The sequence below is a fragment of the Microbulbifer mixtoriginis (SeqCode) genome (assembly GCF_052466865.1).
Window position 1 is genome coordinate 2,567,145 of the sequence record NZ_CP174293.1, and the last position, 230,686, is coordinate 2,797,830.

197 protein-coding genes (1 of these 197 running past the window's edge) are annotated in these 230,686 nt (G+C 47.3%); 122 read left to right on the plus strand and 75 right to left on the minus strand.

Annotated features, from left to right (window positions below):
• Nucleotides 1-78: 78 nt before the first annotated feature.
• The 16 genes from ACJJJA_RS11690 to ACJJJA_RS11765 all read left to right on the plus strand — a co-directional run bounded on the left by ACJJJA_RS11690 (nt 79) and on the right by ACJJJA_RS11765 (nt 15,919).
• Complete coding sequence (locus ACJJJA_RS11690) at nt 79-828, plus strand: electron transfer flavoprotein subunit beta/FixA family protein (RefSeq protein WP_252085838.1); 750 nt, start codon at nt 79-81, stop codon at nt 826-828.
• Nucleotides 828-1,757: an electron transfer flavoprotein subunit alpha/FixB family protein gene (locus tag ACJJJA_RS11695; protein WP_444884976.1), complete on the plus strand. Its 930-nt coding sequence runs from the start codon at nt 828-830 to the stop codon at nt 1,755-1,757. The genes ACJJJA_RS11690 and ACJJJA_RS11695 overlap by 1 nt, the downstream gene beginning before the upstream one ends.
• A gap of 221 nt (nt 1,758-1,978) precedes the next feature.
• Nucleotides 1,979-2,671, plus strand: coding sequence for a type II secretion system protein N (locus ACJJJA_RS11700; RefSeq protein ID WP_444884975.1), 693 nt, complete (start codon nt 1,979-1,981; stop codon nt 2,669-2,671).
• A gap of 58 nt (nt 2,672-2,729) precedes the next feature.
• Entirely contained in the window at nt 2,730-4,769 is a 2,040-nt protein-coding gene (gspD, locus tag ACJJJA_RS11705; protein ID WP_252085841.1) for a type II secretion system secretin GspD, read from the plus strand.
• The gene (gene gspE, locus ACJJJA_RS11710) at nt 4,766-6,262 is read left to right on the plus strand and encodes a type II secretion system ATPase GspE (RefSeq protein WP_444904692.1); all 1,497 of its coding nucleotides are present in this window, start codon (nt 4,766-4,768) and stop codon (nt 6,260-6,262) included. The genes gspD and gspE overlap by 4 nt, the downstream gene beginning before the upstream one ends.
• Before the next feature lie 2 nt (nt 6,263-6,264).
• Nucleotides 6,265-7,482, plus strand: a complete 1,218-nt coding sequence (gene gspF / locus ACJJJA_RS11715; RefSeq protein ID WP_252085843.1) for a type II secretion system inner membrane protein GspF — start codon at nt 6,265-6,267, stop codon at nt 7,480-7,482.
• Nucleotides 7,483-7,748: 266 nt separating this feature from the next.
• On the plus strand, nt 7,749-8,177 hold the full coding sequence (gene gspG / locus ACJJJA_RS11720) for a type II secretion system major pseudopilin GspG (protein ID WP_252085844.1): 429 nt from the start codon (nt 7,749-7,751) through the stop codon (nt 8,175-8,177).
• Nucleotides 8,178-8,197: 20 nt separating this feature from the next.
• Nucleotides 8,198-8,785: a prepilin-type N-terminal cleavage/methylation domain-containing protein gene (locus tag ACJJJA_RS11725; protein WP_252085845.1), complete on the plus strand. Its 588-nt coding sequence runs from the start codon at nt 8,198-8,200 to the stop codon at nt 8,783-8,785.
• Nucleotides 8,775-9,158, plus strand: a complete 384-nt coding sequence (gspI, locus tag ACJJJA_RS11730; protein WP_444904693.1) for a type II secretion system minor pseudopilin GspI — start codon at nt 8,775-8,777, stop codon at nt 9,156-9,158. The genes ACJJJA_RS11725 and gspI overlap by 11 nt, the downstream gene beginning before the upstream one ends.
• Nucleotides 9,159-9,163: 5 nt before the next feature.
• Complete coding sequence (gspJ, locus tag ACJJJA_RS11735; protein ID WP_444904694.1) at nt 9,164-9,973, plus strand: type II secretion system minor pseudopilin GspJ; 810 nt, start codon at nt 9,164-9,166, stop codon at nt 9,971-9,973.
• Complete coding sequence (gspK, locus tag ACJJJA_RS11740; protein WP_444904695.1) at nt 9,960-10,955, plus strand: type II secretion system minor pseudopilin GspK; 996 nt, start codon at nt 9,960-9,962, stop codon at nt 10,953-10,955. Before gspJ ends, gspK begins: the two co-directional genes overlap by 14 nt.
• A 33-nt stretch (nt 10,956-10,988) precedes the next feature.
• On the plus strand, nt 10,989-12,323 hold the full coding sequence (gene gspL / locus ACJJJA_RS11745) for a type II secretion system protein GspL (RefSeq protein ID WP_444904696.1): 1,335 nt from the start codon (nt 10,989-10,991) through the stop codon (nt 12,321-12,323).
• A 43-nt stretch (nt 12,324-12,366) separates the two neighbouring features.
• Nucleotides 12,367-12,852 (plus strand): type II secretion system protein M, encoded by a 486-nt coding sequence (locus ACJJJA_RS11750; RefSeq protein WP_444904697.1) that lies wholly within the window; start codon nt 12,367-12,369, stop codon nt 12,850-12,852.
• Nucleotides 12,853-13,077: 225 nt separating this feature from the next.
• Nucleotides 13,078-13,350: an acetyltransferase gene (locus tag ACJJJA_RS11755; protein ID WP_252085851.1), complete on the plus strand. Its 273-nt coding sequence runs from the start codon at nt 13,078-13,080 to the stop codon at nt 13,348-13,350.
• 109 nt (nt 13,351-13,459) lie between these two features.
• Nucleotides 13,460-13,663 (plus strand): DUF2788 domain-containing protein, encoded by a 204-nt coding sequence (locus ACJJJA_RS11760; RefSeq protein ID WP_252085852.1) that lies wholly within the window; start codon nt 13,460-13,462, stop codon nt 13,661-13,663.
• Nucleotides 13,664-13,708: 45 nt separating this feature from the next.
• Nucleotides 13,709-15,919 carry a hybrid sensor histidine kinase/response regulator gene (locus ACJJJA_RS11765; protein WP_444904698.1) on the plus strand — a complete coding sequence of 737 codons (2,211 nt, stop codon included), beginning with the start codon at nt 13,709-13,711 and terminating at the stop codon, nt 15,917-15,919.
• 71 nt (nt 15,920-15,990) lie between these two features.
• Here ACJJJA_RS11765 and ACJJJA_RS11770 read toward each other — a convergent pair whose 3' ends face one another.
• A complete protein-coding gene (locus ACJJJA_RS11770) occupies nt 15,991-19,119 on the minus strand; it encodes a TonB-dependent receptor (RefSeq protein ID WP_444904699.1) in 3,129 nt (1,042 codons plus the stop codon).
• Between the two features lie 237 nt (nt 19,120-19,356).
• Here ACJJJA_RS11770 and ACJJJA_RS11775 point away from each other — a divergent pair, with 237 nt between their 5' ends.
• Nucleotides 19,357-20,181 (plus strand): S1/P1 nuclease, encoded by an 825-nt coding sequence (locus tag ACJJJA_RS11775; protein WP_444904700.1) that lies wholly within the window; start codon nt 19,357-19,359, stop codon nt 20,179-20,181.
• A 257-nt stretch (nt 20,182-20,438) separates the two neighbouring features.
• Here ACJJJA_RS11775 and ACJJJA_RS11780 read toward each other — a convergent pair whose 3' ends face one another.
• Nucleotides 20,439-21,911, minus strand: a complete 1,473-nt coding sequence (locus ACJJJA_RS11780) for an endonuclease/exonuclease/phosphatase family protein (RefSeq protein WP_444904701.1) — start codon at nt 21,909-21,911, stop codon at nt 20,439-20,441.
• A gap of 491 nt (nt 21,912-22,402) precedes the next feature.
• On the opposite strand from ACJJJA_RS11780, the gene ACJJJA_RS11785 reads away from it, so the two are divergent.
• The 6 genes from ACJJJA_RS11785 to ACJJJA_RS11810 all read left to right on the plus strand — a co-directional run bounded on the left by ACJJJA_RS11785 (nt 22,403) and on the right by ACJJJA_RS11810 (nt 27,621).
• On the plus strand, nt 22,403-22,792 hold the full coding sequence (locus ACJJJA_RS11785; protein WP_444890360.1) for a c-type cytochrome: 390 nt from the start codon (nt 22,403-22,405) through the stop codon (nt 22,790-22,792).
• 6 nt (nt 22,793-22,798) lie between these two features.
• On the plus strand, nt 22,799-24,190 hold the full coding sequence (locus tag ACJJJA_RS11790; protein ID WP_444904702.1) for an FAD-linked oxidoreductase, L-gulonolactone oxidase family: 1,392 nt from the start codon (nt 22,799-22,801) through the stop codon (nt 24,188-24,190).
• Between the two features lie 49 nt (nt 24,191-24,239).
• Complete coding sequence (locus tag ACJJJA_RS11795) at nt 24,240-25,529, plus strand: DSD1 family PLP-dependent enzyme (protein WP_444904703.1); 1,290 nt, start codon at nt 24,240-24,242, stop codon at nt 25,527-25,529.
• A gap of 95 nt (nt 25,530-25,624) precedes the next feature.
• Nucleotides 25,625-26,050, plus strand: a complete 426-nt coding sequence (locus ACJJJA_RS11800) for a hypothetical protein (RefSeq protein WP_252085860.1) — start codon at nt 25,625-25,627, stop codon at nt 26,048-26,050.
• A 130-nt stretch (nt 26,051-26,180) separates the two neighbouring features.
• Complete coding sequence (locus ACJJJA_RS11805) at nt 26,181-26,837, plus strand: DUF6962 family protein (RefSeq protein ID WP_444904704.1); 657 nt, start codon at nt 26,181-26,183, stop codon at nt 26,835-26,837.
• A 193-nt stretch (nt 26,838-27,030) separates the two neighbouring features.
• Nucleotides 27,031-27,621 carry a cytochrome b gene (locus ACJJJA_RS11810; RefSeq protein WP_252085862.1) on the plus strand — a complete coding sequence of 197 codons (591 nt, stop codon included), beginning with the start codon at nt 27,031-27,033 and terminating at the stop codon, nt 27,619-27,621.
• 785 nt (nt 27,622-28,406) lie between these two features.
• Here the strand turns inward: ACJJJA_RS11810 and arsJ are convergent.
• From arsJ to ACJJJA_RS11840, 6 genes are all read right to left on the minus strand, one after another.
• A complete protein-coding gene (gene arsJ / locus ACJJJA_RS11815) occupies nt 28,407-29,654 on the minus strand; it encodes an organoarsenical effux MFS transporter ArsJ (protein ID WP_444904705.1) in 1,248 nt (415 codons plus the stop codon).
• 94 nt (nt 29,655-29,748) lie between these two features.
• Nucleotides 29,749-30,744, minus strand: coding sequence for an ArsJ-associated glyceraldehyde-3-phosphate dehydrogenase (locus tag ACJJJA_RS11820; RefSeq protein WP_444904706.1), 996 nt, complete (start codon nt 30,742-30,744; stop codon nt 29,749-29,751).
• Nucleotides 30,745-30,852: 108 nt separating this feature from the next.
• On the minus strand, nt 30,853-31,197 hold the full coding sequence (locus tag ACJJJA_RS11825) for a metalloregulator ArsR/SmtB family transcription factor (RefSeq protein WP_444904707.1): 345 nt from the start codon (nt 31,195-31,197) through the stop codon (nt 30,853-30,855).
• Between the two features lie 19 nt (nt 31,198-31,216).
• Complete coding sequence (locus ACJJJA_RS11830) at nt 31,217-31,636, minus strand: arsenate reductase ArsC (RefSeq protein ID WP_444886138.1); 420 nt, start codon at nt 31,634-31,636, stop codon at nt 31,217-31,219.
• A 113-nt stretch (nt 31,637-31,749) separates the two neighbouring features.
• Nucleotides 31,750-32,565 (minus strand): exodeoxyribonuclease III, encoded by an 816-nt coding sequence (gene xthA / locus ACJJJA_RS11835; RefSeq protein ID WP_252085867.1) that lies wholly within the window; start codon nt 32,563-32,565, stop codon nt 31,750-31,752.
• A 93-nt stretch (nt 32,566-32,658) separates the two neighbouring features.
• Nucleotides 32,659-34,758 (minus strand): carboxy terminal-processing peptidase, encoded by a 2,100-nt coding sequence (locus ACJJJA_RS11840; RefSeq protein WP_444904708.1) that lies wholly within the window; start codon nt 34,756-34,758, stop codon nt 32,659-32,661.
• Nucleotides 34,759-35,573: 815 nt separating this feature from the next.
• Between ACJJJA_RS11840 and ACJJJA_RS11845 the strand changes: the two genes are divergently transcribed.
• Nucleotides 35,574-36,233, plus strand: a complete 660-nt coding sequence (locus tag ACJJJA_RS11845; RefSeq protein ID WP_444904709.1) for a tRNA-dependent cyclodipeptide synthase — start codon at nt 35,574-35,576, stop codon at nt 36,231-36,233.
• A 173-nt stretch (nt 36,234-36,406) separates the two neighbouring features.
• On the opposite strand, the gene ACJJJA_RS11850 is transcribed toward ACJJJA_RS11845, so the two are convergent.
• Nucleotides 36,407-36,949, minus strand: coding sequence for a lipocalin family protein (locus tag ACJJJA_RS11850; protein ID WP_252085870.1), 543 nt, complete (start codon nt 36,947-36,949; stop codon nt 36,407-36,409).
• Nucleotides 36,950-37,563: 614 nt separating this feature from the next.
• Here ACJJJA_RS11850 and ACJJJA_RS11855 point away from each other — a divergent pair.
• The 12 genes from ACJJJA_RS11855 (at nt 37,564) to ACJJJA_RS11910 (ending at nt 52,655) form a co-directional block, all read left to right on the plus strand.
• The gene (locus ACJJJA_RS11855; RefSeq protein WP_444904710.1) at nt 37,564-38,820 is read left to right on the plus strand and encodes an FAD-dependent oxidoreductase; all 1,257 of its coding nucleotides are present in this window, start codon (nt 37,564-37,566) and stop codon (nt 38,818-38,820) included.
• A gap of 275 nt (nt 38,821-39,095) precedes the next feature.
• Nucleotides 39,096-40,265, plus strand: a complete 1,170-nt coding sequence (locus ACJJJA_RS11860) for a Gfo/Idh/MocA family protein (RefSeq protein WP_444904711.1) — start codon at nt 39,096-39,098, stop codon at nt 40,263-40,265.
• Nucleotides 40,266-40,487: 222 nt separating this feature from the next.
• Nucleotides 40,488-41,549, plus strand: coding sequence for a sugar phosphate isomerase/epimerase family protein (locus tag ACJJJA_RS11865; protein WP_444904712.1), 1,062 nt, complete (start codon nt 40,488-40,490; stop codon nt 41,547-41,549).
• Between the two features lie 56 nt (nt 41,550-41,605).
• Nucleotides 41,606-42,928 (plus strand): MFS transporter, encoded by a 1,323-nt coding sequence (locus ACJJJA_RS11870; protein WP_444904713.1) that lies wholly within the window; start codon nt 41,606-41,608, stop codon nt 42,926-42,928.
• 56 nt (nt 42,929-42,984) lie between these two features.
• The gene (locus ACJJJA_RS11875) at nt 42,985-43,995 is read left to right on the plus strand and encodes a LacI family DNA-binding transcriptional regulator (protein WP_444904714.1); all 1,011 of its coding nucleotides are present in this window, start codon (nt 42,985-42,987) and stop codon (nt 43,993-43,995) included.
• 78 nt (nt 43,996-44,073) lie between these two features.
• On the plus strand, nt 44,074-44,787 hold the full coding sequence (locus tag ACJJJA_RS11880; protein ID WP_444904715.1) for a 3-keto-disaccharide hydrolase: 714 nt from the start codon (nt 44,074-44,076) through the stop codon (nt 44,785-44,787).
• A gap of 4 nt (nt 44,788-44,791) precedes the next feature.
• Complete coding sequence (gene tatA, locus ACJJJA_RS11885) at nt 44,792-45,010, plus strand: twin-arginine translocase TatA/TatE family subunit (RefSeq protein WP_444904716.1); 219 nt, start codon at nt 44,792-44,794, stop codon at nt 45,008-45,010.
• A complete protein-coding gene (locus ACJJJA_RS11890; protein WP_444904717.1) occupies nt 45,007-45,939 on the plus strand; it encodes a sugar phosphate isomerase/epimerase family protein in 933 nt (310 codons plus the stop codon). Before tatA ends, ACJJJA_RS11890 begins: the two co-directional genes overlap by 4 nt.
• A 247-nt stretch (nt 45,940-46,186) precedes the next feature.
• Nucleotides 46,187-47,983: a GMC oxidoreductase gene (locus tag ACJJJA_RS11895; protein ID WP_444904718.1), complete on the plus strand. Its 1,797-nt coding sequence runs from the start codon at nt 46,187-46,189 to the stop codon at nt 47,981-47,983.
• 1 nt (nt 47,984) lies between these two features.
• Nucleotides 47,985-48,680 (plus strand): gluconate 2-dehydrogenase subunit 3 family protein, encoded by a 696-nt coding sequence (locus ACJJJA_RS11900; RefSeq protein ID WP_444904719.1) that lies wholly within the window; start codon nt 47,985-47,987, stop codon nt 48,678-48,680.
• A gap of 163 nt (nt 48,681-48,843) precedes the next feature.
• Nucleotides 48,844-51,612: a TonB-dependent receptor gene (locus ACJJJA_RS11905; protein WP_444886147.1), complete on the plus strand. Its 2,769-nt coding sequence runs from the start codon at nt 48,844-48,846 to the stop codon at nt 51,610-51,612.
• A 68-nt stretch (nt 51,613-51,680) separates the two neighbouring features.
• Entirely contained in the window at nt 51,681-52,655 is a 975-nt protein-coding gene (locus ACJJJA_RS11910) for an isoaspartyl peptidase/L-asparaginase family protein (protein ID WP_444904720.1), read from the plus strand.
• Nucleotides 52,656-52,731: 76 nt separating this feature from the next.
• On the opposite strand, the gene ACJJJA_RS11915 is transcribed toward ACJJJA_RS11910, so the two are convergent.
• Nucleotides 52,732-53,394 carry a TetR family transcriptional regulator gene (locus tag ACJJJA_RS11915; RefSeq protein WP_252085883.1) on the minus strand — a complete coding sequence of 221 codons (663 nt, stop codon included), beginning with the start codon at nt 53,392-53,394 and terminating at the stop codon, nt 52,732-52,734.
• Between the two features lie 275 nt (nt 53,395-53,669).
• Between ACJJJA_RS11915 and ACJJJA_RS11920 the strand changes: the two genes are divergently transcribed.
• The 3 genes from ACJJJA_RS11920 to ACJJJA_RS11930 all read left to right on the plus strand — a co-directional run bounded on the left by ACJJJA_RS11920 (nt 53,670) and on the right by ACJJJA_RS11930 (nt 59,206).
• A complete protein-coding gene (locus ACJJJA_RS11920) occupies nt 53,670-54,845 on the plus strand; it encodes an efflux RND transporter periplasmic adaptor subunit (protein ID WP_444904721.1) in 1,176 nt (391 codons plus the stop codon).
• Nucleotides 54,846-54,856: 11 nt separating this feature from the next.
• Nucleotides 54,857-58,027 carry an efflux RND transporter permease subunit gene (locus tag ACJJJA_RS11925; protein WP_444904722.1) on the plus strand — a complete coding sequence of 1,057 codons (3,171 nt, stop codon included), beginning with the start codon at nt 54,857-54,859 and terminating at the stop codon, nt 58,025-58,027.
• Nucleotides 58,028-58,279: 252 nt separating this feature from the next.
• Nucleotides 58,280-59,206 carry a metallophosphoesterase gene (locus ACJJJA_RS11930; protein WP_444904723.1) on the plus strand — a complete coding sequence of 309 codons (927 nt, stop codon included), beginning with the start codon at nt 58,280-58,282 and terminating at the stop codon, nt 59,204-59,206.
• Between the two features lie 176 nt (nt 59,207-59,382).
• Here the strand turns inward: ACJJJA_RS11930 and ACJJJA_RS11935 are convergent, their stop codons facing one another.
• Nucleotides 59,383-59,976, minus strand: a complete 594-nt coding sequence (locus ACJJJA_RS11935) for an FMN-dependent NADH-azoreductase (protein WP_444904724.1) — start codon at nt 59,974-59,976, stop codon at nt 59,383-59,385.
• Between the two features lie 103 nt (nt 59,977-60,079).
• Here ACJJJA_RS11935 and ACJJJA_RS11940 point away from each other — a divergent pair, with 103 nt between their 5' ends.
• Entirely contained in the window at nt 60,080-61,009 is a 930-nt protein-coding gene (locus tag ACJJJA_RS11940; protein ID WP_252085887.1) for a LysR family transcriptional regulator, read from the plus strand.
• A gap of 7 nt (nt 61,010-61,016) precedes the next feature.
• Here ACJJJA_RS11940 and ACJJJA_RS11945 read toward each other — a convergent pair whose 3' ends face one another.
• Together ACJJJA_RS11945 and ACJJJA_RS11950 are read right to left on the minus strand one after the other, a co-directional pair.
• Nucleotides 61,017-61,862, minus strand: a complete 846-nt coding sequence (locus ACJJJA_RS11945; protein WP_252085888.1) for a mechanosensitive ion channel family protein — start codon at nt 61,860-61,862, stop codon at nt 61,017-61,019.
• Between the two features lie 232 nt (nt 61,863-62,094).
• Nucleotides 62,095-62,841, minus strand: coding sequence for a flavodoxin family protein (locus ACJJJA_RS11950; protein WP_444904725.1), 747 nt, complete (start codon nt 62,839-62,841; stop codon nt 62,095-62,097).
• Between the two features lie 426 nt (nt 62,842-63,267).
• Here ACJJJA_RS11950 and ACJJJA_RS11955 point away from each other — a divergent pair, with 426 nt between their 5' ends.
• Nucleotides 63,268-63,774, plus strand: coding sequence for a hypothetical protein (locus ACJJJA_RS11955; RefSeq protein ID WP_444904726.1), 507 nt, complete (start codon nt 63,268-63,270; stop codon nt 63,772-63,774).
• Nucleotides 63,775-63,876: 102 nt separating this feature from the next.
• On the opposite strand, the gene ACJJJA_RS11960 is transcribed toward ACJJJA_RS11955, so the two are convergent.
• Nucleotides 63,877-64,884 carry a site-specific integrase gene (locus tag ACJJJA_RS11960; RefSeq protein WP_444904727.1) on the minus strand — a complete coding sequence of 336 codons (1,008 nt, stop codon included), beginning with the start codon at nt 64,882-64,884 and terminating at the stop codon, nt 63,877-63,879.
• A gap of 193 nt (nt 64,885-65,077) precedes the next feature.
• Between ACJJJA_RS11960 and ACJJJA_RS11965 the strand changes: the two genes are divergently transcribed.
• From ACJJJA_RS11965 to ACJJJA_RS11975, 3 genes are all read left to right on the plus strand, one after another.
• Nucleotides 65,078-66,133, plus strand: coding sequence for a DNA-binding protein (locus ACJJJA_RS11965; protein ID WP_444904728.1), 1,056 nt, complete (start codon nt 65,078-65,080; stop codon nt 66,131-66,133).
• Between the two features lie 339 nt (nt 66,134-66,472).
• Entirely contained in the window at nt 66,473-68,143 is a 1,671-nt protein-coding gene (locus tag ACJJJA_RS11970) for a BCCT family transporter (RefSeq protein ID WP_444904729.1), read from the plus strand.
• Nucleotides 68,144-68,587: 444 nt separating this feature from the next.
• On the plus strand, nt 68,588-70,282 hold the full coding sequence (locus tag ACJJJA_RS11975) for a BCCT family transporter (protein ID WP_444904730.1): 1,695 nt from the start codon (nt 68,588-68,590) through the stop codon (nt 70,280-70,282).
• Nucleotides 70,283-70,351: 69 nt separating this feature from the next.
• On the opposite strand, the gene ACJJJA_RS11980 is transcribed toward ACJJJA_RS11975, so the two are convergent.
• Nucleotides 70,352-71,311: a M15 family metallopeptidase gene (locus ACJJJA_RS11980; protein WP_444904731.1), complete on the minus strand. Its 960-nt coding sequence runs from the start codon at nt 71,309-71,311 to the stop codon at nt 70,352-70,354.
• A gap of 245 nt (nt 71,312-71,556) precedes the next feature.
• Here ACJJJA_RS11980 and ACJJJA_RS11985 point away from each other — a divergent pair, with 245 nt between their 5' ends.
• Nucleotides 71,557-73,230, plus strand: coding sequence for a BCCT family transporter (locus ACJJJA_RS11985; protein ID WP_444904732.1), 1,674 nt, complete (start codon nt 71,557-71,559; stop codon nt 73,228-73,230).
• 52 nt (nt 73,231-73,282) lie between these two features.
• Here ACJJJA_RS11985 and ACJJJA_RS11990 read toward each other — a convergent pair whose 3' ends face one another.
• From ACJJJA_RS11990 to betB, 4 genes are all read right to left on the minus strand, one after another.
• Nucleotides 73,283-73,993: a TorF family putative porin gene (locus tag ACJJJA_RS11990; protein WP_444884930.1), complete on the minus strand. Its 711-nt coding sequence runs from the start codon at nt 73,991-73,993 to the stop codon at nt 73,283-73,285.
• Nucleotides 73,994-74,056: 63 nt separating this feature from the next.
• Nucleotides 74,057-75,274 (minus strand): BCCT family transporter, encoded by a 1,218-nt coding sequence (locus tag ACJJJA_RS11995; protein WP_444890326.1) that lies wholly within the window; start codon nt 75,272-75,274, stop codon nt 74,057-74,059.
• 128 nt (nt 75,275-75,402) lie between these two features.
• Nucleotides 75,403-77,073: a choline dehydrogenase gene (gene betA / locus ACJJJA_RS12000; RefSeq protein WP_444904733.1), complete on the minus strand. Its 1,671-nt coding sequence runs from the start codon at nt 77,071-77,073 to the stop codon at nt 75,403-75,405.
• Nucleotides 77,074-77,085: 12 nt separating this feature from the next.
• Nucleotides 77,086-78,549, minus strand: coding sequence for a betaine-aldehyde dehydrogenase (gene betB, locus ACJJJA_RS12005; RefSeq protein WP_444904734.1), 1,464 nt, complete (start codon nt 78,547-78,549; stop codon nt 77,086-77,088).
• 1,187 nt (nt 78,550-79,736) lie between these two features.
• Here betB and ACJJJA_RS12010 point away from each other — a divergent pair.
• Nucleotides 79,737-80,171 carry a phosphate-starvation-inducible PsiE family protein gene (locus tag ACJJJA_RS12010; protein ID WP_444886165.1) on the plus strand — a complete coding sequence of 145 codons (435 nt, stop codon included), beginning with the start codon at nt 79,737-79,739 and terminating at the stop codon, nt 80,169-80,171.
• 129 nt (nt 80,172-80,300) lie between these two features.
• Here the strand turns inward: ACJJJA_RS12010 and ACJJJA_RS12015 are convergent, their stop codons facing one another.
• The 10 genes from ACJJJA_RS12015 to ectA all read right to left on the minus strand — a co-directional run bounded on the left by ACJJJA_RS12015 (nt 80,301) and on the right by ectA (nt 91,542).
• Nucleotides 80,301-81,344: a succinylglutamate desuccinylase/aspartoacylase family protein gene (locus ACJJJA_RS12015; RefSeq protein WP_444904735.1), complete on the minus strand. Its 1,044-nt coding sequence runs from the start codon at nt 81,342-81,344 to the stop codon at nt 80,301-80,303.
• Nucleotides 81,345-81,355: 11 nt separating this feature from the next.
• On the minus strand, nt 81,356-82,267 hold the full coding sequence (gene rimK, locus ACJJJA_RS12020) for a 30S ribosomal protein S6--L-glutamate ligase (protein ID WP_444888929.1): 912 nt from the start codon (nt 82,265-82,267) through the stop codon (nt 81,356-81,358).
• A 418-nt stretch (nt 82,268-82,685) separates the two neighbouring features.
• Nucleotides 82,686-84,113 carry a sodium/proline symporter gene (locus tag ACJJJA_RS12025; RefSeq protein WP_444904736.1) on the minus strand — a complete coding sequence of 476 codons (1,428 nt, stop codon included), beginning with the start codon at nt 84,111-84,113 and terminating at the stop codon, nt 82,686-82,688.
• 147 nt (nt 84,114-84,260) lie between these two features.
• A complete protein-coding gene (locus ACJJJA_RS12030) occupies nt 84,261-85,799 on the minus strand; it encodes a molybdopterin-dependent oxidoreductase (protein WP_444904737.1) in 1,539 nt (512 codons plus the stop codon).
• Nucleotides 85,800-85,873: 74 nt separating this feature from the next.
• Nucleotides 85,874-86,791 (minus strand): TPR end-of-group domain-containing protein, encoded by a 918-nt coding sequence (locus ACJJJA_RS12035; protein WP_444886169.1) that lies wholly within the window; start codon nt 86,789-86,791, stop codon nt 85,874-85,876.
• Nucleotides 86,776-88,206: an aspartate kinase gene (locus ACJJJA_RS12040; protein ID WP_444904738.1), complete on the minus strand. Its 1,431-nt coding sequence runs from the start codon at nt 88,204-88,206 to the stop codon at nt 86,776-86,778. The genes ACJJJA_RS12035 and ACJJJA_RS12040 overlap by 16 nt, the downstream gene beginning before the upstream one ends.
• A 75-nt stretch (nt 88,207-88,281) precedes the next feature.
• Nucleotides 88,282-89,199, minus strand: coding sequence for an ectoine hydroxylase (thpD, locus tag ACJJJA_RS12045; RefSeq protein ID WP_444904739.1), 918 nt, complete (start codon nt 89,197-89,199; stop codon nt 88,282-88,284).
• Nucleotides 89,200-89,226: 27 nt separating this feature from the next.
• Nucleotides 89,227-89,628 carry an ectoine synthase gene (locus ACJJJA_RS12050; protein WP_444886172.1) on the minus strand — a complete coding sequence of 134 codons (402 nt, stop codon included), beginning with the start codon at nt 89,626-89,628 and terminating at the stop codon, nt 89,227-89,229.
• Between the two features lie 95 nt (nt 89,629-89,723).
• Entirely contained in the window at nt 89,724-91,019 is a 1,296-nt protein-coding gene (gene ectB, locus ACJJJA_RS12055) for a diaminobutyrate--2-oxoglutarate transaminase (protein WP_444904740.1), read from the minus strand.
• A 13-nt stretch (nt 91,020-91,032) separates the two neighbouring features.
• On the minus strand, nt 91,033-91,542 hold the full coding sequence (gene ectA, locus ACJJJA_RS12060) for a diaminobutyrate acetyltransferase (RefSeq protein ID WP_444904741.1): 510 nt from the start codon (nt 91,540-91,542) through the stop codon (nt 91,033-91,035).
• A 421-nt stretch (nt 91,543-91,963) separates the two neighbouring features.
• Here ectA and ACJJJA_RS12065 point away from each other — a divergent pair, with 421 nt between their 5' ends.
• From ACJJJA_RS12065 to ACJJJA_RS12075, 3 genes are all read left to right on the plus strand, one after another.
• A complete protein-coding gene (locus ACJJJA_RS12065; protein ID WP_252085909.1) occupies nt 91,964-92,521 on the plus strand; it encodes a MarR family winged helix-turn-helix transcriptional regulator in 558 nt (185 codons plus the stop codon).
• Nucleotides 92,522-92,685: 164 nt separating this feature from the next.
• Nucleotides 92,686-93,750, plus strand: a complete 1,065-nt coding sequence (locus tag ACJJJA_RS12070; RefSeq protein WP_444904742.1) for an FAD-dependent oxidoreductase — start codon at nt 92,686-92,688, stop codon at nt 93,748-93,750.
• Nucleotides 93,751-93,875: 125 nt separating this feature from the next.
• Nucleotides 93,876-94,520, plus strand: a complete 645-nt coding sequence (locus ACJJJA_RS12075; protein WP_444904743.1) for a CatA-like O-acetyltransferase — start codon at nt 93,876-93,878, stop codon at nt 94,518-94,520.
• 38 nt (nt 94,521-94,558) lie between these two features.
• Here ACJJJA_RS12075 and ACJJJA_RS12080 read toward each other — a convergent pair whose 3' ends face one another.
• Nucleotides 94,559-95,347: a CLCA_X family protein gene (locus ACJJJA_RS12080; RefSeq protein ID WP_444904744.1), complete on the minus strand. Its 789-nt coding sequence runs from the start codon at nt 95,345-95,347 to the stop codon at nt 94,559-94,561.
• Between the two features lie 281 nt (nt 95,348-95,628).
• Here ACJJJA_RS12080 and ACJJJA_RS12085 point away from each other — a divergent pair, with 281 nt between their 5' ends.
• Entirely contained in the window at nt 95,629-97,002 is a 1,374-nt protein-coding gene (locus tag ACJJJA_RS12085; protein ID WP_444904745.1) for an NAD-dependent succinate-semialdehyde dehydrogenase, read from the plus strand.
• A gap of 95 nt (nt 97,003-97,097) precedes the next feature.
• On the opposite strand, the gene ACJJJA_RS12090 is transcribed toward ACJJJA_RS12085, so the two are convergent.
• The 11 genes from ACJJJA_RS12090 to ACJJJA_RS12140 all read right to left on the minus strand — a co-directional run bounded on the left by ACJJJA_RS12090 (nt 97,098) and on the right by ACJJJA_RS12140 (nt 108,494).
• A complete protein-coding gene (locus ACJJJA_RS12090) occupies nt 97,098-97,619 on the minus strand; it encodes a GNAT family N-acetyltransferase (RefSeq protein ID WP_444904746.1) in 522 nt (173 codons plus the stop codon).
• Nucleotides 97,620-97,810: 191 nt separating this feature from the next.
• A complete protein-coding gene (locus ACJJJA_RS12095) occupies nt 97,811-98,383 on the minus strand; it encodes a hypothetical protein (protein WP_444904747.1) in 573 nt (190 codons plus the stop codon).
• 38 nt (nt 98,384-98,421) lie between these two features.
• A complete protein-coding gene (locus ACJJJA_RS12100) occupies nt 98,422-98,946 on the minus strand; it encodes a hypothetical protein (RefSeq protein WP_444904748.1) in 525 nt (174 codons plus the stop codon).
• Between the two features lie 499 nt (nt 98,947-99,445).
• Nucleotides 99,446-99,898, minus strand: a complete 453-nt coding sequence (locus ACJJJA_RS12105; RefSeq protein WP_444904749.1) for a hypothetical protein — start codon at nt 99,896-99,898, stop codon at nt 99,446-99,448.
• 83 nt (nt 99,899-99,981) lie between these two features.
• Nucleotides 99,982-100,467 (minus strand): DUF2846 domain-containing protein, encoded by a 486-nt coding sequence (locus tag ACJJJA_RS12110; RefSeq protein WP_444904750.1) that lies wholly within the window; start codon nt 100,465-100,467, stop codon nt 99,982-99,984.
• Nucleotides 100,468-100,782: 315 nt separating this feature from the next.
• Complete coding sequence (locus tag ACJJJA_RS12115) at nt 100,783-101,256, minus strand: DUF3592 domain-containing protein (protein ID WP_444904751.1); 474 nt, start codon at nt 101,254-101,256, stop codon at nt 100,783-100,785.
• Between the two features lie 530 nt (nt 101,257-101,786).
• Entirely contained in the window at nt 101,787-104,321 is a 2,535-nt protein-coding gene (locus ACJJJA_RS12120) for an ATP-dependent DNA helicase (protein ID WP_444904752.1), read from the minus strand.
• Nucleotides 104,306-105,967 carry a VRR-NUC domain-containing protein gene (locus ACJJJA_RS12125; protein WP_444904753.1) on the minus strand — a complete coding sequence of 554 codons (1,662 nt, stop codon included), beginning with the start codon at nt 105,965-105,967 and terminating at the stop codon, nt 104,306-104,308. The genes ACJJJA_RS12120 and ACJJJA_RS12125 overlap by 16 nt, the downstream gene beginning before the upstream one ends.
• Before the next feature lie 383 nt (nt 105,968-106,350).
• Entirely contained in the window at nt 106,351-106,803 is a 453-nt protein-coding gene (locus ACJJJA_RS12130; protein WP_252085917.1) for a hypothetical protein, read from the minus strand.
• A gap of 434 nt (nt 106,804-107,237) precedes the next feature.
• Entirely contained in the window at nt 107,238-107,669 is a 432-nt protein-coding gene (locus ACJJJA_RS12135) for a hypothetical protein (protein WP_444884913.1), read from the minus strand.
• Nucleotides 107,670-108,077: 408 nt separating this feature from the next.
• Nucleotides 108,078-108,494, minus strand: a complete 417-nt coding sequence (locus ACJJJA_RS12140; RefSeq protein ID WP_444886180.1) for a YbaN family protein — start codon at nt 108,492-108,494, stop codon at nt 108,078-108,080.
• A 431-nt stretch (nt 108,495-108,925) separates the two neighbouring features.
• On the opposite strand from ACJJJA_RS12140, the gene ACJJJA_RS12145 reads away from it, so the two are divergent.
• From ACJJJA_RS12145 to ACJJJA_RS12245, 21 genes are all read left to right on the plus strand, one after another.
• A complete protein-coding gene (locus tag ACJJJA_RS12145; protein WP_444890310.1) occupies nt 108,926-110,068 on the plus strand; it encodes a 4Fe-4S dicluster domain-containing protein in 1,143 nt (380 codons plus the stop codon).
• A complete protein-coding gene (locus ACJJJA_RS12150; RefSeq protein WP_444884910.1) occupies nt 110,065-110,541 on the plus strand; it encodes a cyclic nucleotide-binding domain-containing protein in 477 nt (158 codons plus the stop codon). The genes ACJJJA_RS12145 and ACJJJA_RS12150 overlap by 4 nt, the downstream gene beginning before the upstream one ends.
• A complete protein-coding gene (locus ACJJJA_RS12155; protein WP_444904754.1) occupies nt 110,538-111,356 on the plus strand; it encodes an FAD/NAD(P)-binding protein in 819 nt (272 codons plus the stop codon). The genes ACJJJA_RS12150 and ACJJJA_RS12155 overlap by 4 nt, the downstream gene beginning before the upstream one ends.
• Nucleotides 111,332-112,156, plus strand: a complete 825-nt coding sequence (locus tag ACJJJA_RS12160) for an NADH-quinone oxidoreductase subunit B family protein (protein WP_444904755.1) — start codon at nt 111,332-111,334, stop codon at nt 112,154-112,156. The genes ACJJJA_RS12155 and ACJJJA_RS12160 overlap by 25 nt, the downstream gene beginning before the upstream one ends.
• A 15-nt stretch (nt 112,157-112,171) precedes the next feature.
• A complete protein-coding gene (locus tag ACJJJA_RS12165) occupies nt 112,172-113,482 on the plus strand; it encodes a Ni/Fe hydrogenase subunit alpha (RefSeq protein WP_444904756.1) in 1,311 nt (436 codons plus the stop codon).
• Nucleotides 113,460-113,945 carry a hydrogenase maturation protease gene (locus ACJJJA_RS12170; RefSeq protein WP_444886183.1) on the plus strand — a complete coding sequence of 162 codons (486 nt, stop codon included), beginning with the start codon at nt 113,460-113,462 and terminating at the stop codon, nt 113,943-113,945. The genes ACJJJA_RS12165 and ACJJJA_RS12170 overlap by 23 nt, the downstream gene beginning before the upstream one ends.
• A gap of 15 nt (nt 113,946-113,960) precedes the next feature.
• On the plus strand, nt 113,961-114,233 hold the full coding sequence (locus ACJJJA_RS12175) for a hydrogenase/urease maturation nickel metallochaperone HypA (protein ID WP_444884905.1): 273 nt from the start codon (nt 113,961-113,963) through the stop codon (nt 114,231-114,233).
• Nucleotides 114,223-116,523 (plus strand): carbamoyltransferase HypF, encoded by a 2,301-nt coding sequence (gene hypF / locus ACJJJA_RS12180; RefSeq protein ID WP_444904757.1) that lies wholly within the window; start codon nt 114,223-114,225, stop codon nt 116,521-116,523. The genes ACJJJA_RS12175 and hypF overlap by 11 nt, the downstream gene beginning before the upstream one ends.
• Before the next feature lie 6 nt (nt 116,524-116,529).
• Nucleotides 116,530-116,772 carry a HypC/HybG/HupF family hydrogenase formation chaperone gene (locus tag ACJJJA_RS12185; protein WP_444905242.1) on the plus strand — a complete coding sequence of 81 codons (243 nt, stop codon included), beginning with the start codon at nt 116,530-116,532 and terminating at the stop codon, nt 116,770-116,772.
• A 4-nt stretch (nt 116,773-116,776) separates the two neighbouring features.
• Nucleotides 116,777-117,904 carry a hydrogenase formation protein HypD gene (gene hypD / locus ACJJJA_RS12190; RefSeq protein ID WP_444904758.1) on the plus strand — a complete coding sequence of 376 codons (1,128 nt, stop codon included), beginning with the start codon at nt 116,777-116,779 and terminating at the stop codon, nt 117,902-117,904.
• Entirely contained in the window at nt 117,870-118,907 is a 1,038-nt protein-coding gene (gene hypE / locus ACJJJA_RS12195) for a hydrogenase expression/formation protein HypE (protein ID WP_444904759.1), read from the plus strand. The genes hypD and hypE overlap by 35 nt, the downstream gene beginning before the upstream one ends.
• A 293-nt stretch (nt 118,908-119,200) precedes the next feature.
• A complete protein-coding gene (locus ACJJJA_RS12200) occupies nt 119,201-121,924 on the plus strand; it encodes a cation-transporting P-type ATPase (RefSeq protein ID WP_444904760.1) in 2,724 nt (907 codons plus the stop codon).
• Between the two features lie 390 nt (nt 121,925-122,314).
• Nucleotides 122,315-123,292, plus strand: coding sequence for a universal stress protein (locus tag ACJJJA_RS12205; protein ID WP_444884900.1), 978 nt, complete (start codon nt 122,315-122,317; stop codon nt 123,290-123,292).
• Nucleotides 123,289-131,922 carry a GH36-type glycosyl hydrolase domain-containing protein gene (locus tag ACJJJA_RS12210; RefSeq protein WP_444904761.1) on the plus strand — a complete coding sequence of 2,878 codons (8,634 nt, stop codon included), beginning with the start codon at nt 123,289-123,291 and terminating at the stop codon, nt 131,920-131,922. The genes ACJJJA_RS12205 and ACJJJA_RS12210 overlap by 4 nt, the downstream gene beginning before the upstream one ends.
• Before the next feature lie 188 nt (nt 131,923-132,110).
• A complete protein-coding gene (locus tag ACJJJA_RS12215) occupies nt 132,111-132,455 on the plus strand; it encodes a hypothetical protein (protein WP_444904762.1) in 345 nt (114 codons plus the stop codon).
• Complete coding sequence (locus tag ACJJJA_RS12220) at nt 132,448-132,927, plus strand: hypothetical protein (protein ID WP_444904763.1); 480 nt, start codon at nt 132,448-132,450, stop codon at nt 132,925-132,927. Before ACJJJA_RS12215 ends, ACJJJA_RS12220 begins: the two co-directional genes overlap by 8 nt.
• A gap of 126 nt (nt 132,928-133,053) precedes the next feature.
• The gene (locus ACJJJA_RS12225; RefSeq protein ID WP_444904764.1) at nt 133,054-133,209 is read left to right on the plus strand and encodes a helix-turn-helix domain-containing protein; all 156 of its coding nucleotides are present in this window, start codon (nt 133,054-133,056) and stop codon (nt 133,207-133,209) included.
• A gap of 126 nt (nt 133,210-133,335) precedes the next feature.
• On the plus strand, nt 133,336-134,256 hold the full coding sequence (locus ACJJJA_RS12230) for a hypothetical protein (protein ID WP_444904765.1): 921 nt from the start codon (nt 133,336-133,338) through the stop codon (nt 134,254-134,256).
• A 10-nt stretch (nt 134,257-134,266) separates the two neighbouring features.
• Nucleotides 134,267-134,572, plus strand: a complete 306-nt coding sequence (locus tag ACJJJA_RS12235; RefSeq protein WP_444904766.1) for a hypothetical protein — start codon at nt 134,267-134,269, stop codon at nt 134,570-134,572.
• A gap of 275 nt (nt 134,573-134,847) precedes the next feature.
• Nucleotides 134,848-134,982: a hypothetical protein gene (locus ACJJJA_RS12240; protein ID WP_444904767.1), complete on the plus strand. Its 135-nt coding sequence runs from the start codon at nt 134,848-134,850 to the stop codon at nt 134,980-134,982.
• Nucleotides 134,982-135,782, plus strand: coding sequence for a peptidoglycan recognition protein family protein (locus tag ACJJJA_RS12245; protein ID WP_444904768.1), 801 nt, complete (start codon nt 134,982-134,984; stop codon nt 135,780-135,782). Before ACJJJA_RS12240 ends, ACJJJA_RS12245 begins: the two co-directional genes overlap by 1 nt.
• Nucleotides 135,783-136,025: 243 nt before the next feature.
• Here ACJJJA_RS12245 and ACJJJA_RS12250 read toward each other — a convergent pair whose 3' ends face one another.
• A complete protein-coding gene (locus ACJJJA_RS12250) occupies nt 136,026-136,910 on the minus strand; it encodes a hypothetical protein (RefSeq protein ID WP_444904769.1) in 885 nt (294 codons plus the stop codon).
• A 2-nt stretch (nt 136,911-136,912) separates the two neighbouring features.
• The gene (locus ACJJJA_RS12255) at nt 136,913-138,649 is read right to left on the minus strand and encodes a caspase family protein (protein WP_444904770.1); all 1,737 of its coding nucleotides are present in this window, start codon (nt 138,647-138,649) and stop codon (nt 136,913-136,915) included.
• A gap of 579 nt (nt 138,650-139,228) precedes the next feature.
• On the opposite strand from ACJJJA_RS12255, the gene ACJJJA_RS12260 reads away from it, so the two are divergent.
• The gene (locus ACJJJA_RS12260; RefSeq protein WP_444904771.1) at nt 139,229-139,942 is read left to right on the plus strand and encodes an NlpC/P60 family protein; all 714 of its coding nucleotides are present in this window, start codon (nt 139,229-139,231) and stop codon (nt 139,940-139,942) included.
• Between the two features lie 88 nt (nt 139,943-140,030).
• Nucleotides 140,031-140,819 (plus strand): peptidoglycan-binding protein, encoded by a 789-nt coding sequence (locus ACJJJA_RS12265; RefSeq protein ID WP_444904772.1) that lies wholly within the window; start codon nt 140,031-140,033, stop codon nt 140,817-140,819.
• 468 nt (nt 140,820-141,287) lie between these two features.
• On the opposite strand, the gene ACJJJA_RS12270 is transcribed toward ACJJJA_RS12265, so the two are convergent.
• Nucleotides 141,288-142,712 carry a serine hydrolase domain-containing protein gene (locus ACJJJA_RS12270; protein WP_444904773.1) on the minus strand — a complete coding sequence of 475 codons (1,425 nt, stop codon included), beginning with the start codon at nt 142,710-142,712 and terminating at the stop codon, nt 141,288-141,290.
• Between the two features lie 187 nt (nt 142,713-142,899).
• Here ACJJJA_RS12270 and ACJJJA_RS12275 point away from each other — a divergent pair, with 187 nt between their 5' ends.
• Nucleotides 142,900-143,757: an urea transporter gene (locus ACJJJA_RS12275; RefSeq protein WP_444904774.1), complete on the plus strand. Its 858-nt coding sequence runs from the start codon at nt 142,900-142,902 to the stop codon at nt 143,755-143,757.
• A 107-nt stretch (nt 143,758-143,864) separates the two neighbouring features.
• Here ACJJJA_RS12275 and ACJJJA_RS12280 read toward each other — a convergent pair whose 3' ends face one another.
• On the minus strand, nt 143,865-144,656 hold the full coding sequence (locus ACJJJA_RS12280) for an SDR family NAD(P)-dependent oxidoreductase (protein ID WP_444904775.1): 792 nt from the start codon (nt 144,654-144,656) through the stop codon (nt 143,865-143,867).
• A gap of 112 nt (nt 144,657-144,768) precedes the next feature.
• Between ACJJJA_RS12280 and ACJJJA_RS12285 the strand changes: the two genes are divergently transcribed.
• The 11 genes from ACJJJA_RS12285 (at nt 144,769) to ACJJJA_RS12335 (ending at nt 157,145) form a co-directional block, all read left to right on the plus strand.
• Complete coding sequence (locus ACJJJA_RS12285; protein WP_444904776.1) at nt 144,769-145,116, plus strand: winged helix-turn-helix transcriptional regulator; 348 nt, start codon at nt 144,769-144,771, stop codon at nt 145,114-145,116.
• 240 nt (nt 145,117-145,356) lie between these two features.
• Entirely contained in the window at nt 145,357-145,956 is a 600-nt protein-coding gene (locus tag ACJJJA_RS12290) for a short chain dehydrogenase (protein WP_444904777.1), read from the plus strand.
• Nucleotides 145,957-146,179: 223 nt separating this feature from the next.
• Nucleotides 146,180-147,853 carry an FMN-binding glutamate synthase family protein gene (locus ACJJJA_RS12295; protein WP_444904778.1) on the plus strand — a complete coding sequence of 558 codons (1,674 nt, stop codon included), beginning with the start codon at nt 146,180-146,182 and terminating at the stop codon, nt 147,851-147,853.
• A 488-nt stretch (nt 147,854-148,341) separates the two neighbouring features.
• Nucleotides 148,342-148,725, plus strand: coding sequence for a BlaI/MecI/CopY family transcriptional regulator (locus ACJJJA_RS12300; protein WP_444904779.1), 384 nt, complete (start codon nt 148,342-148,344; stop codon nt 148,723-148,725).
• Nucleotides 148,725-149,678 carry a M56 family metallopeptidase gene (locus ACJJJA_RS12305; protein WP_444904780.1) on the plus strand — a complete coding sequence of 318 codons (954 nt, stop codon included), beginning with the start codon at nt 148,725-148,727 and terminating at the stop codon, nt 149,676-149,678. Before ACJJJA_RS12300 ends, ACJJJA_RS12305 begins: the two co-directional genes overlap by 1 nt.
• A 67-nt stretch (nt 149,679-149,745) precedes the next feature.
• Nucleotides 149,746-151,002 carry a TolC family protein gene (locus tag ACJJJA_RS12310; RefSeq protein ID WP_444904781.1) on the plus strand — a complete coding sequence of 419 codons (1,257 nt, stop codon included), beginning with the start codon at nt 149,746-149,748 and terminating at the stop codon, nt 151,000-151,002.
• Nucleotides 150,999-152,228, plus strand: a complete 1,230-nt coding sequence (locus tag ACJJJA_RS12315) for an efflux RND transporter periplasmic adaptor subunit (protein ID WP_444904782.1) — start codon at nt 150,999-151,001, stop codon at nt 152,226-152,228. Before ACJJJA_RS12310 ends, ACJJJA_RS12315 begins: the two co-directional genes overlap by 4 nt.
• A 9-nt stretch (nt 152,229-152,237) precedes the next feature.
• Nucleotides 152,238-155,393 (plus strand): efflux RND transporter permease subunit, encoded by a 3,156-nt coding sequence (locus ACJJJA_RS12320; RefSeq protein ID WP_444904783.1) that lies wholly within the window; start codon nt 152,238-152,240, stop codon nt 155,391-155,393.
• Nucleotides 155,394-155,455: 62 nt separating this feature from the next.
• The gene (locus ACJJJA_RS12325) at nt 155,456-156,154 is read left to right on the plus strand and encodes a HupE/UreJ family protein (protein ID WP_444884884.1); all 699 of its coding nucleotides are present in this window, start codon (nt 155,456-155,458) and stop codon (nt 156,152-156,154) included.
• Nucleotides 156,155-156,214: 60 nt separating this feature from the next.
• Nucleotides 156,215-156,763 (plus strand): hypothetical protein, encoded by a 549-nt coding sequence (locus ACJJJA_RS12330; protein ID WP_444884883.1) that lies wholly within the window; start codon nt 156,215-156,217, stop codon nt 156,761-156,763.
• 46 nt (nt 156,764-156,809) lie between these two features.
• A complete protein-coding gene (locus ACJJJA_RS12335) occupies nt 156,810-157,145 on the plus strand; it encodes a DUF6488 family protein (RefSeq protein WP_444884882.1) in 336 nt (111 codons plus the stop codon).
• Nucleotides 157,146-157,356: 211 nt separating this feature from the next.
• Here ACJJJA_RS12335 and ACJJJA_RS12340 read toward each other — a convergent pair whose 3' ends face one another.
• A complete protein-coding gene (locus ACJJJA_RS12340; protein WP_444884881.1) occupies nt 157,357-157,845 on the minus strand; it encodes an SRPBCC family protein in 489 nt (162 codons plus the stop codon).
• Between the two features lie 161 nt (nt 157,846-158,006).
• Here ACJJJA_RS12340 and ACJJJA_RS12345 point away from each other — a divergent pair, with 161 nt between their 5' ends.
• The 9 genes from ACJJJA_RS12345 (at nt 158,007) to ACJJJA_RS12385 (ending at nt 166,592) form a co-directional block, all read left to right on the plus strand.
• Nucleotides 158,007-158,351: an ArsR/SmtB family transcription factor gene (locus tag ACJJJA_RS12345; protein WP_444884880.1), complete on the plus strand. Its 345-nt coding sequence runs from the start codon at nt 158,007-158,009 to the stop codon at nt 158,349-158,351.
• Nucleotides 158,352-158,627: 276 nt separating this feature from the next.
• Nucleotides 158,628-159,101, plus strand: a complete 474-nt coding sequence (locus tag ACJJJA_RS12350; protein ID WP_444904784.1) for an SRPBCC family protein — start codon at nt 158,628-158,630, stop codon at nt 159,099-159,101.
• Nucleotides 159,102-159,314: 213 nt separating this feature from the next.
• Nucleotides 159,315-159,860, plus strand: coding sequence for a dihydrofolate reductase family protein (locus ACJJJA_RS12355; RefSeq protein WP_444904785.1), 546 nt, complete (start codon nt 159,315-159,317; stop codon nt 159,858-159,860).
• A 192-nt stretch (nt 159,861-160,052) separates the two neighbouring features.
• On the plus strand, nt 160,053-160,679 hold the full coding sequence (locus tag ACJJJA_RS12360) for a YdeI/OmpD-associated family protein (protein WP_444904786.1): 627 nt from the start codon (nt 160,053-160,055) through the stop codon (nt 160,677-160,679).
• A gap of 281 nt (nt 160,680-160,960) precedes the next feature.
• Nucleotides 160,961-161,443: a VOC family protein gene (locus tag ACJJJA_RS12365; RefSeq protein ID WP_444904787.1), complete on the plus strand. Its 483-nt coding sequence runs from the start codon at nt 160,961-160,963 to the stop codon at nt 161,441-161,443.
• 50 nt (nt 161,444-161,493) lie between these two features.
• Nucleotides 161,494-162,183, plus strand: a complete 690-nt coding sequence (locus ACJJJA_RS12370; protein ID WP_444904788.1) for a DUF899 domain-containing protein — start codon at nt 161,494-161,496, stop codon at nt 162,181-162,183.
• 79 nt (nt 162,184-162,262) lie between these two features.
• The gene (locus tag ACJJJA_RS12375) at nt 162,263-162,832 is read left to right on the plus strand and encodes a dihydrofolate reductase family protein (RefSeq protein WP_444904789.1); all 570 of its coding nucleotides are present in this window, start codon (nt 162,263-162,265) and stop codon (nt 162,830-162,832) included.
• A gap of 373 nt (nt 162,833-163,205) precedes the next feature.
• Entirely contained in the window at nt 163,206-163,955 is a 750-nt protein-coding gene (locus ACJJJA_RS12380; protein WP_444904790.1) for an alpha/beta hydrolase family protein, read from the plus strand.
• 1,740 nt (nt 163,956-165,695) lie between these two features.
• A complete protein-coding gene (locus ACJJJA_RS12385) occupies nt 165,696-166,592 on the plus strand; it encodes a TlpA family protein disulfide reductase (RefSeq protein WP_444904791.1) in 897 nt (298 codons plus the stop codon).
• 118 nt (nt 166,593-166,710) lie between these two features.
• Here ACJJJA_RS12385 and ACJJJA_RS12390 read toward each other — a convergent pair whose 3' ends face one another.
• A complete protein-coding gene (locus ACJJJA_RS12390) occupies nt 166,711-167,604 on the minus strand; it encodes a LysR family transcriptional regulator (protein WP_444886208.1) in 894 nt (297 codons plus the stop codon).
• A gap of 202 nt (nt 167,605-167,806) precedes the next feature.
• Between ACJJJA_RS12390 and ACJJJA_RS12395 the strand changes: the two genes are divergently transcribed.
• Together ACJJJA_RS12395 and ACJJJA_RS12400 are read left to right on the plus strand one after the other, a co-directional pair.
• Nucleotides 167,807-168,469, plus strand: a complete 663-nt coding sequence (locus ACJJJA_RS12395; protein WP_444904792.1) for a peroxiredoxin-like family protein — start codon at nt 167,807-167,809, stop codon at nt 168,467-168,469.
• A 108-nt stretch (nt 168,470-168,577) separates the two neighbouring features.
• Nucleotides 168,578-169,144, plus strand: coding sequence for a carboxymuconolactone decarboxylase family protein (locus tag ACJJJA_RS12400; RefSeq protein WP_444904793.1), 567 nt, complete (start codon nt 168,578-168,580; stop codon nt 169,142-169,144).
• Between the two features lie 238 nt (nt 169,145-169,382).
• On the opposite strand, the gene ACJJJA_RS12405 is transcribed toward ACJJJA_RS12400, so the two are convergent.
• The 14 genes from ACJJJA_RS12405 to ACJJJA_RS12470 form a co-directional block, all read right to left on the minus strand.
• The gene (locus ACJJJA_RS12405) at nt 169,383-170,276 is read right to left on the minus strand and encodes an enoyl-CoA hydratase-related protein (RefSeq protein WP_444904794.1); all 894 of its coding nucleotides are present in this window, start codon (nt 170,274-170,276) and stop codon (nt 169,383-169,385) included.
• Nucleotides 170,277-170,843: 567 nt separating this feature from the next.
• Entirely contained in the window at nt 170,844-171,392 is a 549-nt protein-coding gene (locus tag ACJJJA_RS12410) for a c-type cytochrome (RefSeq protein WP_444904795.1), read from the minus strand.
• A 47-nt stretch (nt 171,393-171,439) separates the two neighbouring features.
• The gene (locus ACJJJA_RS12415) at nt 171,440-171,703 is read right to left on the minus strand and encodes a hypothetical protein (protein WP_444904796.1); all 264 of its coding nucleotides are present in this window, start codon (nt 171,701-171,703) and stop codon (nt 171,440-171,442) included.
• Nucleotides 171,704-171,796: 93 nt separating this feature from the next.
• Nucleotides 171,797-172,540, minus strand: a complete 744-nt coding sequence (locus tag ACJJJA_RS12420; protein ID WP_444904797.1) for a copper resistance protein B — start codon at nt 172,538-172,540, stop codon at nt 171,797-171,799.
• A gap of 10 nt (nt 172,541-172,550) precedes the next feature.
• On the minus strand, nt 172,551-174,494 hold the full coding sequence (locus ACJJJA_RS12425) for a copper resistance system multicopper oxidase (RefSeq protein ID WP_444904798.1): 1,944 nt from the start codon (nt 174,492-174,494) through the stop codon (nt 172,551-172,553).
• A gap of 9 nt (nt 174,495-174,503) precedes the next feature.
• Nucleotides 174,504-175,007: a DUF411 domain-containing protein gene (locus ACJJJA_RS12430; RefSeq protein ID WP_444904799.1), complete on the minus strand. Its 504-nt coding sequence runs from the start codon at nt 175,005-175,007 to the stop codon at nt 174,504-174,506.
• A gap of 102 nt (nt 175,008-175,109) precedes the next feature.
• Nucleotides 175,110-175,472 carry a hypothetical protein gene (locus tag ACJJJA_RS12435; RefSeq protein WP_444925241.1) on the minus strand — a complete coding sequence of 121 codons (363 nt, stop codon included), beginning with the start codon at nt 175,470-175,472 and terminating at the stop codon, nt 175,110-175,112.
• 64 nt (nt 175,473-175,536) lie between these two features.
• The gene (locus ACJJJA_RS12440) at nt 175,537-176,820 is read right to left on the minus strand and encodes a multicopper oxidase family protein (RefSeq protein WP_444904801.1); all 1,284 of its coding nucleotides are present in this window, start codon (nt 176,818-176,820) and stop codon (nt 175,537-175,539) included.
• A gap of 24 nt (nt 176,821-176,844) precedes the next feature.
• On the minus strand, nt 176,845-178,314 hold the full coding sequence (locus ACJJJA_RS12445; RefSeq protein WP_444904802.1) for a TolC family protein: 1,470 nt from the start codon (nt 178,312-178,314) through the stop codon (nt 176,845-176,847).
• Nucleotides 178,315-178,621: 307 nt separating this feature from the next.
• Nucleotides 178,622-179,908 carry a site-specific integrase gene (locus ACJJJA_RS12450; RefSeq protein WP_444904803.1) on the minus strand — a complete coding sequence of 429 codons (1,287 nt, stop codon included), beginning with the start codon at nt 179,906-179,908 and terminating at the stop codon, nt 178,622-178,624.
• A gap of 145 nt (nt 179,909-180,053) precedes the next feature.
• A complete protein-coding gene (locus ACJJJA_RS12455; protein WP_444904804.1) occupies nt 180,054-180,923 on the minus strand; it encodes a hypothetical protein in 870 nt (289 codons plus the stop codon).
• Between the two features lie 644 nt (nt 180,924-181,567).
• On the minus strand, nt 181,568-182,518 hold the full coding sequence (locus ACJJJA_RS12460) for an ATP-binding protein (protein ID WP_444904805.1): 951 nt from the start codon (nt 182,516-182,518) through the stop codon (nt 181,568-181,570).
• Nucleotides 182,519-182,524: 6 nt separating this feature from the next.
• Nucleotides 182,525-184,399 (minus strand): hypothetical protein, encoded by a 1,875-nt coding sequence (locus ACJJJA_RS12465; RefSeq protein WP_444904806.1) that lies wholly within the window; start codon nt 184,397-184,399, stop codon nt 182,525-182,527.
• A complete protein-coding gene (locus ACJJJA_RS12470) occupies nt 184,390-185,088 on the minus strand; it encodes a Tn7 transposase TnsA N-terminal domain-containing protein (protein ID WP_444904807.1) in 699 nt (232 codons plus the stop codon). Before ACJJJA_RS12470 ends, ACJJJA_RS12465 begins: the two co-directional genes overlap by 10 nt.
• A 276-nt stretch (nt 185,089-185,364) precedes the next feature.
• Between ACJJJA_RS12470 and ACJJJA_RS12475 the strand changes: the two genes are divergently transcribed.
• The 4 genes from ACJJJA_RS12475 (at nt 185,365) to ACJJJA_RS12490 (ending at nt 188,824) form a co-directional block, all read left to right on the plus strand.
• Complete coding sequence (locus ACJJJA_RS12475; protein ID WP_444904808.1) at nt 185,365-186,018, plus strand: tyrosine-type recombinase/integrase; 654 nt, start codon at nt 185,365-185,367, stop codon at nt 186,016-186,018.
• 87 nt (nt 186,019-186,105) lie between these two features.
• Complete coding sequence (locus ACJJJA_RS12480) at nt 186,106-187,581, plus strand: SIR2 family protein (RefSeq protein WP_444904809.1); 1,476 nt, start codon at nt 186,106-186,108, stop codon at nt 187,579-187,581.
• 68 nt (nt 187,582-187,649) lie between these two features.
• Complete coding sequence (locus tag ACJJJA_RS12485; protein WP_444904810.1) at nt 187,650-188,216, plus strand: toll/interleukin-1 receptor domain-containing protein; 567 nt, start codon at nt 187,650-187,652, stop codon at nt 188,214-188,216.
• Between the two features lie 23 nt (nt 188,217-188,239).
• Nucleotides 188,240-188,824 carry a TIR domain-containing protein gene (locus ACJJJA_RS12490; protein WP_444904811.1) on the plus strand — a complete coding sequence of 195 codons (585 nt, stop codon included), beginning with the start codon at nt 188,240-188,242 and terminating at the stop codon, nt 188,822-188,824.
• Nucleotides 188,825-188,992: 168 nt separating this feature from the next.
• Here ACJJJA_RS12490 and ACJJJA_RS12495 read toward each other — a convergent pair whose 3' ends face one another.
• Nucleotides 188,993-189,766 carry a tyrosine-type recombinase/integrase gene (locus ACJJJA_RS12495; RefSeq protein WP_444904812.1) on the minus strand — a complete coding sequence of 258 codons (774 nt, stop codon included), beginning with the start codon at nt 189,764-189,766 and terminating at the stop codon, nt 188,993-188,995.
• Between the two features lie 627 nt (nt 189,767-190,393).
• Between ACJJJA_RS12495 and ACJJJA_RS12500 the strand changes: the two genes are divergently transcribed.
• On the plus strand, nt 190,394-191,647 hold the full coding sequence (locus tag ACJJJA_RS12500) for a tyrosine-type recombinase/integrase (protein WP_282932847.1): 1,254 nt from the start codon (nt 190,394-190,396) through the stop codon (nt 191,645-191,647).
• Nucleotides 191,648-191,762: 115 nt separating this feature from the next.
• On the opposite strand, the gene ACJJJA_RS12505 is transcribed toward ACJJJA_RS12500, so the two are convergent.
• From ACJJJA_RS12505 to ACJJJA_RS12515, 3 genes are all read right to left on the minus strand, one after another.
• The gene (locus ACJJJA_RS12505) at nt 191,763-192,092 is read right to left on the minus strand and encodes a hypothetical protein (protein ID WP_444904813.1); all 330 of its coding nucleotides are present in this window, start codon (nt 192,090-192,092) and stop codon (nt 191,763-191,765) included.
• A 92-nt stretch (nt 192,093-192,184) separates the two neighbouring features.
• On the minus strand, nt 192,185-192,682 hold the full coding sequence (locus ACJJJA_RS12510; RefSeq protein ID WP_252081688.1) for an SRPBCC family protein: 498 nt from the start codon (nt 192,680-192,682) through the stop codon (nt 192,185-192,187).
• A 149-nt stretch (nt 192,683-192,831) separates the two neighbouring features.
• Nucleotides 192,832-193,677 (minus strand): MerR family transcriptional regulator, encoded by an 846-nt coding sequence (locus ACJJJA_RS12515; RefSeq protein WP_444904814.1) that lies wholly within the window; start codon nt 193,675-193,677, stop codon nt 192,832-192,834.
• Nucleotides 193,678-193,844: 167 nt separating this feature from the next.
• On the opposite strand from ACJJJA_RS12515, the gene ACJJJA_RS12520 reads away from it, so the two are divergent.
• The 3 genes from ACJJJA_RS12520 (at nt 193,845) to ACJJJA_RS12530 (ending at nt 199,973) form a co-directional block, all read left to right on the plus strand.
• Nucleotides 193,845-194,009, plus strand: a complete 165-nt coding sequence (locus tag ACJJJA_RS12520) for a helix-turn-helix domain-containing protein (RefSeq protein ID WP_444905243.1) — start codon at nt 193,845-193,847, stop codon at nt 194,007-194,009.
• 597 nt (nt 194,010-194,606) lie between these two features.
• Complete coding sequence (locus ACJJJA_RS12525; RefSeq protein ID WP_444904815.1) at nt 194,607-195,620, plus strand: cytochrome-c peroxidase; 1,014 nt, start codon at nt 194,607-194,609, stop codon at nt 195,618-195,620.
• Nucleotides 195,621-196,487: 867 nt separating this feature from the next.
• Nucleotides 196,488-199,973: a fascin domain-containing protein gene (locus ACJJJA_RS12530; protein ID WP_444904816.1), complete on the plus strand. Its 3,486-nt coding sequence runs from the start codon at nt 196,488-196,490 to the stop codon at nt 199,971-199,973.
• Nucleotides 199,974-200,108: 135 nt separating this feature from the next.
• Here ACJJJA_RS12530 and ACJJJA_RS12535 read toward each other — a convergent pair whose 3' ends face one another.
• The 3 genes from ACJJJA_RS12535 to ACJJJA_RS12545 all read right to left on the minus strand — a co-directional run bounded on the left by ACJJJA_RS12535 (nt 200,109) and on the right by ACJJJA_RS12545 (nt 203,787).
• On the minus strand, nt 200,109-201,020 hold the full coding sequence (locus tag ACJJJA_RS12535; protein WP_444904817.1) for an SMP-30/gluconolactonase/LRE family protein: 912 nt from the start codon (nt 201,018-201,020) through the stop codon (nt 200,109-200,111).
• A gap of 33 nt (nt 201,021-201,053) precedes the next feature.
• On the minus strand, nt 201,054-201,722 hold the full coding sequence (gene pcp, locus ACJJJA_RS12540) for a pyroglutamyl-peptidase I (protein ID WP_444886241.1): 669 nt from the start codon (nt 201,720-201,722) through the stop codon (nt 201,054-201,056).
• A 286-nt stretch (nt 201,723-202,008) separates the two neighbouring features.
• Nucleotides 202,009-203,787, minus strand: coding sequence for a hypothetical protein (locus ACJJJA_RS12545; protein WP_444904818.1), 1,779 nt, complete (start codon nt 203,785-203,787; stop codon nt 202,009-202,011).
• 761 nt (nt 203,788-204,548) lie between these two features.
• On the opposite strand from ACJJJA_RS12545, the gene ACJJJA_RS12550 reads away from it, so the two are divergent.
• The 7 genes from ACJJJA_RS12550 (at nt 204,549) to ACJJJA_RS12580 (ending at nt 211,134) form a co-directional block, all read left to right on the plus strand.
• Complete coding sequence (locus tag ACJJJA_RS12550) at nt 204,549-204,923, plus strand: hypothetical protein (RefSeq protein WP_444904819.1); 375 nt, start codon at nt 204,549-204,551, stop codon at nt 204,921-204,923.
• Nucleotides 204,924-205,073: 150 nt separating this feature from the next.
• The gene (locus tag ACJJJA_RS12555; RefSeq protein ID WP_444904820.1) at nt 205,074-205,802 is read left to right on the plus strand and encodes a site-specific integrase; all 729 of its coding nucleotides are present in this window, start codon (nt 205,074-205,076) and stop codon (nt 205,800-205,802) included.
• Nucleotides 205,803-206,133: 331 nt separating this feature from the next.
• Complete coding sequence (locus ACJJJA_RS12560) at nt 206,134-207,117, plus strand: alpha/beta hydrolase (RefSeq protein ID WP_444904821.1); 984 nt, start codon at nt 206,134-206,136, stop codon at nt 207,115-207,117.
• A gap of 304 nt (nt 207,118-207,421) precedes the next feature.
• Nucleotides 207,422-208,033 (plus strand): hypothetical protein, encoded by a 612-nt coding sequence (locus ACJJJA_RS12565; RefSeq protein ID WP_444904822.1) that lies wholly within the window; start codon nt 207,422-207,424, stop codon nt 208,031-208,033.
• Between the two features lie 102 nt (nt 208,034-208,135).
• Nucleotides 208,136-208,675 (plus strand): Dps family protein, encoded by a 540-nt coding sequence (locus tag ACJJJA_RS12570; protein ID WP_252081703.1) that lies wholly within the window; start codon nt 208,136-208,138, stop codon nt 208,673-208,675.
• A 415-nt stretch (nt 208,676-209,090) separates the two neighbouring features.
• A complete protein-coding gene (locus ACJJJA_RS12575; RefSeq protein WP_444904823.1) occupies nt 209,091-209,267 on the plus strand; it encodes a hypothetical protein in 177 nt (58 codons plus the stop codon).
• A gap of 160 nt (nt 209,268-209,427) precedes the next feature.
• A complete protein-coding gene (locus ACJJJA_RS12580; RefSeq protein ID WP_444904824.1) occupies nt 209,428-211,134 on the plus strand; it encodes a cation:proton antiporter domain-containing protein in 1,707 nt (568 codons plus the stop codon).
• Nucleotides 211,135-211,356: 222 nt separating this feature from the next.
• Here the strand turns inward: ACJJJA_RS12580 and ACJJJA_RS12585 are convergent, their stop codons facing one another.
• A complete protein-coding gene (locus ACJJJA_RS12585) occupies nt 211,357-211,764 on the minus strand; it encodes a DUF427 domain-containing protein (RefSeq protein ID WP_371840512.1) in 408 nt (135 codons plus the stop codon).
• Between the two features lie 182 nt (nt 211,765-211,946).
• Nucleotides 211,947-212,543: an isochorismatase family protein gene (locus ACJJJA_RS12590; protein WP_444904825.1), complete on the minus strand. Its 597-nt coding sequence runs from the start codon at nt 212,541-212,543 to the stop codon at nt 211,947-211,949.
• 260 nt (nt 212,544-212,803) lie between these two features.
• Here ACJJJA_RS12590 and ACJJJA_RS12595 point away from each other — a divergent pair, with 260 nt between their 5' ends.
• The 4 genes from ACJJJA_RS12595 to ACJJJA_RS12610 all read left to right on the plus strand — a co-directional run bounded on the left by ACJJJA_RS12595 (nt 212,804) and on the right by ACJJJA_RS12610 (nt 217,263).
• Nucleotides 212,804-213,424, plus strand: a complete 621-nt coding sequence (locus ACJJJA_RS12595) for a glutathione S-transferase N-terminal domain-containing protein (RefSeq protein WP_444904826.1) — start codon at nt 212,804-212,806, stop codon at nt 213,422-213,424.
• A gap of 236 nt (nt 213,425-213,660) precedes the next feature.
• On the plus strand, nt 213,661-214,662 hold the full coding sequence (locus ACJJJA_RS12600; RefSeq protein WP_444904827.1) for an NmrA family NAD(P)-binding protein: 1,002 nt from the start codon (nt 213,661-213,663) through the stop codon (nt 214,660-214,662).
• Nucleotides 214,663-214,703: 41 nt separating this feature from the next.
• Entirely contained in the window at nt 214,704-215,603 is a 900-nt protein-coding gene (locus tag ACJJJA_RS12605) for an NmrA family NAD(P)-binding protein (RefSeq protein ID WP_444904828.1), read from the plus strand.
• Nucleotides 215,604-215,979: 376 nt separating this feature from the next.
• Nucleotides 215,980-217,263, plus strand: a complete 1,284-nt coding sequence (locus tag ACJJJA_RS12610) for an FAD-dependent oxidoreductase (RefSeq protein ID WP_444904829.1) — start codon at nt 215,980-215,982, stop codon at nt 217,261-217,263.
• Between the two features lie 846 nt (nt 217,264-218,109).
• Here the strand turns inward: ACJJJA_RS12610 and ACJJJA_RS12615 are convergent.
• Entirely contained in the window at nt 218,110-219,030 is a 921-nt protein-coding gene (locus ACJJJA_RS12615; protein ID WP_444904830.1) for a LysR family transcriptional regulator, read from the minus strand.
• A 281-nt stretch (nt 219,031-219,311) separates the two neighbouring features.
• On the opposite strand from ACJJJA_RS12615, the gene ACJJJA_RS12620 reads away from it, so the two are divergent.
• From ACJJJA_RS12620 to ACJJJA_RS12635, 4 genes are all read left to right on the plus strand, one after another.
• On the plus strand, nt 219,312-220,286 hold the full coding sequence (locus tag ACJJJA_RS12620) for an LLM class oxidoreductase (RefSeq protein WP_444904831.1): 975 nt from the start codon (nt 219,312-219,314) through the stop codon (nt 220,284-220,286).
• A gap of 9 nt (nt 220,287-220,295) precedes the next feature.
• A complete protein-coding gene (locus ACJJJA_RS12625) occupies nt 220,296-221,114 on the plus strand; it encodes an SDR family NAD(P)-dependent oxidoreductase (protein ID WP_252081706.1) in 819 nt (272 codons plus the stop codon).
• Between the two features lie 52 nt (nt 221,115-221,166).
• A complete protein-coding gene (locus ACJJJA_RS12630) occupies nt 221,167-222,015 on the plus strand; it encodes an enoyl-CoA hydratase/isomerase family protein (protein WP_444904832.1) in 849 nt (282 codons plus the stop codon).
• Between the two features lie 138 nt (nt 222,016-222,153).
• Nucleotides 222,154-223,143: a zinc-dependent alcohol dehydrogenase family protein gene (locus tag ACJJJA_RS12635; RefSeq protein WP_444904833.1), complete on the plus strand. Its 990-nt coding sequence runs from the start codon at nt 222,154-222,156 to the stop codon at nt 223,141-223,143.
• Nucleotides 223,144-223,251: 108 nt separating this feature from the next.
• Here the strand turns inward: ACJJJA_RS12635 and ACJJJA_RS12640 are convergent, their stop codons facing one another.
• Both ACJJJA_RS12640 and ACJJJA_RS12645 read right to left on the minus strand, forming a co-directional pair.
• The gene (locus ACJJJA_RS12640) at nt 223,252-223,677 is read right to left on the minus strand and encodes a hypothetical protein (protein ID WP_444904834.1); all 426 of its coding nucleotides are present in this window, start codon (nt 223,675-223,677) and stop codon (nt 223,252-223,254) included.
• Between the two features lie 116 nt (nt 223,678-223,793).
• Nucleotides 223,794-225,374, minus strand: coding sequence for an FAD-binding oxidoreductase (locus ACJJJA_RS12645; RefSeq protein ID WP_444904835.1), 1,581 nt, complete (start codon nt 225,372-225,374; stop codon nt 223,794-223,796).
• A 258-nt stretch (nt 225,375-225,632) separates the two neighbouring features.
• Between ACJJJA_RS12645 and ACJJJA_RS12650 the strand changes: the two genes are divergently transcribed.
• From ACJJJA_RS12650 to ACJJJA_RS12660, 3 genes are all read left to right on the plus strand, one after another.
• Nucleotides 225,633-226,655 carry a methyltransferase gene (locus tag ACJJJA_RS12650; protein WP_444904836.1) on the plus strand — a complete coding sequence of 341 codons (1,023 nt, stop codon included), beginning with the start codon at nt 225,633-225,635 and terminating at the stop codon, nt 226,653-226,655.
• Nucleotides 226,656-226,723: 68 nt separating this feature from the next.
• A complete protein-coding gene (locus ACJJJA_RS12655; protein ID WP_444904837.1) occupies nt 226,724-227,890 on the plus strand; it encodes an AMP-binding protein in 1,167 nt (388 codons plus the stop codon).
• 42 nt (nt 227,891-227,932) lie between these two features.
• Nucleotides 227,933-228,922, plus strand: a complete 990-nt coding sequence (locus ACJJJA_RS12660) for an alpha/beta hydrolase (RefSeq protein WP_444904838.1) — start codon at nt 227,933-227,935, stop codon at nt 228,920-228,922.
• Between the two features lie 205 nt (nt 228,923-229,127).
• Here the strand turns inward: ACJJJA_RS12660 and ACJJJA_RS12665 are convergent, their stop codons facing one another.
• Nucleotides 229,128-230,534, minus strand: coding sequence for an FAD-binding oxidoreductase (locus ACJJJA_RS12665; RefSeq protein ID WP_444904839.1), 1,407 nt, complete (start codon nt 230,532-230,534; stop codon nt 229,128-229,130).
• Nucleotides 230,531-230,686 carry the 3' end of a cytosine deaminase gene (locus ACJJJA_RS12670; protein WP_444904840.1) on the minus strand. Its footprint extends 1,170 nt past the window's final position, so only the last 156 of its 1,326 coding nucleotides appear in the window; its start codon lies beyond the right edge, outside the window — the gene reads right to left on this strand; the stop codon is at nt 230,531-230,533. Before ACJJJA_RS12670 ends, ACJJJA_RS12665 begins: the two co-directional genes overlap by 4 nt.

Sequence of the window (230,686 nt, forward strand, 5' to 3'; positions counted from 1 at the left end):
TGACCAGAACACCGTATCCGTTCGCGATGAGAATCGTCAGTCGCGGCTGTTAAAAAGCATATTTGAGACGGGATTTCCATGAAAGTTCTTGTAGCTGTGAAACGCGTTGTCGACTACAACGTCAAGGTTCGCCCCAAGGCGGACGGCACTGACGTTGATACTGCCAACGTCAAAATGTCTATCAACCCCTTCTGCGAAATTGCAGTAGAAGAGGCGGTTCGCTTGAAGGAAAAAGGCGTTGTTAGTGAGATAGTCGCCGTTTCCATGGGTCCCAAGCAGAGCCAGGAGCAAATTCGCACAGCACTGGCGCTGGGAGCCGACCGAGGCATTCTGGTTGAGACCGATGCCGAACTGCAGCCTCTGGCTGTGGCTAAGTGCCTGAAGGCGATTGTCGATAAAGAAGAGCCGCAAATGGTTATTCTCGGCAAGCAGTCTATCGATGGCGACAACAACCAAACTGGCCAGATGCTGGGCGCATTGACTGGTATGGGGCAGGGCACCTTTGCTTCCGAAGTGGTTGTAGAAGGCGACGCTGTGAAGGTAACCCGTGAAATCGATGGCGGCCTGCAGACTGTTGAGCTGAAGCTGCCAGCTATCGTGACTACCGACCTGCGTTTGAATGAGCCACGATATGCATCTTTGCCGAATATCATGAAGGCCAAGAAGAAGCCTCTCGATACTACTACTCCCGATGAGTTGGGTGTAGACATCGCTCCTCGCACTAAAACCCTGAAAGTCGAGCCACCAGCAGAGCGTCAGGCTGGCGTTAAAGTTGCCGACGTGGCGGAACTGGTAGAGAAACTGAAAAACGAGGCGAAGGTAATCTGATGAGCATCCTGGTTATTGCTGAACACGACAACGCCGAACTGAAGGGCGCTACGCTCAACACTATCGCCGCAGCTAAGGCTATCGGTGGCGACATCGCCGTCCTAGTCGCTGGCGCAGGCTGTTCTGCTGTTGCAGACGCCGCTGCTAAAGTTGATGGCGTAAGCAAAGTATTGCTGGCTGACAACGCTGCTTACGAGCACCAGTTGGCTGAAAACGTTGCCAAGCTGGTTGCCGATCTGGGAAAAGATTACGGCCATATCCTGGCGCCAGCCACTACCACCGGTAAAAACATGCTGCCGCGTGCCGCTGCGCTGCTGGATGTTCAACCGATCTCTGACATTATCTCTGTAGAGAGTGCCGATACTTTCAAGCGTCCAATCTACGCTGGCAACGTTATCGCGACCGTGCAGAGCTCTGACGCCATTAAGGTGATTTCCGTTCGTACTACTGCTTTCGACGCAGTGGCTGCAGAAGGTGGAAGTGCAGCTGTTGAGGCTGTAGATATTGCCGATGACGCCGGTGTTTCTTCTTTCGTAGGAGAAGAGCTTGCTAAATCCGACCGCCCTGAGCTTACCGCCGCTAGCGTGGTAGTTTCCGGTGGTCGCGGTATGCAGAATGGCGACAACTTCGAGATGCTGTACAAGTTGGCAGACAAGCTGGGTGCGGCGGTTGGCGCCTCACGCGCTGCAGTAGACGCTGGATTTGTGCCAAATGATATGCAAGTTGGCCAAACCGGTAAGATCGTTGCTCCGGACTTGTACATTGCCGTTGGTATTTCCGGTGCCATCCAACATTTGGCTGGCATGAAGGATTCCAAGGTTATTGTGGCTATCAACAAAGATGAGGAGGCTCCAATCTTCTCCGTTGCTGACTACGGCTTGGTGGCAGATTTGTTTGAAGCAGTCCCCGAGCTGGAAGCAAAGCTGTAATTTCTGATTAGTATACTGATCAGTACTGGAAAAGGCGGCGTATTGTCGCCTTTTCTCATTTTTGGCTTCTGGACTACGGAACTAGTGTGCAATTTCGGGGACGAAGTGTTGGTTTGCAACGTTTAACTGGGCAGGAGCGTTGCCTTTCGAAGGCGAAGGCAACAAAATAGGCGTCAAAAACCAATAACCTAAGAAAGTTGAACTTGTATGTGGGTATGTTCATGTCCCCATTAAAGCGAGCCATTGGCTCAGTCGGTAAAGGCTTTAGCCAGGGCGATTCACGCAGATCGCTCTCTCGTGGCACCATGGCGGCATCTGCGGTGGGGTTGCTGTGGGTATCTGGCAATCTACTTGCCTATGGCTCTTTACTGATTCCTGCAGAGCCGGAAGAGTCTCTGCTGGCCGAGCGCAATGATAGTCGTGTGAGTGCCCCCCAGGCAGCTTCAATACCGAACACTCCCTTCTTTGGTTATGCCGAAGCCAAGAAGCAAGAAGCTGTTCCCGAAGTTGATCTCTCCAACCTCCCTATAACCCAGCTGAACATCGTCCTCTCTGGCGTTTTGGATAATTCGGACAAGAGTAAAGCCAGCGCCCTGGTTGCCGAAAAAGGCAAGCCTGCAAAGCGTTTGTATGTGGGGGATTCCCTTCCTGGTGGCGCAGAACTTTATTCTGTTGAGGTAGACCATGTAGTTCTTCGTCGTAATGGCAGGATGGAAAAGCTGACATATCCCGAGATGGATGGCCGCCCCAATGTCCCGCTGAAAAACTACTCAAGCCTGTCACGCAAATCTAGGCAAAGTAGTAGTGCGGGAAGTTCCTCAAGACGTGAGGCGAGCCAGGAAAGTATTCGAGAGCGGATGGAAAAGCTGCGTGAACTGGCCCGTGAGCGTCGTGCTCAGCGCCAGCCCCAATAAAAACTGTCTAACTAGATTGTTTTGAGTTTTTTGAACATTTACTAGAGCCAGATAAATAATGATGAAGATGTTTTATCGACGGCTGATTGCGGTCGGGTTTAGTTTTTTTGTGTCTACTGCAACGCTGGCTCAGGGCCCGGAGAGAGTTACCCTTTCTCTCGACAATGCCGATGTTCGCGACCTGATTAACTGGGCAGCGGATTTCACCGGAAAAAATATAATTGTCCACCCCAATGTAAAGGGAAAAGTCACCGTTGTTGCCGGTGACCCTATGACACATGATGAAGCCTTCGATGTTTTTATGTCGGTGCTTCAAGTAAATGGTTTCAGCCTGGTAGAGCAGGGTGGTACCTGGAAAGTGGTACCCGATGCCCTTGCCAAGCAGCAGGCGATTCCGGTTGCTGATGAAAATACCCGTGCGCCGGCCGAATCATTAGTCGTTCGTACTGTTCGAGTTGAGAATATCTCAGCTTCCCAGTTGATCGCTATGTTGCGCCCGCTGATTCCTCAGACTGGCCACCTGGCAGCTTATGCTGATACCAATACCCTGATTATTGCTGATCGTGCTGCGAATATTGACCAGATTGTTCTATTGGTAAAACAGCTCGATCGTGCAGGTGCCATCGACATTGAAGTGGTGCCACTGATGTTTGCTTCCGCCAAAGAAGTGAAGCAAATTCTCAATGACTTGTTGCAGGCGTCTGGTGGCAAGGGCGCTGGCCGGGAAGTTCAGCCGTTGCGAATCGCAGTGGACGAGCGTTCCAATAGCGTTCTTTTGACCGGTGACCCAGTAACACGCCAGCAGATCAGAACCGTTATTGCCCGCTTGGACCAGCCGCTGGATGGTGATGGCAATACGGCTGTGGTTTATGTTCAGTATGCCAATGCCGCCGACCTGAAACCAATTCTGGAAGGCATGAGCGGTAGTATTCAGAATACAGAAAAAGACCAGCAGGCTGCGAACGTTGAAGTCAGTATTCAGGTCAACGAATCCCTCAATGCGCTGGTTCTCACCGCGCCTCCGGCACTACTGGAAACAATGAAAGGCGTGATCGCACGGCTGGATGTACGTCGTGCTCAGGTGCTGATTGAGGCCATTATTGTCGAGGTTAAAGAGGATACCAATAATAACCTTGGTATCAGCTGGATCACGGGTGATGAAAACCTTGTTGCCGGCTGGAACAACCTACCGGCTGAAGACGGAGATGGGAATATCAATCCGTTCTCCCTTCCTTTCACGAGTATCACTGGCGCGAATGCATTACATTTAGGCTATTTGAGTGGAAGTGATATCCGAGTTGCAGTGAATGCGCTTGCCACAGCGGGCAATACCAATATTCTGTCTACGCCGACCATTATGGCTTTGGATAACGAAGAGGCTGAAATCCTCGTCGGGCAGAATGTACCCTTTATTACTGGTGAGCAATTGTTGTCCGGTAGCAATGACGACCCTTTCACCACTATTCAGCGGGAAGATATTGGTACCACCCTCAAAGTCACTCCACGTGTAAATAACAATAACTCGGTAACTTTGGAAATTGAGCAGAAGGTTGAAAACCTGCTTTCCGCTGCTGCTGATGCCGCTGTGGGTGCCTCGGACATCGTTACTAGTAAACGTGAAATTCGCACCAAGGTATTGATTGATGATGGTGCGATTTTGGTTTTGGGTGGGCTGATAGAAGATAATGTTACTGACTCCGTGCAGAAAGTGCCTCTGTTGGGGGATATTCCAGGAATAGGGCGTCTGTTCCGAAACAACACCAAGAAAGTCGTAAAAACTAATTTGATGGTGTTCCTGAAGCCCAAGATTCTGAGCACCCAGTTGGCTGGCTATGAAGAAACCCGCAAACGCTACATGGATATGCAGCAGAAGCAGATCTTCTTGAAAGACAGAACGAGCCTGCTGTGGGATTGGCACCGCGGTGATGCACTGCCTGACCTGATGCCGCCAACAGGAACTTATAACGAAAGCCCAGCGCCGGTAGATGGTTCTATCAATGCCGTTGACAACCTGGAAGACGCCCTTGAGGGAGTACCTGGCGAGGTTGAAGTGTTGGATGGTGAGGTTGAGGTGCTGGAGGTAGAAGAATCTAAATGACGGTTGATACAGGAACAGGGACTCCAGCAATTCGTCGCCTTCCATATGCTTTCGCTAAGCGCCACAAGGTCCTGCTACTGGAGCAGGAGGGGCGCCCGCTGTGCCAATACGTTGCACCGCTGAGCCCCTCTGCGATTGCCGAGGTGCAACGTATCAATGGTGGTGCGGTAAGCCTGGAGTCGGTGGAAGATGAAATTTTCCAGGTAGCCTTGCAGCGCCTCTACGAAAACCGTGAGGGGGGCAACCTCTCCGAAGTCGAGGGGCTGGGTGATGACTTGGATTTGGCCGCAGTTGTAGATTCGCTACCGGAAACAGAAGACCTACTAGAGCAGGAAGACGATGCGCCCATCGTTAAGCTGATCAATGCGATTTTTGCGGAGTCCCTGAAACAGGGGGCTTCGGATATTCACATTGAGACTTTTGAAAAAAGCTTGATTGTGCGTTTTAGGGTAGACGGCGTGCTGCGCGAGGTGTTGCAGCCTCGGCGCGCCCTGGCTCCGCTATTGGTTTCCCGTATCAAGGTAATGGCCAAGCTGGATATCGCTGAAAAGCGTATTCCGCAGGATGGCCGTATTTCGCTGCTGATGGCCGGGCGTGAAGTCGATGTACGTGTTTCCACCATGCCGTCCTCGGCAGGTGAACGGGTGGTGATGCGCCTGCTTGACAAGCAAGCGGGTAAAATGGACTTGTCCAAACTTGGCATGTCCGAGCGGGACCACAATGTCATGACTGAGCTTTTGGCTCACCCACACGGCATTATTCTGGTTACGGGCCCGACGGGCTCAGGTAAAACGACCACTCTCTATGCCGGCCTCGGCAGCATTAACAGCCGCGAAAAAAATATCCTGACGGTGGAAGACCCGGTCGAATACAACCTGGAAGGGGTTGGACAGACCCAGGTCAACACCAAGGCAGATATGACTTTTGCACGGGGCTTGCGCGCAATTTTGCGTCAGGACCCGGATGTGGTGATGATTGGTGAGATTCGAGATCTTGAGACTATGCAGATCGCCATCCAGGCGAGTTTGACTGGTCACTTGGTACTCTCAACCCTGCATACCAATACTGCACTTGGTGCTGTTACCCGTCTGATGGATATGGGCATCGAACCTTTCTTGCTGTCCTCCAGCTTGATTGGAGTTCTGGCACAGCGCCTGGTCAGGGTGCTTTGCCCTACCTGTAAGCAGCCCCATGTTCCCGATGAAGGGGAGAGGGTAGTGCTCGGCGTCGCTCCCGCTGAAGATGCTCTCATCTACCGCCCCAATGGTTGTGATGAATGTAACCATAGCGGCTATGTGGGCCGAATCGGTATTTATGAGTTGGTGCCGCTTAATGAAATCATGCGCCAGCTGATCCACGATCGAGCCTCCGAGAGCAAGCTGGTGGCAGAAGCACGTAAATTGGGGCCGAGTATCCGCGATGACGGTATTGCCAAGGTCCTGGCCGGCAGGACTTCCCTTGAAGAAGTCATGCGGGTAACCCAGGAGTCTTAATCGTGGCAGCGTTTGAGTACACAGCCCTCGCGGCATCCGGTCGAAAAAGCAAGGGAACCCTAGAGGCCGATAGTGCCCGTTCGGCGCGGCAGCAATTGCGTGCTAAAGGCATGGTGCCTCTGGATGTTACCCCTGCCGCCGAGCAATCTGAGAAGAGTGCTGGCGGTTTTATGTCCGGAAGTCCCGGGCTCAGCATTAAAAATCTGGCCCTGCTTACCCGCCAAATTGCCACTTTGTTGCGCGCCGGTATTCCGTTGGAGGAGACCCTAGGGGCAATTGCCAACCAGACTCGCAACCAGAAAATCCGGCGGGTAGTGCTGGCGGTGCGCGGAAAGATTTTGGAGGGCCACAGTTTTGCCCAGGCCCTTGGGTGTTTCCCCAAGGCTTTCCCCAAGCTCTACCGGGCTACCGTGGAGGCCGGTGAGCACTCCGGACACTTGGATGCGGTGCTGGAACGTTTGGGAGATTACACCGAGGGGCAGCAGCAGTTTCGTCAGAAAGTGCAATTGGCACTTATTTACCCCATGGTATTGGTATTTATCTGTGTCCTCGTGGTTACTGGCCTGATGGTTTATGTGGTGCCGGATGTCATTGAGGTCTTCACCGGCACAGGACAAATTTTGCCGCTGCCCACTCGGATACTGGTCTCAATGAGTGACTTTATTGCCGCCTGGGGCTGGCTGGTGCCTCCAGCGCTAGGGGCCATTATTGCGGGTGTGGTCATTATGCTGCGCCGCCCGGCGATCAAATATAAGTTTCACCATCGCCTATTGGACCTGCCGGTAATTGGTTGGATGGTTCGCGGTGCGCAGAGTGCCCGTTATGTGGGAACCTTAGCGATCCTTACCGGCAGTAGTGTCCCACTGGTGCAGGCAATGGGTATTGCTCGCGGGGTAATGACCAATGAGTTCTTAAAGGATCGTCTGGAAACTGCACAGAAGACGGTACGTGAGGGCGGTAGTTTGCACCGAGCTATGGAGGATATTGGGTATTTCCCGCCAATGATGATCTATATGATCGCCAGTGGTGAGTCTTCTGGCACCCTGGACGAAATGCTGCAGAGGGCTGCGGAGTCCCAGGAGCAAGACCTTCAGGGGGCGGTGACTGCTTTTGTGAGCTTGTTCGAACCGCTGATGTTGCTTGTTATGGCCGCTATCGTACTATTTATCGTGATGGCCATCATGATGCCAATTATGAGCATGAACGAACTGGCTATGTAGAGTTCAAAGTAGTGAAGTCCACAGATTCAGGATGCAGGTTATTTAGGAGGGGAAGATGAAATCCTTACTAAACAGCCGTGGCTTTACCCTACGCGAGGCCTCAAGGGTACTTATTGGACTCGGCTTAGTAGGGGTGCTCGGCTTCTTACTGCTTTGAGAGTGTAGATAGATCTCTTTTTACAAAAACTGAATATTTTTAAATTGGGGCCACGATTCCCTTCGTGGCCCTGGGGGTTCCCAGCTTTCAGCTGAACTTGGAGAAAAAAATGCGAAACCTACGCAGAAGTGGTGGCTTCACCTTGATTGAAGTCATGGTGGTGATTGTGATCCTCGGTGTTCTCGGCGCCATGGTGGTTCCCAGTGTTTTGGGCAAAACTGGTGAAGCCCGTATGAAGGCCGCTCGCGTTGACCTTCGTGCTATCGAGACTGCCCTCGACATGTACCGCATGGACAACTTTGTTTACCCAAGTTCTGACCAGGGTTTGGAAGCTCTAGTTTCCCGTCCCTCCGGTTTTCCCGAAGCTAAAAACTGGACTGAGCCTTACTTAAAGAAAGCGCCCAAGGACCCTTGGGGTAATCACTACCAGTACATCAGCCCCGGCAGTGCCGGCGCATTCGATTTGTTCTCCCTGGGTGCAGATGGTAAGCCTGGTGGAGAGGGTGAAGCCGCCGATATTTTTGCCGCTGACCTGTAACTCGGTTCAATCAGCAATCGATGTATAGGCGATCAGCCCGCAGTAGGCTCAAGCGTAATCAGGGTTTCACGCTGGTCGAGATTCTGGTGGTGATTGTTATCATCGCCAGCTTGGCTGGCATGGCCATGATGTCCCTGGGCAGTTCCGGGGTGCGTGTCTGGGAAGGGGAGACTCAACGTCTCTCCGCCTTGTTGCAGCTTGTCGCGGACCGTGCCCTGATAGATAAAGCCCATTACGGCGTAGTGCTTGAACCCGAGTCTTATACGGTAGTGCGATTTGATCCCACTTCAATGACTTGGCAGGCTCCCGATATGGCTGCTGCCGGTCGGCGCAGCCAGCGATTTGCGGCTCATGAGCTTCCCGCTATCGTTCGTTTGGAGGTGCTTGAAGAGGCGGAACTGCCTTCCACCCAATCCACAGAGTTTGCTGAAGAGCAGAGCGATGAGGAGAAGATCAAGCCGCAGTTTGTCGCTTTATCGAGTGGTGAAGTTCTCCCGATCAAACTAGCCGTTTTTCTGGTCGAGGATGGTGACTTCTCTCGTGGCGCGACAATTTCTTACAGTAGCCTCTATGGCTTGCAGCTAGAGTGGCAAGCCGATGATCTTTAAGCGCAATTCCCTGGCCCGACAGGGCGGTTTCACCCTGGTTGAGGTTTTGATCGCCCTGGTCATCTTTGGGGTTATTGCCGCCAGCGTATTGCGTACTATGCAGAGCAGCGTGCAGCGCCAAAGAGTTATGGAGGAGCGGCTCGCAGCTAACTGGGTCGCTCAACAGGTACTTTCGCAAATTAGAGTACAAACTCCCTGGCCCCCGATTGGTGAGAAAAAAGAGGAAATGTCCTTTGCGGAGAGAGACTGGGAAGTGACCGCAAAGGTAGAGGCAACCAGCGAAGAGCGCCTTCGCCATATCGTGATTCAAGTGGGTTACCCCGATGCCGAAAACCCAACTTTGACACTGGATGCCTGGGCGGCGCAGGAGTAGCTTCTATGCAGATTTCTCCAATAAAGGGCCAGTCAGGCTTTACTCTGGTAGAAGTGCTCGTCGTACTGGTGCTGGTGGCGATTATCAGTGTTGGTTCGTTTTCCCTTCTAGAAGTTTTCCATAATTCCGACAGTGTTGTTGAGCGTCGTGCAGAAGAGTTGCGCCGTTTTTCCATGGCTCTCTATCGTCTGGAGGAGGACCTACGCCAGGTAACAGCGCGACCGATTAAAAATGCCTATACGGGCTATGAACCCGCTTTGCGCGGTGATCAGGACGAATTCGAATTTACCCGCCTTGGGGCGGCAAACCTTATTGGTGAGCCTCGGGGTGAACTTCAGCGGCTGGGTTATAGTATCGGCTACCCAGAAGACGATGAGAGAAGCAGCTCCTTTACTGAAGAGGAAGATCCTGGGGCTTTGTTATTGCGCAGTCGCTGGCAAGTTTTAGACCGAGGCCCTGATTCCGAGCCAATTGTTGAACCTCTGCTCGCCGGTGTGGAGAGCCTGACTTTACAATATTTTGACCCTAGCTCAGATGCCTGGGTTGCCCAATGGCCGCCAGCCGGTACTACAGCATCTACTACCAGTGCAGATAGCCGCCTGCCAAAGGCTATCGAGTTCGTGTTAATGACTCGTCAGTACGGTGAAATACGCCGCGTATTCTCCTTCTCAACTGTAGAGTTCAGTCCTCCTGGAGCTAATTCCGGCAACGGTGGTAATGGAGGGGGGAACAACTCTGGAGGTGGGAACAACTCAAACGACGGCAATTCAGGTGGGGATAATTCCGGCGGAGGTGGTAACGATGAGCGGCTCTAAGTCGATAAAGACTTTTCGCCGCCAGCGGGGCGTGGCTTTAATTACCGTTTTACTTGTAATGGTGATTGCAATTGCCCTGGTCTCGCACGCCATTACCCGCGATCAGATTTCCATCACCCGAAGCGGTGCTCTTTTGGCCAATTCGCAATTAGCCGAGTTTGTCGCTGGGGCTGAGGCCTGGAGTAGGGTGGCGCTTCTCAAGGATTATGAAGAGGATAAAGACGCTGCCCAACCTGCCGATCACGCTCTTGAGGCCTGGGCAGCACCGGCGTTGCAGTTCAATCCTGATAACGGAAAAATACGCATAAATATTAAAGACTTAAACTCTTGCTTTAATGTAAATAATCTTGTCGATAGCGGTAACGGCACCGATCAGTTTGATATTTTTCGCCGACTGGTGAGTAATGTTACAGGAAAATCAGACTTAGCCGGGACTATTGCCGACTGGATGGATGACAACGACACGCCGCGTTCTTCAGCAACCGAGGACGATGGCTATCTCGGTAGGGATCTTGCCCATCGCACCCCAGACACCTTAATCAGTGATATATCGGAACTGTCTTCTGTACAGGGTATGGAGCCGGAAGACTGGCAGAAGCTGGCTCCATTCCTGTGTGCGCTGCCGGAGACTGGAAGCAAGATCAATGTCAACCTGGCTTCTCAGGAGCTTTTGGAAGCGGTGGACCCCTCTGCTAGCGTGAGTAAGTTGCTGCTGTTTCGAGAGTCTGGCGGCATCCTCAGCCAGTCGGGGGATTTGTCCTCTCATGGCTTCAACAACACCAACCAGTTTGTGTTTCATAGCCAGCACTTTCTGGCGCGTATTGCTGTCCAATTGGGAGATAGTGAAGACTACCGCCAGTATTGGGAGACGTCTCTATGGCTCGATGAGGGCGGGGACGGTGAAGTCAAAGTTGTACAGCGCCAGCGGCGCACTTTTTCTGGTGCAATGATGCAGGAATTACTCGACTACAAGGCACCGTAGCGAGTCTAGATAGTAGATAGCCAATAAGATTGTATGTTTAAAAAGAAAAGCGTAACTGAAATCGGCATGCCTGCAGTGCCACCCAAGCCAGCTTTGGTCTTGCTGCGGCTCTCTGAAACTGGCGCCGGTGGGCTCACCTTACATCAGTGGGAGAATGGCTCTTGGTGTGAAGCTGCTCTGGATGATGAATTCCTTTCAGCCTTCAATCCAGAGTTTGAGGCATCGGCTGTACCCGACATCCACCCAGCGTTGAACTTGCCAGAGGGCAGCAAGGCGCTGCTACTTCTGCCTGGTAACTGGGTTTGGAGTGGCGTTGAATCTATCCCCAAAGCAGCTAGACGTCAGGCCAACGCTATTGGCTATATGGTCGAAGAGCAGCTTGCGGAGGATGTAGAAGATCTGCATTTTGTCTGTGCGCCTCGCAATGGTGATATCTGTAGCATTTACGCGATTTCCAAAGACAAAATGGAAATTTTGCACAGCCAGGTGGAGCGACTCGGCTGGCCTTTGACTGCGGCATTACCAGAATATTTACTATTGGATCTACTCGATATTGACCTTTCCCTTTGGTTGGATGGAGAGCAGGCTCATTTTTGGCAGTCGACGGGGCAGGGATTGTCGATCCGCCGCGAATACCTCCAGCCTCTGTTAGGCTCCCTTCTTGACGTAGATAATGCTTCTGAAGAAGGTGCTGATGAGGAGGAAGGGGAAGAGGGCAAAGAACTCCTGTTACTGGGTGGCGGTGAAGAGGACGGTCTTGTTGTTGCCGAGCTGGAATCACTTTTTGCCGATCGCCTACAAGTCAATCAGCGCCCACCTGAAGAAGTTTTTCTTGAGCGTTATAAGCCCGGCAAACTTAGTAATTTGCTCAGTGGGGATTATCAACTAGCCAGCGGCAAAACTGAGTCGGTATGGTGGCTAAAGCCGGCCAAAGTAGCCGCCTTCTGTTTTGCCGCACAACTTCTGTTTTTTGTCGGTGCTGGGGCCTACTACCACTGGCAGGCTGAGCAGGCAGAAGAGCAGGCTAGAGCCATGTTCACAGAGATGTTCCCCAATGTACGTCCCTCGGCCCAGATGCGTAGGCAGCTAAATGGCTTCTTAAAAAATGCGGGGAATCAGGGCGGCGCCTTTACCACCCATATGCAGCAGCTCAGTAAGGTGTGGACTCAACAGCGAGGTAAAGAGTTGCAACTTCAATCACTTCGCTTTGATGGCCAGCGCGGTGAAATGGTATTGCAGCTTAAGGCACAGAACCTCTCAGATTTGGACACTTTTGTCAGCAAGCTGTCTGGCAATGGTTTGCGTGCAGATTTACTTGGTGCCAATGAGTTGAAGACGGGCGTATCCGGGCGGGTGCGTGTGCGCTAGAGGCGCAAGGTATAAGGCGAAAGAATTCGGTATTTAAAGCAGAATGAAAGAACAAATCGAGCAGTGGAAACAGAAGTGGCAGGCGATGTCACCCAGTGATCAACGCGCCTTGAGCATCCTTAGTCTTTTTGCCGGGGCGCTTTTTATTGTCTATGGCCTTTACAGTCCGGCCAAAGGTTTTTTCGATGAGTCTCGCGCGCGAGCAGAGGAGTCACAGGAGCTGGTTCAGTGGATGGAGTCCCAGCGACCCGTGCTCTCCCGTGTTAAACCCAATAGTGGGGGCGGCCAGGCTTCCGGCACTTTGTTGCAGCGGGTAACTAATGCGGCCAAGCAAAACCGGGTCACGATTAAACGATTTGAGCCCGAAGGGGAAAATCGTATTCGTCTATGGGTTGAGGAGGTGCGCTATCAGGATCTTCAGCCATGGCTAAACCAGCTGATGAAAGAACAATTGGGTGTTCGCACCATCAACCTTGATGCCTTGCCGGAGCAGGGTATGGTTTCCGCTCGCCTGACTATTGAGGGCTAAAGGAGCCCTATCATTTTCTATAGAATTTGGAGAAGTCCGGATAAGATTAGGCTTCTCCTTATCAATCCATATGTGTTCTGCAGATCACAAGCTCTTTACAATTATGTGCTCCTCCTTGCCCTGTAGCTGCATTTCTTTTTTACATCTTTTCAATAAACCCTAATTTAGCCAGAATTGTCGCTAAAAGCCCTATACTGAAGATGGGAAGTGGAAAAAGGTGCCACTATGCTTTTTAAAGATGTAACCACCAAGCACTTGGTTGAGGTGGCAGATGTTGTCACACTCTCGAATCCCTATGAGCTCACGGTAGTTGGCCGCTATCTGTGGGGGGAAGAGGTACAAGACCCAGAAGTTTTCGATAAAACAGACTTATGTTTTCTGTCTGGTGAGCCACTACCAAGATGTTGGCACGATAGCCGCTATCGTGAGAAGGAAGTGCGTCGTTTGCGCTGTGGAACCCACGCGCAGGAAGATGGTGACTATTATCAGGGTGCTTGAACTGCCAGTCATGTTAATGGGTGAGCTGACCGACTGTATTCGGCCAAGTCTTACCTGTAGCTGTTAAGCGCTGTACAATGCGCGCCAATTTTTACAAGCGAAGATTTGCATGACTTTTGAGCAGTTTGAAGAGTATTCCCTGTGGTTGGGAATTGGCGCACTAATCTTATTCATGGTGTTTATCGTCTGGAACCTGGCCAAGGATTCTAAAGCGGGTAGGTTTGGCACCTTTATCCTGTTTCTGGCACTCGGTCTTGGACTGCTCGGCTTTATTATAAAAACAGTACTGGTTGAAGTACTTGGGATAGGCTAGGGACCTCTATGTCACCGGATACCCAATGCTCCAGGGAAGGTCGCTATGACATTATTTGATCGCCCTGAACTCAAGGTGCAGAAGGATCGGCGTATTTGCCGAGCCACCGATATGCGTATCGCCAAATATAGCCGGCGAGGCATGGTGCTCTCATTCTGTGCATTTTTGATCGCGGCCACTATCGGAGATATGCGCCTGGAGGCTCCGCGCTTATTGCTGATTCTAGGGGCCGGGTTAGTGGTTCTCACGCTGATCCGCGGTTACTACGTTTTTCGTTTTGGTCATTTGTATAGTTCGGGACCCAATCGCTGGCGTAATCATTACTTTTTTGTATCGATTCTTGGCTCTATCTGGTGGGGCCTGACTTTATTCTATTTTGTTTACTATATGGGGTTTGCCCCAGAGACCCACTTCCTGTGGATCTATACCGTCATCTTCTGCTCCAGCGTGACCACGGTATTCTCGCCTTATCACCGTTTTCTCTCTTGGTTTACGGTTACTTCTTTACTGCCAGCGGCATTGATGGCTCTTTTCTCTGGCATGATCCTCGGCACTATTTACGGGACGCTCACTCTGGCCTTTATCTGGCTGACCGCTCACCAGGGGCGGCGAGAGTCGGAGAATTATTGGGAACGTCTGTCGGCTATGCAGGAGTTGCAGCAGCGTGCGAGCAGCCTGGCTGCAGCACGAAAGCACTCTGAAGCGGCCGTTGAATTGACGAATGAATTTATTGTTAATATTGGTCAGGAATTCCGCAGCCAGCTTTCTGATGCCTTGGGGGCCTTGTCTCTTTTGGAGGCAGAACCGCTCAGCGAGCGTCAAAAAGAGTGGGTGGGGCTGGCCAAAAATGCCAGCAGCCAACAGCTTAAGCTAGTGGACAATGTGGGGCTTTTTACCCGCGTTGCTCGCAAAGATATCCGTATGCGCCAGGGGCCATTTAACCTGGTCAAAACCATTGAAAAGTCCTTCAAGTTCGCTGCGCGAGCAGCCCATAGTCAGTCTTTGGAATTTAACTTTCAGATTGATGACAGCCTGCCGGTAATGGTCACTGGCGATAATCGTAAAACAGCTCAGTTGATTCGCAATCTGGTGGACTCGGCTACGGGAATTGCCCAACGGGGAGAGCTTTGGGGCGAAGTGAGTTTTACCCCGATCACCTCTGTAGAAGGGCAGTTGAATATTACTCTGAAAGACGACGGCCGCGGTGAAATCCTGCCCGATGAGAGCGAGCTGTTTGGTGCTTTTTCCAGAATGGATACCAATCAGGTAACTACAGGTTTAGGGCTGTCTATCGCCAAGGGTCTGGCGGAAGCTATGGGGGGGTATCTACAACTGCACTCCAATCAAGACGGTAACCGCTACCAGGTCGTAGTCAAATTTACTATTGAACCTAATCAGCGTACCTACTTAACCCCGGACCGCCGTTTGCAGGATAGTGAGGTTTTACTGATACACCAAAAGGGCCTGTTTATTTCCGGCTTGATGCAGATGCTGCGCTCCTTTGGTATGGATGTAAAGTCCCAGCGCTGGTGTGAAGGTTGCGAGTGTGAAGTACAGCAGCTCCTTCAGCAGGCTTTGGAGCGAGGGCAACTGATCATGTTGGTGCCCGCCATGGGCGATGAGATACTCTTCGAATCAGTTACACCATTCTTTGAAAAGACTCATGCTGAGGACCGTGATTGCCCATTGATATGCCTGGGCGGCTTTGGTCAAAAGTCCTCTTTTGCGGAATTGCAAAGACTCGTACCTTCGGCTCTCTATCTGGGACGACCGGTAACCCGTAAGGAGTTACACGATACTCTGGTGGAGAGAATCTTTGGCGGCGCCAAGCGAACTACTCGGCGTGTAGTAAAAGGTGGTGCCGACCAGCCACGGCAATATTCCCTGCTGTTGGTGGAGGACTCCCGTCCACATCAGTGGGTAACGGAAGAGATGTTGCAGGCACTCGGTTACCAGGTGGATATCGCCAGCAATGGAGAGGAGGCCTTGCTGCGTTTATCAGAGGGGCATTACGACCTGGCCCTGGTAGATTGTCAGCAAAATACCGATCACAGTGCCGAGATAATCGAGATACTGCGCCGATGGGAAACAGAGCACAGGCCTGATGATCGATTACCAATCGTTGCTTTAACCAGTACCACGGAAGAACAATTCGAAGGGCGTTGTTTAGCGGCAGGAATGGACGATTATCTAACCAAACCCCTGAGCAAGGATCTGTTACGGGAAACCTTGGCCCGTTGGTTGGGTAGCGCCTAGAGTTGCTGAACTAGGATTATTTAATAATTGGATAATAGAAAGCCGCGGCAATTGCCGCGGCTTTCTTATGGTTAGAATTCGTAGCGAACGCCTATACGAGCACTCCAATAAGATGGTTCAGCAACCCGTGTCTGGCCTGATGGCTCTAAGAATTTATTGAAAACGTAGCGGCCTTGATCATCGATATCAGCCTCTACAGCAGCCTGATAGCGCGGGAAGTCTCCTTCATACATCACGCCCCAATCATCGTTAATCAAGTTCCCCAGATTTTCTACGATAAAGTAGGCGTTGATCCTGTCATCCGCACGCCAACCGGGTAATTCCTGGTCAATACGTAGGTCGAACTTGGTCCACCAATCACTATGGATTTCATTTCGTTCCATAATCTGACCGCGATCAAGATCTTCAGAATCAACAAAAGCGAAAAAGGCTTCGGTATCGAAGTCTTCAGCAAATACTACATTTGCGTCATCGCTACCGGTTGGGATGTACAGTAGGCTGCGGCCGGAGCCTGCATCGCCAAATAAGCCGCCGCCAAAAGTATAGCTATAGGGTAGCCCTTCATTTGCACTGCCAAACAAGGTAAAGCGCGTTTCATAGCCTGCAAAAAACTCGTGAGCGTAGTCCATTTTGAGAGTGAAGCGGTGGGGTACCACATAGTTGGAGGTAGCGGCCCCCGGATTCTCGGCATCGATAGTTGCAATTTTGGTGTAGTTAGACCAAGCCACAGAACTGGTCATTGGATTCACATCCTCGGCTTCTGTGTAGGCATAGCCCAAGGCTACATTGAGACCAAAGTCGAAGGACTTGCTTAGACCCAGGGATAGAACGCTGGAAAAACCGGAATCTCCTTTTACGTTAGTGAGCATAAAGTCTCCGCTACGACCATTGGCGCTTTCATAAATTGGGCGCTCATCCACAGCAGTATCCACTTGTTGCAGGGATATATCGCGGACAATGGCTGCATCTTTATAGTCGCTATAGAGGTAGTCAGCAGAAAGCAAATAGCCGGATTCAAACTCGTAACTAGCACCGATGGCATACTTCCAAACTGAAGGGATTTCGAAATCCGGGTCCATTAGATTGACGCCACCGGATCTTCCTTCTCCATTGGCAACCTGGTCATATAGATTTTGCGGTATGTCATAGATGGGGCGGCCACTGCCAGTCCAGTCCATATCGAAGAGCGGGGTTTCACTACTATCGGTGGTTTCTATCTGTAATACCCCGTTGTTGGAATAATTGTTGGAAATCCAAACGTTGGGATTGCCACCAGAATATAGGCCCAGGCCACCGTGTAGCTCCAGGCTGTCATTGACATTCCAGTTGAGACCGAGACGTGGCTGTAAAAGGTCTATGCCATCCATATTATGCTGGTTACTGAAACCGTACGTTTCTGTGATATCCAGATTCTTCACCGGCCTATCGTCACTGCTGTAGCGGTCATAGCGCAAGCCTGCTACGACTGTGAGATCAACTTCGGCAAAAGTGTATTCATCCTGCAGGTAGAAAGTATCGATGTCATAAGCAAACTCTGCTGCAGCATCCAAGGGATTATTGGTGAAGGCAGCATTTTCATAGATAATTTTGCTGGCAACGCCGTTTTCAAAATCTTCGATGCTAGCAAACCGGTACTCCCCCTGTGCTTCCTGAATAAACAGGTTAAATACATCGAAACTTTCATGTTCGTAGCCGGCGGTGAGATTGTGCTCACCCAGCAATAAGCGCCCGGCGAGTTTTATGCTCAAATTATCGTAACTCAGCTTATTGGCATGGCGGGAGTCATCAGATCCCAAGTAAACCGTTGCGCTCTTTAGGCCTTCTTCGTCCTTACTGGTAACCTGGACTTCACCAAATTCAGTACCACCGAGAGAGAGTTGCCAGTTATCCAATTCTGAATAACCGATCTTCATTTCTGTAGAAAAGATATCGCTCCAATCGGAAAACAGCTGAACAATATAAGAATTCAGTTCGGCACCGCGCTCATAATAATGATTGGATAGCTCTAGCTCATTGTAGTCGTCGTCGGATTCGGCAATAGAGTAGCCATCGTTGTAATTATAGGTAAGAGAGGCTCGATGATTATCGCTGATATTCCAGTCTAGCTTGATCAGCAATTTCTCATCTTCTTCCGGCAGGCTTGAGGGGAGTCCGCCAGGGTTATAATCGTACACATCATTCGCGATGCGCGCGATTTCCTGCAGCTGCTCCTGAGATACGCCCTCAACCTCAGAGGGAGAGTTACTGCCTGTTGGCCCCCGGTCAAAAGTAGCGACACCTTCTAGATTTTCGTAAGCGGTGAAGAAAAAGAGTTTGTCCTGGATAATGGCTCCACCTAAGGTAGCGTTGTAGCGCTTTTCATCAAAACTGGCTACAGGGAAGTCTTCACCCTCAAGAGAGTCTCCACGGAAACCATCATCGGTATAGTCATAAAAGAGTGAACCATGCCACTCATTGCTGCCGGATTTGGTCACTGCATTGATGTTACAGGCGCTGAATCCGCCGTATTGCACATCGAATGGAGCCAGCTCTACAGCAACTTGCTCGATTGCATCGTATGAGAAGGGCATACGCTCTGTTGGATAGCCATTGCTATTCAAGCCAAAGTTGTCATTCATGCGCACCCCGTCAACAGTAAGGCTGTTGAAGCGCGGGTTGGCGCCAGTACATTGAATAGAGTCATAACTGGCTTCGTCGATGTAAACTCGTGGGTCCAGGCGTAGCAAGTCCTTGATATCGCGGTTTACTGCGGGTGCACTGGCTAGGTCATCGCTATTGAAGTGAGATGCCGGGCCTACCGCTAGTCGGGAAGTAGTGATAGCTTGGCCAAGCACGCTGACTTCCTCAAGGTTACTTGTGTCGAGGGATACCATCAGGGGCAGGGTATCGCCTACTGAGAGATAAATATCTTCAAAGGTACGATCCCCCTGTTCGGTTTCAATTTTGACGATATAAGGGCCACCCACACGCAAACCACTGAGATTAAACTGTCCTGATTCTCCTACCTCGGCCACTCGCCGACTATTGGATGGCGTGTGCACTACGGTAATTTTTGCATCGCTGATGGCTTCGCCTGCGCTACCAGTAATAGAGCCGCGAATGGCTGCGGCAGTTTCCTGAGCGTAAGAGATATGTGTTGAACCAATCGCGGAGATAATCGCGGCGGATAAGCACATGCGCCGGAAGATAGAAGGTTTCATAACTAAATCCTGGTCTTTAAGTGGGCCAACAGCGTGGCTTTGAGAGAACTGGTTGTAATCGGCTCCCGAGACTCATCCCCAGGTCTCGGCCAGAGTGCTTTTTAGCGGGTGAAATTGAAGGGCTGGTTAACGATTTGTTGCAATTTTGTAACAGGCTCGTGAGATGGCATTGATGCATACCAATTTGTCACAAATGTTTATTAAGCTTGCCGCAAATTTCTGCAGTGGATGATTGAGATGATTAACCTAAAAAAAATAATTTGTATAAATATTCTATTGGTTGGGCTGCTCAGCACCTTAAAAGCCCATGCTTGGGGAGATGATGGCCATAGAGTGGTTGGAGAAATCGCTTGGTATTATTTGGCACCTAATGTAGCCGCAGAAGTTGAATTGTTACTTGATGAGGTTGGGGAACCACATCTGGCAGAGTCAGCCACCTGGGCGGATCGTATTCGTTCCAACGAGCAATATAATTGGGCAGCGCCCATGCACTATATCAATCTATCCCGTGACTGGAACAGCTATGACGCGGAGAGGGATTGCCCTCCAACAGGGTGTATTGTCAAAGCCATTCAGCAGTTTGAAGAAGTTCTTGCAGATCGCACCCGGTCAGGGACAGAGCGTGCCGAGGCCTTAATGTTTATTGCGCACTTTGTAGGGGATCTTCATCAGCCGCTGCACACAGGTCTTTATTCGGATCGTGGTGGCAACGATGTATTCGTGCACTTTTATGGAGAGGAGACCAATTTACACGCTCTTTGGGATATCCATCTTGTCTCAAGAGTGGTTACCGATTGGCAGGGTTATGCAAAAGAACAGACAGAAAAAATTGGTGCAGTCCAGAGCCAGCTTTGGCAGTCTACAGATGCAACAGACTGGGCAAAGGAGTCCCATCAGTTGGCTCATAAACTGGCATATACCAATGAAACTCAATTGGGGGAAAAGTACTTCTTGCGCTGCAGGGATTCCTTAGAAATGCGTCTACAGCAGGGTGGTGTGCGCTTAGCTGCCGTACTTAACAAAGTTTTGGGTGGAAGATCATTGAAGATGGTCGATCGATAATTAATCTAGTGGTCTTATTGTGGTGTTAGCCTCCACGAGATAAGGGAAACTAGCATCCATCGCTCATTGCGTGAAGGAGTTTTCCTAAATACCGGCTTAAGGATGGTAGATTCTAAATAATGCAATTCGAGCTCTTTTGACAATTAAAGTGCCCGTCCAAGCCCGAATTGCTTCTAAAAACTGGACATTAGTTTAGAGCTACTTCTCCTTGAGCATGTGAGTGCAAAAGTAACTGTTTGGAAGTATTTGAAGACATGCTATCTCCCAAGCTCAACCTGGAAGAACTCCCAGGCTAACTGATTATCTGAAGCGGACAGGTTACGATTTGCGTCCGCCATCACATATTTTCCGTGGGCTGTTTTCAAAGTGATTTTGTCATTTTGATTCAAACAGGCCCATCCGTTGGAATGGTTGTAAAGGACAAATTTCTCCCAGCCTAAAAGCACACTGGCTCTTACATCGACATCATGGCTGTTATGTGGAGTGGCACGTAAGTAATGACCGTTATGGGCGCGCAGTGAAACCGTGTCACCACTCTGAATACAGCGGTGATCCACCCACTGCTGGGTGTTCCCTTTTTGCTCCAGCGCAAGAGTAAAAGTCTCCCATTCTGCAGCCGCAGCAGGCATATTTTTTGCCTCATCGTTACCACCGTAGACAGCCTGAATGCGTGTGTTGTGGTGGGTATTAAGCAGGGAAGCTGTATGTGCCCTCGCATAAGTGGATGAATAGGCGGCAGCGTGATTGGTCCAACTTAATGTTGCCGTAATGGGGTTGTGATCACTGATACTCTGGTGGACTTCATCATACCGGTTGGTAGAGAAGCTAATTTGCGAGTTGCCGCGAAAAGCAATATGGTCAACACCCTTACAGGGGCCCTTTACATCGTTAATATTCGTATTACCTGTGGCATAACTTACCTGGCTACAGGACCAGGTTAAGCCCAACTCGGAAGCCCAGCGCCCCAACTCCGACTGATTAGGGCCTGGCTGCCAGCCGCCGTTGTCAATCCATGCATTAAAGTCGCCCATTACAATCACTGGATATCCGGCCGAATTTTGTTGAATAAAATGTTTGAGCTGGTTGAACTGGCCTGTTTTCTCCTGGCCGTTACTGGTGTCCATATGAGTATTGTAAAAGTGAACTTTTAGGTCCTTGGCTAACTGAACTTCAGTGAAGGTGAAGCCTTTTTCCGTCTCACAATCGGGACTTGAGCCGTTTGCGATAAAGTCTGAGTAGGTACCCTTACAGCTTGAATACTCAACATGCAGCTGCCTGCCATTAATGGGGTGTTTGCTGATAGTGCTTAAACCATCGCCAAAGCTGAAGACCCCGCCCTGGAAGTGATCACTTCGATAAGGATATTCTGTTTGGCTAAGGGGAGACATCACCGCGTAATTTCTGACCCAGTTTTCCTGGAGTCCGACAATATCGTAGGCCTGTCCGGCAATATAGGTGGATGAAAATAGAGATGCCTGGCTATCAGAAATACCCTGTAAACCTTCAGGAAAGCCCTTTATGTTGGCTGCCATTACTCTAATTTGGCCACTTTGCCCAGCCAAGCTTCCCGGCCTGCTATAGGCTTGATTGCCCACAGTGCCGGTAAAACCTACTTGAGTGCTGGAACTAACCAGAATATCCCATATTTCTGACAAAGTTATTGCTGAAGCAGAAGCGCTTAGGCCCAGGCTTCCTACGATAAGAGCTGATCTTAATAGTTTGTTTTTCATTTTATTGTTATCCGTTATTTAAATTGTCCGATTTTATTGCTCTATCAATGGTGTATCTCGGATATCGTCTATTGATTGTGCGTGGCAAAGGGAACGATTTTTAATTAATTGTGGGGCCTCCTTAACTGACTAATTTTACTAGCAATATTTAAGCGACTTTTATTTGGCGTCTACCGAACGGATAAAAGACTTCAGTAATAGATACTAATTGTCATTTCATCAATAAGTAAGAGAGAAAGAGCTTTAGCGGGCTATGGCCAAAATAAAAGGTTGGGCAAGCGTACTAGAAAGTAATTGTCGGAATAATAAAGGATTGGTGATATGAGTGGATACCGGATTAGTAAATTTTAAAATCAATAATAGACTGGGCAGTTCCGCTTGTTGTCTTAGCTGCCAGCCTGATTAACAATGGTTGCAGCTTAAGTACACAACGCCCACCTCAGGCTCCAGAGCCTGGGAAATATTAACAATAATGTAGTAGGTGTACATACATGGAACTGGTAGGACCTTACCGGAGCCTTAGGCTCTTCTGCGCCCCTCTTATTGTGGCTTTACTGACGAGTGGTTGCTCGGAATCCAACGACAGTAGCCCTAAAAACCGTTTGGCCTTAGCCCAACAAGCGCTGACTTTGGCGCCCGCTGATCCAGAAATTGCTGAAATCTATCAGCGAACCTGTCGCAGCTGTCACAGCACTGGGGTCAGCGCTGCGCCACTCACAGGGGACATTGCCGGCTGGGAACCGCGTCTCGACAAGGGAATGGATGTATTGGTTGAAAACGCGATTAATGGTTTCCAGGGGATGCCACCACTGGGTCTTTGTTTCGAGTGCTCACCGGAGCAGTTTGAACAGTTAATTGTCTTTATGGCCTCTGCGGAGTAAGGGATTATGCAGCAGTCACGTCGCCGCTTTATTACAACTATTGCCGCTGGTTCTACAGCTATCGCTGCTACTCCAATCTCCTCTATGGCACGCACCTTGGTACAGGCGAGTGACCCAGTAAAGCGTAAGGGTATCCGCTGGCGCAACTGGTCTGGTTCGCAAAACTGCCTGCCCAGTGAACGTCTGGCACCAAAGACAATCGCCGAACTACAGCAACGTGTAGCTGATGCTAGAGGTACTGTTAGAGCTGTGGGGGCTGGGCACTCCTTCACGGCCTTGGTGCCCACCGATGACACCATTCTCTCGCTCGGGCGCATTAGCGGTGTGGCCGATCATAGTAGCGAAACCACCCAGGCTACGATTTACGCGGGTACACGAATAGCCGATCTTGGCCAGCCGCTTGAAGATATTGGTCAAGCCTTGATTAATCAGCCGGATATTGATGAGCAAACTCTCGGCGGATGCCTGGCCACTGCCACTCATGGCACTGGGGCCGGTTTAGGTTGTATGTCCAGCTATGTAACGGGATTGGAGCTGGTTACGGCAGATGGCAGCACTCTGTGGTGCGATGCAGAGCAAAACCCAGAGGCTTTCATAGCAGCCAAAGTTTCCCTGGGTAGCCTGGGGTTAGTGACCAAGGTGCGTATGCAGAACCAGTCCAGTTACAAACTCCGGCGAGAATCCTGGGTGGCTCCCATGGGGGAGGTGCTTGAGCAGGCGGAGACACTGGCGGAGTCAAATCGCAATTTCGAGTTTTACTATATTCCTTTCTCGGGAATGTGTATGGCTGATACGCACCAATTAACCGATGAAGAGATCTTTACCACCGCGCGTGAAGATACTAACGAAGCTGTAATGACCCTTAAAACTGTTCGAGACTGGCTTGGCTGGTCGCCCAGATTACGGCAATACGCCTTACAGTCTGCAATGGAGGATATTGAAAAGGAGGTGGTTGTGGAGTCCTCTTGGCGAAACTACGCCAGTGAGCGAAATGTTCGCTTCAATGAGATGGAATACCACCTTCCCAGGGAAGCCGGACTGGCCGCTTTTGAGGAGCTGCGCCGTACAATCGAAGAGAACAATCTTAATGTGTTCTTTCCTATCGAAGTGCGCTTTGTAAAGGGGGATGATATTTGGTTGAGTCCCTTCTATCAGCAGGATTCCGTATCTATTGCGGTACACCGTTACTTTGAGGAGGATTACCAGCCCCTTTTTAAGGCACTGGAACCCATTATGCGCAAGCATGGCGGCAGACCGCACTGGGGGAAACTTAATACCTTGCACCGGCAGGACCTGGCTGGTTTATACCCCCGCTGGCAGGATTTTCTTGGGGTAAGACGTGAGCTTGACCCTAAAGGAAAATTTTTAAACCCGTACCTGAAAAAACTAATTGGTTGATAGGGCCCTTATTCATCTCAGGGCTGAAGAGAGACTAGGGGAGCGAACTGTGCAGAAAACGCGGAGAAAATTTTTACTGGGCGGAGCGGCATTGGGGGTTGCGGCCGCATTTCCTTTGTTAAGGCCTAAAGCTTTGGGGCAGGGGGGGCACACTAACTATTTTCAAAGTCTCTCTAAGGCTCTAGATTCCGCAGGTTTCTCTGGTCCCACAATGGTAGTGGATTTAAACCGCCTGAGAGCCAATGCGACTGTGCTTTCTGGGCATCTAAATGGGCACTTTGACTATCGAGTTGTTGCCAAATCGTTACCAGCTCTGGGGTTACTGGAGGCGGTTGCCAAACAGACTGGTACGCAGCGGTATATGGTTTTCCATCTACCTTTTTTGCAACAGTTGGCGCAGTCACAACCACAGGCAGATATTTTGCTGGGTAAGCCTCTTCCGATTGCTGCGGCCAAGAGCTTTTATAGCCGCCCAACAACCAGTGGATTTGACCCTAGAACACAACTTCAGTGGCTGATTGATAGCCCTCGGCGGCTACAACAGTATGCGGCACTAGCCGGTAGCCTTGAACAAAGGTTGCAAATCAATATCGAGTTGGATGTGGGGTTGCACCGCGGTGGAGTCAGCGATGCTCGGGACCTTACTGAAATGCTCAATATTATTAAGGCAGAACCACTGCTTACTCTGTCGGGATTTATGGGCTATGACGCCCATGCGGCTAAGATGCCGGGTATTTTAGGTGGCCCAGAGAAAGCCATTGATCGCGGTTTGGAGATTTATACTCAGAGGCTTGAGCAAGCTAAACAATTGTTGGGTGAGCAGTATCCTAAAAGGTTGACGTTGAATGGCGCCGGCAGCCCGACTTACCAGCTTTATAAATCACGCTCAGATAGTGCACCCTGTAATGAGCTGGCGGCAGGTTCCTGTCTTGTTAAACCTACAGATTTTGATATCCCCACCCTCAGTGATCACAAGGCGGCTGCATTTATCGCCAGCCCAGTATTGAAGAAGTTACCGCAGACTCAAATTCCTGGTTTGGAGAAACTAACGGGTACGATGCGTTGGTTAAACCCAAATCGCGAGCAGACATTCTTTATCTCTGGGGGGTATTGGAAGGCGCTGCCCGAATCTCCAGAAGGTCTTTCGATCAATCCTATTTATGGACGATCTACAAATCAGGAAATGCTCAATGCTTCCAATCAGGTTGTCCTACAAGAGGATGACTGGGTTTTCCTGCGACCAACTCAAAGTGAGTCTGTATTTCTTCAGTTTGGGGATATAGCTGTGTATGACAAAGGGGAGATCGTGGAGCGCTGGCCTGTATTAAGTAACTCCTGAAAAAACATCTTTACATGGTTCTAAATAGATGACGCTGTACTGTATATAGCCGTATGTAATCACAAGTAATTATTATAATAAATTTGGAGAGTAACGTGATTTTTGAGCTGGTTTTAGTGCTAAATACTATTTGGTTTTTAATGGGTTTCAATGTTTTCTCCTTGCGGGGAAAGATTTTTGCCAAGCTGGTTGTTCCTAGAGAGCATAGGGATACCCCTGTCTTTGGAATACTGGCTGAGTCAGGTAAATTTCTAGGCGGGTTTAATTTTTCATTGGCGCTAATGAGTATTCTTTTGTTGGTTAATCACGCCTCCTTTTCTGGGGATATTCAAAGATCTATATTGCTTTTTGTTTTTTCTGTTACACATGGTTCTCAGTTTATTTATAACTTGCCAGTCGCGCTAAAGAACCGAAAAGGGGGTGGGCCTTGGAAAGTGAAAGGTGTGATGAAGTTTATATTTATTATGGACTTTATCATGATGATGATTAATTTAACCCTGGCGCTTTGGTATTGGTTGTAATGAGGCTGGTCGTTCGGTGTCGGCTAGTGTTGCCATTGCTGTTATGGGTGGCTTTTACGGTTTGATAGGTGATGCGATATTGAGTGATATTTTCCATATGAATATGCTGCGTTGAAGGGATGTGAAATAGGTGCTTAAATTAACAGATGTACCTACTGAACAAGTTTCGGCAATAACAGACTTGGTATTGGCTGTATTGGCGTTGTTTATATTTCTTTATTTTATTAGGCCGGAATTCAAGTCTGGCTGGAAGAGAAATTGCTGGATTTGTTTCTTTGGGGTGATGTTTATCGTTGGCCTATTGGGTTCGGTAATTCATGGTTTTCAGATTGCCGGGCCTGAAAGAATATTCATGTGGCATGTTTTATTTTTTTTCCTCGGTCTTTTTCTGGTGTCGTTTACACTTGCTATTATTGGTGATCTTGCCGGTGAGCGAATATCAAGAAAGTTATTGCCCTACATATTTTTAATTGGCCTGATATTTTATTTCATTGCAGTATCTAGAATTGATGGTTTCATAGTCTTTGTGGGTTATCAAGCGTTAGTGATGATTCCTGTTGTTATTGGTTATACGTGGATGGGGTTTAGGGGGCGTTTACCCGGGGCTTGGTATATGGTTGTCGGCGGGCTTATTTCTCTCCTGGCTGTGGTATTACAAGTCAGAACGGCTCTGGAGTTTACGTTTGTTTGGACGTTTAACCATAATAGTCTTTATCATCTGGTTCAAACAATAGGCGTGTTGTTCTTTTTTGCAGGAATAAGAAAGTCATTGCAGGCATCAATATAATTTTTTACGTAATTTGATTCTTTAGGTTTTTCTGAATCGAAACCCTCTACTCAAAGTGCTGTGATCTATAGGGGGCTGAGAAAAGGCGCCCACACCCCCCTAAGTATTCATGATTGAAGCTTTATAATAAGGCCCCTGGCCAGCTTTAGGTTTATAGTGTTTTAGGCTGCAAAATTTATAAAGAAGGCATTCTATGGGCGCCCGAAATACTATCTATGAATATGGGGCAGTAGCTAAGTGGCTTCATTGGATAATAGCATTCTTAATTCTAGGATCTTACGTCAGTGTCTATTACCTCCAATGGTTTACTGAAGAGGATACCCCAGCAAACTGGATTGCCTTACAGCTGCACTTGTCTATTGGCATAACGATTGGTGCTTTTGTACTGTTACGGATATTTTGGCGTTTGACTAATCCCACTCCGAAACTGGAACCTGGCTCCAGGCTAGAGCACTTTGCCGCGCATACAGGCCATTTTCTGTTATATGTAGTCATGATACTTGCACCATTAACCGGATACCTAGGAACTGGGGTGAATACTGAGTACTTTTTCCTGTTTGAAATCCCTCAGTTTGCTGACACTTCCCTTTTTGCCCACCTTGTTCAGAATAAAATGGGCTTGACCTTCAAACAGTTCGAGGAACCTATCGATTTCATTCATAAGGAAGTGCTGGGTGAATGGCTTATCTGGTTACTTATTTTGGGACACTTCTTGGCAGCCCTTTATCATCACTTTATAAAGAAAGACCGTACACTGATTAGGATGACTACGGGTAATCAGTGAAACAAGTACTCTTATAAAGTCATTTACCTTGCCCGTGATTTAAATGGCTCTACTATGTGTTCGTTGGTCGATAACCATAAAGCCAGAGTGCTCTGTTTGACCCTTGATAATGTTGCCGAGACCAGGAATGTATTTTTGAAAATCAGTTGTGCCCGCATTAAGGTTTTATTTATGACTAGTGAGGAAATTACTTTACCTAATCACATCCTCAAAGATATAAAAGGCTTTACTGGCGATTAAGTCCAGTATCTGAAAAGTTGCAGGGGGCTGATAATCTTGGTCTTTCATACCTATGTAAGCGCTATTGAGCTAAAAAGTTCTCCGCACCTGACAGAGTTTTGAGACTAGTATTGGCGCCAGATTTCCGTGCCGTTCCCGCAATTGATGTTTATATAAATTTTGGAGATCCTTCTAAGGAAACCTGAATGTTTATTGTACTGAGTAATTTGCATATATAACCCCGCCAAGATTTTACCCAGGTGTATTGGCAGAATTTGATGCCAATTTGGCATAGAAGTTTGGCGCTCGGTTTTCTAATCTTCTGCCCATAACAATGTACCCATCCATAGAGATGGCCTGATAGTTTGGAGTCCAAGTAATAACCGGTATGGTCGTTTACTGCGGGTCCTAAGTGGTAGCTTATGTGTAGTCGTTTATCTTGGATATTGTGGTCCGGAGCTCTCTTGTTATTGGCTGGCTGTGATCCCCCCGGGGAATTCCACCCCATAGCGAGGGTGGAACCATTGGTCATACTTTCAATTGAAAGTCTCTAATCAGCTATCTGATTAAGTTACTGCATTGATCATCGGGTTGTCTTCTTCGTTGTGTTTTGGCAATGCAAGCGAAATGAAGGTTGCCAAAAACAGCAAGCACGTGGATACCAACAGGCAAGCTTGTAAACCGGCAATCTGAAAAATCCAGCCCGACAACAGAGTTCCGGTAAGGCGGCCCAGAGCGTTTGCCATGTAGTAAAACCCCACATCCATAGAAACGCCATCTTCTCTGGCATAAGCGATGATCAAGTAGCTGTGCACAGAAGAGTTCACTGCAAATAACACAGCGAATACCATGAGGCCCAACAAAATGCTGAGTTGAGGGTGGAAGCCGATATAGAGTGAGAAGGCAATCAGCGCAGGTATCAGAGTTAATGCGCAGCCCCACAATAGGGCGGTTCGCCCATCAGGCAGTGCCGAAGAAAAACTTCCAGTGATCCTTGGGGCAAAGGCTTGTGCTGCGCCATAACCGATGATCCAGCAGGCTAGGAATGCACCGACTTGCCAGTGGCCCCAGTCGAATTGGCTCGCCAGGAAAACGGGCAGGGCGATTACAAACCAAACATCACGAGATGCAAATAGGAACAGTCTTGCTGCTGCAAGGATATTCACCGGGCGACTCTTAGAAAATACATCTTGAAAGCGGGCTTTCACCTTTGCTTTACCCAAGTCTTTTCGTAAAAATTTCTTACTCAATAGCAGTACTGAGGCGAGAGCGACTGCCATTGCGAATATAGCCCCACGAAATTCCAGTAATGCCAATAGGCCTCCGCCCATAAAGAACCCAATGCCTTTCAGGGCATTCTTGGAGCCAGTCAGTAGTGCAATCCAGCGATAAAGAGTTCCTTGGGTATTGTCGTCAGGTAGTAAAAGCTTGATTGAGCTTTTCGCGCTCATCTTGTTTAGGTCTTTGGCTATGCCAGATATTCCCTGAGCGGCCATAACCAACGGCACACTGAGATAGCTAGAAGGGACCAATAACAGAGCTAAAGCGCAAATCTGTAATGTCAGACCAATATTCATGGTTCGATTAAGGCCTAGCCGGGCACCGAGCCATCCCCCCACCAAATTGGTGACCACTCCAAAAAACTCATAGAAAAGAAACAGTAGGGCTATTTCGAGAGGGGTGTACCCCAGGGTATGGAAATGCAGAAGCACCAGCATGCGCAGTGCACCATCGGTTAGAGTAAAAGACCAATAGTTACCAGTCACCAATAAATATTGGCGTACCGAGGGCGAAAGGGTGGAGAAAAACTGCATGGGTTTGGGCTCTAACTACTAGGGGCTCCTGGCCTGAAGATCAGGCCAGCCCCGTATTTATCAGTTTTTTATTGGTGGGATCTAGGACATTGGCTTATCCAATCAGGCGAGCCAGCTCTGCAGTACGGTTGGCATAGCCCCACTCGTTGTCATACCAGGTATAAATTTTCACTTGAGTGCCATTGACCACCATGGTGGACAGTGCATCAACAATGCTGGAACGTGGGTCGGTTTTGTAATCCACAGATACCAGAGGACGTTCCTCATAACCGAGAATATTTTTCAGCTCGCCCTCTGCTGCGGCTTTCAGTAGGTTATTAACTTCATCCACAGTTGTTTCCCGTTCTACTTCGAAAACACAATCTGTCAGGGAGGCATTGGCCAGCGGGACTCGTACGGCATGGCCGTTCAGCTTACCAGTCAACTCCGGGAAGATGGCGGTGATTGCTGTGGCTGAGCCGGTAGTAGTGGGTATCAGACTGGCTCCACAGGCCCTTGCGCGGCGCAGATCTGAATGGGGCGCATCAAGGATTGTCTGGGTATTAGTGATATCGTGGATAGTAGTGATAGAGCCATGCTTGATGCCCAGTTTTTCATGTATCACTTTTACCACCGGGGCCAAACAGTTCGTGGTGCAGGAGGCTGCAGTAACAAATTGATGCTTGGCTGGATCATAAATGTGCTGATTCACCCCCAAAACAATATTTGGTACCCCGTCTTCTTTTACGGGAGCCGAAACCAGCACACGCTTTACCCCCTGCTTTAAATAGCCCTCTAATTGCGCGCTAGTCTTCATTTTCCCAGAGGCTTCAATAACCAGGTCGCAAGCACTCCAGTCTGTGTCGGCAATGGCGAGATTATGGCTACAACTTATTTCCTGGCCAGCAACCGTAATTGTGTTGTCCTTAGCTTCTGCATAATGCTGCCAACGCCCGTGTACCGAATCAAAATTCAGTAAATGCGCAAGGGTGGAAGCATCTCCAGCGGGGTCATTGATTTGCACAAACTCCAATTCTGGCCAGTCCCAGGCTGCGCGCAGCACAAGCCGACCGATACGACCAAATCCATTGATTCCGACTTTGATAGCCATGTTGTAACTCCTGAGTAATCTGAATATATGAAAAATCGCATATATCCAGGTAAATTTTTTCAGCGACTTAGTGATATTACTTGCCAGCAAAATACCTACTGCCGTGACTTAGCAGCATAGGCTAGCTCTTTGGGGCCTATCTCCCATTAGGATCAAGTTGCGAAGATCTTCGGCAATAAAGTGCTGATTTGCCTGCAAAGTGTCTTGAAGGATCGATTTGGCCCAGCTGCCCAGTTCAGGGTTGATGCGGTAAAAGATCCACTGTCCCTGGCGGCGGTCCCGCAATAAATCAGCGCCGCGGAGTAGGGCTAAGTGCCGAGATATTTTGGGTTGGCTCAAACCCATAGCAGCAGTGAGCTCGCACACGCAAAGTTCTCCCTCGTGGGCGGTCAGTAGAAGCGTGCGCAGGCGGGTATCGTCTGCCAGGCACTTGTAGAACTGAACTGGGTTCAAGGCTTACCCCAAATCTTGTTTATGCCGCTTTCACGGCCTTGTTATACACCAGTACAAAAAGTTTGATGCGGGTACTCAGTTCCAACACCGTTGTGTAAAAAGGTTTGAAGCAATGCCGACTGGCAGGGTCTTCAAAATTCCATGAAATCAGCCTACCGTGCCCAGCGGTGGGTACATACTCGTTATGGCTCTTGTCACACAGGGTAATGACCAAATCAAAGTTCCGGTCAGCTACCTCTTGCAAGCTTTTGGAACACAGTCCCTTGATCGGAATGCCGAAGCGCTGAAGGGCTTTTATAGCTCGGACATCCACGGGGGTGGGATCTGTTCCTGCACTAAAAACCTCAAAGAGCTCTCCCCCGTAGTAGCGCAATAAAGCCTCAGCTATTAACGAACGCGCTGAATTTCCTGAGCAGACGAACAGGATGCGCCTCTTCATAGGAACGCTCCAGAACGGCAATCCGTTCAACTTAGTGGGCATTATATATGGAAAAGCGAATATTCAAAGGACCAAAAAAAACCGGGAGCAGGTCCCGGTTATTCACTAAATGCTTAGAGCTTGAACTCTGCCCAGACCGGCGCATGGTCTGAGGGGCGCTCCATAGCGCGGATATCATAATCGACCCCTGTCGCCACACAATGTTCCATCAGAGGGCTTGTAGCCATAATCAAGTCGATCCGCAGCCCACGCTTGGGCTCGCGGTCAAAACCCTTACTACGATAGTCAAACCAGCTAAATACATCATCTGTATCAGGATTCATTGCACGGAAAGTATCCGCCAAGCCCCAGGCCTCAATTTTCTGCAGCCATTCGCGCTCTTCTGGAAGGAAGCTGCACTTGCCGTCGCGCAGCCAGCGCTTGCGATTGGGCTCGCCGATACCGATATCTTGATCACTCGGAGAGATGTTCATGTCGCCAATAACCAGCACCGGGGCTTCGGGATCGCAGGTGGTTTGTAGATAGGTATCGAGGTCAGCGTAGTACTTTTGCTTCGCCGGGAATTTTACTGGGTGTTCACGATTCTCGCCCTGGGGAAAGTAGCCGTTGATGACGGTGAGAGGTTTACTGCCGCCAATATCGAACTTTCCCATGACCATACGGCGCTGGGCGTTATCGTCGTCGGTAGGAAAGCCATATTCGCGATCGATAAATGGTAGGCGTGAGAGCAGGGCAACACCGTAGTGTGTTTTTTGGCCAAAATAGATTAGCTCGTAACCCAGGTCGCGAATGGCATCTACAGGAAAGTCTTCATCGGTAACCTTGGTTTCCTGAAGACCAATGATATCGGGTTGATGGCTATCTACCAGAGCCTGCATTTGGTGCAGGCGAGTGCGAATACTGTTGACGTTAAAGGAAACGACTTTCATTTCTTCCCCCAAATGAAAAAGGTCGGGCAAGCCCGACCTAATTGTTTACTGTGCGCATGGGTGCGCTTGGCACACCCAAAGGGCATCACATCTTTAGAAATTGGCGACTTGCGGCGGTGCCTTGCTGGCTTTGTCAGCCAGTCCAATAAAGTCCGCCATTATATAGCCCGCTTCGTTCAAGATTGGATCTTTTTCCAATTTGATTTCCACAGGGCCACCAATGGTTGCCACTTCTTCAGACTCACTCTCTTCATAAGCCTCGAAACTCTTGTAGGGTTCAAGCCCTTTTGCTTCGCGACGTCGGTTCTCCATGGAGAGCAGGCGCTGGTTTACGTTTTCACGTTCTTGCTCTCGCATTACCTCATTAAGGGAGAGATGCTTTCTGTCGGCGCGTTCGCTTTCAAACTTGAATTGATCGCGCAGGAATATGAAGTCCGGATCTGATGCTGTGCGCTTATTGTGCTTAGTGAGCAGATTAGGAATCAGAGTCTTCAGATTAAAGTACTTGGCGTGTGGTACGGCGTGGATACGGTCCCAGGGCAGGGCGGTATCGTAAGCGCTTTCACCAACACTCTCCGCATCAATAAGTTGCGGCATGGGGATATCGGGTTTCACGCCCGCGTGCTGGGTGCTATCACCGGATACGCGGTAGAACTTGGACTGGGTAATTTTTAACTGGCCTTCTTTCAGGGGCGCCATGGTTTGCACGGTGCCTTTACCAAAAGATTGATTGCCAACAACCAAGCCGCGGTTGTAGTCCTGGATGGCGCCGGCGAAGATCTCGGAAGCTGATGCCGAGAGGCGGTTAATCAATACCATCAGCGGGCCGCGATACATTGCGCGAGAGCGGGAGCGGTTGTGCCGTGAAATCTGCTCATTAGCGTGGCGGATTTGGACTACTGGACCCTGATCGATAAACAGGTCGGTCAACATGGTGGCTTCCTGTAGGGAGCCGCCGCCATTGTTGCGTAGATCCAGAATGATACCGTCTACCTTTTCCTCTTTCAGTTCGCTGAGCAATCTAGCCACATCGCGGGTAGTACTCTTGTAATTGGGGTCGCGGCGACGGTAGGCGTCAAAGTCTATATAGAAGGTCGGCAAGTTGATTACACCGATCTTGTAGCTTTTCTTACCATCTGAAAATTCGAATACGGCCTTCTTGGCAGCCTGATCTTCTAGCTTCACTTTACTGCGCTTGATCAGGATGGTCTTGTGGGTGCCGTCGCCGCCGGTGGGAATAGTTTCCAGGCGCACGAAGGTGCCGGCCTTACCGCGGATTAGATCCACCACGTCATCCAGCCGCCAGCCGACGACATCGACCATTTCACCATCCTTATCCTGGCCAACCCCTACAATCTTGTCGTTAGGCTTGATCTTACCGGTGCGGTCAGCAGGACCACCCGCTACCAATCGGGCAACCTTGGTGTATTCCTCATCCCCTTGCAGCACGGCACCGATGCCCTCCAGAGACAACGACATGCTCATGTTGAAGTTTTCCAGGGAGCGTGGGGACAGATAGTTACTGTGGGGATCATAAAGGCGAGTCAACGAGTTCATATAGAGCTCGAATACGTCATTGCTGTTTTGCTGCTCAAGGCGCTTCTTTTGACCTTTATAGCGGCGTTCCAGCAAATCGCGAATATCCTCATCCTCTTTACCTGTGAGCCTCAGGTTTAGGACGCTGCTCTTCAGGCGCTTACGCCAAAGATCATCGGCATCACTGATGGAGGTGGGCCACTGACTCTCCTCACGGTCGAGTTCGAGGGATTCATCGCGATCGAAATCGAAAGCGGGCAAGCCTTTTTCGAGCTGGGATAGGATATTGTCCAACCGATCGCCCATACGCAGGCGGAAACGGTTATAAATCTCAAAGCCTGCTTTGACATCGCCAGCGCGTAGCTGGTCATCCAGCTTGGTTTGCCATTCGCGGAACTCATTGATGTCTGAGGCGAGGAAGTAGCTTTTGGTGGGATCTAGAGCATCAATGTACTCGTCCCAAAGGTCTTCCGACATTTCGTCTCCGACCTTGATTTTGTTGTAGTGCAGCATTTCTAGCTTGCCGACAATCTCCCTGGCAGTACTGCCCTGGTCCTTTTCAGGTGCCAGAGGCTCGGTCTCTGCCAGAGCGGTTGTGGAAAGCAGGCCAATGACCAAGAAGCCGGAAAATAGAGCGGCGATCCGATTGGTAAGCATAGGGAGTCTCTTTATACGTCCTACTTCATAGGCGACCAGCCTTTATGGCTTAGCGACCTATAGCTTAGGACAAGTATAAAGGCTGAAAGCTCCGAAGGGCATGAAATACCTCCAATCAGAGATGGATCTTTTCCTTATTAGGCACATTTAGCAAAATAGAGTTTCCTACTATCCATTATTTAGGGCATTTGGTCTCAAATGGAGGCGGTTGGCACGGCTCGGTTTTGATGATTTTTACGTCTGAAGAGCATTTTTGACCAGTTAGTCGATCATGGAGTGATTGAGTGCCGGGAAAATGGATACCGCTAAAAAGAAAAGGAATTGAGTTGATACACCCGCTGTTTTAAGAGCCCCCTAACAGTTCCGGGATGTCTTTAGCGTTCTGAGTGGTTCGGGTGAAAGTGCAGCTTCGCAAGGATATCTGGTCCTCAGAATGAAATCGCAACACAGAGTGAACTGCTCTAAAAGACTTACCGGAAGGCCCCCTAAGGCCGAATTTTCTTTTACGGCGAGCGGTGCCAAGCAGCGGCAATCCTCAAGTCCCGCAGAGTCATTCTGAATTAGTTCAGAGGCCTTTTAAATGCGTACTGCTTCAACGTGGCTTAACGGTCACGCCCGAGGGCTCAATTAATGGGATTGGTTACCGATTATTTATATCTAAGACATATGTATTGATATTGAAGGTAAGCATCTAGGCGAGAGTTAATTGCGGTTCAGGTCAACCTTTTCTGCTTAATACTGCTCATTATTCCCGGTAAAAATGTTGCACTGAATCGATCTACTGGCTCCCTAGTGCTTTTCCATGGAGTTGTAGGATGAAGGTTGAATTTGCAACGTCGCGTTCACAAGAAATCTATGAGATGGCTGACCTAGCGGTAATAGGTGTAAGTCCTTTCAACAGCTACTTTTCCGAGGGGCAGATTGCTCGGCTTGCAAAGTGGGCGCAAAGTCACTTTAAGCGAGTCATGTTTTTTATTCCCGATAATGCTGCTGAATATACACAGATCGCACTTGGCTATGAGGAAGAGAAGGCGAGAAAAAGAGCTCGACGACAGTGCCACTATCTGCATAACAAGGTCTATCGCGCTTCGGGCTCGTGTGCAGTAGACAGTGAATTGGTTGACTCCGAGTGGTTGAAACAATCTGAGCTCTATTCTCGCTGGCTCTATCAGTTTGAGCAGGAGTTTCACTTGAATGATGGTTTCCGCGAGGGTTGCTTGGAGGCTAGTAGATGGGTGCTGGAGCATCATCTTGCAGAAGAAGAAGTTACTGTCGAGATGGTTTCAATAGCGGTGAGATATCTTTTGGCGGAGTTGCCGGTGATTTTGCATTCTGCAGATATCGTGGGTACAGATTCCTCATGTTTCTGCTATCACAGCTGTCCCAGATATTTAGATGACCTTTTTCACGAGAGTGGCCAAGAGGCTGCGGGAGAGAGAAATGGTTATGTGATTGTGAGAAATGACGGTGAGTAATAGTAGACGCTGTGGCCTGCGAATGTGGTGTGAAAGGACACATTTAAGCTATAAAATACATTAATAAATATATGTAACACATTGATATATATGTGTTTTATAGAACTTAATGTAAATTCTAACTTTCAGAGGGCGAGTGAAGCAAAAGCACCGCTCGCCTTTGGTTCATTGGGTTAATTTGGTAGTTGCTTGGTCATTATGATGTGGTCGATATTGTAACCGTGCTTAGTGACAGCCAATTCAAGCAGCTCATCTACAATGGCCTCATCCAGTTGTGGAGTTCGACTTAGAAGATAAAGGCTGCTGCGATCGGGGTCGCCCACGAGGGACCATTGATATGCTGGGTCTAGCTCTAGAACCCAGTAGTTACCATTGGTTTTCCCATCGAAGAATGAAACCGCAAGTTTGCTATTTGTATCATCTAGAGGGGTAGCGGTACCTTGCACGCTGATGGGAAAACCGTACTTCGGGTGTAGGATTCGACAAAAGTTGAAAACACTGAGTGTGCCATCATCGTTGAGACCATAGTCTGCCGTGACTGCTGTACAGGCAGGCTGGAAGATCTGTGGCAGTCGGGCTATTTCATACCACTTGCCAACGTACTGATAGACGTCCACGTAGGGGACCGTCTCAAGCTCAGATTCATTATCAGCCCAAGAGAGCTGCCCTCCAAAAGCCAATAGAAGAACCCCCAAACCTTTTACCAAACCCTTCATATTCACATTTCCTTGTCATTGGATTGAATCACTTTCCACCGTACCAATTGTGCGATGGCAAACTCTTTACGGAAGGTAAGCTGGAACGGATTAACCAATTGTCCGTTTGGGGCAAAGTTTCACAATAACTTCAAGAATGGCCAGGAGTGCCCGCTGAATTTAGGCCAATCGATTGACAAAAAAGGCAATCTTGACTAACTGCCTATCCATTAGCGCAGTAACAAGGGAGCAACAGTGAGCAAAACGCCATCACTATCGGCCGTAGTTACATTGACATGGGCGGTTAGCTGGAGAGCAATCCTTCTCAACCTTCCAATTTACATGCCGTTTTCCTTTCTACATAAACTGGGCTATGAGTTTCCAATCTGGCTTGGTACCTTCTTTGTATCGTGGGTGGGTTTTTGTCTTATGTTCTTGCATTTTGGTGGCTCTTCTCGCGAGGTTACGGCGCCCCAAATCTCCGGAAATTGAAAATAGTTGAATAAAAAAACAGCAACAAGCAAGTAGCAAACGAGATAGATTGAGGTTGTTTTTCCGGCATCGTCGCAAATTCATTGCGGCAACTAGGGCTGATAACTACTCCAATCATGCCAAACCAATAAGCAGGCCATCCTATGTCACAGGAAATTCCCGTTGATGTACTGATCCTAGGAGGTGGTATTCAGGGGGTAACCCTGATGAGAGAGTTGATACCAGAGTACTCGGTGGTACTGGTCGACGATGAGTTCGGTGACGCCGAGTCTCTACATTTCCACGGTTATTTCTCTTCCGGCTGGAATGCGGCTAACCCCCAATCTGCTGAAATTTACCGATGTGCCGCGCAGCGCTGGCACAAAGAACTTGCAACTAGCGGCGTGAATAGTCGCATAACAGATTTCCATGCAGCACTGACTCCGGACTTTCTAAACACTGTTGAAGATAACTGGGCCAGAGCGGCTATTCCCTTTGAGGAAGTTGAGTTGCCCGAGATCTTTGATCCGGATAATTTGCCATCAAATCGCAGGTTCAGATTTCCTGATGATCTTATTTTTGATGGAGCTGCAGCCTATCGCAGTGTGAGCGAACCTTTGAGGAAGCAAATCTATCGTGGGAGGTTGGCCTCGTTTCAGCTTGGGGGGGCAGGGATTGAGCAAGTAACTCTGGATATGGATGGTCGCTCGTGTGAGTTAAAACCAGAGCTGGTGATTTCTGCCTGTGGTGCGGGGAATGCTGAAGTAATTCGGCACTTGGGTGTGGCAGAGGAGCAGATACAAAATGCCCAGTTAGTAAGGCCTCTGCATATGCTCTTAGCCCGCGGCCCCAATATCCCGCCAGTTTCAGCTTTGTTGATCGACTTGGTGGTGATGTACCACCCGCTGGAGGATGGGGAAGGGCTCTGGATTCTTACGCTTAACCCAGAAGTTCCCAAGTTCAAGGCGGGTGTTGTCGATATGTGTATCCCGCCAGAAATAGAGAATGATCTACTTTGTGCATCTTTTGAGCGCCTTTCCAGCGCGATGGTGGCTTTTGAGGCTTGGGCGCAGGGCTGCCAGTGGTCGGTATATGCAGGCTGGAAAACAGATGCACCGGGACCAGATGGTGATCTATTAGTGCACTTGGATTATCCCACTCCATACCAACTGGATGATTATGGCGTAAAAAATTTTCTCGCAGTGTGGCCAAACCATTGGGGATTAGCTGCTAATGTCGCCGATGATGCTGGAAACTGGGTGCGTTCCAAGCTCAATAGCCGTCACCCCCAGCCGGGCGCTAATAGTGGATTATCTCCAGGTTCGGGGGTTGGCCATCCCATAGAAAATAAGTGGCTGAGCGACAAGCTCAACTGGCTGTGCTGGGAAGATTTCGCTCGAAAAGTAGGCTATCACCGTTAACTTTAACCTCTTCGGGTTAATCAATTTGATTGGTTTCTGTTCGCTGTGGATATAAATACATCGCTCTAAGAAACAAAATAAACGTCATGCAATGAAACTGTTGCTTGCAACGGTGAGTTTTTTCTGTATCTTAAAAACAAAATGTAACCGGTTACATTTTGCTGCAAGGGTCCGTGAAAGAAGAAGTGGACCAATAGCGAGGCAAGATACTTGGCCGGATAGAGACTCAAAATAATAAGAACCTGGTTGCCAGAGGCAGCTATACGGGAAGTGGTATGGGAAAAAAAATAAGAATGGGCATGGTCGGTGGTGGAGAGGGTGCCTTTATTGGTGCTATCCATCGTATGGCAGCTTCCCTCGACGGTGAGATAGCGCTGGTGGCGGGATGTTTTAGCAGCAATCCCGAGCGTGGCCGTAGCAGTGGAGAGAAGTTGGGCCTCAACCCAGAGCGCGTTTACCAGAATTATGAGCAGATGTTCCTGGAGGAATCCCAGCGTCCTGTTGATGAGCGCATAGAGTTTGTCTCTGTGGTAACTCCCAATGATTTACATCTACCAGTTTCTATTGCCGCACTGCGAGCGGGGTTTCATGTTCTCTCTGATAAGCCAGCCGCTTGCACACTTGAGGAAACCCTTGCGCTCAAAAACGAGGTCGTACGGAGCGGCCATCTCTATGGTTTGACTCATACCTATGCGGCTTATCCACTTGCGACACAGGCCAGGGCAATCTTAGCCAGGGGAGAGCTAGGGCAAGTTCGCCGGGTAACTGTTGCCTACCCACAAGGCTGGCTGGCATTGGCTGGCGACTCCAGCGGAAGTAAACAAGCCAGTTGGCGGACAGATCCCACACGCTCGGGGGAAAGTGGCTGTTTTGCCGACATTGGTACTCATGCTCATCACTTGGTCGAATTCTTTACCGATCAGCGTATCACTGAGGTCTGTGCGGATTTGCAATCAGTAGTCGACCAAAGGGCTCTGGATGATGATGGTGCGGCGCTATTTAAATTAGATCAGGGTGCGCGCGGCACCCTGACAGCCAGCCAAGTCTGTGGTGGGGAAGGGAATAACCTGAATATCAGCGTTTATTGCGAACATGGCTCGCTGTTCTGGGAGCAGGAATCTCCCAATCAATTGCAGTTAAAACGCAGGGGGCAGCCAGTGGCCCTCTTGAAGGCTGGTGCAGACTGTGGATACCTGGATGACGAGGTCCGAGCTCTTTGTCGAACCCCGCAGGGGCATCCTGAAGGTTATATAGAGGCCTTTGCGAATATTTACCGCGACTTTGCTGCCCAGGTTAGATGCCGCCGGCAAGAACAACCCATTAAAGAAAGTTCTGTCGTGGGGGATATTGATGCGGGTGTCCGTGCTATGGCATTTGTGCGCGGTGCATTGGAAAGCAGCCGTGCGAGTTCTTCTTGGGTGGCGCTGTCGCCATATTGGGAATAAGCAGCTAAATCGTATTGATTCATTTTCAAATAATTTTGGAACCTCTGGCAGGGTGGAAGTCCGGCAGTTAGTACGGCACAGGGAGGTGTCGATGTCGGCCCAGTGCCAGTCCGCTTTTGGAAAGACTGCATTTTGCTTTTCAAAAGAAGCAAGCTGATCACCCAGGAAGGATTGATTGGTTGCAGAGGTAAATAAGTACAGCAGTAAAAAGGATAAGAATAAATGAAGGCACCCAGAATTCAGGGGCCCGGGATATTTCTCGCCCAGTTCCTCCCTCCGAGCGACCAACCGGCTTCACTGGAGTCTATGGCCTGCTGGGCATCGGATCTGGGTTATAAAGGCATTCAGGTTCCCACTTGGGACAAGCGCATCTTTGATCTGGAATTAGCCAGCAGTAGCCAGGCTTACTGTGACGATGTTTTGGGAATCTGTGAGAAGGCGGGAGTTGAAATCTCAGAACTGTCCACGCATTTGCAGGGCCAGCTGGTTGCAGCGCATCCAGCATATAAAGAGATGCTGGATATTTTTTCCCCAGAGAAAGTGCGAGGCAACTTGCCAGCCCGCGCTGAATGGGCGAGTAATCAACTGATGTTGGCTGCTCGTGCCAGTGCCAATCTAAAGCTTAAGTCGCACGCTACATTTTCTGGCGCACTACTTTGGCATACTTTTTATCCCTGGCCCCAACGCCCCGCAATGTTGGTGGAAGAGGGCTTTCGCGAATTGGGTCGGCTGTGGCGCCCTATATTGGATGCGTTTGACAGTGCTGGAGTTGATGTTTGTTATGAGCTTCACCCCGGTGAAGATCTGCACGACGGGTTGACCTTTGAACGTTTCCTCTACGAAGTGGAGGACCACCCAAGAGCGAATATCCTCTATGACCCCAGCCACCTGCTTTTGCAGCAGATGGACTACCTGGCTTTTATTGATATCTATCACGAGCGAATCAAGGCGTTTCACGTGAAAGATGCTGAATTCCATCCGAGTGGTAGGGCCGGAGTTTATGGCGGTTATGCCCCTTGGATTGATAGACCTGGCCGTTTCCGTTCCCTGGGCGATGGTCAAGTGGACTTCCGCGGGATTTTCAGCCGCTTAACCCAATACGGTTACGACCGCTGGGCGGTACTCGAATGGGAGTGTTGCATTAAGGATCAACAACAGGGGGCCAGTGAGGGGGCACCATTTATTCGCGATCACCTGATTACCGTGGCAGGCAAGGCTTTTGATGATTTTGCTGGTGCAGAAACAGATCGCGCGCGAAATCGTCGGATTTTAGGATTGGATTAAATTTTTCCAAACCAAGTGAATAACCAATAACAATAAATCATGCGGAGACTGGATAAATGAGTACGATGATAACGCCCCAGAACAAGAGAATATTCTTGGTGGGTAATCTCTCCATTTTTATGATTGGCTTGGGCATGGCTGTGCGGACGGTGATAGCCACTAACTTGCAGGAAGATATCTATAACCATATAGACCTAGCTAACTCCACCACTATGCTCGGTGAAGCAATTGGTATTACCTTTGCTGGATTTGCTTTCACACTTCTATTTGGAAGCGCACTTGTGGACTTGGTCGGTATCAAGCGAATGCTGATGCTCTCATCTATAGGTTATGTAGTGGGCAGTTTGCTTATTATTGCGGCATCTATGGTGACTCCAGGGGAGGGGGTGGAGAATCTGGTACTAGCTGGCCTGTTACTGACAGGCTTGGGCTGGGGTGCCGTGGAGGCAGCCAGTAATCCTATGGTTGCTGCAGTCGACCCAGAAAATAAAACGCAACGTTTAAACGTACTACATGCCTGGTGGCCTGCGGGCATTGTGGTTGGAGGATTACTGGGGTTGTCAATCTCTGCCCTCGAGCTTCCCTGGCAGTTGAACCTTGTCGTGTTGGCACTGCCGGCTGTTGTTATGGCTTGGCTTGTGGTTAAAACAGATTTCCCAGTTACTGAACGGGTTTCTTCCGGTATCAGTTATGGCGAAATGTTTAAAGAGGTATTCAAGCAGCCGATGTTTATCCTGCTGTGGGTGTGTATGTGGCTGACCGCCGCAACCGAGTTGGCCCCTGGGCAGTGGGTAGACCTGACCCTGTCACGCGTTGTTGGCATGAAGGGTATTCTTATTCTTGTTTATGTCAGCATGTTGATGTTTGTGATGCGCCACTTTGCCGGACGGCTGGCAAAGAAACTGTCTCCTATTGGACTTCTATGGTTAAGCAGTCTCCTTGCCGCAATTGGGCTCTATTGCCTGGGTATGGCGAGAACGCCAGTAACTGCATTTTTGGCAGCGACTGTCTGGGGCATTGGTGTTTGTTATATGTGGCCCACTATGCTGGCCACAGTTTCCGAGCGTTTTGTGCGCGGTGGGGCATTGTTTCTGGGATTGCTGGGTTTTGCCGGTGGTATGTCTATTCAATTTGTTCTGCCAAAGCTTGGCGCTATTTTTGACAATGCCAAGATTGAGGCAGCGGGGGGCTTGGAAGCCTTTGAAAAGCTGAGTGGGGATGAGTTAGATGCGGTATTAGCCACCGCTTCTGTTGAGTCATTCCAGTCATTGGCAGTAGTTCCACTTATCCTGCTCCCCATTTTTGCCTTTATTTGGCTTTGGGATCGAAGGCAAGCAGCCAGCAAATCAGAAGCAGCCGTTTCAGTGGGAAATCCATAGATGGTATCCATCTGTGCGAAAATAACCCGCTTCTAACAGGTAATTAGCAGGAAATTATGTCAAACATTCGCGAAGTTGCACGCCGCTCCGGCGTATCGGTCGCGACCGTATCCCGAGCATTGAAAGATCCACAGATGGTCTCTCCGCGAACCAGAGAGCGGGTGCTAAAGGCTGTAGAGGAGGCGGGCTACCGGCCGAACCTCCTTGCGCGGAACTTCAGTTCGGGCAAGTCATACGCAGTGATGGTTTTGGTTCCCAATATAGCTAATCCATTTTTTTCCCGGGTCATTCGCGGGATTGAGAAAGCTGCTCAGGATCAAGGCTATTCGGTGCTGCTGGGGGACACAAAAGGGGATTCCAGCAATGAGCAATTTTATGCAGGTATGGCGCTAACCAATCAAGCGGATGGTGTTATCCAGCTTGGTAGTCGCTATCCGTTTGCAGAGAAGGACGCAAACCTGGCTGCATCTGTTCCTTTAGTGAATGCCTGTGAGCGTATAGTAGAAGATGATCGTTATCCGGTGGTGGAATTGGATAACCATGGTGCGGCCCAGGAAGTTGCGCGGCACTTGATGAAGATGGGACACCGTCGCATCGGGGTTATTACCGGGCCCTCGCAGAGCCCTATAGTGCGAGACAGGCTGTCCGGATTTTCCGAGGCGCTAAAAAAACGTGGGTTAGAGCTTGATTCTGAAATGGTCGTTCATGGGGAATTCACGATGACCTCTGGGCAGAAAGGCGCAGAGACTTTGCTATCGACCCCTCATCGGCCGACTGCCATTTTTTGTATGAACGATGAGATGGCAATTGGTGCTGTGCACCAAGTGAAGAGAATGGGCCTCAGGGTGCCGGAAGATGTGTCTGTTACAGGGTTCGATAACATTGAATTCTCACAATTCACAGATCCGCCTTTGACTACGATCAACCAGCCCGCAGAGGAGTTAGGCCGTTACGCAATGGAAACGCTGCGATTGATCATCGATGGCAAGCCATTGAAATCCAGCCGGACTATTTTGCCATTTGAGCTGGTGGAACGGGAGAGCACAGCCCCTTGTTCGGACAAGTGAGAGCCGCAGATTCCCATGGACTGTTGCCCTAAGAAGAGCGGCATTGATTAGATAACAGCGTTAGGTGTGGAGATAATAATGATGAAAAACCTTACTAAAGCCAAATCCAAACTATCCGTAGCGATTGCAACAGCAGTGATGCTGGGTGCTGCAGGTTGCGAGCGGGTGCCCGTGTCGAATGCTCAGCAAGTGGACGGAGAGTGGCGTTACCTGTTTGATGGAGAAACGTTACGAGGCTGGACTGGCACAAATGGCTCGCAAATTGGAGAGGCCTGGCAGGTTGTTAATGGCAATCTGGTCTTAACTGCCGGGGGTGCTGGGGACCTGGTAACAGCTGAACAATTCGAGGATTTTGAATTGCAGCTGGAGTGGAAAATTTCTGAGGGTGGCAACAGTGGCATTATTTATCGTGTCGCTGATGGAGATGCGCCAGTTTGGATGAGTGGCATGGAATACCAGGTGTTGGACAATGCTGCGTTTCCCAATCTGGAAAAGCCAAGCCACAGCGCCGGCTCAGTGTTTGATATGTATGCGCCCAGTGAAGAGAGTGTCAAACCTGCGGGGCAGTTTAACCAAACTCGTATACGCGTAGAGAACGGAAAGGTCGAACATTGGTTGAACGGCAACAAGATTGTTAGCTACGAGCTTTGGTCAGAGGATTGGGGCAAGCGTTTGGCGGGCAGCAAGTTCTCAAATTATCCAGATTTCGCACGCTCTGAAAGCGGCTATATCGCTTTGCAGGATCATGGTGACAAAGTCTGGTATCGCAATATAAAAATCCGGGAGCTATAAGCTCATGGGTATTTCAGGAATCAGTCTCTGGCAAATCCTGATAGTACTGGTGCTTGCAGTTTTACTGTTTGGCAGCGGCAAGATTCGTCGTATGGGAGAAGACCTGGGGGGAGCAATCAGTGGCTTTCGCCGCTCTTTAAAGGATAACGGAGAAGAAGGCTTCTCTGCAGAATCTCCCTCAAAATCTGCTGCTGAGATTTCCCAAATAGGAGGGCGGCAATGACTATCAATAGAAGGCGGTTTTTGGCAAATAGTGCAAGGTTGGCAGCTTTGGGGCTTGCTGCTCCCCTTATTGGGTTCAGTCGTCTTAGCCACAGCGCGGCAAGTGAGCGCTTTTTTAAAATCTCATTAGCCCAGTGGTCCCTGCATCGGCAACTGCGAAGTGGAGCTCTTAAGGTTCTGGACTTTCCAGTAAAAACACGCAAAGTCTTTGGCATTGAAGCGGTTGAGTATGTCAATCAGTTCTTTAAGGATCAGGCAAAGGACTTGAAGTTTCTCGCTGCAATGAAGGCTAGAGCAGAAGACCATAATGTTCGCAGTCTGTTGATTATGGTTGATGGCGAAGGCGACCTAGGCGACCCCGATAAAGGCAAGAGAAAGCAGGCCATAGAGAACCATTACAAATGGGTCGAAGCGGCTAAGTACCTCAATTGTCACTCTGTGCGTGTCAATGCCGCAGGGCAGGGGAGTCGCGAAGAAGTCGGCAAGGCTGCTGTTGAGGGGCTGCGCGCGCTTTCGGAATTCGCCCAGGATTTCAATATTAACGTGATTGTTGAGAACCATGGTGGCTATTCATCGAGCGGGGAGTGGTTGTCACAGGTCCTTCAGCGTGTAGATATGTCCAACTGTGGCAGCTTGCCGGATTTTGGAAACTTCGGAGATTACGATCGCTATTTGGGGGTTCAGCAACTGATGCCGTTCGCCCAGGGTGTTAGTGCCAAAAGCTTTGAGTTCGATTCAGCGGGAATTGAAATCAATACGGATTTTGCTCGGATGTTACGGATAATTCGCGATGCGGGTTATCGAGGCTATATCGGCATTGAGTTTGAAGGGCCGGGAGATGAGGACCATGGAATCCTGGCAACTAAGCAGCTGCTTGAGCAGCTTGGCAGGAAGGTGGAGCTGCCCGCGCAACTAAATGAAAAAGATTGATAAAATTTAGTTTCGCATGTAACCGGTTACATATTTTTAATTTCTTCATACGTAAAAATATGTACTTTAATGTCTGTTTTCTTTAAGAAATCAGACTCCAACGCTAAAAATATTAAATCTAGACTTTATAAGCGCCGAAAAAAGCAGAAAAATTTTCCAAAAATGTAACCGGTTACAGGAAAATATTTCCAGCTGATAGAATTTATCCGGTCAGAAGAAAAATAAATGATCATGTAGGAGAGATGTTATGGCGAGTGAAGATATCGAGAATAAAGAGTACGACGCCTTAATAGTCGGCTCTGGTGCTGGGGGCGGCATGGCTGCCTATGTACTGGCCACAGCCGGTTTAAAGGTACTGCTGCTTGAAGCGGGACGATCCTACGACCCGGTCAAAGAAACCCCTATGTTTAACTTGCCCAAAGACGCACCCCTGCGCGGTGGTAGTACGCCAGAAAAACCGTTCGGTTTTTACGATGCGACAGTGGATGGTGGCTGGCAGGTACCAGGCGAGCCCTATACCCAGGGATCTCAAGAGAAAGGTCGACGTTTTGACTGGTGGCGAGCGCGTATGCTGGGTGGCCGCACGAACCATTGGGGGCGTATTTCCCTGCGTATGGGTGAATACGACTTTAAGCCCTACTCAAGGGATGGGCTCGGCTTTGACTGGCCCATCAGCTACCAAGACCTGGCACCCTACTACGATAAAACCGAGATGCTTATTGGTGTCTACGGCACCAATGAGGGATTGGAAAATACTCCGGACTCTTCCGACGGCGTATTATTGCCGCCCCCTAACCCCCGTGCTTATGAACTGTTAGCGAAAAAAGCTTGTGATAAGCTGGGTATCCCCGTGATCCCCTCACACTTGGCGATTCTCAGTGAGCGCCTCGACCATGAAAATATTCCGCAGAAACTGTTCCCCGATAACAAGCTTGCCCAGGATGTAACCCGCGAATCGATGAAATCCCGCGCAGCCTGTTTTTGGGCCACACCCTGTGGTCGCGGTTGTTCCATCAAGGCAAATTTCCAGTCCACCACAGTACTACTGCCTCCTGCGTTGGCTACAGGCAACCTAGACATCATCACTGACGCGATGGTGCGCGAAGTTACCGTTGATAAGAAAGGCAAAGCCAACGGGGTTGTTTACATTGATAAAGATACCCGTCAGGAAAAGTTTGCCAGTGCCCGCGCCGTTGTCGTCGCGGCCAGTGCCGCCGAGACATCGCGTATTCTTCTCAATTCAAAAAGTACCTTATTCCCAGACGGTCTCGCCAACGGCAGTGGTGTTGTAGGTAAATACCTGATGGATACTGTGGGTGCCGGAGTCGGTGGCCAAATTCCAGCCCTGGAAAATATGCCCGCCCACAACGAAGACGGCGCGTCGGCAATGCATATGTATATGCCCTGGTGGCTATATAAAGAGCAGTTGCGCGGAGACCTGAATTTTGCGCGCGGTTATCACATTGAATTCGGTGGTGGCCGCAGTATGCCTGGAGCAGGCGCCTTCGGTGGTATGGGTGACTTTACCGAAGGTGCCTATGGTAAAGATTTGAAAAAGGCCTGCCGACGCTATTACGGCTCCTTTGTTTGGTTCGATGGTCGTGGGGAAATGATCCCTAATGATGATAGTTACTGTGAAATTGACAAGAATCAAGTTGACCAGTGGGGTATCCCGGTTCTGAAATTCCACTGGAAGTGGAGCGACCAGGAGCTCAATCAGGCTGCCCACATGCATAAAACCTTTGCCGAAATTATCGAGGGTATGGGCGGCAATGTGACCACAACGGTACAGACCGATGGTGCCAAGGCCATTATCAACGGTGGTGCGATTATTCATGAAGTTGGCACCGCGCGAATGGGCTCCAACCCGAAAGACTCTGTGCTCAACCCTTACTGCCAGTCTTGGGAGGTTCCGAACCTCTTTTTAACCGACGGCGCTCCCTTTGTTTCCAATGCCGATAAAAACCCAACCCTGACCATTATGGCGCTGGCTTGGCGTACCTGTGACTACATCGTGGAACAGTTTAAAAAGAGGAACATTTGATATGAGCAAGGATAAAACAAACCTGAGCCGCCGTACTGCCCTGCGTTTGATTGCTACTACTGCGGCTGCGGTCCCAGTAATCGGTTGTTCTGAGAAAGCAGCACCAAAAGTTGAGTTGAAGGAAGATAAAGCAGCTACAAAACCAGCGGTTAAGAATCTTGACGCACCTAAACAAACTTTAGCCAGGGGTACACCAACAGATCCTGATCTGCTTAACCCCGTCGTACCATGGGAAATGCAATTAGATGCGCGTGAGTTGGCGGTACTCGCAGCACTTTGCGATGTGATTATACCTGCAGATGAAATTTCACCGAGCGCTTCTTCAGTAGGTGCACACCATTACATCAATGAATATGTCAGCGCACCTTATTCCAACAATAAGGCGGACCTTGTCACTATTCGCGGAGGGGTGGTCTGGCTAGATGGAGAGTCCAGGCGCAGGTACCAAGGCCCATTTGTTGAGCTGAATGAATCTAAAAAAAATGCAATCTGCGAGGACATCAAATGGACTCGTAACGCGAAGCCAGAATTCCAAGCCGGTGCACGTTTCTTTGCCAAGGTAAGAGTTCTTGTATCTACCGCATTCTACACCACCGAGGAAGGCATGGCGGATATTGGCTACGTAGGTAATAGGCCTATGGCCAGCTTCCCTGGCGCACCGCCTGAAGTATTAAAACGACTCGGCTTAGAAAGCTGATAACCGTGTAAGGCAACCCCCTGGGAAAGGGGTTGCCTATAAAAGTAAGCCAGGGATGGATAGATCTGAAACCGGGCTTATTCCGAAAACTTGGTATGAGGGTATGCCGAGTTTAGAGGGTGCACGGAAGGCTCAAAAATTATAATAAAAGTGATGCTTAGCTATGAAAGAGAAAACCCAAAAAGAAAACCGCAGGGCGGAGTTACTTCGCACATCCGCCAGTGCACTAGTGTTATGCAGTGTCGTCGGCATGGCACAGGCGCAAAATACAGAGGAAGCCCAAAAAGAAAACTTGGCTCTTGAAGAAGTAGAGGTATTGGGCATTCGACAGAGCATGGAGAAAAACCTCGATGTAAAGCGTTTTTCCAATGCGGTGGTGGACTCAATTACCGCTGAAGATATTGGCAAGTTCCCAGATAAAAACGTAGCCGATGCCTTACAGAGGGTGCCAGGAGTCTCTATCGTACGTAGTGGTGGTGAAGGTGCGGAAGTGAGTATCCGCGGTACTGCTCCGGAGCTTACCTTTACCCAGCTGAACGGTAACTATATTGCTACTCCGGGCGATGAGCCGTCACGCTCGCTAGATTATTCCTTGTTGCCCGCAACAATGATTGCCCGTACAGATGTTTATAAGAGCCCTGAGGCAAAGCTGGATGAAGGCGGAATCGGTGGTACTGTCATTTTGCATACCCGCAAACCTCTGGACCTGGACGCGGGAGAGGGCATGCTATCGGTTGAAACAACCTACGCGGATGTCACTGAGAAGTATGAGCCACAATACACGGGTTTTTACTCATGGAAAAATGATCAGGAAACCTTTGGTGTATTAGTTGGTTATTCCAAGCAAGACCGTCAGAACCGGGTGATTAGCACCACCACAGAAAACTGGGGATGGCAAGGTGATGAAAAGCCCCATGATGGTGTAGAGGCCAGGGGGGCTATGGTAGATATCGATGGTAATGAGTACCGGGATTTCTATGCCCCCAGAGCCGTAGTGGGTAGCGTTTTTGAAGAGGAGCGTACCCGCGAGGGAATTCAGCTCAGTGCTCAGTGGCGTCCGGTTGAACAACTTGAGCTAGGTGTCAATTATTTTCGCTTTGAGCAGGGTGGCAACTCAGAGAATTACCGTATTGTATTTCCAGAGTGGAACTATGGTGATGCAGTTGCACCCGGCAGCCTTAAATTTGATGAGGATGGCGATACCTTACTCGGTATTGGCATGTTGGACAGAGGCCAGGCCGAATTGCAGTCTCCTCAAGTCGCTGGTGACTACACGCGAGCTGAATATGTGTCAGATACCTTGGATTTTAATGCTATTTACCAAGGAGATGGATATAGCGTGCGATTGGTTGTGGGCAGCACCAGTGCGGAAGGCGGACCTTCGGAGAAATTGTTTGCCTCAGTAAACTCTCGCTATGGCACTGTGACTGACTGGAGCTGGGACCTAAGCAGTGGTACCGCAGAGATTGATACCAGTGCCGATCTGGGAGACCCCAATACTTACCCCTTATACGATTGGTTTTCTTCGCACTGGACCAGTAGTGAAGATGATGAAAACTACTACCAGCTAGATGTATCTATCGATATGGATTACGGCTGGCTGACTTCCCTTGATGTAGGACTTAAATACCGCGACCACGAAATTAACCGACGCATTACTAAACAAGCTTGGGATGATGATAACCCGCCGTGTCCGACTATTAACTGGCCGAATGAAGACGGTAAAGATGGTCTTTGTTATCCCTGGTGGCCGGACGATTCTTTCCACACCGACCCTAATGGCGTTCCGGATACGATTGATATCCTTTCCAGTGGCCCACTCGATAATATTATTGGTGGTGTAAAAGTGCCCAACTTTGCCCACCTGGAGTTTGAGAAGCTAAAAGAGTTTCTCTATGAGACTTATGGTGATCCTACAGTAACCGTAGAACGGGACCAGGACTATCGCATCGGTGAGGAAGTGACTGCGGCCTATGTACAGCAAAATTTTGCTTCTGCCACTTTGCGCGGTAATTTTGGTGTTCGCGCGGTGCAGACCAAGCAATATGCCCGAACCTATGACAATATTGACGGGGTTTTGCAAGATGAGCCCAATATTCGCGATAGCAGTAACACCGATTTTCTGCCAAGCGCCAATATCGCTTGGGATATTAACGATGATTTAGTAATGCGTGCAGCCCTCGCAAGGGTTGTTGCCCGAGTTAATTATGATGACCTCGGTGGCTCTGAATCAATACACGCCCCACTGCCAGGAGCGACCGTAAGAGATGGATTTGCGGGGAACTCCGAATTGGAACCCTACAAAGCGGATCAGTTTGATTTGGGTCTGGAATGGTACTTCGACGATGCTTCCGCAATGGGAGTAACCCTGTTCAGGAAGGATATTGCATCATTCGTCATTAACGGCAGTTCCCTGGTAACCAGGGAAATAGATGGTGACATTTGGAATGTAAATATGTCGATGCCTGTTAATGGCACCGATGCCACCGCTCAGGGTGCCGAGCTGTTTGTGCAATATGCCTTTGATAACGGTTTTGGAGTTTTTGCCAACTATACCTATACGGACACAGAACTGGCCAATCTTGACCTCGAAAGCGGTGAAACAATCAAAACAGAAATTGCGGGTACCTCTAAAGATCAATACAACCTTTCGGTGTACTACGAGAATGACCTTTTCAGTGTGAGAGCCTCTTACAACTATCGCAGCGCCTATGCGGATGGCTATAGCAACGGCGTGAATACGTTTACTGATGAGTATGATCAGCTTGATGTAAATGCTTCTTATAGTTTGATGGAAAACCTAACTCTCACTGCCTCCATTATTAATCTCACCGAAGAGAAGGTGGATAGATATTGGGGGGAAGAAAACAGAGTCTTGGGTTCCTCCTACTCAGGTCGCCGCGCCTATATGGGGCTGACTTACAGCTTCTGATCCCGCCATAACTTCGGCGCACAGATACAGTAATGTCTCTGTGCGCTTTCCACTTGAGACAAATCATTGTGATCAGCAAAAGAAAATTCCTGAAATACTCCTTCCTGGGTACTGCTGGCGCCCTGGCAACCTCTTCAGTGGCAGCTATGGCAAGGCGTTATACGAAGAAGGGAAAAAAGCCCGTAGTCATATCAACCTGGAACCATGGGGGCCCAGCCAATGAGGCAGCTTGGCAGGTTCTCAGCGAAGGTGGCAGGGCTTTGGATGCCGTAGAGGCAGGTGCTCGGGTGCCGGAAGCTGACCCGCAGGTAACCAGTGTTGGCTATGGCGGTTTTCCCGATCGCGATGGTGTAGTGACCCTTGATGCCTGCATTATGGATGACAAACAAAATTGTGGTTCAGTGGCTTTTTTACAGGGTATCAAGCATCCCATCTCGGTTGCGCGAAAGGTGATGGAGGAAACTCCACATGTAATGTTGGTCGGCGAGGGCGCACAGCGTTTTGCCGTTGAACAGGGGTTTGACATTGAGAACCTGTTAACTCCAAAAGCTGAAGCCGCCTGGCGTGAGTGGAAGCGCGAGTCCCGTTACCAGCCGGTAATCAATATAGAAAACCACGATACTATCGGCATCTTAGCCGTGGACCAGGACGGCAACCTCTCAGGTGCCTGCACCACCAGTGGCGCGGCTTTCAAGATGCACGGGCGGGTAGGGGACTCACCGATTATCGGCGCCGGACTCTATGTCGATAATGAAGTGGGTGCGGCTACTGCCACGGGTATGGGCGAGCTAATGATCAAGACTGTCGGTTGCCATCAAGTAGTGGAGCTGATGCGTCATGGCTACACACCGGAGGAAGCCTGTCGTGAGGCGGTGGAGCGTATTGCGCGCAAGCTAGGGGACTATAAGAAGTTCCAGGTGGGTTTCCTGGCTTTAGATAAAGCTGGTAATTACGGTGCTTACTGCATTCACCCAGGCTTTAATTATGCAGTAAGAGATGCGAGCGGTGCACAATTAGTAGATTCGAAAAGTAAACTCGGCTGATTGTCTTCTAGGGGCAAGCAGCAGTTAGTTGACTTGCCCCAATAGGAAGAAAATTCGAATTTGCTCAATACACTGCTCAGTGCAAAGTTCGTGCTTGCTGCCTGTTTAGACGCAGTTCTGGGGAGAAGCGAATCATATCTAGGAGAGCATCAAAATAATGTTCGCCTAAGTCGCCAAGGTCTACAAAGCGAGGAGAAAGAAGCCAGTCTTCCAATACACCAAAAAGGCCTCCGTGAAGCATTTGTTGGGCCAGTTTCAAATCCAAGTCAGCAGGTAATTGACCGACTGATAGTGCAATCTCCAACAATTCTCCCATTCGCTCCAGCCGCTCTGTGCGGCCTTGCTTAATACGGTGAGTGGACTCGCATACTTCACTGATTGGGTCACATGGCAGGAAGATAATCTCCAGTAAGCGCTGCCATTCATCATTACAGGCAATCTCATCGAATAGCCATATCCAGCGGGTACGCAGGGTGCCTAGAGGGTCTCTCTTCAACTCATCATCACCGGCCGCCGCGCAGAGGTCTTCACCGGGCAGGCGCATGCGCTCGGTTAGAGCGTTGAGTAGCCCAACTCTGTCGCGGAAATGGCTATGCAGGGAATCACGAGTGACTCCGGCAAGCTCTGCGACTGCCGTTAGTGAGGCGTGGGTGACGCCAGATTCGTGAAAAACACGAATCGCGGCGTCTAAGATACGCTCTCGGGTGTTAAGTATTTGTTCTTCTCTATATTTAGCCATGGGCAATGCAGCTTCTTCATTATCGTAATCGCCTCATTTGACCGCATATTCACGGCTGTTCGCCGCATGAAAACAAATGAGACTTTAGTGCAAACCCTTGAAAACACTGGGTAAAAGCGCATGTTAGTCGATATTCATGCGCTGATGAATAGTTGATCGGATTTCATCACTACACATAAAATGCGTGGCCACTGGAGTTTGACCTTCCTGTCACCATCTCTTTTTCTCCCGAACTGACCGCAGTATCCAGGCCGTCAGCCCTGATCGAGGTAACCATGCTCAATAAAAAAGCGTTTATCAGTCTTTTGATCACTAGTGCATTGCTTGCCGCTTGTGATGAAAGAACCGCTGCGCCACCGATGCCCGCGCCACAGGTGACTGTGGTTACGCTGGAATCCGAGCCGGTTACGCTTACCAGAGAGCTGCCTGGTCGCACTTCACCTTTCAAGGTGGCGGAAGTTCGTCCACAGGTAAATGGCATCATAAAACAGCAATTGTTCCGTGAAGGTGGGCGTGTCGATGCAAATCAGCCACTTTATCAGCTGGATGACGCCATTTACCAAGCGGATGTGGATAGTGCGCGCGCTAAATTACAGGGGGCAAATGCGGCCATGAATATCGCCCGTCTTAAGGCCGAGCGCACCGCAGGCCTTGTTAGGAGTGGCGCGGTCAGCAAGCAGGAGAATGATGTCGCGGAGGCAGACTTGCAGGAAGCCCGCGCCTCTGTTGCAGCTGCCAGGGCGGAGTTACACCGAGCCGAGATCCAGCTGGACTACGCCCAGATTACCTCGCCGATTACTGGCCGTATTGGTAAATCCAGTGTTACCCAGGGCGCCTTGGTAGCGGCCAATCAGGCCGCAACTTTGGCCACTGTGCAACAGCTGGACCCAATCTATGTGGATGTTACCCAGTCCGCAGCAGAGCTGGTCAGCCTGCGTCGGGCCCTCCAGGCGGGTACATTGGCAGATGCCACAAACCTGCCAGTTAAGATTTTGCTGGAAGATGGCAGTGAGTTTGAACATCAAGGCAAGCTCGAGTTTGCCGAAGCCAGTGTCGATCCCTCTACTGGCAGTGTGTTGCTGCGAGTCGTTGTCCCCAATCCAGACAATATGCTGCTGCCAGGCATGTACGTGCGCGCGATAGTGGGTAGCGGTGTACGGGAAAATGCCATTCTGGTGCCTCAACAAGGTATTGCAAGGGACCCGAAAGGCAATACTTCGGCAATGGTGGTCAATGAAGAGAATATTGTTGCCCAACGCTCTGTTCGGGTCAGTCGCACAGTCGGTAACCGCTGGCTGGTAGAAGAGGGACTGGAGCCCGGTGACCGTGTCGTGGTGGCTGGATTACAGAAAATTCGCCCCGGCGCGCCGGTGCAGCCTAGTGAACGTGAGGATAAACAGGCACCAGCAGCAGCTGGTGACGGCAACGCCGCTACTGAGCAAGGTTCCTGAGGGTAGGGGTTATGGCGAGCTTTTTTATCAACCGGCCCATCTTTGCCTGGGTTCTGGCAATTATCACCATGCTGGCAGGTGCATTGTCTATCAGCAAGTTGGCGGTGGAGCGCTATCCGAATATCGCACCGCCCTCTATTAATATTGAGGCCAGTTACCCTGGCGCCTCCGCCAAAGTGGTGGAAGATTCGGTGACGCAGATTCTGGAGCGGAATATGAAAGGTCTCGATGGCCTTCTCTATATGTCTGCTGTCAGTCAATCCAACGGTGGTGTGTCTGTCTCCCTTACGTTTGAGAATGGTACCGACCCGGATACCGCACAGGTGCAAGTCCAAAACAAGGTACAGCTGGCAATGCCGCTGTTGCCCCAAGAGGTGCAGTTACAAGGGGTCAATGTCAGTAAGTCCCGTGGTGGCTTCTTGATGGTTGCAGGTTTTGTCTCCGAAGACGGCAGTATGAACCGCAACGACATTGCTGATTACATCAACTCAGCGATTGTCGACCCGGTTAGCCGGGTGCCAGGTGTCGGTAATGTGCAGGTGTTCGGCTCCAAATATGCAATGCGTATCTGGCTCGATCCCAACAAGCTGACGACCTATGATTTAACGCCGAATGATGTAGCCGCGGCGGTCCGGGCCCAAAATGCCCAGGTCACAGTGGGCAGCCTTGGTGGCGCACCGGCGGTGCCAGGGCAACAACTCAATGCCTCTATTACCTCCCAGGAGCGCCTGCAAACCCCGCAACAGTTCCGGGAAATCGTGGTACGAGCCAATGATGATGGCTCCATACTACGGCTTGGCGATGTCGCCCGCGTTGAGTTGGGGGCAGAGAATTATGAATTTATCTCCCGCTACAATCGTCAGCCGGCTACCGGTATCGCCATTAACCTGGCCACCGGTGCCAACGCACTGGAAACCGCCGAAGGCGTGAAAGCGAAGCTTAAAGAGCTGGAGCCTTTCTTCCCTCGGGGGCTTACTTCGGTCGTACCATTTGATACCACGCCCTTTGTGGAGGTCTCCATTAAAGGTGTGATCAGCACATTGATTGAAGCAATTGTACTGGTCTTCCTGGTGATGTATCTGTTCCTGCAGAATTTCCGTGCAACCCTGATCCCTACAATCGCAGTACCGGTGGTGCTGTTGGGTACCTTTGCCGTACTCGCAGCACTGGGCTTCTCGGTCAATATGCTCACCATGTTCGCTATGGTATTGGCCATCGGCCTGCTAGTGGACGACGCTATTGTGGTGGTGGAAAACGTAGAACGGGTGATGCGCGAAGAGGGCTTATCGCCAAAGGAAGCCACTAAAAAATCCATGCATCAGATTACCCCGGCATTGATCGGAATTGGTGTCGTGCTGTCGGCGGTGTTTGTGCCAATGGCATTTATGGATGGCGCCACTGGCGTAATTTACCGGCAGTTCTCAGCAACCATTGTTGCTGCCATGGCCTTGTCTGTATTAGTGGCGATTATCCTGACCCCCGCACTATGTGCCACCTTGCTGAAACCACTTTCAAAAGGGGAAAGCCACGGTGAGAAAGGCTTCTTCGGTTGGTTCAATCGCAACTTTGAGCGCGGCAGTCGGCGCTACCAGGGCGGAGTGCAGGGCATCCTAAAACGTAGCGGCCGCTTTATGCTGTTGTTTGTGGCCCTCTCCGCTGTGATGGCCTTCTTATTCCTGCGTTTACCCAGCTCCTTCCTGCCCGATGAAGACCAGGGCGTGCTCTTCTCTATGGTGCAGGCACCCGTGGGTGCGACCCAGGAACGCACCATGGAATCTATCCGCAAAGTGGAAGATCAATTCCTGGATAATGAGCAGGGCACTGTGAAGTCAGTATTTTCGGTGCAGGGCTTTAGCTTTGCCGGTAGCGGCCAGAATACCGGTATCGCCTTTGTGAATATGGAAGACTGGTCTGAGCGGGAAGAAGAATCGCAAAGTGCTGGCGCAGTAGCCATGCGTGCTATGGGCGCTCTGATGCAAATTAAAGATGCCATGGCTTTTGCCTTTGCACCGCCGCCTCTGCCAGAGTTGGGTTCTTCTGGTGGCTTTAACTTTTACTTAAAAGATAACGGCAACCTGGGGCACGAAGCGCTGACCGCTGCCCGCAACCAATTCTTGGGAATGGCCGGGCAAAGCAAATTACTCTCTAACGTACGCCCCAATGGCCAGGAGGACACGCCGCAGTTTCGGGTGAAAATCGACAACGCCAAGGCTGCGGCCCTCGGCTTGTCTATTGCCGATATTAACAGCGCGCTGAGTACCGCTTGGGGTGGTTCCTATATCGATGATTTTATCGATCGCGGCCGGGTCAAGCGGGTTTACATGCAGGCGGATGCTCCATATCGCATGGTGCCGGAAGACTTCCAGCTTTGGTCTGTGCGCAATAATAAAGGCGATATGGTGCCTCTATCTTCCTTTGCCAGTTTTTCCTGGGAGTATGGATCTCCCCGCTTGGAACGCTATAACGGTGTGCCCTCCATGCAGATCAATGGCCAGGCCGCAGCGGGGGTCAGTTCAGGTGAGGCCATGGCAGAAGTGGAGAGCTTGGTAGCGCAATTGCCGGCGGGGGTTGGCATTGAATGGAGCGGTCTTTCCTATCAGGAGCGCGCCGCTGGTGCACAAACACCACTGCTCTATACCCTGTCATTACTGATTGTATTCTTGTGCCTTGCGGCTCTTTATGAGAGCTGGACAGTACCGACTGCCGTATTGTTGATGGCACCGCTCGGTATTCTCGGTGCCGTGCTTGCCAACAGTTTGCGCGGCATGGAGAGGGATATCTACTTCCAGGTGGCTATGCTGACCACTGTCGGCTTGACCAGTAAGAACGCCATTCTGATTGTGGAGTTTGCCAAGCAAAATCTGGAAAATGGAATGGAGCTGGTGCAGGCGACCATGCGCGCAGTCCGTGATCGGCTGCGCCCAATTTTGATGACTTCTTTAGCTTTTGGCTTGGGGGTTCTTCCTCTGGCGATAGCCACTGGTGCAGGTTCCGGCGCACAACGGGCAATTGGAACCGGGGTACTGGGGGGAATGGTTGTGGGCACTCTGCTTGGAATCTTCTTTATACCGCTGTTCTTTGTAGTGGTGCAGAGACTGTTTGGGCATAAAGCTAGCAGTACTGATACTGGGCAGGATCAAGTTCTTGCCAATAAAAAGACAGAAGCTGTGGAAGCTTTGTAAGTCTCAAGCCTGAGAAAAGCCAGGCCGCACTTTCCGGCCTGGCTTTTTTGTATTCGCTCTTTGATAGGGCACACCTTAAATGTAAGTGAACTCAGTATTTCCCAGGCTGGCAGTAGCTTCGGCTATTTTCTTCGCCCCATGCCCAGCTTCCGAGAAATGCGTTCATTTCATAAAATGAACAGAGTAATCCTTGATTCAAAAAAGCGGGATTTTGATACTGAAGCTTTCTTGTATTTTAGAGGCAGGGGCAGGATGGAACACTGCAAGTACGACATTATTGGCGATATCCATGGCCACGCCAGCGCATTGATTGAGTTGCTCGATGTGCTGGGTTATCGGGAAACAAGCAGTGGTTATGCTCACCTTGAGCGAAAGGTCATATTTCTTGGAGATTTTATCGACCGCGGTGAGCACCTGGTGGAGCATCGCAAACTCCTAAAGGTAGTTATGAGCATGGTAAATAATGATCATGCCAAAGCAATTATGGGCAATCACGAGTTTAACGCCCTGGCTTATCATACCGAAGTCAATGGCAAGCCCCTGCGCCCACATACCGATAAAAATACAAAACAGCACCAGGCTTTTTTGAATGAGTACCCGGATAACGATCCAGAAAAATCTCAGGTATTGGATTTCTTCAGATCATTGCCTCTGTGGCTTGATCTTGGTCCTCTGCGTGCGGTACACGCTTGCTGGGACGAAGAGAAAGTTAATTTTTTAGCATCGAGAACCGATAGCGGCAGGTTAACGTCTGAGCTTTTGCTGCAAGCTAGCTCCCCGGGCAGTGATGCCTTCAAAGCGGTGGAAACTTTGCTCAAAGGGTGTGAAATTGAACTGCCTCAAGGAGTGAGTTTTCTGGATAAGGATGGTAATCGCCGCTCTGCTGTCCGCGTTCAATGGTGGAACGCTTCTGCAAAAGCGCTGGGGGAGATAGCGTTACCGCGTGGTGTTGATATCGGTTCCGCCGCTAGCTTGCCTATGCCTAGGGGTATTCCTTATTACCCTAAAGCAGATAAGCCCTGCTTTATCGGTCACTATTGGCTTAAAGGTGTGCCAGCACCTCTAACCGAGAAAGTTGCTTGTCTCGATTATTCCGTGGCGGGTAACGGCAAACTGGTTGCTTATCGTTTTGATGGTGAACAGGTCTTGAGTGAAGACAAGTTTGTGTTTGTGAAGTAGATACCGCCCGCTTGAGTTTCCATTACAGGTTTCTAATGGATAGCTGGCCTGCCTGTAAGCTCCATGCCGAGAATTGCTGACATTGACACATAGTAAGGCCACTTCGCAGAAATTACGCTGTATAAGCCAGGCTTGAGAATAGAGCCTGGCTTTTTTAATTCAGCAATATTCTTCGTTTAAGCAAGTTCAGCAATACGTTCATTTGCCGCAGTGGTGGCTTTCTCTTTTGCCTCTTCACCAGTGGCAAGCCCTTCGGAGTAAACAAACTCAACATCAGTGATGCCCACAAATCCGAGGAATTGCCGCAAAAATGTGCTTTGTGCATGGTTGTCACCGTAGTAGCCCCCCCGAGCAACAAAGATGATCGCTTTTTTATTTTTCAGTAACCCTTCTGGCCCATTTGCCGTGTAGCGGAAGGTGATGCCGGCTCGGGCGATATGGTCAAAATAGGTGTGCAGGGTAGAGGGGATTGTAAAGTTGTACATAGGTACGCCGAGGACCAAGGCATCTGCTGAAGAGATCTCTTCGATCAGTTTGTCTGAAAAATCGACAATCGCCTGCTGATCTGGAGTGCGCTGATCAGCCGGGGTATTGAAGGCCTGGAAGCGATCCAAGGATAAATGGGGTACCGGATCTGCTGCCAGATCACGCTGAACAACTTCGCCCTCCGGATTATTCGCCTTCCAGCGCTCAATATACTTTGCCGCCAACTGGGAGGTCTGGCCACCGGCTTGAAACATGCTGGATTGGATATTGAGCAACTTTGTCATGACGGGTTCCTTATGAATCATTTAACTTGAGCACTATTTAACCATTGATTAATTAGATAAAAAATTAGAAAATTATGCTAAAATCCATCTAAAAATCCGATATATGACTGATCAGTTAGCGAACCCGGCTTTAAGCCCGAAGATCACCCTGGAGCAATGGCGTTGTTTAGTTGCGGTTGTTGAAGGGGGAGGGTACGTACAGGCGTCGGAACTCCTACACAAGAGTCAGTCTTCCGTTAGCTATGCGGTACAAAAGCTAGAATCCATCCTCGATGTAAAGGCATTTACAATCACTGGTCGCAAAGCGGCACTTACGGCTGCTGGGCAAATGTTATATCGCCATGCCAAACAATTACTGGAAGATGCTTCGGCAATGGAAATGGCTGCCCGGCGTGCTTCTGTGGGTTGGGGGTCGCTGGTGTCAATTTCTGTGGAAGTGCTGTTTCCAACTTGGCTATTGCTAGATTGCCTGGAGGTATTTGGCCAAGAGAGCCCGCATACCCGAGTAGAGGTTTACGAAGTGGTGATTAGCGGTGCCCTCGATGCCCTTACCGAGGGAAAGGTGGACTTTGCGATTGATCCGAGAATTCCTCCCGGTTTCAATGGCGAGTTACTGCCAGCACCGGCACGCATTATCCCAGTGGCCCACCCCAGTCACCCATTACATCAACTGGAACGCGAACTAACCCTGAAGGATCTGCGCAGTCATCGGCACCTGATCGTTAGAGATTCAAACCCCCAAAGCGATAGTGAAACCCTAACAGTTGAAGTTGCCAAGCGATGGACGCTGAGCAATATGGCAACGGTAATCGGGGCAACTTGTAGGGGCTATGGGTTTTCTTGGTTGCCGCAGGATAAGATTCTTGGGGAGCTGGCCGATGGAACACTCAAACCTCTCCCCTTAAAAGGAGGGCAAGAAAGGTGGCAGCCTCTGTATCTTATTTTTCCTAATCGCGATGACATATCGCCCGCAGCGCGCCGGTTGGCGGAGATAATCCGCCAACGACTTGAAAGCTTACATATTGGTGCGTGATAAGGCGTTAGGCGCTGTCTTTTAGTTGCTTGGTTTTTTCAAACCAGAAAGCATAAAAATCTTCTGTTACCAGCTGCTCGATATTGGTTGCCTCTTCACGGGGACAAAATACGGTCGCGGTGATGACATCATGGCCAAGATCATTAGTGGTCACGCTTACTTTTGCGTCAGGGCCTGAGAGCTCTACACCCATCCGATTCTCAATCAGCTTGCAGTAGCGCTCGGCAACTTCCCGAAAAGATTCGCAGTGCTCTTTCAGCCGTTCGGCAATAAACTTCTTGGCTTCAAAGGGGTTTATCTCACTGCGCTCACGGGTTATCGAGAAAGTATGCTCGATATAACGGCGCATAAAATTCAGGTTCTTTACCGGCTGAGTAAAAAAAGCATTATTGGGAATATAGAGAGTGGTCCCGGTATAACCATTGCCGAGGCCATGGGGGTCAATCTCCAAAAGCGTGGTGCTTAACCAGTCACTATCAGTAACTTCGCCAAATTGGTCGCCCACTTTAATCCAATCGCCAACAGTAAAGGAGCGCATATTGGCTTGGTATAGGCCACCCACCAAGCACTGCACGGCCTCTCGCAATGCGAGGACAATCGCTACAGAAAAGGCGGCAATAGAGAGGGCAAAATCTCGTAATTCTGTCACCCAAACGGCAATTACACCGATGACCAATAGCAGGTTGCCGATGTTGTGTACGGTGTTGATCCTACGACGCTTATCTGCTTTTGCCCAGTTACTGCGAGCAATGGCAAGGGTCAATAAGCCGCGGACTAAAAGAATGACGGCAACTACACAGAGAGTAATAAAGAGTTTGCTGTGGAAAATCTGTTCCAGTAACTCGGGATTCATTCGGGGTGGTAGACCTCAGTTTTTTTGGTTGTTTCTTAGGTTGTAGCCTTATAAACCCATCTGTTTAGGTAGGTGCATTGAGAGCACTGGGCCAGTTGAAGGCGACATCAGTGGGCTGTAATAAGAAGGAAGGTGCGCAATGTATCTTTAGGTGGCCCATTTTGTAAATGGGCAGAGTAAATTACAGCCTTGATTGGCTATTTCACCCCATTACTGCCTACTCCGAATGTAGTTATCGGTAATCGGGATTGGAGAAGTCAGGCTTGCAACCTGCATCCCAAGCAGAGCGCCGGTTCCCATGGGCGGGTATGCCCCCCGCATCTTTTATCATTCGGGCCATATGCATTAGGTTCCAGGTCATGAAGGAGGTATTCCGGTTGGTAAAATCATTTTGTGGCCCACCAGAACCGGGGTCGAGGTAAGAGGGGCCGGGACCGGCTTCGCCAACCCAGGCGGCATCTGCTTGTGGTGGAATGACATAACCCAAGTGTTGCAGGGAATAAAGGATATTCATCGCACAGTGTTTAGCGCCATCTTCGTTACCTGTTATCAGGCAGCCGCCGACTTTTTCATAATAGGCATACTGCCCCTGATCATTAAGGTTTGACGAGTTGGCGTAGAGGCGCTCTATGGCTTGTGTGCAGATAGAGGATTTTTCACCGAGCCAGATAGGGGTTGTGATGACGAGAATATCTGCCTCGTTAACCTGGTGATAAATTTTTGGCCAGTCATCGTTTTCCCAACCGTGCTCGGTCATATCTGGATAGACACCGAAGGCGATATCATTGTCAACGGGCCTGAGCAGGCTTACCGATATGCCATTTCTTTCCATAATCTCTCGTGAAATACGAATTAGTCCGTCGGTATGGGAGAGTTCTGGCGTTGGCTTGAGGGTACAGTTTAGGAACAGTGCTTTCAGATCTGAGAAATCCCAGTGGCTGGATTCGCACTCTTTGATTTGTTGATTGTTGAGAGGCATCTCAGAGCTCCTTTTGCAGCAACTATTGAGCAAGTGTCGAGATTTGAATACAGGTATAGCAGCCAGGGAGCTATTAAAGCTGCCGGTTGGTTCCAACAACCAATGGCTAAAGGCATGAGATTAGCGCGACTGCTGTTCTCGCTGCCATAGATCCCAGTGGTGAACTTCAACGATTGATAATGAGAGCGAAATGGGCAGGGAGCTACAGGCCTGCTAGCTGAAATTTGAATTGGCGCTTCTCTTCCACTAAAAGTCTGAAAATTTTAGGAGGTACCTGGGTTAATCCGCTACTTTATTTACTTAAAGTTCACAAGCGACTTACCGAGGTGCACCATGAAGGCGAATCTACCTCTGACTTATAGGTTCCTACCGGCCGTTTTCATTCTGACAGCTCTTTACTCTGCTCCATTGAGTGCAAATCCTGACATGAAAAATACTTTAGATGGCACTTGGTGTGCTGTCGATGGGGAGTCGTTTATTTTATATGAAAGCCAAAAAGACGCTTTGGATGTAGGTAAGGATATTTATTGTCGAACGTTCAAAGTCCTTAAGAAAACTAAAACCGGTGGGGGTGGCCGCTTCATTGACAGCTTCAAGAAGCCTGCTGACTTTAAGCATAAATTGGGCGGTCACGAAGAGACAAAAAATGGAGCGACTACCAATAAGGATGTCGGTATCTTTGTCTTTTCGAACTCCGGTGATACCACTCGTATAGTGACTGTCGACGTATCAGATGAAAGCGTGGGCAACTTTACTCTCGACAGTAGCGGAATAATGCAGGGGTTTACCGAGGAGGTGACTTCTGATGCTCAAGTTCACGAAGCGCATGTGGGAGTTTTGACTTTCAAGAGGGCTCCAGGCCCTATACCAGCAGCAGCAAAATTTGATCAGGAGTGGGAGTCCGTCTTCCAGGCGACACATAAGAAGCAATAAGTGTTGGGCCTACCAGCAAAAGGAAATAGCCGCGTCTTTCGAAAAAGAGTGAAAGACGCAAAGAATCACCAAGCAACAATCTAGCAAGGGGAGGGTTGCGGCTTAGAGAAGCTCTGCCATTTTCTTTATTAGAATGGCCGAGGCGTTCTCACTAAACTGCTGCCCCTCCTCAATATATTCCCACACGGTGGCGTCGCTCTTCCAGCCACCTTGCTTCTTGATAAGCTCAAAGCCAATCTTTTCACGAGCCGCAGAGGTCGATAAGCCACGGCGAAAGCTGTGGCTGCTTAACTCGTCAACAAAATCAAATCCGCAGGAGGCACCCAAGTTTTTTAGTAAGTCATTAATTGCTGCTGGGTTTAGCTGCCTGCTTTGCACCGTATCCCACCGGTTCACCGCTCGAAATACGGGTCCACTTTCAATGCCGCTGACCTTGAGCCAGGTTTTCAGAGCTCTTGCAGGGCAAGCCTCAGGAGCACCAAAGGGCAGGGCGCGCATCATTCCTTCGCCACTTTGGTCTGTTTTTGACTTGGGAAGCTTTACGATCACGCCTTCCTCCTCCCATACCAGGTTTTCCACCTGAATAGCCACTAGCTCACTGCGACGAAAGGCACCAAAGAACCCTACCAGGATAAGAGCCAGATCACGTGTGCTCTTCCTCGCCTGGGGTTGAGTGCGTAAATATCGGGTCATGCTAGCAATGTGCTGCAGGCTGAGGGCTTTTGATTTCTCTTTAGGTTTGCCGTGAGTGCGACGGACACCACGCATGGTTTTCTGAACCAATGGGTCTGAGACGGGGTTTAGCATTCCCTGGTATTGATGCCATTGCCCGATTGCGGTGAGGTGAAGGTCTAGAGTGCGAGGATTAAGCTCCTCAGCACGGCCGAGGACATAGCGCACCAGAGTGCTGCCATCAGTGGGTAGCCGCCCTCCCCATTTTTCAAACTGACGAATTGCCGAGCGATAAGCCCTGCGGGTGTTATCGGATGTGGCGGCACTCAGGTATTTCTGAATGTCCTCATCGGTCAACAATTCACCAGTGCCCCCAAGTGTACTGGGAGTTTTCTTTTCGAGGTGCTTTTTGGCGGCAAGAGATTTGTGATGTTTCATGATGCTCGAACTGCTGGGAAGCCTCCTGTTTGTACTGGAGGTACGTTATTACGGGAATCTTACAGAAATATAACCTGCGATAATAGTCATTATCGAAGGTTATACAGCGGCATTTCCCAGGTATGAAAAAATATTAAATAATGTAATATTACGTATTATGTAATTTGTAACGAAATAATCTAAGGTGAAGCTTATGGCACGCACTGGGGTCACGTATTTGGATATTGTTCAGGCCGCCAAGGCCATCAAGGCCCGTGGAGAAGAGCCCACCGTTGATCGAGTGAGGGCCCAGTTGGGAACCGGCAGCAAAAGCACTATTGCCCCTCTGCTTAAAAGATGGCGCAGTGAATCTTCGAGCAATACGGATAGTAGTGGGCTTCCGCGAGACCTGGTGGATGCACTGAAAGGCCTACACCAAAGGATCCAGGAAGCGGCAAGCAAGCAGGTAGAGGAGCTTCAGCAGGAGTTCCTCGTGCAGGAAAAAGAGATCACTTCACAGTTAGAGGAGTTGCGAGCCACTAGTAACCAGCAGGCCGCCAGTATTCGTGATCTTGAGCACAGGCTTTCGTCGACCGAGGCGGAAAAGCGTAGATTCAAGCAGTCCTTACAAGAGACTCAGACTGCCCTGGAAAAAAGTGAGTACCAGAAGCAGGAAGCTTTGCAGCGTATTGCGGAGCAAAAAGTGATGATTGAGGAAATAAAGCAGGAAAATAGGGATGTCCGTGAACACTTTGAGCACTTTCAACAGCGTACTGCCAATGACCGGCAATATGAGAGAGACCAGTATCGCTCAGCTGCGGAGCAACTGAAGGGGCAGATCGCAGTACTTACTGAACAGCTGACCCTCGCAGAGCGTAGATTCAACGAGCAGGAGTTGCTTTACAAGCAGGGACAGGCGCTGATTGCTGAAATCAATCGAGAGAAGCAGCAGCTTGGCGAACAGATTGGGGCGGCTAGCACAGAGGCTACAAACCTAAGGGAGCAGGCAGAAGTGCAGGCAAGCGAGCTGAAAGACAGGCAGGCAGAGGTGGCTAGCTTGCGAGAGCAAATCTCTAGGCTGCAACGTGAAGGCTCTTCGGCTCAGAAGGAAGTGCAACTACAACAGAGTGCCCTAAACAGATTAGAGTTGGAGCTTACCGCTACAAAAGATCGCCTTGAACAACTCGCCGATGAGAACCGCACCCTTATTCAAGAGAAAGCGGTGATTCAGGGGCAGTTTTCTCAGCTGGAGAACTCTCTAAAACCCTAGACAAGTCTTGGGCTGGCTATACTTCTAGATGAAGCTCTAATTGAGCGATTCAGGGCAAATAGCCTCCCTTTTACTAAATTTCCAGCCCTCACTTTGAATTGGTTAGACTGCAAATAGCTGTTTGCGGCAGTATGTCCAGGCAGTCTCGCCCCAAGCTGCCTCTAAAATGAACTTATCGCCTTGGCTGACTAATTCGTAGGCAGCTAAACTTGCTAGCAAGCCACTCAGTTTGCCTCTACCCCAAACAAACGGATTCAGCCCCACATTTTAACTCCAGGCTGACAAGCACGTTTCTTTTAATTGGCCTGATCAGTTCTTTGAGCATCCTGGAGAGAAGTATTGGCAGGAAACTTTCAGCGGATCATCGATAAGCCAACTTTCTTTGGGGCGCTTGGCTTGCTTCTCATGGTTACCCTTCCGCTCATTATTTATCCAAAACTGGGGGCGAAGTGGATTCTGAACGCGAAGAACTTTGTAACGGATGACTTGGGTGTTTTTTATCTGTTGCTGGGAGTTGGTGCATTACTGTTTATGACCTACATCATTTTTAGTGATATCGGTCAAATCAAACTTGGAAAACCTGAAGAAGAGCCAGAATTTAGCACCTTGTCCTGGGCCTCCATGCTTTTTTGTACAGGCATTGGGGCATCTATCTTGTACTGGTCAATGGTGGAGTGGATCTATTATTACCAAACGCCGCCATTTGAATTAAAAGGGCTTACTCCGGAGGCTGCCCGCTGGGCAATCGCTTTTGGTATATTCCATTGGGGTCCTATTGCCTGGTCGATTTACCTGATTCCGGCTCTACCAATTGCTTACTTTTACTATGTAAGGCACCGCAATGTCTTAAAAGTAAGTGAGGCGCTTATGCCTGTTTTAGGTGAGCAGCGGGCAAAAGGGTCTATTGGCAAGTTGATAGATGTTTGTTTTGTTTTTGGTATGTTAGGTGGTGGGGCAACGACATTAGGAATTGCTGCGCCCTTGATTTCTGAGGGTGCACATGAACTATTGGGTGCGCCTACAGGACTGACTACACAAATTTTTATTCTGATGCTCTGCACTGCAATATTTGGCTGCAGTGTGTATGCCGGGCTTAAAAGGGGAATTAAGACTTTATCAAACCTGAATATGTGGCTTGCGATGTTTTTATTGGTTTTCGTCCTTATTGCTGGCCCTACTTTATTTATGCTTAATGCGGGATTGGATTCTTTGGGGAAAATGCTTAACAGTATTCTTCATATGGCCACATGGACAGAGCCCTTTGGTCGATTCAGAGAATTCCCTCAAACCTACGTCTCTCAAGACTGGACCATCTTCTATTGGGCTTGGTGGTTGGTGTTCGCCCCAAGTGTTGGATTGTTTATTGCTCGCATATCACGCGGGAGAACCATAAAAGCTATGGTTGTTGGCGCAATATTTTATGGCACCCTGGGCTGCTTCCTATTTTTCCTAACTCTGGGAAACTATGGGGTTTACCTGCAGTTCTCAGGTGAACTGAATGTGGTACAGCTCCTCAACCAACAGGGGGGTACTGCAACTATATTCGCTATCTTGCAAACACTCCCTATGAGTAATTTGGTCATTATTGTTTTCACTTTACTCGCGATAATTTTCACAGCCACTACATTTGATTCTATATCCTATATACTCGCTGCCGTTGTTCAAAAGGAAGTGAAAGATGAGCCAGCTCGCTGGAATCGTTTGTTTTGGGCGTTTGCATTATCGGTGATGCCTATTACGCTTCTCTTTTTGGGTGGGCTGGAAGCCCTACAAACAGCAAGTATTGTCGGTGGTGTTCCGTTGCTACTTGTTGCAATATTGCTTTGCGTATCGATTGTAAAGGCAGCTCATTACGATTTACGCCACCAGCCGAGCTACGAGGAAAAGGAAATCTACATCAAGCACCCGCCAGAAGATACTCCCTGGAGTGAAGAGGGTGATTGGGGGACGGCTTGTAGCTCTGTAAAGAAAGATAGCAGCAAAGAAGCTTCCAGAAAAAAGAATCCTTAAAGGCTTATATACCCTCAGTCTTAGGGGCAATTCAGTGAGAAGGGTATATGAGCCCACTATAAAATACCTATGAGTGCGCATGTAGGCTTTACACTTAAATTCCAGAGCCTGCATGCATTCTGATCTATTTGGGAATGATACGTAGTCAGGATGTACTCATAAAGAGGTTATAAAAGCTGTAGGCTACAGAGGTTAATGTCTTATATCTTATCTTCTAAGCCCTTGTTTGATGGCCAGATTGTTTTGCTTTTGAACACTAAAAGCAGCCTGTTATTGAAATTAATAGCCTTCCTGTTAAAATTGCGGACCAAATAATAATCATATCTAACCAATCGTATTCCGTCTCTATAAAAGTTATTCCACTCTACCATCTGTCTTCATTTCCTTTCGGAGATCGAACCCACTTTTATTTTGTCGGCTTTGTACACTGCTCGGAGAAGTGCATTGACTAAGAGTTTTAGAGAAATTATCGACAAGCCAACATTCTTCGGATCACTTGCACTACTTTTGCTAGTTACTGTTCCACTGATTGTTTTCCCTGAAGTCGGATCAGTATGGGTTAAAGTCGCAAAGGATTTTGTTACCGACCAGCTCGGAGTCTTTTATCTATTACTGGGGGTAGGGGCCATCCTCTTTATGGTTTATATCGTATTTAGCGATATAGGCCAGATAAAGCTCGGTAATTCGGAAGAAGATCCAGAGTTTTCTACAGTGTCCTGGGCATCCATGTTGTTCTGCTCTGGTATTGGAGCTTCAATCCTCTACTGGTCGATGGTGGAATGGATTTACTACTATCAAACTCCACCCTTCCAAATAGAGGGGGGAACACCTGAGGCTGCGCGCTGGGCCGTTGCCTATGGCATTTTTCACTGGGGGCCATTAGCTTGGGCGATTTACCTGATTCCCGCTCTGCCGATTGCTTATTTTTACTATGTCAGAAACCACAGTGTGCTGAAGATTAGTGAAGCGCTAATGCCCGTGCTAGGTGAAGAACGCGCGAAGGGTGGTATTGGCAAGTTAATTGATGTGCTATTTATCTTTGGTATGCTGGGAGGAGGGGCTACTACATTGGGGATTGCCGCTCCACTGATTACTGAAGGCGCACATGAGCTATTGGGAGTACCAAGAGACTTGGGTACACAGGTTATTGTGCTTATGATCTGTACACTTATTTTTGGTTACAGTGCTTTTGTGGGTCTAAAGAACGGTATCCGAGCCCTCTCCAACATTAATATGTGGCTTTCAGTATTATTGCTGGTATTCGTGTTTCTTGTTGGTCCCACCCTGTTTATGTTGAATACCGGCCTGGATGCTTTGGGCAGGGTACTTGACAACATCTTCCATATGGCTTCCTGGACTGAACCTTTCGCACAATTTGAACAGTTTCCTGATACTCATTTTCCTCAAGATTGGACCATATTCTACTGGGCATGGTGGCTGGTTTTCGCACCAAGCGTAGGCTTGTTCATTGCCAGAATATCCCGAGGCCGCACCATAAAGGCAATGGTAGTCGGCTCGATTTTCTTTGGAACTCTCGGCTGTTTCTTGTTCTTTATGGTTCTGGGGAACTATGGAGTCTACTTACAGTTTTCAGGTGAATTGGATGTGGTGCAGGTATTGAACCAGCAGGGAGCAACTGCAGCAATATTTGCCGTTTTACAGACTCTGCCAGCGAGTCAGTTCGTAATATTGGTTTATACCATTCTTGCACTGATCTTCACGGCCACTACCTTTGATTCTATTTCCTATATTCTTGCTGCAGTAGTGCAGAAAGAAGTAGATGAGGAACCAGTGCGCTGGAATCGGGTCTTTTGGGCATTTGCCCTGTCCATTATGCCCGTAACACTGATGTTTCTTGGTGGGCTGGATACCTTGCAAACAGCCAGTGTTATTGGAGGTGTCCCACTTCTGGTTGTTGCGCTTCTGTTATGCATCTCAATCGTTAAAGCGGCTCACTATGATTTACGCTACCAGCCCAGTTACGAAGAAAAAGAAATCTATATTGAAGACTTTCCTAAGGATGACCCCTGGAGTAAAGGTGGGGATTGGGAGTTACCGGCTTCTTCCCCCCATGGGGTATCTCATGACGACAAACCACATATCGAAGGGGATCCAGGTAGTCATCCGTCTCGTTTATAAACGATAACAAACGGCTGAAACCTATGGGAGGATTAGGCTAGGAGTATAGACAGCGGGAGCAGAAGGGCACTATATATTACTGGTGCCCTTTACTTTATCTTGGCGAGGCTCAAAAGTTGCACCTACCTTGTCTACACAATACTTTCTAAGGAAGTTAACATCACTGATACTTTTCCCATGCTCAAAGCACTGCCTCAATTGACTTGTGTAATTTTCAAACAGTATCCCTGCCTGCTCAATAGGCAGAGCTACTAGATGTTCGATAAAGTGGCGAGATCCCACCTGGAAGTGCATGTAATCAATAGGCACATCCCAATCTCCGCCCCAAACGGCAAATCCATACATGGCAAATAGAGAGGTTACATCTTCAGACATCCCGGCACGCACTGGTTTTCCTGCTCGATACTTTGCTCGATTTAAGTAACCTTCCTTCGTGTTTTTTGGTATCAAGATTGGTTTAGAGGATTTATCAATATAAAGATAAGGGTTCTGCATTGGATTAATATCAATCGCAACCCCATAAGCATGTTCAGACCATTTGCTGCCATCGGTAATGGGTCGAGAATCAAATGCCAGAGAATTGTTCATATCCTCTGTTTTTCGCTCCTTTTTACTGAAGTATTCTATTGGGATAGCAGACTTAATAGGGAACTGCCGTTGATAGAGTTCTCCAAATAGAGCGAGAACATTATCGGCAACAACATCAAGAACTATAATCGCTCCTTTTTGTCTATTTGTATCGTTTTTATTTTTTAAATCATGCTCACTGTTCAGTGCGCCAGCAATATCTGAATCCTCCGGTAGAGGATAAAAATCAAAAACTACTTTTTTTAATCTTTCGCAACCAATCGGGGATTCCTTTGTTATTATTTTTCGATACATCATTAATTCGCACTCACTCTGAGATACATTAAATATGCCTGTTTCAGCCCCTGGTTGAAAATCTTGCTCCGTGATATCTTTCAAAGTGTCTTTGCCACAGGCAATTAGGCCAAAGACAATCAAAACAAAAATTATGTAGTGGGACATGTTTAACTAACCTCAGCACCAATAGCATGTCGTTTCCGACGCCCGTTCTTCACGATCATTACATGTATAAGTTCAGATATACTGGATTGTGGCTGATTTTTAAAAATATATCCGTACAGGGAGATATGTGCCGTTCTAGTGGATGATTGACGCCCAATTAGTTATTAGAAGTGTCGTTCTCATTATTGGCGTAATTTAACCACACCCAAAACCTAAGTTGTTGCTCTTCGGAATGGAGATAGTCGTTGAGTAAGGGGTCAAGAGAGCTGATTGATAAGCCCACTTTTTTGGGGGCAATCTTATTGTTACTGATAACGACAGTGCCGTTGATCTTGTTTCCAGATTTGGGCTCACTGTGGATTTTGGCGGCAAAGGAGTTTGTAACAGAACGTTTTGGTATTCTCTACCTTTTACTGGGAATAGGGTCGATTCTTTTTATGGCTTATATCGCTTTTAGTGATATAGGTCGCATCAAGCTTGGAAGCAAGAAGGAATCCCCTGAGTTCTCGACAGTTTCTTGGGTTGCCATGTTGCTAAGCTGTGGCATCGGCGCCTCCATTCTGTATTGGTCAATGGTTGAATGGGTTTACTATTATCAGCAACCGCCATTTCAGGTTGAAGCAAATACACCGGAAGCGGCCCGCTGGGCAGTCGCCTATGGCATATTCCACTGGGGTCCCCTGGCTTGGTCCATCTACCTAATCCCGGCGCTGCCAATCGCTTACTTTTACTATGTGCGCAGAAGTAGGGTATTAAAATTTAGCCAGGCTCTTGTCCCGGTGCTGGGTGAGCGCAGGGCCAAGGGTGCCACTGGAAAGCTTATTGATATCTCTTTGGTATTCGGTATGTTGGGTGGCGTCGCTACCCGGTTGGGTATAGCTGCACCCTTAATCACCCAGGGGTTTCATGAATTGTTAGGGTTACCTATTAGACTTGAGACGCAAATAGCTGTACTTATACTCTGCGCTCTATTGTTTGGTTACAGCGCTTTTGTTGGTTTAAAGCGTGGGATCAAAACCTTTTCCAACTTTACTATGTGGCTTGCCCTATTATTATTGCTCTTTGTTCTTATTGCAGGGCCAACTCTATTTATACTCAATAATGGGCTGGAGACATTAGGGCGGATGTTACACAGCTTCCTGCGAATGGCTACCTGGACTGAATCCTTCTCTTATTTTGAGCAACTTTCCTACTTTCGTTTTCCTCAACAGTGGACCGTTTTCTATTGGGCTTGGTGGTTAGTCTTCGCACCAAGCGTTGGCCTTTTTATCGCCCATATCTCTCGGGGGCGGACAATAAAAGAGATGATCATTGGTTCTATATTTTTTGGGACCCTCGGTTGTTTTCTTTTCTATATGGTGCTTGGCAACTATGGGGTATACCTGCAGTTTTCTGGAAAGCTTGATCTGGTGCAGCTCCTAAACAATCAGGGAGCCAATGCCACTATTTTCGCCATACTGAAGACTTTGCCTGCAGGTCAGTGGGTTGTACTGGTGTATACATTGATTGCACTGGTTTTTACTGCTATTACCTTTGATTCCATTTCCCATATCCTCGCCTCAGTTGTACAAAAAGAGGTAGACACAGAGCCTCTTCGCTGGAACCGAATTTTTTGGGCATTTGCCTTGGCATTACTGCCGATTGCCTTAATGATACTGGGTGGATTCGAAGCGTTATTGGCAGCGAGCATTATTGCAGGCATCCCCCTATTATTAGTTGCTCTATTACTTTGTCTCTCAATCGTTAAAGTTGCACGGCATGACTTGGGCTCCCACCCAACTCTAATTGAAAAGGAAATAGTTCTTGAAAAGCTATCCGCAAAGGGGCCATGGAGCCAAGAAGAAGCGGGCGAGCAAGATGGAGCCACTTTAGGGGGTTCTGAAAACGCTAAACAGGGAAGTGCGGGGGAGAGGTCTTAGGATTTTAAGAGTGAGAATACCGGGGCACAGGCCCCGGTATAAACTTCTAGCCTTATAGGCTGAAAGTGCGAGCGACAGAGAAGACGATACGCTCGTCAGCCGTGTCCCAATCCAGATTGGTATTCTCGGCGGCAATATTGAAATCAAAACCGTTAAGAGAAGTCATGTATTCTACACGGTAGTGGTTGTAGGATTTTTTGTTATCCCAGCTCCAGTTGTCCAAGTTCGTAGAAGTAGAGCGGTCCACACTGAAGCGAACGTTATGCCCCTCTGCAAACTCAAAAGTGTGAGCCAGCATCATAATGTAGTGGCTGCCGCCTCCGCCAAAGTAGTCCCAGCTGTACCAGCCATTCACTTCGGACTCACCCAGATCGGAGCTGTAACCTAACTTAGCGTAAGCCTCTGGATAATTTCCGTCATCAGAAGCCTTATCACCGTGGTAGGTGTAGTAAGCAATACCTGTATCCAGGCTCACTTTGTCGGTAAGTTGCATGAACTTACCTGCGTAGAAGTCCCACTCCAGGTTAGTGTCATCACCTTTGCCAAAGTCCACATTGGAAGCCCAGGTACCAACATACCAACCGTTATCAAAGCCGTAGTCCAGGCTAGCCTGCAGAGCTGGGTCATTCTGAGTCTGGCTAACACCGTTAAAGGTGTAGTCGGTGGTCAGATTTACAGTAGAAGACAGCTCTGCTTGGGATTGCTGAGCAAGTACCAGCAGGGAAGCACAAGTGAGTGCAGAAAGTTTCAACGTCGATTTCATTGTTCAATAACCACTTATTTATATTTTGTAGCCCCCGCCAAACTAGGCGGGGGATTTCAACAGTTAGCTCGCCAGTTCGATCTTGTTAAAGTCGATTTTGTTTTCTTTAGGCGAGGAGTCGATAGCTGCTACCGCTCTGAAGCGCTTCACCAGGATGTAACCCAGGCAGCAGAAGAAGATGCCAATCACCAGAGCGCCGATCCACTGGATTTGCAGGAAGTCCAGCTTGAACAACAGGGTGAGCAGGCTCATTGCAGCCAGGTTCAGCACGAAGTACTTCCACTTGCCCAGGCGCGCAACGGTCATGCCCAGATTGTCGGTGTACAGGCGAATCAGGGAATCCAGCGAGTTGATCACGAAGGTAATACCCACAATCACCATAGCCAGGTTGTAGAAGCCACTGGTATCCAGGCCTTGGCTGGAGTAGTAGTAGAGCACGGTGAACCAGAGTGCGATGGGGATGGATGGGAAAATCAGCATCGCCGCCAGCACTTGGTAAGTGCGCAGGCCACCCACAAAGCGGGAGGTAAACTGGCCGATCATAATGCTCCAGGCAAACCACCAGAACAGGTAAAACTCGTGATAGTCATTTAACGGCAGTACGAACTGGTGGATGTTGCCAAAGTAACCGCCGAGCATCGCAAAAGTGGAGGCGAAGTCGCCAACGCTACCGTTTTCACCGGTAAAGGCGCCTACCCACATGACCGCGATCAGACCAATAAACATCCAGGTGGTTGCCAGGCTGAGGAAGCGCACATAGCGCAAGCTGGTAGATGAGTAGACCGCTGCGGCGATCACTGCAAATACGATCAGGTAGAAGGTGCCCACAATGGTTTCACCATCACCAACTTGCGGCAGATACCAGGGCAGGTTGCTAAGCAGCAAGTAAGCGGTAAAGGCGCAGGTTCCAATAATCACCACATTGTTAATCAGTTTTACTGGGCCCAACTCAAAGAATTTAACTTTAGGTTCGATAATGCAGAAGTAAAAACAGGTGAGGAAGTAGAAGCCCCAGATCAGGAAGGCCCAAAAACCAAACTCAATCGCGAGTGGGTTGGTGAAACCATATTCTGGGCTATTGGCTAAGTCTGCGTAGCCACCGAACTCGGTGAGGGGGAACATGATCAGGCCTACATCGAGGCCGGAAGTGAAAAGGATCGCTATAAAAGTGAAGGTTTTGACCGGGGTTACCCCGACCATCTTCACATTTCCCCATTTAATCAGCGAGAAAATTATTGCCGTGAAGGTAAACAATAATCCCGCGGAAAGCCAAGCTGTCATGCTGAGTCTCCAGCTAGTTATTGGTATGCCGGCGCCCCCAGAGGGCATTGCTGTGCGAGATTTGAATATCCCCGTCGCGTTTGAAGGGGGCAGTCAAATCTCTGCCAGAGCGCTGGCGTAAATTCAGCTCACTGAGTGCGCGCAGGGCGGCCAGGTCGCTGAGTGCTGGTAGCCTTGGTTGCTACCGGTGCCTCGGAGGGCGCCAATACAGGGCGCCCTAAAATCAGGTCAGCAGCCCGCTCCGCCACCATAATGGTGGGCGCATTCAGGTTGCCGTTGGGAATGGTCGGAAAGATGGAGGAATCTACAACTCTCAAGCCCTGCAATCCGTGTACACGGGTTTCCGGGTCTACCACTGCCATTGCATCAGTGCCCATCTTGCAGGAGCAGGATGGGTGGTAAGCACTCTCGACGGATTCCCGTACGAAAGCGTCAATTTGTTCATCAGTCTGGATATCGGTGCCGGGCTGGATTTCATCGCCTCGGTATTCGTCGAAAGCGGGCTGATTGATAATCTCGCGAGTCAGTCGCACACAAGCACGGAAACCCTCAATATCCTCTTTCTCCTGCAAATAATTAAACAGGATAGAAGGGGATTGCTTGGGATCACTGCTCATCACTTTGACCCTGCCGCGACTCTTGGGCTTGTTGTGCCCGATATGCACCTGGAAGCCGTGGCCATCGAAAGCTTCGCGGCCGTCATAGCGCATGGCTGCCGGCAGGAAATGGTATTGCAGGTCCGGCCACTCCACGTTTTCCTTGGAGCGAATAAAACCGCAGGACTCGAAATGGTTGGTGGCTCCGAGGCCATCCTTCTTCAGTATCCAACGAGCACCGATCAGGAATTTATTCCAAGGGTCGAGCTTGCCATTCAGGGAAATCGGCTGGTTGCAACGGAACTGGAAATAGAATTCCAGGTGGTCCTGCAAGTTTTGGCCGACGCCGGGGAGTTCGTGTTGGAGTGCGATACCGGCTTCTGCCAGTGTGTCGGGATCTCCGATTCCGGAGAGCTGAAGAAGGTGAGGGGAGCCGATGGGACCTGCGCTGAGGATGACTTCCTGCCGCGCCTTGAATTCCAGGATCTTTCCCTTGCGTTCAAGTTTGATTCCGACCGCCCGTTTACCTTCCAGAATCACCTTATGCACAGTGGCGTGGGTCAATACCGTCAAATTGGGGCGCTGCATGGCCGGTTTCAGGTAGGCGTTGGCGGTAGACCAGCGCTTTCCATCTTTCACCGTCATATGCATAGGGCCAAAGCCCTCTTGCTGCTCACCGTTGTAATCTGCGGTGTAGTCGTAGCCTGCTTCTTTACCGGCTTCGATAAAAGCTCCATAAAGGGGGTTGGCCATTTCATTGCCGTTATTGACCCCCAGTGGACCTTCGTCGCCACGGTAATCGTCACCGCCGAAAGCCCAGGTCTCAGAGCGTTTGAAGTAGGGCAGACAGTGGGCGTAGTCCCAGCCTTCGGCGCCGTGCTGTGCCCACTCATCAAAGTCTTTGGCGTGCCCGCGCACGTAAACCATCCCGTTAATCGAGGAAGAGCCACCGAGCACCTTGCCTCTGGGGCAATGCATGCTGCGGTTGTCCAGGTACGGCTCTGGCTCGGTCATAAACTGCCAGGCGTACTTGTCGGTATTCATGGGAATGGATAGTGCGGTGGGCATCTGGATAAAGATGCTGCGATCGCTACCCCCGGTCTCTACTAGGAGGACTTTTTTATCTTCCTGGGCAGACAGGCGGTTGGCCAGAACGCAACCGGCAGAGCCGGCGCCGACAATGATGTAGTCAAACTCACTCATACAGGGTACCGCTTAAAATGGACTTTCCAGTGGTGCCAGGCCCACATACACCGCTTTTAGCTGGGTATAGTGGTTCAGGGTCGCAAGTCCATTTTCGCGTCCGATTCCGGATAACTTATATCCGCCCACCGGCATTTCTGCCGGGGAAGCGCCGTAGGCATTAATCCAGCAGATACCCGCTTGCATCTGGTGGATCACACGGTGGGCGCGAGTGATATCACGGGTAAATACGCCGGCGGCCAGGCCCAAACGGGTATCGTTAGCGCGGCGGATCACCTCGTCCTCGTCATCAAAGACCAGTACCGACATTACCGGGCCGAAGATTTCTTCGCGGCAAATAGTCATATCGTCATGACAGTCGGTGAATACGGTGGGAGCAACGAAGTAACCGTTAGGTGAATTCTCCGGGGAGAGGGTGTGGCCGCCGCAGAACAAGGTCGCGCCTTCCTCTTTACCCTTGCTGATGTAATCCATCACCAGTTGCTGATGCTTGGCAGAAACCAGCGCGCCGAAGTTAGTGTCCGGATTCATCGGATCACCGGCAATAATATTTTGCTCAACGCGCTCTTTCAGGCGAGCGAGGAACTGATCGTGGATGCTGCGGTGTACAAATACCCGGGTGCCGTTGGTGCAGATTTCACCCTGGGTGTAGAAGTTGCCCAGCATGGCAGCAGAAACGGCTTGCTCCAGGTCGGCATCATCAAAGATCACCAGTGGGGACTTGCCTCCCAGCTCCATGGTGACTTCTTTCAGATTGGAAGCCGCCGCGGCCATCACTTTCTTGCCGGTACCCACTTCGCCAGTAAAGGAAACCTTGGCGATGTCCGGGTGGTTAGTCAGCCAGGCGCCCACGGCGCCATCGCCCTGGATTACGTTGAAAACACCCGGGGGCATGCCCGCTTCAATAAAGATTTCAGCCAACTTCAAAGCACCTGTGGGGGTCTCTTCGGAAGGCTTGAAGATCATGGCGTTACCGCAGGCCAGGGCCGGGGCGGCTTTCCAGCAGGCGATTTGTAAGGGGTAGTTCCAGGCACCGATTCCTGCGCAGATGCCCAGGGGCTCGCGGCGGGTGTAGTAGAAGTCCTCACCGACTTGCTGCTGATTGCCTTCAATGCCTGCAGCCAGGCCGGCAAAGAATTCGATGGAGTCGGCCCCAGTCACCACGTCGACAACACTGGCTTCCTGCCAAGGTTTGCCGGTATCAGCCACTTCGATAGCTGCTAGTTCATCGTTGCGTTCGCGCAACAGTGCTACTGCTTTCAGTAGGATGCGACTGCGTTCTACCGGCATCATCGCTGACCACTGGGCAAAACCGCGCTTGGCACTCTCTATGGTTTCTGCGAGTACCTTTTCGTCGGCAACCTCAACCTGATAGCTGACCTCGTTGGTAGCAGGGTTGAACACGTCAAAACATTCACCGCTTTCGTTTGCCAGGTAGCGGCCATCAACAAAGCTTTGTTTTTTTTCCAATGACATCTGTTTCTCCATACTGCTCTAACAGAGAGTCAATAGGTTGTTTCTAAGTCGATGAAGTAGGGTTGGCGGCCTGTTAACCGCAAACTTTGAACCACTGGTCATCGTTGTATTTCATAACAATCACTAGGGGTCTCACCTGCCGGATTTCAGTGGCGAATATGATGGAACCCCTACGCCTTAGCACCTAAGTACCAAGCTTTATGACGCAAAATGTAACATATTATTAGTTTGAACTCTAATTGTTCGAATTCAATGCACTGCACAACGGGATAAATTGTGAGGTTGATTTTCCAGTATATGATCGACTTACAGGTGAGTCATACGCAGAAAATTGATTCATATAGCTTAAAAATCTCATTCGAACTCTATCAAAATCACAGATATGCGAGGGATCAAATATCAACCAGAACAGGAAATGGCTTGCAAAGGTATGAGAGTTAAGAGAGGGGTGGCCGGAACGAAAAATATAAAACTGGCAGAGCCTAACAGGGGGCGCAGGTAAGCGAGTAATGATTGCCTTTTGCTGCTAACTGGCCCCGTACTTTTTTGGCTGCAAGGGATATAAGCAATAGTTAATGAACGATAAGTGACCGCTTATCGGATGTTGGGTCAATTAGCCGCATATTGGTCGTTTACGAAATTGGTCAAAAAACGATCCTTTCGATATGTTGTACAAAATATAATCGTCGGTGCTAATAATTCAGTGAAAGACGACAAGCCCCGATTTATACGACCTTAACCCTCAACGGTAACTTCAGTCATACGGATAGCTTGATTAGGCTTTCACCAAAAAATAGCAAGAGTGGGCAAGATGCTTCTGCAATGTGAACCCAACAAAAGACTCTTTAGTGATTGGTGGGTACCAGCAACACTGCGCCAGTTTAGAAATTTTCAAGCTTAAAATGAGAAATGTCTTAAGTTATGAGTACGGGTCAATTGGATGGTAGCGAATTGTCGATGGAGGTGTTCACCCAAAGATAATACCAATTTGATTTTTTGTGCAGAATTTTTGCTTCCAACGCTGCCAGCTATAGCAACCAATCGCCATAGTTACGAAATAATTAAACCTCGTTATGCTAGTTAAGATTCGCTTGATGGTACCAAGCAAGCGTAGTCTAATGCCTGGCCGGTAGGGGGCTCGATTATACCCGCCTACCATTCTAAAATTAATTGTGTTGGCTACAAAAATGAAAAGCGAGAAAATAAAACAATACTTTGATAAAGCAGTTGACTTAGTTTTTGCTGTTATCCTTGTGTTTATCATTATTGGAATTGCCATAGGTACGATACAGTTATTCACTACGACATGGAAACTGTTAAATTTTGAAGGTATAACTGGGCATTACATAGGGATAATTACTGACGTTTTAACTCTTTATGTCTTGATCGAATTATCCCGCTCTCTAGTTGAGTATTTCAACACTCACAAGCTGAGACTAACTTTCATTGTTGATGCGGCAATTGTTTTTGTTTTGCGCGAAATACTTATCTCCCTATTTAAGCATGATGTTAAAGCCGAGATGCTTTATGCGTTCTCTGCTTTTATACTCGTGCTTGGAGCGCTTCGTATTTCCTCTATATTGGTTTATCAGCGTGAGAAACAGATGGTGGATGATCATTGAGATAGAAGAGCATATATCTTGAATCAAGATCGTTAAGTAAACTCGATGTGAATAAGCCAAGAAGATATACGTACTCTTCTTGGCTTTACTTCAAAGAAAGTCCAGGTATAAATTAAGAGATTGGGCAATCTACAGTAATGTACTTTCTGAGTACTCCAGTACGCTTTGGAAAACCTCTACCGATGCCGCAGCTTCCTTAATATCTTCAAAACGGGCTATGTGAAAGAGGGCATCGCCGGCATTAACCAGTGGGATATTGGTCTTCCCAATGATGAGGCCTGAAAACTGAGATTTAACCTCATATTCTTTAGGTGAAAATAGATCTGATGGGTCAGAAATTATACCTAAGATATCCCCTTTGTTAACATGAGCTCCAAGTGGGGCTGTAGAGCGTAGCAGGCCACTTTCCGGTGCTCTCTCCCAGCTACTAGAACGAGCTACAAATGGTTCCGACTGTTTGCGGATATTTTTACCTGCCGCTAGCATAGATAACTTACGCATTACGGACAAAATACCTCGAACGCCCGCGCTTATGGATAACTCATCAAATCGCAATGCTTCTCCTGCCTCATACAGCAATATTTTAACACCATGCTCTTTAGCTGCTTGACGCAAAGAGCCATCACGCAAGTTTGAGTTAAGTATTACTGGAACAGAAAAAGCTTCTGCGAGAATTTTTGTTTCCGGATCATCTAAGTCGGCTCGTACTTGCGGTAGGTTGGAGCGGTGTAATGCCCCAGTATGCAGATCAATACCGTAATCACATTGAGAAACAATCTCTTGCAAGAAGATATGAGCAAGTCGAGCCGCAAGGGAGCCGCGTTTTGACCCCGGAAATGAACGATTTAGATCACGCCGATCAGGCAGATATCGAGAGTGTTGTATAATCCCAAATACATTGACAACGGGAATAACAATTAAGGTTCCTCTTAAGCGTTTTATTGCACTTGTTCTGAGCAAGCGCCGTACAATTTCTACACCGTTAAGTTCATCTCCATGGATAGCCGCACTAATAAACAGCCGCGGCCCAGCTTTTTTGCCACACATCACCTGTACAGGAATGTTGATATCCGTATGAGTGTACAGTTTGGCAATAGGGAGGTCGATTACTCGAGACTCCCCAGGGAGTACAGTAACACCATTGATTGTTATTGGTTGGTTTGCTGTTGGCATTTTTATTAATATTATCCCTTACCGCGAGTCCTTGTTTTGTTGGGTCTTGCGTTATTTTCGATGAACTCGATAATCATCCCTGCAACATCTTTGTTAGTAGCCTCTTCAATACCCTTTAACCCTGGAGAAGAGTTTACCTCCATAATTAATGGTCCTCGACTTGAGCGAAGAAGGTCTACACCACACACATTTAGCCCCATGATACTCGCAGCCTTTACTGCGCTAGCTCTCTCAGCGGGAGACAGCTTAACAAGCTTGGCTGTTCCACCCCTGTGAAGGTTTGATCTAAATTCACCCTCTGGAGCTGTCCTCTGCATAGCAGCAATGACCTTGCCACCAACTACAAAGCAGCGTATATCACTACCACCAGCTTCCTCTATGAACTCTTGGATAAGAATATTACTTTTTACCCCCATGAAAGCCTGGATAACGCTCTCTGCTGCTTTTTTTGTCTCAGCGAGAACGACACCAATGCCCTGAGTGCCCTCCAGTACTTTGATGACCAGAGGAGCACCACCCACTTCTCTAATTAAGCCCTCTATATCATCCGGTGAGTTAGCGAAGGCGGTAATGGGAATCCCCACGCCTTTTCGCGATAAAAGCTGAATAGAGCGGAGTTTGTCTCGTGAGCGAGATATGGCGACAGACTCGTTAACACAGTAGGTTCCCATCATCTCAAATTGGCGAACAACTGAAGTGCCATAGAAAGTGACAGATGAACCAATCCGTGGAATCACCGCATCGAAATCACCAGGTATAAACTCTTTATTGCCATAGTGAATGGAGGGATTTTCAGTTCCCATATCCATAAAACATCGAACATGATCAATCACTTGTGCTTCATGGCCGCGCGCACTTGCTGCCTCAACCAGGCGTCGGGTAGAGTAAAGTTTTGGGTTTCTCGATAAGATCGCTATTTTCATATTTTTAAAATTACGCTTATGTGATCTATTTGATGCAATGGATGTAGCTTTACTAAAAAAACAGACATCAACCACTTGGAGTCAACAGATTGTTATGTGGTTGAGACTCTCGCAAAACGGACCAATTTCCTTGCTTCTAGTCTTGGAGAGTTAGGTCAAGTTGCTCACTAAATTTAGTCTTCAGCAAATTGCTTGCTTGCAATAGTGAGCGCTGCCCGGCTTTATAACCGCTCTTTGAAGTTGTGTCTACTATAACGTTGGGGTAAGTCTCTTCTGGTGCATACAAGTACTAAGGTGGGCCTGCTTGAATGTATCCAAGTCACCCTTTTTCTTGTCGACACCCTTACACCTAAAATGGAGAAAAGCAGTTTGGAACTTCCAAAAAGCTCCAAAACAAAATTAGGTACAGAAAGTGCTGCTAGCTAGTGGGATGGTTCGACTCAGCTAAAGCCAGTGGCCGGGGAATAAGCTTTGCCAGATAAAAAACCATAAGCCCAACGATAATTCCAGGCAGCCCTTCATAGAGTAGGCCGTGAAGCCCTAGCATTCGCCAGATAATCGCGGCCATAAATCCGGCGATAACTGCTGTTACAGAGATAGCTTGGGAGGGTCTCTCGCCAAGGCACAGCACCAATAATAGAGGACCAAATGCACTGGCAAGTCCGGACCAAGAGAATATCACCAAGCTGAAGACGCTTTGATTGTTAGTTAATGCTAGGGTTAGAGCCACAGCGGTAATGCACACAGTGGTGACCTTTAAAAGCCAGGTCTTTTCAATTTTATGTGGCAGTATGTCATGGGTAATAGCTGCCGAACAGCTGAGAAGTAATGAGTCCGCAGTGGACATGGTTGCAGCAAAGATGCCAGCCAGGATCAACCCAACTACGATCGGTGGCAGCAATTCTATGGCCATGGTCGGCAATGCTAGCTCAGCATCAAAGCTGCCGGAATCGGCGATGAAAACCCTGGATAGCAAGCCGACCCCTGTGGCCATGGAGTAAAAGAGAACAAACCACAGGTAGTACCAGCCCCGCGCCGTGCGCATTTTGCCGGGATCACTCAGAGTCATGAAGCGGACCATTATGTGGGGCTGGCCAATCACAGATAGCCCCGCAATCCCCCAACTGATGACAAAAATAACGAGCCCGCCCCAACCAGAAAAGGCCAGATCTTGGGGAAACCAGTTCGTAAATCCCTCGACGGCTTGCATTTGCCCCATTGCACTTGAGACACCTCCCAGGCTGATAAGGGCTACGGCTAGAAGTGTGCCCATAGCGACGATCATAACAATCGACTGTGCAGCATCAGTCCAAATGGAAGCGCGTATGCCGCCGGCCAGGCAATAAAGACATACCAGCAACGCCCCAACCACAGCGCCAGACCAGAGAGGCCAGTCCAGTAGTACATGTAGCGCCTTACTGCCGGCAACCATCTGTGCTGATGCATAGGTGAGCAAGAATAGTAAAGATATGATACCTATAATCCGCTGTAGGGCAGAGTGATTTTGCCCATACCAATTGCTAAGCACGCCGGCATAGCTGACTTCACCACTTGAGTCAGTGGCAGTTGTTATTCTTTTGTGTACATAAAGTGAAGCAATAAAGTCACCAGCGATCCAGCCCACCATTAACCAGACAGAAGCGAACCCGGTCATGTAGGTATAACCAATAACCCCGATGAACATATAACCGCTATTGTTAGTCGCCACTGCCGACAGGCCTACTAACCAGGGGGGAACTCCACTGCTAGCCAGGTAATAATCGGCCTTGGTGTTGCGACTAAAAAGCGCTGAGAATACACCTACCAGCACGAATAATAATAAAAACCCAACAAATGAATAAACCAATGATAATCCTTATTTTAGCAATTTTTGTTTTTATTTTTGAAACACAAATTTCGTGCATTTTTACGTTCTAGCTTTTATTTTTTTATTTAACACATCAATTAGTTAAATCAAATAAACAATGTGCTCGGGATACATTTGACCACCTCACTATTTTGTAGCCTCCTCAATATAAGTTGCCAAAGAACTTATCTGCTCTTTCGTCATCAAGTCATTGTATGCCGGCATAGCGCCAACGCCATTGGTAACAGCGTTTTTCACGCTTTCTGCATTGGGTTTTAATTCATTAAGGTTGGGGCCAATAAGGCCCTCAGAGCCGGCATCTTTCAAGGTATGGCAAGCTCCACAAGAAGGTTGAGAATCGAGGTAGACTTGCTTTCCGGCTTGACCCTCTGCAGATAAAGAAACCGATTCACGCTCTGGGGGGGTGCTTTCTTCTTTCACCATATGTTGATCGGTTGCTGCAACTTTCTCCTTGGGTAACTCGCCCAACAGGTTTACCGTAAGTGCTGCATCCAGCCAGCCGTTGTGTGCATATCCGCGTTCGTTCTCTACACGTTCTTTAGGTTGGATATCCCCTTGGGTATCTGTGGCGCGCGAGACGATGGTGTGCGGACCCTTTGGTAAATTCACGGTATAAGAAAAAACTCGCCAAGCGTTGGGGCCGAGGTCCAAATCCTCTAGCGCTGCACCCTGCCAGGTTTTGCCCATATCGAGCGAGATTTCTACTTTCTTCACGCCGCGTTCACCAGAAAGCGCAACACCGTAGAAAGTCACTTCTCCAGCTAGAGCTGGGGTATTGTCTGCACCCGGGCCATTTACCCAAGACTTTACAGGCATACGCCACATGCTTGGGTAGTCTGGGCCAGGGGGAGCGCCAATGGGTCTAAGGCGGTAACCCGTTTTTTGGATTTTGGCCTCGGATTCTTGCGGTGCGCAGGTGAGAGTCTTAACGTACTTAATATTGTTACAGCCGAAATAACCTGGAACGATGAGCCGTAAGGGGCCACCATGCAGTAGCGGTATTGGAGCGCCATTCATTTCCCAGGCCAATATAGTATCGTCCAACGCCTTCTTGATAGGGATTGATCGCTCTACGACCAGGTCATTGCGCTCCATCCCCTCAGGAATGATCTCGCCTCCAGTAGCGGTCAAAAAGTTCATGCCCGCATCCACACCGCCAAAATGATCAAACAGGGTTTTCAGCCGAACGCCTGTCCAGATAGCGCAGCCGGCTGCGCCAACTCCCCATTTAGAGCCTGCCGGTTCATGCTCGAAAAAAGCGCGGCCGTTGCCTGTACATTGAATAACTGCACCGATGGCATCTAAACCCAGCCCTTTCAGCTCTGCAACAGAGATAGCAGTGGGCTGCTTTACGCCTTTGACTTCAAGCATCCAGGTGTCCGGTCGTTCAACAATCTGGGGGGAGGGCAATGGCAAATTGTTGCGCACAAAAAACCGGGCCTCAGGGGTGATAGCGCTCATGCCCATCAAAGATCGACGGGTTTCTATTGTCAGTGGGTTAATCCCATGAATAATGAAATTTTTGGGGTTAACTCCACTTGGCAATTTGGACGTTGATGGGGGAGTAAGAGCAACACTTGCAGAGGGGGTTAGTAAGGCGCCTGTAGCTGCGGTCATGGCTCTTAGAAAGCCACGGCGGCTTTCATCAAGGCTTGATTCACTCATGGCTTTATTGATCCGCGTATTGATACTTGAGTTCACATAGTCTTATAGCTTTAAAATGCCAAGGTGACAGCTTGCTAAGTATCTTTTTCGCGGCTATGTGGCGGCGGGGTTTGAGCAATAACCTTGTCTAGATCCTTGAAAACGTCACTTACCGCCAGTGGCTGTAAGGCATTGTCACTGAGAATTTCATCCCGATAACTTTCTCGCCTCTTAATAGCCTCAGCCAGATACCGTAGCGCTTCATCAAACTGCTCCATAGCCGTATAGGCACAAGCTAGCTGGTAGAAGGCATGGCTATTATCTGGATCAATACCTAGGGCTTGCTGACAAAGATTTGCAGCCCATTGGGGCTCGTTCAACTCCAGCACTGCATCAGCTTTGTATGTCAACGCTTCAACATCTTCATGACGAAGACGCAGAATCTCATCATAAATCGCGATCTTGTTGGCGATTGAGGATTCCTGCTGAGCGCGCAGCCAGAGAGATTGCACTTCTTGAGTCAGCTCAATTTCTTCGCGATTCTCTTCAATGTGCTGGGTCTTTTGTTGCAATTGACTCTCTATGACCTCCAGACGTTTTTCATATTCTTGAACCAGCTTTGATATCTCCTCATCCGCTAGGGAGTGCACACGCTCTTTAATATCTTGTAGCGATCGCCAACCCACTAAGACCAATATGGAGGTGGCGGCGGCTATGAGGTAAAAGAAGTAGGTGACCGTATCGGTTGCATAAGCAACCGCTCGGTCCACGGAATTATGCTCCCGGTCGACAATCTGCTGGATCAACTCTTGTTTAGCTTTGGCTTGGTCGATACGCAACTGTTTGATTTCATCCAGCACATACCGCTCTATAAATGGTGTATAGAGCGGCTTCTGTAAAGATTCCACCTCTTTCTGCGCACTGTCTTCATTATCGGCTTCCGTTTCCTGGGAAACGGAAGCCGGGGAAAGCAAAAGAAAAGTCAAAAAACAGGTGTTTAGGAGGCGAGGCATATCGCGGTCCCATGATCATAAACTTCAACCAGTGCCTCATGAAGTGTTCTAATGGCAGTGTCATAATCTGGTTCACTAACAACAAACTGCATGTCCACATGCCGCATAGAATGGTGCATGGCGAGTACTGAAATATCGTTTGAAGCCAGTGACTGAACCGCTTTTGCCAGCACGCCGGGGATTTGCATATCGCTCCCGATGGCGGAAACAATAGCCACTTTCCTTTGGTTCAATTCTGCTTCTGGGAAGCGCTCTTCCAGAGATGCCTGTATACGCTTTATGGTTTTCAGGTTCGTAGCCAAAAAGTGGGTTAGGGTATTGGCGTTGGTATTTTTAGACACAATATGGGCCTTGTACCTTTTTATTACCGTAAGCACCTCCCGATCATAATCGTGGATCGTGCCCGCCATATCCTGATCAAAAAGTTCCAGCGCATAGACACCTTTACAGCCGGCAATAATCTCCACACAGGGCGAATCACTCACATAGTCACGGGTGATTAATGTACCGGTATGCTCTGGCTCAAAGGTATTCTTTACCCGGAGGGGGATATTCTTCTGGCGTAAACCCTTTGCCGCCTTGGGATGAATTGCCTCCATACCCAGATTGGCCAGTTGATCGGCCACATCGTAATTTGTACGACCGATAGGCACAGCGTTATCCGGTCCAACTAGGCGAGGGTCCGCACTGCTCAAGTGGAACTCTTTGTGAATTACCGCCTCTTTGGCTCCTGTGAGTACAGCAAGGCGGCTAAAGGTCATTTCACTGTAACCCCGGTCAAAGGAAATAAGCAGACCCTTATCGCTGTGGGCGTAACCGGTAACAATCGGTAACTGTTGATTCAAGTCGATGTTGGCAAAGGCATCACGAATGCGCTCATCCAACGGTATGTGCTTACTGGTACGCCAGCCCGTTAGATCTACAAAGCACGCATTGACTCCATCCCGCTGTAGCAGTTTTGATGTATTCCAAGCGCTATGTGCCTCGCCAAGGCTGGCAAGCATTTCTCTTACTGTTCCCAGGTGGGCATCTAGAGAGAAGTGGCCATGCTGGCAGAGGCTTTGTAAATCTCGAAGGCACTTTTTAGCCCCTTCCAGACGCTCATCCAAGAAGAGGTTGGCCTCCTTGAGCAAGTCAGTGTCACCAAATAGACGATCGTTGATCTGTCGCAGTTGTGTGCGAAGCTCACCAAACTTCACCAGCCAGCTATCATCCTCAATACTGCTGGAAAAGAGGCCATAAATACCAGGCTGGCCACTCTTTTTATGCTCTAGAAGTAGATCGGTAATACCACCATAAGCTGAAACTACAAAAACACGATTGTAGAGCCTTTTGGAGTCACCTTTAATAATGTTGTCCCGGACAGATTCATAGTCCGACATTGAGGTGCCACCAATCTTTTCTATCGTATGCATTGTCTCTTACTGGTCCTTTCTTTCTCTTGATAACGGCGTATCCAATGGATGAATTCCACTGGATTGAGTTTCATATCAGATAACAGAAATCGATTTCCTCGTGCAGATATATTCTGGCCGTGGTGGGAGGCTACAAAATGGGTCTTCTACCTTATTGCTCAATGCATTAAAGACAAAAAACAAATTGGATCTCGGATATGGGCTAATATTGCTGCTGGAGCCGTGCATCAGGTTGCAATCAAATACGACTAAACTGCCAGGTTTACCTGTAACAGATTTTATGCCCCCTTCAGATGTCAGCCTGCGTAGGTGATCATCTGACGGAATTCCGAGCTCTTGTTTTTTTAAAGAACTTAAATAATGCCCCTCAGGGGTTTCACCATCACAGCCGATGTAGTGGTGATGGGACTTCGGAATGAGCATTAATGGGCCGTTGTAATTCCGGCTCTCGGTTAAGATTACGGATACACTGAGTGCGCGCATTCGCGGCATTCCATCCTCGACATGCCAAGTTTCAAAGTCAGAATGCCAATAGAAATCCTTACCACGAAATCCAGGTTTATAGTTCGCCCGAGATTGATGGACATAAACCTCATCATCCAAAATATATCTCGCGATATTTGATATCCGATTATCCCTTGAAAGCTTCCTGAATAGGCTGCTGCGTTCATGAATTCGAAATACCGAGCGCACCTCTTCACTTTCTAACTCCGTAATGAGTTCATCAGAGCTGCGGATGTCATTGTCTTCCTTGAGGGTTTCCAGCTCTTTTTGAAAGACCTGAACCTCCCTCTCAGAAAATACATTTTCAAGAACGATATATCCCTGCTGCCTATAGGCGTCCACCTGCTCAAGATCCAGCGGGGGAGGGGGATTTGGTCCACCATAAACTACTGGATCTCTACGCAGTGTTACTCGACCTGCGACTCCTCGTTTTCTGGAGGGGTACATATCATTTCTGAGCGAATGGATGCGTTCTAGCAGGTACTTCATTTCAGCTGCTGCCCTGTAATTGACTACCTATTCAATGGGGTCGGCTTCTAGTTCATATGCGCCCTCAGAATTGTGTACCTCCTTTCCATTCAAAGGAGGGTTAAACACGCAGGCCATGGTCATTTCTTCAAATGCCCTCAAAGTGTGCCGATCATGTTTGTCGAGGACATAGATGGTACCAGGCTCGATAGGGTGCTTTTTCCCATCATCCATCGTCTCCACCTCTCCTCTCCCGGAAACGCAGTAAACTGCTTCCAGGTGGTTTTGATAGTGCATTTGGAAGTCAGCACCGGTGTATATGGTGGTGATGTGGAAGGAGAAACCAACGCCATCATCCTTTAAAAGTAGGCGTGTACTCTCCCAATTGCCATCTGGCGAGACGATTCTTCGGTTTGATTTTTTGGCTTCTTGTAGATTTCTAACAATCATGAATATTCCGTTATGTTGTATGTGTAACTATATAGCCTGGTTATCAGCAGGCTTAGCTTTCCAGCTGGATCATTGAGTTTTGGATACAATTGGGTCTAGCAGGCCTCGAAATAGACTCTTTCTTCAGGGATATCCTGCTCTCCAGCACAGACTTCTCGAATTGCTGATTCAATAATGTCGATACCTTTCTTAAGGTTCTGGTCAGTGATGACCAGAGGGCAGAGCAGCTTAACGATTTGATCATCTGCGCCACTAGTTTCAATGATTAACCCCTGCTTGAAGGCGAGTTTGGTAATCTTTTCTGCAAGTTCGCCACTCACACAATCAATACCTTGGAACATGCCACGGCCTTTAGTGGTGAAGTTACCCTCACCATATTGACTGACAATACTTGCCAACCGCTCGGAGATGTACTTCCCTTTACGCTTGATTTCCCGCGAAAAGTTATCATCTGACCAATAGTGATCAATTGCCGCTTTGGCCGTAACAAAAGCCAGATTGTTTCCACGAAATGTGCCGTTGTGCTCACCAGGTTTCCATTGGTCTAATTCGGGCTTCATTAAAACCAGGGCAAAGGGCAGCCCGTAGCCACTAAGTGACTTGGAGAGAGTAATAATGTCAGGCTCGATACCGGCTTCTTCGAAACTGAAAAAATTTCCAGTGCGGCCACAGCCAGCCTGAATATCATCGACGATAAAGAGCAGCCCGTGCTTTTTACACACAGCTTGTAGGTTTCTCAACCACTCGATACTGGCCGCATTAATGCCTCCTTCACCCTGAACGGTTTCGACGATAATCGCCGCGGGAGAATTGATTCCGCTGCTGGAGTCTGTAAGCACCTTGTCGAGATACTCTGTAGTATCAATATTTTTGCCAAGATAGTTGTCATAGGGCATGCGATGAGTGCCATTCAAGCTAACCCCAGCAGCATCCCTGTGGTGGGAGTTACCGGTAGCTGCCAGGGAGCCCAAACTCACACCGTGAAAACCATTGGTAAAAGTCACAATATTTTGCTGTCCGGTAACATTGCGGGCAATTTTCATTGCTGCTTCAACCGCATTTGTCCCGGTTGGGCCAGTAAACTGAACCACGTATTCCATATTGCGTGGCTTGAGAATTTTATCGTTAAGTGCTTGCAGGAACTCACCCTTGGCTTTGGTGTGCATATCCAAACCATGGGTAATGCCATCACTCTGAATGTAGTCCTGCAGAGCCCGCTTAAATAGCGGATTGTTGTGCCCATAATTGAGAGTACCGGCACCAGCTAGAAAATCCAGATACTGATTCCCCTCCTCGTCCCACATGAGTTCGCCTTTTGCACGATTGAATACTCGCGGAAAAGAGCGGGCGTAACTTTGTACTTCAGATTCAATCTCATCAAAAATTTTCATAGTTATCTCTCTTTTAAGCTGTTTTTGTTTGAGCAATAGGCCCGATACGCACACGGGTTTCGGAGTCATGCAGACCATCAAAGTGGGTCTGGGAGTCCATCCAGGGGGAGGATTGGAGGCTTGCTGAGAGCTTCTCTGCAGCGCTCTGGAAGAGGGCCCAGGAAGGGAGGTTATGTTCAGTGATCGTTGTCTCGATAAATCTCACTGATCTGCACTGAGGGCGCTCGATGATATTTTTGAGCATGAGAGAGGCTAACCCCAGCCCTCTTGCCTTTTCCGACACGGCAACCTGCCAAATAAACAGGGTATCTGTGCGGCCAGGGATCAAGTAACCGGAGATAAACCCCAGCTTCTTATCGCCTGCTTCTGCGATCACTGAAGTGTCGGCAAAGTGACTGCACTGGAGGAGGTTGCAGTAGCTTGAGTTGGCATCCAGAGGTGGACAGCTCTCAATCAACTTGTGAACAGACATGCCATCCTCCAGGGATGGCGCTCTCAAAGAAATACTTTCTGAACTAGACAAAATAACAACCTGAACGACAAATTATACTTCCAGCTCTAAATATTTGACTATGCAAAAATTACTCTTTTAGAGTGTTTTTTACGCTTTATTCATCTTTTAGATGCTGAAATGCTTGCTAAAATAGTTAGAGTGCTAAATATCGTACACAAATTAAATATAAAGTCTAGGGCGACTAGATAGGACCTGATCACATTTTTTGCACAGAAATTGGGCAGATTCGCAGGTTGTATACCCTTTGAGTGGGCAGAAATACCTAAAGATGGTGCTTCGCCCCACTTCAGAACTTTGAAGGGGTAGCGGGGTACTTGGCGATTGTTTAGTAGTGAAGATATTTTTTCGGGAGGCTCAAAGCGTTTAGTAATTAGGATATAGGGTTATATAATCCGCCCAATCGCCCTGATTCTGAGATTGAGAGGTAGCTTTGAACAGTATTGAACAAGTGCTAGTGGCCCTTCGGCGTGTAATAAGAGCCACAGATTTACACTCCAAGCACCTGGCCAAAACAACAGGCCTGACCGCTCCCCAGGTGTTATTATTACAGGCCATTAGAAATAAGGGCGAAGTCACCATCGGTGAACTGGCCAACGAAGTGAGCCTCAGTCAAGCTACAGTGACCAACATCTTGGATCGTCTTGAGAAAAGGGGGCTTGTCTATCGCCAGCGCTCTCAATCAGATAAGCGTAAAGTGCATGCTTACCTCACAGATCAAGCTGCAGAAACACTGAGAGATGCACCTATCCCGCTCCAAGATCAATTCGCCCGCCAATTTGGTGATCTGAAGGATTGGGAGCAGAGTATGATCATTGCTTCGCTCCAGCGTGTAGCCCAGATGATGGATGCCCAGCATATTGATGCCTCCCCTGTTCTGGATATCGGTGTTTTAGACAGGCAGGGAGCAGCTATGGATAAGTCAAGTTCTTCCTTGGGGTATGGCGAAGTAGCTGATTCAGCGGAAAAACCTGGGAGAGAAACACCCTAGTACCCCCGCCCCCTTTGTGGGTATCAGCAACCGGTTCTACCCAAGGTTGCTGAGCCCCATGTCAAAGTTGTCTAAGCTTGCAGCAATTGCTCTTTGTAGTTGAGTGGAGGCACTTGCATGTACTGCTGCCTCGAGCACCTCTTCATAGATTGTAAGTGGTGAATATGGACATTCTGGTTATTGGTGCTGGCCCCACCGGGTTAACTGCTGCAAACGCTTTAGCCTACAAGGGGATGAATTGTCGTATTGTTGAGCGTAAAAATGCGCCCTCGGAACTCTCCCGAGCGGTTGGCATTATGCCTGCGACTATAGATGCTTTGGGCGAGCTGGGTGCTGCAGATCCACTCCTTGCTGAGGCCATGCCCCTCAAGAAAATGCATATTTTACGCGATGAGAGGACCCTCGTTTATCTGGATAACAGTGGCAATGAATTCAGGAAGAGGGTGCCGCTCGGTTTGCCGCAAAACCGCACCGAGGGAATCCTGCGTGATGTGCTATCCGGCAAAGGAGTTGAGGTTGAGTATGGGCTCTCAGTTACCGGTATAAGTACCACGCAAGACAGCGCATTGGTTAGTTTTTCAAATAATACCAGCGACTCATTCGACTGGGTGATTGCTGCCGATGGCATCCAATCAGCAGCCCGCGAACAGTTGAAAATCCCCTATCCGGGAATAGACTTACCCAGCAAATGGTCCATAGCAGATGTGGATTTGGCGGGTGACTTCGATCCAGAAGAGATCACTTTGGATCTCTATGGGCCTGATAACCAGTTTTCCCTGATATTGCCAATCGAAAAGCACCGCGCGCGTATCGCATCCTCGACAGAAGATGCTCTGTCAGCAATAAAACTACCCTTGGATATCACCAACGTTCGACGAACAGCAGCCTTCAAAATCTCAATACGGCAGGCCGAATCTTACCGTAAGGGCCGGATTTTACTGGCAGGGGATGCTGCACATTGTCATTCTCCTGTTGGTGGGAAGGGTATGAATCTTGGTATGGCGGATGCGATTGCTGCAGCAACGGCAATCACTAACGGGAGCGTTAATGAATACTCACGGTTACGTCATGCAGCAGGTAAAGCTGTGGTGAAGAAAACTGAGTTGGCACGGCATTTAATTTCTTCCGCAAATCCCATGGCAAAATCCCTTTTATGGTTATCGTTTAAAGCAATCTCCTCAATCCCTGCCGTCCATCGGGCCTTTATGAAGCAATGGACTGCGATTTAATCAATCGCGAACTCTAATTGTGAACAACCTATCGCTGATTTTACTCCCCTTGAGCGAATGAGAAGTCAAGATAGAGTATTAACATTCTCTTGAATATTGAGACACAATGATTACCAGGAATGAAGATGCCCGCCACACCGATAGATATTGAAAGCTGGAATAGAGGGGACCACTTTAAATTCTTTATGAGTAGTGCTGGATCGACCCGTTTAAGTTTAACCCAGCCTCTAGATGTTACGAAGTTAGCCTTTTTTTGTAAGAAAAATACAATATCTTTTTATTACAGCCTTATTTTTCTTGTTACTCAAACCGCAAATGAGATAGCCGGATTTAGGCATAGGGTAGTTGATGGCCAACCCTTCGAGTTCGATATATTGCATCCGCTGTTCACCGATTTGAATAAAAATGATGATCTCTTTAAGCTTGTCATGGCTGAAATGGAAACGCACCTCATTGACTTCGTCAAAAAAGCAAAGCAACTCTCAAAAGATCAATCAGAATACCTCCCGGTAAATACATTTATGGATCGCTACGATATTTTGAATATCACCTGCTACCCCTGGGGTGACTTTTCAAGCATGCAAGTGAAACCGGTCCAACAAGAAAACTGTGATCCAGGGATACCTTTTATTGCCTGGGGTAAGTACCAACAACAAGCCAACCGACTTATGACCTCATTACATACTGAGGTAAATCATTGCTTTCTTGACGCCATTCATCTGTATCAATTCAAAACGCAACTGGAAGATAAAATTAAACTCTTAAAGTAAGGACGACGAATCTTCTAGTTAATGCAAGCAAGTCAATATTACTGATTGGCTCGCATTAATGACCAAAGGCTATTTCCCAAGCAGGAAAAATAAGCCGTAAAAGCCTGATTAATTCTTAGACGCTGCTGACCCTGCGGATATAAGCCTAGTTTTGCCTCCTGGCTGGCTTTAGAGCCTGCAACCAAAAAATTATTATTGATACTGGAATCCTGAATAAAGGCCTCAAAAGCCCTGGCACAAAGTTCTACTGGCTGGCTGTAATAAATAGAGCCATTTACTTTATCGACGTTAACAGAAGCTTTCACCAGTTCACTTGGGTTATTGCCACCTTCATCCAGCATCACCGTTTTAAAGCATGCAAAAAGCAGGTCATTCAGAGGGTGGGGTACCGGGGTTGCATCGCGTAGCCAGGCCTCAGAGGCATACATGCTACTCGAAGTGTCGCTAAATGCTTTTTGCGCAAGATAGTGATCCAGTGCATGAAACCACTCATGGGCAATAGCTCCTGGACCAGCATTTTTAGCCAGGGAAAACGACTTGGCTGAAGGGTCATAAAATGCGGAGACTCCAGGGCGACCACCAATACCGTATTGAAAAGAGAGGTTCCCGCGCAGGGAGATCAATGTTTCGGGCCCCTGCAGTATGACCATTAAGTCGGAAAGTGCATCATAAAACAACCCAGCTGCACGATCGCGCTCTTCAGCAGTCACCCAGCGGCCAATGGCTATAGATCTAAAGCCAAAACGCCTGCGAACATCGACAAAGGATACCTGCTCACTACCGCGCACATCCGGTCCACGGCGATAAAATTTTCGGGTTGCTACCATAGCTAGCTTAGGTGAGAACGGATGACTGGAGTTTGCCCGGGATACTATTACAAGCTCGACCTGCTCCACAAGAGGGTTACCTGATCGGGCCCCGAATAAACGGCTACACTTTGGCCAGGCACCTAAAAGCTCCTTTTCCTAAGCCTTTGGTGACTCTAAATGCCCTGAAGTTGCTTATTGTGGAAAATCGAATCAAGAGCCCTTAGAGCTTTTACACCTACTTCTGCCTGTAGCAGTTTTATCTTGCCTGTCAAAATCGGTAATTCACCGGGAGTCTAACTATGGTCAAGTCCAAGCGCCCTCTGATCTCTATCAATCCATTAAACGGTGAAACCTTAAAGACTTTTCATGAGATGACTCCAGATGAGCTCGATAAAGCTATTGGCCGAGCGGATAACGCTTTCGTGGAGTGGAGTAAACGAAGCTTTAGTGAGCGAGCAACAATACTCAGGCGCGCTGGTCAGCTATTCGAGGAGCGTGCCGATGAGCTAGCCAAATTAATGGCACAGGAGATGGGCAAAAAGGTTAACGATGGGCTGGGCGAATTAGCGCTCTGCGCAGAGATTTTTGCTTATTATGCCGAGGAAGGTGAGAAGATTTTGGCTCCGCAACACCTTTCTACCCGGGAGGGGGAGGGCACGCTGGTATTTCAACCCCTCGGTGTTGTCTATGGTATCCAACCGTGGAACTTTCCTTTCTACCAGCCTTCCCGCTTTACCGCAGCCAACTTAATCGCCGGCAATGTTGTTCTAACGAAACACGCCTCAAATGTTCCCCAGTGTGCTGAGGCATTTGAGCAACTTTTATTCGATGCCGGTGTGCCCAAGGGGGTCTACACCAACTTGCCAATTACTTCCGCAGGTGCCGCACCAATTATCGATGATGATCGGGTAAAAGGGATATCTTTTACAGGCAGCAATGCAGCGGGCGCGAAGGTTGCTGAGCAGGCAGGGCGCAATGTTAAGAAAACCGTGATGGAACTCGGTGGTGTGGACCCATTTATCGTACTCGAAGATGCAGATATGGATTTGACCGTTGAGCGATTTGTGGAAGGTAAGCTTGGAAATTGCGGCCAAATCTGCTTGGCTGCAAAGAGAATCATCCTGACGGAGCCTATTGCCGATGAATTCCTTGGGCGAGTCACCAAACTGTTTGAACAATTGAAACCGGGTGACCCCCTTGAGGACACCACAGATTACGGGCCCTTGTGCACCGAAAAAGCCGCGGAGCAACTGGAAGAGCAGGTCAGTGAGTCAGTGAAAGCCGGGGCTCACTTGCTGGTAGGCGGGAAGCGCAATGGGGCGTTTATTGAGCCTGGCATTCTAACCGATATACCGGCAGGCTCACCTGCGGCCGAGGAGGAACTCTTTGGACCCATCGCTTGCGTCTGGGTGGTAAAAGATGAGAAGGCAGCTATTGAGATGGCCAACGATAGCCGCTTTGGCCTGGGAGGCTCGGTCTATACCAAGGATCACGAGAGGGGGCAGCGAGTGGCTGAAAAACTCGAATGTGGAACTGCCTTCGTCAACCATGTGGCCTCAAGCTATGCGAGCATGCCAATGGGTGGTGTAAAAAAATCCGGTTACGGCCGTGAACTGGGTGAGCTGGGCATCAAAGAGTTTGTGAACCAGAAGTTGATACGACATTTTAACTGAGCAGTTAGCCGCTCCTATTGCCCCTGTGAAATCACAGGGGTTTTAAACGGTTTTCAGTGACAACTTTATAGATATTGCTCACTTGGTAAGCCTTTTTACACAGAGGGCTGAGTATTAAAATAAAAACACTTTGCCGGAATACCCTCATCGTCATTACATATACCCCCTGGCAGCATTCCCGCTTTTAGTAAAACACGTTCTGAAGCAATATTTTCAGGCGCAATAGTCGCAATGAATTTGCCAATGCCAAAAGCTATTGTAGCGTAGTCAATCAGCCCAACCACTGCTTCGGTCGCCATGCCTTGCCCCCAGTAATCTCGTGAAAATGCATATTTAATTTCGGGATCAACTTGGTCATTAGGGTGGACAATACCGCAGAAACCAATAACCTCTAAAGTATTTTTTAATTCTACAGCGAACATACCATAGCCACGGCTCATATAGTTCTTATGGGTGACTTTCAGCCATGCCTTAGATTCCTCATAACTTAATGTATTTCCATCCCCAACCCATCGCATTGCCTCACTATCGCCATATACCTTTTGAATCATAGAGAGATCTGAATCTCTCCATTTCCTAAATATTAAACGATTAGTGGTAAACAAACTTTCTCGCACTGCACTATTATCCCTTTCGCGCTAAAATTCAAATAACTAGTAGACAGTGCATATCATAGCCTATCCATCGGATAGCACGAAGGATCGGGTCGTAATTTATCCATTGCTATGATTGAATTCACTTTGTCTTTTAACACTTGCCGCAGGAATTGATAACCGTTTCATAGCCGCTTTGTTAATAATAACTATATTTAATTTGCCAAATCTGCTTTACCGATAGTCTTCAAAATAGCAGCGGGAATATCTCCAAACGGCTTACAAGGCCCTAAATCATGGCAAATGGTACTCAGGCCAATTTGCCTGCCAGGCTCTGAAATTGAAATAGTGATTATTGCTCCATCAGTCATTACAATTTCGGTACAACCATCACCTTCAGGTAAATAAGTCGCCCTCTCACTGTATGAAAGTTGGTCACACTTGCTGTCATAATTCCAAATAGGGGAGTTCTCTACTGTTGTCTCAATAAAAGCCCATTCTTCCATAGAAATCTCAATCTGTTTAAGTGAAGATACTGAGCCTTCAGATATGGCATACGAGACAAAAGCTTTTGAGTATTCTCCAAAAGCATTCTGTACTAGATGAGCCTTCAAATAGATAATCGGTTTCCAAGATCTTGACCAAATAATCTGGTACTCAGTTTTTCCAGCTCTTGAAATCAGGGGGGAGAACTCTGGGTGATCATCTAAATATCCCACTACATCTCTTCCTGCACAACTGGAAATAAAACTGATTAAAAATAACACTAAAAATACGCGTAGAACCAAACTTACTTCTCCAGGGGGAATTGCTATGTTCTGCGCAATTACTTGTCAGGCCATTTGGTCATATTTAAAATCATGAATTTTGAATTTGGATTGCATTCTTTATTACACCACATGCCCCATTGAGAATTACCATAATCAAAGAAGTGGAAACTCAGGGACTTGCCGGAAACAGACTCTACATTAAGCTTATATACCGTGGGCTTTGCCTCTGATACATCAAAGCCTTCCTCAAACTGCTTTACTGAAGCTTCCGCCTCATTGTTTGAGAGCTCACTCATGTTTATTCTTGTAAAATACGATTCATTAGCTAGCCGCACTGGATTACTTTGAACCATTTGCGATGGAATCATTACAGGACTATAACTGCCGGGCTTTGACCAAGCCCAACCTTCTTTATTTGTGATAATGTGGCCGTACGGGGTACATACTATTTGCCCCCACTTATTGATTGGATCTGGCAAAGAGGTTACGGCAGATTTTGGCGTCCCTTTGCAATCTCCAGCTGGTTCTGCGTATGAGGCAATCGAAAGCACGGCCATTATAACTAGGGTAATAAATCTCATCGATACTCCTTGGAGAACTATTCGCCTTATTAAGGGACAACTGAAACGCAATGGGGGTCCGGAGGGGAATTGAGCAACTTGTTAAGTAATTGCACTATATCCCCAAATGAATACTGACAGTGCCCACCAAATACATGACAATAGTAACCCGAAACCCACATATTTAAACTTTGACTCGTAAGCTTTAACCAACTTATTACCAGCAGCAACAACTGATTCATGTTTACAGCTTTTGTGACCGCCAGATAATACAAAGTCGAAACAAGCAAACCCAGTAGTATATTTTAGCGGTGACCAACCTGAGTTTGCTTTGAAATTTGCTGGTTCTCTGCTTTTAAACTCTCGATAAAAGAGAAGGTGTAGATATGCCCAGTAAGCGCATATGCCCACCCAGATGATTACTAACACTATTCCTATCATTAATACTTAACAATCCTCAGAGGTTTGAAGCCTCACTGTCCACTTTTCTGGGCAGATGCACCTTTGATCTGTAAAGTGTTTAGAGCGCACGGTAGTGGACATTTATGTTATGTGTTGTTGCTTTGTAAGTCTCACCTTGCCTCTCGAAGCATACCTTGCGAACCTCTTTTTCTTCATATTTTCTTTCGCCAACGACTCTTTGATTCGCCGTACTCGAGGTAGCACAAAAAGAATTCTCATTGTTTGTCTCAATTTTCGTAACACTTGCTTTTGAACGCGGCATAGAACTTGGCTTACCAATTTGCCTCATACTCGCTAAGAGATGCTTTTTTGTTATATGCCTTATATCAGCACCCACTCCAGGAATATGTAAAGTTTGGCTGATTTTGTAATTTTTACTGAGCCAGGGAGATAATAATGAAACATCATTACTCATGTAAACCTCTTCAAACTTTAAATACACTGATATCTTGTCAGTTTCTGCTTTTACAAATGGCGATGTAAGTATAATTATCCAGATTAAGTTCTTCATATTTCTCTTCGCTATCAATGTTCAAATGAGTCGCTTATTTATAAGTTATATGACGTCTACCTTTCTTCGTTAGGAGTCTACTACTAGATTGACTCCGATAAAATGGAAAGATCACTTTGCGCAGCATTCTCAGATTTTGGCAATAAGATATGATAGCCAGAGAGTATTGGTATATATTTTGTAGCCACCGCTTCAGTCGGCGGCCTGCCACCTTGATTAGAAAAATAGTATTCAAAATAGTAGGCTTTACCCCCTTCAAATGCTTCAGTGAATTCTAATATCTTTGGCTCCATGAAAGCATTTGCTTGAAGAGTTATTGTATAGGTGCCAGGCTTCAATCTGACCTTGAGGAAACCAAGGTTGTTTAGGCAACCTTCCTCCTGATCATGAATCAACAATTTTAGGCAAACAGTTGTTCCATCATTGGCCTCTGGCCGATAAACGTAAATTATTGCCTCTGATTTTGACAGAGTCTTATGCGGGGTATACTTGGGGCCTTTTGCTATAGGTCCGGCACAGCCAACTGCCAATGAAAGTAGTATTGATAATATTCCAATTCTCAGTGTCATATTAAGACCTTGATGATTTCTAACGCCCGCAATAGGGGCGGCAGGAGTTTAACGTAGACCGGTGCACACTGCCTGTGATGTTATGAATGCCATGCTTCAATGGAGGTGACTGTGTACCTTTTGCTCTCATAAATCCTTTCGGCGGGACAAAAATAATCGATGAAAACAGCCATGCTATATGAGCTTTCCTTGACCAAATAACCAATCATTTCTGGGATTTCGGCTCTTTTGCGAATCTGTATAATATACGCTGACACTTCTTTTCCAGTCTTATCCAAAAGATAGCTTCTACTTTCGGGTTGCCTGCAGCTGGAGTTAGCGTGCCACTGCGACAGATACTAGCCAACCATAGCCAAATACCGCGGCGCTATAGAGAATCAACAAAATCGGGATTGCAACAGCAGATAAAGTACTAAAGCGCTCAACTTCAATGTATGCATTTTTAGGTGAATGTGGTAGTAGGCGTACTTTAACACTATCGCCTTCCTTATACCTATTCAAAAGATCATGCTCTATATTGTTGTCTTTAAACAATTGAGGGGAACGAAGTAATGGCGTGTCAGAGTAGAATTTTTCTTCCTTGTATTCATATTCAAACTCAATTTGTGCTTCGTAGATTCTTTGACCTTCCGTGTTCGCAAAATTTTTCAATTTAGATTTAGTAACTGTTGCGTCAATTAAGGGCAAAGAAGCCCACTTTTTCTTTACCCTTAGATAGACAAAGGTTTGGCAAAATCCGAGGCCTACGATTACTATCAATCCTACGTACTTAATAACCCCAAACATCATTTTTTCACTCTAAGAAACGCAACATTTATATAGTGGCCACCAAGACAACTGTTTCCTACTTTTAAATAGGCTACTGCTATGGCGAAAAATGGAAAATGGTCGTTATGCCCAATATTTACTGCTAACCAATCTAATAAGTTAATGGTTATTAGGGATTTATCCTTAACTCTATGAGTTTCTCAGGACAAATCAAACACTTTTCCGAAAGATGCTGGACTTTTTTGTCAAAAATGAAACAGGCTCAGATCATCTTTTGTTGTCTTTCGGCGGCGTTACATTGTGCAAGAGAATATTTCCAGGGTTCGCGCTAACCCATGGATTTATGCAGACCTCAAAAAAAGAAAGCGCGCCATTATGTTAGGCATCCCCCCTGAAAGCAAGTAATTATGTGGACTAGAGGGGGATTTGAGAGACTATTGGTTCAATACTTTGGTGCTGTTCATTTGCATATAGGACGGCAGGCGGCGGCTTATGTTATTGGTGGCGTCAATTAGATATAACCACCCAACTTTTAAATTCAAACGATATATTTATTCTACGTTACACACGCTCAAGCGTTGCTGCTTCCAAAAACAGCTTAATTGCTGTGAAAGTTGTTCACCACTCTTACTTGTTTGGATTTGCCAATGTTTGGGATAAAGGTTTTGATAAAACATATCCGCAAAACGGTAGTCAGCTAAAATAATCACGCCCCGATCTGACTCAGTGCGAATCACTCTTCCCGCTGTCTGCAATATCCGAGTCATGCCGGGATAGCGGTAGGCAATATCAAACCCATTGACCGCTGAGGGGGTCTGTGGGTGCTCCGCCGACTGTCGTAGCAGTTCTTGCTCTTCATTTACTTGGGGAAGACCCGTACCTACGATAATTGTGCCAATCAATTTCTCCCCGACAAAATCAACGCCCTCAGCAAAAACGCCGCCCATAATGGCAAAACCCAGGCTCTGTGCACCCTCACTAAATGAGGCCAGGAAGGCTTCTCTTTCGCGATCACTGGCGCCTGGCGTCTGTTGTAGCGGCTGTATTTCCGGATAATCCTTCTGGAAATGCTCTACGACCATTTGCAGAAAGCGGTAAGAGGGGAAAAACACCAGGTAATTGCCAGGACGGCTGAAGTAAACTCGGGCAATCAAGTCCACTAGTGCTGGGAGTGCACTTTTCCGAGCCTGATAGCGGGTATCCACAAAAGGACAAAGAAAAACCCCCTGGTGGGAAGGCTCAAAAGGTGATGGCAGCATCAAGTAAGGCGTTTCTGGCTCAATCCCAAGCTGTTCAGTGACAAACTGTGTGGGGCGTAGGGTGGCTGAGAAGAAAATAGCTCCATGAAACTGGGCGCAAGATTCCTGTAGGAAACCCGCGGCATTCATACACATCAGCTTTAGTTGATGTTCCTGCCAGGGGGCGTCCCGATCGATCAAACGGGTCAGGGCCTGGTGTTGACCAGAAAGAATTTGTTCTATGCAGGCGTATCGATAAAGACTTTTCAACCATTCCCCGATCTCTTCAGGGGGGAATTTTCCCTGTTCAGATAATTCACTCAGTGTATCTAGCACCTTCTGGATAGCGCGAGATACAGTTGCAGGGCGATCCTCTTCGGAATCCAGCGGGCTACACCAGGCTTGTACATTTTGGCTTGAGCGTATTTCCTTATAGAGGTTTTGCTCTTGAAACCGTTTGCTCCATTGATCAAGTGCGCGTACCAGGGATTGGATACGCCGGTACAACTGTGGGTGGTTGCTTTTACAGGCCAGGGCCGCGCGGCGACTATCCCTGCGGCTCAAGCTAGCGCTGTACATTTCCCGTGCCCGCTCGCTTAAGTTGTGCGCTTCATCTACTAATAGTGCGCGCTTGTAACGCGGATCTTGTAGTGTGGAAATATGCACCAAGGGATCAAAGACGTAATTGAAGTCACAGACCACCACATCGGCCCAGGGCAGCATTTGCAAGGACAACTCAAAAGGGCACAGATGCCACTGATCTGCAACCTTCGCGAGCGCTTCCGGTGTGATCCAGGGTTGCCCCAGCAGTTGTTTGCGCGCTTGCGGCAGGCGGTCGTAAAAGCCCTGTGTGCGAGGGCAGGTGCCTTCATCATCGCGACTACACAAACCCAGTTTACAAGCGCAGGTCTTATCACGCGCACTTAGCTCCAGTAGTGAAAGCTTTAGCCCAACTCCATGTAGCTTAGCGATAGTCTCTCGCACCACCTGCCTGCCAGAGGTTTTCGCCGTGAGGTATAGCAGCTGGTCCAGCTTTTCCTCACCAAGGGCTTTGATAGCGGGGAACAGTGTACTAATGGTTTTGCCAATACCAGTGGGCGCCTCCACAACCAGTTGTCCTGCATCCCTAAGGCAGCGATAAGCGGATACCGCCAGCTGGCGCTGACCGGGTCTGTAATCAGGGAAGGGGAACGAGAGGCTTTTTGCTGTTTGAATCACTTGTTGCCGATGCGCTTGCCAGGACCTATGCCAATGGATATACAGACTGAGGGCATCTCCAGCAAAACTTTCCAAAGCCTCCCAGTTGAACAGGCTTTGCTCCGGGTAGGACTTTTTCTCTTTGAGGTTGTACCAGACCATCTGCAGTGAGACCTCTTCAACCGAACTCCCTTTTTGGCGCTGCTGTAGCAAATAGCAGAAACCGTAAATTTTAAGCTGAGCCCAATGGTATAGGCGGGTGGTCTCGGGAAGCCTATCTGGATGGCAATAGGTGGTTTTGATTTCATCCAGTTGTGCCGGCTGGTGCAAGTCAGCTTGCGGATGAAGGATATCGACCCGTCCCTCCAAGAGGATATCCTGGCCTGAGCACTCCAGCTGAACCTGTAAACGGTATTCCGCTTCTGCGCCTTTGGGGCGACGTTTTTGCAGTTTTTGGTGAGCGCGAATGCCCTCCTGGGCGGTTGGGCCTGGCCCGCCGGTATGGATCAAATCCCCTCTGCGGCAAGAGAAAGCCACTAATTCACCCACAGATAACTTTAGGGGAGAGGCGCTTGCGGAGGTGTCATGCTCCTCAGTAGGCTCCGCCAGTAGCCCTGCAACTGTAGGCTTACCCCTCAAGGCTGTAACCATTCCACATGTATCACCCGGTGGGGAATATTGTGAGCGGCAAAGAAAGTCAGCCAGCGCTGCTGGTTTTGCTGTAAGCGATCACCGGGGCCCTTGACCTCCAACAGCTTATAACTTCCTTTTTTAGGAAACAGAATCAGATCTGGCAGGCCATTGCGGTGATGATTGATATCACCGAGTAAACGTTGAAATAGTGCGTGCCAATGTTCAGCAGGAATACGATCCAGGGTCAGCTCCAGCAGTTCCTGGGATAGTGCTTCCCAGGCTACCAGAGGATTGGCAATACCCTGTTTTTCACGGTAGGTTTGCATAACCCGCAGCTTTAGCGAGCTTTGACAAAGCTCCGACAGCCGCGATTCAAACAAGCTCTGGCGTGATGAGTAAAAATTTGGGCTACGGAAATCACTGGGGGCTATTTGGAAGGGGTTATAAAAGGCACCTGGCACTGAAGCAAAGAGAATGTCCCAGATATAGAGGCCCAGTACCCCATTGAATAGACTGTTCTCTACATAGTGGCAAACACCTTCTTCCTGCCTTGCCACTTCCGCAGCTGCCAGAATTTCTACTCTTTCTGGGGCCTGGGGTAGGGTAAATATTTCTTGCGGTGGCTGATAAGGCTGGGGATTCTTCCAAGCTTGAGCACAGCCTATGCGCTTGGCCGTGCGATACCCAAAACTCTCGGCAAAACATCGTTCGGCCTCATTGAGGGGAGATTCGAGAATTTCACGGCATAGGGAAAGCGCCTGATCGAAATTACCACGCTTTGCGGCAATTCTCGTCCGGCGTTCACGGGCAGGCGGCTGCGCACAATCCTGATAGAGTCTCTCTGCAGCTTCCAACTGATCCAGTCTTTCCAGTTGTCGCGCCATCTTCAGGCGTAGACGATCCACTCGCCTGGCCAGAGTCAAATCTCCAGGAATGCCAGCGGGTAATTGACCAGTCAGTTTATGGATTCCGCCGGCATCACCAGAGAGTACCTCCTCAGCTTGTTCAAGGCAGCTGTAATAGAGTAAGTACTGCTCAATCTGCTCTCGACTCTGGAAGGGCAGCTGGTGACTATCTAATGGGTAGGGCTCATATTGGTATAACCCCAGGTCCTTCAGCACGTATTCTGTAAGGCCCTGGTTCAGATTGCCAAAAAAACAAAGCTGAAAGGTTTGAAAGCACTCGGCCCTTTGAAGTGCAAGCAATGCCTCATCGGCCATTAACCGTTTTCGCCATTCAAAGGAGGCCGCCAATAAAGCTTCCTCTAACTCTCCCCGTTTTAGGGACTTGCGTAGGCCAGCAGGCCCCGCTGAGAACAATTCCGCCTTGGTAAACAGCGCTATAAGTTCGCGGTCTGCCAGGGGTGGACTCCTTTTCAAAAAACCAGCAGAGCAAAGAGAGTCAATGGCCTCACCAAGATCGTCAATTTCTCTGTAAGACAGTTTTCCCTCTCTGAACAGTGCTCCCAAAGATGATGGAATACCCTTACGGGATAGCAGCCGAACATAAAGACGCTGACTGTCAGCATCGAGCTCGTAGAACTCACGATAAAAGTTAATCTCAGCAGGGGAAAGTAGCTGCTTGTAGCGGGACACTACAAAATCAACCAAGGCCCGGAAATTGGTCAAATAGTAGTCAGGTGCTAGCTCGATAGTGGCGGCCATGATACGGGCAATAATGTGTCAACAATAAATCGTGGTGGGTAATATTGATATAAGAGCTGTATGGTTATACAGCATATCATTTCTGGAAACAAAACCATAGGCTGACTTTACGGACATATAAGAAACACAGCAGCAGTAAGCTTTGAATGATTCTGAGTAGCTTCCTCGTTGGTTAAAGTATCAATACTTCAAGAGACTATCGATCAAGCTATAACAGAAGGAGTGTTTTTGAGAAGGAGTGAGAGCCAATAAGGAATAAACTTAAATAGGTGAGTTGAGACACTCAACGATTTACCCATGGGTATGGAAATAGCCTTGTAAATATGTTTGTTAATAGGAGGGGAAAATTGCCCCTCCTATTCAGCTAAAAAGCTATGTAAAACTCAAGAAGCTTGAATTGAGGTTTTACTTTGATGCGCACTCGATCTGGGAACCTGTACTCTATATTCTGGGAACATATTTACGGTAACAGTAAAATCACACTTAGTAGGACCAGCAACGTGCTTCAGGCCCCACCAGTATTTTATTTTAACGGTTTCGCCTGGGGCGATGGGGTGACCGTAGCTTACAAAACCATCTTCTATGGGAGTACCTACTGAATTACACAGGTATGCATCCCAGGTCATACCATTGTCATCGAGATCTAAGAATACTTTGGCGTCGAGGATAGGAAATTTTCCAGTATTTTTGAGTTCTATAAGCCCCTGAATATAACTTCCTTCTGTAGAGTCCTCGATACCAGTCCATGCAGCCCAGTGAAAACTGGTGGCCTCAAGACTATCAGAAATAAATGGCTTATCTGTATCCCAACCTTCAACATGACCAATATTTGACATGATTAATCCTTTTCTTCAGAAATATCATTAAAAAATTAATGACTGCAAGTGGGTACCGCCTATTTTTAAAAACGAAAGCATGAGAAGAGGGGAAGCAAAACAATAGCAAATCAAAAAACACGAGATATATGTTCTGGGCTTTACCCTAAGATCCCTGCTCACTGTGCACCTCTTGGTGCACAAGCGGAGTATTGGGGCCATAAAAGTTGAGATCAACCCTTAAATATTAGATGGGCAATAGTTGCGAGAATAACAACGCCAAAATTTTTACTGGGTGGAGTATGCATGCCATATAAAGCAGTCTTTGATCAGCAGCCTGGCATTGCGCCGGCAACAATTGACCGTCTTAAAGGCTGCAAAACTAAAGTAAATTCCAGCAAGGCATCCAGGGCTATGATTTTGCAGGCACGCAAATAGAAAAAATCGTCTAACTCTTATTTAATATACCGAAAAACTTTACGGTACCTAAAAATAATAAACCAAAGAAATAGGGCTAATGGTGTAATCATTAATACAGCCATTTGGTTTTTTAATACCGCCATATTCATTGTGATGATCACAGTCCCCAATTCATAGATATCGGTGGCAATGATCACAGGAAGGAAAAACGCCCAAAATCTCGCGCTGCCAATTTTTTTGGCAAAAGCCAACCCAAAGAAACCCACAAAATAAGTGGTATAGATGATCAGGCTTGCTATCAACCACCAGATCGACTGATTGTATTCATTGTAAGCAAAGGCTTCATACTGAGAGATCACTTCTATCGGAACCAGAAGAAAAAACAATACCTTCCAGAGTACACTTGGCTTGTAGATTAAAGATTCATTACCAAGAGCACTCTCTGGGGCCCGGTAGAGTTCCTGCATGAAACATCCCTATTGTTATTACTTTGCAGTTCAATAAAGCTTATGTTACTAACACAAGATCCTTGAAGCTTCCCGAAGAAGGAGCCTATTAGTGGGCGCCTCAATCAACGAGAGGGCGCAGAGGATATTCTGATCCCAGGCAAAGTCAACTAATTCAATCCCCATTTTCATAACAATGCGAAATCAACCTGAAAACTCTTGTTTTTAGTCAAATTCATACTGTTTGAATACAGAAAAACCGAGGAAAAATCGGGGCAATACCTATTAGGTGGTAAATTTCTGTGACGATAAACGCAAAGTCAGGTTTTAACCTTTGGTGACATAAGTTACAGGTTTAATGCATTTCCACTTCACGGAATCATTCTTTTTATTCGCCCGTTTATTAAATACTAAAGGCCACCTTGACCATCACCCCGTTGGCTCAGGCCGACTCCAAATCCAGATTAGCCCACAACCGATGCCGCCAACAGCGAAAAAAAGTAAATACAGATTGGAAATGTGATGAACGGCAAGAGCCATAGAAAGTGCCATGGTCAGCGTAGCCAGTAGTTTGGTTCTCCTACTGATGTAACCACTACGCCAGGTTCTTAATAGGTGACCAAATAAGTGATGTTCCTCAATCCATTGATGCAGCCGTTCAGAGCTTTTAGAGGCCGCCCAGGCACCAACAACAATAAATACGGCAGAGGGTAACCCAGGCAGGATGGCACCAATAATTCCGACAAGCATAAAGAAACAAGCCACGGCCCCCCATAGCCAACGCATCCACCCTTTGGCTAACGGAGGGGTTTCCATGTCAGGCACTTCTTCATTATGTTGACTCAACCTGAATCTCCAGTTTTAAAATCCGTTAAACAGATAAAACAATGGCTATTAGCAGCTATCTGCTCACTATATCAAAGAGGCACTAATGAGTGACACCTGCAACTTGCATTCTTACTGCGGAGCTTGGCTCTCAATATACAGTTGTGGGACTGGCAAGATTGTTACAAAGGCAACCATTGTTGTTTTCTAATGTGCTACAGGGGCGCGTCTTCATACTTTTATTAATAATCTGTAATGTCTAGCATGATAAAAAGGACTGCCTAAAAACTGTCGTCATCAATGCTCTTAAACAGAAGAAAATAACAATACGACTTTCTTCCCTTATGCCTGTAACCCAGTGTTGAAAAACACTTCTGCTTTAACACTACACTGATTAACAAAGCCGCTATCGGCTACCAAGCTGCATGTTTTATTATTGAGCATTAAGCACTATGGATTATCGGCTACAAGCGCCCGATCTGGAGTGCCTTATACAAGCAATCCGTGATAGAGGATACCTGCTGTACGGGCCCAGATTGACCGATGGAGCCATCACATACGGCGAAGTTCACTCACTCTCAAATCTGCCTCAAGGCTGGACCGATGAGCAGCAGGCTGGGCAGTACCGAGTTAAGCGCCGGGAAGATGAAGCTTACTTTGGCTATGCCGTAGGGCCTCACTCCTGGAAGAAATACCTGCAATTACCCCGCCGGCCCATATGGAAGGTCTCCAAGCAACATCAAACCATAGAAATCGTTGAGATTCAGGATTCAGCCCCAAAGCAGGCATTCCTGGGAGTTCGAAGCTGTGAGCTGCACGCCATTGCTATCCAGGATCGTATCCTGTGCCAGGGGGAATATCCCAGTGAGAGTTACCACCAAAGGCGGAAACAGTTGTTTACCGTTGCGGTGAATTGCACCTCGGCAGCAGATACCTGCTTTTGTACTTCGATGAATACCGGTCCAGAGGTCACTTTGCCCAGCGATCTCACCTTGACAGAGGTGATTGAAGCCGGGGAGCACTTTTTTCTGATCAGCAGTGGCTCGGATGCCGGTAAGGAAATTATTGAGCAACTCCCCTTGCTTCCAGCAAGTGAGGGGGAAAGTAAACTGGCTAAATGTAAGGTGAAGCGCCTTGAGGAGGAAATGCGGCGTGGACCACGCCAGTTCGATAGCTCAGATTTGAAAGAGCTACTCTATAGAAACCTCGATAGCCCGAACTGGGATAAGGTCGCTGATCGCTGTCTATCTTGTGCCAACTGCACCATGGCCTGTCCAACCTGTTTTTGCTCCACCGTTGAGGACACCACCGATCTCAGTGGCGAACATGCTGAGCGCTGGGAGCGTTGGGATTCCTGCTTTACAGCAGATCTCAGTCATATTACCGGCGGCTCCGTACGCGCCGATACCCGGTCACGCTACCGGCAATGGATGACTCACAAACTGGCCAGCTGGCACGACCAATTTGACAGCTCTGGTTGCGTGGGCTGTGGTCGCTGCATCACTTGGTGCCCTGTGGGTATCGACCTCACCGAAGAGGTCCGAAATATCCGAGCCCTGGATCAAAAACAGACGCCCAGCCAGGAGTCACCATGAAGACCATTGCCGATCTTCTTCACGAGCATCCTTTCTTTCAAGGTTTGGCAGAGAGTGATCTGCAGTTTCTGGCTTCCTGCGGTGAGAACTGTATTTATCACAAGGGCGACTACCTGGCGCGGGAAAATAGTCAGGCAAACCACTTTTTCCTAATTCGCAGTGGCCGGGTAGCAGTAGAGACTTTTGTTCCCAATCGCGGCCCCCTGTGCCTGCTCACACTCCATGGCGGTGATATTTTCGGGTGGTCCTGGCTGTTTCCTCCCTATATCTCTGCTTTTGATGCCCGCGCCATGGAAGATGTTCGCAGCCTGCGCCTGGGCGGGGAATGCTTGCGCAATAAATGCGAACAGGAACCTAAACTGGGTTTTGAGCTGATGAAGCGCTTTGCGCGAATTGCTACTGAACGGCTGCAGTCCGCACGTATTCAATTGCTGGATATTTACGGCCCAGATCACCAGGGCCACCCAACATGATCCCCTCCGTTTACCGGGTGTGCCAGCGGCGCGTGGAATATCCGGGGACTTTCACATTGCAGCTGGAAGCTAAGAACGGTAGGCGGCATAAGCCACCGATGAATTTTGCTCCCGGTCAGTTCAATATGTTGTACGCCTTTGGTACCGGAGAATCCGCCATTTCCTTTAGTGGACTGGGGAGCGAGGACGGCAAGCTCATCCATACCATTCGCGCCCAGGGGAATGTCACCCGGGCCCTAGAGCGCCTACAGGAGGGAGACACTTTAGGTGTAAGGGGGCCTTTCGGCATCGGTTGGCCTCTAGATACTGCCGCTGGCAAAGATCTTTTGATTATTGCCGGCGGTCTCGGACTGGCGCCGTTGCGCCCAGTAATCTATGCGGCGCGGCGGGAGCGACTTACCGCACGCGAGGTGCGTCTCTTTTATGGTGCCAGGCGCCCAAGTGAATTGCTGTATAGAGAGGAGCTCGCTCAGTGGAGCACCCAGCTCGAGCTTGAGACTTCGGTAGATCACGGTGATGGCTCCTGGCCTGGGCATATTGGTGTGATTACCGATCCTTTACAGGCCGCACAAATAGATGGCGCCAACTCGGTGGCGTTTCTGTGCGGCCCTGAAATTATGATGCGCTTTTGTATCCAGGTTTTGGTGCGCAAAGGTGTGCCAGCGTCCTCTATCTATCTATCCATGGAGCGCAATATGAAATGCGCCATCGGTCTCTGCGGACACTGCCAGTGGGGTCCAAACTTTATTTGTAAGGATGGCCCTGTTTTTTGCTATGAGGATATTCGCCCATGGCTGCAGATTCGCAGCTTATAAGCCGACAGCCCTACAAACCCAAACTGGCGGTCTGGAAATTCACCTCCTGTGATGGCTGCCAACTCAGCTTGTTGGACTGTGAGGATGAGCTGTTGCTGTTGGGGCAGGAAGTGGAGATCGCCTATTTTATGGAGGCCTCCAGCAAGGTAGAAGAGGGGCCTTACGATATCTCCCTGGTGGAGGGCTCCATTACGACACCCGCCGACCTGTTGAGAATTCAGGAGGTGCGGCGTCAGTCAAAGTTCCTGGTAAGTATTGGCGCCTGTGCCACTGCCGGCGGTATCCAGGCACTGCGCAATTTTGCCGATGTCGTCGAGTTTACTTCTGTGGTTTACGCCGAGCCCTCTTACATTCACACCCTAAAAGAGTCCACCCCCATTGCCGCCCATGTGCCAGTGGACTTCGAGTTGCAGGGCTGCCCGATCAACAAACTGCAACTGTTAGAGGTCATCAGTGCTTTTCTGAATTCTCGTGCACCTCAGGTTTCCAGTCATTCAGTGTGTATCGAATGCAAACTTAAGAACAATGTCTGTGTATGGGTAGCCCATGGCACCCCCTGCATGGGGCCGGTAACCCATGCTGGTTGTGGCGCGCTTTGCCCCAGTTACAACCGCGGTTGCTATGCCTGCTATGGCCCGAAGGAGAACCCTAATGGTGAATCCCTGTGTCACTGGTGGGAACAAAATTTAGGAACAGACAGATCTACCGTCATTGAAAATCTACGTAATTTCAATAGCTTATCACCTCATTTTAAAGAAATTAGTCAAGATAGAGAGCATCGCCAAAAGGGAAAATCCTAACGGGTAGAGCAACTAATGGCCGGTAAAAGTAAAACCATCAAAGTCGATTATTTGGCACGCGTTGAAGGCGAGGGTGCACTCTATATACGCTACGACGATCATGGCGTGCACGAAGTGCAGTTAAAGATCTTTGAGCCCCCACGCTTCTTTGAAGCCTTTTTGCGGGGGCGCGATTACACAGAAGCACCGGATATCACCGCCCGTATTTGCGGCATTTGCCCAGTGGCCTATCAAATGAGCGCGCTGCACGCCATGGAGAACGCACTGGGTCTGGTTCCTACTGAGCCCCTGAGAAATTTGCGCCGTTTGCTCTACTGTGGAGAGTGGATCGAAAGCCATATGCTGCATATCAGCATGTTGCATGCACCGGACTTTCTCGGCTATCCCAATGCCGTGGCCATGGCCAAAGACCACCCAGAAGTTGTTCAGCGGGCGTTGGAAATCAAGAAAACTGGAAATGCGTTGGTGCGTCTGCTTGGGGGTAGGGAGGTCCACCCAATCAACGTGCGCGTAGGGGGCTTTTATCGAGTGCCCAGCCTGGAGTCCTTTCAAGCACTGCGCCCCCAATTGTTAGAAGCCCACAATCTGGCAGAACTCATGACGCGTTGGGCGGCGGGTCTGCCATTTCCCCATTGTGAGCAATCCTATGAATGCGTCGCCCTGTCCAACCCCAGTGAATACCCCATGAATGTGGGGCGTATTGTTTCCAATCGCGGGCTGGATATTTCGGTAAAGGACTACGAAAAACATTTTCGCGAACAGCAGGTACCGCACAGTACGGCATTGCACAGTATATTGATCGAGCGGGGCGCCTACCTTGTCGGGCCCATGGCGCGCTACAATCTCAACTACCCCCAACTCTCGGGAGAAGTGAGAAGCCTTGCCGAGGCGTTGGGCTTCCGAGCCCCCTGTAATAATCCCTTCAAAAGTATTGTGGTGCGCTGCCTGGAGGTACTCTACGCCCTGGAGGAAGCAGTGCGCCTTATCGATGCGTTTCAACCCCCCGATGAGTCCTACCTGGCTGTAGAACCCAGAGCGGCTAGTGGCTGTGCCGCTACCGAAGCCCCTCGCGGACTGCTCTATCACCGCTACGCCATGAATGAGCAAGGCAAAATTACTTTTGCCAAGATCGTCGCTCCTACCTCTCAAAATCAAAAAACTATCGAAGATGATCTACGCCTGATGCTGCCAAAATTCATGCACCTGCCCGAGCAACAATTACAGGGTTTATGTGAGCGCGCCATTCGCAATTATGACCCCTGTATTTCCTGCTCAACCCATTTCCTGCAGCTACATTTGCAACATGAGCCAAAAAGAATCTCCTGAGCGCTGGCTGCTGGTCAGCCTTGGCAATCGCTTCCGGGGAGACGATGGTGTGGGGCCCTATCTGCTCGACAAGCTGCGTAGCCAATTAAAAGGAAGCGCAGATTTTCTGGAGAGCGGCAACGACATGGTAACCCTTGTGGGGCATTGGAAAGATCGTCAGGTCTGCCTGGTAGATGCGATTTTGTCCGATGAGCAAAAATCGGGCGAACTAATCCGTGCTGATGGTCTGGCCGATATTATCGCGCCCAGTAACTGCACGACCTCCAGCCACGGCTTTAATCTCAGAGAAGCGATCGACTTGGGCAGAGTGCTGGGAGCATTGCCTCGCAGGCTGGAAATTTTTTCCATCTGTGCCGAGAACATCAGCTCCTGTGATCGTCTCACTGCCGCAGTGAAGTTGGGCGCGGAGCGTGCCGAGCAGGAGCTACTTGCGTTTCTACAAGGCGATAACGGACAAAGCTGACAACGGAGGCCAGTGATGCATGAACAGTCCTTGATCAGCAATCTGATCGAAAAAATACAGCAACTTGCCGAGAATGAAGGCGCCAGGGTAGTGGGTGCCAAGCTGCGCCTAGGTGCCCTGGCTCATATATCTGCCCCACATCTAAGGGAACATTTCGAACAGGCAACTTTCGGGACCAGCCTGGAAGGATTGCAACTGGAAATTGAAGAGCTCACCGATATTCACCATGCCGAAGCCCAGGACATTATCCTGGAAAATCTGCAATTTGAGGCCAGTGATGGACAATGAGCGTCGCCGGCTAGCGATTAAAGGCCTGGTACAGGGCGTAGGGTTTCGACCCTATATTTATCGCTTGGCGCGGGATTGCCGACTGACCGGCTGGGTTGCCAACCATAGTGGTGGATTACAGTTGGAGGTTGAGGGAAAAAGCACAGGCATCGAGAAATTCCTGCAGCGGTTGCCTCTGGAAAAGCCGCCGCACAGCCTGATACTCAGTATTGATAGTGAGGTAATTCCTGCCGAGGGTGACAGCGATTTTGAGATTCGAGAAAGCACCGTTACCGCCGCACAATCTACCCTGGTTCTGCCAGATATAGCTCCCTGTAACTCTTGCCAGGCCGAATTGCAGGATTCCCGTAACCGCAGGCACAAATACCCATTCATCAACTGCACGCACTGCGGCCCGCGCTTTAGCATCATTGATAAGATGCCCTATGATCGCGCCAACACTGCAATGGATCAGTTTCCTCAATGCGCCAAATGCCAAGCTGAATACACCAATCCCGAAGACCGCCGTTTTCACGCCGAACCCAATGGCTGTCCAGAATGTGGCCCACAGCTGCAGCTCTGTGATAGCAAAGGCAAGGTGCTTCTCACCGGCCTGGCAGCCTTGAATGAGACGTTCGCCAGCCTGGCCAGTGGAAAAGTTGTTGCGTTGAAAGGTGTAGGGGGGTTCCAACTATTGGTAGATGCCGGCAATAGCCAGGCATTACAGACATTACGCAAACGCAAGCAGCGCCCACACAAACCTTTTGCCCTGTTGTATAGCTCTTTATCGGCAGCGCGACGTGATTGCCGGATTTCGGAGTTGGAGGCAAAACTGCTTACTTCACCGGCACGCCCCATCGTACTACTGGAAGCAAAACCGGAAGCGAATGCCAGGGTACACGAGCTGGTAGCGCTGGGTTCACCAGATCTGGGGGTGATGTTGCCAGCCTCACCACTGCACCTACTCCTTGCCGAAGAGTATGCGGCCCCCCTTGTCGCCACCAGCGGCAATTTGGCTGAAGAGCCAATTTGCATTGAAAATACGGAGGCTTTGCGGCGCCTTGGCAAAATTGCCGACCGTTTTTTACTGCATAACCGCCGCATAGTGAGGCCATTGGATGACTCGGTACTGCGCGTAGTAGAAGACCGCCCCTTGATGTTACGCCGTGCACGTGGCTATGCCCCACTACCCATTACCCAGGCAAAACTGTCACAACAGGCACTCACTCAATCCTATTTAGCCCTGGGAGCAGATTTAAAAAATTCCGTGGCGCTGTCCCACAATGGTTGGATTTATCAGAGCCAACATATTGGCGACCTGAGTAGCGCCACCGCAATTGAGCACTTTGACCGCACGATTGCGGACCTCACTGGCTTACAACAGCGTCGACCGCAAACGCTGATCCACGACCAGCACCCAGGCTATAGCTCTCATCGCTGGGCACTGCAACAGCAGGCTCCACGCCTGGGGGTACAACACCATGTTGCCCATCTGTTTTCCTGTATGGCCGAACACGGTCACAGTGGTGCCGCACTTGGCGTCTGCTGGGACGGCACTGGCTATGACAGCAGCGGCATAGTGAGGGGCGGGGAGTTCCTCCTCTGGGACGGTAAATCGCAAGTAGAACACGTCGCCAGCCTGCGCACATTTCCCCTGCCAGGTGGAGAAAAAGCCGTGCGCGAACCACGGCGGGCTGCGGCGGGCCTGCTATATGAAATTTCCGGATACATGGCGCTGCAACACCAGCTGCTCAAGCGCTGCTTTACCCGCAGTGAACGCCGTAACCTGGTCACCATGCTGGAAGGTGAGGTCAACAGCCCTCTATGCAGCAGTGCCGGGCGCCTGTTTGATGCAGTGGCCGCACTGTTGGGGCTATGTAGCCAGTCGAGCTATGAGGGGCAGGCCGCCATGGTGCTGGAACATAGTGCCCGAGGAATTCAGAGTAGTGACAGCTATCCATTCGACCTGTATCAGCGTCAAAGCAAGTGGGAGCTGGACTGGGCCCCCTGTATTAGCGCCTTGATACACGATGAAGGGAAGTCGCTGCCGCAGCGGGCTGCGGCTTTCCACAATACCTTGGCAAATATGATTCTGGCAGTGGTCAGTGAGATCGGGGAGCGTCAGGTCTTTCTCTCCGGCGGTGTTTTCCAAAACCGAAGACTAACGGAACGCACCGCGACACTGCTGCGTGAGCGGGGATTTACCGTGCATTGCCACAGCCAGGTCCCCCCCAACGATGGCGGTATTGCTCTTGGGCAACTTCACTATGCCCACTGCATGGCTGCAGCCGGACAACTTGCGGGGGATTAAGTGGGCATGTGCTTAGGTATTCCTGGCCTTATTGAAGAGATCACAGATAATTCCCCCCTCGAACGCCTGGGCAAGGTACGTTTTGGCGGCATAGCCCGGCAAGTCAACTTATCCCTGGTGCCAGATGCCGGCGTTGGCGATTATGTGGTAGTCCATGTGGGTATCGCCATCAGTCAGATACAGGAAGAAGAAGCCGAACGTGTTTTTCGCGACCTGGAATCCCTGAGCGGGCCGAGCGGCCAGGAGTGATGCCGTGAAATTTGTCGATGAATACCGCCAGAGCGAAACTATCCAAAAGATAGCCACAGAAATTCGCAAAGAAACCACGCGCCCCTGGACGATTATGGAAGTATGCGGTGGACAGACTCACGCCATCGTTAAGAATCGCCTCGACCAGTTACTACCGCAAGCAATAGAGTTGGTTCATGGACCGGGCTGCCCGGTTTGTGTGACCCCCCTGGATACCATTGATCGGGCCATTGCCATCGCTGGATTGCCGGGAGTGATTTTCTGTTCCTTTGGCGATATGTTGCGAGTACCCGGGTCAGAACACAGCCTGCTCGATGTGAAAGCCAATGGTGGCGACATTCGCATTATCTATTCCCCCCTACAGGCGGTGAAGATTGCCGAGGACCACCCAACAAAGCAGGTGGTCTTTTTTGCCGTAGGATTTGAAACAACCGCAGCCGCGAATGCCATGGCTGCCACCCAAGCCAAACAAAAGTCGCTTAAGAATTTTTCCCTGTTGGTTTCCCAGTTTTTGGTGACACCGGCCATCGCTTCTATATGCGCCGCCAAGGATACACGTGTGCAGGGATTTCTTGCCGCTGGTCATGTGTGCTCAATAACCGGTTACGAAAGCTATCTGCCCCTTGCCGAAAAGTATCAGGTGCCGATTGTCGTTACCGGCTTTGAACCCCTGGATATTCTTGAAGGATTGTTGATGTGCCTGCGCCAATTAGAGCAGGGCAGTTATCAGGTGGAAAACCAGTATCTAAGAGCGGTAGAGCGAACCGGCAACCGCCCGGCACAAGTGTTACTGAACAATGTATTTAGCGTTTCTGCTCAGTGTTGGCGGGGCCTGGGTGAAATTCCAGCGAGTGGCTTGGCACTTGCTGAAGAGTTTTCAGATCTCGATGCAACAAAGAAATTTGCATTGCCAGAGATCAAACCCCGGGAGCAACACCAGTGTATTAGTGGTGCCATTATGCTCGGCCTCAAAAAGCCCGGCGACTGTCCCCATTTCGGCACAACCTGCCGCCCAGACCACCCCCTGGGCGCCCCCATGGTTTCCTCCGAGGGTGCCTGCTCCGCCTACCACTGCTATAGCCAACAGGTAAAAACCCGTGAATCTTCAATGTCCTCTCCCAACAACCAATAAGGACAGTATCCGCCTGGGGCATGGCAGTGGTGGCGAGATGACCCAGCAACTTCTGAAGGAGTTTATCCAACCTCTGTTCAAAAACACCTGGATCGACCAAGCCCACGACAGCGCTACCTTGCCTTGGGATTCTGATCGCCTGGTATTCACCACCGACTCATTCGTAATTACCCCTTTGTTTTTCCCCGGTGGGGATATCGGCAAATTGGCCGTTTACGGCACCGTCAATGACTTAGCCATGGGCGGTGCCGAGGCAAAATTCTTGAGTTGCAGCTTGATACTGGAAGAAGGGTTGCCGTTCAACACATTAAAAAGAGTGCTGCAATCCATGGCTGGCGCAGCCGAGGAAACCGGTGTAAAGCTGGTTACCGGGGACACCAAGGTCGTGGAGAGAGGCAAGGGCGATGGTATCTATATCAATACCAGCGGAGTGGGTGGCTTGCTGAGTAATCACCCAATAGACCCCAGTTATATCCGCCCAGGTGACAGAATTCTATTGTCCGGGGATATTGGCCGACACGGCATTACCGTTATGGCAAGCCGTGAGGGATTGGAATTCGAAACTGCACTCACCAGTGACTGCGCCCCGCTCAATGCCGCAGTTTCAGCATTGCTCCAGGGCGGTATGCCGCTTCACTGTTTGCGGGATCTCACTCGCGGTGGTCTCGCGACGGCCCTGGTGGAACTGGCCGAAACCAGTGGGCAGGCCTTCGAACTGGATGAAGCGCAGATCCCAGTCTGCGAATCAGTCTACGGAGCCTGCGAAATGCTGGGCCTAGACCCCCTTTACGTGGCCAACGAGGGGCGTTTCGTTGCTGTTATTCCCGCAGAGTACGCTGATCAGGCCAGCGCTATCCTAAGAGAGGAACGGGTAGGGGCATCCTGTGCAATTATTGGGAAAGTCACTGGCAAGCCCAGTGCCCAGGTTATTCTAAAAAACAGCCTGGGGTGTGATCGCCTGTTACAGCGCTTGCCAGGAGAACAGTTGCCAAGAATTTGTTAGCCAATAGCATTTATAAACATCCTGCGGAAACATTGATAGCAGCCTCAACCTCCCTGGCATTGTTCATTTTAATGTCATGCATCGCCCTGATTCCCGCCCCGCAGTTTCGGGTAAGGTTCTGATTAAACTAAGTGCTAGAGCGCGATTAGTTGGCAGTGGCGTTTTGTCACAGCAAGCGGCTGGCTTCATTTTTACTAAGCTTCCCAGTCTAAACGCATGACTATTCATTACTAAGATCAGTCGAAACTAAGCTCAGTCGAAAACTGTGAAAGGTAATCCGATAAAGGTGAACCGTGCTTCAGACAAGGCCTGAGAAAAACTGGCACTCAATGTCCCCAGATGCGGTGTTCTCCGAGCTGAAGACCAGTATGGCCGGAATCAGTGAGGAGGAAGCTGCACTAAGACTGCGAACCGACGGGCCTAACTGCCTGCCAGCACCAGCTCGCAAAGGGTTTCTGCGGCGCTTCTTCTCCCATTTCAACAACCTCCTGATCTACGTCCTGCTCGGGGCGGCGCTTATCACAGGCCTACTACAACACTGGGTAGATACCGGGGTCATCCTGGCGGTGGTTATCGTCAATGCGATTATCGGCTTTGCTCAGGAGGGTAAAGCGGAAAGGGCCATGGATGCTATCCGCCATATGCTGGCTCCACGTGCCGCAGTCCTCCGCAACAATCAGCGGCTCACTGTGGAGGGAGAGAAACTAGTACCCGGCGATATTGTGCTCATTGAGGCCGGTGAAAAAGTGCCTGCCGATTTGCGGCTGTTAAAAACGCACGGTCTGCAGGTACAAGAGGCCATCCTGACCGGGGAATCCATCCCGGTAGAAAAACATACCGATCCGGTAAACACCGATACCCCCTTGGGGGACCGTAGTTGCTTAGCCTATAGCGGAACCACTGTCACCAATGGGCAGGGAGTGGGTGTAGTAGTGGCCACCGCAGCAGAGACCGAGATCGGTCATATCAGTGGCATGCTCGCCAGTGTTGAAACTTTAACCACTCCGTTGGTTGAACAGATGGGTTTCTTCGCCAAATGGCTGGCCCTTTTTATTCTGGCCGTTGCTGCGTTGATCTTCGCCTTTGGGCTGTTTGTATTGCAGCACAATTTTAATGAACTGTTTATGGCCATTGTTGGGCTTTCGGTAGCGGCCATTCCCGCGGGCTTACCGGCAGTTCTAACCATCACATTAGCGGTCGGGGCCCAGGCGATGGCGCGGCGCAACGCCATTGTCAGGCGCCTGCCGGCTATCGAAACCCTGGGATCAGTATCGGTAATCTGTACCGATAAAACCGGGACGCTCACACGCAACGAGATGTGCGTCGCCACAGTAGTTACAGGCGCACAACGCTATAAAGTAGAGGGTGAGGGCTATGAACCGCGGGGTGAAGTCATGCTCGGCGGCGCGCCGGTAGCGATGTCATCCCCACTGCAGGAGTTAGCCCGTGTCGCGGTTCTTTGTAATGACGCCGAGCTCAGAAAAGAGGATGACAACTGGCTCGTGGAGGGTGATCCCATGGAGGGGGCCTTACTGGCCTTCGCAGCAAAGGCGGGAATGAATAGCGGGGAGGTACGCAAGCAGTGGACCCGTACCGATATTATCCCCTTTGATGCACAGCATAAGTTTATGGCCAGCCTAAACCACAACCATGAGAATCATGCACTGATCGCCGTTAAAGGTGCGCCGGAACAGGTTTTGGCAATGTGCAAAACCTATCGCAGCGAGGATGGAGGCTGCGAACCGCTGATGGAGACCTACTGGCGACAAAAGACCGAGGAGGTGGCGGCATTGGGACAGCGTGTCTTGGCGCTCGCCACAAAAGAGGTAAAGCCAGAGCACACGGTGCTGGAGCACTCAGACGTGAAGGGAACTATGACTCTTCTCGGCTTGGTGGGATTGATCGATCCACCCCGTCAGGAGGCTATAACCTCAGTTGCAGAGTGTAGGGGCGCGGGTATTCGAGTGAAGATGATTACCGGCGATCATGTCGCGACCGCAAAAGCCATCGGTCAGCAGATAGGCTTGCAGCGGCCTAACAAAGCCCTAACGGGAGTGGATATCGACAACCTGAATGACGCGGCATTGGCGGCAGAAGTCCTGAAGGTGGATATCTTCGCCCGCAACAGGCCTGAGCATAAATTGCGGCTGGTAACCGCATTGCAGGCCCACGATATGACTGTGGCAATGACTGGCGATGGCGTAAACGATGCCCCCGCTTTAAAACGCGCCGATGTGGGTATTGCCATGGGCCGGGGGGGAACAGAGGCTGCCAAAGAGGCCTCCGAGCTGGTTCTAGCCGATGATAATTTCGCTTCCATCGGCGCTGCGGTCCGTGAGGGGCGCACAGTTTATGACAATATAAAAAAAGTGATTAGCTGGACGCTGCCCACCAACGCAGGGGAAGCCTCAACCATTATTGTGGCGCTGCTCTTTGGCATGGTACTGCCGATAACACCGATCCAAATACTTTGGGTGAACCTGATTACCGCGGTTACGCTTGGTATTGCGCTCGCCTTTGAGCCCACAGAAGAAAATACCATGCACCGCCCACCCCGGTTGCGCGACCAACCGCTCCTTACCAGTGTACTGGTATGGCATATCACATTAGTTAGTACCTTATTCCTGTGTGGCGTATTCGGAATATATACCTACGCCATTCAGCAACACTACTCATTGGAATTGGCACGAACCATGGCCATGAATACATTGGTGGTAATGGAAATTTTCCACCTGTTTTTTATTCGCAATATGTATGGCACCTCTCTCACCTGGAAGGCAGTGCGCGGCACCAAAGTGGTGTGGATGGCAGTCATCATGGTCACTTTGGGGCAATTTGCCATTACCTATGTCCCACTCCTGCAGGAAGTCTTTGCTACTGAGGCAGTGCCACTTTTTGATGGCATTCTGATCGTTGCGATTGGCGTAGCGCTGTTTGTCATTATCGAGATCGAAAAACAGATGCGTATACGCCTTTCCCGCCAGACACAAAGCTTCACTGCCAGGGAAAATTCTTAATTCCGTACCTTGACCTGTTCTCAGCCTGACCAACCCTACAGCCTAAGCCCCGCTTTAATTGGCTCACAATTTGCTGCCTCTTTATGGGTTTATTCTTATTACTAGTGATCAGATGCTCTCAATGTGTGTTGAAAGCCAGCGCAGCTCTACCAAAACTGAAACTTTCAGTGACATAGAGCACATTTTTGCAGGTTGGCAGCAGGGGCAACACCGTCATAGACACTTTGCAATACTCTTGAGCTTAACCGTGCTAGAGAGCTTTTCAGGGATCGCGTTTAACACAAGGTTAAAACCCGGAACAGCAGTGTAGCGAGCAAGTAAAACTTTCCGCCATAAAACCTTATGACATTTAGTGAAGATCCAGGCCGGGCCCCGGTAGGGAGTAATGAGATGCCGTTTAAACAAATCCTACTTCCTCTAGATGGCTCAGCTATCGCTGAAGAGGCCATCGCCCATGGAGTTATGCTGGCGCAGAACAGTGGTGCAAAAATTCACCTTCTTCATGTACAAAATTCTGAAGAGCAGAGCATAGATCCGGTGGACTGGCGGCTGCGCAGAGTAGAGCTGCGTAGCTACCTCAACCGTTTGGCTGAGCCCATTTCGGAGCAGGGTATTACTGTAAGCCAGTCTGTGGTGGAGGGGCGCCCAGCAGAGCAGATTGTAGAGTACTGCGATGAGGTCGATATCGATCTGATTGTACTCACTGCATACGGCAAGGGTGGCGTCAGCCGTTTCGATTTCGGCAGCACCGCCCAAAAGATTTTTAGTGGCTCTGGGCGGTCCTTCATCATAGTGCATCCGGGTTTAAAACCTCCGGCCCAGGAAAACATGGCTTACCGCCGTATTCTGGTCTCGATGGATGGTTCCTCTCATTCCGAGTGGGTTGCTTGCCAGGCGGCATCAATGATGCGTGGGCAAGAAATGGAAATGATTCTGCTGCAAGTGATTGCTGTGCCAGATATGCCCCGCAAAATGCCGATCACCCGCGAAGAACACGCCACACGGGAAAAGTTTGTCGAATGCAATCGACGCGCGGGTGAAGTCTACTTGGAGGAGATGGCTCGCCAATTGGAAAACGGCATCAAAGTGCGGCCCTTGCTGCTGGTTGCACAGAATGTCGCCGAGTGTATTTATGCCACTGCTGCGGAAGAGGATGTCGATCTGATTGCCATGAGCGCGCACGACTGGCAAACCGGTGAGCAACACGTAACGGGTACCGTCTGCCACTCCGTTATATCCCACAGTAACCTGCCGGTTCTGGTATTCCAGGATTTGCAGGAATCCCAATTACAGGCTCTGCGCGCTGACAACATAGCCTGCCAAATTCGCCACTCAACTCTTCCGGTAAGAAATGAAGCGCATCGATGAAATTGCGGTTTTGGAAAAAGCAGGGCGCTCGCCAGGGGTACAAGTTCTTTGTACATGCAAAGTCCGAGCAAAGCGGTACTCAATCTGGGAGTACCGCCCACGGGATTGGTAACAATTCGAACCGGGATAATGAACAGCAGCGCCTGGAAGACATAGCCGCGCTGGCCAAGCAGCACGCAAGCCCTGTCGGTACCGGTGGTGGCTACCGCTTGCGACTGCACTTGCGTCAGTTAGAAAAACATTTCGAGAAAATCTATCGGCATCTCGCCACTCGGGTAGAGGCGGGCGAAAAAAGTACTCGCAGTGAAGAGTGGCTACTAGATAACCGCCATGTGGTCCAGGAAGCCCTGCAGTTGGTATGTGAGTCCCTGCCGGTGAACTACTTAAAGCAGTTGCCACAAGTTTCTGCCGAAGACGGCAGTGTCGACCTGCGTTTGCATGTCCTTGCCGATGCATTGATCACCGACTTCTCCCAACCCGTAGATATTCAATCCATTCACCTGTTGGTTAAGCACTACCAGGAGGATGCTGTTTTAACCACCGGCGAACTCTGGGCACTGCCCGCACTTTTACGCCTTTGCCTATTGGAGCACTTGGCGCAGCTGGCCGAGGATGCCTTGGGAGGACATACCGCTACAGAAGAGGAACTCAGCGTTGGCATTGCCAGCGGTATCATTAGCCTGCGAGAACTGCGCAGTTGTAACTGGCGGGATTTTGTTGAGTCCCTCAGCCGTGTAGAACATATATTGCGCAAAGACCCTGCAGACGCCTACCGCCGAATGGATTTTGAAACCCGCGATAGATACCGGGATGTGATAGAAAAGCTGGCACGCGGCAGTGGCAAAACCGAGCAGCAGGTTGCCCAGTGCGTGGTGGAACTGAGCGGCGTACAGAAAACCGATAAGCGCACCCGGCATGTGGGATACTACCTGATAGATGAAGGGCGTCCACAGCTGGAAACCCTGATGGACTATCGCCCTGGCTTTCTGCAGCGCCTTCATTGGCAGCTATTGCACAAGGCATCCAGGGTATTCTTTTCCGGATTGGCTCTTTTCTCGATTCCACCGCTACTTGCCCTGGCTGTTTATCTACTCTGGAGCGGTGCTTCTATCATTTTGACGTTATTGGTACTGCTGGTTACCGCAGTGCCAGTGGTCGGTATGGCCCTGGCTCTGGTTAACGGCTTGATTACCCACTGCTTGCCCCCGCGCCTGCTGGCAAAACTGGATTTTGATAAGGGCATATCCAGTGAATACCGCACGGTTGTGGTTATGCCGGTACTGTTTGCCGATGCGGAGGATATGCAAAGGATTCTCGAGTGTCTGGAAATCAATTTCCTCAACAACGGAGATAGGAATCTTGTTTACGCAGTTTTAAGTGATTTTGCAGACGCCGATACGCAAAGTACCAGTGAGGACACAACATTATTAGAAATCGCCAAAGCATCTATTGAAACCCTGAACGAACGCCACAGGGTCGATGAGGGCAGATCACCGTTTTTACTATTACACCGTGAGCGTCGCTGGAATGCGTTGGAAAACTGCTGGATGGGCTGGGAGCGCAAGCGCGGCAAACTGATCGAATTCAACAGACTATTGTCTGGCAATGAGGAGCACAGTTTTACCACTTGTTTTGGCGATCGCAAACAGCTGCAAGGCATTCGCTATGTCATCACTCTCGATGCCGACAGCCAGATGCCACCAGACACCGCACGACGCCTCGTTGGTGCCATAGCGCACCCGCTCAATCGCGCAGTGGTCAACAGCAGCACACAAAGAGTGGTAGCAGGTTATGGATTTTTACAGCCCCGGGTGGAAACCGACCCGGCTAGCTCTGATGGAACCCTATTCAGCCAGATTTTTGCCGGTGATCGCACCGTAGACCTCTACACCCACGCCGTCTCGGATGCCTACCAGGACCTGTTCGGCGAGGCGATATTTACCGGTAAAGGAATTTACGATCCGGAGGTTTTCTCCCAGACCCTGGCCGGGCATCTTCCAGAAAATGCCATCCTCAGCCACGATTTAATCGAAGGTGCCATCGGTGGTGTAGGGCTGCTGTCGGATGCAGTCTTCTATGAACAATACCCACCTAATGTTTTCGCCATGCTGCGCCGCTCGCACCGCTGGATTCGCGGTGATTGGCAGATACTTTCCTGGCTGGGCAAACGTGTACCGGTCGATAGCGGTGAACGAGTCGACAACCCTTTACCGACAATTCAGCGCTGGCAAATCGTCGATAATCTGCGACGCAGCCTGGAGGCCCCCTGCCTGTTGGCACTTTTTCTGCTGTCCTGGAGCGGTTGGCTACCAGGCCATGCCTGGGCTTGGACTTCGGCGCTACTTTTGTTGTCTTCCGCATCGGTATGGCAGGAATTACTATCAATGGTCTGGCGCAGCATCGCTGATCCCAGCCGCGCCCATCTTCATTTCCGAGGAGGGCCGGCGGTTCTACAGCAGCGCTTTTTACACTGGCTGCTATCGCTGGTTCTGCTCCCGGTGCAAGCGATTAACGCGTTGGATGCGATCGTACGCACACTCTATCGGCTGCGCGTTTCCCACCGCCATTTGTTGCAATGGACATCAGCGGCACATGTGAATCGCTCTGTCAGCAGTGCACTGACTGCGTTTGGCAGTTGGCGTGCGATGTGGGTTTCCCCACTGATCGCTCTATTGGTAACTGCAGGCTTGGCTTATTGGGTTCCCGCCAGTCTCTTACCTGCAGCACCGTTTTTGTTGGCCTGGCTCTTTGCACCCCAACTTCTTCACCATATCAATTTACCGCGAGAGCTGGAGCCATCAGTTCTATCAGAAGAGGACAAGCGCGAGTTGCGTTTGCTAAGCCGGCGAACCTGGTTTTTCTTCGAACACTTTATGGGGCCTGACGATCACTGGCTGCCGCCAGATAATTATCAGGAAGAACCCCTGGCGGTCCTGGCCCGGCGTACATCCCCCACCAATATCGGGCTGGGCTTGCTCTCTATTCTCAGCGCCTACGATTTTGGTTACGTTGATCTCAGCCTGCTATTAGCTCGACTCAACAACAGCTTCGACCGTATGCGCGGACTGGAGCGCTATCGCGGACACTTTCTCAACTGGTACGAAACCCGCGAACTACACCCGCTCAACCCCCGCTATGTCTCCACCGTGGATAGCGGCAACCTGGCCGGCAGCTTACTAACCCTGGCCTCCGGCCTGGAATCCCTGAAAAGTGAACCACTGAGTGGACGCCAGCTGGTACTGGGGATCACCGATACCCTCGATGCCATGGCAGAAACCCTGCAGCCGGTCGATACGGACTCCGCCCCCAACGAAATCCGTGAGATCAACGCGCAGCTAGCGCAGTTTCGCCAACGTTTACAAGCCGGCGCGGAGCACAATCGCTGGTGGCAAACCATCGACGATATCTATGAGAGAGATGTACCCTGGCTACAGAAGCAGATGCTGGCGCTGATCGAGGGTGACGAAAAAAATTTCAGCGCAGAGGATCTCGGTCGACTACGCCAATGGCTCGATGAACTGCACCGCCATGCAGTGGCCGCGAGGCGCTATCAGGAGGCGCTCGAACCCTGGCTGCGACTTATGCAGGTACCACCCAAAGTCTGCCGAGAGGGTGTGGAGCATGTCAGAAAAGCTTATCTCGCCCTGGCAGATACTTTGAAAATCCCGGTTTCCCTATCGACCATGCCAGACTTTTGCGATGCTGCGGAACAACAACTGCTGCAACTGCAAAATCACCTCGCTGCAGAACCACAAGGGCACGATGAAGCCGCCTCTTGGTGTGAAAAAATGCATAGCGCACTGGAAAGCGCACGGGAAAATGCCGCCAGTTATTGCCGAGACATTACCAGCCTTTCCACCAGGGCACTCAACTGGGTGGAAGAGATGGATTTCGCCTTCCTCTACGATCGCGATCAGCATCTATTTCATATCGGTTACAACATTACCGATGCTGCACTAGACGCCAACCACTACGATTTACTCGCCTCAGAATCGCGCCTGACCGGCTTCCTCGCTATTGCCAAAGGCGATGTACCGGCGCGCCACTGGCGCCACCTTGAGCGACCATTTCGGCACCTTCATCGCCGGGTGGTGTTGATGTCTTGGAGTGCGACCCTGTTTGAATATTTAATGCCGCGGCTGTTTATGGAAACGCCAGAGCACAGTTTGATAGGGCGGGCCTGCCGCAATGCCATTGAAGTGCATCGCAAGTTTACCGGCCGCTTCGAACTGCCCTGGGGTATCGCCGAATCTGGTTACTACGAACTGGACAGCCAATTGCACTACCAATACCGCGCCTTTGGAGTGCCAGGTATCGGTTTTCGTCGCGACCTTGGTGAACGCCTGGTTATAGCGCCTTATGCTTCCATGATGGCACTACCATTCGATGCCGCAGGGGTTATGGCGAACCTGCGCCAGCTTCGCGCCGAAGGTGGTTACGGCCAGTTCGGTTTGTATGAAGCGATTGACTATGGCCGTACGGCCAAAGCTATACCTCGACGCGCACGCACTGTGCGCTCCTATATGAGCCACCACCAGGGCATGATCCTGCTGGCCATTAATAACTACCTCCACGACGACATAATGCAACAACGCTTCCACAGCGATGTACGCATTGCCGGCCTGACACCACTACTGCACGAACGCCTGCCCACCGCGCGGCCGGCACTAAGACCCTGGCAGCAGCCGGGGCTACAGCGCAGTTTCCACGCCGAGGGAGCCCTGCAGAGCTGGTCTGCTCTTCCGGGGAGACCCTATCCGCAATACAACCTGCTCTCTAACGGCCACCACACCCTGCTGCTGGGAGCAGATGGTTCAGGTGGCAGCTATTGGCACAATCTTGCCCTGACACGCTGGCAGCCAGATCCGACCCAACACCAGGGCGGGCACTGGAATTATGTCCGCGATCTGGATAGCGGCGAGCTATTTTCTGTGGGGCTGGCCCCCTGTGGCGGAGACGCCGGCCACTGTATGGCCAACTTCTCACCACAGGAAGTAGAGTTCCAGCGCCGTGAAGCGGAGTTATTCTGCCGCTTACACATTGCCCTCAGTTCCCAGCATGACTTAGAAGCTCGCCGACTGGTGATCAAAAATGAGAGCAATCGCAGCCGCCACCTGCTGCTGGCGGATTATGCCGAGGTGGTGCTGGCGCCAGAACGCGATTACCAGCGTCATCCCGCCTTTGCCAAACTGTTTGTGGAGAGCCAGTACCTGCCCGATGAGCAGGTAATGCTCTATCGAAGGCGGCCTCGCAGCGGCGAGGAAAAACCGATATATCTAGCCCACTGCGCATTGGTTTCTGCCGATGTAAGTCACCAGCTGGGCTGGGAAACCGATCGGGTACGTTTCCTCGGCCGCGGCGGGTCCCCGGCAAGGCCTCTGGCCCTGCGACGAGGCCTGGAAGGCTTCACGGGAACCACAGGCCCTGTATTAGACCCGGTAATTGCCTCAGCCCAAGAAATTTCTATTTCGCCTCATTCTGAAGTCGAAGTGATCTACCTGACTGGCGCCAGTAAGTCACGCCGGGAGTTGTTGGCTGTGTTGCGCTCTTATCGCTCGCGGCCCAAGGCACGCTGGGTATACGACCTGGCGCGAATGCAGTCTGAACAGGAGTTACACAACCTGCGTATCCCCGCGGTAGATGTCTACTGGATGATGGAGTTGCTCTCCGCTGTACTAGCTCCATCCGGCGGGCTGCGCGCCTCTTCCCGAGTATTGGCCCGCAGTCATCATATTCAGCGTTGCCTGTGGAGCCGTGGCATCTCCGGAGATAACCCAATCCTGTTACTGCAGGTGCGCAGTGAGCAGGGCATTGATTTTGCCGAGCCCATTCTGCAAGCCCACACTCTCTGGAGCGGCCGCGGCCTGGCTATAGATCTGGTTATTGTCGATGAGGATTCCGCCGGTTATTCCCAGCAGACCCGCGACAGGTTACAGGAGATGATCGCCGATATTCGCGGTCGTACTATGCGCAAACTAAACGGCTCAGTGGTGATGGTGCCAGGCCAGGAGCTGCCAGAGTCTGATCGTATGGGCCTTTTGGCTGCCGCACGGGTATTGCTCGATTCCTCAGCAGGGCCAGTGGCCACGCAGCTGGAGAATAGTGCCACCGCACTACAGGCTCAGATGCAGCCGCTGCCTCCTTTTGTACCGGTGCAATCTGCAGGTTATGCCCAGTTACCAACACCAGCCCTGCAACGCCCAAATGATCTTTTATTTGATAATGGCCTGGGTGGTTTTTCAGCGGATGGGCGCGAGTACATCCTGCATCTACAAGCAGGCAAGCCGGAAGAACCGGGCCAGCGCCCTCCAGCACCCTGGGTAAATATCATCGCTAATCCCAACTTCGGTTGTCTGGTATCCGAAGGGGGTTCCTGCTGTACCTGGAGCGGCAACAGTGGTGAACACCGGCTGACCGCCTGGAATAACGATCCGGTCCGCGACCCCAGTGGTGAAACCCTCTACCTACGCGATGAAGAGAGCGCCCAGGTTTGGTCTCCAACCCCGGCCCCGCGGCCCGCCGAGACCGACTATCAGGTAAGACATGGGGCAGGTTACACCGAGTATCGCCATAACAGCCACGGCCTTGAGCAGTCCTGGCGTATTACGGTCGATCGCACTGCTCCGGTGAAAATTGGCCGGCTGACATTGAAAAATGGCTGGAACAGGCCTCGCCGCTTAACGGCCACCTACTACGTGGAGTGGGTAATGGGACTGACCCGCGGCAACAGTTGGGCTCATCAAGTCAGTGAGTTCATACCAGAAAGCAATACGTTATTGGCCCGCAACGCCTTTGTCCCGGATGCCAAACCCGGTGTCGCCTTCCTGACTGCCAGCCTGCCACCTCACGGTCTGACCACAGATCGGCATGAGTTTATTGGTAGTACCGGGAGCCCACAGGCTCCGGAGGCACTGTTTCGGATTGGCCTCTCCGGAAGGGTGCAGTCTGGCGGCGACCCTTGCGCCGCTTATCAAGTCCATATTGATCTGGCTATCGGCGAAACCCAACACATTTATTTTGTGATGGGGGAGGGGATTGATCGTGCCCAGGCATTGGATTTGGCCGGTGAATTCCGGGATCCACAAAGAGCCGCAAACTCCCAGGCCGAGTTCGAACAGTTTTGGGAGAATTATCTGGGTTCTGTTCAGGTGCGAGTGCCCGATAAGGCCACCGAGCTGATGGTAAACCGCTGGCTACCTTATCAAACCCTGGCCTGCCGCCTCTGGGGCCGCAGCGGCTTCTATCAATCCAGTGGTGCCTTTGGTTTCCGTGATCAGCTTCAGGATGTACAGGCACTGCTGTGGACACATCCCGATTGGACACGCCAACATATTTTGCGCACTGCCTCACGCCAGTTCCAGGATGGAGATGTACTGCACTGGTGGCATGAAAATCCCTTACGCGGTGTGCGCACCCGCTGCTCCGACGACTTATTGTGGCTGCCATTTGTTACAGCCCAATACATTCGCACCACGGGTGATTACCAAATCCTGGATGAACCGGTCAGCTATCTTGCCGGGGCACCACTGGGCAAAGATGAGCACGAACGCTACGCCGAGTTTGAAAGCAGCGATGAATCCGGATCTCTGTACGAGCACTGCTGCCGCGCAATTGAGCGCGCCGGCGCCGTAGGACCGCACGGGCTACCGGTAATCGGCAACGGCGACTGGAACGACGGCTTTAGCCGTATCAGTACCACCGGCCGCGGTGAGAGTGTATGGATGGGCTGGTTTTTACTGCGAGTTTGTCGGGATATGGCACCCCTGTGCGACTACATCGGCGATTCTGCACTGGCAGAATACTACCGTCAGCTGGGAGAAAATTTCCGTCAGCAGGTAGAAGACAGCGGCTGGGACGGCGCCTGGTATCGGCGCGCTTATTACGATGACGGCACGCCGATTGGTTCTAAAGAGAGTGATGAGTGCAAAATTGATCTGATCGCGCAGACCTGGTCGGTGCTCTCCCAAGAAGAACCCACTGAACGTGCCCACAAGGCAATGGAGTCAGCTAACCGGCATCTGGTAAACGAGCTCGCTCGACAGATACTTTTGCTCAAGCCACCTTTTAATAAAACCAAGAAGGACCCCGGCTATATCAAAGGCTATCCGCCAGGTATCCGTGAAAACGGTGGCCAGTACACCCATGCCGCGACATGGGCAGTTTGGGCCGCCGCCGGGCTGAACCAAAGTGAGAAGGCCTGGCATTACTTCAATCTATTAAACCCGGTCACTCACACGGATACTGCCGAAGGTGTGCAGCGCTACCGCACCGAACCTTATGTATTAGCCGGCGATGTCTACGGCGTGGCCCCCCATGTGGGGCGCGGTGGCTGGACGTGGTATTCCGGAGCGTCCGGCTGGCTGTATCGCAGTGCACTAGAGGCATTGCTCGGGGCAAAAATTCTTGATGGTAATCACTTGGTGATCGAACCCTGCCTACCGCAAACCTGGCATAACTATCACTTATCGCTGCGCTTTGGCAGCAGTCGCTATGAGATCGACATCAGTAATTGCGGTGGCTGTCCGCGAGAAATAGAGTCACTGACTCTGGACGGTGAAAACATCTCCTCGGGGAAAATCCCTCTTAAGGATGATGGTCTGGAGCATAAAATCACTATTATATTTTGTTAATAGTATTTACGTCCTAAAAATTTTGTGGTTATCCATTAATTACCTAGCGTTCACCTGTTGCGCCCTGAAAGATGCATAAACAAATTTACAACCTAAAATAATAAGTGACAATTCATTGGTTATTTGGGAAGTAAACTATCGAACAGGCTAGGCTTAAGTTTTAGAAATCAAGCTGGGACGGTTTATCGATGTCTATCACTTCTACGGCAAGTAAAATATCACTAACAGCAATCTTAATCTTCGCATCAAGCATCGCATCATCCGAAATTCAGTTGGAAAGCTCTAATAACTTAAAAGATGCACATAAAGAAATATCAGCCATCGCAAATGATCAAGAAATTAGTCTTGCCATAAGGAAAGAGGCATTGATGGCTGCAGGTAACATAGAAAAGGTTGCACTTGAAATAAGTAAGCTTAATGCAAGAATCTCAATTCTTGAAAAGAAATTAATGGTTAGCGAGAGAATGATTGACGACTATAAAAACTTAGTTGACCAATTGGAAAGAAAACTAAAGGAATATGAAAGTGAGTGAAGAGAGTATTAATGAATTAAAGGCAAGAATAGAATCCGATCACACAGAATTAGAATCTATTGAATCTAACAAATATGAAGATATTTCCGCCTCTCTGGATCAGCACAGCCAGACTTCCAGCTTAGCTGTTTTGTTAATTGGAATACTCTTTGCGCTTATAGTGGCCTATTTGATAAGTAAAGATAAAAACCCAGGGGATGTCCTTCGCGCATGTGGAACCATATTGATTATAATCTCAGCGATATACCTGGTTGTTGCTGGATATTCTGAAGAACAAATCGCCCCGGTTATTGGCTTGCTGGGAACTATTGCAGGATATATTTTAGGTAAGTCAACAGGCAGGGAGCATAGCTCAAAAAAATCATCTGAAAATAACAATGTAAAGAATGGAACTTCAGACTCAATAAATTCTCACGCTGAAGATAACAAAGGGAATACAAAAGGCCCGTCAGAAGAGGGTTCACATAAGTAGCACTACAACCTTGATGACTGATTTGTATTAATTCAGACTAAATCTGATAGATCCTCTTGAAAAAGAAAGGGTGGCCGATTTTGATAAAGGCGCCAAAATCTAATAACAAAATTAAGGACAAACCCCATGATCTATGGTAATGATCGTATCATCAATCTTGCAGAAGAGCCTGGCAACATCTCAAAAGATTATAAGAAGCTTGGCGTATCGAGAGGCACTCTCTATCGCTACAAGAAAGTTTTTTCAACAGGCGGTTTAGATACCCTTCTTGTAACCACATGACCCATTTTGACGCAGCATTTGACGTGGCAGTGATGTCTTATGCCCTCATTACGACGAAAGTTTTATGGATCAATAAATGAGTTATAAACGAGAGGGTGCTACAAGTTGGATTGTCAAGGAATCTTAATGAAAATTAAGAAGCTGCCTACTACCTATAGACTTGGAAGTTTAATTCTAGCTATGGGGATTTTTATATTGACTGTGCTTCTAAGTGGGTGCGGACTAACCATAAATCAAACTATTAAAATACAAAACTTCGGAGCAGCAACAGAGAAAGTTGGAAGCTTAGGAGAGAAGGAATTCCAGAAGATTAGAAGCGAAATTATAAAAATGAAGATTGAAATTATCGCCCTAAACAACACTAAGAAGGCAAACAGTTTGGATCTAAAAAATCCTGTATCTGTAGAGGATACTAGAGCAAGAATTGCAGCGGTAAAAGCCCTGCAATCTTACGGAGAGTTATTAATAAAACTAGCGTCAACTAACAGAAAAGAAAATATTCAAAAAGCCGCAAACTCATTTTCCAGCAATATAGCTACAACACCAAATATCGATTTACCAGAAAAAAGCAAGGATATGATTAACAAGTTAGCTGTGGGCTTCGGAACCTTCTGGATAAGCCATAAGAAAGCTAAATCTGCTAAAGAAATAATCCCTGCCTATGAAAGTCCAGTAGATCATCTTGCCGACTTGCTGGTCGAAGATTTCGCACTAGAATCAGATTCTCATGGGTACCTTAAAGCATACTGGATAACTGCGCAGCAGCTTCATAATATTGCTAAATTTATCGTTGATTCAGGAGGTGAATTTTCGCCCTCAGAGCGTTATCGGGCCGTTAAGGCGCTAGCCTTATCTGAAAGCTCCATCATTTATGCAAGTGAAATGAGTGGAACAGCAAAAGGTGTTATCCGTGGTCTAAAAAAAGCCAACTCAGAACTAGTCAAAGTTATAAAAGATAATTTTTATACAGCTGGAGATATTGAGGCTTACTCGAAAGAGGTTCAAGAGCTGGCTAACACCCTTGAATCTCTAAAAATTAATCCTTAGAGAGAAAGTAATGAAAAGGTTAATTTCCGAAATAGAAAGATTAATTAAAGCGCTGGAAATGCTTAGGGACTCCCTAAGCGAGCCATCTTGGGATATCACTGAAAAAATTGACCTATTACGCACAATACAATTAAATTTGATTTCTGAAGAAATAAGTAAAAAAACGAAAAGGTATAAGACTGTAACAGCCGCACTAAATGAAGCTTCCAAGAAAACTAAAGACGCCACTCATGGTTTAAGCAAGCCTGATCTGGCCATTCAGAAAGTTTCAAATGCCATTAGCGCGATCAATCAACTTAGATTAAGAGATAGCTGATTTGAAAGTGTATGAACTTAAGCAAGCTCAATGAAAAACACCATGAGCTATATAGTTACAATAATATCAGCATGAATCAATCATGAATCAAATGAAGTAGCACATGCCTGAGAAAAATTAAGTCACACGGTCCTTCATTTCTTACAATATTATTTCTATCCTTTCAATTATTAACTGCAAGAGGAGAGCCACAGAATTCTATAATTTTTTATAAAATAGTGAATGACTAAAAATCAAGGTCTTAATATCCAGACATGGAACAAAGTGAGAAACCAATGAGCGACGAAGATGAATATATAGAGAGCGACGAAATTGATGGTTGCTTATGCGACTCAGAAGATTCTGAAACTATTCAAGAAAGTATAACGCTTGATGAAGAGCTGCCTGCTGCATATGGAGGAGTCGCCTAATGCCATATCAATTAACCTGGCTCCCATCTGTTCTGGAAGATGCTGGTCTTAAAATAGCGGAGGTCGATGGTTGGGCAAGCCGAGGCAATGGTAATATGTCATCTTCTATTAAAGGAATTGTTTGCCACCACACAGCTGGAGCAGCTAAAGGTAATATGCCCTCGTTGAATACTCTTAAAAATGGGCGTAGAGATCTTAGCGGGCCTCTCGCGCAACTTGGCCTAGCTAGAGATGGTACTTATTATATTATCGCTGCTGGAAAAGCAAATCATGCCGGGAGTGGAAGCTGGAAAGGTGTGTCGGGGAATCGTAATGTCATTGGAATAGAAGCCGAAAATACAGGATACGCTAAGTCAAAAAATGGAAAAGTGGCTGACCCTTGGCCAGAAGTACAACTTGATGCATACAAAAGAGGTGTAGCGGCGATACTGGCCAAGCTGGGTCGTGATTCAAGTTGGTGCTGTGGCCACAAGGAATGGAAAGCGAAACCTGATCCTCATACTATAGATATGGATGAGTTTCGCAAAGATGTCCAATCTATAATGGATCGTCAAGTACCTCCCCCATTGATTCCGACAAAAGATAGCCAGGATCGTCCGACTTTGCGTCGTGGAAACTCATCAAATTTACGTTTTGTAGTGAGGGATATACAAAGAAAAATTGGATTTCCTGATGATAAAATTGATGGTCACTTCGGCCCAATTACTGAAGCGGCCATTCGAAAATTCCAGAGAGATAATGGACTTGTGCCAGATGGAATTATTGGGCCGAGAACCTGGACCATACTTGACAGTATCTAGCGACATATGATGCTCACGTCGCCATTTAAAACGGGTTCATGCACAGATAGCAACCACTTATCTTTATGGCAAGCATTAGAAATATTGCTATCGTTTCAACCTTATTTGATAATCGATATTTTTATTTAACTATCGCTCGCAAATCAAAAACTCATCAGGATTACCGTGTGTGATTTTCGGGCGTAGTCCAATCGTTATGCCAACATAAAAATAACTGGGTCGCTGCATATGTAAATACTATTTTTAAGCTGTCAGCGCCTTGTAGATCCGGAGTGCAACTTCCGCATCGTCTAAGTACCCATCTATTCCATGTCGATTCGATGTATGATTATCGATATTTGTTTTATTCTCAATCGAAGGAGTGATAGGAAAATATTTCTTATTCAAAGGATAGAGTGCTACAACATCACGCTCGTCCATCGCGTTGAACCAATGACCAACGCATTTAGGAAAACGTATCGGGCTTAGTTTATGCTTGACCGATGTCACAGCCAGCGGGCTTCCCAGAGTCAAATGCAGTGGAACCTTCCAGCCCTGAAAATCGCCCTCAGCTGTTAGTAGACTGTAGGAAATAATTGTACCTAGAGAGTGACTTACCACGACAGTTTCTACATTTGGATCAAATGCATTTCGAACCCCATCATCGATGAGGCTTTTGAGTCCGGTATTGACCAGATATTCGTAGGCATCCTTGATGAAAAGTGCTATTGAGGTACTGCTAGCACCTGGTACAAACCTGTCAATTCCTTTTAGGATTGTTTGAACCCACTCCCAGTTTAAAATCCCCCTCTCGACAACCTGACTATCATCTACCTCCCTTAGCTGACGATCTGAAACATTATAATTCTTTCTGATTTCCTCAAGTATATTAATAAAAAAAAGTTCCTCTTCTCGACTTGGTCCACTGCCTCGAACAATTACCTTTGCTGAGTTCTCTATTGAAGATCCTTTTACCAAGTCATGTAAAGTCTGCCCATAGTAAGGGAATCGTATCTTTGTTTCAGGGATAGGAAGATCTAGTCCACTCTTTGCCAAACCTTTACGAAAGGCATCAATCCAGTCAGATTTTAATTGGGTTGAGCTTTTAAATTCCTGTGCCCTTCCATGAACAAAGACAAGCTCTCTCATAATTATACTTCCTTATGTTGCATGGCTAAGTGGATGGCATTAACGCCATCTGGATTATATAACGTCCAGAAAGAGTTCGGGACGATATATTCACGAATAGAATTAAGCGAATTTGGGCTAACAATTTTACAGGCAGAAAGTAGAGCCCAACCTTGCGACAATAGTGGCGCAAAAGGAAATACTTGACCTGAATCCCCCATAGTGTGACCGTCTAGTTCCCTAGACAGCATGGCCACATCAAAAAGGCAAAAGCCAAGAGTATTTCGTAAATAGCGAGCAAGCATATGTATAGGCTCACGGTTGCCTAGATCTCTATATGCATATGACATATAGATGGACAGGGACGGGTCAACGATCACGTTAGATAGTATAATCCTATTAATTTTTTCTAGCACAGCTTCATTGCTCTGGCTGAAAGATCCCATCGCAGTCGCTGCTGTAACTATTGAGCGTAGCTGCTGTAGCTCCCTTTGGCCGGGTTTGAATTCCCCCCAACGCGACGATGTAGCCATTGAATCATAGTTAACACTTATAAGCCCTTCATCAGCGAAGGTCAACGCACCAATGAATTCCTGAATTGCGGGTAATACGACCCCTGTGCCATCATCGAAAATAAGTAAGATATTCTCTGGACCAGTAGTCTCAAGTTGGACATTCACGGTATTCAAATCATTACCTAAGATCTCAACGCTTGCATTCATTGCTAGAGCTTCAACTGGCCTCTTTCCCGAAATCTTGAATCCGCATTTTGACTCAAGATTCTCCGGCCCAAACGTACGAGCACATGTAGCTACTAAATCATCAAAGGCCCTAGCTTCTGTCAGCACGTGAGTGGACACTTGAGAGATCATACTTTTAATGTCAGCAGGCTGCTGATTAATCACATTTACTAAAGCTTGCTGGGACAGTGATGTTAGATCATGATCGGAAGAAGGGGAGGAGTTTTCAGGGGGTGCAGCCCAATTTAATTCAGTTGCTTTTAGCGGCAACTCAGATAGCCAAGAGTTAGTTGAAGTGATGCGCGCATTAGGCACCTGACTCTTTCCAACTAATTTAAAGGTACGTTTTGGCACCTCAACTTCAAGAAAATCATTCAAGGGATGGGGTCTTATTAAGTTTCTTCCAATGTTCGTATCCATCTCTACAATATGAGCATGGTCCCCTTGCAAAGCCTCAACGAGAGTCTCAGTATAAACACCCTTGTATTTCTTCTTGGAGACGATCTCCATTGAGGGCATTCCGACTCTAGTAGCAAAAAACAGATCTATCTTCTGCTCTTTGACCTGTGGACCGTAATTCGGAAATAGTTCACCACCTTTGACTCCATGTGCTATTGAGCTGTCAGCTGCAGTGCGGCAGGCGTCGGAAATAAAAATCACATGAGGAATTGAACTATCTCGTGCGAGATCAACGCTTCCTTCCAAGTTTATGGCCTCACTGGTATTAACAATAGCATTAGATAAAAGCCAGAATTCATTCCTATGAATGTTAATGCCGTGACCTGAGAAGTAAATAATCAATTGATCAATCGTGTGAAGGTCGACAAACTCCTTTACAGCTTCCCAAATTTCCATGAATGTAACAGGCTTCTCTTTATCAGTAATTACCCGGATGTTTTCATCATTGACCCCTTGAGATTGCATCCATTTGGTCATTCTTTCCACGCAGTCCCAAACTGCAGGGAGTTCGGGTAGGATATCTGTCTGACGGACTCCGATTAATATAGCAGTACGATTCATAAGACCTCATAGGCTGGGCGAGCAGCTCTTCTTGCTGCAGGATAGACTATAACCCATAGAATAGCCCAGAGCTTAAACTTAAGAATTTTTATAGCTAAAAATTAATCAACCTGAATTGACACACATTGAAATTCTTAGCACCACCCTTAGCTCGTAAAAAATCTTTGCACAGCTTTATTTTATCTATCAATTTTTTGATTATTTCCCATTAACATATATCCAACCTGAAACCAATGCAATCAAGTTTCAGTTGCTTAACAAGGTGGAGGTGATTTTATGTTTTGATGTTTTTTCATTTCATACAAGTAAACTAACTGTTTAGCGTGATCTAAATAGACTTTGAATGAGCGCCAAAAAAACACTGTCAGAATCATGAAACTCCTATCTTTCAATTTATACTTATCTTTGTGCACTAAAATTTAGAAAACATGGAGAATTAAATCTCATCTACTAGCATTTATCTTGAGGGTTACCAAAGCATATTTTTATATCATATATTCATACTGTAGCTTATGCCCAAGATACAGATGTAAGTACATAATTTTCACTCAACTCACTCACCTAATATATTAGGAGCTAATGATGACTGTACGTGATATTCAGGAGGCCTTGAATAGGCTAGGATTTGATACGGGCCCCATTGATGGGATTCGTGGAAGATTAACTATTAAGGCGATTAAAGAGTTTCAAAGGTCAAAAAATCTAATTGGAGATGGGATTGTTGGCCCCAGAACCCGAGCAGCTCTCTTCAAAGCTAATGACGCCCCAATAAGTAGAGAGTTTGATATTCCAGTATCAATGCCTTGGCTGGAGACAGCATTTGACCTCATTGGTACACGCGAGAAACCTGGAGCTGGATCGAATGAAGCAATTCTAGGCTGGGCAGAAGACCTTGATCTATTTAATTACCACGACGATGATATTCCCTGGTGCGGACTTTTCACCGCTCACTGTATTGCATCACAGCTTCCTGAGGAAGTAATACCTACAAGTCCACTCACCGCTCAAAATTGGAAGAATTTCGGAAGAGAAGTGAGCCCACGCTTAGGTGCAACAATGGTCTTTTGGCGAGAGTCCAAGGATAGCTGGAAGGGGCATGTCGGCTTTTATTGGGCTGAAGACGACCATGCGTATCACATCCTCGGTGGGAATCAATCAAATAGCGTTAATATAAAAAGAATAGTTAAAAATCGCTTAATTTCTGCTCGATGGCCTATAACCAGCTCAGATATTGACGCACAAATAAGATTTGCCAGCCCCAACGGAATGCTCATTTCTCAAAACGAAGCATAAATTGAATTTTCAGGACTTTAAGTATCTGATAGGCAAGATAAACTTGGCATTTACTGAATGAAATTATATGCAAGAGTGGAGTAATCTAATGATTTTACTAGATAGTGACTTCATTTTCGCTGTAGCACCAAAGTTTTCAGGAAATTTTGCGAAAGAGCAGTCTCGTATTATTGAAGCAGTAGCTGTGGATTTCTCTAAAGTGCTTGATGACTATTTAATAAATACACCATTACGCATAGCTCACTTCATGGGTCAAGTAACTCATGAATCTGCGGGATTTAGAACTACAGAGGAGTTTGCATCAGGAGCTGCTTATGAAGGCAGAAAAGACCTTGGACATATTTATCCTGGAGATGGGAAGAGATACAAAGGGCGAGGCCTTATTCAGTTAACTGGAAGATACAATTATCGTAAGATTGGGAAAAAGCTAGGCCTTCCACTAGAGGAGAACCCGGAGCTAGCAGCTGAACCTACCACATCTTTGAAGATTGCTTGTGAATACTGGAAATCGAGGAGTATTAATCAACCAGCTGACAGAGATGACCTCGCAGAAGTAACGAGGCGTGTTCAAGGTGGTGATCGTCATATCAAGGAGCGGCGTAAATACCTTCGTAAAGCGAAGCAAGCACTTGCAAATCTTAGCGGAATGAAAATATCCTTTAGAGAGGGGGAGACCTCACAAGTACTCCACCGAGGTTCTTCCGGTAGCACAGTTACTAAACTTCAAAAACTGTTACAAGACAAGGGATTCGGCTTAACTGTCGATAGTGATTTTGGGCCTGCTACAGAGCTAGCAGTAAAAATCTTCCAAAAACAAAATAATTTAGTCGAGGATGGAATTGTCGGCGGTAACACCTGGAAGGTCTTAAGATCTTAGTGAGGATGTATCATTCTAGCTAATATCGAGGGGGGCTCTTAAATATTATATTTGAAGCTAGATTTGATGAAAATTCAGTTACAATATCACTAAATGGCATTTCTACAATGATCATAGTCGTACTTACCAGAAAAAGAAGTTAAGAAACAACTGAGAATCTAAGTAATGTACTCGATAAAAACCTTTGATATCAGCAGCTAATTATCTAGTCTATTCCGTGATAGCCTCATAGAATCGTAAAATTAGACGCATTTAAACAAAAAGAAAAAATGAGAAACCTTAAGTCAAATAGTGATAAAGTTTCTAATGTATATAGGGCGCTGAAGAGTGAGAAGCAATCTCGATGCAATACGTCTTCCAATGGCGGTCGTAGTATATGGCCTGGGCTCTTTTCGTTTATACCAACCACAGTGTTCCCCACCCACAAACTATGCCAGATATTGCGGGCGGAAGAAGTGACTGTAAGAATTATGGTGTGCGCTTGTAAACGAAAGTTTTTCCATCTTGACGGAGGATCAGCGAAACGACAGGGCCCACATCGGCGCCTTCAAATTCGATAGTTAGCCCTGGTACCATCTTAGATGCATATAATGTGGATGATTGCGGCCGAATGACGAACTCTCCGTATCCCGCTGAAACAATAAGGCCCGTATAGCCACGACTAATCTCAATGACATCGTCCTTAGCCTGCTCATAGCGTCCGACCCCCCTTAAAAGAACTTTCTCAGGTAAAGTAATGAAATCTGGGGTGGGGACGATCTTAGTAGATACTGTTTGCTGGGGGTTCAAAAAATGGTGGCCGATATCGTCTAATCCTTCGCCACTCGCAGCATCTGCCAAGGCAACAACACCGGCTCTCCGTGCTGGGTTAAAGCCCATAAATGTGCGTGATCCATCGCTGCTGCCGTTAGACCAATAATAGGTTTCTCCATGGGTCGTCGTTCTGCGCCAACCCAGGGCCATACGAGTGATATCACTGCCTCCAGGCCTATCGACCGACAACATCAAACGCGAGGCAGCCACCAAATCCTTAGGGCCCTGGCCGTTGGTGAACAAGTCGAGAAGAGTGAGGAGATCGTTGGCAGTAGAACGCAAACCACCAGCCGGAGCGAGCACACCATCACTAGTGGGGCCAATCGGGCTGAGGTAAAAGTCATGGCCTTGAGCGCGTCGTGCTGCCTTTCTCGGGTCATCCTCTAAAGTAGTGTCACTCAACCCCAGTGGCTCTGTCACACGCTCTCGCAGTATCTCTGCAAAAGAGCGGCCTGACTTCAAAGCAATGCCTTGACCTAAAAGTCCAAAAGCCAGGTTTGAATAGTTAAATTGAGAGCCTGGACTAGTTTGCAGATGGTAGCTTGGTAAGCTGCCATAGAGCTGTTCAAAGGAATAACCTGCATATTTATTCGGCGCATCGGGTACAGATGTAGCAAGGTTGTTGGGCCTAAGCGGCAATGCAGCACCATGTGTAGCCAGGTCGGTGAGGGTGATTTGTCGTCCTTTAAAAGTTGGAGCCTTTACTCCGTCTGGTACGTAATCCTGAAGTGGGTCGTCGAGCCTTACGCGCTTATGTACGACTTCAACAGCTAATAGCAGGGCGGTAAAAATCTTAGTTAGCGAGGCAACTTCAAAAATGGTATCACCGCCTAGCTGGTAGTCGTCCTTGGCTTCAGGGTCCCGAACGGTAATGATGCGACGACCAGAGGGCTTCAGGGTGCCTGTAACCGCGGCATGTGCCCCATGCTGCTTAAGAATACGATGACGTACAAGACGTTGAAGCTCGTCTACACCTTTCGCTGTATTATTTGATAAAGCGTCTAACGCAAAGAGTGGCTGGGGCAGGGTATATGCGATGGCAGCCCCCAAAAAAACTTTAGAAAAATCACGTCGATCCATGGCGATCAGTACCTATTGAAGAAGTCAGTCAGGAAAATCAATATACGTTTACAATACCTAACCAATAGTTAATTTAAAACAATCAAATTGCTGAAAGAGTATCGACTACCAATATCTACAGAAGTTTCAGTATTTCATTCGTCATATTGTCAATGAGTACAAAGGAGTGAATTAGATTGAGCGACTTATGAAGAAATCGATATCCACAAAGGTCTGTTGTTTCCTTGTCAGCCTACTCAGGGGAATTAGCCAAGTCATCCTACAGAAGAACGCATTGAGTGGAGCTTTGTTTTTGTTTGGTGTGGCAGTTAACTCCATCACTATGGCTATTGGAGTCCTAGTTGGTGTTATCTCCTCAACAATTTTTGCACATATTAAACATTACCCGGTGAATGATATTGAAGAGGGGCTATTTGGGTACAATGGCGCATTGATTGGTGTAGTCGTATTCTCTTTATATGCACCTTCGTCACTCACCGTTTTCTTAATTATTGCTGGAAGCGCTCTAACCGTTTTAATAATGCGCTTAATGATGATTCACTTTCCTCTTCCAGCTTATACCGCACCATACATTTTAGTGATATGGGTTATCTGGGCCATGGCTCCGGCACTCAATCTAGAGCCAGCTATAACATCGATGAGTGAGAAAATCTCAACTTGGGGGATATTCGAAGGTATAGGACAGATTATCTTCCAAAATAATGCCATTACGGGGGCTTGTTTTTTGCTTGGGATTTTCATTTCCAATAAGTTACATGCCCTTTGGGGCATCATTGGTGGGCTATTTGCTACATTATTGGCTGAGCTTCTATCTTTATCGACAACACTCATTCTTGCCGGAATCTTTGGCTACAATGCATCACTTTGTGCTATTGCCTTAACAAGTAGAAGTAAGCTATGGTTTGCTCCACTTGTGGGGAGTGCACTAACCGTGCCCATAGCAATGGCTTTTATCAATGCTGGCATCATTGTATTAACAGCACCATTTGTACTTTCCAGCTGGGCAATATTGTTACTTAAGAAAAGGTTTTCATTAACTTACTGATAGAAAGGTCAGAGTGTGGCCAAATCTTATGACTGATTCGGCCACAGTATTTAACTAGGTATACTTGAGCTTTTTATCTTCACAAAGAATAACTTAATAGATATCTGTTAGTTTCTTCCAGCTATAACACCACCATCTACATCCCAAATTGCACCGGTAACCCAACTAGAGTTTCCACCTAGAAGGAAGTTAACAACATTTGCAACATCATTTGGCACACCAATTCTCCCAATGGGGTGGAAAGAATCAAATCCGGATAGTGCTTCATCTATTTCATTAGGATCAATAAAGTTCTCATAAATTGGTGTTTTCACGACTGCTGGAGAGACTGCATTAACTCTTATGTTGTACTCGGCAAGCTCCATGGCTAAATGCTGAGTTAGGGCATGGAGCCCAGCCTTTGCCATTGAATATGCTGAAGATGGAGTGGCTTTAATTGCTTGCTGGGCCCACATAGAACCAATATTAACTACACTACCAGAGCCATGCTTTATCATATTCTTCGTAACAGCTTGGGTAATAAAAAATAACGAACGATTGATTTCTAGATATCTGTCATAGTCATCATTTTCATGCAATAGAAATGGCTTGGGGTTGAAATAACCCGCAGCATTTACCAAGTATCGATAATGAGCTTCATCTTTCTCGATAAGCTCAATGAGAGCACTGACATCTTTTTCTTGGTAAAGATCTGCCTGGAGCGTTTTCACTTCCCCATAGGTAGATAGATAATCCTCTGCCTTTTTTAGCTTTGCTTCCTTACTACCAACGACTATGGGCGTTATCTCTTGTTTTATCAGCTGCTCCGCAGTAGCTAGCCCAATTCCACTTGATCCTCCCACAACAAGGGCCAACTCACGTCTATCTTTGTCTTTAGCTTCAACTATAGTCTCGTTCACAAATTTTCCTCGATAAGATAATGTAGATAGCGTGCAAGTAGTCTAGGCAAAGCAAAGCCCTGATGAAAAGTAGGTACAATTCGGTGTATTAGTTACTTTTTGGTAAGTATTTATGGAACCAAACAAAAAGAAAGTCCTAAGAAAGGCGCCACCAAAGCAAAGCGCCCGGATGGTTGAGACTATCTATGGCTGTAAATGGTCGCTTACAGTCTACCGTTTGCTGGCTTTGGAAATAAATCGACCAGGAGAGATGGTACGCAGTGTGGAGGGTCTGAGCGCAAAAGTACTTAATGAATGTCTCCGTAAAAACGTAGAGTTTGGTATCTTGGAACGCGTGAGCTATAACGAGATTCCTCCCAGGGTTGAATACACAGTTACAAAATTTGGTGAAAAATTTTTAAATGTATTGGAGGAATTGGAGAAACTGCAAGATGAGATAGATCAAATGGACTCACAATGAAAAATTACCTACAAGGATCATATTCACATCCAAATCAAAACCATTTCACTGCGTTTCCCAATATATATTGCGCAAGCTATCTGATAAGAGTTGAGTTTGAAGGTAAACCGGAACACAAGATTCCATTTGATTAGTAGCTACACTAAAACCTTTAACGTGGTGCATTTATAGGCACAACTTTTCCATTATGACCAAAGAATAGCTGAATATTTTAATTAACAAACTAAGGACGGTTATAGCATGAAAATTGTAGTGATTGGCGCTAACGGAACCATTGGTAAATCAGTTGTGACTGAACTTAAAGACCATGAAGTTGTAAAAGTAGGTCACAGCAAAGGCGACTACAGAGTTGATATTGAGGACAGGGCATCTATCAAGGCCATGTTTGAGAAAGTCAGCCAAGTTGACGCCGTAGTTTCAGCCACAGGAAATGCAGTTTTTGCGCCAGTTGAGGAACTGACATTTGATCAAATTAAGGCAGCTATCAACAGTAAGTTGTTAGGGCAAATTAGTATTTTCCAGATTGGCCGTGACTATATTCGAGAGGGTGGCAGTATCACTTTAACTTCAGGTATTTTGGCTCAACATCCTATGCGGGGCGGTTCTGCACTCAGCCTGGTAAATGGGGCCATTGAATCCTTTGTGAAAGCCACAGCGTTAGAGCTCGGCCATAAGCTTCGTTTGAATGCTGTTAGTCCACATTTTGTGAAAGAAACCATGGATATGATGGGTATGGATAGTTCAAGCGGCATCTCAGCGTCGGACACTGCAAAAGCGTATCGTCATGCAGTTTTAACCAATGAAACTGGGCGGTCTTTTGACGTAGTGGATTATATATAACCCCCAAAACTGAAACTTATTGTGAGACTTTTTATATCGATGATATGCAGTTTATTGATGGTTATGTATTAATTGATACACTAGCTTTTTCTTGGCGAGATTGATCAAGACGTGAGTTAGTGAAGTAACTACATAGAATATCCACGTAAATGCGATTGACCCCGAGCTGGTAGAAAATACATCCTTCAAGGAGAGAAAACAGCAATAGCCTGTACGAAATACAATGATGAAACTATTCCTGCTCAATCGCTATACATTTTTTGGCTGTTGTGTTCTCACGACTATCGTCAGCCTGCCTCTGTTGGACTCTTACTCCTGGCTCTGGCCTATTGCCGCAATCAGCAGCCTTCTGAGTCTCCTAGGAATTTACGATCTGATTCAAAAAACCCATGCGGTGCGCCGTAACTACCCCATATTGGGCAATATTCGCTATCTCATGGAACGTGTTCGCCCAGAGCTACGCCAATACCTGTTAGAAGGAGAAGAAGACGAGCTGCCTTTTTCCCGGGCCCAACGCTCCCTGGTCTATGCCCGGGCCAAGAATGAGAATGCATCCAAACCCTTTGGTACCTTGATTGACGTCTACGAACCTGGTTTTGAGTTTATCAATCACTCCATACGCCCCAAGGAGGTCAGAGAGCACAAGAGCTTCAGGGTGCTCATAGGGGGACCTCAGTGCAGCCAGCCTTATTCGGCCTCGATCTTCAATATCTCCGCTATGAGCTTTGGGTCCCTTAGTGCCAACGCCATCAGGGCCCTGAACAAGGGTGCCAAGCTAGGGGACTTTGCCCACGATACAGGGGAGGGCAGCATCAGCCCCTATCATCGCGAGTTCGGCGGCGATCTGATTTGGGAAATAGGATCGGGTTACTTTGGTTGTCGAGCCCAGGACGGTAGCTTCGATCCAGACCGCTTCAAGGCACAGGCTCGTAACCCGCAAATTAAGATGATTGAGCTAAAACTCAGCCAGGGCGCCAAGCCCGGCCATGGCGGTATCCTACCCGGGCACAAGGTGACTGCGGAGATAGCATCCACCCGCGGCGTGCCTGAGGGCGAGGACTGCATCTCACCTTCGAGCCATAGCAGCTTTTCTACCCCCCTTGAGTTGCTGACTTTTATCAAACAACTGAGGGAACTTAGCGGCGGTAAACCAGTGGGTTTTAAGCTGGCCCTCGGACACCCCTGGGAGTTTATGGGCATCGCAAAGGCCATGCTCCAAAGTGATATATTGCCAGATTTTATCGTGGTAGATGGCAAGGAAGGGGGTACTGGAGCAGCACCGTTGGAATTCACCAATCATATCGGCGTGCCCCTGCGCGAAGGCCTACTGTTTATCCACAATACCCTGGTCGGCCTGAACCTGCGAGACAAGATCAAGATAGGTGCCAGCGGCAAGATAATCTCGGCGTTCGATATTGCCAGTGTGCTGGCTATAGGGGCCGACTGGGCCAACTCGGCACGCGGCTTTATGTTTGCAATCGGCTGTATCCAATCTCAATCCTGCCACACTAACCAGTGCCCCACGGGCGTGGCCACCCAAGACAAGCTGCGGCAGCGAGCCCTGGTGGTGCCGGAGAAAGCCGACAGGGTACATAATTTCCACCACAACACCCTTAGTACCCTGGCCGAAATGTTAGCCGCCGCCGGATTAGAGCATCCAGCACAGCTAGAAGGAAAACACCTAGTACGCCGTGCCGGTGGCACAGAAGTTCAGCTATTTTCACAAATCCACGTCTACCTCAAGCCTGGTGAATTGCTCAGGGCGCATAACGAGGGGGGCTTCTATGTCCGGGCCTGGCGCATGGCACGTGCCGACAGTTTTGATCCAACCGAGAACGACCCAGCCGGCATCGATTCGGAAAGCGAGGCCGGCACAGCTGAGCTTGCGCTCAGTTGACCAGGGATCATGCCCCCCAAACTGTTGTGAGGCTCCTGAAATAAACAGTCTTAACCAGTGAGATTAAAGTCACGACGTTAATCAATCACCTCTCAAAAAGTTAAGCGTTGCACACTGTTGTTGGAGATTTAACCGAGCGAATTTATATGAAATCTTGGGAGACTCTGAATAATTTCGCAAAGCCTTGAAGGCTGTAGATGTTAAGCGGATCTCGACACGGACGGACTTAGCCCCTAGCAAGAACTGCGATGCAGCAGATGTGCTCTTTATGGCTCATCCGATGGGACTTTCGGAGCGATTTATGGACAAGAGTCCTAAATGTAGTGAGCTGATTTAGCCTTTGATTAAAGTAACTTAGCTCAAGTGATTTGGAGCCCGAAAGGGGCTTTGATCGTGTTTCTTTTTCCATTTTAAAAACCTATTGACGATCGGTTTTTTCCGCTCTACCATCATTCAAAGAATTATTTTCACTGTTGGAATAATGGTCTATGCGACTTGGCGATCTTGAGAAACAGGTGCTCCAATACCTTTGGGATACAAAAGCTGCGGATGCTAAACAGGTCCACTCGGACTTGAGCAGGGCCCGTGGAGGTTCTCTCAATACGATCCAGAGCACGCTGGATCGCCTCTACAAGAAAGGTTTGCTGTCTCGGGAGAAGCAGGGGCATGCATTCCAATACAGCCCGGCAGTGGAGCGCTACGAGTTTGTCGGGCAGCTGATTCAAGATGTTACTCGTGAATTCGTTGATGATGAGAATGGGTTGGTAGCCGCTTTTACCTCCATCTCATCGGAGTTGAGCGAAAGTCAATTAGAGCAGCTGGAGCAGTTGATCGAAAGCCAGAAGGTAAAGCGCCAGCAGGGTGATCGCTAATGATTTTGGGGCAGGTTGCACTCTGGCTAAACCTACTGACTATTGCAGCGCTTGGCCTGTTTGTCGGTATTTTACTGGTATCAGCTGCCTGCCTTTCTGCTTCCCGGCTTTCACTTCGCTTGTCTGCCAGTAGCCGGCGTTTACTGCTGTGGAGCGCGGTATTGCTGCCGTGGTTCGCGGCTTCCACTGCCGCTGTTATCCTGGCTTTCCCCAGCCTTTTGGGAGGCGTTGCATCACTGGCGCACTGGCACCATATCAATGCTTTTAACCTCTACAGTTGGCATGGTGTTTTTACCATTGCGTTTCTTTTCCTTGCCGGGTTTTTGGTATTTCAAAGTTTTAAACGAGCTCATCGCCATTTGGCGCAGCTCCGATTGTTAATGCAACTTTGCGAAAGGGATAAGTCTGACCAGAGTATTATCCAGGCAAAGGGGCCCCAGGCTTTCACCAGCGGTCTGCTCCGTCCGCAAGGGTTTTATACCAGCGGTCTGCGAGACCAGTTAACAGCGGAAGAATTTGAGGTGGTGCGCCTGCATGAGGAAGCCCATGCGCAAAAATTTGATCCTCTGAAGAAATTAATATTCGCTTTGTTTGCCAGCTTTTTCCCCTCGCGTTTGGGGAATAACCTGAATCGGCAGATGGCGCTGTGTATGGAGCAGCGTGCAGATGCTTATGCCCATAGGCAGGGGTGGAGTGAGACTTTTATCGCCCAAACCCTACTTAAAGTAACCCGTGTCTCCAATGGGTTGCAGCCCAAAGAGAGAAGTTCAGCAATGGTCTGTTATTTCGCTCTTGACCAGTTGGATGCTCGTATTCGTTACTTGCTGTCTGATGATAAGGGGCGCAGCTTACCCCCCTTGTTATTAGCTGGATTGTTTGTAGTTCTTACTGGCACTTGCCTTGTTACGGTGGATGCACTCCACCACACCGTCGAAACCCTTTTCTCCCACTAAGGAAGCCGAAGTGTTTAATTGTTTGCGTTTAGTCATAACTAAAAAACCGACTATAGATCGGTTTTTTATGGCCGGAGCCGTGTTCTTTTTAGTCGCATTAAGTGGGCCCCTTAAGGCAGAGCAGGGCGAGGAGTTATCGGGCCTCACTTATGAGCAGGCAATTCTTAAAAGCTTGCAAAATCACCCCGAACTGGCGGGTTACCAATATCAGTTTGAGGCTGTGGTTGCTCTATCCAAGCACGCCAAGCTTGGACCACGCCCGGAGCTTAGTGTTGCCGCCGAGGGGGTGGGGGAGGAAAAGGACAGCGATGGCAACGGCAGTTCCCAGGTAACAGTAGGCATCAGTTGGCTATTACAGGGTGATCTCGCAGAAAAACGTGTATTGGCTACACGCAGTAAGACTTCCGTGATTGAGGCCGAAAAGCAGGTTCTTGAGTTAGAAGTTGCCGCTAATACTGCGCGTTACTTTTTCCAAGTCCTGGCTCAGCAGGAACGCCTGGAAATTGCTAAAAGAGCAGTCGACCTGGCTCGCAGGATATCCGCCGAAATTAATCGCCAAGTTAGTGTTGGCAGAACGAATGAAGCCGATGCTTTTCGGGCGGAAGTCGACTTCCAGCGTCGACTCTTAGCTGTGGAAGATGTCGAGCACGAGTTGGATATTGCCAGATATCAATTAGCTGCCCAGTGGGGCTCCAGAGAGCCCAGTTTTCGAGCGGTGGTTGGTTCTCTTTCCAGTGTCATTCCAGAAGTTGATTTATCTAGATTGCGAAGCTTGGTGGCGAGCAACCCAAATTTGGAAATATTCATGAGCCGCGAGCGCGTGGCGCAGGCGGAAATTGATTTGGCACGTGCAGAAGCGGGCATTCAGTGGCGGATTGATACAGGAATTCGTCGCAACGAAGCGAGCGGAGATTATGGATTGGTGGCTGGTTTCGCAATCCCACTAGGTAAGGGCGACCGCAATCGCGGCAAGGTATCTGCTTTGAGGGCGGAACAGAATCGCTTCCGAGCAGAAAGAAATGCGAAAGAGATTGCATTGGATACACAGCTCTTTGTGATGACCCAAAGGCTACAGCATCACCGGCACGTAGCTGCCGCCTTGAATGAAAAGATGATTCCCAGTCTGGATAAGGCGCTCACCGCTACGCAAAAAGCCTATCGACGTGGCCGCTACAACTACTCGGAATTGGCACTAGCCCAACAGGGGCTTACCGATGCGCAGCTTTCACTGCTCCAGGCACAGTACAACGCACACCTTAGCCTGATTGAAATTGAAAAACTCACCGGCCTGTCATTGGCACAGATAAGCGAGAGCGAGATATGAGATCCGCAGTTTTTTCCAGCCTGATATTCAGTGCTTTACTTTCCTTGTTCCTTAGTGGCAGCGGCAGTGTCTATGCGGCCGGAGCTGTCGCAGAGGCGGAACCGGAAAAAGGGCCCAATCGTGGGCGCATGTTGCGAGAAGGTGATTTTGCCGTTGAGCTAAGTATTTATGAAACTGGTGTTCCCCCGGAGTTTCGGGTTTGGGTGAGTAACGATGGAGAGCTGGTTAATCCTCAACAGGTTGATCTTAAAGTGATTCTTACAAGGCTTGGAGATGGAGAGGACCACATCGAATTCAGGCCCGAGGGGGATTATCTGCGTGGTGATATGGTGATCTATGAGCCCCACTCATTTGTTGTGACTCTAACAGCCAAGTACCAGGGGCAAGAATACCGTTGGCAATACGATAATTTTGAGGGGCGAACCCGTATCGAATCCGGTATTGCTGAATCCATGGAAATTGATACGGAAACCGTTGGCCCAGCCAGGATGAGTGAAACCAGCCGCGCTTACGGCAGGCTTATTGTAGATCCAGAGCAGATTCGTGAAATTAGTGCGCGTTTCGATGGCTTTGTAGAAACTGTGCAGGTGGGATTGGGGGAGCGCGTTAATAAAGGGCAACCCCTAATTGCCATTAACAGCAATCAAAACCTAAACACCTACACTATTCAATCCCCAATTGCCGGTGTAGTAGTCCAGCGCAATGTAAACCCTGGTGAACAGACCGCAGGTCGAGTTTTATTAACGGTTGCCGATGATACTGCATTGTTGGCAGAGTTGGATGTTTTTCCCTCGACACGCCCCCAGATTCGCCAGGGCGCGCCCGTTTCCGTAAATATCAAGTCCTTGGAAACTCCTCTGCTCGGGGTAGTGAAACAAATTGATACTTTGATGAAACCCAACCAGGCCACCGCCGTTCGGGTGTCACTGCAAGATATTCCCGCAGGCCTCGCACCGGGTTCTTTTGTAAGCGGCGATATCCAAGTTGCTGAATATGAGGTGCCTCTCGCCGTAAAGCGTTCCGGTTTACAGGCATTCCGCGATTTTACTGTCGTTTATGCCAAGGTGGGTGACCAGTATGAAGTGCGTATGTTGGAGTTAGGGCGTGAAGCCGGTGATTGGGTTGAAGTGCTGGGGGGGATTCGACCGGGAATCGAGTATGTCACCGGTAACAGCTACATCATTAAAGCGGACATTGAAAAGTCCGGTGCATCCCACGATCACTGAGGGTTCGACATGCTTGAGTACTTGATAAGAACCTCAATTCAAAATCGCGGGCTGGTTATTGCACTTGTGCTCTTACTGTGCGGTTTGGGCATTTGGAATTTCACCCGGCTGCCCATTGATGCGGTACCGGATATCACCAATATCCAGGTGGTTATTAATACGGAGGCACCGGGGTATACCCCAAAAGAAGTTGAGCAACGGGTTACATACCCTGTGGAAAATGCAATGGCTGGATTGCCGAGCCTTGCTTATACACGTTCCGTTTCGCGGTATGGGTTGTCCCAGGTTACGGTGATTTTTGAAGATGGCACCGATATTTATTTTGCCCGCCAGTTAGTGAATGAACGGCTCACTAGTGTACGTGGTGCACTGCCTGCTGGTTTGGAGCCGGAGCTTGGCCCCATTGCCACAGGTCTTGGTGAAATCTTTATGTTCACAGTGGACTCCGAACCTGGAGCCACCAATGCTGATGGCAGTGCCGTAACACCTAAGGACTTACGTTCGGTGCATGACTGGATTGTGCGCCCGCAGTTACTGCGTGTACCTGGTGTGGTGGAAGTCAATCCGATCGGCGGATTCAAGAGAGAAATTCTGATTGCTATAGAACCAGAGAAACTGCTGGCATTCGGCCTGACGCAGGAAGACCTGATTCGCTCGATCGAGGAGAACAATCGTAACCGCGGTGTAGGCTTTATTGAACACAGTGGCGCCCAATGGTTGTTGCGGGTTCCTGGGCAGGCAAGCTCGTTAGAGACACTGAAGGATTTCCTGGTTGCGGAAGTGAATGGCGTTGCTGTTCGACTTGGCGACTTGGCCAAGATCGAAGAGGGGCGCGAAATGCGCACCGGGGCGGCCACTCAGAACGGCAGGGAAGTGGTGATGAGCACCGTTTTCATGCTGGTTGGCGAAAATAGTCGCACCGTTGCAGGTGCAGTTGGTGAAAAATTAGAGAGTATCAAACAGAGTCTACCGCCTGGTATCACATTGACAGCAGTTTATGATCGTACCGGTCTGGTTGACCAGACACTGCGCACGGTCCAAACCAATCTTATGGAAGGTGCGCTGCTGGTTATCGCGGTTCTTTTCCTGCTGCTGGGGAATGTTCGCGCAGCAATTCTCACTGCGCTGGTCATTCCGGTGGCCATGTTAATGACCATCACCGGCATGGTTCAGGCCCGCGTAAGTGCAAACCTGATGAGTCTGGGGGCGCTGGACTTTGGCTTGTTGGTGGATGGGGCCATCATTATTGTCGAGAACTGTCTGCGACGCCTCAGCGAATCCGCCCGCGAGCGTGGCCAGTTAGATCTAAAAGAACGGCTTACCCTGGTATTCCAATCGACGCGGGAAGTGATTCGCCCGGCCATGTTTGGTGTGTTCATTATCACAGCCGTGTATTTACCCATTTTTGCCCTGACTGGAGTGGAGGGCAAGATGTTCCATCCGATGGCAATTACCGTGGTGATTGCGCTGCTTTCTGCGATGTTTCTTTCCATCACTTTGGTGCCAGCCGGCATAGCGCTGCTATTCCGCAAACCGGTGATCGAAAAGAAAAACCCTGCACTTGAGAAGCTGAATAGCTTTTATCGCCCGACCCTGGAGTTTGCACTGCGCCAGCGTGGCATGGTTGTCGCTATTGCTGCGCTACTGGTGTTGGTTTCCGGCTATACGGCAAGCAGAATGGGTAGCGAATTTGTGCCGAATCTGGATGAAGGCGATATTGCCATGCACGCCTTGCGTATTCCCGGCACATCCCTGGAACAAGCGATTGCACTACAAAAATCCCTGGAGGAGCGGATTAAAGAGTTGCCCGAAGTGGAGCGTGTATTCGCCAAAATTGGGACTGCGGAAGTGGCTACCGATGCCGTTCCCCCAAGTGTTGCCGATAACTTTATTATCCTAAAACCCAGGTCTCAGTGGCCAGATCCGGATAAGCCGAAAGAGCAATTAGTAGAAGAGCTGGCAAAGCTGGTAGAGCCAATCCCCGGCAACCGCTATGAATTTCTCCAGCCAATCCAGATGCGCTTTAACGAGCTTTTAGCGGGGGTACGTGCGGAATTGGCGATCAAAGTCTTTGGCGATGATTTCGAGCAATTAGAGCGTTTGGGCAGTGAAATTGAAGCGGCTATAGGCAGTGTAGAAGGCGTTGCTGATATACAGATGGAGCAAACCAGCGGTTTACCGGTTCTTGCCATTGTTCCTGACCAAGCCGCACTAACCCAGTATGGGCTGGCCATCAGCCAAGTACAGGAGCAGCTGGCAACCGCCCTGGGAGGTACGGTTGCTGGCCGCTTTTATGAAGGAGACCGCCGCACCGATATTGTTGTGCGTTTGCCAGAGGTATTGCGCCAGGATTTGGATGCGCTAAAGAAACTGCCGATTCATCGACCCAATGGCAACTATGTGCCCCTGGAGGAAATTGCCAGCTTGGAACTCACTGCCGGTATCAATCAGGTTTTCCGCGAGAACGGTAAACGCAGGGTAGTGGTAACGGCCAATGTGCGGGGTAGGGATCTGGGTAGCTTTGTTGCTGATGTACAGCAGTCCGTTTCCGATAAAGTGGAAATACCACCCGGTTACTGGGTTGAATACGGCGGAACCTATCAAACGCTACAGTCTGCTACTGAACGCTTATCGATTGTAGTGCCGCTGACCCTTGTGTTGATTATGGGGCTTCTCCTGCTGGCGCTTCGCTCCATAAAAGATGCGGCAATTATCTTTACCGGTATACCCCTCGCATTAACCGGCGGTGTGCTCTCTTTAATGTTGCGGGATATCCCTTTCTCCATTTCCGCAGCCGTTGGTTTTATCGCACTTTCCGGGATTGCCATCCTTAACGGCCTGGTGATGGTTTCCTTTATTCGCGACCTGCGAGACCAAGGTTACAGCATAGAAAAGGCCATTATTGAGGGCGCCCTGATCCGCTTACGTCCGGTCATTAGTACTGCACTGGTTGCCTCACTCGGTTTTGTGCCCATGGCCCTGAATACTGGTATTGGCTCTGAGGTACAGCGCCCACTGGCTACGGTGGTTATTGGCGGTATTGTCTCATCAACAATCCTGACACTTTTAGTATTGCCGGCACTCTACAGAATTTTACATGGCAGGAATGCCAAGTCGGAGAGCTTACAAGATAACCCTGAAGTGGCTCTGGCTGGAGCCAGTTAACTGGGCCTGTGTGCGCTTTGGTTCACAAGAATTTAGAACTTTAATAACGGGAGATAGTAACGTTGCACAATAGTTTAAAAACAGTTTTCGGCTTGATGGCGCTGATAGCAGGTATGGTGATATCTATGCCGCTATTTGCCCATGGAGTGGACGATGCTACCAAGACTTTTCTTGCCGGTAATGAAGGGGTATCTATTATTCCCTTTCTATATATTGGCGCCAAGCATATGGTGACTGGCTATGACCACCTGCTGTTTCTGGTGGGAGTCATTTTCTTTTTATATCGATCAAAAGATGTTCTTATCTATGTAAGCTTCTTTACGCTCGGTCATAGCTTAACCCTTTTATTTGGAGTGCTTAACGACACCCATGTGAATGCCTATTTGATCGATGCCATTATTGGATTATCCATTGTCTATAAAGGCTTCGACAATCTCGGCGGCTTCAAACGGGTTTTTGGCTTCCAGCCTAATACCAAGGCTGCCGTACTGATTTTTGGACTCTTCCACGGTTTTGGTTTGGCAACCAAATTACAGGAATTCAAGCTGTCCAGCGATGGGTTGGTGGAGAACATTCTGGCCTTTAATGTCGGAGTAGAAATTGGTCAGTTTTTTGCGCTGCTGTTTATTCTTCTCGCCATCAATTATTGGCGTCGCTTTGACAGTTTTCTGCGCTTTTCCACTATGACAAACACCTTACTAATGAGTGGTGGACTGATGTTGGTGGGTTACCAGATGACAGGCTACTTCGTAGGTAGTTAGCCAGAAAGTGACTTTATTAAGTTAATTGAACAGAAAGAACTCAGATTTAGAGCTTACAGAATGAATACAACTGAAATGCCAGTGCAGTCTGCACAAACACTGATTAAATCCACACTTGCTGCTGGCGTGCTTGCAGCCATTATGTTGACCACAGTAATCCTGCCAGCTGAATACAATATAGATCCTACTGGAATCGGCAGTGCACTGGGGCTGACTGAATTAAACAGTCAAGAGCAGGAAATTGCGGTACCAGAAGTAGTGCAGCGTGGCGAGCAGTCCTTTGCTTATCGGACTGACACTACAACTATTGAAGTGCCCGCTGGTCGTGGAATTGAATACAAATTTCAATTGGATAAATACGGTCATTTGGAATATGAGTGGGTAACGGAGAGTGGTGAACTTTACTTTGATTTTCACGGCGAACCCACAGGCGATACTACCGGCTACTTTGAGAGCTTTGCTATTGCTACCGCAAATAAAATGAGTGGTTCCCTCACCACGCCTTTTGATGGTTCCCATGGCTGGTATTGGAAGAATAACGGTCAGGAATCTGTGAAGATCACTCTAAAAACAAAGGGGTTCTACGAGGTTATTGGACTCAAACAGTAACGCTTTTTAATCAACATTCGCTAAAACCGAGAAGAAAGAGAGTATTATGAACAAACTTATTCGAGTCATCTGTGTATCAGTTACCTTAGGCTTCGCAAATCTTGCTTTCGCCCATGGTGACCATGAGAGAGACAATTTTGCCACTGTATCCATGGTAGAAGCCAAAGGCATCGCCAGCCAGGAAGTCGCTCGCCTAATCAAAGAGGGTAAGCTTAACGAGTCCTGGTCTGACAAGCCGCTCAGCGCAGCTATGCAGCGTGTTAACAATCAGCGCCAGTGGGTTGTTACAGCAAAAGAGCAGGGTGGTGTACTGAATCAGCAGCTGCAGGTTTTCTTAAGCACCGAAGGTTACTTTCTGACTTTTAAAGTGCAGAACCTCTAACTGATAAGACATACTCTGGCAGCGGTAAATTAGCCGCTGCCTTCAATGAAAATTCTTCACACACCTGATAGGCATATTGGTCGAACTTTATACGTCCGAAAACGCTATGAAGAATTTAAGGCCTTAAATGCGCATGTGGTTGGTAATATCAAATTAGACAGCGTGTAAGATGTGCACAGACTCATGACTGCCATCAAGACACCTTGCCATCTCAGATCAGATTTGCCGATCCAGAAAATCGAGCCTCCATACATCGAAGTGATTGGGCCCAACTGATCGCTGCCAGCTCTGCGTAGTCAGGGTTTAGAAGTGTATGCGTAAGCGAAACGACAGTGCCAAGCTCACTGCTTCTGAACACTACTTCGACCAATGACGAATTCTTTTGCGGTTCGGTGCCATGTGGCAAGCTGAGATTGCAATGTTTATGGACCTCAAAACTTAGAAACTTCGGCCTGTCGACACGACGATATACTCCAGACATTACGCAAGAGCTGCCGTCTGGAGCTGTCATCTCAAAAGCAAAGCTCCTGCCAACCTCTGCCGTGAGGTTGAGCACACGCGTAGTGAAACCGTCAGGCCCCCACCATTTTTCAACCATGCTCGGCGTAACCCAGGCAGTAAAGACTTCTTCCGGTGTTGCCCTAACGGTGTAGGAGATAGGCTTGGTTTGAACGTCCGCTTGATAGGAAAAATCGATCACTATTGCACCTTGTTCTTTTTATCAGGAGGTTTCCTGCTTTCTGTTAACACTAAAACATAGCTTTTAGGGAGGAGATGAAGCACTTTTGTTAGGGTGTTTTTTACGGGCATTAGCAAACCGCGGCCATTGCCTAACGATTTTACACCTATATACTTAGTCAAATGGGTAACAATCACGAAAATCTGAATACAGTCTTCCAAGCCTTAGCAGATCCAACGCGCCGCGCTGTCATTCAGCACCTGACTAGCGGACCGGCATCAATCACCGAGCTCGCTAAACCGTTTGAAATGGCACTACCTTCATTCATGAAGCACATTGGTGTGCTGGAGGATGCGGGTTTGATCCGATCCAAGAAAATTGGGCGCGTACGAACCTGCGAGATCAAGCCGAAGCAACTGACAGCTGCAGAAACTTGGATTAATACACAGACGGCCCAGTGGGAAGGCCGGATGGCAAGAATGGCGAGCTTTGTCGAAGCACTTGGCGCTGAAGGACAGGATGACTGAGTACGATAGAGACACAGGGCGCCATATTACAAACCCTGTAGGTCACCACTCCATTCCAATAGCCGACTACTTGATCTTCTGTTAAAAAACTGGAGGGCGTGATCGGCTCACATACCGCACCCCCTTTCACTCTGAGCAGATAGAGGTCAATTCTCTTACTTTTTTACGCCACTAGTAAGTTATCCATTGACCTAACTATTATTGCTTTTTATAGTTATCCAATCAGCTAACTATTAGTCGGTAGCCTGGGAACTGCCATAAAGCAAAGGGACTAGCATGAGCCAACAGTTATCGCACGACACCATATCCATCAGTAAAACAATCAAAGCACCAGCAGAACAGGTTTTTTCAGCATGGGAAAACCCAAAAGCCCGATCAATATGGGGGGCACCTTCTAAGGAGGAGGCAGTCGAGTTTATTGAAAACGACTTTCGCGTCGGAGGCCTTGACGTACATCGGTGCGGCCAAAAGAATGATCTGCAATTCCGAGTCGAAACACACTACTACGAAATCAGTAAGCCGCATCGCCTGCTTTTTACCGAGCGTGTGTATACCGACGACTCTTTATTGAGTGCCTCTTTGATCACCGTGGCGATTAGTCAAAATAAGCGCGCGACTGAACTCCAGGTGACGATACAGATCACCTCACTGGTCGGTTTGGGAATGATCGACGGAACACGCAATGGATGGCAGTGCGCTCTTTCTAATCTCGCCGCTTACCTGGAGGCAACAAGGGTGGAAGTCGAATAAAGAAGATCAATAACCTATCTCTTCAAGTCTCAATGGTGATTGAAAGCAATAGCCTAAGCACAACTCGCGACGCCATTTTGATCAACAAAATCACCAAGGAAGAACTGTGTGCGAAAAATAATTGTAAACACATTTGTTAGTCTGGATGGCGTGATGCAGGCTCCCGGTGGTACATAGGAGGACACTTCAGGGGGCTTTGAGCATGGTGGATGGGTGGTACCTTATTTCGATGAAGATGTAGGTAAATTTATGGGAGATGTCTTCGCAGCCCCATTCGAACTCCTGCTTGGCCATCGGACTTACGATATTTTTGCTGCTCATTGGCCAAAAGTAGCTGCTGATCCTCCACCTGAGGGTATTGATGATGGCGAAATCCAGATGGCCCAAAAAATTGACAGTACAATACGGTATGTGGCCTCGCGCACGAAACCTGAATTTACCTGGGAAGGCAGCGAATGGCTGGGCGATGATCCGGTCGCACGACTTCGTGAAATCAAGGCTATCAATGGTCCTGACTTGCTGGTTCCGGGCAGTGCCAATTTTATTCAGACTCTACTTAAAGCAGACCTGGTAGATCAGTTTAAACTGCTGATTTTTCCCTTGGTTCTGGGCAAAGGAAAGCGCCTCTTCGGTGCTGGTGTGATCCCTTTGGGGTTCCATGTACAGCAATCTACGACGACAGATAGTGGCGCTATTTGCGTAACTTACATGCGGGATGGAAGTATCACCACTGGAGACTTCTCGCTTCAACAAGATTAACGCCGGCAGCCCAATCGCAAACTGGCATATTATGACGCTGATCAAAACTCACAGATAAATATGGAACGCCATAGTTGCTAAAACACTCGGGTTCAAAGGCAGAAGCCGTAGGGGAGGGGACATCAAAATCTAACTCCGGAAAAATGATAGTTTGATAGTGGCAGGGACTTTGCTCGTACGGGACAACCGGTTATGGCAATGATTTCAGATATCGCAGATTATTTTTCGAAAGGTTGTGGACGTTGTGAACGCTTTGCAACGCCTGATTGCTCGACCCAGAAATGGAAATCCGGCCTTAATGAGTTGCGCCGGATATGCCAGAGCATGGATCTGGAAGAGCACGTAAAATGGGGGCAGCCTTGCTACACATTCGCCGGTCGAAATATTGTCATCCTTGGAGCGTTTCGAGAGAAATTCCTCATTAGCTTTATGGATGCGGCGTTATTGAAAGACTCCAAAGGCTTACTTCAAAAGCTTGGTGAGAATACCCAACACCCACATATGATCCCCCTGAAATCCAACGACCAAGTGACAAAGCTCGAATCAGTTATACGGGCTTACATCGAGGAAGCGAAGGGATATGCCAAAGCCGGCATTAAGCCCCCAAAAGCAGAACGCGATATCAAGCTCCCAGATGAACTGGTTGAAGCCATGGATGCCGACCCCGAGCTTGCAGAAGCGTTTCATGCATTAACACCAGGGCGCCAGCGAAGCTATGCCTTCAACTTAAATTCAGCCAAGAAACCGGCTACACGGGTTTCGAGAATAGCCAAGTTCCGCAGCAAAATAATTTCAGGCAAAGGCGCTATGGAGCGATAAAAAACGAAGCATCGATGAACAACTCGCATCGACCTCCAGGAACCTTTGGCATAGCGCAGACTTGGCTAAGCAGTTCTAGACGATATTTATCATGCCGAGTGAGGTAACAGAACATCCTCCTCGAGAGGGTACCGAGACCGCCATTCATCACAAATACCAAAGGGGCAGGGGTCTTTATGGAACCTGAACCAGGGCGCAGTTACGATATGGAGCGCATTGCAGCAACCTTCAAAGCTGACGGTGAAGAGACCGCATACTGTCCAATGCATAGGAGAATACATATGACCGAACTCGTAAACTGCCTGTGGTTTGACTATGGCGAAGCAAAGAAGGCGGCGGAATTCTACGCCGCAACTTTTCCAGATAGTCATGTCGATCGAGTCAATCAAGCGGTGACCGACTACCCTGGCGGTCAGGAAGGCAGTGAACTGACTGTCGAATTTACCGTACTCGGGCGCAAGTTTATTGGCGTGAACGGAGGCCCGAGTTTCAGGCCAAATGAATCCGTTAGTTTCATGGTTGTCACCGAGAATCAGGAAGAAACCGACCGCTACTGGGAGGCGATCATCAGTAATGGTGGACAAGAAAGCGCCTGTGGTTGGTGCAAGGATCACTGGGGCCACTCGTGGCAAATTACACCAAGACAGCTTCTGGATCTGACAACGAACTCTGATCGTGACAAAGCGAAGCGTGCCTTTAAGGCGATGATGTCCATGAGTAAGATCGATATCGCCACGATAGAGGCAGCCGCCGAGGAAGTATGAGTTCATGGGGAATTACTCTCCTCAACTTAACTCAAGATCTGGAGCTGATTATGGCTTTAATTCAGAGCAGGAAAACTAAGGAGATCTCCGGAGTAGTCCGGCAGATCCTGTCACCGGAGGCCTGGAAGGATGAACTCGCTGAACTCCGCAAAGCAGAAAAGGAGCTGACCCGTGCGCACGACCAGATGGCAGAAAAACGACGGTATTCGGGTTGGGTGAAGATCGAACAAAATTATGCCTTTGAGGGGCCAGGGGGCACTGCGACTCTGGCTGACTTGTTCGATGACCATTCACAACTCATCGTTTACCACCATATGTTGAAGCCCGCTGATCCCAGTCCATGCGAAGGCTGCTGCATGGTCGCCGATCAGATCCCTCATCTTGCCCATCTGCATGCCCGAGACACCTCTCTCGTCTTTGTGTCAAAAGCGCCGATCGTTGAGATAGAGGCATTCAAGAAACGTACGGGTTGGGCCATCCCCTGGTATGAAACCAAGAACAGCTTCAACGCTGATTTAGATGTGGCTACCGGATTTGGTATCAACGTTTTCTTCCGCGATGGAGAGGACCTCTATCGAACCTATTTCACTAACGGCCGAGGTGTCGAAACACTTGGCACGGTGTGGACTCTTTTGGATCTCACACCGCTCGGCCGCCAGGAAAACTGGGAAGCGGCTCCCGACGGCACTCAGCAGACACAGCCATATCATTGGTGGCGTAGACACAACGAATATGGCTAATACGGGTGCCTGCCACACATCATCCAGCTACAAAGGGAAGAATTCATCTACTCAATCGCTTGTTTAGGAGAAACAGGATATGAGGCGTTTAGTTGTTTGGAATGTGATGACGTTGGACGGGTACTTTGAAGGCACTGCGCCCTGGGCGTTGGAGCATCACGGAACAGTGTGGGGCGACGAGTTAGAAGCTTTCTCTCTTCAGCAGGGCGATGAAATCGGCACCTTGTTGTTTGGACGCTGCACCTATGAGGGGATGGCCAGTCATTGGAGGAATGAAACGGGGGCGGTTGCGGACATGATGAACTCACTTGAGAAAGCTGTCATCACTCGCACACTTGAAACCGCCGATTGGTCAAACACTCGCCTTTTAAAAGGCGAGGCCGGCGAACACGTTCGCGTGCTGAAGAGGGAGACAGGGAAGAGAGATATCTTCGTTTTCGGAAGCGCAAACCTTGTAGATACTCTGCTCGCAAGGGGCTTGGTAGACGAATACAGGATATGCCTTGCGCCCATCGTGCTTGGAGCAGGCTCACCTCTCTTCAAAGCTAACGCCATCCAGAAGAATTTCGAGCTCATGCGGGCGGACGCCCTTAAATCGGGCGGGGTGATCCTTCGCTACAAGTGCTTGCAGAAAGGTGGAGAAGTATAACAAATCGCAAAGTTTCTATTTTCTTTAAGGGCATTAGGCCTTCACGGAAATCCGTGGAACTCCTATATTCCAGCAGTCATATGGATTGATTGATACAGTTCAAATAGCCATCTATCTTATAGCGGTGTAATCACCAATTTTTATAATGTCATGATAAGGCCTCAACCTTTTCGGTTACCACTTGATTCGGATAGAAGGCGATACAAGCATTAATTACTTTGGCAAAGTTGAATACGGCTTTGTAAGTCCATGCAATGGTTGAAGTAGCTGGAGCGGACAATGGGCGTCTTTACCTCAATATGAACCAGTTAAAAGAAGTGAAGAAGTGTGCTGAAAAGTTGAAGTAATTCATCAATATATATTGGATAATATTATGGAATTTAATTTCCCAAATCGTGACGGTGTAGAATTAAAGGGTAAATTAGAGAATTCCACCGGGAACCCAAAGGCCTATGCAATTTTTGCACATTGTTTCACATGCTCAAAGGATATCATTGCTGCGAGCGCTATTAGCAAATCATTGACTAGCAAAGGAATATCAGTATTAAGATTTGATTTCACTGGGTTAGGTAACAGTGATGGAGATTTTTCCAATACTAACTTTTCATCTAATGTTGAAGACTTGCTTAGTGCTTACAATGAAATTGAAAACCGCTTTGAAGCACCAAAATTGCTAATTGGGCATAGTTTTGGTGGTGCTGCCGTATTAAAAGCCGCTGGTATGCTAAAGACAGCTAAAGCTGTTGTTACTATAGCCGCTCCAAGTGATGTAAAACATATCCAACATATGTTTAAAGATGAGCTCGATAACATCAATAAAACAGGACAGGCAAAAGTGGTGCTTGCTGGCCGAGAGTTTACACTTAAAAAGCAGTTTATCGACGATATAAATGAAGCAGACATCTTGGTTAACCTTAAGGAATTAAGGAAAGCTTTACTAGTTATGCATTCACCACTAGACAGCACTGTTTCTATTGATCATGCTGCAAAAATATTTAGCGCTGCGCACCATCCAAAAAGTTTTATTTCCTTAGATAAAGCCGATCACTTACTTATGAAGAAATCAGATGCTGAATATGTCGGCAATGTTATTGGAGCCTGGACTCAAAGATATATTAGTTAATACGACATATAATAGAGAATAATGTTGAAGCTTAGAATCCAATAAAAATATGGACTCGTCTGTTAAGGATTAAGTTGTATAACTGAGCTTTACTGACTTCCAGGAACCTTTGGATCAAACAACATAGCCAGTACCAGATGGCCTTTGGATTGCTCCCTTATTACATTAAACATCCAGAAGCTTAATTAAGCTCATTTTTCAAAATAAACGATGAAAACCCTTGTTTTTGTAAGCATAGATATTCCGCAAGGAATCATCGCGTCAATCCATCGCAGCCGCTACTTACTCAAGAATGAGTTACTTTAGTTTGACTGCACTCTGAGTGAAATTTCGAAATTATATCGATTACGACGAGAAAGTAAGCAGTTACGGATAGAGAAGGAAATCTCAAAAAAGGCCGGTGTAGATTCAAAAGTACAGCATTATTAAGGTACAGCAAGGCAGCTTTCAAGTGAGATTGCTCTACCGGGTAATGCAGGTAATGCACTACAAGCAAAAATGTACGAGATGCCAGGGTCTGAGCACAGAAATTCGTTAGCTGTTACAACGATCAGCATCGCCGTAGTCAATTCAATTTTGTTACAGCCAATCAGCGTCATCGAGGAGAGGATTACGTAATAACTCGTATTATTCTTTTCCACTCCGTTATATATATTATGCCTATCAAATTGGTACACTGGATTCACTACTCTCACTATCAGACATAACAAAAAAGGAAATTTTGATGTTGCATCTAAAAACTTTACCCAGCCAGGTCGGCAACTCTTGCGCCGCTCACTGCACCGAGATCGCAGTGTCAGGATACGACATCCGTGCACCAAGGCCACAGGCATTTGTGGAAGGGACTCTGTGGAACGCCGTCAAATGGCAGAATGCGGACCTACCTCCTATGCCAAACGGAGCTGACCATCCCTTAGTGGCGGCCAACAATAGTTCGCCGATGCGTGTGCGAAACTATGTGAATACCCAGTGCCCTGGGCGTACCGGTCGGATTTTATATGACGCGACTCAGAAAGACATGTGCCTTCAATTCGCGCAGGCGGGCAATAGAGTTGATTATAATGCGTTGTTTACAAATCTCATACAGCCAGCTAGTAATGGGGGAATGCCGAGGAACTTGCGTGCCGACACCTTTTACAATTGCGCTTTTATGATGTTTCGAGGCCCTTCCCCTGGGTCTGCTCATGAAATGGGTTTCCATAATATCCTGGTTGCCAAGGATGGGAACACAATCAAATATTATAACCCGAATGAAGCTCAACCAGTTTGGAGGGCTGATATTGGATGGCGAACGTTGCGTCATCAAAACGCTGGAAGGCATAGTTACGTTTGGAGTGGTATTGCAATCGAAATCACCTAGCAGTTAATGTTTGATGATGCCATCATTAGTATGGATCATGGGGTTTATCCTTGGTTTTGCTTTTAGCTTTAGGCACTTTCATCAAAACCGGTAAACCCTTCTTATCCAAGACGATTTGTCAGATTTGGTCTGATTTAGTCCACATCTTTACACCTTCCTCCAGCTTACTCGCTCCATTATTTGTTAAGAAATACTAAATTCCTGCTAGAACTGAATGTAAGTTACTCATGCCAGCCACTACTAATAGATCGATAAAATAAATTCGATTGTATCCGTTTTCGCAACATTGTTTCTCTATTCGAACTGATTATTGAGTCAATGTGATGTAATAAGATAGATCCCAAGTTTTGGACATTAACCCAACGCTTCAGGAGCTTGAAATGAAAGCAAAACTTATTTTACCAATGATTCTATTAAACATGCTTGGCGGAGTAGGGTCCGGCATCATGATCTATATATCTGGTGGCGATCCGGTTTGGGTCGGCGCACTTTTAGCGACCTTGCCTTTACCATTTTTCTTGATGGTCCTAACAAATGTGTTCAGCATTTCAAGAACGTCAGAAAGATTACCAGTTATTCAAGCCGTTAACATTATAGGAGTTGCATTGGTTGCTTATTCAACTTATTCGAACCAGGCTCCAATGTCCTTGTCTCTATACATTCCTATTGCAGCTGCTGCTCTGGGCTTCATATCCCTTCACTGGTATATCTGGTCATTCTCCGTCTACAACCGTAAAAAGAGCAAAGCCATATCAAAAGGCCAAAAACTGCCTGAAATGAACTTTAATCGATTAGATAAATCGGGTGTGTCTTCCACTTCTTTTGACGAATCTAAAACACTATTAGTGTTCTTTAGAGCCAACTGGTGCCCATTTTGTATGAACCAGTTAAAAGAAGTGAAGAAATATGCTGAGACACTTAAGCAATATGATGTGAAGGTGAAGTTTATCTCTAACCAAGGCTACGACAACTCAAGGAAGTTAGCCGACAAGCTTGATCTGCCTGGTCATTTTGAAATTCTTCAAGATGACAACCTAATGGGTGCTAAAGCTCTAGGCATTGAAGATATTGGCGGTTCCCCTGCAGGAATGCCTGGATACCCTAAGGATACCGTTATGGCCACGGTGATAGCACTGGATGAAGGTGGTAAAGTTCTATTCGGAGACGAGACCGACAATTATCGCAGACGCCCAAATCCTACGAATTTCCTGCATGTTTTCGCGGGCTCAGCACCACAACTAGAAAAGGACAAACCAACCTTTAAGAGCATTGCTTAGCGAAAGCCCTAAACTTAGCAACCAGAAGGTTTTCGTCAGCCAATCTCCCCCTTTCTAGAATTAGAGAGGGGGTTCTCTTGATGAAATTATTCTGCGATTTCGCCTGACACCCTAAATCCTAATCCAGCACGCTTTGTAGAAAATCGATAAAAACTCTCGTTTTCGCAGGCATCGCTCTACCACTGGGAATCAGTGCACTAACCGGTGGACCGGGTACTACTTTCTCAGGAAACAACTCAATAACTTCGCCAGTCTGAATAGAAGAACCGAGAGCAGTATCATATACCTGAGCAATACCCATACCAGCGACTACTGCATCTATCAGTGTTCGCCCATCTCTAAAAATTGCCAGCGGGGAAGGGGAAAACTCAGTAATTGAGTCATCATTTTCTCGAAATGACCAGGCTCTTACTTTTCCTGTAGGCGCTCTGAAAACAAGAGCATCATGCTCTCTTAACTCCTCCAAATTCTTAGGTTTACCTTTCTGCGAAAGATATTCAGGCGAAGCACACAAGATACGTCTAGATCCACATAATGTTTTTGCGATAAAAGAACTATCTTCTAGTTCGCCAATTCTAACAACGACATCCCATTCACCTTTAATAGCGTCCTCCAGGCTATCTGAAAGAGAGACCTCGACCGTAACCTTGGGGTGCAACTGCGTGAACCCCTTTAAAGCACTGACAATATTTCGGCCTATGCCTATTGGCAAATTGATACGCAATCGTCCGGCAGGCTCATCCTTCCTGGCATGCAGCAAAAGCCTGGCCTCATTGATTGTTTCTAACGCATGTTTTGCGGCATCGAGAAATATTTTGCCTTCTTCTGTCAGCCTGATACTTCGAGTGGTTCTGTTGAATAGCTTAAGACCCAATTCCTCCTCAAGCTTCTTAACTGCCTTACCAGCGCCTGATTTGGTTGAGTTCAATGATGCCGCTGCCTTTGTAAAGCTTCCGTGTTCGGCTACGGCAATAAATACGACTATTTCGTTCAAATGGGCTTGTTGAAACACAGATTGTGTCCCTAATGGATACAATGAGTTTCAAAATAGCATGTTTATAGCGCAAATCAAAGTAACTAATCTTCCCAATAGTGGTTTGGCGTAAGTATCTGCATAGAGGCCAATTGGAGAGTTAAGCACGTCGCCTCTTGGCCCATCGAAGGCTTACCCAAAGCTCGCGCTTCCAAACTTTAAACCATTAGAGGAATAGGTTATGTCTCTTCAAGACAAACTAGATGCTTTCAAAGAAGTATTTAAGCAACAGGCCCCGGAAGGAGCATTTGAAGCCTTTGCCAGATCATCCAAGGAATTGGCTGCTAGTGGCCAAGTTGAACGTTCGATTAAAGTAGGGGAGAAAGTCCCATACTTTACATTGCCAGATTCAGAAGGTAACGACGTTGTCCTGGAAGAACTCCTTACCAAAGGGCCCGTTATTCTAACGTTCTATCGAGGCGTGTGGTGCCCTTACTGCAATATTGAGCTGCAAGCGTTAGAAGAAGTTGCTGCAGAGATCAAAGCGCGTGGCGCAACGCTGGCTGCTATTTCCATGCAAGGGCCCGCTGAAAGCCGCAAATCTCAGAGAGATAACAAGTTAAGCTTCCCAATTCTGACTGATCAAAGTGGAAAGCTTGCTGAAAAATTTGGTATCCGCTGGACATTACAACCTTATGTAATTGAGTTCCACAAGGTGTTCAAAGTCGAACTCCCGACCATCCATCGTGACGGCGCGTGGAACTTACCTATGCCTGCAAGATATGTCATAGATACCGATGGAACAATCGCATATGCGGAGGTGAATCCTGACTATACGCGTCGCCCCGAACCCAGCGACTTATTTCCCGTACTTGAAAAGCTGAGTCAGTCTACAACTGCATAGTACGTAAACAACTCCACCTCTTTAGCGCTGACTAGCGCCAAAGAGGTGCGAGCACTCAATGTAAATCGATATCGAGCACCGTAAAACCCAACTTATATGGTAAGACTCATGGTCAATTTTACACGTTACACAATTGAAACAGCACCAGAAGCCTCTAAGCAAACTCTAGAAGCCGCTAAAAAGAAAATGGGATTTGTACCCAATCTAATGGCAACCATGGCCGAATCACCTGTAATGGTAGAGAGCTATCTAACACTTATGGGATTATTTGATAAATCTCGCTTGAGCGAAACGGAGCGAGAGATAATCCTGATGACAAACAGCCGCCTAAACGGTTGCACCTACTGCATGGCTGCGCATACCGCAGTTTGCAAAATGGCCGGTGTAGATGAAAATGTAATCAAGGCGCTGCGTAGCGGCAAAACACTCGATGACCCTAAACTCGAAGCGCTCCGAGCATTCAGTGTCATTATCAATGAGAAACGTGGATGGGCTACAGAAGAAGAGGTTGAGGCGTTTCTTGCAGCAGGTTATACGAAAGAGACGGTTCTAGAGGTGATAGTTGGAACTAGCCTAAAAGTACTCTCGAATTACTCTACCCACAATCTGAATGTCAGTCTCGATGATGCGTTTTTGCCAATGGCTTGGAGTAAGGATATGGATTCGAATGGTTGAGCGCAAAAGCAAATAAAAAACATGTATCCGATTCAAGCGTCTAATAAAGACTGGGCCTTGGGAAGAGGGCGCCTGTCCAGATCATAAAAGTGACGATAAGAACCCCACTGATTCACCAAAGTAATGAGGCCCATATAGCCACTATGGGCCTCATTATTTTTTCCGAGATATATTCGTGGTATCTAAGCCCTTAAACAATATATCCTCTTGAATACAGCCTTCTTTTGGGTTATCGCAATTACTCCATTTCGCTACGAATAATGCCAGGCGTTTTGGCTTGTCCCCGTACTCGGTCAGGATGATCGCGCTCGTTAAAGCGCCTCAAGCCTTCGGACAGCTCTGCTTTGGATTCAGAGTCGCTGAATAATCGGTTAAAGCACTCAGCCTCAATTCGTAGACCTTCATCAAGATCCTTTCCATAACCACGAATGGCGGCTTCTTTATCAGAGTGAATCGCTGGCTGGGGAAGGGTAGAGATATACTGTGCTAACTCAACGGCACGACCTAATGCGGCTCCCTTAGGCACCACTTCGTTGGCCAATCCAATGCGATAAGCTTCTTCAGCATTAATAACTTTTCCCGTGATGATTAACTCCAGCGCTCGTCCCATACCAACAATACGCGGCAAACGCTGAGTACCACCATCGGCTAAGCCGATATTCCAACGACGACAAGTCATACCAAAGGATGCGTGCTCCTCTACAATACGCATATCAGCAAAACATGCCCATTCAAAGCCACCCGCATAAGCGATTCCGTTCACAGCCGCAATGATAGGCTTATAAATATCGGTCCAGCGGGATGGACCTATAATACCTGGAGCTTCACCTCGATTATGCCGGGCAATATCAGCGGGTTCTACAGGACATAAAACAGCCACGTCAGGATCGGGGTGATTTGTGGGTTCGGTTGCAGCAAGATTGCTTTTCAAATCACCCCCTGTACAAAATGCAGAATCGCCAGCGCCGGTGATTACCGCAACTTTAGCTCCCTCATCAGTACGAAAGCGATCGAAAGCATCCACCAGCTCGCGGTGAGCGCGTGTCCCAATGCAGTTCTTAACCTCTGGACGGTTAAAAGTAACGATGGTTACAGGGCCATTTTGCTCATATTTAATATGATGATATTCCATGTCATAAGACCTTTATCATGTGGCGTTGAAGTAATATCTGGAATCTAGCCTTGAGCTGTCAATCTAATTCGATACTTGCTTAGGGAATAGTGATTTCTAGCATGAAGAAGGAGAAGAGCCCAGAAAGCTGATTTAAGCTGGCGATGTAAGAAAGTTTGGACTGCCAACTAAAGTACTTAATCAGCATTCATAAAAAGCCGATATTAATCAATAAGTTATCATAAAATTGGCCAACTAAAGTACTTAATTGCACAAATATTTATCATTGCGGGATCAAAAATTCACTTTCCCAACTAAAGTACTTAATTGAACGACCAGTATAGGCCTTGGATAAGACCCTCAGTTCGGTCTTACGTTTAACAACGTATGCTTAGAGAGTTTTTCTTCGATGGCATAGCCTACCATGCTGGTAGGATCAAAGCGCTAAAAGCTAAGGCAGCTGTATTCTGGTAGGTATACGCGGGCTTCCATGCAGCGTACACCTTTAACACTAATGTCCCCCTGACACTATGCCTCTACGAAAGGAATACTTCTCTCGAGGGAATTTTAATATATTTTGAGTTTTAACTAATCGTGTTGATTGGAACTTTCTTCATCACGAGCTGTAATAATTTGGTATTGTTGCGGAGTTAATTCTGGCAACTTCTGCAGAAAGGCCACCATTGCCCAGATGCGTTTGTCATCATGAGTTGGTCCCCAAGCTGGCATGCCAGATGCTTTAACACCATGTTTAATGATCCAAAATTGCCTACGTATACGCTGCTCTAGGTCATCCTGACCACTTTTTGTCTCGTGTTTAGTTAGGTTGGGAGGTGCCGGGTATAAGCCTATGGTGAAGTCGCTCTCACTTCGTCCTGGGTTAAGGTGGCAACTCGAACACATGTCGTTGTAGTCGGCTCCGCCCGAAAGTAGTAGGTCAGGGTCATCAAGTTCTGGTACTTGAATATCTCGCGAAGCCCGCTCTAAGGAATTTTCTCGCAATGTCTCCAATGCCCAATGAGTAATTTTTGTGTGTGGAACATCAGCTCCTACGGGGTACCAGCCAGAATAGATAAATAGCATTAACCCACTGACGGAAACTAATGAGATGATTAACAATGTTCGGATAAATTTCAACGTGTATCCCCTAAATAGAGGGGCCATTTGGCCCCTATTTTTTATTTTTACTGCGGGTCATTTTTATCGGAATGATCATGATGGTCTCCCTCATGGCCAATATGTTTGTCATGTTGCATATGCTCTCCGCATTTCTTCCTCATTGCCTTTAATACCGGATCATTTACATCCATCTTTGAATGATCCATGCCTTGCATAGCTGCGCAGTCGGGCTTTACAGCCTTCTCCTTATGCAGACTGGGGTCGTGTGCTAATGCTTGTATTGACGATAGCAAGGTAGTAACAGTGAACAATTGTGTGAGGAATTTCATATTTTCTCCTAATGGTTTTCTTATTTGTAGATACGGCTTATTGCCGTCTTTATGTTGCTCAATTCTTGTAAACCCCGAATTGAGAAACTCGTATTAGAACCAGGCACGAATACCTACAACCCAATTTAAAGAGCTAATTTCTTCGTTGTTGATTTGCGCAAAATCAGCGGCATTACCGTACTTCCTTTCATAATGAACACCGATATATGGTGCAAGTTGCCGTGTAAACTCATAGCGGAATCTTAAGCCGGCTTCTATGTCTGAGAGCCCGGTGCCAGTATTATTAGCTGGATCATTCTGACCGTAAAAATCAAGCTCAACTTTCGGGGTTAGAATCAGTTTCTGCGTGAAGAGAAGTTCATATTCTGCCTCCAGGCGAATTGCACTATCACCTCCCTCACCGATAAACATTGTTGCGTCCACTTCAAAGAAATAAGGTGCGAGTGCTTGCAGGCCAACTGCTGCCCAGTTTTTACTGGGCCCATCCTCCAGCCTAAAGTCATGGCGTAACCCCAATTGCAAATCTAATAAAGGCGTCATTGCACGACTGTAAAGAGCCTGAAGTTCTGCATTCTCAGTTTCACCATCCTCTCGCTCCCAAGCTCCTTTTAGCCAAAGCTTGTTCTGAATGCCACCGAACCATAGGTCCCCCGTGAGAGCATCACTTTCGCTTCCGCGCAACTCCAATTGATCCAGCTTGCCCATGGTGAACAGCTTTTCGTGGTCCATAACATGATCTGGTATGTCTACCAAATTTAGGTCGCTCTCATAAATGGTTTGTCCCTGGGTGCTTGCCCCATAGCTGATCAATGCACTAACTAAAAGAAATCTTTTCATTCCCCCCCCCTTAAACAACGCGTACTTCACGAAACATGCCGGGCATGTGGAAAAGTAAGTGACAGTGGTAAGCCCAACGGCCGTAGGCATCGGCGGTCACTAAGTAACTTATTTTCCCACCCGGCTGTACTATCACTGTGTGTTTACGCGGTATGTATTGCGTGTCACCGGTTTCTAGCTCACTCCACATGCCATGCAAGTGCATCGGATGGGCCATCATGGTGTCGTTAACTAATGTAATGCGTATACGCTCGCCATACTTGAGCATCAGGGGTTCGGCATCGTTAAAGTGAATACCACCCATTGACCAGATGAAGCGGTCCATATTACCCGTGAGATGTAACTGCAATTCTCGGGTCGGCTCCCGCCTATCAATAGTCGGGGTTAAATTACGCAAATCGCCGTAGCTGAGTACCTTACGGCCGTAGCGTTGCAGATGATCGCGAAGGCCTATTCCGGGGTCGTGCAGTGCATTTGCTGGTTGGTTTGTGCGCATATCCACGGTATAGCTATATTCGCTGGGAAGGTGCACTATTGGCTTATCGCTACCATGGCCTGCACGACTCAGGCTATCTGTAAACCAGACGCCCTTCATGCCGCCGAGTTCGGGACGGCCTCCATGCAAGCTGTAGTTACTAGAATTGTTGTGCTCCTTGCTTTTGGTTTGCTGTTTGCTGTGATCCGCATTCGACATATCAAAATGTTGAGAGTGATCCATACCACCTATTTGGTGCTGATTGTGATCCATACTCGACATGTCACCATGTCGGGAGTGATCTACGTTGCCCATCTCATGCTGACTGTGATCCACTGCTTCCATCCCCATATCACGATGAGTTAGCACGGGCGCATAATCCATAGTAGGAACTTCAGGGCGTAGTGACAGGTCAGGTGTCAGCGTACCTCGGGCGAAGCCGGTACGATCAATAGTTTGCGCAAACAGCGTATAGGCGGTATCCGCTAAAGGCTCCACTACCACATCGTAAGTCTCGGCTACACCAATACGAAATTCGTCTACAGTGACCGGTTCAATATTTTGACCATCACTAGCTACAACTTTCATTTTTAGGCCGGGAATACGTACGTCAAAGATACTCATGGCGGCTGCATTAATAACCCTAAGTCGTACTTTCTCGCCGCGCTTGAACACCGCCGTCCAGTTGCTATCAGGGGTTTGGCCATTCATCAGGTAGGTGTACGTGTAGCCAGTAACATCAGCGATATCCCGATCAGACATCCGCATCTGGTTCCACATTTCGCGCTCACGCCAAGTCTGTGCCAAGCCTTTTTCTCTAACATCCTGCCATAAGTCGCCAATAGTGCGACGGCGGAAGTTGTAGTAGTGACTCTCCTTGCGCAGATGGCCATAAATATCCAATGGCGACTCGTCGCTCCAGTCTGACAGCAACACTACGTAATCACGGTCATAGTCCACTGGGTCGGTGCCTGCTGGGTCTACGATTATGGCGCCATAGAGTCCTGTCTGCTCCTGGAAGCCGGAGTGACTGTGGTACCAGTATGTGCCTGATTGATTCACATCAAATTCATACTGGTAGCTCTGCCCTGGCTTTATGCCTGCAAAGCTAAGCCCTGGTACACCGTCCATATTGGAGGGCAGTATCATGCCGTGCCAATGGATGGAGCTATCGTGGGCCAGACGATTGCTTACATTCAAAGTGACTTTCTGCCCCTCTTTCCAACGTAATATTGGTGCTGGAAAGGTTCCGTTGACAGTAGTAGCGGTACGCTCGCGACCGGTAAAATTCACTGACGTGTAGCCGATGTTGAGGTCAAAACGATTGCCCCTAAGCATCTGTGCAGGTTGGGCTTGGTGATACTCCCTTGCGCGGACATCTGAGATACCGAGCAGTGCTGCACTTGCGGCAATGCCTGTAACAAAGGTGCGTCGAGTCAGCTGTGGTAGGGCAATGGATGCATCGTGCTTTTTGTTCATGTGCCTTCCTTAAAACTGTTGCCTAGCGGTATTGATCGTGGCGTAAATTTGCTGACTGCCATCACTATTCAACTGCCACACTTTGTAGGGGGTAAAATCACTGCCGTATTCCATACCTGGACTACCTAATGGCATGGCTGGCACTGCTAATCCTCGAGCACCGATAGGTGGGTTCTGTAGAAAATGATGGATTAGCTTCGCTGGAATATGTCCTTCGAAGACATACCCCTCAGTGGATTTACTTGTGTGACAGGACTGGAAGCGTGGCTCGATAGCATGCTGCTTCTTAATCAGTGGCAGATCGATAACGTCATAAGAGGAAAGAGAAAAACTGCTTTCCTCAACGTGATCTAACCACTGATTGCAACACCCGCATTTAGCTGATTTGTATGTAATTAAAACTGGAGCCACAGAAGAGGGAGGTCCAATCTGAGCCCGATTTTCTTCGCTAAAAGCGAATTGAGTAAGCAGGGCCAGCCCGCCCAAAACGAACAACGTGATTTTGTGATACATGATAATTCCCGATGATTAAACGCACACGGAGCACTGGCTACCGTGTTGTTCGAGTTCAATGAATAGGGAGTTTGCGCCGACAATAGGCGCACTTATCCCCTATCAGCGGGAGATTGGTGGGCGAATGGCGTTTTCAGGAGCGGGGGAAGAATTATTTTCGCGGTATGCCGTTACCAACGAAATGTTTGCTGCAGCTTCGGAAGGGCCAGTAGCAGACGGGAGCGCCGTAGTACAATGGCTAGGGCAGCTATTACAGCCCTGATCGCAATCAACATCAACTTGGGCGTCCTGCTGAGTACAGTGCTCCTGGTGTTTGGCTTCTTCGAGTTGATGACAATGCTCTTGCTGGGATACGACCGAAGTGTGGATGCCTTGGAGTTCAGATGCACAGGCTGCTGCAAGTACCTGGCCAGAGACGGCTAGGTGCAGAAACAATAGCAGTAGCATGCTGATCCAAGAGCGCATATTGAAAATCAAATAGTTGTATGACGCGTTATCCTAGATGCCCGTGGCTGCAATGGCAAGACTTTCAACTTGGAGGACGAGGGGGCTCACCATAATTTGGATCATTGCTGACTAGCCAAGCTACTGTACCGGGGGGAGCTTGATACCAACCTGGATCATGATAGTCACCTGGCGCCAAGTCATCACGTACTTTGACGAGGGTGAACATGCCCCCCATTTCGATATTGCCGTAAGGACCTTTTCCAACCATCATCGGCATAGTATTACGCGGACCAGGGTGATGACCGGAGTCAACGTGCTCTTGGTGCTCTGCCATACCGTAGCGCCCCATGGGCATGAAACCTGGGAGCATCGCTTTAATTTTTTCTGCAACGCCACTCTGATCCACGCCCATAGGGTTAGGAATTTCGTGGCCCATCGCATTCATGGTGTGGTGCGCCATGTGACAATGAAAAGCCCAGTCACCGGGAACGGCTGTGAACTCTATATCTCGGGTTTGCCCTACAGCAATAATCTCTGTCGACTCTGTTCTCCACTGGACACGGGGCCAGCGGCCACCATCCGAACCCGTCACATAGAATTGTACGCCATGTAAGTGCATGGGGTGATTCCACATAGACAAGTTACCCATACGTACCCGCACCCGCTCCCCGGTACGCGCGACTATCGGGTCAATAGCGGGAAACACTTTGCTGTTAATAGTCCAGAGATCAAAATCCACCATCACTGCTGGGTCCGGTCTGTAAGTGCCAGGGTGGACCGCCCAGTTGTGCAACAGGAAACAGTAATCGCGGTCAACTGGTTCTGGTTCGGGCACGCGAGGATGGATAATGAACATTCCCATCATTCCCTCTGCCATTTGCACCATCTCGTCCGCATGCGGGTGGTACATGTGAGTGCCGTGCTGCACAAGGGTGAATTCGTAAGCAAAGGTCTCCCCGGGCTTAATATGCGGTTGAGACACTCCGCCCACACCATCCATGCCACTAGGCAAAATAATGCCATGCCAATGTATGGTTGTGTGCTCTTTAAGTCGGTTAGTCACCAGAATTCGTATCCTGTCGCCCTCTACAGCCTCAATAGTGGGGCCTGGTGTAGTACCGTTGTAGCCCCAGCATTTAGCTTTAGTGCCCGGACCAAACTCATGTTCCACTTCTTCCGCCACCAAGTGGAATTCCTTGATATCTCCTCTCAAAACATAGGGTAAGGTCCAGCCATTAAGCGTATGGACAGGTACATGGGATATATTCGAGGAGTTTTTCTTTGCAGCCCCTTTCGCCCCAGAATCAAGAGCCACACCTAGGGATGCCAGGCTACCTGCCTGCAGAAATCTGCGTCGAGAAATCACCCTAAATCTCCTTTGCCGTGCAATTTAATGATGTTTGTGTGGGGGAGGGGGGGCTTGCTCGTCCTTATTCGCTTTGTCGTGACCTGGGTGTATCTCATGTATTGCAATTGCGGGACGACGTATTAGCTCTTCGACATCTACCTGTCCGGAGGAGATGAGATCACTGCTAGGTAGCCGCCGCCCTATAGCTTGCGCCAGTGCAGCACGTGCTACCCAGTACTCTCCAAGCACTTCGAGATAGCCTTGATAAGCGTCATATTCTCGCTGTTTACTGAGCAGAAGCTCGAAAGTGCCAATTAGCATAAAATTCTCTTCTAATTGAGCCTGAGCGACAGCCTCCATTCTTGCCGGTAATAATTGAGACCTGAAAACTTCTAACTGTGCCCGGGCATTTTGGATACTGGCATAAGCTAGTCGCACACTATTATCGCTGTCGAGTAAGAGCTGTGCGACTTGACTGATGGCAACTTGTAACTCTGCATCTAATTCCAGTAATTGATCTTCATGCTGGGTAAATATAGGAATCTCCCAATCAGAAATGGGACCTGTGAGATTGGCGCCATCAGTCTCCCGCTCACGTCCTATGCCTGCATCCAGCTCCCCCAACCAACGTCGCCAATTGTAGTAGTGAAGTTCTTTCGCCAGCTTTTCGGTACGAACCATAGCTGCTGCCAAATCGAGACGGTTCTCGCGTGCCAGAAATAATAGGTCCTGTAGCTCATCTTCATGCGAAACGGGTAACGAAAGTTGTTGCTGAACATCCCAACTGTCATTTACGGATAGACCGATTGTCATCGCCAACTCTGTTCGTGCGGCAAACGCAGCATTCTCTGCCTGCAATGATATAATTTTCATTTCTGCAGCTGCCGCCTCTGCCAATGCCAACTCCCTTGGTGATAGGTTGCCCGCTTCAAAATAACGCCGGGCCAATTGCCACGAAAGATCAGCAGCTTTAGCTACTTGCTCACGCATACTGGAAACTTGTTTTGCCGCTATGTAGTGATAAAAGGCAGCTTCTGCACGCGCCGCTAGCTGGAGCAACTGCGCACTGACTTCCTGTTTAACAGCCACAAATTCTGCCTGAGCTAAGCGTTTTCGCGTAGGTAGAGTTATCAGGTCTGAGAGAGAAGCAATTAGGCCATAGGTGTTCTGACTCTGCTCACCTGAGCGATTAGAGTCCAATAGTGATACGGAGAAAATTGGATTGCGGATGCGACTAGCTCGATAGAGATCAGCGGCAGCAATATTGAGTTGAGAGTAAAAACCACGTATTTCAGGATTATTGATCAAAGCGATCTGCATGACCCTATCAACAGAAAGCGGTTCTGAACTGAGTTCATCTACCAGAATTGGAACAAGTTCAGGAGTTGAAATCTGTGCTGGGCGACCTCTAATTTGTACCTGAAAGATAACCTGGTCTCGTCCTAAATCCGCAGGCAGCGGCGTACAAGCTGCCAACAGTAAAAGAAAGAGGAGGGGGGAGAGCTTTAACATGCCCCTTGGCCAATGATCCAACATTCTTCCTGTGCTTTCATCGCTGGATGCCAGTTTAGTAAGGAGGCTTCCGTTAGTCTGTTAAACTTATCAGTGAATGACAGGAAGAATATAGTCAACACTATTGAAAGCAATAGTGAGATAAAGCTCAACTTCCAATTCGCCACCAGAAACGGAGATTTACCTGACAGTTAACAAAACACTACGGATCATGGGCGCCTCTCAATCTCTTCGATTACATCCAATACATCATTGTTCAAAACTCCATTTTTCTACTAATTGCAATCTATTGATGAATAATATATTTTCAAACTCGCCTCGTTCTCCCTGAAAATGCACGCTTTTTATCATCGGCGTGAAAATATTCTTTATCGGTAGTATACAGTTTCCCATGTCCTAGGTCTGCCGATAGGTCTTTAAGATCTCTATTTTCTGCATCCATCGAGGCACCAGTATGACGAAGCCAATGAGTCGACGTGGCTAGGAGAACTTTCGCATCATCTTCAAAACCATCTCGTGTCATCTTTTCACTTGCTAAATCAAATGCCTCTTGAGCAAGTATCGCAATTGTTCGTGCCCGTAATCCTGGATTATGTTGTCGAATTGGGTGGAGTAGGGGAGATAGCTCTCCTACTGCCGGCAAATCATCCAAGCCGCGACTTAACCGATATCGTCGTAAGTAGTCAAGAAAATCGATAGGTACGCTTACTTTCCTTTTTTTATTGCACTTGCCAAACACGATAAACCACCAGTCATCTTCTTCCTGATAAAAATCTCCCATTTTGGGGGTCCATTTTGGCCGGCATGACAATTCACTAACACGCAAATAAAGGCTTTTCATGCTAGCAATGATGAAAAGGTGCCTCTCCCAATTTGGATCTTCATCGGCTTTGGCTTTAGTGCTTTCCAAAACATACTCCCATTGCCGTGCCGATAAACGGTTAACTGAACCGCGTGATTCATCGATAGTTAGGTTGGGGCAAGCCTTCTTTACGGCTGCAATTACATTTCCGATAGCATAATCCCCTTCAACCAAGTGGCTATATAGTACGCTCAGGTTCGAGAATACCTCTATTAGGGATTTTTGAGCTAGAGCATAGTCACCAGTATCGGGCTTGATATTTGAAGGGGTAGTACTCCTAAGAAATTCCTTACGCTTAGCCTTACTGAGCTTCGCTACGAATGGTCTCCATTCCCTGTTAGCCTCTTTTAGACCATCATTAACTGAGAATCTTCGGCATACCTGTGTACCAATCCAACTTTTTGGAGGATTAACTACAAAATCGATGTAGGCCTCTATATCTCGCTTTTTCATTATGGCGATTGATTTACCGTGTATACACCAGGCCCATAACAAAAAACGCTCGGATTCGCTCCTGAAAGCGTTGTAAGTTGCTTCCGATTGCCGACATTTACTCCAGAGAAAGTCCTTTACTAGCTTATAATCAGTAATTGCCTCCGGCACAGTAATTGTCATTGACTGTACGAATTTTTTCACTACGGGAGTATCTTCTGAAAATAATTTCCCCCGATCAAGAGCATAAAAGGAGTGATAGGAATCAAATAATGGAATTGCATCAAAGCACTGTGACATAAAGAATCTCCTATCATGAGCCGAATGGGCGCCCAAGTTGAACACTTAATCTTTCTTCTAGTTACTATCTTATCTTTCAGCTAGCTAGTACATTTATTACCAGCCAAAGCGCCTAGTTTCATTTAATCTTAAATACAAAAAATACTTATCGAACAAATGGAGATGATCCGGGAGAATACTCTGGGGGCGGCAACTGCACAAACTGCTTAAATTGTTCATGCAAGTTAAGGAATTTTCTAAAGCTTAGTCGGCCATCTTGTAGATCAAAAGAAAATTTAGCACCATCATCCATACAAAACTGTAGGTAGCATTTATATTTATCACATTCTTTAAGTGAAATCTCGGGAAGGTAGCTTTTTAAAATTTGAAGAGGAGATTCGTTTTCATAATAAACGCTTGCTTTATTTTTATCAACATCAAGAAAGTAACTGCCTTCAATAATCTTTCGATGATAGATATCATATCGATAGCATAGGTGTCGGTCATAGTCTTTCTTTTTATGTCGCCCCAATAAGTACAGCACAAAAAGATAAATATCTATGAAGGAGAGTTCCAAGCTACGCTTATAGGACCACATTGTGAATGCATTACTCACTTTATAAAATTTAAAATGGTTAGATATGTAGATAAACCTATTTGGCTTATAAAATTCCTTATAGCCAAGACATCCAAGGAATGGATAATTTGACTCTTGAATATAATGATGCGGACCATATTCCCAGCTTGCAAGATTAAAGAACCAGAGACTTATCGCCATACATATAGGGCAGGGTGGTGGTGCCCTCATAAATCTAGACATATGAATATATCGGTAAGAGTGTATAGAAGCCACATGTTTTTGAGAGGAGTTAAAGTGCAATATCTTTAATATGAGATTCAGTACATCATATTGGCAGCGCATTACTTCTTGATCTACATCACACAAAATGCCTGAATTATCCTGCACAATCGTATAATTTGGACATGATATTTTTTTTAGATTAGTTTCCATCTTATGGATAGAGGAAATTTTCACACCCCTTAACCTTAGATAACTTTCAGTTACATACTTTTTAGTGCGAGCCAGTTGGCAGGCAGGAAAAAGATCGTCGTTTATTGTAATTTTTGGCCACCAGCAACGATCAAGAAATTTTTTTCCACATAAAAAATAACCACAATCATCCTTATAGCCGATGAACCTAATCAGCCTAGACAGGGGATAAAATCTTTCTTTCGGGATCAAATCTACGGAAAAGCTTAGAGGTTCCAATATAAAGACAGAGCAGGTTCGGCATGTCCTTTTTAACATTTCTGCGTGGCTTGGCCAACGTTGGTTACACGTGGGGCAGTGAGTCGTAAATGGCTGATTATGAATTGGACACCGTGGCAGCCATGGCAAATTATACAGCTTACAATGGTAGAGCTGAGAAGCGCATTTGGGACATTGTCTATTCGTTCCCGATGGTAAATGATCTAATATTTGTTCTTCTGGTCTCTGAGTCAAACCAGATATATTTTTGATTCGCTCTACCGTATTGCTCCCTTTAACCTCATTTCGCAAGCGCTTTTCGATATACGAGTAGGATATACCTGCATTCGCAATAAGGAAATGACGTACCGTGGCTAGATCACTTTGATAAGGCCGCGTGAAAAGTGACCCTCGATTAAAAAATCCATTATTTAACTGCATGATTTAACCATCGAAGGCGTCAACCCTGACACATCAATCGCAGCTCTAACCATATCTTGATTGCATTGATCGGGACCGAACTTTGGAAAGAAATCGTACAATAAAACATTTACTGTGCAGACAAATGACTCCATCCCCCAGGAAGTAAGATGATAATCCTTTTGAAACTCATGAAACACCGACCAAATAACTGAACTTAAACTGGAGTAACGCCAACCCTTCCTAACAATTTCAGGTAGAAAAAACTCAGTGTATGTGGGTCCAGTTCCACGCGGAAATCGTAATGTATCGTATTGCTTTAGGCAGTTCTTCACATCAGATTCACTTTGAACACCATAGAAGTCAGTAATTTTCTTAAAAAAACGACCATATATATGCCTATATCTACTTTCAGACACGTTACTAAAAACGATTTCTGCCTCATCGCTATTTACAATAAATATTACAGTAAATAATATTTTTAGTTTTTCACGTATGAAATCATGAAATTCAGCAAAAACGTTATATTGATTAAGGGATAGTCGCTGAGCTTCATCAACAAGGAGAACAAATTGTTTTGTTTCATTTTCTACACAATGCTCCAAAAAAAAGTGAACAAGATTGCTAAACATAGGCTCAACTTGTGAATTTGTCTTCAGAGGCAAATTTGCACTGACTGTTAAGGCCCGATAAAGAGCATGTATTGTTCTTCGGTCTCTAGCTGGTACAGAAAAATAATGAGTTGGGATAATTTTCCCACCACGAGTTTTTAACCTGTTTGCTAATTGGGTTGCCGCAGTTGTTTTACCGCAGCGTGCCTCCCCTCGAATGATGCCGCCGGTAACGCCTGTCCATAGCCAGCCATCAAGAACATTTTTTAAACGTCTCATAGGTGGCGTATTTATTAAAAACTCATAAGGATTAAAGATGGGGTGTTCATAATAATCTACTTTAGTGTCCATAATCTATTATCCCCGGCGATTGGCCTTTAGAGGGGACCAACTATAGTCATTTTTTTCAGGTGCAGAATCCTTGACCTTACTAAGCTTTGGAGTTCCTGATAGCATTAAAGGTCCATCTTGCTCTCTCGTAAACTCATCGTAGACCCGGATAATTTCTAGTGCTGCTTTTTCTTGGCCTTTATGGTCAAGCAAATAACGAAAGTGAGCTGTCAGTGGGTCGTTACCATGATAGGCATGCTGTCTTATAAGGCTATTGATCCTCTGCCTTGTAGCAATACTGTGGCGAAAACGCAGCCATGACTTAGGTGCAGCGATCATACCGAAATTTTTCCCATCGAGGGACCATGCCCGTAACCATCGGATATCACGACGATCAAATTCCACTATGATTCGTGAATTGTGACAAACTGCATCGATTAATCCCTCACCCTGATATCGCTGCCCCTCAAAGGCAATATGTGGCTTTCGATTTCCATACCGTAACCATTTGAGCGATACAGTTTTACGACCGACAAATGGCTTCCATCTGGTTCGCAGCGCAGCTGGTACAAAGCGAATATAGTGGTGTCGATAATGCGACTGATAGAGTTCGAGCGGAGAAGTACCTCCTAGCTGCCCCCTGGGGGAGACATTATGTGCAGTTAGGACAATACTGAGCGCCTCCTCTAGGGTATGTAATGAAATAGGAGGCAATCGCTTACTATTTTTTTTCGATTGTCTAATAGGATCTTTAGGGTGAGACCCAGTAGTAGAGGAAAAGCGGTGTGATATCTTTCGGCAAATTAAGTTAAAAACGTCCTCGATCCAGCGGCGAGTTGTCGGCGAACCTCCTCTTCCCATGCTTATGGTAGCTGCCTGCTGATCACATATCGCCTCCTGTACCGAGATAGCCAAATGGGCTAAGGCATTGTCCAACTGCACGGTTCCAAACGTGACAGGAAAATCATCTGGCAACCCTGAAGGAAAGCAGGCTCCGGCTTCATAGGAAAAGCCAGGAGTTGTAAGTACCAATGGCTCCCATGGTCTTACGCAATTATCTAGCAGTTGCAACATATCCTGCTGGTTTGGAGCACCACTTAGGGCTATGTGGAACCCCAAGATACAGTCTGTATCTACATTTGTAGCAACTATGACTTGAACACGAGATAAGCGAAGCGGAATGAGCTCATCATTGAGCTCTAGGTATATTCCATTATGTAAATCGATACTGTGTTCATCTATTTGGGTTGTTCGCAGTGCTCTGTATATAGTCGATGGTGACGTCGATGGGGATGGTACAACCGATTGACGTTGCGATTGCAATTCCTTAGACCGCTGGTGAAAGTAGCGCCGTACACTCTCGGCAGCCATATGACGGGTAGTGTAGGGGTACTGATCTGTTGGGTGTCCAGCCTCCACAAGAAGCTGCTTGAAAGTACTATGGAAGGTTGATGGCGTTAAATTTTGCTTATAGTTGCTGTCACGTAACTGGGCCAGCAGTGCTTTATCTAGCTCCTCCTTTAAGTTGGGTACTTCGCGGAGAAGTTTAGTGAAGGCGTGTTGAGAGCCTGAAGGCCGGTCAAAGGTTGGTATTGGCTCTCTCCGGGTTCCATGATTTACTCTTTGAAAAGGTATCAGGGCCTGTGTGAGCGGTGGATCTTCATCATCCTCACCAGCCAGACAGCGGTTCATCAGTTGAGTCACAAATGAGGCAGACAAAAGATAGGATTCCGCGATCTCTTTAAGCGGAATATGATTGAGGGCTTGGATTACAATGTCTCGGTTTCGAAGATAAGTTGAACGTTTGTTAGTCGCTACAACCGTGAGTTCAATAACAGGCCACTGCCCAAAGTCCCATAAGGTGGGCCGCTGTTCTAGTCGTTGTCGCCAGGTCAGGTACATGGACGAATCACGCAGTCATAGTCAAAAACAGCAGTAGTTAAATCAGTACAGACCAATCCTCGATGCATCAAGCGGAGTAGAGCAATTTCATCAGAGTAGGTGCGTTCTCGATCACCTGGATCAACGATTTCCCTTACTTCAAGCCCATCCTCACTGTGATCCTGAAGCAGCCTCAGTAAACCTAATTCATTGGCGTGAGTGTTGATATCGCGAGCGGCGAATAGTGTGTGCACAATCTCAATCCAATTTTCTGCCTCCCTCTGCCGCACGAGAATCGACTCATTGCTAATCACCTTAAATTCGATGTTGTGCAGCATGAAATAGTGTTCTAGTGGGACTCGCAGGGAATCATCAAAGATGCCTTTTGGTTTGATTTCTAAGACTTGGCGGTGGCCATTAGTCAGTACATAGCAATCGGGAGTGTAGTACCGCCCATGCACCCTCAATCGATAGGGCTGGGGCACGAAGCTGGTAACCTTGGGATCGCCCTCTAAGAGACCTGCATGAAGGTACTCGGCGAATGAGTGAAATTCTGACTTTGCCGCTGGGTGCTTAAGCGCCCAAAACATTCGAAAGTCAAATGCTCGCTGCAGTTTTACTGGAGTATGACGTTGTTGCGGGACCAACGAGTCCGGCTGCAGGACAAAACGCGCTTGCTCGAAGCGTGGGTCAAAAAGTGGGCTGGACATCATCACTCTCCCGGGAAGGAGTAGCAAACTCACATATATATCAGGATAGGCATTAAAAATTCGATTATTAATGCACCATTTGAGAGTATTCTGGTGCATGCCTATTTACCCTGTATTTGAAATGTCAAGCATGTTGAGTTACTTGGACCAGCTCCCATATAATGTGGCCTAGTTTGCACCAGGATTCAGGATGAAATGGTACAAAATCTCCCTCCAGACAACGGATTTCCGAAACCGCGCTCACGACGCCTCTTTCATCCACCTGAAGCTTCGGGTGTGGCTTTTCCGATCCAGTCCGTGCAAATCGATTGGGATCGCCTTATCGCCAAGCGGCCCGCTGTGCTTGAGACGATTGATACTATGCCGGTCTACCTTCTCAAGCCTGAGATCTTGCAATTACTTGATGCAGAAAAGCACCCGACTTACCGACTGATTTTCGATCTAATATGGACTACTGGCGCACGAATCTCCGAGATCCTGGCCCTGACACCCAGTAGTTTTGTGGACGATGGCTACGATTTTGGGGTGATCCTGAAAACGCTCAAACAGCAGCCTGGTCGACCCAGTAAGGCCAGCCTGCAACGATCCCCTAAACGGTATGTGCCCATCGTGGACTGCACTCCCCGGGACCGTATTCTGAGTTATTTACACGCCCATCGCTTCCAAAAAAAACAGCGGATTTTCCCGATGTGTCGGCAGACAGTGAACCGGCATATTCATGCGTTGGTGGACAGAGTAGGGGGTGCCCCCTTTGCCATTTCAGCTCACACGTTTCGGCATTCGTTTGCGATTCACCTGTTACTGCACGGGCGGCCTCTGAAGTACGTGAGCCAGTTATTGGGGCACAAGTCGGTGGACAGTACCGAGGTTTACACCAATGTGCTCACCGTGGATGGAGCACATTTTTTAGATGGAGTGAATTTTCATTAAATGACAATGGAAATAACTGTTTATGAGATATATCAGATTTCCAATAAACAGGTAACTCTCACCATGCTTATGGTGCATATTTAATAAGTGTCTACAAGAAAAATAAATATCGAAATAGTTGGAGCAGTATTAATGGATCTAAAAAAACAAGCTTTTTTACGAGATGTTGGTAAAGAGCTACTTGAAGAAAATGTGGCTGTTTTTGCCGGTGCTGGAATGTCGGCAGGATCAGGTTTTGTCAACTGGGCTGAGTTGCTTCGGCCTATAGCTGAAGAACTTGGATTGGATGTTGATAAAGAAACAGACTTAGTAGCTTTAGCACAGTTTCATTGTAACGATAACGCTAACAACCGAAGTCAGCTTAATCAGAGGCTAATAGAAGAGTTTTCGAGAGAAGCGGTAGAAACAGAGAATCATCAGATTCTTTGCCGGCTCCCAATCCGTACTTATTGGACTACAAATTACGACAAAATTATCGAAAATACTTTAGATAAATCTGGAAAAATAGCGGATATTAAATACACAAAAGAACATTTATCTACAACCAAACCGAAGCGTGATGCTGTTGTGTATAAAATGCATGGCGATGTCGATCACTCTACTCACGCTGTCCTAACTAAAGATGATTATGAGCGCTATCACGTCAAGATGGATCAATATTTATCTAATCTTAAAGGCGATCTTATTTCAAAAACATTCATATTCATAGGTTTCAGTTTTACAGATCCGAATTTGGATTACATTCTCAGTCGGGTTCGCGTTGCATATGAAGGAAATCAGAGGCGGCATTACTGCTTTATAAGAGCTGTGGATAGAGAGGAAGATGAGGATCTTGCCGACTTTGAATATCGAAAGATAAAGCAAGATTATTTTGTCAAGGATTTAGAGCGATTCAATATAAAGACGATACTTGTGGATACTTTTGATGAAATCACAGAATTACTAAGGCGGCTAGAAAAAAACTATAAATCAAGAACCATTTTTATCTCTGGTGCGGCTTATGAGTATGGAAAAATGGGAGAACACGAAGCCTTACAATTTGTATATAAATTGAGCCGTAATCTTGTTTCAAATAGTATACGGGTTGTGTCCGGCTTTGGGTTAGGCGTCGGTAGTTCTGTTATCTCAGGAGTGCTTGAGGAAACATTTACTACTCCAAAAGCTAAAATAGAAGATCAACTTGTATTGCGACCTTTTCCGCAATCTACAAAAGGAGAGATCCCTTTGTCTGAAATGTGGTCGAAATACAGAGAAGATATGATTAATTACGCCGGAATTGCCTTGTTTTTATTTGGTAATAAATTTGATGGGGAAAATGTTATTCCCTCAAGTGGCATGCGCGAAGAGTATGAGATTGCCAAAAATAAGGGGCTTTTTCTAATCCCTGTTGGAGCCACGGGATATATGGCTGAAGTTTTATGGAATGAAATGAATCTTGAGGTTCAAAACAGTGTCGGATTTTCTAGCAGATTAAAGGAGCTATTTTTAAAACTTGGAGACAAGGGCGCCCATCCCGAAGAGCTAATTGAAACAGTTGCTGAGATTTGTAAATTAGCAGAATAATAATTTTTGTTAAGGAAAAATTATCAAAGATAAAACCTTTAAATTCATAAAGCTCTATGGGATATTGGTTGGCTCTCTTAAACAAAAATGACTTGATCAGGCGTTATAACCGGCGACAGTCTCACCTTTTAGATGAGGCGGGCGAAAAACTTTATTCAAAAAGACGCCTTAAAGAGATGAGTGAAAGTTTCTCTTTTATCGACACTTACGACGTATTTCTTTCCCATTCTTTTGACGACGCAAGAGTTGTCAAGCTTATCAAGGAGATGCTCGAGGAGAAAGGTTTCAAGGTCTATATAGATTGGATAGAAGACAATCACCTTGATAGAGGAAGGGTGACTACAGAAACAGCTTCAACGTTAAGGAGTCGCATGGATCGATGCTCATCATTAATTTACTTAACATCACAATCTGCTTCTGGTTCTCTTTGGATGCCTTGGGAGCTTGGTTATATGGATGCTAAAAAAGGGAAAGTTGCAGTTGCGCCAATCATGGATGATGGTGAAAATTTTGAAGGCAGAGAATATTTGGGCTTATACCCTTATTTCGACCTCACAAATGATAATTTTTACATACATAGAAATATAAATGAGTGGGTAAACATTAAAGACTGGATGGCCGGCAAACAACCCTAATCTTACATTTAGAAGAATATAATATGGCAAAAAGAGTTTTCTTCAGTTTTCACTACAAAGACGTAATTGATTTTAGAGCAAATGTCGTAAGAAACCACTGGCTAACGAAATCGGACAGAGAGAGTGCAGGGTTTTATGATGCATCAATTTGGGAAGAGGCCCGTAAGACCGGTAGTATCGCTTTGAAGAGACTTATCAATAATGGTGTTGCGGGAACAACTTCAACTTGCGTGCTTATCGGTACATCAACATATCTCAGGCCATGGGTAAGATATGAAATACTGAAGAGCTACAGAAAAGGAAATAGTCTTTGCGGTGTTCATATTAATGACATTAAAGGAAAAGATAAACAAACCAAAACTTTAGGAAAGAATCCATTCGATTATTTGGCGGTAAAATTTAGTGGTAGTGGATTCACAACCACATTTTACGAGTGGAAAAACAGTAAATGGATCGAATACAGTGAAATAGATGGCAGGGCATCTTATCGACGCAACACACCGGTTAAAGCTTCTTTCAGGGGGAAATTTTTCCAACTATCAAAGCTAAGGAAAACTTACTCCTGGAATAAAGATAAGGGCTATGAGAATTTTTCCAAATGGGTTTGAATGGCCGGGGCGGATGAGTGTTGAATCATCTGATTGATAATTCAAAAACGCCCTGATTCCTATTTGGCATCTACAGCGAATACTTATAGTAATCCGGAGGCTGTAAGGGGGGCGATCTATAACTTTATGATAGCCACTTATTGGATTTACGCCTGATTCCTGGAGAATCTAATCTAAGTTATTCAGTGCATCTTCAAGAACTTCTTCAGGTGGTTCTTCATAGATGAGAGTTGTTGATGGATTCACGTGCCCAGCTATTTTCTGCGCGACCTTCACTGATTTCTTCTGTTTATGGATAACATTGGTAATTAGCGATCGACGCCCGCTATGCGAGCTGGCTTTTTCTATGCCAGCCCAATCACGCAGTATCAAAGCCATGTGTTCTTGGAGTGTATTAGGAGAGTAGGGGCCACCTTTTTGGGTGATAAAAAGAGGGGAAGAGGGCTTTAGTCTTTCCCCCTTGCCAAGCCGTAAGTTCAAATACCGAATAAGAGCATTGCGGAGATCCAGATCGACCATGGGGAGATCCCGCGATTTCCCTTTATGGTGCTTAACTGGCGGGTAAAAGTTTTCAGGGTTAACGTCAGCGCCAGATTTTGCTAAAGCTTCAATTTGCCGAACCACTTTGTCAAAACTCTCGATATCAAAGCTAATTGTTTTGCGTTGGTAGTGGCTTTTGGAGCGCCCCATGGCATCTGCACCCTTGGTATAGGCTGCAGGTAGGCTCATCACTTCCAACAATTTGAGTTCAGTGCCCATAGAATTAAGTTTGGCAACTTCCTTGACTTGCAAGAGAGCGATCTCTTGTGCACGAAGCCCCAGCTTAAAGCTGATCTGCATGATGGCCGTATTCTTTTCCGGGTGGCGGTGGTCCTGTATCACCTTGAATAGCAGACTTTGTTGTTCTCGTGTAGGGACGCGAGCTTGACCAGATTTGGGCATTAAAGGCCTCGAAATAGGGGTAAACCATAATCCGTAATAATGTTATTTTAACGGATTATGGCAGGGTATCTAGCTTAAATGCTAGATCTATAAGTGGCTATTCGAACGAAAGCCATAAGTGTACTTAGCTTATAGGCGCTTTTTTGATCAGCTTCATCCACATGAAGTTGCCAGTGTATTTCATAGGTAGATTCACTTATAAACCTATTAGCACGGTTCTTTTCAGCTCACTTGTCCAAATGTTTTTCAGAGTTGCGTGAGTAATTTGGTCTTAGGAAAAGGCTTTGATGCGCTCCAATGATTGTATACGAAAACACCTGGAAACCTGGAAACCTGGAAACCTTGGAACGCTGTAACCTTGAAACGGTGGAACCTTAGAACACAGGTGCAAAAAATGAAGATTACTCGGCCGGAACTAGAGTAGATGGACGCACGATTAAGTGTTTTAGTTGGAAATTAAGTGTTTTAGTTGGCAAAAATTAAGTACTTTAGTTGGGCGTCCAAAGTTACTAAGCTAGAGGGCTTGTTACAAGCCCACTATTTCCGATATTTGTGAATATCGGATATTTTATAAATGCCCGATTTTCCGTATAATTTGCCGCATTCCAACAACAACTCCATATTTCTATGTCTGCTTCCAACCGGCCACCAGCACCAATTATCGACAACCTGAGCAATCTTGAGAATCCATTTCGCTGCACCAGCTTTTCAGCTAGCCGTTATCTCAGCAAGCAGATTCCTGGTGCTGATACCGATCTGGAGTTCACGCTTAAGTTTCTTTACAGCTACAACGGCAGCCAGGCAACGTTCAACAGCTACCGCCGTGAACTTGAGCGCTTGCTGCAATGGGCGTGGCGCATTGAAGAAGTTTCAATAATGACTCTGAAGCGCGAACACATTGAGGAGTTTGTGCAGTTTTGCATTGAGCCGCCAATTGCCTGGATCGGGACTAAAAATGTTGCCAGATTCAAAACACAAAATGGCGAGCGCGTTGTGAATGCCGATTGGCGGCCATTCGTAGTCAGTGTGTCCAAAGTTGAGTTTCGTGCTGGCAAGACGGCTTCCCCCAAGGAGTTTCGGCCATCCCAGGCAGCGATCAAATGCATCTTTACTGCATTGTCATCCTTCTTTGATTTTCTCTATCAAGAAGGCTTGGTTCCAGCCAATCCTGTGGCACTGATTCGCCAGAAAAGTAAGTTTGTTCGACGTGAGCAACAAAGCCAGGTTGTGCGCCGAATCAGCAACTTGCAGTGGGACTATGTCCTGGAGACTGCTGAGATCATGGCCGAGACATCACCAACTGATCACGAGCGAACTTTATTCATTATGAACGCCCTATTCGCTATGTATTTGCGAATCTCTGAGTTGGTTGCGGATGAAAGATCGGCACCAGTTATGGGTGATTTCAAGAAAGATCGCGACGGAAACTGGTGGTTTCACGTTACGGGTAAAGGTAACAAAGGCCGGGCGATCACTGTTTGCGATCAAATGTTGAAGGCCTTGAAGCGCTACAGAAATTATTTGCAGCTCCCTGCTCTGCCCAGCATTAATGAGCAGACACCTCTGGTGCACAAGTCCCGTGGCAAGGGACCGGTTACCAGTACCCGACAGGTTCGCCTGATTGTTCAAAACTGCTTTGATGCTGCCCACCAACGGATGGTTGAAGAAGGCTTAGGGGAAGATGCTGAAGATCTTAAGGCTGCTACTGTTCACTGGCTCCGCCATACGGGTATTTCTGAAGATGTGAAGTACCGCCCCCGCGAGCATGTGCGCGATGATGCGGGACATGCAAGTATGGCTACGACCGATCGCTACATTGATTCCGATATGCGAGAGCGGCATGAAAGTGGGCGGAGTAAGCGGGTAAAGGAGGAGCGGTAATACTACCGCCCTACCCTATAATGAGGCTCAGGAGTCCTTATCCGGCCTTACTAGGTTTTCCGGAGTTCCTATTATGGTCTCCTTATCAATTGAGTTACGACCAGTAAACATGGAGTCAGATGATTTCGGAAGTTGGTAACTCAAGCTCTACCCGCCACTTCCTACCATAAACAATCTTCAGGCAAGGTTGCTGCTGTAGTGGAAGATAAATATCGTAACTAATCACACCGACTTGAATATATATTCCGGAGCTGTCTTCACAGACAAATATGGGGAATTTTTCATCATAGTGAATATCTAACACCAACTCCTCTACAGTTTCTCTTGTATGGTAATATCGCAAAAATTGCTGAGGTATGTAACTGAGCTTCTTATTGTTTGAATGAATCTCAGGTGCTCCCTCTATTGCCACCTCTCGACGTCTTAAGTCTACTGAATACGACATTGAAAAACCTTAAGGGTAGCCAATATGAAATATTTGGGGGCTGTAGGTACTCAGCCCCCCAGAGATATCATTATTGCCTGTTGATATTACTGCTAAGCGGCCTTAGCTATGTTAAGTTTTATTTGTTCTTCTTTTCGCGGATGGACTTTTCCGGTTTCTGAAAAGACTTTCAACTCCTCAAGCACAACCTTGGCAAGTTTGTTAAACTGCCTCTTCATTAGCACTCCCATAATCTGAGCAAATATGGGGAGCAAAGTTACACCAATTTCAAAGCTAACTCGTGACTGCCCATTAGCAACCGGTTCAACTTTCCAAGTATTAATCATGGATCTAACAAAGAATGGCATACTAGATAGCTTTACCTCATAGGAAAAAGTGTGCTGACCACTATCCACATTCACTAATGTTTCACTGGCAATGGCTCCATCAGGCAACTCGCACTTTCGACCATCACCTTTCGGTAAATCTGGATTTTCAGTGGATACAACAACAGCACTGGTCCAACTACTAATCTCGCTAAAATTACCTGATAATATTTCCCACACTTTATCAATAGAAGTGTTGATATTAATTTGATTGACAATCTTCATTTGCACTCTCCCAATTAAAAATTATGACGTAAAAATAAAGTATTCTGTTTTTAAGATATACGAACCCCTAAGCCTTAATTGCCTATTCATTAAAATCTGATTTTTAATATGTTTTACTGTTCGATATCTATAGGGCTTTACCTATATATTCAAACAGAAGTGGTTGGCCTTGTTACCGGAAATTGAATCTCACAAACGCAATCTTCAGGGTCCCCTTGGGATGGTGGCTTTATAAATATTTCTTTTGCAGGCCCTGATATTTGAAAATCACTATTCTCTATCCACCTACCTAGCTGAGCATATTTCTCATACCCGTTTTCAAATGCTCCTACCCTGATCGTAGAAATAACACTCTGCTCTGATTGGAGAACCCGTCCTTTAACTTCACTTCCTCCAGGTAGCAGTAGAACTCTTTCGATACTCCTCTTAACTGGAAACCCTACTTCGATATCTACGTTTTCAATACTAAAAGCATTACCGTGAAGTATGATCGTTAGAGGGCCAAGCTGGTCTTTCCCCGCCACGTCAGGTACATATTCCCTTAGCTGGGTCACCAAGTGGATTGTGTCAAATAGGTTTGGCATTATCTTTCTAACAGAATAGAAAGGCTGCTCAGCAATGCTTTTTAGAATAATTCCATCGAAATTCAAACTCTCAGGCCTTTCAGCCTCTTTTAGGCGTGCTTCAATGATCTTTAGGTGATTAATTTGTTCCTGAACTGTTTGCTCTATTTGTGCTTTTCTCAGCAGTAACATACCTTGAATTTCTTGCACCGATACGTCCTGAAGAACCATGACTTTAATTTGTTCAAGCGAAATTCCCAGCTCTTTCAAGGCGATAATACGGTTTAATTCAGGCAACTGATTAGTGCTGTAGTATCTATACCCTGTGGACTCGTCTGTGTGATCAGGCTGAAACAGACCAATTTGATCGTAATACCGTAATTGTGAAACAGCGGTCTGGGCTATTTTTGAAAACTCACCGATTCTAAACATAGTTCCACCTATCTGTTCGCCCTTCTGCGCGTGAGTTGAAGTATGGACTCTCAAGCCACTTGAGAGTCAACAGATAGATACAAGAAAGATCTCCTTGAGAGACAAAAAGTTATAACCGAAGAGTTAGATATAACCTTTTGAGCTTGAAAGGCAGAAGGCCCTCGTGAATTAAGGCCCGCGAGCTATTGGAAACGGGCACATTGCAAGTCGAACAGATCGCTTGGCAAGTGGGATATGAGGATATCAGCGCATTCCGGAAAATGTTTCACAAGCAGACCACTCTTTCTCCTCGGGAGTATCGACAGAGATTCTCAGGTGGCTCTAGAATGTAATTCCCCGAAAAGGCGGACTAATTGGTAAAGTACCCAATTTCACTAAAGGAATTGATCGAAGAGATTCTTGTTAAGTCCGGTAGCTAGATTGGTAGCTGAATGCCTCTATTTAGAGGTACGTAGATCAATATAAAAGTTAAACAGATATAACAATAAGATTAAAATCTTCCTAAAAGCTAAAAACTCTAACTAAAAAGTTAACCACATTCAAATAGTTGAGGAGTCATTTATCGTTCGAGCAAATATTATACCACCAACCGGCTAGCAGAAATACGAATCATTTCTCTTTGGAGATGCCGATAAGTATCCCCTCAACTCTACACTTCCTCCCCATCTCAGAAATTGCCCTGCAATTTTCAAAGGTAAATCGCAAGACTTCAATCTCGTCAAATACAGTGCCCTCAATGTGTAGGTCAAGATCTGAGTAATATTTGAAAAAATATTTTGTGAACAATTCTGGATATTCCAAAAATCAACAAGTTTTTTGTTAAATCATGGTATCAGCTGAACGAGCTCCCCTATATAGTGGCACCGTCTAACTTTGATTAAAAATAGGTTAGTTTTCATTCTTTTTTGAGATTTGGGAGAGATACCAAAGTGATTAAGAAAATTTTTTCGAAAAGAGATCTAAAGCTTCCAATCATTGGCGGCTTGATAGCGGCAGCAAGCTTGCTATCAACAACGGCAACAGCCGAAGTTGATATAAATCAATTACGTCAACAATCAAAAATTATGTTCGGCACTCTCTCAGAAACTATGCCAGGCAGTGAGAATGACACCCCAGCTATGGTTGAGCTTGGAAAAACACTGTTCATGGACAAACGGCTTTCAGTCAATGATAGCCAGTCCTGTAACAGCTGCCATCAAGTAGGGAACTACAACGGTTCGGGCGTTGACAATGAAGCGACATCACCGGGAGCTTTACCTGGTACCAAGGGTGATCGAAACTCTCCAACGGTCTGGAATTCAGGATTCCAAATGGCTCAATTCTGGGATGGTCGTGCAGAGGACCTGAAGGAACAGGCCAAAGGTCCAATTCTAAACCCTGTAGAGATGGGAATGCCTTCAGAAGAGGCTGTTGAGACAAAGATTTCAAAAATTGCCGAATATCAAGAAAGTTTCAAACACGCCTTTGGTAAAGAAAATGCTATCTCTTACGACAATATTGCTCAGGCCATAGCTGCATTTGAGCGCACCCTGATTACGAATGATCGTTTTGATGATTTTATGAGCGGCGATGATCAGGCTATGACAAAAAGTGAGTTAAAGGGCTTGCAAACCTTTATCAACACTGGTTGTTCGGCATGCCACAATGGTGCAACCTTGGGTGGAAACATGTACCAGAAGATGGGGCTAGTCAACCAATATCCACACCAAGAAGATTTAGGTCGTTATAAAGTTACAGGCCTTGAAAAAGATAAAATGATGTTTAAAGTTCCAATGTTACGCGATATAAGCAGAAGCGCTCCTTACTTCCACGACGGGCGTGTAGAAACCATTGAACAAGCAATTTACGATATGGCTTGGTACCAATTGGGGCAGAAATTAAGCACACAACAAGTAGATGATATTGCAACTTTCCTAAATGCTTTAGAGCATCAAACCCATTAAGGTATTTCCCACCCTTCGGGGTGGGCCCCTTTCGCTCTATTTAATTTTGGCTAGGCTCGCGGATTTTAAATCACTACTCATTGATAACTTATTATCACTCTGCCCTACCTTTGTGTATCAGCCACGTTCAGAGATAGAAGCTAGCGGACTAAACAGTTTCCTAATTGCTAACCAGTTGGTAATGTATAGCCCTCTAACAATATCTATACCAAGTCGGAAAAGTGAAATCCATAGTGAGGTGTACAGTTTTAGCTATCGATTTGCGGCAGCTCCATTAAATTACCGTTCACTACCTGAGCATTCAGTTATCAGTTGTCTTTATCGGAAGGTGTTCTGTCCGTTCAAGGTCAAGTAATCTGATTTATTCGGCGGAAGGTATCAAGTTAATCAGTAGTGATTAGTTTAGCTTTAGACGATAGTATCGAATTCACATCTTTTCAGTTATTAGCTACTAATACAAGTTGCGACAGACATGCCTTTGCTAATTAGATTTATTTAGATAAACCATTTGCACAAGGCGAGCCAAAGTCACTTTCTCAACACAGAAACCTAAGAGTATTACGAAATTATTAACGCAATATTTCATGAGATTGCAGAATCAACTTTTAAAAGCTTCGTGAGATCAGTTTCTCACTATACGCCATCTCTGTTTGACCCGATCAACAACAAGGTCTTACATTGCTGAACGAATTTTGAAGTTCGAACAGCCAGCATACATCACTTACTTTATCCAATAATAATTTAATATGCGGCATTGCATGAAATTCGTGGAACTTTCTAAATTATATGATTAATTTTTAACAAAAAATATTTCCCCTCCAAAGAGTTACTTCTATTTGGTCAAAAAAAACAATATAGGACTTGATCATGAAGCTCAAAAAAATAGGTGCGTGTATCGCACTTATGTTTATTCTAATTTTACCAGCATATGCCCATGCAGGATTGTGGGATAAATTTACAACCTGGGTTGTTGATACTTGGGATACTGTTGAAGAGAGAGTTGAAGAGATTATTGAGGATGTCGTTACAACTGTAGAGGATGGTGTAACGTCAGCAATTGGTTTCTTTGTAGATACCGGAGAGTGGATATACGATGGACTAACGACCGTGGTTGAAGGTTCACTTAATTTCTTCTACGGCGTTGCCGATGGTACAGTCACGGCATTAAATTACTTCGGCATGGATCTCGATATATCGGACTGGTTCACCACGGGGGGGCAGAATTCCGAGGACGGTGCGCGGCTGTGGAGCCTTACAGACTATGATACGTCCTCGCATCCTGCATATTTAAATGCCTTCCGTGATCGGCAGGTAGCTTATATCGAACGCGTTCTTGATTCATCCAAAGCCGAACCTAATAACGATCATTATGTACTCAGGGCATATTATGATTTACCACTGGATAAAGAGGCTCTGGCTCGGGGGCTGACCGATCTTTTTACACCAGGAAAGCACGCTTACAAAAACCCTGATATGCGCCTGATAGAATATATTAGGCTATTGGCGGAGAGTGATGAGTACGATGATATTATCCTGAGTGAAATTATCAAACTACCTTATTGGCAGGATGAAGATACTGAAGGAAAGCGAGTTTACACTTCTGAAAATCACATACTTATGTGGCTATCTTCCAGCTGGTTACTATCTGAAATGGAAGGTTGGGATATAGGTGGTGGGCCCGAAAAACTAAGGGAGCGTCTTGTACGTTATCTGGAGGTTAAAAAGCAGTTTGGAGTATATGAGTCTACTTCAAATGTTTATAGCCCATTTTCCCTGACAGCATTGTTAAATTTATACGACTATGCCCAGGATACAGAGATTAAAACCCTAGCTGGACAGGTTGCCCTCATTTTTCTTAATGATATCGCTATGGTCACCAATGACCTTGGTGCTGCTATAGCTGTCGATTCAAGGACCTATGAAGGTGTTCACCAAGATCTTAACTTCTTGAATAATAAGTTCGCACGATATACCGCGTTGATTACTGGCAAAGGTCCACAAGATTTTACGGGTAGTACCCATATGGATATTTTTGCCATGACTACACTAGATGTAAGCAGTGTTGCCTATAATCGCCTTGAAAAACTTAATGGTGAGATTAACATAAGCTATTCTTCCGGCCACCCTATCACTGAAGTTGATACCGTATGGGCTGGGTTGGACCTCCAAGATAAGTTAATTTTCTCTCAATCTGCCGGCGCCTATGCCCACCCAGAACTGATTGATGAGATGCTGGAATATTACCTGAATCCACTTGCCGGTCTGAACTTCTTTTTGGAAGATTTGATTGTGGAGTCTAACCTGGCAGATGACGTAGTCGACATGTCAGGTGTTCTTCTTACTGAAACCAGTGCACCTTTCACCACAAGCTCAATTATTTCAGAAAAAACCATGGATCTGTATCGCCATGGCAATGTGCAATTATCGTCATACCAGGATTTCCATGCGGGGAATGCAGGTTGGCAGCAGCTGCCCTGGATAGCAACAACCGGTACTATACCGGTTTATACTCGTTCAGGTGCGGAATACGGTGGCTGGAAGGCTGGTGGCCAGGAGCAAATGAACACGCACTTACCCTATATAAAGCAAAATGAGAATGTAGCCATGGTTTTGTACAAACCTGCGATGGAGCTGCGCTTTATGGATGGTGTTAACAGAGCAACTGACTTCTTACCTGTAGATGACTTTCTAACTGCACCAGTAAATTTGCATTGGCCAACAGAGCAATTCGATGAAGCAACCAGTTTCCAGAACTGGTTGTTTGCACGTGAGGGTGATGGTTATGTGGCTGTTTATCGTCACTGCCTGGATACCAAAACCTTTATTCGTAATGAGGAGGTTGTAGAAATTTACAGCTGTAGTGCTGATGAACAAGTCTGGGCAACAGTTGTTGGTAATACGCAGACTCACGAAAGCTTTAGTAATTTCATTTTTACTGTGTCACAAGCCAAGATTAAGAGTAAATGGTACTGGAGCTGGGCAGAGACCCGCCATGTGTGGGAGACAACTTTAGAAGTCGATGGAAAGACCTTAAGTTTTGGCTGGGAAGCAAACGTAGATGATTTAACGGATAGAGAAATGTGGGAATTGGCCAGTGCTAATAACGCATCTACTATCGAAATGGCTTCGGTGAGTGGATTCCAGGTCAATAATGTAACAGACACAGAAACTAATACCGGTCATGGTAACTGCGAGAGTTCAAACGATGTGCTTTTACATCAAAATGTAAGCTTTAACGGTTTTGATCCAACAATATTACGTATGGCAGAGGCCGATAACGGTGAATGCTATCTGATTAACGTAGAAGATCAGTCACAAGATATGGAATTGCTCCATGAAGGTGAAAAGGTCGATGTAGTGCGTTTTACTAACCGGCGCTTTGTAGGTGGCGAGGCTGATAAGGCTTACGGGATAAATCACGAATGGACTACTATAGAGTTGGACTTCAGTTATGAAAACCCTGTGGTGTTTGCTTCAGTAATTGGTATTGCCGGCACTGACCCGATAACAACTGAGATTCGCAATATCACTTCAACCAGCTTCGATGTGCGTGTTGCGGAGTTTGCCTGGAACGATGGCATCCATACATCGGAAGTGGTGCATTATGTAGTGATGGAGGCTGGTAGTTACTCAATTGCCAATGGATTGCAGCTTCATATTGGCGCCGTTGCACTGGAAGATAATTTGAGTGGCTCCCCGGACTTTGAAACTGTCGGGGTCGACTTACAGGATTACTTACTGATCAGCCAAGTACAAGGTAGTGACAGGGATGAAACACTAAGTACGCGTGTCAGAAATAAGAAAACTGGCACATTTGAAATGAGCCTGATGGTACAGGAGGCAAACAGCAATAAAGAGGAAACTATAAAAGCAGTTGTAGGTTATATGGCTGTCGGAAAGCCCCCCGTTAAATCCTTAAAAGTGGCACTTAAAGGTGCCCACGGGAAGTATCTGGGCGCCGCAGGTAATGGAGGAAATGGCAAAACTGCCAACGCCAATGCCTCAGTAATTGGTAGCCATGAGACTATTGTCCTTACAGGAAATAGCCTGCAACAAGGTTGCCTAATAGACGGGGATGACGTATGGCTGCAAAGCACCGATGGTTATTACTACAGTGCCCAACAAAGTGGTGCTTTAGATGTCGATAGAACGGCTAGGTACAGCTGGGAAACATTTAAGTTGATCAATCACTCAGACAATTCGGGCTGTTTACAAAATGGTGACGTGATCTCCTTATACAACCCAGAACATGGTAATTTCATCGTTGCAGAATCAGATGGCCGGGCTAATGCGAATCGCAAAGCAATAGGTTCCTGGGAGAAATTTATTGTTTACGATCTAAACGATAACTAACAAGTACCAGGCGGGCACCCACATCCATTCTTACTCGGTTTGGGTGCCCTAATCTTTGGAGATTACGTATCTGCAAAATTATCCTGTGTCAATAAGCTAGACAGATACTCATCAGTGATCCTAACTCGGAGCTTTTCAAGCTCCAAACTTTGGCTCCGGGAGCCCCCGAACACCAAGGCCATGAATAGCAAAAATACTACCTGGCTGCGGGTGACGAGCCAGTTCCTCAGGAGTTACAAATGATTGCTGTGAAGTAACATAGAGAGTTTCATAATTGTCGCCGCCGAATGTGACGCAGGTGGGACTTCGGATCGGTAGGTCAATCTCACGATCAAGGCGGCCCTTAGGATCAATCCTTAAAACCTTACCGCCAAGATTCAAAGCAAACCAATAATACCCTTCAGCATCGACTGTTGCGCCATCTACAATCGCGGGCTTACGCTCTTGAACTGAAAAGAACGGCCTTCGGTTACTGATACGGCCCTCATCCATATCCAAGTCAAATACATAGACCATGCCACCAATGGTATCGCCAAAGTACATACGAGTGTCCTCTGGGTCGAAAGCAATCCCATTGGAACATACAAAGGAAAAGTCTTTAGCAACCTGGCGCACGCTAAAATCAGGCTCAAGGCAATATAAATGAGAGACTTTACCTTTCAATTGCGTATCCATACTACCGCACCAAAAACGCCCTCTTCGATCGATCTTTCCATCGTTTAGCCGATTTTGGGGTAGAGTCGGTTCCGGATCAACAACTGTCTCAAACTCCCCTGTTTCGAGGTCAATGGTGCAGAATCCTGAATTGGCAGCGCCAACTAACCCTCTCCCCTTACGGAAACCAAAGGACCCTACCTGCTCCGGCATTTCCCAAGTCTTTCTTTCACCAGTAGAGATGTTTAGCCGCCGAATCGATGGCCGCCGGGGCCCTGCCAAATCAACCGAAGGGCCGACATGATCCGCCCAGTAGATAGAAGTGTCTTCTGCATGCCAGATGGGTGTTTCTCCCAATCCATCGTTACACTCCCAAAGACATTCAATCTCCATTTTCAAAACCCTTCTTAATAGTTTCAGTAGGTCTTAGACTTGAAACTTGGATGGAATAGGAACATCAATATCCTCAGTATGTAGCAATGCGGCCTCTATTCCAGCATGGACACCAAGTGCTGAGGTCTCTCTGGACATGCTGGGTGTACCAAGGTTTTCGGGCAAAGCCGCTACTTGAGGTAATTGCGGGAGGTGAATCCACCCTGCGCGTATATCCAGCTGATTGCTGGCAATAAAGTGCAAAACGCCATACATCAAGTGATTACAGCAAAAAGTGGCGGCATTATCCGAAATATCTGTAGGCACTCCGGCTTCACGCATTGCCCTAACCATAGCTCTGAGAGGAAGATTACTACGATAGGCTACCGGTCCATTGGCAACCGTAGGTGCGCCCTGCATCTCTACGCCACGATTATCCTTTAGGTTGTATCGAGTAGAATCGTTAAAATTTTGAGCAATTCGCTCTACCGTAACCATCGATCGCCCACCATATTCACCCATCATGATCACTATTTGTGGACGGAGCTCATCTATAGCGCTAGTTACTACGTCAATACACTCAAAGAAGTTACTAGGAACCAGGATTCCAAAAACATCTGAATTCCCAATACGGGTACCATCCAAAACACGCATTACCGATTCTGCAGGATTTATTGGCGTATGCCCGAATGGTTCAAAGCCGGTCACTAAAACCTTTTTCATGACAATGCTCTTTGAGTAGTTTGAAATTGGCCTTCAGAAATGTGTTGTCTGATTCTATTTATCAAGAATAGAAACTTTTAAGGGCTCAGACTTAAAAGAACGGCTTTATATGAATACTGATTAAGTACTTTACTTGGCCGTCCACACAGTTGGACTGTCCAGGATAAGTGTTTAATTTTCGCCAATTCCGGCTGAGCTTTCATCCATCATCCAGCACAGTCATAACACAATCCAAACCCTTAACTCCTTGATGGGTTGCAAATTCGGCTACAGTGAAGACACTGAACTAATCAGACCTCGCCCCATCCACGGATTTCTGTTGAACCGGTGTGGTCGGTGCATACCGATACAACTCCCAACCCCCTTCGGGATTTAGATGGAAGGGGTTTACGGTGCCCAGCCACATAAAAGCTGGGTGGTTGATCATCGTACGGAAACCGAAATTACCCGAATTACCTACACCATTTATAGTGGCAGGGATTGCTTGTAGATCTGGAGAGAAAAAACGATAGAGTTTTGCACCAGAGATTGATGGGCTGGATAACGCATCCTCAAGAAGCATCAGCAATTCCGAGGGAAGCTCACCCGCAAGATCAATTACACTCGGTATAAGTGAGCTGACGTCAAGTGTAGCCAGATACAGATTGTCTCCAGTCACTCCCAGGCGCCAAGTGTATACATTAAACAGCCAGCCCAGTCCGGCTCCCCCTAGCTTTGGAGGCCCTGACAAGGTTTGAGTTTCCACAAACTTGTTGAGATCGGGGTCCCAAGCCTGAACCCTTTCATACCCATAGAGAACTTCAACATTTGGCTGCCCTTCTCCTTCAAAGTTGTCCCCGCGGAATACGGTTGTTGCTCTATGGGTTGCCATAATGGTGTCCAGCTCTCCAATAGGAGTACCCCATGTCTCACCATAGGCGAGAACATGGCTCCTGAATCCACCGAACGGAAAGTTGATCGTACCCCAGTAGAGATTCCCACGCCATGAAGTAATATCTCCACCGGCATAGGCTCGAGCGCTGACAGGGTCTGGCTCGTACTCGCTAATATTCCAAACTTCCTCCCACTCTTCGACATCATTGGGCATGAAGCCACCCGAAGGTATTTGGGGACTCATCACTATCCCGGCGTAGGCTTGCACCTCTCCTGTTTCAATATCAACATTCGGCCAGGTAGACGAAAATATACGCCCGTTGTGTATCGTCATGTCTGCCGGAGTACTTTCCATAGTACCGATGATTTCAAAATGGAATGGATCATCGAGATTACCCATCCAACGCAGAACCCGGCCCGCCCCACCAAGATCCTCTTGCAATCGCACACCGGTATATAAAACGCCTTCGTAGTTAAGAAACTCACGGATATTCGAATATTCAGAAAATTTCTTTGACCCCAAATACCGTCCGGTACTTGCCTGCCAAGCCAACATGATAATGCTGTTACCACTGCCAACGCCGGCAATTCCCTCCTGTATACCACCCGGCCCGGCAAGAAAAATCACATCGTCCGCGTAGCCACCCGAGCGTAATCCAAGGATGTCCTGTAGAAGCGGATCGTAAGTGGGAGTAACTTCTGTGACTTCAAGTGTACAAGTATCCATACGGTAGGCAGAGGGAGCCCGCCAGTCCCCAAGGTTCTTGAGGTTTGGGTTTTCCTGAGCAAGTATCCCATCGGCAAACTCGCACACCCAACCCTGGGTTGGGGCTAATAGCGGTGTCAATACTGCGGTTGGTGACGCTTGTGCGGTACAGAGAAAATTACTGCCGGTTCCCCAGTATAAAAATTGGGGAGATTCAGCCATTCCCCAAATCCGCGTACCGTTGCGTTTAGGTTCTCCTACTGAACAGATGCCGTCCACTAACTCTGGATAAGGTTGACCAACTCCATTGAAGCATTCATCGACTGGCGCTTTAAATAGCTTGTCAAAATGCGGCTTAACCCGTTTGCACATTTCATCTGGATAAGCCGAAATCCCTATTTCTGGAATAGCCAATTGGGCTGTGGCGAAAATTGGAACTGTGGAAGTTAAAAGTAACGAAAGTGCAATATATGATGTGGTTTTCATCAGCATCCCCTACCCTACCCACGACCGCTACTGCGGAAGGTTCAACGGTTGTTGTTCTTAGTTATTGCTAGTTTGGCGCTCTAACAAAATCCAAGACTATGTAGAGATTAGGTGGCAGCGGGATAAAGGAAATGATTTTTACTAGGAATCACCCGCCAAATATTGTTTGATCACAACCGCTTGATGATGTCTTACGAGTCGCACCTTTGAACCATAGATCTGTAGAAAGACAGCAGAAGCGTTTTTCAGATAAACGTGAACTTGGTCTCCAATAACTAAAGAACAATCTGCAGGCTTATATCTCGGTATGTCGACCAATGCCTAGCGACATGTATCTCTCACTGAGAGTGAGTGTACTTAACACTCTCTCTTATATCACACGCCTGGAATGCGCCGCCAGCAAGTGTGGTACGGTGCATCACGACTTCCGGAGCGAACCTGCCCTACATATACAGAGTTTTTTCTGCCTCAATTTGTTGAGGAGGATTGGCGATATTCCAGGGATATTGCTGTTAAGGCGTACGTTGTTCAGAAGTTGAGGCAAACCTATTCGCTGATAGTTGGCTAGCTTTTAGTGCTTAAACGCTATCAGAATGAAAGGGTTATGCTATGCCATCGCTAATAACTCTCTCTAAGCATACTAGGAGTAGTTAAAGACAAGGCAGAATTGAAAACCTTATCCAAGGCCAAATACTGGTCGTTCAATTAAGTACTTTACTTGGCCGTTCACTGCATTCCAACAACAACTTCATTTCCTTTCTATGTCTGCCTCCAATCAATCACCAGCACCAATCATCGATAACCTGAGTAATCTTGAGAATCCATTCCGCTGCACCAGCTTTTCCGCTAGTCATTATCTCAGTAAGCAGATTCCTGGTGCGGATACCGATCTGGAGTTTACGCTCAAGTTTCTTTACAGCTACAACGGTAGCCAGGCAACGTTTAATAGTTATCGCCGCGAACTTGAACGACTACTGCAGTGGGCTTGGGGTATCGAAGAAGTTTCAATCTCGTCACTCAAGCGTGAGCATATAGAGGATTTTGTTCAGTTCTGTATTGAACCGCCACCTGCCTGGATCGGTACAAAGAATGTCGCCCGGTTTAAAACTAGAAACGGCGAACGTGTTGTTAATTAAGATTGGCGACCATTCGTAGTCAGTGTATCTAAGGTTGAGTTTCGTTCAGGTAAGACACCATCCGCCAAGGACTTCCGGCCATCTCAGGCGGCCATCAAGTGTATCTTTACCGCACTGTCTTCTTTCTTCGACTTCCTCTTTCAGGAAGGCTTGGTTCCCGCCAACCCTGTGGCATTGATCCGGCAAAAAAGTAAGTTCATCCGGCGTGAGCAACAAAGCCAGGTAGTTAGGCGCATCAGCAATCTGCAGTGGGATTATGTGTTGGAAACTGCTGAGGTTATGGCCGAGATGTCACCACTTGAGCACGAGCGTACATTGTTCATTATGAACGCCCTATTCGCTATGTATCTGCGTATCTCTGAGCTGGTTGCCGATGAAAGATCGACACACGTTATGGGTGACTTCAAGAAAGATCGCGACGGAAACTGGTGGTTTCACGTCACCGGTAAGGGTAATAAAGGCCGAGCCATTACCGTGTGCAACCAGATGTTAAGTGCCTTAAAGCGCTATAGAATCCAGTTGCAGCTCCCTGCTCTGCCCAGCATCAATGAGCAGACACCCTTGGTGCAAAAATCTCGCGGCAAGGGACCTGCCACCAGTACACGCCAAGTTCGACATATCGTACAGAACTGTTTCGATGCCGCTTACCAACGGATGGTTGAAGAAGGCCTTGGTGTAGATGCGGAAGACTTGAAAGCTGCCACGGTGCACTGGCTAAGACACACTGGAATCTCCGAAGATGTGAAATATCGTCCCAGGGAACATGTTCGTGATGATGCGGGCCATGCAAGTATGGCCACAACCGATCGCTATATTGATTCCGATATGCGGGAACGGCATGAAAGTGGACGAAGCAAGCGGGTTAAGGAGGGGCGGTAAAACTACCGCCCTACTCTACTGTCAAGTATGCACTATTCAAAAATAAAACGATTATGGCTCGCTAATGACAGCAGTAGGATTACGTCTAGATATTTATTTTAATCAACATTACATATACCACTTTAAAAGATATATTATTTAAACACTAACAAGCTCGTCCGTCAGGATAAATTTCCTAATGGGTTTGCGATTCATATTTTTAAAAGATTAACTATGTAATAGATCAAAAGTAGACAGGCGCGGGATATCACCAAATGAGTAATTCATGGAGCAGCGAATCTATCTACGCGCCAAATGAACAAACTGCAGTTACTAATTGAACTCAAGCAATATGAAAGCCAAGTCAATTTTAGCCAGAGTGCTAACTGTCATCTCAATATGCATAGTTATCCCAGCCTGCTCTCAAAGAATAGCTAGCTCAATAGAAAAAGCTGAAAACTTTTCCTTTGTTGACAGAATAACTCCCGAACGTATTAAGAAGTTAGACTTTAGGAAAAATGAATATTGCCCATCTAAGAAAAAGGTATGTATAAGCTATTATTACGGCTCACCTTTAGACGAAAATAACCTTAACTACTCTGTAACATTAAACCGTGGCGAAAGAGAAAATATCGTTAAGATTAACTTAAATAGAAATTCTTTAGATCGAAGTTACTTTGGCACGGTAGTCTTATTGCATGGATTCCGTACTTCAAAAGAGTTTATGTTGGATTCTGCTCTATATTTCCGCTTTCTTGGATTTCAGGTTATTGTTCCGGATCTTCTCGGTCACGGTGATACTGGTGGCAGGAGGAAATATGGAGTAGATGATAGTCAATATATTAGTGCTCTTATCGACAACCTAATTGAAGAAGGGACCATCAAAGGTGGAAAAATATATATTGTTGGAAGCTCTATGGGAGCCTTAACGGCATCACATATTTCCACTTCAAGATCAGATATCAGTGGAATCATTCTTTTAGCTCCGATGCTGCAATTTGATGAGGCTGTATACAATTATGCAAAAATTGATCACCCCATACTTAGCAGGATTATCCCTGAGAGAGACATACGCAACGGGGCGATTTTGGCTCTTAGAAAATCTAACATAGATTTGAAGGATACAAACATAAAACCCCTCTTAAAATCCTCAAAGACTCCGACTCTACTAATACTCTCAGATTCAGACCAAATTTCACCATATGCAAGTTACAAGCAGTTGAAGAAAGATAATATCGAAATATTCAAAATTAATGGCAGGTTTCATCCAAGCATGAATACAATAGGTAATATCGAGCATAATGCAATTGTTAAATGGCTCAATACTACTCAGTAATACTGTCTATAAACTTTTCGGATATATTCAAAATTTAAATATCGTTGGGTGAATCTACCAGAGGCAAAGCGAGATAGAGCAGTTACCTTAGTTGATCCTATAAGTTTTTTTCATAATAAGCTTGGATAAGCCACGACCACGACTACCTAATGACCAAATAAAGGTCATGTTTTTGGGTGTTCCCACACACTGTCTGGTCGATAGCGAAATGGAAACAACCATTAATCAACGACTGCTATTATTTGAGTTTGAGTAAATGTCTGCTTACATCCTACTCGCCCCTTGATTCATAAAGGAGATGTGCATGAAGAAGCATTCATTCTTATTCATAATGATTTTGATTGCTCTTGCCTTTATAGGGTTTAACGCAGCGGCTGAAGAAGGTAAGCCTAAGCCTCCTCAAAGTAGTGAAGGCAATATTTGTAGTAATGAATATGTCTTATGCACTTCCGCCCCTTGTATCCCGGACCCTAGAAATCCGGATTCAAATGCAATTTGCCAATGTGATGTTAACAAGGGTTTAAACTTCGGGATGTCAGCATGTAAAGCCCGGATTCCTGTGACTGACTCGACCGGTGTAAAAAAAGTCTTATCGACTTTTTCTTTCGCTCAGGCACCGACTAAACCAGTGCTTTCCTGTCCAGAAGGTAAACCTTGGACGGATTGCCTGGATCAACCCTGTATCGTCGACCCAATGAATCCACTCAAAGCCATTTGCACATGCAAAATAGTACGTGATCAGCCTTTTGTAACTTTCGGAGGAGACTGCGTCACGTTGACTTGTGATACCGGCTACTGGTCAGGCGCAACAGTAGGGTCCTATATTGGGGCAAGCAGGCAACTGATGAAGGCTTTTGGTTTAGACCAGACACCTGCTAAATATTGTGCGGGAACGAAGGCGAAAGTCTCAGAGTGACCCAGGCTTGACTGGCAAGTCGCCCTACAGACGTCTAATCTAATGCCAAGATAATATCTACTCTTCTAGCTCTCCCCTTGCCATAACTTTACGAGGCTTCCAATGAGAAAAGCAACCAGTGAACAAGTAAGCGCAAAGGATCAAGCCAGACTTAAGGCTCCAACTGATTTGGGCGAGAACGCTAGGAGTAGCATTACTACTGCCGTCAATACGCTACTGGCAGACACCTTTGGCTTATACATGAAAACGAAGAATTTTCACTGGCATGTGAGCGGTCCGCACTTCCGGGACTACCATCTACTGTTTGATGATCAGGCCAGTCAAATTTTTGAGATGACCGATGTTTTGGCAGAGCGTGTGCGTAAACTGGGGGGAACCACACTTCGCTCCATTGGCCAGATCGCCAAACTACAACGATCTTCAGATAATGATGCGGATTATGTAGACCCACAAGATATGCTCACGGAACTTGCCGAAGACAATCAGCAAATGATTGCGAATATGCGCAAAGTCCATGAGCTTTGCGATGAGCATCGTGACATTGCAACTGCGAGCATACTGGAGGAGTATATTGATCAGGCTGAAAGGCGATCTTGGTTCTTATTTGAGGCTAGCCGGAGTTCAGGATTAACGCACCACTGAGCGTCACCCAAAAGACGCAATAATTTTGTGCTCTAGTTGAAGAAGGGAGTTGTTGTATTTTTAGCGGACAACAATTCCTTTCTTACATCTCTTCTTTACTAAAACTTTCCACTTACCTACAGCGTTATATTTGAGTGCTTGACTGCTTGGGGGCAATCGACCGGAAAATATTACCTAACTTGATGTTTTTATTGAGGTTTTATCCCTTCAATTTTCGACTCAGATTCATGATACGGGAAAATAACTAAGTGAAGGGCTAGAGGGAAAATGAGTACATCATGAATCATTAGTTTTCTTGTAACTTCAAGTCACAAAGGGTGATACCAGGGAATATAGAGCGAGGAAATCCTATGCATGTTGGTGAAAAAAGCTGCGAACGTACTCTGTGATTGACCTCAACTAAGTATTTATACGCATGAAAGAAAGAGAAAAATTGTTGAAAGAAGGTATTTCTGAGAGCATCACTGCTGGTATTGAGACATTATTTCAAGTTGGTGAATTTAACCACTTTATTAACTGGTTGAGCATAAGGAAAGTCCCTCTGGATTCCAACTTAATTACAGAGGTCCAGTTTGATGTCAGCTCCCTGTAAAATTGACATATGACGCCTTTTTAATCCTGATGCCAATGGTATTAAGTTTGAAATCTTTCAGGACAAGCTTCTTGAGAACCAAGCGTTAGGCAGTTAAGGGAAAAGTAAGTCACCTACAATCAAGAATAAGCTATTTAGAAGAGTAGTCGGTCTTAAATTTATGGAAGAAGTAGATGCCCTTACTCCTGTCATCACAGTCCTTCTTCTTGGCATATTATCAATCGTAATATCCAGGTCTATTCGATTTAGTCCAATTGTTGGCTATCTAATTGCAGGTATTATCGCTGGTCCGCACGCTTTAGGTCTTATTCCAGAAAGTGATACTACGCATTTACTAGCTGAGCTCGGTATCGTTTTCCTTTTATTTGACATTGGCATACACTTTTCCCTTTCAAATATTTGGGATGTTCGCAAGGATATTTTTATTCTGGGGCCTCTACAAATTTTATTGTGCGGAAGCGCCTTTGCTGTAATTGCAATATCTTTTCAAATACCGCCTATCTATTCAATATTACTTGGTGGTGCGCTTGCATTATCATCAACTGCTGTTGTAGCACAAAGCCTAGCCGAGCGAAGACAAAGGAACTGCCCGGTTGGAAGGACGGCTACGGCAGTACTTATATTTCAAGATATATGTGCAATTTTTCTTCTGGTTTTTGCCAGCACAATCCAGAGTCAAGGTCAATCTTCAACAGACATTGGCTTACTATCAGAGATTTCATCTGCCTTTCTCAAAGGTTTAATAGGATTTTTAACTGCAATCATTCTTGGTAGATACTTTATTAAACCTCTATTTAACATAGTATCTAAGACAAAGAATGAGGAAATCTTTACCGCAATAGCATTATTAATTGTAATCGCTACTGCAGCAAGTACTGGAGCTATAGGGCTTTCACTTACATTGGGCGCATTTCTTGGTGGGATGATGATCAGTGAGTCACCCCATCGGCATGTTATTCAGACCGAGGCAAAACCTTTCCGTAATCTACTCCTTGCCTTTTTCTTTATATCTGTTGGCATGTCATTAGATTGGAGAATCTTAATTGAATATTGGCTCCATATAATAATATTTATAATTTTTCTTCTTCTAATTAAAGCTATTTTGATATCAATCTCTGCTCAAGCTCTTGGTTGGTCGTTGCCGGGATCAATACAGCTTGGCTCTCTTTTAGCACAGGGAAGCGAATTCGTTTTTGTTATTCTGGCTGTACCCCAAATGCGCGGGGCTTTAGGGGAGCAAGCTTCAGGGGTTGTTATTACAGGAGTTGCTGCGAGCTTAGCTTTAACTCCAGCACTTGCAAAAATTGGAAATAAGTTTGCAAGATTTCTTTGGAGTAGATCTTCTGCTAGCGCACCAACATCAGAAATCACACCAGTGGCTGACACACCTCCAGTAGTCATCTTCGGGATGGATGAAGTCGGCCGTATGGTCGCAGACGCACTTGAGGCTAACAATATAGCTTATGATGCTATTGAAATGGATTATGATCGCTTTGTAACAGTAGGTAGTGAGGGTTATCCAGTTGCATTTGGTGACTTAGCAGATATGCGCTTGATGGAAACGATTGATTACGCAGAGCGATCAGCCATTCTCGTAACAATCGTCCGTTATGAACTTCTTAAACCATTACAAGACATAGTTGCCTCTAGATATCCAAATCTAACGCGCTTTATAGCGGTAGACTCTGATGATGAAGCCAAGCAGTATAAGAAAATAGGGATGCGACCTATTGTTAATCGAAGTACTCCTAAGGGCATTGATACAGTATGTGAAATTCTGCGCAGTCAAGGTATAGAGGAAAACAAAATTCAGAGCTGGGTTGTTCGTCGACAGAGCCAAGCACTGGAGGCAGAAAATAATATATAACCCACAAATAGAAGACATCTACGATGTAACATTACAATTCTACTCTGTACTTTAATATCTTCCTGCCAGTAGACTGTACGAAAAATCGTGGTACGGCTGCATTTTATGTAAATGAGGTCATTAATAAACCCTATTGTATATATACCATCCCACCTGTCATATGGGCTAGCCGGTACCAAGCTGATTGTAGGGAGATCTTACTGATCAGTATTGTCATTCACTTTATGATGATGCACCAACTTCTTCTGTTACTACTTGATCGGGATAGAAGGCGATAAGTCCATTAATTATTTTGGAAAAATCGAACGCGGCTTCGTAAGTCCACGCAATCTCTTCGTCAGTTTCATCCAAAGTGAAATAACTAGCATCGCCTTTAAGTGGACAATGGGTTGTCTTTCCATCAATTGGAATGAGAGGTACGATGATGTCTTCTTTTGGTAAATAGAATATAGGATCATACATATCTTTTCCAAGCTCTGTGACTCGTAGCGCGTTATCACTTTCAGCAATCATTTTACCACCTCGATATACCCTCACAGTTCTTGGCACTGGTTTAACACGCATGAAGTGACGTGGTTCTTTCGGATTGTGGATTGTTTCCTCAGAAAGCGTGATTTCTGGATATGCCATTAATCTCTCCTTTTAACAGTTCATTTTTCATTCTATGTATATTGATGCCAGCGTTGGAGAATTTCCTTCCAGATAGTTAGCTATTTATATATACGATTAAATAAGACTTTTCTTCCTGGTAAGGAGCCAGAATGGGGGCGTTTCATGAATTAGACTTCCGGCCAGATCGACGAAAAGTTAGTTTAACCCTCAACTAAAGGCTTCAATATCTCTTCATACATAATTGACTGGATAGATCGACCGGTTTCACTGGCCCAGTCAATTGCGAGTTCTGCCATTATTTGATTCGTAGAAGTTATACCGACTCCAGCCTTCCTCATTCGTTCTACCGAGATGTCATCTGCAGCCTGGGTTGGAGAACCACCTCCATCAACGACAACTTGTACTTCGTATCCATCCTCTACAGCACTTATAGCTGGATAAACAACGCATACATCATTTGTTAAACCAGCCATCACCAACTTTTTTCGGCCAGTTGCCACTACCGCAGACTTGAAAGGATCATATGTCCAAGCATCGACTACTCCGGGTCGTTTCACCCTTTGGGCGTGAGCTTTAGATGCGATCTTTTTCAAATCGGCAAAGAGTGGACCCTGGAAATTTTCTTCTTGACTAGTAGTGAATATCAACGGCATGTCAGTTTCGATTGCTGTACGTGCTAGAGCCCGTACATTTGCAAGTAGGTGGGAAGGGCTAATGTTGCGCGCTAGTTTGGCGGTCCCCACTTGATGATCAATCAATAGCATCGCTGCGCTATCCGTTGTGAATGGGTTTTTCATTGATGTTTTTGTCCTATTTATCTAACGATTAAGAATAACCCAGGTGAACCTTCTATATTCCCCTTACAGTAGTCTCTTGAATATATAAAGAGTTTAGATTACGAACCACCATACCTAATAGGTTAATTACTGAGGCGTCGTAACCATCTATAGATTGACAGATGTGTCACAGGAAATAACGCCGCTAGTCACTACTATTTCTAGAATGATTATCCGAAAAATAGAATCCTCTTCTGTAAACTCCACTGGATTATCTCAAAATGAAACTCTACGCTATGCCCGGAACTTGCGCCCTCGCTCCTAATATCGCCTCGATTTGGGCACGGGTACCGGTTGAATTGGTGAACCTTGAGAGGGGAGAGCATCAAGCTAACACTTATCTACTGTTGAATCCGAAAGGGCAAGTCCCAGCTCTGCAGCTTGATGATGGTCAGGTTTTAACTGAAGCTACAGCGATATTGCTCTATATTGCTTCCTTATCCGAAAATCCGGAACTGTCACCCTATGAGCCTATTCAGTGGGCCCGTCAGGCAGAAGCGCTTTCTTATATGAGCTCCGAGGTCCATTCAGATTTCGGACCTCATTTTGTACCAGAGCGATTTGCTTCATCTCCAGAAGCTAGAAAAGATATTCAGCGGCATGCCTATGAAAAGCTTGAGATGCATTTTCGCAGGCTCGATAAATCCTTCGAGGAGGCAGGTGGTAATGGCTATCTTGGAAAACGTACAGTAGTTGATTCCTATCTATTTGTCTTATGTCGCTGGATTGATTCAACTCCTTTAGAGCTCAACTCATTTTCTTACTTAGCAGAATTTCGTAGTCGTCTTGAAAAGGAGAGCGACGTAATCAACGCGCTTAAACGACAAAAAATGCTAACTTAGACGAAATTGGTCAAACCGAGTAAATGAGGGTAACTCCACGCAGCTACAAAACCCTGATATCAATTTGGGGACTTAGTACTTACCGAAGCTCTCTTGTGGGCATGCAAGAGAGTATTGTGTTGCTGACAGGAATCGGAACAGTGACTTTTAAGGAAGCTCAAAGTTAGAAAAAGAAACTAATGACAAAGAATTATTAAACGAAGACGTTATTCTACTACTTCAATAGGTGTTGATCTATGTCCAAAACAATTGCAATTATCGGTGGAACCGGAGCAATGGGGCGCGCAGTTGTTAATGCCCTTCTGGGTGATAAAGATAATGATTGGTTTATAAAAATATTAACACGTAATGCAAATAGCGAACGTGCAAATAATATGAAGGAGTCTAGTTCCGGTCGAATAAGTTTTGTTACCGGCAACCTGGAAGATAAAGAGAGCCTTGAGACATTAATGAATGGGGTGTACGGGGTTTTCTCAAATACTAATTTTTGGTCAGCTGGTGAAAAATCTGTGGCACGCGAGCGATCACAAGGGCTAAGAGCCCTGGAAGTTGCAGAGCAGACAGGTGTGGAGCTATTTATTCACTCTTCACTTGACGCGGCTTCAAACCTGTCCAATGGTGCACTACCTGTTCCACACTATGATGCAAAGGCCTCGGTTGAGCATGAAATAGACTGGCACAGGTCAGAGGAATTCTTTAGTCAAAAAGAAAATGGCTGGTATACAAAGCATGTTTCAGTATTAGTCACAGAGCCCTATATCGAAAACTTTCAGAGTATCTTCCTACCAGAGCCAGGAAAACTCAAAGATGGGCGCGAGGGGCTCATTTTTCGAGGTCCATTGGCGGGAGATGCTATATGGCAAATGGTTGCACTTGACGATATCGGAGCTTTCGCGCGCATTATGTTTTCAGATGCAAAGACATGGGGCGGCAGAACTCTGCGTATAGGATCTGACGCTCTGAAAATGTCAGAGGTGGCGGCTAAGTTTGAGGCCGTTACCGGCATACCAGCCGAATACTCACCTCTGAGCGATGAGGAATTTATGGCCTCTGGTCAACCTAATGCACATGATGTTCTTAATAACTTCCTTTTCTATCGTCTTGGATATGCAGCTCCTCGGGACTACGACGCTCTAAGGAAGATCTACCCTGGCCTTCATAGCTTCGAGAGCTGGCTTCGTGAGACTGGATGGCGCGGTAAAGCTGGGGACGTTCAAAAAGATGCAATCAGTGGTTAAAAAGTTGCTTTCAATGCATCATTACTGTGAGAAATTTCTAGATGAATATACATAAGAAAAGGCGCCTTCTTGTTATAGGTGCCACAGGGAAGGTTGGTGCGGAAGTTGTTCGTACGTTAACTCAGGATACGAATATCCAGACAGTCGCAGCAATCCGCCGGAATGACCAGGCTCAATCCATGCTAGACATAGGCGCCGAACCTGTTCAGCTTGATCTAGATGACATAAGTACCGTTGAAAAAGCTGTAGCTGGTATAGATGGAATTCTTCTAATGACGGGTTATACCGTTGATATGATGAAGCATTCCAAGCGGGTGATTGATTCGGCTAAACGCGCCAAAGTCGACCATATAGTCCATATTGGTGCTTCTGGAGCTGACACAGCTGAAGTCTCCCATTGGGGATGGCACCAGATGATCGAGGCTTATATCGAGAAACAGGGATTCAGGTTTACTCATTTGCGGCCCGAAGGGTTCATGCAGAACTTAATCAGCTTTGGGTGGCTACAACCCGGTACCTTAACTAACTTGATCGGCGATGCGCGGTGGTGTTGGGTTGATGCACGTGACGTGGCAGCAATAGCCGCGGCGGCACTAATTCGTCCTGACAAGTTTAGTGGTCAGGTCTGGCGCCTTGGCTATGATGCCACCACCATGTCCGAAGTTGCCGAGATGATTAGTAAGCTGGCTGGACAGCCCATAAAGTTAGAGCAATTGGACCCCCAGGTATTTTATGAATCCGCCGTGGCTTCTGGTGCTGATCCAGCTTATATGGCGTGTATTCGAGATCAGTTTCGCTTAAATGCAGCTGGCGCTATCCCTGATGCTGATAAAACATTTGACGAAACAGCTTTTAAAGCAGCTATTGGCCGGCTCCCCTCAACTTGGCCAGACTTTATCCAGAGAAATGCTGAAGCCTTAAAGGCTGCAGCAATCTCGTAAATCGAAAAATGGCCTCGCCTTGGTTTCGTTTGGTCGCCCCTTCATTAGAAATCCTGGTTATACACTCCTTATCGCTTCAGGAGCACCGCTCGCTCCTGAGGCATCGCGTGAGTCGAGGCACGGAGGTGGCGAAAGTGGCTATATCGATTTTCCAGGACTAAAGACAGGTGCCTAAGCTGTTCTAATTTTTACGTAAAAATGGAGACCCTAAAACCACGATCATAGTCTCTTGGCTGCATGAGCAATCAAAGTACATCAGAAAATTGTATTTTACCGTCGGTGTTTTTCATCAAAGTGTGAATAAGACGCCCGACTGCGACACGATTGACGACTTGTTAGCTAAGCGCTTCACTGATATTGAAATAAAGGAGGTTTCATGTCTGGGGAAATACATTCAGTAAAGTTGTTTGGGCGTAAAGGAAGTACGGAAGGATATAGTTTACGAGAGTTTCTTCAGCGCCATGTTGTTAGTTTTGAATGGATAGAAATAGCTTCTGAAGAAACCTGTTTGAAAAATATTGGTATATCTGATGTGAATAACGTCAGGTTTCCTGTCGTTCAATTTGCAGATGGTTCACTCCTATTCAATCCCTCTGTTAGAGATGTGGCAACTCGTCTCGGATATATTGCTCTTCCTCGCTTGAAAGAATATGACGTCTCCATTTACGGCGCGGGGCCAGCTGGCTTAAGTGCAGCTGTTTATGCTGCCTCAGAGGGGTTAAGCACAGTAGTAATCGAACGACATGCTGTTGGGGGGCAAGCGGGTACCAGTTCAATGATTGAAAATTATATGGGTTTTCCGCAAGGTATCAGTGGTGCCGAACTGGCAGATAGGGCCCGTGAACAAGCTTTGAAGTTTGGTGCAGAAATCATCCTTATGAGTGAAGGAATTAAGGGTGAGTTCAAAAATGGACGTATTCACGGGCAATTAGCTGATGGAAGCAAGATGTTAGCTAAAGCCAATATATGTGCCACTGGTGTTGAGTATCGTAGACTTGAATTAGATCGTGAAGAACACTTTCTTGGAAAGGGAGTATTTTATGGTGCTGGAGTTTCCGAAGCACCATTATGTAAAGGTGAAACAATTTATATTGTAGGGGGCGCAAATTCAGCAGGTCAGGCTGCAATGCATATTGCGAATTTTGCTGAAAATGTAGTTATGCTTGTACGCGGTTCGAGTTTAAAAGGAACAATGTCGAAATATCTATCCGACCGTGTTGCTAACAATAAAAAAATAAATATTAGATTTAATAGCGAAGTAACGGAATTAATTGGCGATGAATTCCTATCTCAAATAAAGATTACTAATAATAAAAATAAAGAGGATACAAATGTCGATGCTAAACGGTTATTTGTTGCAATAGGAGGTCGACCAAATACAGAGTGGGCCATTGATACTCCTATCCTTCGAGATGAAGCTGGTTACCTTGTTACAGGGCCAGATTTACTTCAGAATGGAAAAAATCCTGAAGGTTGGCCGCTTCAGCGTCAACCGTATTACCTGGAAACATCTTACCCAGGGTCTTTTGCAGCCGGTGATGTACGCCACAACTCTATTAAGCGTGCCGCAGCTGCTGCAGGTGAAGGCGCCATGGCTATTACATTTGTTTATCGCTATTTAAACGAAGATTTTGACTTTATCGTTAAACATACAAAATAAAACCCTATTAAGTAGACAGATTTCTATGTGTGAATTTTTGACTGGCCACTTCAATAACAAATATGGTTGCTAGTCTGTGTGGCGGCAATTGTTCGAAAACCTTACCAAAATTGATGTTTATATTGTGGTTTTTTCCATTCTACTTTCAACTCAATTTCATTGGACGGGAAAATAAGTAAGGTAAGGGCTCGTGGGGAAATGAGTACGTCATAAGTCATTAATTTTTCTTGCAAGCTCAAGTTACAAAGGGTGATACAGGGGAGCATAGAGCGAGGAAATCTTATACATGTTGGTGAACAATAAAGTTGTTAACGTATTCTTTGATTGACCTCAACTAAGATATAATACACACAAAAGAAAGAGAAAACTTGTTGAAAGAAGGCATTTCTGAGAGCGTCACCGCTGATATTGAGACCTTATTTCAAGTTGGTGAATTTGCCCAATTGATTAATTGGGTTGAGCATAAAGCTTCAACACTTAGGCTAGCTTGCCCTAGATGAAGTTCTGAGGCAAATCAAGGCAGATTTGTGCTGGCATCCTCAATGATCGCAAGTAGTGTGGACGATTGGCCACCTACCTGCCATCCGTGCGATTGATGCAAAAGAATATATCAACAAGTTAAAAAAGCTTCGCGAAACTTCTCCCTGGATTTTATTAATAGCCAATATCCATGGCAATCCATAAAAATCTCTTAGAAAAATACTTAATAAAATCGATAGACTAAGCCTAGAAATGCGACTGATTTTCCCAAAAACAGTCAAACACCCATATTTACAGTTCCAGCCTCAATTTTCTATACAATTTATCTCTCCAGTTATGGAACGACTGGATAACGTGAAGGCTACTTTATTGGGATTTCAGGTTTGCCCAGGTGGCTGAAATACCAATCTTTTCAACAAGGAAATCAATAAACACCCTGACTTTTGAAGTGAGTACATTAGATTTAGGGTAGACAAGCCAAATCGCTGCCTGGTCATCAATTCTGTAATCCGGAAGTACCCGAACCAGTGTGCCCTCTTCTAATTCAGAATAAATATTCCATAACGAACTCATACAAACCCCAACCCCGGCCTTTGCGGCTATACGCATGCTGGCGCCATCATCACAAATTACTCGAGACTTGCCTTTCGGTGGAGGAAATGATCCAGCTTGTTTATCACTTTCAGATATCAGCTTTCTGGGCTTTGAATTCATAAACACCAAAAGCTGGTGCCGAATGAGATCTTCAGGCGTATTTGGAGCACCGTATTTCTTTAAGTAGCTGGGGGAAGCGCACAGGATTCTCTTGTCTTCCGCAAGTTTACGTCCAATAAGACTACTGTCTTCTACGGCATAGTTGCGTAGGGCTAAGTCAAAGCCTCCCTCGATTAGGTTAACTTGTGTATCAGATAGCTTAAGCTCCACATCCACACCGGGATATCGCTCAAGAAATTCAGGCAGTATTGGTGCTACAAAGCGCTGTACAAATGTGCTTGAAGCCGCAAATCTTAGTGTTCCGCTCACACTTGAACTGCCTTTACCCAGGGCTGCCAAGGCAGCATCTTCTTGGGCAAGGATCTCTCTAGCATAGGGAAGGAATTCGGCTCCTTCTGTCGATAAAGTGACCTTCCGAGTGGATCTATGGAATAGATCCGCCCCTAATTGAACCTCAAGCTTTGACAGGCGCGCACTGGCTACTGATGGAGCCAACCCAAGCTGACGCCCTGCGGAACTGATATTGAGCAGGTCAGCAGCCAGTACAAAGAGCCTTATTCCGTTCGTATCCACCAATTATATCCAAAATCAGAATTCTGAATCCATTTATACCTCATTTATTCGCAATAACCAATGAATTAGGCTTTGCCCAGCTGTTGAGTAGTTGCCCTCAAAAGGTCTTGTAGCTAAGCAATAACAGGAAGTTCGTTCGCGATTAGAAGAGATCAATAGAAGGTATTTTCTCTCTTCAGAACATTTATGGGATATGAGCCAACTGATCCCAATTGTGCAAAGGACATGGCAATGCCAACAACCATAACCCGCTGTGTCAACTATGTTGAAGGGGACGCTTAGTGACTTCTGACCAAAGAGATAGAAAAGCTTGGTTTCCCGAAATCAATACTGGCTTCAATAGCGTATTTAAACCTGGACGACTTTCTATAGGCCTAGTCGTCCCTATTGAAAACTACTCGACAACCTCTGTGCCAACTATGGCAGATCATATTGAGAGAGTTCAACTCGCTGAGGAGCTAGGTTTTAGCGCCGTTTGGCTAAGAGACGTGCCGTTCAATGTGCCTTCATTTGGTGATGCCGGGCAAGTATTTGATCCTTTCGTCTATCTTGGATTACTTGCAGGTGCTACTTCAAAGATTAGCCTCGGCATAGCGAGTCTTATTTTGCCATTACGTCACCCGGCACACGTTGCAAAAGCAGCTGCCTCGGTTGATCAACTCTCCGGAGGGCGACTTATCCTTGGCATTGCCAGCGGCGATCGCCCTGAAGAGTATCCAGCGATGAATGTTCCTTATAAGGAGAGGGGGGAGATTTTTCGTGAGAGTTACAAATATATTCGAAAAATAACAGCCCCCTACCCTCATTTTGAGAATCGCCTTGGGGCAGTATCTGGCGAAGTGGACCTTTTGCCAAAGCCTTATGGCCAACAATTGCCGTTACTAATAACAGGATCCTCCCAGCAGGCCCCAGATTGGCTAGCGAGCAATGGCGACGGATGGATTACATATCCCAGGCCCCATGCAGAGCAGAAGCATTTTATTAAACAACTAAGGAAAAACATCTGCGAAGAAGGGGGCCCTGCCAAGCCAGTTATGGAGCCACTGTATATTGATGTTATTGACGACCCTGATTGTCCGCCACAACCAATACATTTGGGGTTTCGCATTGGCATCAATCAATTAGCTGCGTATTTGAAGTCAAGAGCGGCAATTGGCATTAATCATATTGCGCTTAATCTACGCTTTAATAAACGAGACGTACAAGAAACACTTCAACAGATTGCTACAAATGTTCTTCCAGAGTTGAAAGGATAGGAATAATTAATGACGAAGACAATTTTACTAACAGGCGCAACAGATGGTATTGGACTGGAAACGGCAAAGCTATTAGCGTCAAAAGGCCATACTTTACTGTTGCATGGCAGAAGCAAGTCTAAATTGGCACAGGTAAAGAAAAGCATCTCACAAGATTACCCTGAAACCACAATAGACACTTTTCTGGCAGACCTCACTAACCTATCTGAAGTTGAGGCACTGGCAGTAAAAGTTAAAAGTCACTATTCAAATATTGACGTGCTAATAAACAATGCTGGTGTACTTAAAATACCCAATCCAGTTACAGACTCAGGGTACGATATTCGTTTTATCGTAAATACTATTGCACCATATATATTAACCAAGCACCTTTTAACTCTGTTCAATAGTAGTGGCCGTGTCATCAATCTATCCTCTGCCGCCCAGGCGCCTGTGAATCTGGAAGCGCTTAAAGGTGAGCAACTCCTCTCTGATAGTGATGCTTATGCCCAAAGTAAATTGGCTATTACGATGTGGACATTCCAATTATCCAAATCCCTTGGCAATGAAGCCCCAGCATTCATTGCCATTAACCCCGCATCATTCTTGGGTAGCAAAATGGTGAAAGAGGCTTATGGCTCGCTTGGGAGAGATATAGGTATTGGTGCTGATGTATTGGTTCGAGCAGCTCTTAGTGATGAATTCTCCAGTGCTACCGGCAAGTACTTTGATAACGACCTGGGCAATTGGTCTCAGCCACACCCCGATGCTCTTGATGAGGCAAAGAATGAATTGCTTATTTTAGAAATTGAAAGCGTTGCTAATGAGTTAGGGGCTCAAATCCCCTAAAGCATAACCAGTAACTTAAACAATCAATACCTTCCCCCCCTAAAAGGACATAATGATGAAGTATGAAGGCTTTACTACATTCTCAACCGCTCAAAAGGAAGGCATTTTAACGGTCACATTTGATTTTGGGCCAGTGAATGTCCAGGGGCAAGAAATGCTGGCGGACCTTAACAGTTTAGCCATGCGCCTGGAACGGGATCGCAATACCAAAGTGGTAGTTTTTCAATCGGCAAACCCTGAAATTTGGGTCTGCCACTATGACACCGAGCTCTTAAAGGATATGTCTGATAAGGCAATATCCCGAGATGAAGTTAAGTTACTTGATTTACAAGCGGTTTGTGAGCGAATTAGTAAAGTTCCACAGGCAACCATTGCCAAACTGGAAGGCTTTGCTCGAGGCGGCGGCCACGAGTTGGCGCTGGCAATGGATATGCGCTTTGCCGCACGTGGCAAATTTAAGTTTATGCAAATGGAAGTTGGTATGGGAATACTGCCCTGCGGTGGTGGCGCATCTCGGATGGCTCGCCAGACCGGGTTAGGGAGAGCATTAGAGATCATTCTAAGTGCTCAAGACTTCGATGCGGATGAGGCGGAGAGGCTAGGCACAATTAACAAAGCACTGGACCCTGATGAAATCGGTGAATATGTAGATTCACTAGCAAAGAGAATCTCTCAATTTCCTGCTGAATCTATCAATGCCTGTAAGCAGGCCGTATATGAGTCCATCGACAAGCCGATAGATGAAGCATTGAAGGCTGAAGCCTACTGGTTATATCAAGCGACCAGTAAAACACCTGCACTAAAGCGGTTTTCGATCGCTGATGAGCAGGGATTAGAGCACGATATTGAAAATCAACGCAATTGGAGTGAACTGGTCATGCAAGTACAGAACATCAATTAACCCTTTGAAAGTTTTCTCTTTCCAATAGAAAAATAGAGTCTCTCTATTCTAAGGACTGACTATTAATAATTCACCTCGGTGATCAGTCCAAAATCCTGATTAGCTACCATTATTACCCGTGATATTTGAGAAATAAAAATGAAAGCAATGATAGTAAATGCCTTTGGCGGTCCAGATGTATTTGAAGAAGCCGATGTAGTAAAGCCAACAATTAAGGCTGGGCATGTACTGGTAAAGGTTGCAGCAACCAGCGTTAACACCGTCGATACGATGATCCGAGAAATGGGCACGGAACTGCCCTTCTCTCCACCTATCCCCGCCATCTTAGGCATGGATTTCGCTGGTACGATTGAAGAGGTTGGTGAAGGTGTCAGTGACTATAAGGTTGGCGATGAAGTCTATGGTTGTGCCGGTGGATTAGCAGATTTGCCGGGCACCCTGGCCGAATATATGATTGCGGATGCCAACCTGATCGCATTAAAGCCCACAAATTTAACCATGCGAGAAGCAGCTGCTTTACCACTGGTTGGTATTACCGCGTATGAAGGGCTAAAACGTGCCGGTATTAAAGCGGGTCAGAAAGTCCTTGTTCATGGTGGTTCGGGAGGCGTTGGGCATATTGCCTTGCAATTAGCCCGTCACTTTGGCACCGAGGTCTTTTCAACAGGCGCCGGAGAGCCTCAAATGGCTCTAATCAAAAAGCTCGGTGGAACGCCAATCAACTACAAAAAAGAATCGGTCGAGGAATACGTCAAAGAACATACAGATGGCAAAGGCTTTGATATCGTATTCGATTCTGTGGGTGGCGTTAACATCGCAAAATCATTCGAAGCAGCCACACTCAATGGGCAGGTGATCTCAACTGTCGCCATGGTTGAGCTTGACTTAACAACGGCCCACCTTAAAGGCCTTTCTTTGCATGTCGTATTTATGCTGATCCCCATGATTCATAATCAAGGGCGCAAAGCCCATGGGACCATTTTAAAAGCCCTTAAATCTATTGTAGAAAAGGGTGATGTCAAACCCGTACTCGACGAATCATCCTTTGGCTATAAAGAGATTGGCAAAGCTCACGCAAGGCTGAGTAGCGGTAAAGCTATGGGCAAAGTTGTGGTTACTATTGACTGACTCTTGAAAATCCAAAAGCTATGGCCCACTTGTTGGGCCTAAACAAACCATTTAACATCGAACGAACCTAACTACGATCCTAGCGGAGCAATTGCGAGCAAACAAGTTTTACTCTTCAGGCTTATAACCCGGATTATATACCGAATATACCCTAACATACGAAAACTTGTTGCTTGGACTAACATCATAAAAAGCACACATCATAAGTCTAAATTTTGAGCCAGCATTATAAGTTCTGCCATCCCACTCAAGGTCCTCTTTACAGAGGAAGTCTATCGGCGCTTCAGAAGCTACAGTTTTTTCATCCGCCAAAAAGTGAGTATGACTTTGAATCACCTCCTGCATTTTTTCAGCAACGCCCTCCCAGAAGGCCAGAATTTGATCGCACCCAATATTTTTACGAGCTTGAGGAACATACTCAAAAGTTGCACTCTTTTCGTAATACTTACTAAAGAAATAATCCAAGCTGATTCCTCCAGTGAAAGTAGAGTTAAAATCACGAATATACTGCCGATATCTTTCCTCAGTAAACATTTAAATAACCCTTACACTCTCAAACCAAAGGGGGAAAGTTAAAATTGCTTACAATAAAAATTTCAACGGCCATATTACGAACTAAAAAGCTTTCACCAATATTTACCATAACCGTATCAAGTTAAATTGTAGTGGCCAGGTGCAATGACGCCATTTGGATCGAAAACCTTCTTAATATCCCTTGTGACCTGCCAAAAAATATCATCAGGATCAACTACAAGATCCATAAAATCAACAAACAGACGGTTAGGATGGAAGCCGGCCTTAATGAATTCTTCATTAAGCTCCTTTGCCAAGGATCGCGATTCCTCTCGCGCTACTTTATCGGTACGTATAAAGTGCGTTGATATACTGAAATGAGTTGTCTTGTCATCAACAAGGCCAAATGCATAACTTGCTTGAGCCTTACTGTAATGTGTATTTACTTTGCGAACAATTGAGTTTGCCTGCTGAACATATTCAACATTCATGGGCACTGTTGGAAGAATGAAATGCATACCAATGTCAGTGTGATCCGGATTCTCCCATCCTTCAGGAAGTTCCGTTTGAGCCGGCCAATAAATGCTCATGATAGGTCGATCACTTGGCTCACCCAATGCCATACGATAAAAGCCTGCATTACAATGAATAAAAGAGTTCATTTTTTTCCAGCCGACAAGCTTGGAGGTATACAACCCTAAGTTAATCAACCTATCCGTTACATAAAAAGTAATACCCCAAGGACTCAATCTCTTCAATTCTTTTTTTGCTGCTTTTATCTGGTATTTGGTACCACTGATATTTGAAAATATTACACCTGCACCAAATGAGTATCGATTAAGAAATCCCATCAAGCTCTCGCGATCTATATCAACACCCTGCCCTTTAAGATCTTGATACATTACAGGAGCCAGACCATTTTTAACCCGGACATTTTCATAGTAATGAGTAATAGAATTAACCAACCCAAGTTGTTTAATTCCTTTGAGGGCATTGATTGCATCACCCAGGTAACTTTCATCCTTTAAAACCGTCAAAAACATGCACTTTTTTTCAGGCCTTCTCCTCAACTCTATTGTTGCACGAGTTACAACTCCAAAATTTGATTGCAAAAAAATCCGAAGATATGATGGTCCTATTCCTTCCGGAAAGGTATTAGTTGTTTTACAATTTGCATAATGCCCAAATCCCGTCTTAAATATTCTCCCATCCCCTAGAACAACCTCCAGATTAAGAAGTTGCTTATATCGCTCCATATTGTACCCCACCCCTTTGTCTAGAGCGTTGCCTACTATACTTGTATCCTTTGCAGAACCTGTTGTGTCTGAAAAATACTTTGAGCCAGTCTCGTTGAGGTAATTGAAAAGTTGAAACTGTGTCACTCCCGGCTCAATAACTGCATAGCCAAACTCTTCATTTACTTCGATAATCTTATTCATTCGATGAAGGTCAACAAGTATTAGATCACCCTGCGTTGATAATTTTGAACCAAAACCCCAGGACTTTCCGGTACTAAAAGGCTGTATACAAACTTTAAATTTATTTGCATTTAAGACTATCTGTCGAACTTCCTCAGCAGACTCAGGATATAAGATTAACGGAACATCTACGTTATACGATGTAACATTTTCAATATGCTGTGCTATTTCATCCTGCTCAGATACAACTTGATCATCCCTGAAATTTTTTTTGATCTCCTGCAAAAAATCTCTAATCATAACTATTCCACACAGCCCTATACTGGTACAAAATCGCGACATTCTAGTGCTTTACTGGAGATCTACTATTACTTTAAAAGCAAAACAGCAAATAAATATCCCCAAACTAAATAGCGAAAAGACAAGCAAGCCTTAGAGTTCAATTAGGTGACAAAAATAGAAGTTAAGCGACAAATCAATATTTAAGTCACTTCTACACATATTAGAATGTAACCCTTCGTGTTGAAGATATTTATAAAGACAATAGTGAGGTAGAGTATGTATATAAAGGCGCCCACCTCCTCAGACACCCCCTTGTGGGATCGCCTGATGGGCAACTACACCTTTGCTTGTCTGAAGGTTGCCGCTCAACTTGATATTTACGGCCTGATAGACAAGGGCTACAACACTAGCGACAAGATCTCTCAGGCACTGCAACTTAGTAGCAAGGGTGTTGAGCAATATCTTTTGATTCTTAATCACCTGGGTTATATCAAAATGGAACTGGCCCAGTATGAGAACACTGAGCTGGCAAAAAATTATTTAGATAAGAACAGTTTATATTATTGGGGGGAAGTCTTGCTGGACCCCTTTGCTATTTACGATATCAATCATTTGGACAAGAAAATTATAACCAGCCTTAAGCGGGAATATGAATTGGAGTGTAAGGGGCGTTCAGTAACCGATATGTGGCAAAACGATGAAATGGATAATGAATCGGCAGCCGCTTTTACTCATCTAATGCACTCTCAGGGTTTCGCCTCTGCAGTTAAAGCCGCTTCAGACGGTATTTTCAAACAGGTTGATACCTTACTTGATGCTGGTGCCGGCTCAGGGACTATCGCCCTGGCCTTTTGTGAAACATATCCAAATCGCACTGCTGTACTCTTTGATCTTGCCCCAGTCTGTGAAATTGCCAAGGAGTATATACAAAAATTTAACAAAACTCGGCAAATAACCATTGCAAAGGGGGACCTATTCAGCGCTGAATGGCCCACGGGCTTTGACGGCCTCTGCTTTAGCAATGTACTACACGACTGGCAAGAAGCTATCTGTGAATCCTTACTGAGTAAGGCCTTCTCTCTACTGCCCAAAGAGGGTTTTATCTTTATTCATGACATGCTCCTAGATGAAAGCCAGCTTACACCGAGCTTATTTAGCTTCCATCTTTTTATGAATCATGGTTCACGGTTATATTCCGAAAAGGAGCTATACCAAATGCTCAATAAAGCCGGCTTTAAAAATCCGCAAAGCCACAAAGCACTCGGCTATTTCTCAGTCATTTCAGCACAAAAGCCCTAGCTGATGTATTCATAACTATGGCCATCCATCCGGCAAGTCAATAAAGAAATGGAAACACGGAGCTCCCCATGACCATCGGACACTTAGATTGGAGCCAGCTGTTACGCCATGCCAGATCAATATCTGTACAGGGGGGGCTCAGTGTGCCCCCAAACGCCAACCGGATTGAAGACCTACCTATCAGTGGGCCGAAAGAAATTTTAAAAGTCACCAAAGCCTTGGCAAAAACAGAGGGCGCTATATTAATGTCCAGCGGTGGTACCACAGGAAACCCCAAGCTGGCCTATACGCCCTTCCATCAGGCAACACAGAGACTTCTACAACAGTGGAAACCACTTGGGCCTGGCGATGTACTCCTCAACCTTTTCAACCCCGGCCGCCTATGGGGTGCCCACTACTTTATTCAAACTCTCGCCGAAAAAAGTAGAGCTATCACCGCACCTGTAGGGCCCTTTACTCCCTCTGAAGTAGGCGCTTGGCTGGAGACATTTCGCAAGATAGAGATTAATGCCCTTGCTGGAGCTCCCACAGGATTAGCGGACTTCGCCCAGGGCATCCTGGATGGCAATTGCAAACTGAACATCAAAACAATTATTTGGATGGCGGAACCCTGGACCGAGAAAAAGTTTAATACGGTGCGTATGGCCTTTCCAAATGCCGGCTTCTGGTGTGACTACGGTTCGGTAGAGACCAACAGCATCGCTGTTAACGGGCCCGAATGTGATCGGGATACTTACCACCTTTTAGCGGATCAATTGATTGAACCCGACGATCACGGGGCCCTACTCACACGTATTGGCGATGGCTGGACAGTACCAATTATACGCTATCGGTTAGGGGATTTGATTCGGCACGCCACTTGCCCATGTGGTCAGCCAAATGCATTGCTGATTGAGGGGCGCGCGGACGATGATGTGAGTCTTTGTAGTGCGATTTTTAGCGTTAGGAACATACTTGCTATCGCTAGAGAAGAGGATGGTGTTGAGGAGGCGCAGCTGATTCTCACAAAAAGCGGGGAAACACGTAAATCTGCAAGCGAACTTACTTTAGCTTATACCGGTATTACAGAATCCGACATAGTTCGAAAACGAATTCTAGCTGAGATTCATAACTTGGCATCTGTAGTCCAGCAATACCCTGGTGCCTTTAGCACAAAACGGGTTGAAAGGCTGATGAGGGTCAAAAGAACTAACAAGGTGCCACCTATTATTCAGGCAGACGATATCAATTTGTAGATTTCAGTCAAGCACTAAAGATACAGCATAGGAAACATAGAAATGAAGTCCATAGCTAATTTGTCAGTGCTATTCTCAACCCTACTGTTACGCCCTATACGTGCTGTATGTTCTCAAATGATTGCCAACTTTATAGAAAGCTCTAAATGCTTCCCATTTGATGAAATAATAACTATTGAACGAATTATAAAACATGGCTTTAAAAAAGATAAATATTGCTTTGTGAAGGATGACATCTGTATAAGCTATTATCATGGACCTCCTTTAATAGATCAAAATTTACAATACTCTGTTACATTTGAAGCAAATGGCAGTGAAAGTACTGCCAGCATGAACTTGAATAAGAGTTCTTTAACAAGGATATATTCTGGAACGGTAATATTATTACACGGATTTCGGGTATCTAAAGAATTCATGTTGAACTCGGCAATATATTTTCGTTTCTTAGGTTATCACGTTGTTGTTCCAGATCTTCTCGGCCATGGTGAATCAGGTGGGATTAAGAAATATGGAGTTTATGATAGCAAGCTCATCAACCCTTTTATTAACAACCTCATTGAAGCAGATATTATTAAGAAGGATAATTTTTATATTGTTGGGAACTCAATGGGGGCCCTAACCGCTACCTATATCTCAAATTTGAGAACGGATATCAGTGGAGTTATTTTATTAGCCCCAATGCCCCAATTTGATCAAGCCTTATATAATCACTCTAAAGTCACACATCCAATACTTAGCAAAATCATTCCGGAACAAGATATTCGCAAAGGCGCCAGTTTAGTCTTAAAAAAAAACAATATTAACCTAGAGGATACAAATATAATCCCCCTTATCCAATCATCTAAAATTCCAATACTTTTAATATCCTCAGATACCGATCGAATTGCTCCTTACTCCGACTACAAAGGCTTAAGCCAAGATAATATTGACCTAGTCAAGATTCACAATAGAAACCATCAGAGTATGACTACAATTGGAGATGATGAACATATCTCGATTATTAGATGGCTCAATAAAACTGAAAAAGAATAATACTAAATTTAGGCACCCTATTAATATCCCAATAAATAAATCATCTTACCAACCAATATAACAGTCACCTCCCTGGGACCTTAGAGATATTAGCTCTTAGTGCATCATAGATTTCAAAAATTAAACCGCTATATAAATATGGCAATACAGGCATAGACTGGTGCCGGCGAATCAGCCTATTCAGGCCCTGGTGAATGATACAAGGTCATGAACGCTGCAAGCCTGGAAACAAAAACCCCTGATCACTATCGAATTTGTAGTCTGGATCCTCCCAGGCGATCATCTTACCCGGATTGAGTAGCCCCTTGGGGTCTGTCTGCCTTTTAAATGCAAGCAGCACCGGGTCAATTTGCTTCATCCCCCCTTCTTCCAGGGTGTATCGGTGAGGATTGAAGATCGTACACCCGAGCGCTTCATGCCGTTTGATAATTTCATCAAGCCGGGTTTTATCCGTGAAGCGAACAATGGGTAGACCAATGGGAACTAGGCGTCCATTGTAGCGAATAAACTCCAGGTGGCCGGGCAACTCTTCAGCATATATGCTCTGCAACTTGCCGATAGTCTCAAGTGGGTTCACATCAGGATAACGGACCTGAAGATAGGTAATCGACGGATCAACACTTAAGCCACGCAAGGTTGTGTGGTTCCAGGTGAGTTCATAAGCCGGCGGTAAATGCGTGATATCTTCAGCGGTTGCGCTATCGGAGCGGTACAACATCTCAGCACCCGGCGATCGGCTCAGGAGCCCATCCAATGCCCCCATGGCAAACGCTGCCACCATGAGCACAACAACGGACTGTTCCTTGCGGATAAATTTTTTGTGCCGTAAGAAATAGTCATGGGGCAACGGCGCTTCAATCGTAGCGATATCTTTTGTCAAAAGGCCATCCATGTTGGCAAGCTCTTCAGAAAAACGGATCGCATTTATAAAATCATCAAACCCGACGAGCACATCGATCCAGTCATAAGCTTCTGTCAGCGGTACTTCGATCTCGGTGATGATGCCTGTTGTACCGTAAGCGTGTATAGCCTTTTGTACATCGCTTCCTGTCAGCTCCAGAACCTGCGGCTCCGCCTCCATGGTTACCATCCGCAGACGGATGACGTTACCCAGATCCCTGAGCCCTCCCCAATTCACCGAGCCAACCCCCGCAGCCCCCCCTGCAAGAAATCCTCCGATGGTCGCGATACGGTAGGTGGAGGGATGTATGCGGAGCGCATGACCGGTCCGGGATATCGTCTGCGCATCGATATCCGCCATAACGGCTCCAGGCTCGGTAACAACAACGCTTGGTTTAATATCCTTGACAGCATCCATTTCCGACAAATCCAGGACAACGCCAGCGGAAAGTGGCATGGCCTGACCATAATTGCCGGTACCCGCCCCCCGAGCTGTCACCGGAATGTCCGCGGCGTAGCACACTTTTAGAACGCGAATAACCTCGTCAACATTTTTCGGGCTGACAAGCAGATCACCGGTCACACCATCAAGTTGCTCCTTGAGGATCGGGGAATACCAAAAGAAATCCCGGCTCTTTTTTCTCACTATCCGTGGATCATCCTCGACCTTGATACCGTCGAGATTCGCTTTCAAAGCGGAGATGTCAGTCATGGGCGTTGCCCTCCCATGTGCATGTGATGATCCAGTTCGCGGAAATCCGGCAAGTCCTTGTCAATGCTGTACCCTGCGCGCAGCACATGCCGTGGACCATTTGGGCGTGAAAGGAGTTCATTCCAATTGCGCGCACGAAAGAGAAGCAGATC

What these genes read in the sequence shown, in the direction of transcription:
- ACJJJA_RS12160 (WP_444904755.1), top strand. Translation starts at nt 111,332, where the DNA reads ATGGCTGCAGATTCGCAGCTTATAAGCCGACAGCCCTACAAACCCAAA.
- ACJJJA_RS12595 (WP_444904826.1), top strand. Translation starts at nt 212,804, where the DNA reads ATGAAACTCTACGCTATGCCCGGAACTTGCGCCCTCGCTCCTAATATC.
- ACJJJA_RS12255 (WP_444904770.1), bottom strand. Translation starts at nt 138,649, where the DNA reads ATGAATCGTACTGCTATATTAATCGGAGTCCGTCAGACAGATATCCTA.
- ACJJJA_RS11960 (WP_444904727.1), bottom strand. Translation starts at nt 64,884, where the DNA reads ATGAAACATCACAAATCTCTTGCCGCCAAAAAGCACCTCGAAAAGAAA.
- ACJJJA_RS12285 (WP_444904776.1), top strand. Translation starts at nt 144,769, where the DNA reads ATGGAACCAAACAAAAAGAAAGTCCTAAGAAAGGCGCCACCAAAGCAA.
- ACJJJA_RS12550 (WP_444904819.1), top strand. Translation starts at nt 204,549, where the DNA reads ATGTCTGCCTCCAATCAATCACCAGCACCAATCATCGATAACCTGAGT.
- ACJJJA_RS12115 (WP_444904751.1), bottom strand. Translation starts at nt 101,256, where the DNA reads ATGATGTTTGGGGTTATTAAGTACGTAGGATTGATAGTAATCGTAGGC.
- ACJJJA_RS12430 (WP_444904799.1), bottom strand. Translation starts at nt 175,007, where the DNA reads ATGTATCACAAAATCACGTTGTTCGTTTTGGGCGGGCTGGCCCTGCTT.
- gspI (WP_444904693.1), top strand. Translation starts at nt 8,775, where the DNA reads ATGATCTTTAAGCGCAATTCCCTGGCCCGACAGGGCGGTTTCACCCTG.
- ACJJJA_RS12570 (WP_252081703.1), top strand. Translation starts at nt 208,136, where the DNA reads ATGAGAAAAGCAACCAGTGAACAAGTAAGCGCAAAGGATCAAGCCAGA.
- ACJJJA_RS12505 (WP_444904813.1), bottom strand. Translation starts at nt 192,092, where the DNA reads ATGTCGTATTCAGTAGACTTAAGACGTCGAGAGGTGGCAATAGAGGGA.
- betB (WP_444904734.1), bottom strand. Translation starts at nt 78,549, where the DNA reads ATGTCATTGGAAAAAAAACAAAGCTTTGTTGATGGCCGCTACCTGGCA.
- ACJJJA_RS12225 (WP_444904764.1), top strand. Translation starts at nt 133,054, where the DNA reads ATGATCTATGGTAATGATCGTATCATCAATCTTGCAGAAGAGCCTGGC.
- ACJJJA_RS12165 (WP_444904756.1), top strand. Translation starts at nt 112,172, where the DNA reads ATGGCCGGTAAAAGTAAAACCATCAAAGTCGATTATTTGGCACGCGTT.
- ACJJJA_RS12665 (WP_444904839.1), bottom strand. Translation starts at nt 230,534, where the DNA reads ATGACTGACATCTCCGCTTTGAAAGCGAATCTCGACGGTATCAAGGTC.
- ACJJJA_RS12400 (WP_444904793.1), top strand. Translation starts at nt 168,578, where the DNA reads ATGGTCAATTTTACACGTTACACAATTGAAACAGCACCAGAAGCCTCT.
- ACJJJA_RS11780 (WP_444904701.1), bottom strand. Translation starts at nt 21,911, where the DNA reads ATGAAAAACAAACTATTAAGATCAGCTCTTATCGTAGGAAGCCTGGGC.
- ACJJJA_RS12590 (WP_444904825.1), bottom strand. Translation starts at nt 212,543, where the DNA reads ATGAAAAACCCATTCACAACGGATAGCGCAGCGATGCTATTGATTGAT.
- ACJJJA_RS11865 (WP_444904712.1), top strand. Translation starts at nt 40,488, where the DNA reads ATGAAGGCACCCAGAATTCAGGGGCCCGGGATATTTCTCGCCCAGTTC.
- ACJJJA_RS12205 (WP_444884900.1), top strand. Translation starts at nt 122,315, where the DNA reads ATGCCGTTTAAACAAATCCTACTTCCTCTAGATGGCTCAGCTATCGCT.
- ACJJJA_RS11935 (WP_444904724.1), bottom strand. Translation starts at nt 59,976, where the DNA reads ATGACAAAGTTGCTCAATATCCAATCCAGCATGTTTCAAGCCGGTGGC.
- ACJJJA_RS12290 (WP_444904777.1), top strand. Translation starts at nt 145,357, where the DNA reads ATGAAAATTGTAGTGATTGGCGCTAACGGAACCATTGGTAAATCAGTT.
- ACJJJA_RS11725 (WP_252085845.1), top strand. Translation starts at nt 8,198, where the DNA reads ATGTATAGGCGATCAGCCCGCAGTAGGCTCAAGCGTAATCAGGGTTTC.
- ACJJJA_RS12250 (WP_444904769.1), bottom strand. Translation starts at nt 136,910, where the DNA reads ATGAGAGAGCTTGTCTTTGTTCATGGAAGGGCACAGGAATTTAAAAGC.
- ACJJJA_RS12170 (WP_444886183.1), top strand. Translation starts at nt 113,460, where the DNA reads ATGAGCCAAAAAGAATCTCCTGAGCGCTGGCTGCTGGTCAGCCTTGGC.
- ACJJJA_RS12345 (WP_444884880.1), top strand. Translation starts at nt 158,007, where the DNA reads ATGGGTAACAATCACGAAAATCTGAATACAGTCTTCCAAGCCTTAGCA.
- ACJJJA_RS12575 (WP_444904823.1), top strand. Translation starts at nt 209,091, where the DNA reads ATGAAAGAAAGAGAAAAATTGTTGAAAGAAGGTATTTCTGAGAGCATC.
- ACJJJA_RS12450 (WP_444904803.1), bottom strand. Translation starts at nt 179,908, where the DNA reads ATGTCACAGTGCTTTGATGCAATTCCATTATTTGATTCCTATCACTCC.
- ACJJJA_RS12305 (WP_444904780.1), top strand. Translation starts at nt 148,725, where the DNA reads ATGATTTTGGGGCAGGTTGCACTCTGGCTAAACCTACTGACTATTGCA.
- ACJJJA_RS12565 (WP_444904822.1), top strand. Translation starts at nt 207,422, where the DNA reads ATGAAGAAGCATTCATTCTTATTCATAATGATTTTGATTGCTCTTGCC.
- gspJ (WP_444904694.1), top strand. Translation starts at nt 9,164, where the DNA reads ATGCAGATTTCTCCAATAAAGGGCCAGTCAGGCTTTACTCTGGTAGAA.
- ACJJJA_RS12415 (WP_444904796.1), bottom strand. Translation starts at nt 171,703, where the DNA reads ATGAAATTCCTCACACAATTGTTCACTGTTACTACCTTGCTATCGTCA.
- ACJJJA_RS12585 (WP_371840512.1), bottom strand. Translation starts at nt 211,764, where the DNA reads ATGGCATATCCAGAAATCACGCTTTCTGAGGAAACAATCCACAATCCG.
- ACJJJA_RS12375 (WP_444904789.1), top strand. Translation starts at nt 162,263, where the DNA reads ATGAGGCGTTTAGTTGTTTGGAATGTGATGACGTTGGACGGGTACTTT.
- ACJJJA_RS11770 (WP_444904699.1), bottom strand. Translation starts at nt 19,119, where the DNA reads ATGAAACCTTCTATCTTCCGGCGCATGTGCTTATCCGCCGCGATTATC.
- ACJJJA_RS11690 (WP_252085838.1), top strand. Translation starts at nt 79, where the DNA reads ATGAAAGTTCTTGTAGCTGTGAAACGCGTTGTCGACTACAACGTCAAG.
- ACJJJA_RS12105 (WP_444904749.1), bottom strand. Translation starts at nt 99,898, where the DNA reads ATGAAGAACTTAATCTGGATAATTATACTTACATCGCCATTTGTAAAA.
- ACJJJA_RS12315 (WP_444904782.1), top strand. Translation starts at nt 150,999, where the DNA reads ATGAGATCCGCAGTTTTTTCCAGCCTGATATTCAGTGCTTTACTTTCC.
- ACJJJA_RS11695 (WP_444884976.1), top strand. Translation starts at nt 828, where the DNA reads ATGAGCATCCTGGTTATTGCTGAACACGACAACGCCGAACTGAAGGGC.
- ACJJJA_RS12490 (WP_444904811.1), top strand. Translation starts at nt 188,240, where the DNA reads ATGGCAAAAAGAGTTTTCTTCAGTTTTCACTACAAAGACGTAATTGAT.
- ACJJJA_RS11905 (WP_444886147.1), top strand. Translation starts at nt 48,844, where the DNA reads ATGAAAGAGAAAACCCAAAAAGAAAACCGCAGGGCGGAGTTACTTCGC.
- ACJJJA_RS12610 (WP_444904829.1), top strand. Translation starts at nt 215,980, where the DNA reads ATGTCTGGGGAAATACATTCAGTAAAGTTGTTTGGGCGTAAAGGAAGT.
- ACJJJA_RS12050 (WP_444886172.1), bottom strand. Translation starts at nt 89,628, where the DNA reads ATGATTGTTAGAAATCTACAAGAAGCCAAAAAATCAAACCGAAGAATC.
- ACJJJA_RS12135 (WP_444884913.1), bottom strand. Translation starts at nt 107,669, where the DNA reads ATGCAGGAACTCTACCGGGCCCCAGAGAGTGCTCTTGGTAATGAATCT.
- ACJJJA_RS12125 (WP_444904753.1), bottom strand. Translation starts at nt 105,967, where the DNA reads ATGGCCGCCACTATCGAGCTAGCACCTGACTACTATTTGACCAATTTC.
- ACJJJA_RS12245 (WP_444904768.1), top strand. Translation starts at nt 134,982, where the DNA reads ATGCCATATCAATTAACCTGGCTCCCATCTGTTCTGGAAGATGCTGGT.
- ACJJJA_RS11895 (WP_444904718.1), top strand. Translation starts at nt 46,187, where the DNA reads ATGGCGAGTGAAGATATCGAGAATAAAGAGTACGACGCCTTAATAGTC.
- xthA (WP_252085867.1), bottom strand. Translation starts at nt 32,565, where the DNA reads ATGAAAGTCGTTTCCTTTAACGTCAACAGTATTCGCACTCGCCTGCAC.
- ACJJJA_RS11965 (WP_444904728.1), top strand. Translation starts at nt 65,078, where the DNA reads ATGGCACGCACTGGGGTCACGTATTTGGATATTGTTCAGGCCGCCAAG.
- hypF (WP_444904757.1), top strand. Translation starts at nt 114,223, where the DNA reads ATGGACAATGAGCGTCGCCGGCTAGCGATTAAAGGCCTGGTACAGGGC.
- ACJJJA_RS12010 (WP_444886165.1), top strand. Translation starts at nt 79,737, where the DNA reads ATGAAAAGCGAGAAAATAAAACAATACTTTGATAAAGCAGTTGACTTA.
- ACJJJA_RS12445 (WP_444904802.1), bottom strand. Translation starts at nt 178,314, where the DNA reads ATGTTAAAGCTCTCCCCCCTCCTCTTTCTTTTACTGTTGGCAGCTTGT.
- arsJ (WP_444904705.1), bottom strand. Translation starts at nt 29,654, where the DNA reads ATGCAGTTTTTCTCCACCCTTTCGCCCTCGGTACGCCAATATTTATTG.
- ACJJJA_RS11950 (WP_444904725.1), bottom strand. Translation starts at nt 62,841, where the DNA reads ATGCCTCTCAACAATCAACAAATCAAAGAGTGCGAATCCAGCCACTGG.
- ACJJJA_RS12300 (WP_444904779.1), top strand. Translation starts at nt 148,342, where the DNA reads ATGCGACTTGGCGATCTTGAGAAACAGGTGCTCCAATACCTTTGGGAT.
- ACJJJA_RS12185 (WP_444905242.1), top strand. Translation starts at nt 116,530, where the DNA reads ATGTGCTTAGGTATTCCTGGCCTTATTGAAGAGATCACAGATAATTCC.
- ACJJJA_RS12530 (WP_444904816.1), top strand. Translation starts at nt 196,488, where the DNA reads ATGAAGCTCAAAAAAATAGGTGCGTGTATCGCACTTATGTTTATTCTA.
- ACJJJA_RS12335 (WP_444884882.1), top strand. Translation starts at nt 156,810, where the DNA reads ATGAACAAACTTATTCGAGTCATCTGTGTATCAGTTACCTTAGGCTTC.
- ACJJJA_RS12275 (WP_444904774.1), top strand. Translation starts at nt 142,900, where the DNA reads ATGAAGAAATCGATATCCACAAAGGTCTGTTGTTTCCTTGTCAGCCTA.
- ACJJJA_RS11880 (WP_444904715.1), top strand. Translation starts at nt 44,074, where the DNA reads ATGATGAAAAACCTTACTAAAGCCAAATCCAAACTATCCGTAGCGATT.
- ACJJJA_RS12015 (WP_444904735.1), bottom strand. Translation starts at nt 81,344, where the DNA reads ATGCCAACAGCAAACCAACCAATAACAATCAATGGTGTTACTGTACTC.
- ACJJJA_RS11875 (WP_444904714.1), top strand. Translation starts at nt 42,985, where the DNA reads ATGTCAAACATTCGCGAAGTTGCACGCCGCTCCGGCGTATCGGTCGCG.
- ACJJJA_RS12560 (WP_444904821.1), top strand. Translation starts at nt 206,134, where the DNA reads ATGAAAGCCAAGTCAATTTTAGCCAGAGTGCTAACTGTCATCTCAATA.
- ACJJJA_RS12030 (WP_444904737.1), bottom strand. Translation starts at nt 85,799, where the DNA reads ATGAGTGAATCAAGCCTTGATGAAAGCCGCCGTGGCTTTCTAAGAGCC.
- ACJJJA_RS11760 (WP_252085852.1), top strand. Translation starts at nt 13,460, where the DNA reads ATGACTTTTGAGCAGTTTGAAGAGTATTCCCTGTGGTTGGGAATTGGC.
- ACJJJA_RS12330 (WP_444884883.1), top strand. Translation starts at nt 156,215, where the DNA reads ATGAATACAACTGAAATGCCAGTGCAGTCTGCACAAACACTGATTAAA.
- ACJJJA_RS12645 (WP_444904835.1), bottom strand. Translation starts at nt 225,374, where the DNA reads ATGATTAGAGATTTTTTGCAGGAGATCAAAAAAAATTTCAGGGATGAT.
- ACJJJA_RS12120 (WP_444904752.1), bottom strand. Translation starts at nt 104,321, where the DNA reads ATGGTTACAGCCTTGAGGGGTAAGCCTACAGTTGCAGGGCTACTGGCG.
- ACJJJA_RS11900 (WP_444904719.1), top strand. Translation starts at nt 47,985, where the DNA reads ATGAGCAAGGATAAAACAAACCTGAGCCGCCGTACTGCCCTGCGTTTG.
- betA (WP_444904733.1), bottom strand. Translation starts at nt 77,073, where the DNA reads ATGAGTGAGTTTGACTACATCATTGTCGGCGCCGGCTCTGCCGGTTGC.
- ACJJJA_RS12295 (WP_444904778.1), top strand. Translation starts at nt 146,180, where the DNA reads ATGATGAAACTATTCCTGCTCAATCGCTATACATTTTTTGGCTGTTGT.
- ACJJJA_RS11790 (WP_444904702.1), top strand. Translation starts at nt 22,799, where the DNA reads ATGCAGCAGTCACGTCGCCGCTTTATTACAACTATTGCCGCTGGTTCT.
- gspL (WP_444904696.1), top strand. Translation starts at nt 10,989, where the DNA reads ATGTTTAAAAAGAAAAGCGTAACTGAAATCGGCATGCCTGCAGTGCCA.
- ACJJJA_RS12215 (WP_444904762.1), top strand. Translation starts at nt 132,111, where the DNA reads ATGTCTATCACTTCTACGGCAAGTAAAATATCACTAACAGCAATCTTA.
- ACJJJA_RS12350 (WP_444904784.1), top strand. Translation starts at nt 158,628, where the DNA reads ATGAGCCAACAGTTATCGCACGACACCATATCCATCAGTAAAACAATC.
- ACJJJA_RS12265 (WP_444904772.1), top strand. Translation starts at nt 140,031, where the DNA reads ATGATTTTACTAGATAGTGACTTCATTTTCGCTGTAGCACCAAAGTTT.
- ACJJJA_RS12465 (WP_444904806.1), bottom strand. Translation starts at nt 184,399, where the DNA reads ATGTACCTGACCTGGCGACAACGACTAGAACAGCGGCCCACCTTATGG.
- ACJJJA_RS11930 (WP_444904723.1), top strand. Translation starts at nt 58,280, where the DNA reads ATGGAACACTGCAAGTACGACATTATTGGCGATATCCATGGCCACGCC.
- ACJJJA_RS12310 (WP_444904781.1), top strand. Translation starts at nt 149,746, where the DNA reads ATGGCCGGAGCCGTGTTCTTTTTAGTCGCATTAAGTGGGCCCCTTAAG.
- ACJJJA_RS12360 (WP_444904786.1), top strand. Translation starts at nt 160,053, where the DNA reads ATGGCAATGATTTCAGATATCGCAGATTATTTTTCGAAAGGTTGTGGA.
- ACJJJA_RS11995 (WP_444890326.1), bottom strand. Translation starts at nt 75,274, where the DNA reads ATGACAGCTTGGCTTTCCGCGGGATTATTGTTTACCTTCACGGCAATA.
- ACJJJA_RS11890 (WP_444904717.1), top strand. Translation starts at nt 45,007, where the DNA reads ATGACTATCAATAGAAGGCGGTTTTTGGCAAATAGTGCAAGGTTGGCA.
- ACJJJA_RS12510 (WP_252081688.1), bottom strand. Translation starts at nt 192,682, where the DNA reads ATGAAGATTGTCAATCAAATTAATATCAACACTTCTATTGATAAAGTG.
- ACJJJA_RS12545 (WP_444904818.1), bottom strand. Translation starts at nt 203,787, where the DNA reads ATGAAAACCACATCATATATTGCACTTTCGTTACTTTTAACTTCCACA.
- ACJJJA_RS12500 (WP_282932847.1), top strand. Translation starts at nt 190,394, where the DNA reads ATGTCTGCTTCCAACCGGCCACCAGCACCAATTATCGACAACCTGAGC.
- ACJJJA_RS12420 (WP_444904797.1), bottom strand. Translation starts at nt 172,540, where the DNA reads ATGAAAAGATTTCTTTTAGTTAGTGCATTGATCAGCTATGGGGCAAGC.
- ACJJJA_RS11765 (WP_444904698.1), top strand. Translation starts at nt 13,709, where the DNA reads ATGACATTATTTGATCGCCCTGAACTCAAGGTGCAGAAGGATCGGCGT.
- gspG (WP_252085844.1), top strand. Translation starts at nt 7,749, where the DNA reads ATGCGAAACCTACGCAGAAGTGGTGGCTTCACCTTGATTGAAGTCATG.
- ACJJJA_RS11750 (WP_444904697.1), top strand. Translation starts at nt 12,367, where the DNA reads ATGAAAGAACAAATCGAGCAGTGGAAACAGAAGTGGCAGGCGATGTCA.
- ACJJJA_RS12070 (WP_444904742.1), top strand. Translation starts at nt 92,686, where the DNA reads ATGGACATTCTGGTTATTGGTGCTGGCCCCACCGGGTTAACTGCTGCA.
- gspK (WP_444904695.1), top strand. Translation starts at nt 9,960, where the DNA reads ATGAGCGGCTCTAAGTCGATAAAGACTTTTCGCCGCCAGCGGGGCGTG.
- ACJJJA_RS12655 (WP_444904837.1), top strand. Translation starts at nt 226,724, where the DNA reads ATGACCATCGGACACTTAGATTGGAGCCAGCTGTTACGCCATGCCAGA.
- ACJJJA_RS12395 (WP_444904792.1), top strand. Translation starts at nt 167,807, where the DNA reads ATGTCTCTTCAAGACAAACTAGATGCTTTCAAAGAAGTATTTAAGCAA.
- ACJJJA_RS11855 (WP_444904710.1), top strand. Translation starts at nt 37,564, where the DNA reads ATGTCACAGGAAATTCCCGTTGATGTACTGATCCTAGGAGGTGGTATT.
- ACJJJA_RS11870 (WP_444904713.1), top strand. Translation starts at nt 41,606, where the DNA reads ATGAGTACGATGATAACGCCCCAGAACAAGAGAATATTCTTGGTGGGT.
- ACJJJA_RS12605 (WP_444904828.1), top strand. Translation starts at nt 214,704, where the DNA reads ATGAATATACATAAGAAAAGGCGCCTTCTTGTTATAGGTGCCACAGGG.
- ACJJJA_RS11845 (WP_444904709.1), top strand. Translation starts at nt 35,574, where the DNA reads ATGAAGGTTGAATTTGCAACGTCGCGTTCACAAGAAATCTATGAGATG.
- ACJJJA_RS11925 (WP_444904722.1), top strand. Translation starts at nt 54,857, where the DNA reads ATGGCGAGCTTTTTTATCAACCGGCCCATCTTTGCCTGGGTTCTGGCA.
- ACJJJA_RS12035 (WP_444886169.1), bottom strand. Translation starts at nt 86,791, where the DNA reads ATGCCTCGCCTCCTAAACACCTGTTTTTTGACTTTTCTTTTGCTTTCC.
- ACJJJA_RS12435 (WP_444925241.1), bottom strand. Translation starts at nt 175,472, where the DNA reads ATGCGCTCTTGGATCAGCATGCTACTGCTATTGTTTCTGCACCTAGCC.
- ACJJJA_RS11755 (WP_252085851.1), top strand. Translation starts at nt 13,078, where the DNA reads ATGCTTTTTAAAGATGTAACCACCAAGCACTTGGTTGAGGTGGCAGAT.
- ACJJJA_RS11700 (WP_444884975.1), top strand. Translation starts at nt 1,979, where the DNA reads ATGTCCCCATTAAAGCGAGCCATTGGCTCAGTCGGTAAAGGCTTTAGC.
- ACJJJA_RS12145 (WP_444890310.1), top strand. Translation starts at nt 108,926, where the DNA reads ATGGATTATCGGCTACAAGCGCCCGATCTGGAGTGCCTTATACAAGCA.
- ACJJJA_RS12080 (WP_444904744.1), bottom strand. Translation starts at nt 95,347, where the DNA reads ATGGTAGCAACCCGAAAATTTTATCGCCGTGGACCGGATGTGCGCGGT.
- ACJJJA_RS11955 (WP_444904726.1), top strand. Translation starts at nt 63,268, where the DNA reads ATGAAAAATACTTTAGATGGCACTTGGTGTGCTGTCGATGGGGAGTCG.
- ACJJJA_RS12495 (WP_444904812.1), bottom strand. Translation starts at nt 189,766, where the DNA reads ATGCCCAAATCTGGTCAAGCTCGCGTCCCTACACGAGAACAACAAAGT.
- ACJJJA_RS12370 (WP_444904788.1), top strand. Translation starts at nt 161,494, where the DNA reads ATGGCTTTAATTCAGAGCAGGAAAACTAAGGAGATCTCCGGAGTAGTC.
- ACJJJA_RS12230 (WP_444904765.1), top strand. Translation starts at nt 133,336, where the DNA reads ATGAAAATTAAGAAGCTGCCTACTACCTATAGACTTGGAAGTTTAATT.
- ACJJJA_RS12660 (WP_444904838.1), top strand. Translation starts at nt 227,933, where the DNA reads ATGAAGTCCATAGCTAATTTGTCAGTGCTATTCTCAACCCTACTGTTA.
- gspD (WP_252085841.1), top strand. Translation starts at nt 2,730, where the DNA reads ATGATGAAGATGTTTTATCGACGGCTGATTGCGGTCGGGTTTAGTTTT.
- ACJJJA_RS12405 (WP_444904794.1), bottom strand. Translation starts at nt 170,276, where the DNA reads ATGGAATATCATCATATTAAATATGAGCAAAATGGCCCTGTAACCATC.
- ACJJJA_RS12075 (WP_444904743.1), top strand. Translation starts at nt 93,876, where the DNA reads ATGCCCGCCACACCGATAGATATTGAAAGCTGGAATAGAGGGGACCAC.
- ACJJJA_RS12640 (WP_444904834.1), bottom strand. Translation starts at nt 223,677, where the DNA reads ATGTTTACTGAGGAAAGATATCGGCAGTATATTCGTGATTTTAACTCT.
- ACJJJA_RS12155 (WP_444904754.1), top strand. Translation starts at nt 110,538, where the DNA reads ATGATCCCCTCCGTTTACCGGGTGTGCCAGCGGCGCGTGGAATATCCG.
- ACJJJA_RS11820 (WP_444904706.1), bottom strand. Translation starts at nt 30,744, where the DNA reads ATGGCTATCAAAGTCGGAATCAATGGATTTGGTCGTATCGGTCGGCTT.
- ACJJJA_RS12085 (WP_444904745.1), top strand. Translation starts at nt 95,629, where the DNA reads ATGGTCAAGTCCAAGCGCCCTCTGATCTCTATCAATCCATTAAACGGT.
- ACJJJA_RS12580 (WP_444904824.1), top strand. Translation starts at nt 209,428, where the DNA reads ATGGAAGAAGTAGATGCCCTTACTCCTGTCATCACAGTCCTTCTTCTT.
- ACJJJA_RS11850 (WP_252085870.1), bottom strand. Translation starts at nt 36,949, where the DNA reads ATGAAGGGTTTGGTAAAAGGTTTGGGGGTTCTTCTATTGGCTTTTGGA.
- ACJJJA_RS12625 (WP_252081706.1), top strand. Translation starts at nt 220,296, where the DNA reads ATGACGAAGACAATTTTACTAACAGGCGCAACAGATGGTATTGGACTG.
- ACJJJA_RS12535 (WP_444904817.1), bottom strand. Translation starts at nt 201,020, where the DNA reads ATGGAGATTGAATGTCTTTGGGAGTGTAACGATGGATTGGGAGAAACA.
- gspE (WP_444904692.1), top strand. Translation starts at nt 4,766, where the DNA reads ATGACGGTTGATACAGGAACAGGGACTCCAGCAATTCGTCGCCTTCCA.
- ACJJJA_RS12385 (WP_444904791.1), top strand. Translation starts at nt 165,696, where the DNA reads ATGAAAGCAAAACTTATTTTACCAATGATTCTATTAAACATGCTTGGC.
- ACJJJA_RS12175 (WP_444884905.1), top strand. Translation starts at nt 113,961, where the DNA reads ATGCATGAACAGTCCTTGATCAGCAATCTGATCGAAAAAATACAGCAA.
- ACJJJA_RS12470 (WP_444904807.1), bottom strand. Translation starts at nt 185,088, where the DNA reads ATGTCCAGCCCACTTTTTGACCCACGCTTCGAGCAAGCGCGTTTTGTC.
- ACJJJA_RS11840 (WP_444904708.1), bottom strand. Translation starts at nt 34,758, where the DNA reads ATGCTTACCAATCGGATCGCCGCTCTATTTTCCGGCTTCTTGGTCATT.
- tatA (WP_444904716.1), top strand. Translation starts at nt 44,792, where the DNA reads ATGGGTATTTCAGGAATCAGTCTCTGGCAAATCCTGATAGTACTGGTG.
- ACJJJA_RS12380 (WP_444904790.1), top strand. Translation starts at nt 163,206, where the DNA reads ATGGAATTTAATTTCCCAAATCGTGACGGTGTAGAATTAAAGGGTAAA.
- ACJJJA_RS12235 (WP_444904766.1), top strand. Translation starts at nt 134,267, where the DNA reads ATGAAAAGGTTAATTTCCGAAATAGAAAGATTAATTAAAGCGCTGGAA.
- ACJJJA_RS11940 (WP_252085887.1), top strand. Translation starts at nt 60,080, where the DNA reads ATGACTGATCAGTTAGCGAACCCGGCTTTAAGCCCGAAGATCACCCTG.
- ACJJJA_RS11860 (WP_444904711.1), top strand. Translation starts at nt 39,096, where the DNA reads ATGGGAAAAAAAATAAGAATGGGCATGGTCGGTGGTGGAGAGGGTGCC.
- ACJJJA_RS11810 (WP_252085862.1), top strand. Translation starts at nt 27,031, where the DNA reads ATGGGCGCCCGAAATACTATCTATGAATATGGGGCAGTAGCTAAGTGG.
- ACJJJA_RS12365 (WP_444904787.1), top strand. Translation starts at nt 160,961, where the DNA reads ATGACCGAACTCGTAAACTGCCTGTGGTTTGACTATGGCGAAGCAAAG.
- ACJJJA_RS12110 (WP_444904750.1), bottom strand. Translation starts at nt 100,467, where the DNA reads ATGACACTGAGAATTGGAATATTATCAATACTACTTTCATTGGCAGTT.
- ACJJJA_RS11920 (WP_444904721.1), top strand. Translation starts at nt 53,670, where the DNA reads ATGCTCAATAAAAAAGCGTTTATCAGTCTTTTGATCACTAGTGCATTG.
- ACJJJA_RS12240 (WP_444904767.1), top strand. Translation starts at nt 134,848, where the DNA reads ATGAGCGACGAAGATGAATATATAGAGAGCGACGAAATTGATGGTTGC.
- ACJJJA_RS12040 (WP_444904738.1), bottom strand. Translation starts at nt 88,206, where the DNA reads ATGCATACGATAGAAAAGATTGGTGGCACCTCAATGTCGGACTATGAA.
- pcp (WP_444886241.1), bottom strand. Translation starts at nt 201,722, where the DNA reads ATGAAAAAGGTTTTAGTGACCGGCTTTGAACCATTCGGGCATACGCCA.
- ACJJJA_RS12630 (WP_444904832.1), top strand. Translation starts at nt 221,167, where the DNA reads ATGATGAAGTATGAAGGCTTTACTACATTCTCAACCGCTCAAAAGGAA.
- ACJJJA_RS11945 (WP_252085888.1), bottom strand. Translation starts at nt 61,862, where the DNA reads ATGAATCCCGAGTTACTGGAACAGATTTTCCACAGCAAACTCTTTATT.
- ACJJJA_RS12100 (WP_444904748.1), bottom strand. Translation starts at nt 98,946, where the DNA reads ATGAGATTTATTACCCTAGTTATAATGGCCGTGCTTTCGATTGCCTCA.
- ACJJJA_RS12150 (WP_444884910.1), top strand. Translation starts at nt 110,065, where the DNA reads ATGAAGACCATTGCCGATCTTCTTCACGAGCATCCTTTCTTTCAAGGT.
- ACJJJA_RS12210 (WP_444904761.1), top strand. Translation starts at nt 123,289, where the DNA reads ATGAAATTGCGGTTTTGGAAAAAGCAGGGCGCTCGCCAGGGGTACAAG.
- ACJJJA_RS11785 (WP_444890360.1), top strand. Translation starts at nt 22,403, where the DNA reads ATGGAACTGGTAGGACCTTACCGGAGCCTTAGGCTCTTCTGCGCCCCT.
- ACJJJA_RS11915 (WP_252085883.1), bottom strand. Translation starts at nt 53,394, where the DNA reads ATGGCTAAATATAGAGAAGAACAAATACTTAACACCCGAGAGCGTATC.
- ACJJJA_RS11980 (WP_444904731.1), bottom strand. Translation starts at nt 71,311, where the DNA reads ATGTCCCACTACATAATTTTTGTTTTGATTGTCTTTGGCCTAATTGCC.
- thpD (WP_444904739.1), bottom strand. Translation starts at nt 89,199, where the DNA reads ATGAAGTACCTGCTAGAACGCATCCATTCGCTCAGAAATGATATGTAC.
- ACJJJA_RS11990 (WP_444884930.1), bottom strand. Translation starts at nt 73,993, where the DNA reads ATGAAATCGACGTTGAAACTTTCTGCACTCACTTGTGCTTCCCTGCTG.
- ACJJJA_RS12270 (WP_444904773.1), bottom strand. Translation starts at nt 142,712, where the DNA reads ATGGATCGACGTGATTTTTCTAAAGTTTTTTTGGGGGCTGCCATCGCA.
- ACJJJA_RS12460 (WP_444904805.1), bottom strand. Translation starts at nt 182,518, where the DNA reads ATGGACACTAAAGTAGATTATTATGAACACCCCATCTTTAATCCTTAT.
- ACJJJA_RS12650 (WP_444904836.1), top strand. Translation starts at nt 225,633, where the DNA reads ATGTATATAAAGGCGCCCACCTCCTCAGACACCCCCTTGTGGGATCGC.
- ACJJJA_RS12130 (WP_252085917.1), bottom strand. Translation starts at nt 106,803, where the DNA reads ATGTCAAATATTGGTCATGTTGAAGGTTGGGATACAGATAAGCCATTT.
- ACJJJA_RS11775 (WP_444904700.1), top strand. Translation starts at nt 19,357, where the DNA reads ATGATTAACCTAAAAAAAATAATTTGTATAAATATTCTATTGGTTGGG.
- ACJJJA_RS12425 (WP_444904798.1), bottom strand. Translation starts at nt 174,494, where the DNA reads ATGAACAAAAAGCACGATGCATCCATTGCCCTACCACAGCTGACTCGA.
- ACJJJA_RS12320 (WP_444904783.1), top strand. Translation starts at nt 152,238, where the DNA reads ATGCTTGAGTACTTGATAAGAACCTCAATTCAAAATCGCGGGCTGGTT.
- ACJJJA_RS11830 (WP_444886138.1), bottom strand. Translation starts at nt 31,636, where the DNA reads ATGAAGAGGCGCATCCTGTTCGTCTGCTCAGGAAATTCAGCGCGTTCG.
- ectB (WP_444904740.1), bottom strand. Translation starts at nt 91,019, where the DNA reads ATGAAAATTTTTGATGAGATTGAATCTGAAGTACAAAGTTACGCCCGC.
- ACJJJA_RS12600 (WP_444904827.1), top strand. Translation starts at nt 213,661, where the DNA reads ATGTCCAAAACAATTGCAATTATCGGTGGAACCGGAGCAATGGGGCGC.
- ACJJJA_RS12515 (WP_444904814.1), bottom strand. Translation starts at nt 193,677, where the DNA reads ATGTTTAGAATCGGTGAGTTTTCAAAAATAGCCCAGACCGCTGTTTCA.
- ACJJJA_RS12635 (WP_444904833.1), top strand. Translation starts at nt 222,154, where the DNA reads ATGAAAGCAATGATAGTAAATGCCTTTGGCGGTCCAGATGTATTTGAA.
- ACJJJA_RS12260 (WP_444904771.1), top strand. Translation starts at nt 139,229, where the DNA reads ATGATGACTGTACGTGATATTCAGGAGGCCTTGAATAGGCTAGGATTT.
- rimK (WP_444888929.1), bottom strand. Translation starts at nt 82,267, where the DNA reads ATGAAAATAGCGATCTTATCGAGAAACCCAAAACTTTACTCTACCCGA.